Raw genomic sequence first — 224,253 nt, forward strand, 5'->3', positions numbered from 1 at the left:
GCAAGCTGCTGGATCGCCCGCTCAACACCGTGCGCGGCAACGTGACCTGGATGCCGGACAGCAAGCACCTGCTGGTGAACCTGCGCACGGGCCAGGGCGGACCGCCGCCGGACAGCGTGGTGCCGGCCGGCCCCAACACGCAGGAGACCCGCGGCAAGGGCGCGGTGCGCCAGATCCGTACCTACCAGGACATGCTGCACGACGAACACGACGCGCAGGTGCTGGAGCACTACCTGCGCGTGCAGCCGGCGCTGGTCGGCGTGGACGGCGCGGTGCGCGAGATCGGCGCACCGGGCCTGTACGTCGGGCTGTCGCCGTCGCCGGCCGGCCGGCACCTGCTGGCGGAGACGCTCGAGCGGCCGTTCTCCTACGTCGTGCCGTGGCAGTACTTCCCGCGCCGCATCGCGGTGCTCGATCTCGACGGCAAGCCGCTGCACACCGTCGCCACGCTGCCGCTGTTCGAAGGCCTGCCCAGCGGCAACGACGCCGTGCCCACCGGCGTGCGCGACATCGACTGGCGCAGCGATGCGCCGGCCACGCTGGTGTGGACCGAGGCCCGCGACGGCGGTGATCCCGCGAAGCCGGCCGAGGTGCGCGACGAAGTGTTGATGCAGCCGGCGCCGTTCGATGCGCCGCCGGTGTCGCTGGCGAAGGTCGGCAGCCGCGTCGCCAGCATCGCCTGGGGCCGCGGCGACGTCGCGCTGCTCAGCGAGTTCTGGTGGAAGACGCGCAAGGTGAAGACCTGGCGGCTGGCGCCCGATGCGCCGGCTACCGCGCCGGCGCTGCTGTTCGAGGGTTCCAGCGAGGACCGCTACGGCGATCCCGGCACGCCGGTCGCCGAGCGCGACGACAACGGCTTCCCGCGCCTGCGCTTCTCGTCCGATGGCAAGAGCCTGTACCTCATCGGCGACGGCGCCTCGCCCGAAGGCGACCGCCCGTTCCTCGATCGCTGGAACCTCGACACCAACACCAAGCAGCGGCTGTTCCGTTCCGCCGCGCCGACCTACAGCGACGTGGTCGCGCTGCTCGACGACGACGCGAAGCAGGTGCTGATCACCCGCGAGTCGCCGACCGAGCCCGTGAACTTCCATCGCCTCGACCTCGGCGGCAAGGCGAAGCCGGTGGCGCTGACGCACTTCCCGCATCCCACGCCGCAGCTGCGCGACGTGAAGAAGGAGCAGATCCGCTACAAGCGCCGCGACGGCGTCGAGCTCACCGCGAACCTCTACCTGCCGCCGGGCTTCAGGCCGGGCCGCGACAAGCCGCTGCCGACGCTGCTGTGGGCCTATCCGGCCGAGTTCAAATCGGCCGAGGCCGCGTCGCAGGTCACCGGGTCGCCGTACCGCTTCAACGCGATCAGCTACTGGGGCCCGCTGCCGTTCCTCGCGCGCGGCTACGCGGTGCTCGACAACCCGTCGATGCCGATCGTCGGCGAAGGCAGCAAGGAACCGAACGACACCTACGTGCCGCAGCTCGTCGCCGATGCCGAGGCCGCGGTCGACGAAGTGGTGCGCCGCGGCGTGGCCGACCGCGACCGCATCGCGATCGGCGGGCATTCGTACGGTGCATTCATGACCGCGAACCTGCTCGCGCACACGCGCCTGTTCAAGGCCGGCATCGCGCGCAGCGGCGCCTACAACCGCACGCTGACGCCGTTCGGCTTCCAGTCGGAGGAGCGCAACTTCTGGGACGCGCGCGACACCTACCAGACGATGTCGCCGTTCAACTACGCCAACGACATCAAGGATGCGCTGCTGATGATCCACGGCGAGGACGACAACAACAGCGGCACGTTCCCGATCCAGAGCGAGCGCATGTTCGCCGCGGTGAAGGGACTGGGCGGCACCGCGCGGCTGGTGATGCTGCCGAAGGAAGCGCATGCGTACCGCGCCCGCGAATCGATCCTGCACATGCTCGCCGAAAGCGACGCATGGCTGGACGAATTCGTGAAGAACGCGAAGCCGGCCACGACCGATGCGCCCGCGAAGGAGGCGACGCCGGCCGCGGCGCACTGAGCGCGGCCCGTGCCGCCCCGGCGGCCACGCAAAAAAACGGCGGGCAATGCCCGCCGTTTTCCTTGGTGTAACGCCGTGGGTCACGACTTGGTGGGGATGTTCACCTTGTCGATGCCATGGATGACGCCGTTGCTCGAGCCGATGTCGGCCGAGGTCACCTGCGCGCCGTCGATGCTGACCTTGCCGTCGGTGAGCTTGATCGGCGCCGACTGGCCGTTGACGGTGCGGGCCGAATCCCACTTGCCGATGTCGGACGCCAGCTTGCGGCCCTTCACGACGTGGTAGTTCAACAGCGAGGAGAGTTCTTCCTTGTTCTCGGGCTTCATCAGGCGATCGAGCTGGCCCGAGGGCAGCTTGGCGAACGCGGCGTCAGTGGGGGCGAAGACGGTGAACGGACCGGTGCCGCGGAGCACGTCGTTCATGCCCGACTGCCGCAGGGCGGTGCCGAAGGTCTTGAACGTGTCGTTCGCGGCGATCGTGTCGACGATGTTCAGGCTGCCGGGAGCGATGGCGGTGACGGAGGCGCCGGAATTGGCGGCAGCGCCGGCGTTGGCGGCGGTGGTGGGCGTGTTGGTATTCATTCGAGAATGGCCTTTCGAGTGGGATCGGCGATGGCGCAGGACGCGATCGCGCAGGATCCGGGGGCGGCCGAAACCGCGACCCGCCAGGAGGGCGGGCATGAAGGCTCAGTTGCGTGGGGTTCGCGGATGCGCCGCGGCTGAGTGGCCGTTACGACCTTGCGTCGTAATGCCCATGCAGGGTGCGCCTCCGATTGTTATTCCGATGTTATCCCGGCGCGCTCGGCGGAATGCGTTCACGTGAGGTGGTGTCGGACGCCTGTGCCACGTCGATGCATCTCGATGCGGAGCATGCAGGCATGTCTTCATGCGCCGCGCTCGCGAGCACCGTGACGGTGTCGTCGTGCCGGGTCGCATGCGGTCCTGAATCGCTCACGTAGCGATGCCGCTTTTCCACTTTCATGTGCGGATGTCCGGTGCGTGGCGCATGCGATGGATGATCACGGTACGTCGTGATGCGGTACGGGGCATGAATGAACGCGCCAACCGGCCGCGCTGGCCCGGGATCGGGCGCATGATCAGCGGGATGCGTATCCACTCGCATGAACCCGACGCGCACGATCTTCGCCGGGGCCTGCGCTCCGCACCCGCAGTCGCCGCCTGAGTTCGTCGGGCCAACAGGTGCCGGGAACAGGATTCATCGATGCAGATCTTGACGAGTCCACTGAAGAGATTCGTGCGTCATTTCCGATTCTGGCTGGCTGGCACGCGATGGAAAATGGATGCGTCGAAGACGTATCCGGAGGCGTCGCGGACGGGATGGCCGCCGCTGTCGGGCGAGCCGCCCATGAAGCGCCGCATGGGGGAAACGCGGCCGTGGCTGGCGAAAGGGCCGCGTGACGACTGGAAGCGATGATGCGATTCCGGGCGCCACCGGAATCGCCATCCAGGTCGTCATCCAAAGCGCCATCGAGAGCGCCATCGAACGCGTCGATCGCGCCGTGAGCGCAGTTCATTTTTCCCGAGAATTCGCGCATGGAATCGATCGTGTGCGCCATCCTCATTGACGCTGCCTTTGCTTGCGGGATCATTCGACGCATTCGTGCACATTGCATCCTGCGCATGCCTTGACGCGCTTTCCGGCAAGGGGTATCTGTCGCGCAAGGATGTCGCAATCGCGCCATCATCGCGGACGGACGGGGCAGGGCATGGGCAAGGAGTCTTTACCCAGGCGTGAGGATCCGCACGTGCAGGACGATCCCGCGCAGGACGACAAGGGCGCGGATGCGGGTCCTTCGCTCGGCCGGCATGGCGGGCTGTATGCCCGCATCATCGCGGCACAGAACGAGATCGTGCTGCTCGCGCACGATCCGAACCAGGTGGTGAACGCCGTCATCCGTCGCGCGCGCGAACTCACCCGCTCCACCGGTGCCGTCGTCGAGATCCTCGACGGCGAGGATTTCGTCTACTGGGTCGCGAGCGGTTCCGCCGAAGGGCAGGTCGGCCTGCGCTTGCGTGCGCAGGGCAGCATGTCGGGGCTGTGCATCGCCCGCAACGAAGTGCTGCGCTGCGACGATTCCGAAGAAGACCCGCGCGTGAATCGCGAAGCCTGCCGGCGCGTCGGCCTGCGTTCGATGCTGGTGACGCCGCTGGTGTACGAGGACAAGCCCTTCGGCGTGCTCAAGGTGCTGTCGCCGTATCCGCGCGCCTATCGCGCCCCCGACGTGCGCACCATGCGCATGATGGCGGCGCTGGTCGGTGCGGCGCTGGGCCACGCGCTGGGCTATTCCGATCTGCTCAGCGAATACCGCGGCCATCTCGCGGCCGAGCACAAGGCCGAGCAGCAGAAGTCCGATCTCGCCGCGCGCATCCGGGTGCTGATCCGCGACCACGCGCTGGACATGGTCTTCCAGCCGATCGTGTCGCTCGTCGATGGGCACGTGTTCGCGTACGAGGCGCTGTCGCGTTTTCCTTCGGGCACGCCGACGCCCGATGTCTGGTTCGCGCAGGCGGCGGACGTCGGCCTCGGCCTGGCGCTGGAGATGGAGGCCGTGCGCCTCGCGCTGGCCCGGCTCGAAGACGTGCCGCAGCCCTGCCGGCTGTCGATCAACGCGTCGCCGGACACCATCGTCTCCGACGAGTTCCGCGCGCTGATGTCCGGTCAGGCCGCCGAGCGGGTGATCGTCGAGATCACCGAACACACCACCGTGGCCGACTACGAACGGCTGTGCGCCAGCCTGCGCGAACTGCAGGCGCGCGGCGTGATGGTCGCCATCGACGACGCGGGCGCCGGTTTCGCCTCGCTGCGGCACATCCTCCACGTGTCGCCGGACATCATCAAGCTCGACATTTCGCTCACCCGCGGCATCGACAGCGACCTGCGCCGGCAGACGCTGGTGTCGGCGATCCAGACCTTTGCCAGCGGCACCAACGCCACCATCGTCGTCGAAGGCGTGGAGACCGAACGCGAGCTCAGGGCGCTGGCCGGGCTCGGCGTCGAATACGGCCAGGGCTATTACCTCGGCCGGCCCGCGTCGCTGGAGCGGATGCTGCCGATGCCCGCGTGAACGCGGATGCGGGTGTGCGATCCGCTCAGATCTCCACCGGCGTGCCCAGCTCCACCAGCCGCGTGGCGGGGATGCGGAAGAACTCGTTGGCCGGCGCAGCGTTGCGATGCAGGAACGCGAACACGCGGTCGCGCCATTGCGGCATGCCGCGACGCGGCGGCGCGAGCACGCTCTCGCGACTGGCGAAGAAGGTGGTGTCCATCGGATCGAACGCCGGCCCGCCGCGGTCGCACGAACGCATCAGCGCCAGCGGCACGTCCGGGGATTCCATGAACCCCACGCGCACGGTCGCGCGCAGGAAATCGTCGTCGATCCGCGAGAACGACAGCCGCCGGGCGATCGGCACGACCGGGATCGGCAGCGTCTCGACCGTCAGCAGCACGTTGCGGTCGTGCAGCACCTTGTTGTGCTTGAGGTTGTGCAGCAGCGCCTTGGGCACGATGCCCGGCGTGCCGGTGAGGAACACCGCTGTGCCGGGCACGCGCACCGGCGGCGAGAGGCGCAGGCCGGGCAGGAAGTCGGCGAGCGGCACGCCGTCCTTGCGCAGCTCGGCGTGCAGCATCGCGCGGCCGCGAGCCCAGGTGCGCATGACCGCGAACATCGCCACGCCCATCGCGATCGGGAACCACGCGCCGTCCTTGAATTTCGCCAGGTTGGCGGCGAGGAAGGCGAGGTCGACCAGCAGGAACAGCGCGGCGGCCGGCCAGAACGCCCACGCGGCCACCTGTCCGCGCATGCGCACCAGCACGATCAGCAGCAGGCTGGTGATCAGCATCGTGCCGGTGACGGACACGCCGTAGGCGGTGGCCAGCGACGTCGAGTCGCCGAAGCCCAGCACGGTGATGATCACCGCGATCATCAGCAGCCAGTTCACCGCGGGCACGTAGATCTGGCCGAGCGTCTCGCGCGAGGTGTGGCGCACGCCCATCCGCGGCAGGTAGCCCAGCAGCATCGCCTGGCGCGCGGCCGAGTAGGCGCCGCTGATCACCGCCTGCGAGGCGATCACCGTCGCCGCGGTGGCGAGGCCGATCATCGGATACAGCGCCCAGGCCGGCACGCCGAGGTAGAAGGGATTCGCGACCGCCGACGGATCGCGCAGCAGCAGCGCGCCCTGGCCGAAGTAGTTGAGCGTCAGCGCCGGCAGCACGATGGCGTTCCAGGCGACGGTGATCGGGCGCCGGCCGAAGTGGCCCATGTCCGCGTACAGCGTCTCGCCGCCGGTCACCGCCAGCACCACCGCGCCGAGGATGATCAGCCCGTGCCAGCCGTGCGCCGCGAAGAAGCGCGCGCCCCAGCGCGGGTCCAGCGCCTGCAGCACCTCGGGATGGCCGATGATGTTGTGCACGCCGATCGCCGCCAGCGCCGCGAACCACACCAGCACCACCGGGCCGAACGCACGGCCCACGACCTCGGTGCCGAAGCGTTGCAGCAGGAACAGCAGCACCAGCACGCTGACGGTGACCGGCAGGACCCAATGCGAGAGGCCCGGTGCGGCCACGCCCAGGCCCTCGACCGCCGACAGCACCGAGATCGCCGGCGTCAACACGCCGTCGCCGAAGAACAGCGCCACGCCGAACACGCCGAGCAGGCCGACGACGTAGGCGCCGCGCGAGCCGGGCGCCAGGCCGCGCGCGACCAGCGCGGTCAACGCCATGATGCCGCCCTCGCCGTCGTTGTCGGCGCGCATGATCACGGTGACGTACTTCACCGTGACCACCACGACCAGCGACCAGAAGATCAGCGACAGGATGCCGCAGACGCCGGCGGCGTCCGCTGCCACGCCGTAGTGCGGCGAGAAGGCTTCCTTCAGGGTGTACAGCGGACTGGTGCCGATGTCGCCGTAGACGATGCCGATCGCGCCCAGCATGAGGGCGCCGAAGCGGCCGCCATGCCCGTCGCGCGGAGCGGCGGGCGCGGTGGCCTGCGGAGAAGGGGCGATGTCCATGGCGGCGCGTGGCGGGAGAGGCGCGCAGTCTCCCGCCGCGGTGCGTAAAGTCGGAAGCGGGCGATCCCGGGTCCGGCGTAAATTCCGCGTAAATTCCGCGCGAGTCCCGCACGAATCCCGGCCCGGTCCGCGCCGCGCACGGGATCGGTCCGCAGGCGGCGGCGTCCTTCGGCACAATGGCGGCCTGCGCATGACCGAACCCGCCCGCCACCTCGAATACCGGCAACGCTTCGACCTGCTGGCCGGCTGGCTGCTGGCGGTCGTGGCGTCCGCCTGCGCGGTCGGGGTCGCCTCGCTCGCGGAGCGCTGGCTGGGCCTGCGCGACCTGTCGCTGGTGTTCATGCTGGCGGTAGTGCTGGTCGCGGCGCGCACGCGCCTGGGCCCGGCGCTGGCGACCGCGGGGCTGTGCTTCCTCGCCTACAACTTCTTCTTCATCGCGCCGCGCTACACGTTCTACATCGACGCGCGCCACGGCATCGCCACCGTGCTGCTGTTCCTCGCCGCGGCGCTGCTGGCCGGCAGCCTGGCCTCGCGGCTGGCGATGCAGGTCGACGCGATGGCGCGCGCGCGCCGTCACGCCGAGGCGCGCGAGGAACTGGTGCGCCGCCTGTCCGCCGCCGAGGACGAAGCGGCGGTGACGGCGATCGCCGTCGACGTGTTCCGCGGCAGTCTGGACGCGGACACCTGGCTGCGGCTGGAGGACGGTGCGGCACCCCGCGCCGATCGCGGCGTCGATGCGCAGGGCTGGTGGTTCCTGCCGCTGGGCGAGGGCGCGGATCGCGTCGGCATGCTCGGCCTCAAATTCCCCGCCTACATCGATCGGCTCGAAGACGCGCCGCGCCGGCTGGCGCGGGCGATGGCCGACGACGTCGCCGGCGCGCTGCGCCGCGTGCGTCTGCAGCGCGCGCTCGACGCCACCCGCCTCGCGCACGAGCGCGAACGCCTGCGCGCGGCGCTGCTGTCGTCGGTGTCGCACGACCTGCGTTCGCCGCTGGCGGCGATCCTCGGCGCCGCGGGTGCGCTGGAGACCTACGGCGCGCAGCTCGATGCCGGCGAGCGCAGCGCGCTGCTCGAAACCGTGCGCGAGGAAGGCGAACGCCTCGACCGCTACATCCAGAACCTGCTCGACATGACCCGCATCGGCCACGGCGCGCTGTCGCCGGAGCGCGAATGGATCGGCGTCGACGAACTGGTCGGCGCGGCCACCGTGCGCCTGCGCCGCTATCGCCCGGGCGCGACGTTCGCGGTCGACCTGGCGCGCGCGCCGGCGCTCATCCGCGTGAATCCCGCCCTGTTCGAGCAGGCGCTTTGCAACCTGCTGGACAACGCGGTGAAGTTCTCGCCGCGCGGCGCATCCGTGCGCGTCGTCGCCGGCACCGGCGATGACGGCGGTGCCTGGCTCGACGTGATCGACGCCGGCCCCGGCATCCCCGACGCCGAGCGCGAGCGCGTGTTCGATCCGTTCCACACCGCCGAACGCGGCGACCGCGGCCGCGACGGCACCGGGTTGGGGCTGGCGATCGCGCGCGGCATCGTCGAGGCGCACGGCGGCTGCCTTGTCGCGTTGCCCGGCGACGGCGGTGCCGGCACGCGCATGCACCTGACCCTGCCACCCGAGACCCCGCCCGAAGAGGAGGCCGACGCATGAGCCCGACGACCCCGCCGAGCACCGCGGTCGCGCCTGCCCGCGTGCTGGTGATCGACGACGAACCTCAGATCCGCCGCTTCCTCGACATCGGCCTGCGCGCGCAGGGCTACGCCGTGCGCTTGGCGGAAACCGCGGACGAAGGGCTGCAGGCGCTGGCGCTGGAGGGCGCCGACCTCGTCGTGCTCGACATGGGCCTGCCCGATCGCGACGGCCTGGACGCGCTGCGCGAACTGCGCACGTGGTCGGAGGTGCCGGTGATCGTGCTGACCGTGCGCGACCACGAACGCGACAAGGTCACCGCGCTGGACGCCGGCGCCCACGACTACGTGACCAAGCCGTTCGGCGTGCAGGAATTCATGGCCCGCGTGCGCGCCTGCCTGCGCGGGCGCGGCGGCGCGGCGGCCGCGGCGGTGTACGACGACGGTCGCCTGCGCGTGGACCCGGCGCAGCGGCTGGTGACGCTGGACGGCGCGCCGGTCGCGCTGACCCGCAAGGAATACGCGCTGCTGCTGGCACTGATGCGCCACCCAGGCAGCCTCGTCACCCAGCCGCAGCTGCTGCGCGAACTGTGGGGCCCGACGCACCAGGAGGACACGCACTACCTGCGCATCCTCGTCGGCAAACTGCGGCAGAAGCTCGGCGACGACGCCACCGCCCCGCGCTGGATCGCCACCGAACCGGGCGTGGGCCTGCGGTTCCTCGGGGGCGGTTGAGCGTGTGTTCCGATGCGGCGCGGCTCAGCGCGCCACGTCGTCCAGCCACGCCGGGCCGGGCAGGTCGCGGACGCCCTGGCGCAGGGTTTCGTTCCACTGCCGGCTGATGGTGCGCAGGTAGGGGTCGTTCTCGTCCAGGCGCTGGCGCAGGTCGGCGCTGAAGCTGTCGCGGCGGTACAGCAGCAGGTCCAGCGGCGGGCCGACCGAGAGGTTCGAGCGCATGGTCGAGTCGAATGACACCAGCACGCACTTGCAGGCTTCGGTCATCGAGGTCTGCGGGGTGATGACGCGGTCGAGGATGGGCTTGCCGAACTTGCTCTCGCCGGTCTGGAAGTACGGCATCTCCGGCGAACTTTCGATGAAGTTGCCCTCGGAATAGACGAGGAACAGCCGGGGCGCCTCGCCGCGCACCTGGCCGCCGACGATGAAGCTGCCGGTGGGGTCGACGCCGCTGTCGCGCAGGTAGGCCTGGTCGCGCTGGCGGATCTCGCGCAGCGCATCGCCGATCAGGCGCGCGACGTCGAACATCGAGGTTGCCGTGGCCAGGCTGTCGGGGCCGCCGCCGCGGCCGCGCTGCTCGATCAGGTTCAGCGCGTTCTGGGTGAGCGAGAGGTTGCCGGCAGAGAGCGTGACGACCACGTACTCGCCCGGCGAGGCGAACACCCGCATCTTGCCGGTGCGGCGCACGTCGTCGAGGCCGGCGTTGGTGCGCGAATCCGACGCCAGCACGAGGCCCTGGTCGAGATTCAGTCCGATGCAGTAGGTCATGGAAACGGTCGGTGGCGCACGCGGCAGCGACGGACATTCTGCGCCCTCCGCCGCCGCCGGGGGAAGCGCGGCGACGCCGGGCGCATCAGGCCGCGATGCGCGGCGGCGCGATGTCGGCCGCGCTCATGAACTGGCGGTGGATCGTGTCGGCCAGTCGCACCAGCCGTGCCATCGCGTTCTGCAGCCACGGTTCCAGCCCCTCGGCGAGGATCTCGTCGATGCGCGCGTAGCGCACGTGCGCCGACAGCGCGCCGGCCTGACGCACCACCTCCAGCGAGGGATCGCCGGCGAGGCCGCGCAGCACCTCGTGCAGCGTGTGCGCGCAGGTCTGCAGCGAGCGCGGGTTGGCCTCGTGCAGCAGCATCAGCTCGGCGACGCCGGCCGGGTCCACGGTCTTGCGGTGCAGGCGGCGGTAGGTCTCGAACGCCGACAGCGACTGCAGCAGCGCGCTCCACTGGAAGTAGTCCGCGGCGTCGCGCGCGCTGCCGTCCTCGCGCGGGCCGGCGTCGCTGCCGACCACGTCGAGCAGGCGGATCGCCCAGTCGGCGCGCTCGATGAACACGCCCAACTGCATGAACTGGTAGCTCTCACCGCGGCCCAGCGTGCCGATGGTGACGCCGCGGAACGAGGCCGAGCGGCTCTTCACGCGTTCGAGCAGGCTGTTGAGGCCATCACGGCCGATGCGCTCGCGGTCGAGGCCGCGCATCTCCAGCCATGAGGCGTTGAGGTCCTCGTACATCTCGGCGGTGATCGCCACGCGCTGCGCCCGTGCGGCCTCGCGCGCGGCGCGCAGGCAGCCGTAGATCGACGACGGATTCTCCGGCGACAGCAGCAGGTGGTCGATCACGCTGTCGGCGTCGATCGTGCCGTAGCGCTGCAGGCAGGCGTCGGCCGCGCCGAGCGCGTCCAGCGCGCGCCGCCACGGCGCCGCCTGCGCCTTGCCGCGGTCGAGGCGCTCGGGAAGCATGGCGATGCGTGCGGTCACGTCCAGCAGGCGCGCGGTGTTCTCCGCGCGTTCCATGTGGCGCGACACCCAGTACAGATCGTCGGCGGTGCGGCAGAGCATCAGGCCTCCAGAACCCAGGTGTCCTTGGTCCCGCCGCCCTGCGACGAGTTCACCACCAGCGAGCCCTCTCGCAGCGCGACGCGGGTCAGCCCGCCGGGCATCGCGACGATGCGCTTGCCCGACAGTACGTAGGGGCGCAAGTCGATGTGGCGCGGCGCGAGGCCGCTCTCGACGAAGGTGGGGCAGGTCGACAGCGACAGCGTCGGCTGTGCGATGTAGTTCGACGGGTGGGCGAGGATGCGCTGGCGGAAGTCCTCGATCTCCGCCTTCGTCGACGCCGGGCCCACGAGCATGCCGTAGCCGCCGGCGCCGTGAACTTCCTTCACCACCAGTTCCGGCAGGTGGTCCAGCACGTAGCGCAGGTCGTCCTCGCGTCGCAGCTGCCATGTCGGCACGTTGAGCAGGATGGGCTCTTCGCAGAGGTAGAAGCGGATCATGTCCGGCACGTACGGATACACCGACTTGTCGTCGGCGACGCCGGTGCCGGGCGCGTTCGCCAGCGTCACCCGGCCGGCGCGGTAGGCCCCGAACACGCCGGGGATGCCCAGCACCGATTCCGGGCGGAACACGGTGGGGTCGAGATAGTCGTCGTTGATGCGACGGTAGATCACGTGCACGCGCTGCGGGCCGCGGGTGGTGCGCGCGTACACGGTGTCGTCGCGCACGAACAGGTCCGCGCCTTCCACCAGCTCCACGCCCATCTGCTGGGCGAGGAAGGCGTGTTCGAAGTACGCCGAGTTCGCCGAGCCGGGCGTCAGCACCGCGACCACCGGATCGTCGATGCCCTCCGGCGCCGCCGCGCGCAGCGTGTCGAGGAGTGCGTCGGGATAGTGCTCGACCGGCGCGATCTGTTGGCGCGCGAACAGCTCGGGGATCAGCCGCGCCATCATCCGCCGGTTTTCCAGCATGTACGACACGCCCGACGGCACCCGCAGGTTGTCTTCCAGCACGTAGTACAGGCCGTCGCCGGCGCGCACCAGGTCGATGCCGGAGATGTGCGAGTAGATGCCGCCCGGCACGCGCAGGCCGCGCATTTCCTTGCGGAATTCGTGGTTGTCGAGGACCAGGTCGACGGGAATGAGACCTTCGCGCAGGATGCGCTGCTCGCCGTAGACGTCGCCGAGGAACAGGTTGAGCGCGTGCACGCGCTGGCGCAGGCCGGCTTCCAGCATCCGCCATTCCGCCGCCGGTACGATCCGCGGGACCATGTCGAACGGGATCAGGCGCTCGTCGCCCGAGGCTTCGCCGTAGACCGAGAAGGTGATGCCGACGCGATGGAACGCGAGTTCCGCCTCGCTGCGCTTGTGTCGCAGCACCGGTTCGGGCGTGCCCTGCAACCAGTCGTCGAAGGCGCGGTAATGCGCGCGGGCGACGCCGTCGGCGTCGTGCATCTCGTCGTAGCGCGACGTGCCCCACGTCGCGGCCATCGACTGGCTCTGCCTCGCATCCCCCGTCATCCGGTGCCCGGCTCCCTGAACGGATCGTTGACGGATTCAATAGCACGGGCCGGGCGGCTTGCCTAGATGCTGCGACGCAACAACGCCGGCGCCGGGCGGCTGCGGCGCCGGGCCGGCCTCAGAGGACCGACACCCGGGCGCGCAGGGGCGCCGCGGGCGCGGGCACCTCGGGCGGCGTCGCCGGCAGGCGCGCGACGTGCTCGATCCGGCCGGCGGCCATGGTCAGCACGCGGTCGGCGCTGGCGATGGTTTCCGGCCGGTGCGCGATCACGATCCGGGTGATGCGCAACGCCCTGACCGCCGCGTTGACCGCGCGTTCGGACTCGACGTCGAGATGGCTGGTCGCTTCGTCCAGGAACAGCAGGTTGGGGCGCTTGTAGAGCGCGCGGGCGAGGATGACCCGCTGCTTCTGCCCGCCCGACAGCGCCGTGCCCATGTCGCCGATCAGCGTCTGGTAGGCCATCGGCATGCGCGCGATGTCGTCGTGCACGGCGGCCATGCGCGCGGCCTCCTCGATCCGCGCGTCGTCGCGCGCCTCGTCGCCGAAGGCGATGTTGTCGGCGATCGAACCGGCGAACAGCTGGTCGTCCTGCATCACCGCGGCCACGATGCGGCGGTAGTCGCGCAGGCGCACGCCGGCGATGTCGCGGCCGTCGACGAGGATGTGGCCGGCTTCGGGCGTCAGCAGGCCCAGCATGAGTTTCATCAGCGTGGTCTTGCCGCAGCCGGACGGGCCGACGAGCGCGACGGTCTCGCCCGGCGCCACGCGGAAGCTGCAGTCGTCGATCACCCAGTCGCCCTGCGCATCGAAGCGGTAGCGCAGGTTCTTCACTTCGATCGCCAGCGGCAGGTCCTCCGGCAGCGGCGCGGCGTCGGCGGGCGCATCGGGCTCGGGTTCGGTCAGCACGATGTCGGCCAGGCGCTCGGCCTGCACGCGCAGGGTGCGGAACGAGATCCAGGTGTCGATCAGCCGGCTCACGCCGCCGGTGAACATGTCCTTGTACGACAGGTAGGCGACGAGCATGCCCGCGCTCATGTCGCCGCGCATCACCAGCGAGGCGGCCAGCGCCACCACCGCCACGCGCTCGATGCCGAAGATCATCTGGTTGCCGAAGCCCACGCGCAGCGAGAAGCGCTGGGTTTCGAGGCCGAGGTTGGTGGTCTCGGCCATCAGCGTGTCGAACGTGGCGCGGCGCATCGACTCGGCGTTGTTGAGCTTCAGCGCCTGCACGCCGCGGATGCTTTCCAGCAGGTGCGAACTCTGTCGCGCGCCGACGGCGAGCTGCTGCTCCGACAGGCGCCGCAGGGTGGGGAACGTGATCCAGCGCAGCGCGAGGTACAGGCCGATCGCGGCGACGCTGATCGCCAGCAGCGTCCAGCTGTAGGACGCCATCACCGCGATCGCGACCGCCACCATCATGCCGTCGAGCAGCGCCTCGATGAACTGCGAGCTGATGGTGTTCTGGATCGCGTGCACCGCGTCCATGCGCGAGACCACATCGCCGAGGTGGCGCTTCTGGAAGTAGTCCATCGGCAGCCGCAGCAGGTGCGCGAGGATGCCGCCGAACCACTGCAGGCTGACCCGCGCCGAGAGATACGCGAGGTTCCAGCTGCGCAGCGCGCCGACCGCGGCGGTGACCAGCATCGACAGCACGATGCCGCCGCTGATCAGCCACAGCAGGTCGCGGTCGCCGGTGACCAGCACGTCGTCGAGGATCCATTGCAGGTAGAACGGCGAGAGCAGGCCGAACAGCTGCAGGATCAGCGACAGGACGAGGATCTGCGCGGCCGAGCGCCCGAGGCCCGACACCTGGCCGGCGAGGTGGCGGATGGAGATGTCCGCGCCCAGGCCGCGGCGGACGAAGGTCGTCGTCGGCCACAGTTCCAGCGCGACGCCGGTGAAGTGCGGCGAGAGGTCATGCAGCTTCATGCGGCGCACGCCGCAGGCGGGATCGTGGATCACGACGTCGCGCTTGCCGGTCTTCGCCAGCACCACGAAGTGGTCCATGTTCCAGTGCAGGATGCAGGGCGTCTGCAACTCCGGCACGTCCTCCAGTTCGATCCGCATCGCCCGGCACTGCAGGCCTCGGTCGTGCGCGGTCTGCACCAGGTCGGCGAGCGTGGTGCCGCGCAGCGAGGACGGGAATTCGCGCTGCAGTGCCAGCCCGTCCATGGCGTAGCCGTGGTAGTCGAGCACCATCGCCAGGCAGGCGTTCCCGCATTGGGCGGATTCGGTCTGGAGAATGCTGCGGACGCGGCGCATGCGGGAATTCCGGTGGAAGGGAGACAGGGGAAACGCCGTGCGCCCGAAGGCGCACGGCGCAGTCGGTCAGCGCGAGCCGGCCGGGTTGATGATCGGATCGAGCAGCACGTTGGTCGAGTCGACCTGATACGCGCCGGTGTCGGTGGAACGCGCGGTGTCGCCGGCGCTGGCGAGGGTCCAGGCGCCGGAGACGTCGTGCAGTTCCTCCACGGCGAGCACGCGGCCGAGGATGCGGTTCGAGGGGGTATCCATGGTGAAGCTCCTTTCGAGTGAGTGGGGCACGCAAAGCGCGCCCCGGGTTGCACGCGGCGCGTGCAATGCGGATCAGGGGCCCACGTAGTCGAGCACCGGTTTGGTATCGAGCCACGGCTTGGTGGCCGAGGTCGGCGGACGGAGGGCGCCTTCCGTTCCGGCGCCGCGTGCGCCGGTCACGAGGGCGAGGTCTTCGACGGCGAGCTGGCGGCCGAGGATGCGGGTGTTCGGCTGATGCATGTGCGTGCACTCCTTGTGCGGTGGGGGTGGGTGGTGTCGCGAGCGGCGGCGCGACCGGGTCGCGCCGCCGTGGTGCATGGATCGTGTGAAACGGTGGATCGCGTGCCGGTTCAGATGCTGATGACGGCGTCGAAGACCGGCTTGGTATCGAGCATCGGTGCGGTGTCCGCGCTGGTGCCGCTGTCGGACGTGGTCCCGCTGTCCGCGGTGGTGCCGCTGTCGGCCGTCGTGCCGCTGTCCGCGGTCGTGCCGCTGTCGGAAGTGGTGCCGCTGTCGGCGGTCACGGTGGTTTCGAGGCAGGACGTGTCGTTGTCCGGCAGCGTGCAGCGGGCGCCGGAGACGCTGTCCAGTTCTTCCACGGCCAGGATGCGGCCGAGGATGCGGGTGTCGTGCTTGCTCATGGAACGTACTCCCGTGAAAGAAACGAAGGGTGGAAAGGTGGAGGTCGATGTCGTCGTCGGCGTGCGCCGCGACGACGTCAGACCATGTCGATCAGCGGACCGACCTTGGTATCGACCGCAGTGCCGCTGTCGGTGCGCACGCTGGTGTCCGACGTGGTGCCGCTGTCGGCCGACGCCCCGCTGTCGGCGGTGGTGCCGCTGTCGGACGTGGTGCCACTGTCCGCGGTGGTGCCGCTGTCGGCCAGCGTGCCGCTTTCCGAGGTGGTGCCGCTGTCGCTCGCCGTGGTGGTGTCGGAACCGACGAGAACCATCGTGGCGCCCTTCGGCGTGACAGCGCCGGAGACGGTGTTCATTTCCTCGACCGCGAGGACGCGGCCGAGGATGCGTGTCGTGTTGTCGCTCATGTGGAAGTCCTTCGAGAGTGGACCGGAGGGATGCGACGGCCGGTCAGGGCGCGTCGCGGGCAAACAGCGGGTTGGGGCTGGTGTCGGTCGCCGTGCCGCTGTCGGCGGTGGTGCCGCTGTCCGCCGTGGTCCCGCTGTCGGCGGTGGTGCCACTGTCCGCCGTGGTGCCGCTGTCGGCGGTGGTGCCGCTGTCCGAGAGGGTGCCGCTGTCGGCGGTGGTGCCGGTATCCGAGACGATGGCGGGCAGCAGGATGCTGTCGTTCTCCGGGAGCGTCCTCGCTCCGGAGACGACGTTCATTTCCTCGATCGCGAGGACGCGGCCGAGGACGCGTGGATCTTGCTCTTTCATGACGTGGTGTCCTTGTCGATGTGTCGGGTCGAATTCGTGGCGGGCGCCTGTCGCCAGGCGTCCGGACAGCGCGGACGGCGCCGTCCGCGATGACGCCGGCTCGTCGACCCGGGCGTCCGGCAATCCGTGTCGGGTCAGGTGGCGTTCGCGGTCTCGGCCGGTGCGGGTTCGGATTCGGCGGGCGCCGGTGCGCGGCGTGCCCGGTCTTCCGCGCAGATGCGGTCGGGATCGGCGGCCTCGCGCAGCGTTTCCAGCGCCATCGGCTGCACCGGTTTGCGGTAGACGAAATCAGGATCGCCGCTCTCGATGAACGCGCACAGCGCATCGAACACCGGCAGCTCTGGGCACCACTGCTCGACGAAGATGAACTGGCCGGCCTCGTTGACTTCGAGGTAGATCCACTCGTCCTCGGGCGTGACGATGAAGTCGAATGCACCGGCGACCAGGCCGAGGCTGCGCAGCTGGCGCACGCATGCGGCGTGCACGGCGTCGGGCAGGACCACGCTGCCGTCGGTCATGTCGCCGTTCTGGTGCAGGCGCCAGTCCATCTCGCCGTACTCGATCCGCGAGGGATCGATCTTCAGCGCGAAGCAGCTGGTGCCGAAGAACTGCGCGCGGACCTCGTACTGTTTCTTCACCTTCGCCTGGAAGATGCCCGGCGCGGCGCGCAGCAGCGGATCCGGCGGCAGGTCCTCGTGGCGGACGCGCGCGGTGTAGGTGGCGAGTACCTTGTCGTCCTCTTCCCAGCACGCGCCGACCAGCGGCTTGTGGATCGCGTCCGGATGCGCGTCGAGGAAGCGGCGGATCGCCTCCGGGCGATTGCTCACCAGCGTCTCCGGGATGCGCAGGCCGTTGCGCAGCGCGAGCTGCAATTGCTTCGGCTTGTGGTCGGCGTTGCGCGCGGCGTCGTGCGGGTTGATCCAGAACGCTTCGCGCAGCAGGCTGCGCAGCGCGGCATCGCCGAAGCGGATCTGCTGCGCGACGTACTCGCGATCGCGCTTGTCGACGTTCGCCGGGACCACCGGCCCGATCATCCGCCGGTTCCACACCACGTCGAAGTCCGACAGCGCATGGCTGCCGTCGAGCGTGTGCAGGTGCAGCGACTCGCCGTCGCGGCCGTAGCGGAATTCGATGTCGGCCAGCGCCGGGAAATCCGAGCCGAAGTAGCGCACCACGGTGTGGCCGCGCTGGCGCAGGGCCTCGGCGGCGATGATCGCGTGCCAGTCGTCGGGCATCGTGTGGATCAGGACGGTCTTGCGCGGGGCGGGCGTGGGTGACGTGGACATGGCGAGGCTCCTCAGGGTCCGTTCGAGGCGGAGGCGGTGGAAGAAGCGGTGGAAGAGGCGGGGGCGTCGGGGCGTTCGGCAGCGCGCCCGCGCAGTCCCGCGAGCGGTTCGAACAGCCAGGCGTAGAGCGGGCGCCTGTCGACGACGACATCGGCGTCGACGCCGAGGCCGGGCAGCAGCGCGCGGGTGCGGCCGCGGTCGTCGCGGACGCGGGTGTCGGTCAGTGCGACGGTGGCGACGAAGACCGTGGGCGCGTGCGGATCGAGCGTGCCGCCCGGCGATGCGGCCTGCGCCGCGATGCGGACGACCCGGCCGCGGTAACGACCGTAGTGCTGGTGCGGGAAGGCGCGATAGCGCAGCCACACGTCATTGCCGGTGGCGATCGAGCCCAGCAGCGGTTCGGGCACCACCAGTTCCACCCGCGGCGTGCCGCCGGCGATGGCCACGCGGCCTTCGAGCCGCGCCTTGCGCGCGTACTCGCCCACGCACAGATAGGCCACCAGCGCCGCGACCAGCGCGATCGCGGCCCAGGTCGCGATCCAGTGCGACACCGGCTGGCGCAGCAGCAGCGGTCCCAGCCAGCGGTTGTGCCGCGAGGCCAGCACTTCCCGGCGATACAGCGGCGACCCGGTCATCGCCGCGCTCCCGCCGATGGACGGTGCGGACGGACGCGACGACGCCCGACCTCCGCGCCGGAGACGTGCGCGTGGCGATGGCTGCTGCGGTCCTGCACTGTCGACATGCGTTCCCTGCCTGTCCTTCCGTGACGGGATTCCGTTCCGTGCGGCGATCCAGGCCCGCGAATCGCGTCCGCGAGCCGTGCGCCGCCCGGGCGGCTGTGCTTTACTTGGGTCGCTATTCGCGGCCGGGACCCATTTCCGGACATGGAGCAACGCCATGGCCCTGCAGACCGCCGGCCAGGAGCCGGAGCCAACGGAGTCGATCACCCGGCTCCTGACCGAAGCGCAGTCGGGCAACGACATCGCCTGGGATCGCGTCTACGCGTTGCTCTACGCGGAGCTGCACCGCATCGCCCACGTCCAGATCCGCCAGCGCGCCCACGGCCGCATCTCGGCCACGTCGCTGGTCAGCGAAAGCTGGCTGCGCCTCAACGGCGCCCGCTTCAGCGTGGAGAACCGCCGCCACTTCACCGCGCTGGTGGCGCGCGCGATGCGCTTCGTGCTGATGGACGAAGTGCGCCGCGACATGGCCGAGAAGCGCGGCGACGGCCAGCGCGCGGTCCCGCTGGACGAAGAAGCCGATGCCGGCCACGACGCGGCGCTGTCCGAGATGATCGCGCTGGACGCGGCGCTGGATCGCCTGGCGCGGCTGGACCCGCGCCTCGCGCAACTGGTGGAGATGCGCTACTTCGGCGGCCTCGACGAAGCCGAGATCGCCGAAGCGCTGGGCGTGACCGATCGCACCCTCCGCCGCGATTGGCGGCGCGCGCGCGCGTTCCTGCTCACGCAGCTCGACGACACGGCGGCGCTGCGCGAATGAGCGGCGCCCGGGGACGGGCGCGCAGGCTCCGGGGTCATCGCGCGATGTCCGCTTTCGGCGCGATCCCGAGAATAGCGACGGTGCCGCAGGTTCCGGCGAGCGGCGCCGGAGACGTTCCGCGGCGGACGCCGGAGACCGGGAGATGACCCAGGACGATGCCATCGCCGCCCGCGCGATGAGCCTGTTCGATCGCTATGCGGACCTGTCCGATGCCGAGCGCACGCCGGCGCTGGCCGCGCTGGAAGTCACCGACCCCGACGTCTGCGCGGTGCTGTCGGCGATGCTGGAGGCCGACGCCAGTCCGCATGCCTTCGTCTCGCCGCTCGGCTGGATCGCGTCGCGCGGCGCCGACGACGCCGCGTCGCGCACCGACGGTGCCGCGATCTGGCGCAGCGGCGTGCGCCTGGGCCCGTGGCGCATCGACGGCGTGCTGGGCATCGGCGGCATGGGCGTGGTCTACGCCGGGCAGCGCGCCGATGGCTGGTACGAACGCGAGGTCGCGATCAAGACCATCCGCCCGGAGCTGGTCTCGCCCGGCGTGATGCAGGCGTTCGATCGCGAGCGCAGCCATCTGGCGCGGCTGGAACATCCCGCGATCGTCGCGCTGCTGGACGCCGGCCTCGCCGAGGACGGGCAGCCCTGGCTGGCGATGCAGCGCGTGCGCGGCGAACCGGTCGACGCCTGGTGCGACGCGCGCGATGCCGACCTGCGCACCCGCGTGGCGCTGATGATCGAAGCCTGCGATGCGGTGCGCCACGCGCATGCGCACGGCGTGCTGCACCAGGACATCAAGCCGTCCAACCTGCTGGTGGCCGACGACGGCCGCGTGCGCCTGCTCGATTTCGGGCTGTCGGCGCTGCTCGCGCCGCCGGAGGGTCGCACCGGTCCGCGCGTCGGGGTCAGCATGGCCTATGCCGCGCCGGAAGTGCTGCGCGGCGCGGCGCCGAGCATCGCGATCGACGTGCATGCGCTCGGCGTGATGCTGTACCGGCTGCTGTGCGACGACTGGCCGCGGCATCCGTCGCCGACCACGGCCTGGCTGCCGGCGGCTCTGCCGGCGATCCTGCCGGCACCGCGCGCGCCGAGCGTGCTGGCGCGCGCGGGCACCGACGCCGTCGCGCGGCGGCGCGGGCTGCGCGACGCGGCGGCGCTGGCGCATGCGTTGCGCGGTGATCTCGACGCCATCGCCCTGCGCTGCGTGCACGACGACCCGGCGCAGCGCTACGTCGACGTCGGTGCGCTGCAGGCCGACCTGCAGGCGTGGCTGAAGCAGCGGCCGGTGGCGGCGCGCGGCAACGGCTGGGGCTACCGTGCCGGTCGCTTCGTGCGCCGCAATGCGCTGGCGACGGGCCTGCTCGCCGCCTGCGGACTGGCGGTCGGCATCGTCGGCCTCGCGCAGGTGCACCAGCAACAGCGTGCGGCCGAGGAAGCGCGCGATGCCGAAGCGCTCGGGCATCTGTTCGAACACACGCTCGGCGTGGCCGTGCTGTCGTCGCTGGGCAACGCGCCGCTGGCGTCGCGCACGCTGCAGGCCGACGTCGAACGCAGCCTGCGCGCCGAAGCCGGCACGACCCGTCCGCACCTGCTGGCGCGCGGCCTGACCACGCTCGCCCGCGCCAGCATGACCGCCGGCGACTACGCGAAGGCGGACCACCTCGCCGGCGAGGCCAAGGCGCTCGCGATCGACGACGACCTGCAGGCGGCGCGCACCGACGCGGTGCTCGCGCAGCTGGCGAACCTGCGCGCGCGCTTCGCCGACGCCGAACGCCTGGTGCACGAGGGGCTCGACGATCTGCCTGCGGCGGACGGGCCGGCGGCGAAGGGGCCCGCGGCGCTGGTGCGGCTGGACCTGCGCATGCAGCTGGCGGTGGCGCGCTGGGGGCGCGGCGACACGAAGCAGGCGTTCGCGATCCTCGACGAGGCGGTGGCGACCGCCTCGCGCATGGGGCCCGAGGGCGCGCCCGCGCTCGCCGAACTGCTCGCGCAGCGCGGCTACGGCCACATGCAACTGTTCCAGCTGGACAAGGCCTCCGACGACCTGCGTCGCGGGCTGACGGTGCTGGGCGATCGCAACCCGGCGGTCGCCAACACCCTGCGCCTGTACCTGGCCGACACGCTCGGGCTGTCCGGGAACCGGGACGGCGCGGCCCGCGTCGCGGCGCAGGCGCTGGAGGACAGTCTGCGCATCTTCGGCCCCGATCACCCGGAAACCGGTCGCGCCTGGCTGGGCTACGGCGCCACGCAGTTCTACGTGGATTCCGCCGTAGCGAAGCAGGCCATCGCCCGGTCGATCGAGATCATCAGCGTGCAGGTCGGACCCGACCACCCCGATCTCGCGAAGGCGCTGGTGTACCGGGGCGCCGCCGCCTTCGAGGCCGGGGACATGGCGCGCGCGCTCGGCGATGCGCGTCGTGCCCTGGCGCTGCTGGAGCGCGCCTACGGTCCCCAGCACGAGGCCACGCTCAAGCGCCGCACCGATCTCGCCTTGACGCTGGTCGCGCGCGCCGAGCAGGAACGGGACGCGTCGCGGCGGGAGGCGTTCTATCGCGAGGCCGCGGCCCTGATGGACGACGCCCTGACCATCGGCGTGCGCCAGGGATTGCCGATGGGCTACGCCCGCGACGAATACGCCAGCGTGCTGCTGCACTTCGACCGTGTCGACGACGCCGACCTGCAGCTTCGCCTCGGGATCTCGGAGAACATGGCGGTGTTCGGCCCCGGGAACGACTACGTGATGGCCGACTTCCTGGGGCTGCTGACGATCTTCACCCGCCAGGGCCACTTCGATGCCTGCGATGCGCTGGGCCACTGGCTGCTGGGCAAGGACGAGGCGGGCAAGGAATCGCCCTACACCCGTTTCAGGATCCTGGCCGCCCTGTTCGAGAACGAGGTTGCGCGTGGCGATCCTGCGCGGATGCGCGCGGCGTATCGCAAGGTGGAGCGTTACGCGCTGGCACACGATCTGGTGGATTCGCTCAAAGCCCTCGACGTGCCCGAAACGCTGCGTCGCGGCTGAAGCGGCGCATGCCTGCGGCGGGGCTCGGCTATGCTGCCGGCCCGCCTTCCGGACGTCGTGTCCATGTGCCTGATCGCACTGCTGTGGCAGGCGCATCCGCGCTACCGCCTGGTCCTCGCCGCCAACCGCGATGAATTCCACGACCGGCCGACGCTGCCGCTGGCGCCGTGGGCCGACGCGCCGGACGTGCTGGGCGGCCGCGACGCACTGCACGGCGGCGGCTGGCTGGCGTTGCGCGGCCACCGACTGGTCGCGGTGACCAACGTGCGCCGTCCGCCGGAACGCGAAGGCCGCAGCCGCGGCGAACTGGTCGCCGACCTCGTGCGTGCGGATGCGCCCGCGACGCAGGCGCTGGATGCGCTCGCGCCCGATGCACCGGGCTTCCGTCCGTTCAACCTGCTGGTGCACGACGGCGACACGCTGGCCTTCGCGACCAACCTGCCCGGCGTGCCCGCGGACGGCGAGGACGGTCGCGCGTTCGCCACGCGCCTGCTCACGCCCGGCCTGCACGGCATGTCCAACGGCGCGCTGGATGCGCCGTGGCCGAAGACCGAAGCGCTGGCGGCGCGGCTCGACGCCTGGCGCGGGTCGCCGGCCGGGCAGGGCGATGCGCCCGACCTCGCGCCGCTGTTCGACGCGCTGGCCGATCCGGCCATCGCCGCGGACACGGCGCTGCCGGACACCGGCGTCGGCCTCGATCTGGAACGCTTCCTGTCGTCCGCGTTCATCCGCAGCGAACGCTACGGCACCCGCGCCAGCACCGTGGTGCTGGTCGCCGACGACCACACCCGCATCGTCGAGCGGCGATTCGGGCCGGAGGGCGTCTTCCTCGGCGAGACCGACCTGCGCGTGCCGGTCGCCGCCGCGGCGCGGACCTGACGGATCGTGCAGGATCGCGGCGCGCCCGATCGCGGCATCATGTCGATTCCGGCCCCGCCCGTTCGTCGTCTTCGGCAAGCCCACCCCCGAAAGGAGTCCGCCATGCGCCTGTCCATGCTTTCGCTTCCGCTCGCCCTGTCCGCGCTGCTCGCCGGCACCGCCCAGGCCGCCCCCGCGACCTATGTCGTCGACCCCGGCCACACCTATCCCAGTTTCGAGGCCGACCACATGGGCGGCCTGTCGGTCTGGCGCGGCAAGTTCAACAAGAGCGAGGGCCGCATCGTCCTCGACAAGGTCACCGGTACCGGCAGCGTCGACATCCTGATCGACACCGCCAGCATCGACTTCGGCCACGACGTGCTGAACGAGCACATGCAGGGCCCGCAGTACTTCGACACCGCGAAATTCCCGCAGGCGCACTACGTCGGCACGCTCGCAGGCTTCAGCGGCGGCAAGCCGACCCGCGTCGACGGCCAGCTCACCCTGAAGGGCATCACCAAGCCGGTGACGCTGACCATCGGCAGCTTCAAGTGCATGCCGCACCCGATGCTCAAGCGCGAGGTCTGCGGCGCCGACGCCACCGCCACGTTCCTGCGCGACCAGTTCGGCATCGACGCCGGCAAGGACTGGGGCTTCGACATGAAGGTGCTGCTGCGCATCACCGTGGAAGCGGTGGCCGAAGACACCGCCGCCGCGCCGGCTTCGGCGCCGCAGGAACAAGCCAAGCCGGCCGACGCGGGGAAGACGGAAGCGTCGACGCAGACCTGAGGGCCGGATGCACGTCGCCACGCGCAGACGCCTGCGGGTTGCCATCGCCGCGATGCTGTTCGCGGCGATGGCCTGTGCGGCATCGGCCTCCGATGATTGCCGTGTGCAGGTACGCAAGCGGACCCTCATCGGCCCGAAACCGCTGGTCACGCGGCTGCATGCGATGGCCGTGCGCGGCAGTCCGTCCTTCGAGCGGTACGCGTTCAACCACGAAGAATTCCGCTATCTCGGCCAGGTCCGTCTGGCGTCCGGCAAGCGCTGGCATGTCGTCTTCGTCTCGACGGTTTCGGGGATCAGCTGCCGGGGTACCCAGCGACTTTTCGTGTTTCGCCGGGACATGACCTACCTCGGCAGCTACAGCCATGTGGACGGCTACCAACCGAAGGTCGTGCGGGACGCCATCGTCTACGACGATGTCGATCCCGAATATGGCAACCGCATCCGCTTCGGTGAACGCGGGCCGCCGAAGGAAATCCTGATCGATGGCGAACCCCACGGGTTCTACCGCGAGTGAAGCCGATGCCGGCGATCCACGCCATCGAACTCCACGACTCGACCCTTGCCGCGATGCGCCGCGAAGGCGACGCGCTGGTCCTCGAATTGCGTCCCGCGTATGTGCATCGCGACGGCGCGGGATGGTCGCAGGATGCGGACCTCCGTCTGGCCGGGGCCATCGATGCGGCGGTGCCGATCGAGCTGCCGCTCGCGATCTGGGACGGCGCGCTCGACACGTCGGATGGATCGTTCGACGGCCTCCTGCCGGTGCCGCTGGCGATCTCCGGTCCGGTTCGTTTCGCGTGCGAACTGGTCTCGGGCGTACGCATCGACATCGCCGCAGGGGCTCTTCGCATCGAACTGCTCGGCGAAGCACGCTTCATCGAAACGCTGGCATGACGGCCGCTCCCGCGCGGCCCGCAGACATTCTTGCGTGAAACGACGAAGGGCGCCTCGCGGCGCCCTTCGTTTCATTGCATCCGCGATGTCGCGAAGCGCTTACTTCAGCTTCGCGGCCTTGCGCAGTTCGTCGGCCTTGTCGGTCTTCTCCCACGAGAAGGCGGTGGCGGTCTGCGACTTGCCGGCGGCGTCGGTGTAGGTCACTTCCTTCGGCTTGCGGCCGAAGTGGCCGTAGGCAGCGGTGGCCTGGTACACCGGGTGGATCAGGTCGAGCATCTTCACGATGCCGTACGGGCGCAGGTCGAAGTGGGCGCGGATCAGCTTCTCGATCTGCGCGTCCTCGATCTTGCCGGTGCCGAAGGTGGTGACCGAGATGGAGGTCGGTTCGGCCACGCCGATGGCGTAGCTGACCTGCACTTCGCACTTGTCGGCCAGGCCGGCGGCGACGATGTTCTTGGCGACGTAGCGCGCGGCGTAGGCGGCCGAGCGGTCGACCTTCGACGGATCCTTGCCCGAGAACGCGCCGCCGCCGTGGCGGGCCATGCCGCCGTAGCTGTCGACGATGATCTTGCGGCCGGTCAGGCCGCAGTCGCCCACCGGGCCGCCGATCACGAAGATGCCGGTCGGGTTGATGTGCACCTTGTTCTTCGGCAGCGCGTCGAACCACTTCTTCGGCAGCACCGGCTTGAGGATCAGCTCGCGCACGCCTTCGACCAGGTCCTTGTGCTTGATGCCCGGATCATGCTGCGTGGACAGCACCACGGCGTCGAGGCCGAGGATCGCGCCGTCGTTGCCGTAGCGCAGGGTGACCTGCGACTTGGCGTCCGGGCGCAGCCACTTCAGCTTGCCGTTCTTGCGGACCTTGGCCTGCTGCTCGACCAGACGGTGCGAGTAGTAGATCGGGGCCGGCATGAATTCCGGCGCCTCGTTGCAGGCGTAGCCGAACATCAGGCCCTGGTCGCCCGCGCCCTGTTCTTCCGGCTTCTTCGCCTTCTTGTCGGTGCCGTCGACGCCCGCGGCGATGTCAGGCGACTGCTTGCCCAGCATGTTGATGATGGCGCAGGTGTGGCCGTCGAAGCCGACGTCGGAGTTGTTGTAGCCGATGTCGTTGATGACCTTGCGGGCGAGCGATTCGATGTCCACCCACGCGGTGGTGGTGACTTCGCCGGCGACGATGGCCGCGCCGGTCTTCACCATGGTCTCGCACGCGACGCGCGCGCGCTTGTCCTGCGCGAGGATCGCGTCCAGCACGGCGTCGGAGATCTGGTCCGCGATCTTGTCCGGATGGCCTTCGGACACCGATTCGGAGGTGAAGAGATAGCTGGACATCGACGGGGCTTCCTTTTTGGGTTGTCGGATGATTCATCCCTCGATCGGGATGAAAAGATGGGCGCGCATGATACACCCCCCGGCCAACCGCTGCATGACTGCCCCGGCCGGGCGGCGGCACGGGGCGGGCGGGGGCGGTGACGGGGGCGGCCGGACCCGGGCGGCTGTCATGCCGCCGCCGCGCCGGCGCCACGGGACTGTCGCGAAACCGACGCAGGCTGGCGGCCATCCCGGCCGACCGGACCTGCCCATGCAAGCGCTCGAACGCCACCTCCAGGCCCGCCATCCCCGCTGGTTCGCCGGCCGCCGCGCCGGCGTCGCCCGGTCCGTCCTCCGCGGCCTCGGCCGCTGGTCGCGGCTGGACGAGATCGAGGCCTTCCTCGCCCGGGAGGGCCACCGGCGCGACTTCGACTTCCTGCCGGCGGCGCTGGACTTCCTCGGCCTGCGCTACCGGGTGGCGGACCGCGACCTGGCCGCGATCCCCGCGGTCGGCCGGCTGCTGATCGTCGCCAACCATCCGTCCGGCGCGCTGGATGCGCTGGCGCTGCTGCACGCGGTCGGCCGGGTGCGCCGCGACGTGCGGATCGTCGCCAACGACCTGCTGTCGCTGCTGACGCCGATGGCCGGGCTGTTCCTGCCGGTGAAGGTGTTCGGCGGCCAGGCCGGCGCCGACAGCCTGCGCGCGATCGAGGCGGCACTGGAACGCGAGGAGTGCGTGATCGTCTTCCCCGCCGGCGAGGTCTCGCGACTGGGGCTGGCCGGCGTGCGCGACGGCCGCTGGCGCGCCGGCTTCGTCCGCTTCGCCCGCCGTACCGGGGCGCCGGTGCTGCCGGTGCGGATCGTCGCCCGCAACTCGGCGCTGTTCTACGGTGCGTCGGCGCTGTACCGGCCCGCGGGCACGGCGCTGCTGGCGCGCGAGATGTTCGCCCGCCGCGCGCGTCCGATCGCGCTGCATGTCGGGCGGACGATGCGGCTGGACCCGGAAGCGTCGCCGGCCGACAGCCTGCGCGACGTCCGCCGCGCGCTGTACGCGCTCGGCCGCGACCGCCGGCCCGCGCCCGGCCCGGCGCCGCTGGCCGAGCCGGTCGACCCGGCCACGCTGCTGATGGCCATCGCCGGCACCGAGCTGCTGGGCCGCACCGGCGACGGCAAGGAGATCCGGCTGGCGCGCGTGACCGCCGACGCGCCGCTGCTGGCGGAGATCGGCCGCCTGCGCGAGCGCACGTTCCGCGAGGTGGGCGAGGGCACCGGCCGCAGCCGCGACGTCGACGCCTACGATCCCGACTACGAACACATCCTGGTGTGGGACGCGGCGGCGACGAAGATCGCCGGCGCCTACCGCGTCGCCCGCGGCGCGCCGCTGCTGGCCCGCCGCGGCCTCGCCGGGCTCTACACCGCGTCGCTGTTCCACTACGCCGACGAGGCGCTGCCGCGGATCGCGCAGGGACTGGAGCTGGGCCGCAGCTTCGTGGTGCCCGAATACTGGGGCAGCCGCAGCCTCGACTACCTGTGGCAGGGCATCGGCGCCTACCTGCGCCGGCATCCGCAGGTGCGCTGGCTGTTCGGCGCGGTGTCGATCAGCGCCGCGCTGCCGCGCGAGGCGCGCGAACAGCTGGTCGCGTACTACTCGCGCTACTACGGCGATGGCGGCGGCGCCGCGGCGTCGCTGCGGCCGTTCCGCTACGTCGCGACGCCGCCGGACTTCGGCGATCTCGACGCCGACACCGCATACGGCGTGCTGCGCGCGAATCTCGCCGCGCACGGCGCCAGCGTGCCGGTGCTGTACAAGCAGTACACCGAACTGTGCGAACCCGGCGGCGCGCGCTTCCTCGCGTTCGGTGTCGATCCCGATTTCAGCGACAGCATCGATGGTCTGATCGAAGTCGATCTTGCGCGCATATCGCCGAAGAAACGCCAGCGCTACCTGCAGGCGCGCGACGCCGTGACCTGACGCGCGGCCGTACGCGCCGCCGCGATGGTCGCCGCACGACATGCTGCGGCGCGTCACCTTTCCGGTGCTGTGAACGCGAATGGTTTGCGGTACAGTGCGGCCACGGCGTGGATGCCGGGGATTCACGGAACAGGGGCCATCGATGCATCGGCGTCACAGGGAGGTGGCGGTTCCGCCGTCGCGGAGCCGTCTTCGTTCGACCGCAGGCGCGCATGCGCCCTGCATGCGCACGGTGGCGCTCGCCGCCGGCGTCGCGATCACGCTGTCGCTCGCGACCGCGCAGGCCGCGTTCGCCGCGGACACACCGCAGGCTTCCCGCGAAGACGACCCGCAGACCCTCGATCGCATCGTCGTCAGCGCCTCCGCGCTGCCCACCACCGCGGCCGCCGCCAGCCAGCACGTGACCGTGCTCGGCCGCGCCGACCTCGACGCCATGGCCGGCATGAGCGCCGGCGCCATCCTCGCCACGCAGGCGGGCCTCGTCATCGACCGCAGCGCGCGCAGCGGCGGCTTCGGCTCGCTGTACCTGCGCGGCGCCGATCCCAGCCACGTCGTCGTGCTGATCGACGGCGTGCGCCAGAACGATCCGCTGTCCTCGCGCGGCAGCGCGGTCGACCTCAACACCCTCACCGCCGGCGACATCGAGCGCATCGAGATCGTGCGCGGCAACGCGTCGGTGCTGAACGCCGAAGCGATGTCCGGCGTGATCCACATCCTCACCCGCCGCGGCGGCAATGGCGCCTCGGCCGGGCTCGACGCCGGTGGCGACGGCCTCGCCGGCGTGCGCGCGTCGCTGCGTGCGGGCGACTGGCGCGTGGGCGCGACCGCGCGCGAGGACGGCGACCGCGACACCGGCGACAACAGAACCCGCGCCGCCAACGGCGGCTGGGCGCATGGCTTCGGCGATCGCGTCGACCTGCGCGTCGATGCGCGCTATGCCGACAGCCGCAACCGCGGCTTCCCCGACGACAGCGGCGGCGAACGTTACGCCGACCTGCGCACGCTGGAGACGCGCGAGGCCGAGAGCCGGCAGGGGTCGATCGACGTTTCCGTGCACGACGTCGGTGGCGGCACGCTGCGGCTGCAGGCCGACGCGTTGTCGCGCAGCACCGACGAGCGTTCGCCGGGCGTGTCGCCGGGCCTGCGCGATCCCGCCGGCCTGCCGGCGATCGACGCGATCGGTGAATACCGCCGCCAGGACGCACAACTGCTGTGGTTGTCGCGCGACGACGCGGCGCTGCGTTTCACCGTCGGCGCGCAGCACCAGCGCGAGCACGGCACGCTCGACAGCCTGATCCACTTCGGTCCGTTCTTCGCGCTGCCGGCGAACTTCGAGCTGCGCCGGCGCACGACCAGCCTGCTCGCCGAGGCGCACTGGCAGGCGAACGGCTGGACCGTGCAGGGTGGCGTGCGTCGCGAAGACCCGGACCGCGGTGACGCCAGCACGCTGCCGATGCTGTCGGTGCAGCGCGCGCTGGGCGCCGGTCACGGCCAGTGGGGCGCATCGGTCGGCCGCAGCACGAAGCAGCCGAGTTTCTACGCGCTCGGCCATCCGCTGGTCGGCAATCCCGGCCTGAAGCCGGAACGCGCACTGCAGCGCGAGCTGTACTACGCGACCGACGCGGACGCCGCATGGCCGCTGCGCCTGACATTGTTCAGCGCGCGCTATCGCGATCTCGTCGATTTCGATGCCGGCCCGCCGCCGCAACTGGTCAACCGCGCGCGGGTCGCGGCCGACGGCCTCGAATGGTCGCTGTCGCACCGCTTCGCCAACGACTGGCGCCTGCGCCTCGACGGCAGTCGCCAGCGCGTGCGCGCCGACGACGGCGTCACCCTGCGCCATCGCCCGCAACTGCAATGGAACGCCGGGCTCGACGTGCCGCTGCCGCGCGCGTTCGCGCTGTCGCTGCAGGCGAACCACCTCGGGCGGCGCTTCGATTCGGCGATCCCCACCGGCGACCGCTGGCTGCCGGCGGTGACGACGCTCGATGCCGCGCTGCGCCGCACGTTCGGCGCGGTCACGGTGCTGGCGGGCGTCGACAACGTGTTCGACACGGATCGCGAGGAAAGCATCGGCACGCCGTGGCCCGGACGACGGCTGCGGCTGTCGTTGACCTGGTCGTCGCACTGAGGCGACCGGGTCACGGAAAGCGGAGTGCGCGGCGGGACGGCTTCATCGGAAGAAGGGGGACGACGATGGCGCAGGTCGAAGGACGGGACGGACGCGGTGACATGCGCGGTGATGCGCAGGCGCGCTGGCGTCTCGGCGCCGTGCTGTGCGCGCTCGTCCTCGCGCTCTCGCTGCCGTTCGTGCTGTGGGGCGCGCATTTCGATCGCGCCGCGCCGGGCTGGCTCGAGGCGATGACCTCCGACGCCGCGTTCGCGATGGTCGGCATCGCGCTGCTGGTCGCCGACGTGCTGCTGCCGGTGCCGAGCAGCCTCGTCGCGATGGCGCTGTGCTGGCGGCTGGGTCCGCTGTGGGGCGGCGCCTGCGTGGCGGCCGGCCTGTCGCTGGCGTTCGTCGTCGGCTACGGCCTGGGACGGCTGATGCCCGAAGCGCGGCTGCGGCGCTGGATCGGCCCCGCGCTGTGGGACCGCACCCGTGACCGCGCGGATCGCCGCGCGCTGTGGTGGATTTCGCTGATGCGTCCGCTGCCGCTGCTCGCGGAGACGAGCGCGGTGCTCGCCGGCGTCTGGCGGCTGCCGTTTCCTTCCGCAGCGGGTTGCGCGGCCGCGGCATCGATCGCGACCGCCGCGCTCTACGCCGCCAGCGCATCGCTGGGACGCGGTGCGCCGGGCCTGCTCGCCGCCTTGCTGTCGACGCTGGCGTTGCCCGGCGCCCTCTGGTTGCTCCATCGGCGCGTGGTCGGGCGATTGCTCGGCCGCGACGCCGCGTCCGTCGTCGTGAAGTCCACCCACGCCACGTCCATCGAAGTCCAGGAGGAGAGATGAACCGTCGCACCGTCTTCGCATCGCGTGCCCGCGGGCGCGCACTCGCAGGGCCGCTGTCGCTGCTGCTGGGCAGCGTGCTGGCCATCGTCGCCTCCGTTGCGGGCGCGTCGGGCCGGCCCGCCGTCGCGTCCACGCCCGCGGAGCGTCACGTCTATTTCACCGGTGGCGTGCACAACGACAAGGACTGCATCCCGCTCGCCAAATGCATCTACCCGCGCAAGGCCGGCGAGCCCACCGACCCGCAGTTCCCGAAATGGTGGGTCAGCACGTGGACGATGTACCGCGTGTTCGCGAACTACGACAAATACCCGCCGCCGTACGGCAATCCGCCGGCGGGGCTGTCGCCGTCGGACTACCAGGTGTCGTACGGCGCCAGCTACTACGATTCGACCTACGTGCCGAAGGACCGCGACGGCACCGGCGCGATGATGGAGTACTACGACCAGTACTGCCTGCCGATCTTCCCGTCGGACAACCACTACACCTGCGCCTTCGTCTCGCTGGGCAACAAGGCCTACTTCCTGCGCTACGCCGATCGCCCGCAGGGCACGCCGCAGTGCTGCAAGTTCTCGCCGAAGAACCATCCGCCGCGGGTGGACTTCATCAAGCACCTGCCCTACAGCCCCGCGCGCAGCACGCAGGTGGCCGGCCAGGTGCAGGCGTATGCGTTGGAGGTCGGCAAGCCGCCGATCCTGTTCGGCTACGCGTTCTATGCGACGCCGACCTCCGATGATCCCGCGGACCCGAAGTCGCCGAAGTACCGGCATCCGCAGTCGTTCTATTTCTCCGGCTATCCGCTGGATCCGCCGAACGCGCCGATCGTCAGCCAGAACTACACCAGCTTCCGCGCGCAGCGGCCCGATCCGATCGTGACCTGGGACCAGGTCGCGCAGATGTGCCCGGCCGATCCGGAATGGTGCTGCCTGTTCGAGGGCGACTGCCCGAAGAAAGGCGCCGACGCGGCCCCCGCCGCCGTGCGCGGTGCGGAGGCGCCGACGCAGTGGTCCGATCTGCAGGGCCAGGAGACGGGAGGTGCGCCGTGAGTTACCTCGACAGTCCGCGCCTGCATTTCAGCGGCTGGTTCCAGGCCGACGTTTCCACCATCAACAACGACGTCCGCTTCTACCAGAACGCGTCCTTCGTGCCGGAATACCAGCAGCTCAACGCCAACGGCAGCTGGAACCCGGAAGGCACCGGCATCTTCCGTTTCGTCGACTGCGCCGTGACCGGCGGCAGCCTGGACGGTCGCCAGTTGTTCGACCCGAGCCAGGATCCGGTGATCGGCATGCTGCTGGAGAACGCCGATCGCCGTGCGCCCGGCAAGCTGGTCGACCTCGACCCGCAGCAGCAGATGGTGTCCGAGATCTGGGGCATGCAACTGCGACTGCTCGATGCCGCGCGCCGGCAACTGTTCAGCGGCGAATACAAGCCCGGACCGTTCTGCAACCTGTGGAAGCGGCAGCAGACCGGCGTGCCGCGCGACCAGCAGCTGGCGGCGAACTATCAGTCGGTGCTGGACGCGATGGCGTGGGACGACCTGATCGATTCGCCGCTGCTGCGCGCGCTGCGCGAGGCCAGCGACGACGATCGCCTGTCGATCGCGTTCAACGTCTACGGCTACGGCCGCGACGCGACCATCCCGCGCTACACGATGGGCCATCTGGTCGGCACGATCGGGCCGTACCGCCGCGGCGAACCCGCGCACTTCGTCGTCGGGCGGCAGATGATCGCCGATCCGAAGAGCTGGCCGACCATCGCCGCCGGCTGCCTCTACAGCGCGCAGGGCGATTACGACGCCGACGCGGCGCGGCTGACGCTCGACCTCGGCAACAGCTTCCCGATTGAGGACGCGAACAGCGGCCTGCTCGACGTCGGCCGCGTGCTGGTCGGCGTGCTGCGCGCCAATCCGCCGGCGGCGGTCACCGCGGTCGAAGCCGCGGACGTCGTGCTGATCGGCGAAGTGCCGTACCAGGATCCCGACTGGTACACGCGCACCGCCGGCGTGCAGGCGTTCGACCTGGCCGGGCAGCAGGAGGCTTGCGAGCTGCTGCGCGACCATCCGCTGGTGCTGCTCGGGCCGGCGACGTCGGGCACGGGTTACCAGGTGCGGCTGCAGGAATCGATCGACGGCCAGTACGTGCGCGCCGACCAGTTCGTGTTCCGCCTCGATCCGGGCGAGGCGTGCGACCTGCACCTGCACGCGTCGCGCTTCGGCGAAGCGCTGGCCGACGCGCAGGTGCTGCTGTCGCCGACGACCGGCATGATGCAGACGCCGGCGGGCGGCACCACGGCCGTCACGCCACCCTTGCGCCCCGCGGCCGCGATCCCCGACATCGCCGTCCCCGCGGACGCGTTCGCGTTCCCCGGCGAGGTGCGCACCGACGCGGACGGTCGCGCCGTCGCGTCACTGCAACTGTCCGAGGCCGGGCCGGGTACGCCGCGCGGGTACATTTCCGGCCAGCTGTACGGCGTCGGCTACCAGCTGGCGCAGCAACCGCCGGGCTACCTGTCGAATCCGCTGAACTACGTCAGCGTGCTGGCCTACACCCGCAAGGACGTGCCCGAGATCCCCACCTGGTACGACGACATCCAGCCGGTGTTCGCGCAGTTCGGGAACCTCTACCCGATCATGGGCCGCTACATCGTCGACCTGAACAACTACGAATCGGTCTGCGAACGCATCCCGCCGCTGACGCTCGCGTTCTCGCTGCCGCGGCACGACGCCAACCACATGCCGGTGACGCGCGATCTCGGCGTCGGCGATCGCGAGACCATCCTCAAGTGGCTGCGTAATCCGGGGCCGGACGGTCGCCCGGTGCTGGGACGGCCGCAACCGGGCCCGACCGCGGAAGCGGTCGCCACGGCGGCGGCCGGTACGGCCACTGCGGCCTCGCCGCCGCCACCCGATCTCGACCTGCTGCCCGGACAGGGCGGCGGCAAGACCGCCTTCATCCTGCAGTACGCCGCGCGTCGCAACGGCGCGTCCGAGCCGGGAGACCCGTCATGATCCGTCTGTCACGCGCCGTCATCGAAGGCATCCAGCAGGCCGACACCCCGGAAAAGCTGCACGTCTACCTGCAGAACGCGATCGAGCTGGAGCACAGCACCATCCCGCCGTACCTGACCGCGATGTTCTCGCTGCGGCCGGGCACCAACCGCCGCATCGGCGCGCTGATCCGCAGCATCGTGATCCAGGAGATGCTGCACATGAGCATCGCCGCGAACATCCTGATCGCGATCGGCGGCCGGCCGCAGATCAACAATCGCGCATTCATCCCGCACTACCCGGGGCCGCTGCCGATGGACATCGGCGGGCTGGTGGTCGGCATCGAGGCGTTCTCGATGGCGGTGGTGCAGGGCACGTTCATGGCGATCGAGCAGCCGGAGAACGAGATCCCGGTGCGCAAGACGCTGCTGGAGGCGACCGAGACCTACGCCACCATCGGCGAGTTCTACGACGCCATCAAGACGCAGATCGTGGCGCTGGGGCCGTCGATCTTCGTGCAGCCGACCGCGCCGCCGCAGGTGGTGGCGCCGCACTGGTTCCCGCCGGACAAGCTGTACCCGATCACCGATCCGGAGACCGCCTGCCGCGCGATCGACCTGATCAAACTGGAAGGCGAGGGCAATGCGCTGACGCCGTACCAGTCGCCGGACGACCCGGCGCACTTCTACAAGTTCGGCTCGATCGTCGCCGGCCGCGAGCTGGTCACCACGCCGACCGGCTACGCCTATGCCGGCGCGGCGATCCCGTTCGACCCCGACGGCATCTGGCCGCTGAAGCCGAACTGCCGCATCACGGATTTCAAGGTCGGCACGCAGGCGCGCACGCGCATCGAGCAGTTCGCGTGGAACTACTCTTCGCTGCTCAATGCGCTGCACGACGCCTTCAACGGCGAACCCGCGCGGCTGGATGCGGCGATCGGCGCGATGTACGACCTGCGCGTGCTGGCGGTGGCGATGATGCAGACCGTCGCCGATCCGCAGACCGGGCAGACCGTCGGTCCCAGCTACGAATACGTGAAGACGCAGGGAGGCATGCCGTCGTGACCGCGAACGCGCATCCGGCGGTGATGTTCGAACTCATCGCCCACGACCAGGCCGCGCTGCAGGCGTTCTACACCGCGGTGTTCGGCTGGACCTACCGCATCGGCACCGGCGGCTTCGCCTACATCGACTTCCCGACGACGGTGCGGCCGCTGCTCGGCGGCATCGGCAAGGCGCAGGCAGGCGTGCCCGGGTTCGAGCCCGGGCACAACTTCTACCTGCTGGTCGACAGCCTCGAAGCCACGATCGCCGCCGCCGAACACGCGGGCGGCGAGCTGTACATGCCGATCGCCGCCGTCGACGGTTACCGCTTCGCGATGATCGCCGACCCGGAAGGCAATCCGGTCGGCCTGATCGAACCGTTCGCCGCGACCGGTCCGGTATCGCCGGTGATGCCCATCGAACCCGAACCCATCGAATCCGGACCGCCCGAACCCGTGCCGCCCGCACGCGACTGAGCGCCGCGCGCGCATCCCGACAGGAGAGTCGACATGAGTTATCTCAACGCATTGCGCCTGCATTTCGCGGGCCGGTTCCAGGCCAACGTGTCCACGGTCAACAACGACCCCGGGCACTTCGACAACGCGGCCTTCGAGCCCGGCTACCAGCAGTTGCAGGGCGTCAACATGTTCCCCGCGAACGGCTGGTTCAACCCGCAGGGCGATGCCGCGTGGCGGCTGCTGGGCTGCGCGGTCACCGCGGCGTGGATGCCGACGACGACCGCGCCGTCGGCGCCGGTGCCGGCGAGCGATCCGGTGCTGGCGTTCTCGATCGCCGACAGCGACGTCCGCGCGCCGGCCAAACTCGTGGACCTCGATTCCGAGCAGCAGATGGTCTCGGAGATCTGGGGCCTGGAGGTGCGCATCGCCGACGCCGCCGGCAACACGCTGCTGCGCGGGCAGTTCGAGCCGGCGGCCTTCATCGACATCTGGAACCGTGCGACCGGCAGCGGCGGCGGCGACATGGTGATGGGCGCGATGTACCAGTCGGTGCTGACCTCGCTGGAATGGGGCGACGTGTCGGCCTCGCCGTTCCTGACCGCGCTGCAGGCGGCGTCGGCGGCCAGCGGCCTGCTGTCGATCAAGTTCAACGTCGACGGCATCAACATGAACTACGACGCGCCCGACTTCATGTGCGGGCGCATCGCCGGCACGATCGGCCCGGCCGCCGCGGGCGAGCCGCATCATTTCGTCGCGGGCCGCCAGTTCATGGCGACGGTGTCGCCGCAGAATCCGGTGACGCCGCAGAACGGCCTGAACTTCTGCGCGGCGGTCGTCGATGCGGACGCCTCGATCGTCTACCTCGACCTCGGCAACGCCTTGCCGACGACGATCCCGGGCGGCCCGCCGGTCGACCTCGGCGATCTCGTGCTGTCGGTCTGCGATCCGATCGCGACGCCCGGCAACCCCGCCGGCACCACGACGCCGCTCGCGACCGTCGCCGCCGCCGGCAGCGGCGGCTACATCGGCGATCCCGACTGGTACGCGACCACCGCGGGCGTGGTCGCGCTGGCGTTCGACGCCACGCTCCTGCCGCTGGTGAAGGTCTTCCCGCTGGTCATCAACGGCAGCACGGCGGTGATCTCCGAAGCGCCGACCGGGGCGTTCGTGCGCGCCGACACCTTCGTCTGGCGCGCCAGTCCCGGCGACACGCTGCAGATCCCGGTGTTCGCCACGCGCTTCGGCCAGCCGCTGGTCAAAGCCGGCGTCACCTTCACGCCCGATGACTCGCAGCTGCAGCCGAGCAACGCCATCAATCCGAACGACGTGCCGCCGGTCGCGACGCCGCTGTCGGCGATCGGATTCCCGACACCGACCACGGTGCTCACCGCCACCACCGGCGACGACGGCTGGGCGACGCTGACCCTGCCCATGACCGATCCGGGCACGCCGCGCTGGTTCAACGGCGGCGCCGACTACGGCATCGACGGCCAGGTCTACGGCGTGCGGCCGGCGTTCGCCAACGCGGCGGACAACGGGCCGGTGAATCCGTGGAATTACATCTCGATCCTGCTCTGGAGCGGCTTCACGCTGGAGACGCCGGGCGCGCCGACGTGGTTCGGCGACCTGCAGCCGATCTTCCGGCAGTACGCGAATCTCTATCCGGTGATGAACCGCTTCCTCGACCTTGGCGATTACACGTCGGTGGTCGCGAACCAGCGCCTGCTGCTGCTCGCCTTCGGCCTGGACACCGGCAATCCCAACGTGATGCCCGTGACCCGCGACCTGTCGCCCGCCAAGCGCCAGGCGATCCTGCAGTGGCTGCAGGAAAGTCCGCCGCCGCAGGGCACGCCGCCCCCGGTCGCCAAGGCCGCGCGTGCGGCGAAATCGCCGACCGCGCCGCCGGCCGCGGTGATGCCCAAGGGCGGCAAGACCGCCGCGCTCGCACGCCGCGTCGTCATGCAGACCCGCACAGGAGACACGCCATGATCCTCGTCAAACGCGCCCTGCTCGACGGCCTGAAGACGCCGACGCCGGACACGGTCGCGAGCGCGCTGCAAAGCGCGATCGAACTGGAGCATTCGACCATCCCGGTCTATCTGTACGGGCTGTATTCGCTGGACCCCGCGCGCAACGCGGCGATCGTGGACATCGTGCAGTCGGTGGTCGTCGAGGAAATGCTGCACATGACCCTCGCGGCCAACGTGCTGAACGCCATCGGCGGCACGCCCAGCATCGATCGCCCCGATTTCATCCCGACCTATCCCGGCCCGCTGCCCGGCAGCGTGGAGGGCGGGCTGACCGTGCACCTGGCGCCGTTCTCGTCCGAACAACTGCTGACCTTCCTGCAGATCGAACAGCCGGCCAACGTGATCGACATTCCGATCCTCAATCCGCTGATCGGTCCGATCGGCCCGCCCGACGTCGACGACGGCATCACCATCGGCGCGTTCTACCAGGCGATCCTGACGGCGCTGGCGCAGTTGCCGGCCTCGGTCTTCCACGATCCGGCGCGCAACCAGGTCGGTCCCGACCTGATGCCCGAAGCGGTGGTGGTGACCGACCTGGCGTCCGCGCAGCAGGCGCTGACCACCATCATCGAGCAGGGCGAAGGCAACAGCACCTCGCCGCTGGAAGTGGTGGGCGACGGCTACGCGCACTACTACCGGTTCCTGCAGATCTTCGCCGGCAACACGCTGCTGCCCGCGCCCGGGCAGACGCCGCCCTGGCAGTTCGGCGCGCCGCCGGTGTCGCTGGACATCGAAGGCATCTTCCCGCTGCCGAGCGACCCGAAGGCCGCGAATTATCCGCCCGGCACGGCGCAGGCCTTCGCCAACGACACCTTCAACTACACCTACACCGGCCTGCTGAAGGCCCTGCATGCGCTGTTCAACGGCGCCAACACGCAGGACCAGATGAACGTCGCGATCGGACTGATGATGTCGCTGAAGGGACAGGCCCGCGCGATGATGGCCGGCATCCCGAATCCGGCCGGGCCGTACACCGGGCCGAGCTTCGAGTACCAGCCGACCAATCCCGCCGCCTGACGGCCCGCGTCCGCGTGCGTCGCGTCGCGGCGCGCACGGACCCTCGCCCCGAGAATGCACATGACCACGACCCTGACCGTCGGTTTCCTGCTCTATCCCGGCTGCACGCTGTTGGACTTCGCCGGGGCGACCCAGATCTTCGCCTACACCCCGGGCTTCCGCACGGTGTGGATCGCGGCGACGACCGACCCGATCGCGACCACCGAAGGCGTGTCGGTGGTGCCGAATTTCTCGTTCGCCGACGCGCCGCAGCCGGACATCGTGTTCGTGCCCGGTGGTGGCGGCGACGGCGTCACCGCGGCGATGGCCGACCCCGCGCTGCAGGCGTGGCTGAAGCGGGCCGGCGCGCAGGCGAAGTGGACCGGGTCGGTGTGCACCGGCGCGTTCGTGGTGGCCGCGTCCGGGCTGTTCGACGGCTGCGCGGTGACCACATACTGGAGCGCCCGTGATGCACTGGCGCTGTTCCCGACGCTGGACGTCGTGCCCGGCTACCCGCGCGCGCAGATCGACGCCGAACGCCGGCGCTTCAGCGGCGGCGGCATCTCGTCGTCGCTCGACCTCGCGCTGGAGCTGGTGAAGGAAATCGCCGGCGAACGCGCGGCACAGAGCACCCAGCTCGACAACCAGTACGCGCCCGACCCGCCGGTGCACAGCGGCGACCCGACGCAGGCGTCGCCGGAGCTAGTGATCTCGATCACCCAGCAGCAGGCGTCGATGAACGCGCAGCTGGTGGCGGCGGTGCAGGCGCTGACGAGCGGCTGAGGCCCGCCGCAAGGTGGTCCCGCGCGGGTGTTTGCTAGCATCCGCGCATGGATTCCGTGACCCATATGTTCTACGGCGGCGTCATCGCCGCCGCGATCGCGCCGCGCGCGCACCGGCGCGCGGCGCTGCTGGCCGGCATGGCACTCAACACGCTGCCGGACCTCGACGTCATCCCGCTGAAGCTGTTCGCCGATCCGGTGGCGGAGATGACCTGCCACCGCGGCGTCACCCATTCGATGCTGCTGCTGCCGTTCGTGGCGTGGGCGCTGTGGGCGTGGTTCAAGCGCCGCGGTGGGCGCGTGGCGGAAGCGCCGCGGCGCTGGTTCTGGGTGTTCATGCTCACGCTGCTGGCGCATCCGTTCATCGACGCCTTCACCGTCTACGGCACGCAGTTGCTGTGGCCGCTGCCGCTGGCGCCGACGATGTGGTCCAGCCTGTTCATCATCGACCCGGTGTTCCTGCTCCTCTGGTTCCTGGCCTTCGTGGTGGCGATGGCGGTGCCGCAGCGACGCCTTGCCGACCGCGCGCTGGTCGCCGGGCTGGCGCTGGGCTTCGGCTATCTCGGCTGGTCGCTGGTCGCGAAATGGCAGGTGGAGCGGGCGGCGGAACGCACGCTCGCGGCGATGGCGCTGCAGGACGCGCCGCGCTTCAGCGTGCCGATGCCGTTCAACACGCTGCTGTGGCGCGTGGTGGTGATGACGCCCGACGGGTATCTCGAAGGCGAGCGTTCGGTGGCCGCGGATCGCGGCCCGATGCGCTTCCGCGCGGTGCCGGCCGACGTCGCGCTGGTCGATGCCGCGAAGTCCGTGCCCGCCGGCGCGCGGCTGCTGTGGTTCAACCACCACTTCGCCCGCGTCGACACCGTCGACGGCCGCCTGCGCCTCACCGACCTGCGCATGGGCAGCGAGCCCGACTACACCTTCCGCTTCGACATCGCCGAGCGCAGCGCGCAGGCCGTCAACACCGCGCAGGGCCCGAAGCCCGTCGTCCTCTGGCGCGCGATCGTGCCGGTGCAGCTCAAGTGGCCATGGAACGCCGCCGACCGCCTGCCCGCGATGTGGACGCGGATCTGGCGGGAGCCGGTGCAGGAAGGGGCGTCGATGCCGGCAGCACCGTGATCGATAGAGCGGCCTTCAGGCCGCTGCTCTTGTCGCCGAGATCGTAAAGAGCAGCGGCCTGAAGGCCGCTCTACCGAAGCAGGACGTCTGCATGGCGCCGGTTGCGCCGCGGATGCCGTCCGCCACGAATCGGTGACGCCGCGGCGTCCGGAACCGACGCTGCCCCGGTCAGTACACCACGGCCCGCGCCTGCACGAAGGCGTAGAAGAACACCGCGTTCGGGTCGTTCTGCACCTGCCGCATCTCGCGGCGCATGTGGTCGACGACCTCTGCGGTGACGCGGCCGGCGGTGATCAGTTGGTCCGCCGCCGACAGCAGCAGCTCTTCCCAGAACGCGATCATGGTCTTGCGCCGCGCCGGTTCGCGGTTGTCGAAGTGGAAGGTCTTGATCTGCGTGGTGACGTCGCGATAGCCGCCCGCCAGCAGCAGGTTGCCCAGCTTCGCGCCGACGAACGGGTCGCCGCCCTGCTCGTGCTGGAAGTCGTTGAAGGCCATCCAGTATTTCCACACGTTGGGCGAGTACGGATCGAGCAGGAACGACGAGTTCATCACCTCGGTGATGTACACCACCGACCCCGGTGCCAGCGTGCGCCGCACTTCGGCCAGCACCCGCGCGGGCGAGGGGACGTGTTCCAGCACCCAGCACAGGAACGCGGCATCGAAGCTGCGCGCCTCGAACGGCAGGTCGGTCGCGTCCGCCCGCTGCAGGGTGTAGCGGCCGTCGAACCACGGCATCGCGCCGAGGTTGTCCCGGGCCGCTCCGAGCTGCGCCTCGTTGAGGTCGACGCAGGTCACGTGCAGGTCCGGGAAGCGGCGCAGCAGGATCTCGGTCTGCGCGCCGACGCCGCTGCCCACTTCCAGCAACCGCGATGCGCCGGTGTAGTCGATGTCGTGGAAGATCGTGCTCTCGGCGATCCGGGCCTGCTTCACCAGGCGCGCCTGTTCGGTGGCGGAGAAGCCGTGGAGGTAAGCGGGAGTGTCTTGCGTGTTCATGTCGAAGGCCCTCGTGTGGGGTGCGGCCTGGGGCGAAAGCGCTGCGCAGCCGTCGTCACGCGTCGATGCGGGGCACACCGCCCTGCCGCGCGAGCCGCAGCAGCGTCGCCTCGCCCTGCCGGTCGAGCAGCACGCGACGCGGGATCACGTGCGCGTGCTGCTTGCTGAAATAAAGGAACAGGAACCCGTTGCGCCGGCGGATCCGCAGGATCGCCGCCCAGCGCTGCTTCAACTCGCTGTTGGCGCTTCGTACTTCCAGGCCGTCGGCGTCGAAACGATAGCGGTGCGGACCCTGCTGGCGGGCGTTCCGCTCGTGGAGGCGTGCCCGACGGGCGATCTGCAGCGGTGACATCGCCGCCGACACCGCGATCGGTATCCAGAGCCAGGACAGCGAATCGATGCCCTCGTACCGGAGCCACAGGAGCAGGGGCAGTCCGAAGAGCAGCGGCGAGAGCATCCAGAACACCGCCGTCGGCGACGCCAGCGTCAGCAACCAGAGCGCCTGCAGCCATTCGCCGTAGCGCAGCGAATAGGCGATGTCCACGACATCCGGCGTCGCGGCACGATCGGCATCATCGCTCATGCCGCCTCCAGCACCGGCGCCACGCCCGCGATCAGCGCATCGAAGTAGTCGCGGGTCAGGCGCAATTGCGCGTCGGCGGTCTCGGCGCGGTTGACGACGGCGCGGAAACTGTCGTTCTCCGGGCGATCCTTCGCGTACCAGCCCAGGTGTTTGCGCGCGATGCGCACGCCCTGCGGTTCGCCGTAGAACGCGTGCAGGTGGTCGAGGTGATCGAGCAGGATGTCGCGGATGTCCGCCAGCGTCGGCGGCGGCAGCGTCTCGCCGGTGGCGAGGAAGTGCGCGACCTCGCGGAAGATCCACGGCCGGCCCTGCGCGGCGCGGCCGATCATCACCGCGTCGCAGCCGGTCGCGTCGAGCACCTGCTTCGCCTTCCGCGGCGAATCGATGTCGCCGTTGGCGATCACCGGGATCGACAGCGTCGCCTTGATCGCGGCGATGGTGTCGTATTCGGCGACGCCGGTGTACTGCTGGTCGCGGGTGCGGCCGTGGATGGTCAGCGCGGCGATGCCGCTGTCCTCGGCGATGCGCGCGATCGCCGGGGCGTTGCGTGCGTCGGCGGCCCAGCCGGTGCGGATCTTCAGCGTCACCGGTACGTCCACCGCCTGCACCACCGCGGCGAGGATGCGGCCGACCAGCGCCTCGTCGCGCATCAGCGCCGAGCCGGCCCACGCGTTGCACACCTTCTTCGCCGGGCAGCCCATGTTGATGTCGATCAGCTGCGCGCCGTGGTCGACGTTGTAACGCGCGGCCTCGGCCATCACCTCGGGCACGGTGCCGGCGATCTGCACGCTGATCGGCGCGGGTTCGCCGTCGTGGTCCATGCGGTGCAGCGACTTGCGCGTGCCCCAGAAGCGCGGGTCGGAGGTGGTCATCTCCGACACCGCCAGCCCCGCGCCCAGCCGCTTGCACAGCTGCCGGAACGGCTTGTCGGTGACCCCGGCCATCGGGGCCAGGATCACGCGGGGCTCGATGAAGTGGGGGCCGATGCGCATGGCGGCATTGTACGGGGCGATCGCGGGGCCCCTGACGAAAGACCCGGCGTTCGCCGGGTCTTTGTATTGCGGTATTGCGGGTGGAGGCGGACTCAGGTCGTCTCGTCCTCGACCGACGCGTCCGGCGCGTTGGTCTTCACCGACGCGATGCCGTTGTCGCGGCCGGCTTCGTCGACATACATCTGGCTGCTGCCGATCACCTGGTTGTTGCCGGCCTTCAGGTTGAAGAAGAACTTGCCGTTGGCGGCGGTCTTGCGCTCGTAGCGGCCGTCGTCCGGCGCGTTCTTCTTCACCGATTCGATGCCGTTGTTGCAGCCGCCGCGGTCCTTGTAGCCCTCGCTGCTGAGGATCACCTGGCCGTTGCCGGCCTTCAGGTTGAACTGGAACTCGCCGTTGCTGCGCTTGCTGATGACGAACTTGCCGGCCATGGGACCTCCTGGATGAGGGTGGAATCCCGAGCGTAGCAGGCGACCTCGGCCGTCGGGGGGCTCAAACCGGGAATCTTGCGGCGACCTCGTCGGCGGTCGGCATCGCCGCCGCGGCGCCGGGGCGTTCGGTCGACAGCGCGGCGTAGCGGTGGGCGGCGCGCAGGTGGGTGGCGAACGGGGCGTCCGGGCGCAGGGCCAGCGCGGCGGCCAGCGCGCCGTTGAAGGCGTCGCCGGCGCCGGTGGTGTCGACCACCGCCGCCGATTCGGCCGGCAGCCGGTACCAGGCGGTGTCGTCGCCGCGCAGCGTGCCGTCGGCGTGCGAGACGAAGCAGCCGGCGGCGCCGAGCGTCACCACCACCGTGCCGCCGGGCAGCAGGTCGCGGCACAGCGCGTGCAGGCGCGGCGAATCGAGGCTGGCGAGGTCGCCGCCGTCGATGCGTTCGCCGAGGTGGCGGGCGAACAGCCCGGCGCATTCGGTCTCGTTCGGGGTCAGCAGGTCGGCCAGCGCCAGCACCTCGCGCGGCACGGCGATGTTCGCCGGCGCCGGGTTGAGCATCGCGATCCGGCCCTGCGCGCGCGCCAGCCGCAGCGCGGCGCCGACGGCGTCCAGCGGCGATTCCAGCTGCACCAGCACCACCGCCGCCGCGGCGACGGCCTCGGTCTGGGCGTCGATGAACTCCGCCGACAGTGCGGCGTTGGCGCCGGGGCCGACGACGATGCTGTTGCGGCCCTGGGCGTCGACGAAGATGCCGGCGGTGCCGGTGGGCGCCGTGCTGCGCTGGTCGCGCAGGTCGATGCCGTCGGCGGTCGCCAGCGCGCGTGCCAGCTGGCCGCCGAGGTCGTCGCCCAGCGCGCAGACGAAGGTGGTGGCGGCGCCGCTGCGGGCGGCGGCGGTGGCCTGGTTGAAACCCTTGCCGCCGGGACCGCTGGCGTACTCGCCGGACAGGGTGGCGCCGGGGGCGGGCAACGCGTCGCTGCGCCAGACGTGGTCGACGTTGAAGGAGCCGACGACGACGACCGGCGCGGCGGGGGTGGAAACGGGCATGGGGACATCCTGTGGAGCGGAAAGACGCCGTCGCCTCCGGATCGCTCCGGAGGCGGCGGGCGGGACATGGCGTGGAACGGGGAAGCCGCCGCGCGGCGGCCTTCCCCGGGGCGGGCGGTCAGCGCAGGCCGATCAGCACGCCGGCGATGGTCGCCGTCATCAGCGTGGCGATCGAGCCGCCGAGCACGGCGCGCAGGCCGAAGCGGGCGAGGTCGCCGCGGCGCTCGGGCGCGAGGCCGCCGATGCCGCCGATCTGGATCGCGATCGAGGCGAAGTTGGCGAAGCCGCACAGCGCGTAGGTCAGGATCAGGCGCGAATGCTCGCTGATCTGGCCCGGGCCGTCGCCGACCGGCGTCTGCGACAGCTGCAGGTAGGCGATGAACTCGTTCAGCACCACCTTCTGGCCGATCAGGCCGCCGGCGATCACCGAATCGTTCCAGTCGATGCCGATGACCCAGGCGATCGGCGCCAGCACGTAGCCGAGGATCAGGCCGAGGTTGAGCCGCACCTTCTGCGCCGCGACGTCGACCGCGCCGTCGTTGAGCATCATGTTGAGGCTCTGGTAACCCGGGAGGTGCAGGTCGCCGAACCAGCCGATGATCGAATTGAGCATCGCGATCAGCGCCACGAACGCCAGCAGCATCGCGGCGATGTTGATCGCCAGCTTCATGCCGTCGGACGCGCCGCCGGCCGCGGCGTCGATGATGTTCTTGCTCTCGCGCTCGACGTGGATGCTGACCTTGCCGCCGGTGAGCGGCGTGCCGGTCTCGGGGATCAGGATCTTGGCGATCAGCAGCGTGGCCGGCGCGGCCATGATCGACGCGGCCAGGAAGTGCTTGGCGTAGATCTGCTGCTGCACCACGTCGGTGCCGGCCAGCATGCCGATGTACACCGCCATCACGCCGCCGGCGATGTGCGCCATGCCGCCGATCATCATCGTCAGCAGTTCGGATTCGGTCATGCGGTTGATGTACGGGCGCACGGTCAGCGGCGCCTCGGTCTGGCCGATGAACACGCTGGCGCAGACGCTGGTGGTCTCGGCGCCGGACACCTTCATCACCTTGGTGATCGCCATCGCCATCACCTTCACCACCCACTGCATCACCCCGAGGTGGTACAGCACGGCCATGAACGAGGCGAAGAAGATCACCGTCGGCAGCGCGTGGAAGATGAAGACGAAGCCGTACTTGTCCTGGTCGGCGAAGCCGCCGAGGATCATCTTCGAGCCTTCGTTGGTGAAGCCGATCAGCTTGACGAAGACGGCGCCGAGGCCCTCGAAGATCTTGCTGCCCCAGCCGGTCAGCAGGACGAAGCCCGCGAACGCGATCTGCAGCGCCACGCCGGTGCCGACGAGTTTCCAGTCGACCGACTTCTTGTTGCTCGAGAACAGCCAGGCGATGCCGAGCAGCACCGCGAGTCCGAACAGGCCGAAGCCGATCCGCATCAACGCATCCATCCCCACTCCCCAAACCTGACGGCAGAATCGGGGCAGGGTAGGGCAGCCGGCCGGACCGGGCAACTGGGCGGGGTACCGGCGGGGCGCGGGGTCGGGCGTCCGCCGGCGCGTTCAGGTGTCCCGGGCGACCACCCGGTTGCAGCCCTCGCGCTTGGCGACCTGCAGCCGGCGGTCGGCGCTGCGCAGCAGCGTGGACACGTCGCTGCCGTCGGCCGGATAGCTGGACAGCCCGCCGCTGAAGGTGATCTTCAGCGGGTCGCCGCCGCGCTCGGGCACGAACGGACGCTCGACCATCAGCTGGCGCAGGCGGTCCAGCCGCTCCCAGGCGTTGCCGATCGGGCAGTTCAGCAGCAGCACGAATTCCTGGCCGCCGATCCGGATCAGCCGCTCCTTCGGCTGCAGCATCTCGCGCATCGATCCGGCGATGTGGCGGATGGCGCGGTCGCCGGCGAGGTGGCCGTAGGCGACGTTGACGCGCTTGAAGTCGTCGAGGTCGAGCAGGGCGAGCGTGAGCGACGTGCCTTCCGCACGCACCGTCTCCAGCACCCGCGGCATGCGCTGCACCAGCCAGGCGCGGTTGGGCAGGCCGGTCAGGCCGTCGCTGCCGGAGGATTCGATCAACCGCTGCATGCGGAACACCACGGTCGCGGTGAGCACCGTCATCAGCAGCAGCAGGACCTGGCGCTCGACCTGGCTGCCCAGCGACACCGTGCCGTAATCCACCGACACCAGTTGCTCCGGCGAATCGGCCGCCATGTACAGCAGCGCCACCAGCGCGCTGTTCTGCACGATCGACAGCGCGCCGGCGTAGAGCGTCAGCCGGCCGTCGTTGCGCAGCGCGGTCATGCTGATCGAGATCAGGTAGAAGGTCCAGATGATCATGCTGTTGAACGGCGCGACCGGATCGCCGATCTGCAGCAGCGCCAGCACCAGCGTCGTGGTGGTGACGTCGTAGGTGGTGGTCGCGTACGGCAGCCAGGTGTGGCGGCGGCGGTTGCGCGCGAGCGCCAGCCAGATCTGCGCGCAGAGGTTGATGAACACCGACGCGCCGAGGCCGATCACGAACTCGGTCACGCTGCCGGCGCCCTGGTTGCCGATCATCGCCATCGGCACCAGCAGCAGCGCCAGTGCGGACAGCGTGGCGCGCACCCGCGCGACCATCAGCTCGCCGCCGGCGCCGAGATCCAGCATGACTTCGTCCGGCCGCGCGAACAGCGTCCGCAGCAGATCGCGTTTCCAGTCGCCGGTGATGCTCATGCCCTTGGGTGCCTGCCGTTGCGTGCCTGCCCTCGATCGGCGCACAGCATAGCGTCGCCGGCCGCAGGCGTCCCGCGGCGTGCCGGGGACGGTAGGATGGCCGCCCGTCCGATCGACTCAGGGAAGATTCGATGCCGTTCCGGAAAAGTGACCGACGTCCGCTCGGTGCCTGGCTTGCGCTGCTGGCCGGCCTCGCCGCCTGCGGCAGCGCCGCCGCCGCCGACACCGCGCCGCGCTTCGACCAGCTCTACATGTTGCAGCCGCACAACAGCTACGACCACGGCGCGCAGCTCACGCTGTGGCTGTCCGCCGGCTACCGCACGGTGGAACTGGACGTGCAGGACCAGGACAACTGGTGGACGCATGCCCGCGGTCCGTACGTCGCCCACGACGGCGGCCCGGTCGACAGCAACTGCCGCGGCACCGCCGATCGCCTGGCCGACTGCCTCGACGACATCGTCGACTGGCAGGACGCGCATCCGGGCGAGCTGCCGATCGTGGTCTTCGTCGACATGAAGACCCGCCTCGACAATCTGCTGAGCGCCTGGGACGTGTCGAAGATCGATGCGCTCGACGCGTTCGTCAGCGGCCATCTCGGCGCGCGCCAGTACCGCTACGGCGACCTGCGCAACGCGATCGCCGCCGCACCGGGCGCGACCGCGCGCGAGAAGCTGATGGCGGCCGGCTGGCCGACCGCCGATGCGCTGCGCGGGCGGATCATCGTCGTCTTCACCGGCGGCCGCATCGGCGCGGTGAACCAGGGCATGGACGCGATGATCTCGCTGCGCGGCGCGTCGACGCGCGCCTTCCTCTGCCCCGACGTGGACGCACCGGATCCGGACGAGATTTCCGGCCTCGTCGACGGCATGTCGGCCGCGGCGTCCGGCCAGATGCTGTGCGCGAACGTGCAGGCGGGCGACCATGACCAGATCGTCGCCAACCGCTCGGCGCAGTACCGCCAGTTGATGCACCTGTGGGGTGCGGCCGGCGACTTCACCAGCACCGACTACTCGCCGGTCTACATCGCGGTGGCCCACGGCGCGACCGCGGTGGGCATGGACGTGACCGAGTCGCTGTCGGCGACCCGGGTGTTCGTGCCGTCGTGGGCGGGGAATATCCCGCTGGTCGGCACCCGTCGCGGCGTGCCCGGCTACTTCACGCTGCGGCCGTCCAGCGCGGGCGGCGCCCGCTGCATCGGCATGCGCAACAACGGCTACGGCAACGGCGTGCAGATCGACCAGGAAACCTGCACCGGCGGCGCCGACCAGCAGTTCGTCTACACCGCGGAAGGCCAACTGCGGCCGCGCGGCAACAACACCTATTGCATGGACATCGCCGGCGGCACTGCCGGCAACGCCAAGGCGATGACGCTGTGGGACTGCGACGGCGGCGATTCGGAAAAGTGGTTCCTGATGCCCGACGGCCGCCTGCGCAGCCGCACGAACACCGCCTACTGCGCGGCGGTGCCGGGCGGCGTCACCACCACCGGCACCCAGCTGAAGACCGAGGCCTGCAGCGCGGCGACATCGCAGCAGTTCGAGCGCGTGCCGGTCGCCGACTGGGCCCAGACCACGTTCTGAGCGCGGGCCGCGTGCCGCGTCAGCGCACGGCCATGCCCGCGGGCGTGGCCGGCGCCGGAGCGGGCGCCTGCGTCGTCGTCGTCACCGACACGCCGTTCACCGCGACCCACGCCGCCAGCGCCAGGAACAGCGCCGCCGCGGCCATCCGCGCGGCCTTCAGCGGCAGCTTCGTCGCGAACTTGCTGCCCAGCGCCACCACCGGCACGTTTGCCAGCAGCATGCCGATCGTGGTGCCGAACACCACCGGCCACAGCGTCGGGGATTTCGCCGCCAGCACGATCGTCGCGATCTGGGTCTTGTCGCCGATCTCGGCCAGGAAGAACGCGATCACCGTGGCGACGAACGCGCCGCGCGCCGGCAGCTTTTCACCGTCCTCGTCGATCTTGTCAGGCACCAGCGTCCACAGGCCGATCGCCGCGAAGCTGACGACCACGATCCAGCGCAGCGTGTCGGGCGTCAGGTGTGAGGCGATGAGCGCACCGACCCAGCCGGCCAGCGCGTGGTTGAACACGGTGGCGACGAAGATGCCGGCGATGATCGGCCACGGGCGGCGGAAGCGTGCGGCCAGCAGCAGCGCCAGCAACTGGGTCTTGTCGCCGATCTCGGCGATGGCGACGGTCAGCGTGGACACGCCGAGGGTGGACAGCGAGGACAGGTCCATGCGGGACTCCGGGGCCGGGCTTCGCGCGGAGGCGAAGGCAAACGCCGCGCAGCCCGGCCCGGGTTGGCGCGACGCCTGCCTTCGGTCTTGCCCGCGGTCGCCGTGCGACCGTTCCGCGCCATGGCCTGCGGGCCAAGTGTGTTGACGCGGGGACCGGCCGAGGCCGGTGGGCTACTCCCCGGAGGAGGGGACGCGCATTGTAGCGGGTCGGTGCCCGTGGCGCGCGCGGTTACACTGAACGGCCCGCCGCATCGGTCACGGAACACGCCATGGAATATCGTCGTCTCGGCTCCACCGGCCTGCAGGTTTCAGCGCTGTCGTTCGGTGCGTGGATGACCTTCGGCGGCCAGATCGGCCGCGGCACCGCGCGCGAACTCATCGCCGTCGCCTGGGACCACGGCATCAACCTGTTCGACAACGCCGAGGGTTACGCCGACGGCGAGGCGGAGCGGGTGATGGGCGACGTCATCGCCGACCTGCGCCTGCCGCGCGACGGGTTCGCCGTCACCAGCAAGGTCATGTTCGGTTCGGCCAGGGACCCGCGGCCGATGCAGAAGGGCCTCTCGCGCAAGCACGTGCGCGACGCCTGCGATGCCGCGCTGAAGCGGCTGCGCGTGGACTACCTCGACCTGTATTTCTGCCATCGCCCCGATCCCGACACGCCGGTCGAGGAAACCGTGTGGGCGATGGACGCGCTGATCCGCCAGGGCAAGGTGCTGTACTGGGGCACGTCGGAATGGACCGCGGCGTCGATCCGCGAGGCGGTGAAGATCGCCCGCCAGCACGACCTGCACGCGCCGTCGATGGAGCAGCCGCAGTACAACCTGCTGCATCGCGAACGGGTGGAACTCGAATACGCGCCGCTGTACGCCGAACTCGGCCTCGGCACCACGGTGTGGTCGCCGCTGGCCTCCGGCCTGCTCACCGGCAAGTACGCCGCCGGCGCGCCGGCCGACGCGCGTCTCGGGCTGGAAGGCCAGGGCTGGCTGCAGCGGCTGGTGATGGGTCCGGAAGACGCCGATCGCCCGGGGCGCGCGCGTCGCTTCGTCGCGATCGCCGAGGAACTGGGCGTGCCGCCGGCGCCGCTGGCGATCGCCTGGTGCCTGCGCAACCCGCACGTGTCGACCGTGCTGCTGGGTGCGAGCCGCGTCGAGCAGTTGCAGCAGAACCTGCAGGCGCTGGCGCTGCTGGAGCGTGTGGACGATGCGGCCTGGCGCCGGATCGAGGCCGCGACCGCCGCCTGAGCTCCGGCGCACGCCATCGTCGGACACGGAAACGCCCCGCCGAAGCGGGGCGTTTCCATTTGCGAGTTCCTGTCTGCGCGCTCCCGCGCGCGACGCTCAGTCCACGCGCGCCGGCGGAGGCGGCGGCAGCGGTGCGTCGGGCAACGGCGGGGGCGTGGCGCCGTCCTTCGGGGGCATCGGCGGCATCGGGGGCATGGGCGGCATGCCGGGCATGGCCGGCATCGGCGGCATGGGAGGCATCGGCGCCATCGAGGCGATCGGCATCGCCTTCGGCACCTTGATCTTCGCCGACGCGGCCTTGCGGTCGCGCAGGTAATCCACCGGCACGCTGCTGTCGGCCGGCTTGCCGCGCAGCGCGTCCATCACTTCGCGCGGCGAAGCGACCGGCTTGCCGTCGACGCGCTGGATCACGTCGCCGGGTTGCAGGTTTTCCAGCGCCGGGCCGGTGCTCAGCACCAGCACGCCGTGGTCGGTGCCGAAGTAGCGGCCGAGCTTCGCGTCCACCGACGCCAGGTTCAGGCCGTTCCAGCGGAAGGCTTCGGCGAGGCGGCGCTCGCCGCGCGGCGCATGCGGCGCGAAGCCGCCGCCCATCGCGGCGTGCTGCGCGCAGTCCTGGCCGCCGTCCTTGCATTCGATCCGGATCACCCGATGCTCGGCGCGCCCGTCTGCCGCGGGGCCGTCGCCGGTGAAGGTGAAGACCTGCACGTCGCGATCACCCGGCGGCGCCATGCCGTCGGGCATCGCCATGTCCAGCGCGTCGGCCTGCACTTCGGTGCGATCGCCGATGCGCCGCACGACGACGTTGCCGCCCGGCCGCATCATCCCGCCGTCGCCGGTGAACACCATGATCCGGGTGTCCAGCTTCGGCGTGACCGACACGTCGGCCTCGCGGCCGTCGCGGGCGTAGGTCAGCTTCACGGCGGTCTTTTCGTCGGTGCCCTGCAGCAGCGCGCGCGCCGAGGCCACGCGCGCTTCCGGCGACGGCCCGGCGATCGGCTTGCCGCCGATGCGCAGCAGGCGATCGCCCGTCTTCAGGCCGGCGGCCGCGGCGGCACCGTCGGGCGTCACGCCGGCGATGCGCACGCCCGCGTCGGCGTCCGGCGCCAGCAGCACGCCGATCACCGGCCGCGCCGGCATGCCGCCGAAATCGCGGGCGAAATGCGGGGCGAAACCAGGACCGAAGCCGGGGCCGGCGCGGTGCCCGGTGAGTTCGGCCAGACGCTTCGCGGCGCGTTCGAGATCGGCGCGCGCGGCCTCGATCTCCTTCTGCTGCGCTGCGGTCGGCGGCTTCGGTGCGGCGGGGGCGGCGGGGGCCGCGGGTGGCGTCGGCGCGGCGGGCGCGGACTGCGAATGCACGGCGCCGGCCAGCGGCAGCGCGGCCGCGATGGCGAGGACGAGCAGGGACTTGCGCGACAGGGTCATGTTCGAGAAAGGCATGGGAACCTCGGGACGGTGGAGCGGAGAGAGAAGGACGCGGCGGATGTTCAGTCGATGGTGACCAGCGCGCCGTCGAGGCGGCCACCGCTGGCGGCGAGTGCGCGCAGCTGGCTTTCGAGACCGGCGGCCTGTTCGAGCGTGTCGACCCGCGCCTGCCACAGCTGCAACTGCTGGTCGGCGGGCAGGTCGGGCTGCGCCAGGCGCGCATCGATCGCGGCGAGGTCGGCGTCGTAACCGCCGGCCAGCGCCGCGGCCGGGCCGCTGTCGACGCGCGTGTCGCGGGCCAGCGCCAGCAGGGTTTCGAGTTGCGCCGAAGCGGCGTACAGCGCGTCCAGCGTTTCGCGCTGGCCGTTTTGCGGCGTCGCCGGATGCGCCGCGGCGTCGGCGATGACCGGCGCGGTCTCGCGCAGGGCGTGCGACGCCGGCCGTGCGCGTCGCGTCGCGTGGCGGGGTGTTGGCTGCGCGGCGCGGGCGATGCGGGGCGTCGTCGACGCATGCGTCGGCATCCATGCGTGCGTCGCATCGGTCGATGGCGCGACGGCGGGCGGCGTGGTTTTCACGGCATCGGGCGTCGCGGCAGGAGCATGCGCGGCGGTCGCGACGGCCGGCGCCGGAGCGGTCGCGACCGCGCGATCCTCGCTGCGCCGCAATGCGAACGGCAGCAGCGCCAGCGCGCACAGGCCGGCGGCGAGCGCCAGCCCGATGCGCCGCCGCCGCGTGCGTGCGGCACGGCGCGCGGCCGCCTGCGCGAGCACGGGCCAGCGCGAAGCGTCGGGTGCTTCGGCCGGCAATGCGGCGAAGGCCTCGCCCCACGTCTGCGGGGCGGCGGGCAGGCAGGAAAACGGAGTGCGGGATGCGTCAGCCATGGGCGGCCTCGCGGACGACGGCGGTTGCGGTGCGGGATGCGGCGTCGGCGGCCGCATCGGGTTCGAGCAGCGTGCGCAGGCGGCGACCGCCGCGCGACAACTGCGATTTCGAGAAGCTCGGCGTGCGCTGCATCAGCGCCGCGATCTCCTCGTGGGTGTAGCCCTCGGCGTGGTACAGCCACAGCACGGTGCGGGTGAGCGCCGGCAGGGCGTCCAGCGCGCGCTGCAGCCGTGCGGCATCCGCGGCGGCGGCCGGTGGCGGGGTGGTGTCGTCGATCGGGTCGAGGTCGTCCAGCGCGTCGCCGCCGGTCTCGGGACGCCGGCGACGCAGCGCCATCAACGCCTCGTTCACCGCGATCCGCCGCAGCCAGGCCCAGAACGGCGCGTCGTCGGTGCCGGCGCCGCGCCCGCGGAAATCGCCGATCCGGTCGAACGCCTTCAGCATGGTGTCCTGCAGCACGTCGGCGGCCAGCTCGCGTTCGCCGCACACGCGTAGCGCCAACGTGAACACCGGGCGCTCGAACCAGCGGTAGACCTGCTCGAACGCCGCGGCCTCGCCCCGGCGCAGGCGCGCCAGCAGGGCGTCGGGCACATCGATCGCGAAAGCGGAGGCGTTCGGGGTCATCTGAAAGGACAGGATGCGCCACGGGGCGAAACCGTCGCAGCCGGGCGACACCGTTCGTCGGCCCGCGCCGTCCCATGGCCGTCCCCGTCCGGCCCTATACTGGCCGCCACTCGGCAGGGAGGGTTCCAGATGGGTTCGTTCATCGGTTTCGTCGTCGTCGCGATCGTCGCGATCTTCTTCTTCAAGGCCATCCGCATGGTGCCCCAGGGCTACGAGTGGACGGTCGAGGCCTTCGGCAAGTACACCCACACCATGTCGCCGGGCCTGCACCTGCTGGTCCCGATCTACCAGGGCGTCGGCCGCAAGATCAACATGATGGAACAGGTGATGGACGTGCCCAGCCAGGACGTCATCACCAAGGACAACGCCGTGGTCAAGGTCGACGGCGTGGTCTACTTCCAGGTGCTCGACGCCGCCAAGGCCGCGTACGAGGTCGCCCAGCTCGAAGTGGCGATCCTCAACCTGGTGATGACCAACATCCGGACCGCAATCGGTTCGATGGATCTCGACGAGTCGCTGTCCAAGCGCGACGAGATCAACGCCAAGGTGCTGACCGCGGTCGACCACGCCACCCATCCGTGGGGACTGAAGGTCAACCGCATCGAGCTGAAGGACATCCAGCCGCCGCGCGACCTCATCGCCTCGATGCAGCAGCAGAAGATGGCCGAGCAGAACAAGCGCGCCGCGGTGCTCGAAGCCGAAGGCGTGCGCCAGTCGGCGATCCTGCGCGCCGAGGGCGAGAAGCAGGCCGCGGTGCTGCAGGCTGAAGGCAAGCGCGAAGCCGCGTTCCGCGAGGCCGAGGCCCGCGAGCGCCTGGCCGAGGCCGAGGCGAAGGCGACGCAGATGGTGTCCGACGCCATCGCCGGCGGCAACGTCAACGCCATCAACTACTTCGTGGCGCAGAAGTACATCGAGGCGTTCAAGGCGCTGGCCGAGGCGCCGAACCAGAAGTTCGTGATGCTGCCGATGGAATCCAGCGGCATCCTCGGCTCGCTGGCCGGCATCACCGAGCTGGCGAAGGAAGCGCTGAACCACCAGCAGCAGGGCGGCGCGAAGCCGCCGTCGATCCCGCGCAGCGGAGGCTGAACCATGGACTTCGGGATGCGTCCTGAGGTGTTCCTGTGGGCGATCGCGGCGCTGGGCCTGGTCGCGCTGGAGATGCTCGCGCCGGGCGCCTTCATGCTGTGGCTGGGCTTCGCCGCCGGCGCGCTCGCGCTCATCGTCTGGCTGGTGCCCGGGCTGCCGTTCCTCGTGCAGGCGATCCTGTTCGTGGTGCTCGCGGCGATCTCGGTGCAGATCTCGCGCAAGTGGTTCCGCGGCCGCGAATCGTCCGCCGACCGCTCCACGCTCAACCGTCGTGCCGAACAGCTGGTCGGCCGCGTGGTGCCGCTGGAAAGCGCGATCGCGCAGGGCGCGGGGCGGGTGCAGATCGCCGACGCGTTCTGGCAGGTCAGCGGCCCCGACCTGCCCGCCGGTGCCAACGTGCGCATCGTCGACGTGCACGGCATGATCCTGAAAGTGGAAGCGGCCGACTGAGCGGCCGCGTCGAACGTCGATCGAGGAGATCCCCATGACCATGTCGATCCGATCCGCCCGCGTGCTGCCGCGCCTGCCCGTCGCCGGCCTGTGCGTCGCGCTGCTCGCGCTCGCCGCCTGCGGCCACGATGCCACGCCCGCCGCGGAGTCCGCGGCCACGCCGACGCCTGCGGCGACGCCCGACGCCGCCGCGAACGCGCCCGCCGCGAACGCACCGGCCGCGCAGCCCGACGCACCGGCCAGCGGCGCGTCGGCGCTGGTCGGCCTGACCGTGCCGCCGTATCCCGACGGCCTGGCCGAGATCGCCGGCAGCTGCGTGCCCAGCGGCGCCGGCTACGACCGCCTCTGCGACTTCGGCATCGCGATGGTCGGCGACGCCGCCAAGGGCACGTCCGGCGCGATGGCGCGCTTCGTCACCGCCTCGCGCAAGGCCGATCCGGGCGCCGACGGCAAGCCGCGCTGGCAGGTGCTGGACGCCGTCGACGTGCCGCAGCTGCCGCCCGGCTACGACCTGCAGCTCGGCGCGTGCAAGCTCGACGGCAAGGACGCGCCGGGCCTGATCGCCGTCGTCCGCTACGGCGCCGGCGAGACCAGCGCCGACCTGAAATGGATCCGCCGCTTCGATACCGACGCCGGCAAGCTGGTCGACGTCGAGGCTGCGCAGGTGAGCTGCGCGAATCCCGCCGCGGGCGTCTGACCGCACGCTTGCCCGCCCCGAAAGTGGACCATCCGCGGGCGGGGTCTGGGATAATGCCGGTCTTTCGGCAGCCAGGCCCCGCGATGACGCTCAAGACGATCCTCAATGACGCCCACCGCGCCCTCGGCGCGAAGATGGTCGATTTCGGCGGCTGGGACATGCCGCTCAGCTACGGCTCGCAGCTCGACGAACACCACCAGGTGCGTCGCGACGCCGGCATGTTCGATGTCTCGCACATGACCGTGGTCGACCTGCGCGGCGCCCGTACCCGCGAGTTCCTGCGCCACCTCGTCACCAACAACGTCGACAAGCTGCAGAAGCCGGGCAAGGCGCTCTACACCTGCATGCTCAACGAACGCGGCGGCGTGGTCGACGACCTGATCGTCTACTTCCTGGCCGAGGATTTCTTCCGCCTGGTGGTGAACGCCGCCACCCGCGACAAGGACCTCGCGTGGATCGCCGCGCAGGCCGCGCCGTTCGGCGTGGAGATGACCGAGCGCGCCGAACTGGCGATGATCGCCGTGCAGGGCCCCAACGCCCGCGAGAAGACGCTGGGCCTGCTCTCGCCCGACACCGCGCTGGCGGCGGCGAAGATCACCCGCTTCGCCGCGACCGAGGCGACGCTGCGCGACGGCACGCCGCTGTTCCTCGCCCGCACCGGCTACACCGGCGAGGACGGCTTCGAGATCGTCGTGCCGCAGGAGCGCGCGGTCGCGCTGTGGGACGCGCTGCTCGCCGCGGGCGTGAAGCCGGCCGGCCTCGGCGCGCGCGACACGCTACGCCTGGAGGCCGGCATGAACCTCTACGGCCAGGACATGGACGAGGACACCACGCCGTTCGAGGCCGCGCTGGCGTGGACCGTCGCGCTGGACGCCGGCCGCGACTTCGTCGGCCGCGCCGTGCTGGAAGCGCAGCAGGCCGCCGGCGTGCCGCGCCGCATGATCGGCATGGTGATGGACGAGAAGGGCGTGCTGCGCCACGGCCAGACCGTGCGCACCGCCGCCGGCGACGGCGAGATCCTCTCCGGCACCTTCTCGCCCACGCTCGGCAAGGCGATCGCCTTCGCCCGGGTGCCCGCCGGCGAGCTCGGCGACGTCCGCGTCGACATCCGCGGCCGCGACGTCCCCGTGCGCGTCGTCAAGTTTCCGTTCGTGCGCGACGGCAAGGCGCAGGAAGGCATTTGACCGCCGCCGCCGCGCTTCTAAACTAGACGCATTCTTCCACTTTCCACCGCCACCCCTGCGGAGCCCCCGATGAGCGACATCCCCGGCGATCTGAAGTTCATGAAATCCCACGAATGGGCCCGCGTCGAAGGAGACGGCAAGGTCACCGTGGGCATCTCCGACCACGCGCAGGGCCTGCTCGGCGACCTGGTCTACGTCGAGCTGCCGAACATCGGCGACCGCGTCGAAGCCGGCAACGCCTGCGCCGTCGTCGAGTCGGTGAAGGCCGCCTCCGACGTCTACGCCCCGGTCAGCGGCACCGTCGTCGCGGTCAACGCGCCGCTGGCCGACAAGCCGGAGACCATCAACGAAGATGCCTACGGCGAAGGCTGGCTGTTCGTCCTGGAGATCGATGACACCGACCAGCTCAACGAGCTGCTGGCCCCCGACGACTACGCCGAGCTGCTCGAAGACGACGAGCACTGAGCCTGATCCCGGCGCGGCACACCGCCGCGCAGGCGACATCGCGAAGCCGTCCGTACCCGCGGACGGCTTTTTTCTTGCCCGCCCGATGCGCGTCGCCGGCGCGCGAACCGATGCCGATGCGTCGTGCACGAAGCCGGTCGACGCACCGTCGGCATGCCGTCGAGGTGCCATCGGAGCCGCCATCGACATGGCGTTCGCCGTGCCGATCACCGCGCCGACGACGCGCGCATCGCGCTGCGGAGCGGGGCGTTCGCCGCGTTTTCGTCCGCGCATTGTTCGCGCAGTTCCGCGCATTCCGGCTTGTGCGACGCGAAATCCGGTCCGTTTCGACGATCGTCGAACGACGCGCTTTCGTCTGTCTTCATCCGCGCCGGCGGGCGTGTCGCCGCGCGCTTCGGCGCATGCGTCCGCGACGGCCTGCGCGATGCCGCGTGGAACAAAACGTCTGAAAAAAAGATGTTTCGTTTCGCGTCGCCGGAGGCATGCCGCGCGCATGCCTCCGGCGACGCACAGCGCGTGCGGACCTCCGGACACCGCGCGCGCTGCGTGTGCGCGGCAAGTCGCGCGATTTTTTTCGCGTCGGGGTGTTGACAGTGGAAAAAACCGTGATTAGGTTTCGCCCCAAGTGTTGCCTGCGCAGAAGTGAGTGAGTCCCTCCAAGACGAAAACGCGAAGCACAATCAGGATTTCCTTCCGGACTTCGGTTCCGGTGGAAACAGGCTTCGTCTCCTTCGCAAAACGCCACGTCGCCGCCGGGTCTCGCCACCCGCGCCTTTTCGCCCGAGGTCAGGATGGCACCGGGACGAGTCATGTCCGCCACGGCATCGCCGCGACGGATGCGGGGCGGTTCGACGTTGTCGTGTCTTTTCTCCGGTCGCCGTGGACGCGGCGCCGGGCCGAATCCGTACCGGCTTGCCTAGTGCGCCGGCGGTGGATGGCGGGTCCGACTCCCGCGATCCGTTTGATGTCTGGGCCGTAATACCCAACGCAAGTCCACTGACGAGGAGAGCCATACCATGGCTGCGAAGAAAGCTGCGAAGAAGGCCGTCAAGAAGGCGGCCAAGAAAACCGTGAAGAAGGCGGCGAAGAAGGCCGTCCGCAAGACCGCCGCGAAGAAGGCCGCCAAGAAGGTCGCCAAGAAGCCGGCGAAGAAGGCTGCCAAGAAGGCCGTGAAGAAGGCCGCGAAGAAGACGGCGAAGAAGGCCGCCAAGAAGACCGCGAAGAAGACTGCGAAGAAGGCTGCCAAGAAGACCGCGAAGAAGGCTGCGAAGAAGCCCGCCGCGAAGAAGGCCGCCAAGAAGGCTGCGAAGAAGCCGGCGAAGAAGGCTGCCAAGAAGCGCGCGAAGAAGGCCGCGCCGGCCGCCGCTCCGGCCGCGATCGAGCCGATGGCGTAATCACGTCACCCCGATCTGCGTCACCCGAACTCCCTCTCCGCGCCGCCCAGGCGGAGAGGGAGTTTTTTTATGCCCGGCGAAAGGCGGGCGCGCCGGGACCGGAGCGGACGCGGTGCCCGCCTCGGTGATGTGGAGGCGCAATGCCTGCCGGCGCAGGCTTACTCGGGCTTGGCGTCCGAGACCGAGCTTTCCGCACCGCCGCCGGCCGCCGGCGGATCCGGCAGCTTCGGCAGGCCCTGCGCGTACAGCCCTTCCTCCAGCGGCTCGGGCTCGCTGTCCAGCCACTGCTGCGGCGGCAGGCCGAGCGCGCGATCGAGCACGGTGGGCAACAGCCCCGACGGCGCGCCGCTGTTGGCGTTCCAGAGGATGACCACGCCGAGGTCGCGGTCGGGCAGCATCGCGATCGCGCCGCGATAGCCCTGCACCGCGCCGCCGTGGAAGACCACGCGGTGGCCGGCGTAATCGAAGATGCGCCAGCCCAAGCCGTAGCCGGCGGCGTCGAGCCGCGCGCTGCGCCACTTCGAGCCGCGCGTTTCGGCGGGCGTGTCGATCAGCGGCGCGTGCAGTGTCGCCAGCAGCGTCGCCGGCAGCACGTCGGGACGATGCCCGGTCTGCGCGACCAGCCACTGCGCCATGTCGGTGATGCTGGCGTTGACGCCCGCCGCGGGTGCGACGCGGTAGTAGCTCGGCTTGGGCGTCACCGACGACCAGCCGCGCGCGACGCGCACGTGCGGCTTCGCCCACCGCGGGCTGGCCTGGATGCCGTCGAGGCCGTAGCTGGCGTCGCGCATGCCCAGCGGCGTGAACACGCGCTGCGCGACCCACTGTTCGAAGGGTTCGCCGCTGGCGCCGCGGACGACGTCGCCGATCAGGCTGTAGGCGATGTTCTGGTAGGCGTAGCACTCGCCGGGCGCGCACTGCATCGGCGTGTAGGCCATCTTGCGCACCAGCGAGGCGTATTCGGCGTTGCCTTCGAGATCGCGGTCGAAGGCGTTGTGGCCGAGGCCCACGCGATGGCTCAGCACGTCGGCGACGGTGAGCTCCAGCGCGGCGCGCGGCTCGGAGAACTGCAGGGTGGGGTAGTAGTCGACGACACGGCTGTCCCAGCGCAGGCGGCCCTGGTTGACCAGCAGGCCGGTCGCGGTGGCGGCGAAGGACTTCGACAGCGAGGCCAGCCGGAACACGGTGTGTTCGTCGACGGTCTCGGGGTTGTTCACGTCGGTGACGCCGTAGCCGCGGGCGCTGAGGACGCGGCCGCCCTGCACGATCGCCATCGCCAGGCCGGGCACCTTCTGGCCCGCGACCAGGCCCTGCGCCAGTCGCTCGAAATCGGCGACGTTGAAGCCGGCGGCCGGCGGCAGCACCTGCAGGCCGTTGCCGGGGAACACGCGGACCATCGTGGCGCGCGGCGAGTAGACGCTGGCGTTGCCGAGTACCGCGCCGTCACCGAGGCTGCTGTCCCAGCGCAGCGAGGTCTGCGCCGACACGCCCGCGGACAGCGGCAGCAGCAGCGCGCTCAGCCCGGCGGTGAGGGCGAGCAGCGGAAACCGCCGACGCGGTCCGTGCAGGCGGGCCGATGGCAGTGCGGAACGGCGCCGGTAATCGTCTTTCATCGCTGTTGCCCCCTGCGTATGCTTCGCCTGCGGGTCGGTCGTGTGGGTCGATCGCGTGGGCGATCGTCTGAAGGTCGCGTCGGTGCGGCCGTCCGCTGTCGCGAACGCGCCCGGTCTTCCGCCGGGCTCCCGGCGATCATAGCGTCCCTTCCGCGGTTTGCATGAACAAGGGGAAGTTCGGTGGTTATTTTGTTGATCCTGCTCGCAATTCTGGCGGTCCTGCTGGTGTGGGCGGTCGGTGCGTACAACGGCCTGGTCGGGGCCCGGAACGTCTACCGCAACGCCTTCGCCCAGATCGACGTGCAGCTGCAGCGACGCTTCGACCTCATCCCCAACCTCGTCGAGACCGCCAAGGGCTACCTGACGCACGAGCGCGAGACGCTGGACGCCGTGGTCGCCGCGCGCGGGGCCGCGCAGGCCGGACTGGCCGCCGCCAAGGCCGTGCCCGGCGATCCCGCGGCGATGGCCACGCTCGCCGCGGCGCAGGGGCAGTTGGACGCGGGCCTCGGCCGCCTGCTGGCGGTCGCCGAGGCCTACCCCGACCTCAAGGCCGACCGGACGATGATGCAGCTCACCGAGGAGCTGGCCAGCACCGAGAACCGGGTCGCGTTCGCGCGCCAGGCGTTCAACGACGCGGTGATGGCCTACAACAACCGGCGCGAGATGTTCCCCTCCAGCGTCATCGCCGGCAGCTTCGACTTCGCCGCCGCGACGTCGCTGGCCATCCCGGGCGATCGCGCGGAGATGCGCGAAGCGCCGAAGGTGCAGTTCTGATCCCGCGATCGCTCCCGCATCGCGCCGGGCGTCCCGCGTCCGGCCGATGCCCGTCCGTCGAACTCCTTTCCACATGAACTTCTTCGATCGCCAGGCCGCCGCGCGGCGCGCCTCGTTCCGGCTGGTGCTGCTGTTCGCGCTGGCGGTCGCCGGCATCGTGCTCGCCGTCGATTTCGTCGCGTGGTTGCTCATCGCCGCGAAGGACACCGCCTCGCCCAGGCAGACGCTGGGCCTGCTGGCGCTGGTCTCGCTGCTGGTGCTCGCGATCATCGGCCTCGGCTCGCTGTACCGCATCGCCAGCCTGTCCGGCGGCGGCGAGGCGATCGCGCGGCAACTGGGCGGCGTGCCGGTGCCCGAACAGAGCCGCGATCCGCAGCTGCGGCGGCTGCGCAACGTGGTCGAGGAGATCGCGATCGCCTCCGGCGTGCCGATGCCGAAGCTGTACGTGCTGGAACACGAATCCGCCATCAACGCCTTCGCCGCCGGCTACGCGCCGGCCGACGCCGCGGTCGCGGTGACGCGCGGCGCGCTGGAGCGGCTCAACCGCGACGAACTGCAGGGCGTGATCGCGCACGAGTTCAGCCACATCCTCAACGGCGACATGCGCCTGAACCTCCGCCTGGTCGGCGTGCTGTTTGGCATCCTCATGCTGGCGCTCGCCGGGCGCAGGATCCTCGAACACGGCCGCTTCTCCGGTCGCGGCAAGAGCACCGGCGCGGTGCTCGGCGCGGCGTTCGTGGCGATGGGCGTCGGCTACCTCGGCCTGTTCTTCGCGCGGATGATCAAGGCCGGCGTCAGCCGTTCGCGCGAGCTGCTGGCGGATGCGTCCGCGGTGCAGTTCACGCGGCAGACCGCGGGCCTGGCGGGCGCGCTGAAGAAGATCGCCGGCGTCTCCGGCGGCGCGACGCTGGCGCAGCGCGGCGAGGCCGAGGAAGTCAGCCACATGCTGTTCGGCGATGGCGTCGGCCTGCAGGGCCTGTTCGCCACGCATCCGCCGCTGCTGCAGCGCATCCGCGCGCTGGAGCCGACCTTCGACGCGACGCAGCTGTCCGCGCTGCAGCGGCGCTGGGCCGCCGAGCCGCCCGACGGCATGGCCGAAGACATCCGCCTCGGCCTGGCGCCGCGCGAGGGCGGCCTGCCCGCGCCGGACGCGGCGTTCGCGGTGAGTCCGTCGATGGTGGTGGCGCAGGTGGCGCAGCCGGCCGCGGACGACTACCGCCGCGCCGATGTCATCGTCGCTGCGCTGCCTGCCGCGGTGCGTGCGCTGGCCGCCGATCGCGACAGCGTGGTGCCGCTGGTGATCGGCCTGCTGCTGGACGCCGATCCGGCGGTGCGCGCGCGCCAGCACACCGAGATCGCCGCGCGCCTGGGCCGGCAGGCGGCGATCCACGCGCAGGCGCTGCGTGACGAGCACCTGGAGGCGCTGCACCCGATGCTGCGCCTGCCGCTGGCGGCACTGGCGTTCCCGATGCTGGGCCAGCGCCCGCGCGCCGCGATCGGCCTGGTGCTGGACACAGTGCACGCGGCGGTGAACACCGACGGCCGCGTGTCGGTGTTCGAGTACTGCCTCGGCACGCTGCTGCAGGCGCAGATGCGCGAGGCGCTGGATCCGGTGCGGCACGCGCCGTTCGGCCGTCGCCGGCTGGTCGATGCCCGCGACGCCGTCGCCCTGCTGCTGGCGACGATCGCCCAGGCCGGCCACGATTCGGCCCCGGACGCACGGCGCGCCTGGCTCGCCGGCTTCCAGCGCGTGTTCCCGCAGGATCACGCCGACTACGCGCCGCCGGCGAACGGCGTGCTGGCGCTTGATCCGGTCTGGCCGCAGCTGGATGCGCTCGCGCCCGAGGCCAAGCAGTTGCTGGTCGAAGCACTGACCGCGGCGGTCAGCCACGACGGCCGCGTCACGGTGCCGGAAGCCGAACTCCTGCGCGCCGTCTGCGCCCTGCTGCACTGTCCGCTGCCGCCGATGCTGGAGCGCGGCTGAGCCGCGGGGAACCCGCGCGCGCAGCCACGCATCGAAACCGCATGCTGCGTCCGCTGCCCGCTTTCGTCGCCTTGCTCGCCGGTCTGCCTGCCGTTGCGGCGGCGCCCGTGGACGAGACCCGGCTCGTGCAGGCAGGCGGCACCACGCTGCGCATCGACGTCGCGGGCGTCGCCGATCCGGGGCGCCGCGCGATGCTGATGGACTGGGCCGAAGAGGCGGCGCGCGCGACCGTGCTGCCGTCGCGGCGCTTTCCGCTGGACGCGGCGCAGGCGCGGATCGTCGAGATCGACAGCCGCGATCCCAGCCCGGTGCCGTGGGGCCAGACGCGTCGCGACGACGACGTGGCGGTGCTGCTGTTCGTGCGCCGCGACGCCGGTCGCGACGCGCTGCGTGCGGACTGGACGGCGGTGCACGAATTCGCGCACCTCGCGCATCCCTATCTCGGCGACCGCGGACGCTGGCTCGCCGAGGGCCTGGCGAGCTACCAGCAGAACGTGCTGCGGGCGCGCGCCGGATTGACCAGCGTCGAAGCCGCGTGGACCGCACTCGATGCCGGTTTCAGTCGCGGCGAAGCGGCCGGAACCGGCGTGCCGCTGGCGCAGGCCGGGCGCGGCGCGACGATGCGCATTTATTGGGCCGGTGCGGCGTACTGGCTGGAGATGGACCTGCGTCTGCGCCGCGACCACCGCAGTTCACTGCAGACAGTGCTCGACGACTATGCGCGCTGCTGTCTCGACGGCACCGCGCACGTCGCACCGGAAGCGTTCGTGGCGGCGCTGGATCGCATCGCCGGCACCGCGCTGTTCGCGCCGCGGTATCGCACCTATGCCGCGTCCACGGACTTCCCGCCGCTCGACGACCGTTACGCCGCGCTCGGCATCGTCCGTGACGGCAGCGGATTGCGTTTCCGGGGCGATGCCGCCGCCGCGGCGCTGCGCACCGCGATCATGCGCGCCCCCGCGCTCGACCCCGCGCTCGACCCCGCGCCGGCGCCCGACCCGCGAGGACGGACGTCGCCGCGATGATCGGCAGGCAGGGCCGGCGTGCCCTGCGGCTTGCGCATCACAGCTCGCTCGGCCCGTCCGCCAGCGGCGCGATCCGCTTCAGCAGCCGGTCGATCGCGGTCTCGTACTCGCCTTCGTCGGCGAAGTCGCGGAATTCGCCCGCATCGTAGAAGCGGCCGTAGCAGAACTTGCAGCTCTCGAAGCGGATGTGCGGCTGGTGCGGGTCCACCATGTGGATCAGCGGGTAATGGCCGCAGGCGGGGCAGAGGATGACCTGCGCCGCCGGTGCGGTGGGATCGAAGGTCGCGTCGCTCGCGGGCGGCGGGGGCGGGGCGACCAGGTCGATGCGTTCGGCCTCTTCGCGCAGCTGCTCGTGCGCCATGATCTCGAACCACATGCCGTTGCACGCGCTGCAGCGCTGCACGGTCTCCTCGGTGCCGGGCACGGGATTCATCGGGGCATGGCACTTGGGGCACTGCATGGCGCGTCCGTCGTCGTCGTGAGGAGCCGCCATTCTGCCGGACGCTGCCAGCGGTCGCGAGCCGCGCTCAGTCGCCCAGCGACTTGACGAAGCGCACCGCGCCGTCGGTGAAACCGCAGGCGCGGTAGAAGGCGTGGGCCTCGGTGCGATGGCCGGCACTGGTCACTTCCAGACGCGCGGCGCCGGCGGCGCGGGCGCGGCGTTCGGCGTCGCGCAGCAGGGCGCGGCCCACGCCGTGGCCGCGGGCGTCGTCGCTCACCACCAGCGCGGTGACGCGGCAGGTGGTGGTGCCCAGCGGCAGGTAGTACATGAAGTCCAGCGACAGCAGGCCGCAGGCGACGCCGCGCAGGCGGGCCAGCAACAGCGCCTGGCGATCGTTGTGCAGCACGGCGGCGATGCGTTCGGCGGCGTCAACGGGATCGCAGGGATAGCCGAGGGCGCCGAGCAGCACCGCCACCTCGTCGGCATCGGCCGGGGTGGCGTTGCGCAGGTCGAGGTCGACCTCGACCGGGGAAGCGGACATCCCCGTGCCGCTCATCGGTCAGCGGGTGCCGTAGACGACCACGGTCTTGCCGCGGGCGTGCAGCTTGCCGTCGACCTGGAGCTTCTTCAGCACGCGGCCGGCCATCTCGCGGGAGCAGCCGACCAGCCGCGCCAGCTCCTGCCGGGAGACGCGCAACTGGGTGCCCTGCGGGTGGCTCATGGCCTCGGGTTCGCGGGTCAGGTCGTGCAGGGCGCGGATGATGCGGTCGGTGACGTCCAGGAAGGCCAGGCGGCCGGCCTTGCGGCTGGTGTCCAGCAGGCGGCGCGACAGCTGGGCGCCGATGGCGTAGATCAGCTGCGCGGCGTCGCCGGCCAGCGGGCCTTCCAGCAGCTGGTACAGGCGCTCGTAGCCGATCTCGGCCAGCTCGCACTGGGTGCGGGTGCGCAGCACCACCTCGCGGCGGTCGCTTTCGACGAACAGGCCCATTTCGCCCACGAATTCGCCCGGGCCGAAGTAGCCCAGCACCAGCTCGCGACCGTCCTCTTCCTCGGTGATGATGCTCACGGAGCCCGAGATCACGTAGTACAGGGTGCCCGCCGGGTCGCCCGGACGGAAGACTTCCGTGCGCGGCGGGTAGCGGCGTCGGTGGCAGTGCGATAGAAAACGCTCGATGGTCGCCACCGTGGGCGCGAGCGGATTTGCGTTCCGTCGAAGGGGAGTCAGCGTGGCCACGGGGGGTCGGTTCATGCGAGCCTGAACGTATGAAAGGACAAGAGTAGGCTTTTGTCACGATTCCGGCAAACGGCGCCGTATCCTCCCGACAGGATACGCAGCCTGATGCTGCGCCGCCGCAACGTCTCGCCCCCGTTGCCGCAATGCCGCATAATCGCGCCCCCGTCCAACGCCCCCAGAGGAACCGATGCCGTGGTCAAGCCGCTGCCGCGCCTGAAGCTGCAAGGTTTCAACAACCTGACCAAGTCGCTGTCCTTCAACATCTACGACGTCTGCTACGCCGCCTCCGAGGAAGAGCGTCAGCGCTACATCGCGTACATCGACGAGGAGTACAACGCCGACCGCCTCACCCAGATCCTCACCGACGTGGCGGAGATCATCGGCGCGAACATCCTCAACATCGCACGCCAGGACTACGACCCGCAGGGCGCGTCGGTGACCATCCTCATCTCCGAGGAGCCGGTGATCGACAAGAAGCAGGCCGGCAAGGAGCTCATCTCCGACGCCGTGGTCGCGCACATGGACAAGTCGCACATCACCGTGCACACGTATCCGGAAACCCATCCGGACAACGGCATCGCCACCTTCCGCGCCGACATCGACGTGTCGACCTGCGGCGTGATCTCGCCGCTGAAGGCGCTGAACTACCTGATCGAGAGCCTCGAGTCCGACATCGTGGTGATGGACTACCGCGTGCGCGGCTTCACCCGCGACATCAAGGGCAAGAAGCACTACATCGACCACAAGATCAACTCGATCCAGGACTACCTGGCCAAGAACATCAGGTCGCGCTACGAGATGCTCGACGTGAATGTCTACCAGGAGAACCTGTTCCACACCAAGATGCACCTCAAGGACTTCGACCTCGACCAGTACTTGTTCGAAGAGAAGGCCAAGAACCTCTCGTTCAAGGAACGCATGAAGGTGGAGGCGCGCCTGCGCCGCGAGATCGAGGAGCTCTACCAAGGTCGCAACCTGGTCGAGTGATCCGCTTCGCTGCAGTCAACGAAAAAAGCCGGCGAAAGCCGGCTTTTTTCGTTGCGCGGGAAGATCGGGTTTCGTAGGGCGGGCCCTGGCCCGCCATTGCGGTCGTTCCGATCGCACCGCGCGCTTCGATCGTTGTTTGGCGCGACCGGCAGACTCGCGACGGTGGGCCAGGGCCCGCCCTACAGCCGGTACGCGACCGCCTTCATCAGCTTCGACGCCGTGGCCATCAGCGTCGGGATCGGCGGCGGCAGCCTGCGCGCGCCGGCGGCCTGGGCGTGGTCGGCGTGGCGGACTTCGTCGTCCTTCATGACTTCGAGGATCGCCCGGCTGCGCGCGTCGGCGGCGGGCAGCGTGCGCAAGTGTTCTTCCAGGTGCGCCTCGACCTGGCGCTCGGTCTCGACCACGAAGCCGAGGTTCCAGCCGTCGCCGCGCAGGCCGGCGGCGAGGCCGATCGCGTAGCTGCCGGCGTACCACAGCGGGTTGAACACGCTGGGGCGGCTGTCCAGTTCGCGCAGGCGGTCCGCGCACCACGCGAGGTGGTCGGTTTCCTCCTGCGCGGCCGCATGCAGCTGCGCGCGCGTGGCCGGGTCGCGCGCGACCGCGGCCTGGCCCACGTACAGCGCCTGCGCGCAGACCTCGCCGACATGGTTGATGCGCATCAGCCCGGCGGCGTGGCGGCGTTCGGCCTCGTCCAGCACCACGTCGGCCTCGCGGTCGCCCGGGTTCGGGCGTTCGGCGCGCGGCGCGCCGGCGACGGTCTCCAGCGCGTTCTGCGCATCGGCGAGCAGGCGGTCGAGCGGGGTGAGCTGTCGGGTCGCGGTCATGCCAGACATTCTGCAAGGAATTCCAGGGGATGTCGCACCGGCACGGCGGTGCCGTTCGCCAGGTGCAGGCGGCAGCCGATGTTCGCACTGAGCACCATCGCGGCGCCGCTGCCGGCGAGCTGGTCCAGCAGAGGTTGCCGGAACGTCGCCGCGCGCGCCGGGTCGGCCAGCATCGCGGTGCCGGCCGCGCCGCAGCAGCCGAGGCCGGCGTCGAGATCGACGATCTCCAGCCCCGGCACCCGCGCCAGCAGTGCGCGCAGGGCGCCATCGCTGCGGACGACGTTCCGCTGCGTGCAGGGCAGATGCAGGGCGACGCGCGCGGTGCGCGGTGCGAAGCGCAGCCGGTCGGCGCGTTCGGCGAGCACGTCGATGGCGTCGCGGACGACGGACTGGCCGGACAGCGCATCGGCGAGTGCCTCGTGGCAGCCGCTGGACAGGCCGATCACTAGCGCGTGGCCCGCGAACGCGGCGCGGTTGGCGTCGGCGAGCGTGGCTGCGCGGTCGGCGGCGCCGGCATGCGCGTGCAGCGTGCCGCAGCAGGTCTGGGCCGACGGCGTTTCGAGCGCGAGGCCGGCCGCGGCAGCCAGTCGCGCGACGGCGTCGAACAGCGCCGCGTCGTAGCCGCGCGCCACGCAGCCGGTGAACAGCGCCGCGGTGGCGTCCGGCGCGGGAATGTCCTGCGATGGCGGCAAGCGTACCGCCGGCATCGGTGGTCTCGGCAATGGTCGTGCGGCGCGGGGCAGCAGCGGCCAGACGCGCCGGTACACGTCGAGCAGCCGCGCCAGCGTCCGCGGTCGGGCCGCCAGCGCTTCGATCGCGCGCTGACGCATGCCGGGCGGTCGCCGCGCACGCTGCCCGGCCCGCACGCCGGTGAGCACGGCGCCGTAGTCCACGTCCGCGGGGCAGACCGCCTCGCAACGCCGGCAGCCGAGGCAGGCGTCGAGATGGTCATCGAGGACGGGTGTCGGCGCCAGCGCGCCGGTGTCGAGCGCCCGGGCCAGCGCGATCCGGCCCCGCGGCGATTCGGCTTCCAGCCCCGCCAGCCGGTAGGTCGGGCACGTCGGCAGGCACAGGCCGCACTGCACGCAGCGGTCGGCGAGGGCGGCCAGGGACGGGGCGGAAGGCGCCGGAACGTTCATCCGGACATCTTCCGGGAAGCCGCCGGCCCGCGCGAGGCCGGAACCCCGCAACTTGCGACGCACTGCCTGCCGGGCTACCATCTCGCTTCTTTGCAGCCCCGGTTCCGGGTCCGCGAAGCCGCTCCACAGACAACGCGAGGCGACGTTCCGCCGGCCCTGCCGCTCCGGAACCAGCCCGACCAGCGCACCTCAGGGCGCGCCCCAACCAGAGTCCCTTCATGAAGACTTTCACCGCAAAGAACGAGACCGTCCAGCGCGACTGGTACCTCGTCGACGCCAGCGGCAAGACGCTCGGCCGTCTCGCAGCCGAACTGGCCTACCGCCTCCGCGGCAAGCACAAGCCCGTCTACACCCCGCACGTCGATACCGGCGACTACTTCGTCGTGATCAACGCCGAGAAGATCGCGGTCACCGGCAACAAGCTGCAGGACAAGAAGTACCACCGCTTCACCGGCTACGTCGGCAACCTGAAGACCGAGACCCTCGCCCAGGCGCTGGAGCGCCATCCGGAGCGCGTCCTCGAGATCGCCGTGAAGGGCATGCTGCCGAAGAATCCGCTCGGCCGCGCCATGTACAAGAAACTCAAGGTGTACAAGGGTTCCGAACACCCGCACGCCGCCCAGCAGCCGCAAGTCCTGGAACTCTAACCGATGGCTACTCAGCAGAACTACGGCACCGGCCGTCGCAAGTCCTCCGTCGCCCGCGTCTTCCTGCGCAAGGGCACCGGCAACATCACCGTCAACGACCGTCCGCTGGACGAGTTCTTCGGCCGCGAGACCGCGCGCATGATCGTGCGCCAGCCGCTGGAACTCACCAAGACCGTCGACAAGTTCGACATCGTCGTCACCGCGACCGGCGGCGGCACCACCGGCCAGGCCGGCGCCATCCGCCTGGGCATCGCCCGCGCCCTGGTCGAGTACGACGACACCCTGAAGTCCGAGCTGCGCAAGGCCGGCTTCATGACCCGCGACGCCCGCGAGGTCGAGCGCAAGAAGGTCGGTCTGCACAAGGCCCGTCGCGCCACCCAGTTCTCCAAGCGTTGATCCGGCTGCGTCGCACCGGGGCCCGTTGGGTCCCGGGGGCGACTGGCCCGCGGCCCCGATTTCGCGTTACAATCGCGGTCCGCTTGCACTACAGCCCCGTCGCCAAGCGGTAAGGCACCTGACTCTGACTCAGGCATTCGGTGGTTCGAATCCATCCGGGGCTGCCATCTTCGGGACACCCGCCGCAAGGCGGGTGTCTTTTTTTGCGCAATCGTCGGCGTCGCCGCGCAATGCCGGGTGATCGGATCGGCGACATGCCCGGGCCGGAGGCACGCCCCCGGCGTTTCCGCTCCCGGGAATGCGACGGGATGCCGTCGCATTCCCAGCGCGCAGTCACGCTTTCCCTTCTTTTTTCACGCCCATGACGAACCTGTAATTTCTTACAGGTACACGGCAGCGTGTGGACGCGGATATGTTCGTCGGGTCGGCGGCATGCCGACGGTTCATTCGACAGGGGATGTTGTGCTCGATTTTTTGAAGAAGTGGCTCGGGGGCGGGCAGGGACCCAGATCGCGTGCTTTGCCGCAGGGTGCCCCCACATTCGAACAGCGCCGCGCGGGCGGGCCGATCGGCTACGACCCGGATCTGGTGCCGTCGCTCAAGCGCGATCACGCCGATCTGGTGAAGCTCTACGGTGCCATCGGGGACCTGGCGCAGCAGGGTGATTTCCAGCAGATCCCGCAAATGCTCAATGCCTTCAAGGTGCACCTCGAAGGGCACCTGATCGCCGAGAACGTGCGTTTCTACAACTACGTCGAAAATGCCATGCAGGGCGATGCAGACAGCACCGCGCTGGTGCGCAGCTTCCGGCGCGAGATGAATGCCATCGCGCGCGGCGTGGTGGATTTTGTCAAGAAGTACCAGGTCGGCAACTTCGACCAGGAAACCCGCGAGGCCTTCATGACCGACTACCAGGTGGTCGGCGGCCTGCTGGCGCAACGCATCGAACGCGAGGAGAGCAGCCTCTACCCGCTGTACTCCGCGCGATAGCGATCGGGCGTCCGCGGCATGCGGACTCCGGGTCGTGCACAAGGTCAGGCGAGACAGGGAAGGCTCGCCGGGGGCCGTCGCAGATGTGCGGCGGCGAGATGGGACCGCTGTCGGCGAGGCCGGCGGCGGGAGGTTCGGACGAACCAGGAAGGTCGTCGTCCGGCGCATTTTTTCCCAACGTTGTTCACCGCAGTGCCCGATCAAGGAGAACGTATGAAAAAGGAAGCGGATGCCACACCTCAGGACACCATTCTGACCCCGGCCATGCGCCGGGTGCGCCACGAACTGGAAACCCACCCGGTCTTTGCGGAGATCGACCGCATCGAGGCCTTGCGCGCTTTCATGCAGGTGCACGTGTTCGCGGTCTGGGACTTCATGTCCCTGGCCAAGCGCCTGCAGCGCGACCTCACCTGCGTCGAATTGCCGTGGATGCCGCCGGCGGATCCGGTCGCGGCGCGGCTGATCAACGACATCGTCCTCGCCGAGGAAAGCGACGTCGATGCTCAGGGGAATCCGGCGAGTCATCTCGATCTCTATCTCCAGGCGATGCGTGACGTCGGTGCGCCGACGGCACAGTTCGAAGGTTTCCTCGACGCCCTGCGCGGCGGGGCGACGCTGGAAGATGCCTTCGAGGCGACGGACGTACCCGCCTTCGTTCGCGATTTCGTCGGTCACACCATCGGCACCGCCCTGCGCGGGAGCACCCTGGAGACCATGGCCAGCTTCTTCTACGGCCGCGAGAACGTCATTCCGGTGATGTTCCAGAGCCTGCTGGATCGCTGGGGGCTGAACGAAGGCCATGCGCCCGGTTTCGTGTACTACCTGCAGCGGCACATCGAGCTCGACGGCGACACGCACGGCCCGGCCGCGCATCGGCTGATCGAGGCCGAGCTGGTGCGCCGCGCGGATGGTCTGCAGGAAGCGCGCGATTCCGCGACCCAGGCGCTGCAGGCGCGTCGCGCGCTGTGGGACGGCGCCGCGACCCAGCTGCGGGCGCTGCGCGAAGGCAAGATCGCGAGCCTGCCGAAGCGCAAGGCGCAGGCCGCCGCCTGACGCTCTCCGGATCTTCCCGCTGTGCGCGGACGCGCACAGCGGGAGACCGTTTCGTTTTCACGTCGGACTCAGGCCGCGCGCTGGACGCCGGCTTCCACCGGGCTGTCGCCGACCACACGCAGGTTTTCCGCCACCGGCATGCGGAAGGCGAGGCTCATCACCTCGCCGATGCGCTGCGGCGGGCCGAGCCGCTCGACGATCAGCCCCAGATGACGCAGCAGGCGCTCGACCGGTGCGCTGGTGACGCCGACCAGCGTGTCCACCTGCCGCGCGCCGGAAAAGCGGAACATTTCCGCCAGCATCCCCGCGGCGATCGCCCCGAATCCGAATCCTTCCGCCGCGCCGCGCGGGTCGATCGCGAACCGGCTCACTTCCCAGGTCGCCGGCGACGACGGCGCCCGCCCGTCCGCGAGCAGGAACGGGAAGATGTCGCGCAGCATGTTCGGCCCGGTGGTCGGCAGCAGACGACAGCAGCCGAGCGCAGTCGATGCGCTCTCGTGGGCGATGAGGTAGTGCGGTCCGATCAGATCGAACCAGTCGTGCTCGCGACCGTGTTCGACATGGACATTCCAGTGCAGGCGTTCGTGGAACACGGCGCAGCGCAGGCGATACATGCTGTCCAGCAGGGGTGCGCCCAGACCGGATTCGCCGGCCCGCCCGATGACGAAGTGCGTCATGGTGTCTCCTCGTAGGGTGGAAGGAGACTTCAGTGGGCATAAGACCTGTCGCTTCTTGCAGCTGAAGGACCTTACAGGTTGACGCAGGTCCGTTCGCGCTGCCGATGGCGACACGGAAGCGTCCGGAAAAATCGCGGAGTCACATCATTCCGGCATCATTCCGGCATCGCGATGACATCCATCATTCGCTGTGGATGGAAAACAAAATGTGATTGTTTCCGGAAGTGCGCGAACGCACGCCGCGAAGGCCGCGTCTCAGGCGCGTTGGGAGACGATCAGGCCCAGCGAGATCGCGCGCGCGATCGCCGCCTGGCGGCCGCTGACGCCGAGCTTGTGGGTGGCGTTCTGCAGATGGAAGATCGACGTGCGCTCGCTGATGTTGAGCAACTGGCCGATTTCCCAGCTGGTCTTGCCCTCGGCGGCCCACGACAGGCATTCGCGTTCGCGCCGGGTGAGCGCCGGCAGCGGCGCGGGCGTGCGCGTGCGCAGGAACTGGCGCGCGGCTTCGTGCACGAAATGCGAAAGCAGGTGCAGGTCGGGCAGCATCGCCTCGAAGTCGCGGGCGCTGAGCGTGCGCGAGGAGAACGACATCAGGCCCCACGACACGCCCGGTCCGTGCAGGGGCACGCTCACGCCCTGGCGCAGGCCGAATTCGCGGGCCTCGCCGAACAGGTGCCGCACCCGTTGCAGGTGCGGATCGAGGATGCGGCGATGGTGCAGCTGCGCTTCTTCCCACGAGACCGGCGTGGCGTGGTCGTGGCAATGGCTGATCACCGGATCGATGCCGATGTAGTCCATCGTGAAGTAGTGCGTGACCCACTCTTCCGGATACGTGCCGAGGCGCAGCTGGTCCGGATGCTCGTTCACCAGCGGCAGGTCGACCGCGTAGAACCAGTAGTCGATGCCGAGCGGACGGATGATGCGCTCGATGTGGGCGCTGAGCGCTTCGGTGTTCGGCGCATCGGCGAACCCGCGCATGGTGTCGATGTCGATCGGCGTCCTGCTCATGACCCGTCCTGGTGACGCCAACGCGACGAAGGCGGTGGATGGCCGGACACGACAAGGGGGCGCTGCGCGATGAAACGCGGACGTGTCCCCCGGTCATGCCCGATCTTCACGCTAAAGTAACAGGCTTGTCGGGCTCTGCGAACCCGTCGGATCACGATGCAAACGATGTAACGTCGCATGCATGCAGTGACCGCGATCGCAAATCGCGACTTGATCGATATCATCTATCGCGACGCCTTTGTCGTGATGTCTTCCCTCGCTGTTCCGGATGTCTGCATGGTCGCCCTGTTTTCCGCTCCCTGTGCGCCGGCCGAGGCGCTCGCCGAACGCCTGACCGCCAACGGCTACGCCGTGTTCGCGCCGGAGGCCGTCGCCGCGCTGTGCGACGTGTCGACGGCGTCGCTCGACGCGCTGGTGCCGTCGTGGGATGACCTCCCGCCCGACGACTACCTGCGCGACGGCGGCCGCTATCGTCGTCGTCGCCATGGCTCCTTCGTCGTCGGCCGCGCGGGTGTCGTGCAGGCGCCGCATCGCGCGCACTACCAGTCGCTGGACTACAACGCGCTGCACGGCGGCCTGCAGCGCTGGTTCGCGCCGATCACGCCGGAGATCGTCGCGGCGCCGGCGTTCGTGCAGCTGATCGCAACCCTCGGCGCGCGGCTGCGCGGCGTCCGTGCGGTCGATCCGTGGTACGTCGAGGCGCACCAGTTCCGCATCGACACCACCGACGGCATCGGCCGGCCCACGCCCGAGGGCGCGCACCGCGACGGCGTCGACTTCGTGGCGGTGTTCCTGGTGGCTCGGCAGGCGATCCGCGGCGGCGAGACCCGCGTCTTCGACGCCCATGGCCCCGACGGCCAGCGCTTCACGCTGGATCGCCCCTGGAGCCTGCTGCTGCTGGACGACACCCGCGTGATCCACGAATCCACGCCGATCCAGCCGGCGGGCGAGGACGCCGGCCACCGCGACACGCTGGTGCTGACCTTCCGCGCGGGCGGGTTCCAGAGCGAGGGCGGCGATTGAACGTCTGCTCGGTGAGCGCCTGCCCGGTCAGCGCCTGCCGGGTGAGCGCCCGCCCGGCCGGAGCGCGACGCCCGGCACGGGCAATCAGTTACAATTGAAACCAATTCACAGCATCCGACCGAGGTCCCGATGAAGCTGGGTTCCCTGAAGGAGGGCGGCCGCGACGGCACCCTGATCGTCGTTTCCCGCGACCTCACCCGCGCCGTGCGCGCCGATGGCATCGCGCCGACGCTGCAGCGGGCGCTGGAGGACTGGTCGAACGCCGCGCCGCGCCTCAACGCGCTGTCCGAGGCGCTGAACGCCGGCACCGCCGAAGGCGCGTTCGACCTCGACCTGCAAACGTTGGCGGCGCCGCTGCCGCGGGCTTACGAGTTCGTCGACGGCTCGGCCTACCTGCCGCACGTCGAGCGCGTGCGTCGCGCCCGCGGCGCCGAGGTGCCGGAGAGCTTCTACGTCGACCCGCTGATGTACCAGGCGGTCAGCGCCGGCTTCTACGGCCCGCGCGACCCGGTGCGGGTGCCGAGCGAGGACTACGGCATCGATCTCGAAGCCGAGGTCGTGATCGTCACCGACGACGTGCCGATGGCGGTGACGCCCGCGCAGGCGGCCGAGCACATCCAGCTGATCGGCCTGGTCAACGACGTCTCGCTGCGCAACCTGATCCCGAACGAGCTGGCCAAGGGCTTCGGCTTCCTGCAGTCCAAGCCGCGCTCGGCGCTGTCGCCGGTGTTCGTCACCCCGGACGAGCTGGGCGACGCCTGGCAGGACAACAAGGTCCACCTGCCGCTGGTCACCCACATCAACGGCGCGTGGTTCGGTGCGCCGGAGGCCGGCGTCGACATGCAGTTCGACTTCGCCCAACTGCTCGCCCACGCCGCGAAGACGCGCCCGCTCAGCGCCGGCACGATCGTCGGCTCCGGCACGGTCGCCAACCAGGACACGTCGCTGGGCGCGTCCTGCTTCGCCGAGAAGCGCACGGTCGAGACGCTGGAGACCGGCAAGCCGGTCACGCCGTTCATGTCGTTCGGCGACGTGGTGCGGATCGAGATGCGCGCCCGCGACGGCGCGGACGTCTTCGGCGCGATCGAACAGCGGATCGAACGTCCGGCGTGAGTGCGCTGCCGGCGGACCTCGACGCCCTGCGCGCCCGGGTCGCCGCCGGCGAGACCTTCCGCTACCTGTGCTTCTGGGGCCATCGCGGGCGTGCCGACGGCGCGCCGTCGGCGGCCTGCTTCAGCCAGTGGTTCCCGGCGCCCTTCGTCGTCGACGGCCGGCGCTACGCCACCGCCGAGCACTGGATGATGGCGGAGAAGGCGCGGCTGTTCGGCGACGAGGCGGCGGTGGCGAAGGTGTTCGCGAAGGACGATCCCGCCGCCGCGAAGGCCGCCGGCCGCACGGTGCGCGGCTTCGACGAGGCGATCTGGCAGCGCCATCGTTTCGGGATCGTGGTCGCCGGCAATCTCGCGAAGTTCGGCCAGCATCCGGCGCTGGCGGCGTTCCTCGCCGCCACCGGCGACCGCATCCTGGTCGAGGCCAGCCCGGTCGATGCGGTCTGGGGGATCGGGCTTGCCGCCGACGACCCGGGCGCGCATGATCCGGACCGATGGCGGGGCGCCAATCTGCTGGGGTTCGCGTTGATGGACGTGCGCGCACGGCTCGGAGGGCAGGCATGAACGATCAGCTGAAGCTGCACGGCTACTGGCGCTCCAGCGCCGCCTACCGGGTGCGCATCGCGCTCAACCTCAAGGGCCTGGCGTACGAGCAGGTCCCGGTGCACCTGATCCGCGACGGCGGCGAGCAGCATCGCCCCGAGTACGCCGCGACCAACCCGCAGCGCCTGGTCCCGGTGCTGCAGCACGGCCAGCGCATGATCCGGCAGTCGCTGGCGATCATCGAATACCTCGACGAACTGTGGCCCGACCCGCCGGTGCTGCCGATCGCCCCGCGCGAGCGCGCCCGCGCCCGCGCGCTGGCGCTTCTGGTCGCCTGCGACATCCACCCGCTCAACAACCTGCGCGTGCTGCAGTACCTCGAGCGCGAATACAACGCACCGCTGTCCGAGCGCGACGCGTGGATCCGCCACTGGATCGAGGACGGCTTCCGCGCATTCGAGGCGCTGCTGGTCGAGGACCTGTCGCGCGGCGAGTTCTGCGAGGGCGAATCGCCCGGCATCGCCGACTGCTGCCTGATCCCGCAGGTCTACAACGCCCGCCGCTTCGGCGTGAACCTCGATCCGTATCCGAACATCCGCCGCATCGACGCGGCCTGCCTGGCGCTGCCGGCGTTCGACGCGGCGCGGCCCGAACTGCAGCCCGACGCGGCCTGATCCGCGCCCGCGTGCCGCCGTGCAACGCAAAATGCCCCGGTCTCCCGGGGCGTTTTCGCATCGCCGGACGGGCCGGCGTCAGTGCTGGAACGAGGACGTGCCGTCGCCGCCCTCGAACGCCACCGCGTAGGGGTCGTGCTCGGCGCCGGCGCCTTCGGACAGGCGGAACTTGAGGGCCAGGCCGTCGCGCGAGTCGGCGGCGCGCAGCGCTTCCTCCATGCTGATCTTGCTTTCCTTCGCCAGCCGGAACAGGCACTGGTCGAACGACTCCATGCCTTCCTCCAGCGTCTCTTCCATCGCCTGCTTGATCTCGTGCACCTGGCCGCGGCGCAGCAGGTCGCGGATCATCGGCGTGTTGATCAGCACTTCGACCGCGGGCAGGCGGCGGCCGTCGGTGCCGACCACGAGGCGCTGGCTGACCACCGCCTTGAGGTTCAGCGCCACGTTCATCAGCACGTTCTTGTGCGCGCTTTCCGGGAAGAAGTTGAGGATGCGCTCGATGGTCTGGTCGGCGTTGTTCGAGTGCAGCGTCGCCAGGCACAGGTGGCCGGTCTCGGCGAAGGCGATCGCCGCCTCCATCGTGGTGGCGTCCAGGATCTCGCCGATCAGGATCACGTCCGGCGCTTCGCGCATCGCGTTCTTCAGCGCGTTGTGGAAGGCGTGGGTGTCGAGGCCCACCTCGCGCTGGTTGACGATCGACTTCTTGTGCCGGTGCAGGTATTCGATCGGATCCTCGATGGTGAGGATGTGCCCGGCCGCCGTGGTGTTGCGGTAGTCGATCATCGATGCCAGCGTGGTCGACTTGCCCGAGCCGGTGGAGCCCACGATCAGCACCAGCCCGCGCGGCGCCATGATGACGTTCTTCAGCACCTGCGGGAGCTGCAGCTCCTCGATGCTCGGGATCACGCTGCGGATGGCGCGGATGACCATGCCGACTTCGCCGCGCTGCTTGAACACGTTGACGCGGAAGCGGCCGGCATCGGCCAGCGACAGCGCCATGTTGAGTTCCAGGTCGCGCTCGAAGTCGGGCACCTGGCCCTCGTCCATCAGCGAGTAGGCGATCTTCTTGACCATGCCCGGGGGCAGGCCGGTGTTGCCGAGCGGGTACAGCTTGCCTTCGACCTTGATGTGGACGGGTGCGCCGGTGGTCAGGAACATGTCCGAGGCGTTTTTGTCCGTCATCAGCTTGAGGAAATAGCCGATGTCCATCGATGAACCTCCCCCGTGAGGGTGCAGCCGTGACTGTTGGATGACTTGCCCCCCGGGCCGCCGGATGCCCGCGTTGCAACGGCCGGAAGGGGTGATGACAATGAGACGGCCGCAACGACCGCATTTCGGGCCAAAACCGAGACCGTGTTCCCACTCTGCCCCGACACGAACCCCATGCCCGCAAGCTTCGCACAAATGTCGCGCGTCCCGCAGCACCCGCGAAGGCTCCGCGATTTCCGCATTGCGGCATCGCTTGTGATCGCGCTCACGCTTCCGGTGATCGCCTCCGCGAAGACGCCGCCGCCCACGGTCGACATCGACGCCGCGCAGGCCGCGGTGCTGCGCGCCGAACGCGCGGATGCCGACCAGTACGCCGGTGATGCACTGCAGCGTGCGCGGGCCGCGCTGTCCGCCGCGCAGGTGGCGCTGAGCGCGCGCAAGAACGAGGACGCCGTCGCGCAGGCGCGGCTGGCCGCGGCGGAAGCGGACTACGCCCACGCCCGCAGCCGCGAGACCGCGCAGCAGGAGGAGCTCGCGCAGCGTCGCGCCGAGATCGCCGAACTGCGGCGCCGTCTCGGCATGGAGGCCGCGCCATGACCGCGCGCCGCACCTTCGCCGCAGCGCTGCTGGTGCTGGTGCTGGCGACGCCGGCCGCGGCCTTCGCCGCGCCGCCCGATCCGGATGTCGTCGCGCTCACGCAGCGGCTGCAGGCGATCGACACCGATGCCCAGCGCAATGCCTTCGCCGCCTACGAGCGGCTGCAGGCGCGGACCGCCGTGCAGGCGCTGCAGGACGCGAAGCGCAAGCAGCGCCCGCTGATGCTGCAGATCGCGCGGATGCGGGTCGAGACGGCCGAGATCGCGGCGCGCACCGAGGCCGGGCGCACCGCACTGACGCAACTGGAGACCGAGCGCAGCGAACTGCTGGTCGAGGCCAGCCGCCGCGACGCCGAGCGTGCCCGCGCCGAGGCCGAGCGCCTGCGGGTGGAGGCCCAGATCCGCGCCGAGGAGACCGAACGCCTGCGCGCCGAGGTCGAGGCCGAGTCGCGCAGCCGCCAGGAGGCCGAGGGCCTGCTCGACACGATGACCGCCGACGAGACCGAGAAGCTGCGTCTGGCCAAGGAGCGCGAGGCCGAACTGGCCCGCCAGGAAGCCGCGTTGAGCGCGGGGTCGAAGCCCGCCGGGGCTGCCAAGCCCAAGCCGAAACCGAAGCCGAAACCGGCCTCCCGGCCGAAGCCGAAACCGGCTTCCGGCTGACCTCGAAAGCCCCGGGATTCCGGGAAATTGATCCGTCGAATCAATGGCTTGGCCGCAGAAGGCCAAGCTTCCCGCATGGTGTCCACGGCACCCCGGTGGCGGTGCCGGAAAAAGATGATCCGGGCGCTTGCCGGGCGGCGACGGGAGGCGTAGTGTCGGAACTCCGGAGGCCCGTTCGCTTCCGGAGGAGTCGCGGCCCCGAGATGTTCCCGCACGACGCCAGCCAGGAGTCTGCCGCCGCAAGCCGGGCGGTTGCGGATGCCCCCGACCGGGGTATCCGCCGCGTGGTGCCACGATTTCCGCATGCAGCGCCCCGTGCCTTCGCCGGCCGGGGCGTTTTCGTGTCCGGCCCCCGGCATGCCGCCGCCGGGCCGTCGTTTCTCCCTCTCCCCCATCGTGTTTCCAAGCCTGTTTCCCCACCTTGTCCACACCCGTGGCCGGGCCGTCGTGGCCGGGCCCGTCATTCCCTCGTGAGGAGGATTCCATGTTCGAAGGGCAACCGCAGACCGAAGTCGAAGCGCTGATGAAGGCCAACACCGAGTTCCGCCAGCTGTACCAGCGCCACAAGGAGCTGGACAAGCAGGTGCTGGACGCCGAGCTCGGCGTGCTGCCGGTGGACGACACCCGGCTGGCCCAGATGAAGCGCGAAAAGCTCGCGGCGAAGGATCGCCTGACCCGGATGTACGACGAACTGCACCACTGAGGCAGCCGAGTCCGTCCGATCCGCACCCGGCGGATCCGCGGACGGCGACGGGGCAGGGCCGAGGCGCCCGCCCGTCGTCGTCCGCAGGCCGGAGCAACTCCGGCCCGGCGCCCATCCCGTGCACCGCGACGGCGATGCGATAATCCGGCCTTTCCTCCAGCGAGCCGGTGCCGGCATGTCGAAGTCCCCGTCGAATCCTCCCGCGGTCCGTGATTCCGTCCTCGAACTGATCGCCGACACCCCGATCGTCCGCGCCCACCGCCTCGACGCGGGCGTGTGCAACCTCTTCCTCAAGCTCGAAAGCCAGAATCCCGGCGGCTCCATCAAGGACCGCATCGGCCTGCGCATGATCGAGGCCGCCGAGCAGCGCGGCGACATCAAGCCCGGCGACACGCTGGTCGAAGGCACCGCCGGCAACACCGGCATCGGCCTGGCGCTGGTCGCGCAGCAGAAGGGCTACAAGCTGATCCTGGTCGTCCCGGACAAGATGAGCCGGGAGAAGATCTTCAACCTGAAGGCGATGGGCGCCGAAGTGGTGCTCACCCGGTCGGACGTGGCCAAGGGCCATCCCGACTACTACCAGGACATGGCCAAGCGCATCGCCGACGAGACGCCCGGCGCCTACTTCATCAACCAGTTCGGCAATCCCGACAACCCGGCCGCGCACGAGCACGGCACCGGCCCGGAAATCCTGGCGCAGATGGCCGGCGTCGGCGGCCTGGACGCGATCGTCTTCGGCTGCGGCAGCTCGGGCACGATGAGCGGCCTGTCGCGCTGCTTCGCGACGCATTCGCCGCATACCGAACTCGTGCTCGCCGACCCGGTCGGCTCGATCCTCGCCGAATACATCAACGAAGGCACGCTCAGCGAGAAGTCCGGCAGCTGGATGGTGGAAGGCATTGGCGAGGACTTCCTGCCGTCGATTTCCGACTTCAGCCGCGTGAAGCAGGCCTTCGCGATCACCGACAAGGAAAGCTTCCTCGCCGCGCGCGAACTGCTGCGCTGCGAAGGCGTGCTCGGCGGTTCGTCCACCGGCACGCTGCTGGCCGCCGCGCTGAAATACTGCCGCGCACAGACCACGCCGAAGAACGTGCTGGTGTTCGTGTGCGACACCGGCAACAAGTACCTGTCGAAGCAGTACAACGATTACTGGATGCTGGACAACGGCTTCCTCGCCCGCGACAGCCACGGCGACCTGCGCGACCTGATCCTGCGCCCGTACAACCGCCGCGACACCGTGGTGGTGGGGCCGCGCGACCTGCTGGTCACCGCCTACCAGCGCATGAAGCTCTACGAGATCTCGCAGCTGCCGGTGATGGACGGCGACCGCATCGTGGGCATCCTCGACGAAAGCGACGTGCTGCTGCACGTCTACGGCGACGAGACCCGCTTCCGCGACCCGGTGTCGACGGCGATGGTCAGCAAGCTCGACATCCTCGACGTGCGCTCCCCGGTCGAGGCCCTGCTGCCGGTGTTCGACCGCGGCCATGTCGCCATCGTCATGGACGGCGACCTCTTCCTGGGCCTGATCACCCGGATCGACTTGCTGAACTGGCTGCGCCGTCGCGTTCAGTAACCGGCCCGGGCCGGTCCGGGCCCGATGCTACAATTCGCCCCGTTTTCGCGGGCCGGACGCCTTGCGGCGCGTCCGGCTTGCGGCGGGGCGGCCGGGCTCGCCCAGCCTCCGCCCGGCGCCCGGCAGCGGCCGACTCACCTTTGACCCGGATTGCGAAGTTCATGAGTCTCCACCTCGAATCCAGCCTCGCCACGCCCCTCGGCGACGTGCTGGAGATCATGCAGAAGCGCATCATCGACGGCCGCACCACCTACTTCGGGGTGCAGACGCAGAAGAATCCGCTGGACCTGTGGGTCTACCAGGAACTCATCGTCGCCCGTCCGCCGGACGTCATCGTCGAGATCGGCAACAAGTACGGCGGCAGCGCGCTGGCGCTCGCGCACCTGCTCGATCGCCTCGGCCATGGCCGCATCATCGCCATCGACATCGATCACACGCCCTTGCAGCCTGCCGCGAAGGCGCATCCGCGCATCACGTTCCTCGAAGGCGATGCCTGCGCGCTGGTCGACCAAGTGAAGGCGATGATCCCGCCCGGTGCCGAAGTGCTGGTGATCGAGGACAGTTCGCACACCTACGACAACACGCTCGGCGTGCTGCGCGCGTATTCGGATCTCGTCAGGCCGGGCGGCCATTTCATCGTCGAGGATTCGATCTGCCACCACGGCCTGGACGTCGGCCCGTCGCCTGGCCCCTTCGAGGCGATCGAGACGTTCGTCGACGAGAACCCGGCGTTCGAGATCGACCGCAGCCGCGAGTCGTTCCTGATCACCTGGAATCCGAAGGGTTATCTGCGCAGGCGGTGATCCGCCGCCGCGGGCGCGCGATCGCGACCGCGATGCATCCACTCAACGACTGCGGCCCACGTGCCGCGACCAAGGAAACCACGGCATGAGCGTTGATCACGATCGAGAGCAGCAGTGGGGCCCCGGCACCCGCGCGATCCATGCGGGGCAGTCGCCCGATCCCAGCACCGGCGCCGTCATGCCGCCGATCTACGCGACCTCGACCTACGCCCAGAGCAGCCCGGGCGTGCACCAGGGTTTCGAGTATTCGCGCACCCACAATCCCACGCGCTTCGCCTACGAGCGCTGCGTGGCCGGGCTGGAAGGCGGCACCCGCGGCTTCGCGTTCGCGTCCGGGCTGGCGGCGACCTCGACGATTCTCGAGTCGCTCGATACCGGCAGCCACGTCGTCTGCATGGACGACGTCTACGGCGGCACCTTCCGCCTGTTCGAGCGCGTGCGCCGGCGCAGCGCCGGCCTCGATTTCAGCTTCGTCGACCTGACCGATCCGGCCGCGTTCGAGGCCGCGATCCGCCCGAACACGCGCATGGTCTGGGTGGAAACCCCGACCAACCCGATGCTCAAGATCGTCGACCTGCGCGCGATCAGTGCGATCGCGAAGAAGCACGGCCTGCGCATGGTCGTCGACAACACGTTCGCCTCGCCGATCCTGCAGCGCCCGCTGGAACACGGCGCCGACATCGTCATGCATTCGGCGACGAAGTACCTCAACGGCCACTCCGACATGGTCGGCGGCATGGTGGTGGTCGGCGACGACACCGAACTCGCCGAGCAGCTCGCCTTCCTGCAGAACTCGGTCGGCGCGGTGCAGGGGCCGTTCGACAGCTTCCTCGCGCTGCGCGGCCTGAAGACGCTGCACCTGCGCATGAAGGCGCACTGCGAGAACGCGCAGGCGCTGGCCGAGTGGCTGTCGACGCACGCCGCGGTCGAGCAGGTGATCTATCCCGGTCTCGCCGCGCATCCGCACCACGCGCTGGCCGCGCGGCAGATGGACGGCTTCGGCGGCATCGTTTCGGTGCGCATCAAGGGCGGTTACGCCGGCGCGCAGCGCTTCTGCGAACGCACCGAGCTGTTCACGCTCGCCGAATCCCTCGGCGGCGTGGAAAGCCTCGTGAACCATCCCGCGGTGATGACCCACGCGTCGGTGCCGGTCGAACGCCGCGCTGCGCTCGGCATCCACGACGACCTCGTCCGCCTCAGCGTGGGCGTGGAAACGCTGGACGACCTGCGCCACGACCTCGCGCACGCGCTGGCCTGAGCCACCGATGCACGTCCACGCGCCACCGCCAGCGACCCCCGGCAGTCTGCTGACCGGTTTCTGGCGCGAGCGTCGCCTGATCGGGCAGTTGATCAAGCGCGAAGTGCTGGGGCGCTACCGCGGCTCGTTCATGGGCGTGGCGTGGTCGTTCCTGTCGCCGATCCTGATGCTGGTGGTCTACACCTTCGTGTTCTCGGTCGTGTTCCAGGCCAAGTGGCCCGGGATGATGGACACCGGCGGCAAGACCCGCTTCGCGCTGCTGCTGTTCGTCGGCGTGATCGCGCACGGCCTCGTCGCCGAAGCGATCACCAAGGCGCCGGCGCTGGTGGTGGGCAACGCGAACTACGTGAAGAAGGTGGTGTTTCCGCTGGAAACGCTGGGCTGGAGCCTCGTCGGCGCCGCGGCGTTCCATGCCTGCGTCAGCCTGCTGATCCTGCTCGTGGCGAAGTGGCTGCTGGAAGGCTGGGTGCCGCTCACCGCGTGGTGGCTGCCGGTGGTGCTGCTGCCGCTGGGCTTCATTGCGCTGGGGGCGGCCTGGCTGTTCGCGGCGCTGGGCGTGTTCATCCGCGACATCGCGCAGCTCACCGGCGTGTTCGCGACCGTGCTGATGTTCCTCTCGCCGGTGTTCTATCCGATCGCCGCGTTGCCCGAGCAGTACCGCGGCTGGGTCGAGCTCAATCCGCTGACCATCGCGATCGAGCAGAGCCGCGGGGTGCTGTTCGCCGGCACCGCGCCGGACGCGATGCTGCTGGTGTGGTTCTATCTCGGCAGCCTCGTCTTCATGGCGCTGGGCTACGCCTGGTTCCAGGTCACGCGCCGGGGGTTCGCCGATGTCCTCTGACCGCGCGCAAGCCGCTGCGCATCAAGCTGGCGAACCGGCCATCGTCGTCGCCGGCGTGTCCAAGTGCTATCCGCTGTACGAGCGCCCGGAGAATCGCCTGAAGCAGGCGATCGTGCCGCGCCTGCAGCGTGCGGTCGGGATGACGCCGTCGACGTTCTTCCGCGAAGCCTGGGCGCTGCGCGACGTGTCGTTCGAGATCGCGCGCGGCGAGACGGTCGGCATCATCGGCCGCAACGGCTCGGGCAAGTCGACGCTGCTGCAGACGATCTGCGGCACGCTGACGCCCACCGCCGGCCGCGTGGAAACGAGCGGCCGCGTCGGAGCGCTGCTGGAACTGGGCAGCGGCTTCAACCCGGAATTCACCGGGCGCGAGAACGTGCACATGAACGCGGCGATCCTCGGCATGTCGCCGGAGGAGATCGCCGCGAAGTACGACGCCATCGTCGCCTTCGCCGACATCGGCGAGTTCATCGACCAGCCGGTCAAGACCTACTCCAGCGGCATGTACGTGCGCCTGGCGTTCGCGGTGATCGCGCACGCCGACGCCGACCTGCTGGTGGTCGACGAGGCGCTGTCGGTCGGCGACGTGTTCTTCGCGCAGAAGTGCATGCGCTTCCTGCGCGACTTCCAGAAGCGCGGCACGGTGCTGTTCGTCAGCCACGACGCCGCGGCGATCGTGAACCTCTGCGATCGCGCGATCTGGCTGGATCGCGGCCGCGTGGCGATGGACGGCCCGGCGAAGGCGGTGTGCGAGGCCTACCACGCGAATTTCTACGGCCATGCGCCAACCGCGCCGGTCGCGGCCGAGGCGCCGTCGCCAGCGGCGCTCGCCGCGCACGACGAGCTCGATGGCGGCGATCCGACGCTGGACGCGAGCACCGCCCGCGTCTTCGCCTTCGATCCCGCGCAGGCCGGCTTCGGCGACGGCCGCGCCTGCATCGACACGGTGCGCTTCGAGGACGCGTCCGGAAAGCCGCTCGCGCAGGTGAGCGGCGGCGAAGTGGTGCGGCTGGTGGTCGAGGCCCGCACTGATGCCGCGCTGGCCAGTCCGATCGTGGGCTTCTTCTTCAAGGACCGGCTGGGCCAGCAACTGTTCGGCAAGCACACTTGGCAGGAACATGCCCGGTCGGTGGACACCGTCGCCGGCGGCGCGCTGCGCGCGATGTTCGAATTCCGGATGCCCTATCTGCCGCGCGGGCGCTACACGGTCGATGTCGCCGTTGCCGACGGCTCGCACTTCGAGCATGTCCAGGCGGCCTGGGTCTACGACGCGGTGGCGCTGGAGTCCGTCGCCAGCACGATAGTCTCCGGCCTGATCGGGCTTCCCTTCCGTTCGATTACGCTGGAGGCCCGCGAGCGTCGCGGCTGAGTCCCGCGGCGGCGCCGGTCCCACGACACGAGGCACGCCCTTGCATACCAGTTCCTACCAACACATGCAGCGCCTGGTGTCGACGCACCTCGATCGCGCGCAGGCGCTCCGGGTGATCGACATCGGCTCGTACGACGTCAACGGCTCGTACCGCACGCTGTTCGACGCGCCGGGCTGGCAGTACACCGGCATCGATCTCGAAGCCGGCCCCGGCGTCGACGTGGTGCTGACCTCGCCGTACCGCCTGCCGTTCGCCGACGCCAGCGTCGACCTGGTGATCTCCGGGCAGGCGTTCGAGCACGTCGAGTTCTTCTGGATGACGTGGCTGGAGATGGTCCGCGTGCTGAAGCCGGGCGGCCGGATCTTCCTCATCGCGCCCTCGCGCGGCCCCGAGCATCGCTATCCGCAGGACTGCTGGCGTTTCTATCCCGACGGCTATCGCGCACTGGCGAAATTCGGCCGCTGCGAACTGGTCGAGGTCTCCACCGACTGGGAACCGCATCCCGACCCGGGCAGCGGCCCGTGGGGCGACACCGTCGGCGTGTTCCGCGTCGGTCGTCGCGGTTGGCGCGAGCGCATCGCGCTCGGCCTCGTGCGGCGCGGGTTGGCCATGCAGGTGCGCGGATGAGCGACGCACTCCGCAGCGCGCTCGCGCTCGATGCCGGCATGTCGATGCGGCCGCGGCACGTGCCGCCGAGCGCGTGGACCGGCCACCTGCCGTTCGCATTCTGGTCGGTGGAGGAAGCGCGGCCGCGCGTCTTCGTCGAACTCGGCAGCCACAACGGCACGTCGTACCTCGCGTTCTGCCAGGCGGTCGCGCGCTGCGGGCTGGAGACGAAGTGCTTCGCGGTCGACACGTGGCAGGGCGACGAGCACGCCGGCTTCTACGGCGACGAGGTGCTGCAGGCGCTGGCCGCGCACCACGACCCGCTGTATGGCGGTTTCTCGACGCTGATGCGGATGACCTTCGACGAGGCGCTGGCGTATTTCAGCGACGGCTCGGTCGACCTGCTGCACATCGACGGCCTGCACACCTACGAAGCGGTGAAGCACGATTTCGAGAGCTGGCGGCCGAAGCTGTCGTCGCGCGGCGTGGTGCTGTTCCACGACACGATGGTGCGCGAGCGCGGTTTCGGCGTGTGGAAGCTCTGGGAAGAGCTGCGCGCGCAATATCCGTCATTCGAATTCCGGCACAGCCACGGCCTCGGCGTGCTGCTGGTCGGCGACGAGGCGCCGCAGGCGTTCCGCCAACTCGCCGCACTCGCCGGCACCGACGCCGAAGTGCCGGTGCTGCACCTGTTCGAGGCATTGGGCGCGCGGATCATCGCCGAGGCGCGGGCAGACGCCGCCGAAGGCCATCTCGCGCAGGCGCTGCAGGATGCGCAGAACGCGATGAAGGCCGCGGGCGAGGCCCACGACTATCTCGCAGGGCGCATCCGCACGCTGGAAGGCGAGCGCGACGCGCTGAACGCGGCGCTCGCCGCCGCGCAGGACGAACGCCGCAATGCCGACGCCGCGCAGCACGCACAGCACGCCGCCGAACGCGCCGCGCTGGAAGCGCGGATCGCGACACTGATGAGCGCCGCCGATGCCGCACACGCGCAGGCGACGGCGCTCGAGGCCGACCTGCGTGCGGCGCGCGAGGTGCACGCGACGCTCGACGCCGCACTGCAGCGCAGCGCTGCCGAACAGGAAACGCTGCGGGCGACGCTCGCCGCGTCCGAGCAGGCTGCTGCCGCGCGTGACGCGGTGTTCGCCGCGAGCGTCGACACGCTGCGCACTGCGCTGGCCGGACGCGAGGCCGATCTCGCGGCGCGCGATGCCGCGCTGGCCGAACACCGCGCGACGATCGCCGATCGCGATGCGGCCCTGACGGCGCGTGCCGTGACGATCGCCGACCGCGACACCGCGCTCGCCGACGCCCGTGCGCAGATTGCCGCGTTGCTGGCCTCCACCAGCTGGAAGATCACCTCACCGGCGCGGTGGCTGTCCGGCCTGCTGCGGGGACGACGCGCATGACGTCGCTGCGGACGCTCGTCGGTCGTGCAGTGCAGGGCGTGTACCGCGCGGTGCCCGTGTCCTGGGAACTGCGGCTCGCGGTGAAGGACGCGGTGTTCATCGCGCTGGCGCCGCTGCTGTCGAACACCAACGTCTACAAGCGCTGGCATGCGTTCCGCGGTCGCCGGCTCGCGCTCGCCGCGACGCGTGCCGCCGATCCCGTGCAGACCGTGCCGGTCGGGCACAACGGCGCCGAGACCGTCGCCGCCGCGCCGCCCGCGCATGCGCGCTGGATGCACGACGTGCTCGCGAACGCGCGCGTGCCGCGCAGCGCGCACTACGTGTCCGCGCCCGCGTCGGCGCCGCCCGCGGCGGTGCGCGCGAAGGCGATCGCGTTCTACCTGCCGCAGTTCCATCCGATCGCCGAAAATGATGCGTGGTGGGGCCGCGGCTTCACCGAGTGGACCAACGTCGGCAAGGCCGTGCCGCAGTTCGTCGGCCACGAGCAGCCGAAGCTGCCGGGCGAACTCGGCTACTACGACCTGCGCGTGATCGACGTGATGCGTCGCCAGGCCGAACTGGCGCGCCTGCACGGCGTGCACGGCTTCTGCTTCCACCACTACTGGTTTGCCGGGCGCCGCCTGCTGGAGCGGCCGCTGGACCAGCTGATCGCGCATCCCGACATCGACCTGCCGTTCTGCCTCTGCTGGGCGAACGAGAACTGGACGCGGCGGTGGGACGGCCACGACGCCGACATCCTGCTCGGCCAGAACTACTGCGACGAAAGCGACGAGCGCTTCATCCGCGACCTCGAGCCGTACCTGCGCGATCCGCGCTACATCCGCATCGATGGCCGCCTGCTGGTGATCATGTACCGGCCGTCGCTGCTGCCCGACGCGCGCCGCACGCTGGAGACCTGGCGCCGCCACGCGCGCGAGGCCGGCCTGGGCGAACTGTTCCTGGCGATGGTGCAGTTCGACGTCGACGATCCGCGCACCTACGGCTTCGACGCGGCGCTGGAATTCCCGCCGCACAAGGTCGCGCGCGGCCTGCCGCCGATCAACGCCACGCTGGACATCGTCAATCCCGACTACGCCGGCATCGTCGTCGACTACCGCGAGATGGTCGAGAACGCGCTGCACTGGCCGAAGGAAGACTATCCGCTGTTCCGCGCGGTCGCGCCGAGCTGGGACAACGAGGCGCGGAAACCGGGCAAGGGTTACACCTTCGCCCACGCCTCGCCGCCGGAATACGCGCGCTGGCTCGATGCCGCGGTCGGCTACGCCGAGCAGCATCCGGTGGCCGGCGAGCGCGTGGTGTTCGTCAACGCCTGGAACGAGTGGGCGGAAGGCGCGATGCTCGAACCCGACGCGCGCCATGGCTACGCGCACCTCGCCGCCACGCGCCGCGTGCTGGCGACGGTGCCCGATCGCGGGCGCATCGCGCTGATCTCGCACGACGCGCACCCGCACGGCGCGCAGTACCTCGCGCTCAACCTCGTGCGCGAATGGACGCGCATCGGCTTCCAGGTCGATCTGCTGCTGCAGGGCGAGGGGCGACTCGAATCCGAATTCGAGGCGGTCTGCCGCGTGCACCGGCTGTATGCGATGACGCCGGACGCGATCGCCGCGCTCGCGCGCGACCTGCGCGCGCAGGGCTGCGATGCGCTGGTCGCCAACACCGCGGTGTCCGGACGGGTGACGCCGATCTTCGCCGCCGCCGGCCTGCGCATCGTCGCGCTGGTGCACGAACTGCCGGGCGTGATCGCGCAATACGGGCTGCAGTCCGCGGTCGCCGCGCTGGCGCGCGACAGCGTCGCCGTGGTGGTCGCGGCCGAGGACGTGCGCGACGGCCTGCGCGCGTCGTGGCCCGCGGACGTGGCGCAGGACAAGCTCGTGCTGCGGCCGCAGGGCCTGTTCACCCGCAGCCGTTACCGTGGCGGGGTGAATCGCGACGTCGCCCGTCGCCGGCTGCGCGAGAAGTTCGGCCTGTCGCCCGATGCGCGCATCGTCGTGGCCGTGGGCTACGCCGATCGCCGCAAGGGTGTGGACCTGCTGGCGCAGGCGATGGCGCGCTGTTGTGCGCACCATGCCGACACGCATGCGATCTGGGTCGGGCATCGCGACGTCGACCTGCAGCCGGAGGTCGACGCACTGCTGGCGCAGGCGGGCATCGCCGATCGCTTCCATTTCGCCGGCCTCGATTTCGAGACCGACGACTTCTACGCCGGCGCCGATGTCTACGCGCTGACCTCGCGCGAGGACCCGTTCCCGTCGGTGGTGCTGGAAAGCCTCGCGGTCGGCACGCCGGTGGTCGCGTTCGCCGGTACCGGCGGCGGTGCGCGTCTGGTCGAGACGCATGGCGCGGGCCGCACCGTGCCGGCGCTGGACGTGGCCGCGTACGCCGACGCGCTCGACGCATTGCTCGACGATGCGGCGCTGCGCAGCGCCTGCGGTGAGGCCGGGATCGCGCTGATCGATCGCGACTTCTCGTTCCGCGAGTACGCGCTGGCGTTGGCCGCCATGGCCGGCCGCCCGCTGTCGCGGGTGTCGGTGGTGGTGCCGAACTACAACTACGCGCGCTACCTGCCGTCGCGGCTGGCGAGCATCGCCGAGCAGACCTGGCCGGTCGCCGAACTGCTGGTGCTGGACGACGCCTCCACGGACGACAGCGTCGCCGTGCTGCACGCGCTGCGTCGCGACCTGCATCCCGAGCCGCGGATCGTCGTCAACGCGGCCAACTCCGGCTCGGTGTTCCGGCAGTGGCGCAAGGGCGTGGAGCTGGCGACCGGCGACTACGTGTGGATCGCCGAGGCCGACGACCTCGCGAAGCCGGCGCTGCTCGACACGCTGGTCGCCGCGCTCGACGCGCATCCGGAGGTGGCGATGGCCTACTGCGAGTCGGAAGCGATCGACGCCGACGGCGCGCTGCTGATGCCCGACTACCGCGCCTACACCGGCGAGCTGTCGGCGACGAAGTGGACCGCGGCCTACACCGCGAGCGGTGCCGACGAAGCGGCGCAGGCGCTGGCGGTGAAGAACACGATCCCGAACGTCAGCGCGGTGCTGTTCCGCCGCGAGGCATTGCTGGCGGTGCTGCGCGAGCACGAGGACGAGATCTGCGGCTATCGCGTCGCCGGCGACTGGGTGGCCTACATCTACCTGCTGGCGCGCGGCGGCATCCACTACGTGCCGGCGGCGCTGAACCGGCACCGCCGCCATCGCACCAGCGTGACCTCCGATGCCGACCTCGCGCGCCACTGCGACGAGGTCGCCCGTGCGCAGGCCGTCGCCGCGCGCGTGTTCACGCTCGACGCCGACGTGCGCGAACACGCCGCCGACTACGTGCGCGGCCTGCGCAAGCAGTTCGGATTGTCCGATGTCGCCCAGACGGAGGCGGGCTGAGATGCGCGCGCTGGTGATCGGCGGCAACGGCTTCATCGGCTCGCACCTGGCCGAAGGCCTGCGCGCGGGCGGGCACGGCGTGCGCGTGCTCGATCCCGGCCCGGCGCGCACCGACACCGACTGGACCGGCATCGACTATCGCCAGGGCGCGTACACCGATGCGGCGACGCTGGCCGCGGCGCTGCACGACATCGACACCGTGTTCCACCTCGCCAGCACCACGGTGCCGGCGACGTCGAACCGCGATCCGGTGCACGACGTCTCGACCAACCTGATCGGCGCGCTCGGCCTGATCGACGCGCTGGAAGCCGCGGGCATCCGTCGCATCGTGTTCTTCTCGTCGGGCGGCACGGTCTACGGCAATCCCGAGCGCCTGCCGGTGCCGGAAGACCATCCCCTGCGGCCGATTTCGTCCTACGGCATCGTCAAGGTCGCGATCGAACAGTACCTGCGCATGCACGGCCACCTCGGCCGGCTCGATCCGCTGATCCTGCGTCCGTCGAATCCCTACGGCCCGCGCCAGTCGGCGGCGGGCGGGCAGGGCTTCATCGCCGCCGCGCTCGCGCGTGCGCGGGCGGGCGAGGGCCTGCAGATCTGGGGCGACGGCGAGACCGTACGCGACTACCTCTACATCGACGATCTCGTGCGCCTGGCGATCGACGCCGCCGCCAGCGACGTCTGCGGCACGTTCAATGCCGGCAGCGGCGAAGGCCGCAGCCTCAACGCGGTGCGCGACGCCGTGGTGCGCGTCACCGGCCGCCCGCTGCCCACCGACTACCAGCCCGCGCGCGGCTTCGACGTGCGCGAGGTGGTGCTCGACACCACCGCGGCCCGCACGCGCTTCGGCTGGACGCCGCGCGTCGATCTCGACGACGGCATCGCCCGCACGTGGCGCTGGCATACCGGCGCGGAGCGCCCCGATTCCCCTTTCCCCCAGACCCAAGGATTGCCCCGATGACGTCGACCGCGAGCGACAGCCCCTGGCTGCAGACCCTGATCCGCAGCCTCGATTCGACCCAGACCAGCCCGCTCGGCGAGACGCTGCCCCGCTTCCCGTCCGCGCAGATGCAGGAGAACACCACCGGCCTGTCGGCCGAGGCCGCGCTGCGCCAGGCGTACGCCTTCTATGCCGACGTGGATCGCGCGACGCGCGCCATCGGTCGCGAGATCGATGCGAACACGCGCGTGCTCGACTTCGGCTTCGGCTGGGGCCGCATCTCGCGCACGTTCATGGAGAAGGCGTCGATCCGCAACCTGTACGGCGTCGACGTCGACGCGTCCTTCACGGAGATGACCCGCGACCTGTTCGGCTCCGATCATTTCGAGGTGTGCCCGGCGTTCCCGCCGACGCGCTTCGACGAGGGCAGCTTCGACCTGGTGATCGCGTATTCGGTGTTCTCGCACCTGTCCGAGCGCGCCTGCGCCGAATGGATGCGCGAGTTCGCGCGCCTCGTGCGCCCGGGCGGCGTGGTCGCGTGGACCACGCGCCACGACTCGTTCTTCGGCTTCTGCGAGTGGGCGCGCAAGCAGGGCGCCGCGGCCTCGCCGTACATCCAGGCGCTGGGCGCGCTGTTCCCCGACATCGACGACGCGCGCCGCCGCTACCGCGCCGGCCAGATCGTGCACGCTTCGTCCGAAGGCGTGGGCGGCGGCGGTCCGCGCGACAGCAGCTTCTACGGCGAGACCTGGATCCCCGAGGCCTATGCCCGGTCGGCCTATGCCGAGCACTTCTCGCTGGTCGCGAGCTGCTTCGATCCGGCCCGCTACGACCAGGCCTGCTTCGTCTTCCAGCGCAAGTGAGTTCCGACGACGTGCGACGCTTGCATCGTGAAGAAGGCGGGATCCCGGAGCGTTCCGGGATCGATCGCCGCGGAGCCGGCAAGCGGTCGCACGAAGGCATCGTGATCCGCAATCCGGACATCCCCCGCAAGTCCCGCGTCACTTCCGGCCCGTCGCTGGGCGCCCGTCCGCAGGCGCAGCTCGCGCCGGCCGCGCCCGGGGCCGGCTGGCCGGCCCGCGGGAACGACGGTGACGTGTTCGCATACCGCCGGCCGGGCGAGCAGCATGGGTTGCCCGGTCTTTCCCTGGATACCCGCTGAGGAGTTCCCCCATGACCTTTCCGCTCCGTTCTTCCCTGATCGCCGCCGCGCTCGCGGCTGCCCTCGCCGGTTGCAGCGCGCCCGAACAGCCCGCGGCCGATGCGCAGGCCGACAAGGCCCCGTCGCCTGCCGCCGAACCGGCCGCGCAGGCACCCGCCGAGACGCCCGCGCCCGAACCCGCCGGTCCGCCGTCGCTGCGCGAACTCGACGAAGCCCAGCGCGCCGAGGTGCTGGTCGCCGCGACGAGCTGCAATCTCGAATCCGCCGACGGCCAGGCGTTCTCCGGTGCCGACGTGACCCTGGCGATGCCCAACACGGCCAAGGCCACCGGCTGGCTCCGCGCCGATGCCGCGGACGCGACGCCGACGTCGCCGGTGCTGCGCTTCGAGTCGGAAGACAAGGCCCATGTCTGGGAAGTCCCGGTGCAGCCGACCATCGCCCGCGACGATCTGCCGAAGGCCGGCGGCACCCCGGGCTTCGAGGTCGCGTTCGATGCCGGCGCGCTGGCGTCCGGCCGCTATCACGTGTATCTGGCCTATCGCGCAGGCGACAAGCTCTACGCCTGCGACAACGGCCGCCACGTCTCGGTCCTGTGATCTCCGGCCGCTGATCCGCGCGTCGCGCGGGGGCTGCGGTATTCCCATCCGCCCCCGCACTCCCCCCGCGCGACCTCCGCGTCATCCCACAAACGAAAAGGCCGCCGACTTGCGTCGGCGGCCTTTTGCGTGGAGGCGGGCGGAGCGGCTTACTTCACGATGCTCCAGCCGGTGCCGTACTGGCCGATGTTCGACTGCGTGAAGGCCGTGCCGGTGCTGCGCCACAGGCGCATGCTGCGGTCGCTGGCGCGGCTGACGACCACGTCCTCGATGCCGTCGCCATCGAAATCGCCGGTGGTCAGCAGATCGTAGTCGCTGGCCAGGCCGAAGGCCGACGAGCCCTGGTACACGGCGCCGTCCATCTTCCAGAAGGCCAGATAGACCTTGTTGTTGTCGCGCAGGAGGATGTCGGCCTTGCCGTCGCCGGTGACGTCGGCGACGCCGACCATGTTCCAGTCGGTGCCGTACTGGCCGATCTGCGAGACGGTGAAGCCGCTGCCGGTGCTCAGCCAGACACTGGCGTTGCGGGTGCCAGGGTCGTTCCACAGCAGGTCGGAACGGCCGTCGCCGTTGAAGTCGCCCGCGCCGGCGACGACGTAGGTGACCGGCGTCGCGTAGGTCTGGCCGCTGACGAAGACCGGGCCGTTCATCAGCCAGTAGGCGAACTGGCCGCTGGTCGGGTTGCGCCACAGCAGGTCGTCCTTGCCGTCACCGTCGATGTCGGCCATGCCGATGACGATCCAGCCGGCCGCGTAACCGCCGATGTTGTTCAGGGCGTAGGCGCTGGAGGTGGTGTTCCAGATGTACGAGGACAGCGTGCTGGCGGTCTGGTTGCGCACGACCAGCGAGGCATGCGCTTCGGTGGCGTGCATGAAGCCGCTGACGACCGGCTCGTTGTTGGCGGCGACGCCGAAACCGGCCGAACCGGTGTAGGTCGGGCCGTTCATGATCCAGTAGCCGAGGTACGCCAGCGACGGATTCCACAGCACGATGTCGCTCTTGCCGTCGCCGCTGAAGTCGTTGTGCGGACGCTTGCCGAACGACACCACCGCAGCGCGGAACTGGGCCACCAGCGGCATCGTGAGGTTCAGGCTGGCCGCGTTGTTGGCGTTCGCCGTGCCGGTGGCGCGGCCGGTGTCGGTGTAGGTGACGCTCGGGTTGCCGAAGTAGTTGATCTCGAACTGGCTGCTGTTGGGCAGGCGGTACGCCATGATCGTGTAGAAGCCGGTCGTGGACGTTTCGCGGTAGCCGTACGAGTAGGTGTGGGCACCGGCCTCGGCGCTGTCCTCGATGTTGTGCTGCTGGCCCATGTTGTGGCCCATCTCGTGGGCCAGCGAGGTGTCGGAGCAGCTGTAGGTGCGGCCGTCGGTCTCGTCGACGTCGGTGCCGTCGCTCACCACCGAGTAGCCGAAGTCGGCGTCGCTGCTGTCGATCGTGGTGCCGCCGCCGCCGTTGAGCCAGGAGATGCCGCAACCGGCCTGCTGCGGCTGCTGCAGCGGGCGCACCAGCGACACCAGGTCGCCGCCGTACTGGTCGCGGGCGCTGCGCAGCGGCACCAGGGCCGCCGGCACGGTCTGCGGGCTGCAGCTGGTCGTGGTGCAGGTGATGCCGGTAAGTTCTTCCAGCGCCACGTCGTTGCTGTTGGTGTCGGTGTAGGTGACCTGCAGCGTGTTCACCAGGCGCACGCGCGGCGTGATCGAGCTGTTGGCGTAGGCCTGGTTGGTCAGCGCGACCAGGTTGGCGATGCGGGTCGCGGCCTGCGAGGTGCCGCCGAGGCGGCTGGCGAGGCCGTTGGTGTAGCCCACGACCACGTCGACGATCTGCGACGGGCCGGCCTTGGTGTCGACGCCGCTCAGCTGCGCGGAGACCTTGCTGCCGGCGGTCAGCTGCGCGGCGGCCTTGCGGGTGAGGATCGCGCTGGCGGTGCTCGGCGGGACCAGCATGTCGCTGCTGCCGCGCGTGCGGTTGGCGTCGAGGACGCGGCTGGGGTCGGTCTGGACCAGCCAGGTGCGGCCGCCGGAGGTGGTCAGGCGCAGCGCTTCGGTGCCGCGCTGGGCGATGCGGCCGAAGACCGCCTTCTCGCCGAAGGTGATGACCGCGTCCTGGCCGTCGGCGGTGCGGCCGATCCAGGACCAGTTGCCGTCGAGGCTTTCCTCGACGCGCTGGAAGCCGATGCGCAGGGTCTCGCCTGAGGGCGTGGGCAGTTCGATCGAACGGCCCGGGGCGGCGGCGTGGAGCGCATGCGCCTCGCTCAGTTCCACCGCGCGGTAGGTTTCCGCGCCGCGCTGGATGACTTCGCGACCGGGCGCGTAGGCGAGCAGGGCGCCGTGGTCGGGCATCGAGGCGAAGCCCGCCTGCCGGGTGGCGGCGGCCAGCGCGGTCGGCCGGGGCGTCTGCGGGGTCTGGGTGGACCGCTGCGCGGCGGACGTTGCTTCGGCGTCCTGCCGGTCGGCAGCACACCCGGCGAGCGCCAGGGCTGCGGTCACGCTGAGGAGAAGATGGCGCATAGGGACTCTCGGCTGTGGGCTCCGGCGGACGGAGCAGGGGGGACCTAGGATACGCCGAAGCGGCGTCACGCAGCACCTCGGGACGCGCGTCCGCGCGCCCGGGGCTGAGAGCGACGCCGCATCCGGAATGCCACGGAGTTCACAGTCCGGAAAAGAACGAGTGCGTCCCCCGTGGCGTCCCGATTCTAGGGCCTGTCGACGCGATTTGTGTACGTTGCGCAGTCCATGCCCTGGAGGCACGCCACGGGATTTCGCACCTTGCCCTGCGCACGGGGCCGCGGGGCGTTCAGCGGCCGGGGATCCGGCAGCAGCGCAGGCCGGCCTTGAGCGTGGCCTGGGTGGTGCCTTTGTTCTTGGCCGAACACACGTTCCCGGAGATGAACACCAGCGGCATGTCCCAGGAGGTGCTCTCGCAGTTCACCGCCGTGGCGCCGTAGCCCGTGGGGCAGGTGGCGGTCGCGACCAGATTGGCCGTGGCGCCGACATTGACCGTCGTGGTGTTGGTCGCGCTGTTGACGCACTCGATCGGCGAGGCACGGGGGCGGTCGAAGTAGCCGACGACGTCGATCACGTAATGCGCCTCGGCGTAGCTGAAGAGCGTGAAGTCGAAGGCGGCCGTCGGCGCGCCGGTCGGGGTGACCACCGAATTGTTGACGATGTCGCCGCTGCCGTAGTTCAGGCTGGCGGTGCCCGGCTGCGCGGTGCCGTAGGCGTACGCGGTGGCGTAGCCGGCGGCGGCGGGCGTGACCACGGTGATGTTCAGCGCGAGCGCGGCCGGCGATTCCTGCGCCAGGCCGCAGCTGACGTTGGCGCCGCCCTGGCCGGCGTAGGTGCTGACGCCGGCACCGACGAAGCTGCGGCTGCCGCTGGCCGGGATCGCGCCGGCGGCGGTGTTGCGGGTGTCGACGATGCGGCAGGGCGTGACCGGGGTGTAGACGAGATCCTGGGTGGTGTCGCCCAGCGCCTTCGCGATCGCCGGTGCGCGGGTGTCGATCGGCCCGGGCGGCAACAGCGCCAGCGCCGTGGCGGTGCGGCTCCCCGCGCCTTGGCGCGCGCGGCCGTCCAGCGCGGCCATCGCGCCCTCGAACGTGTCGCGCGCGAGCGCCGCGCGCAGGTCGGCGGCGTCGCCGGTGGCGAACTGCGGCACCAGCCGCATCGCCCAGGCGTGCACATCGAGGCGGTAGACGCGCTGGACGTGGCCGCCCCAGCGGTCGACGAACGCGCGGATGGCGTCCGCGCGGGCCGCGGGGGAGAGGGGCTGCGACGCTGTCGCGGCGGACGGTTGCGGCTGGGTGTCGGCGGGCGCGGCGGCGGCCAGGAAGGGGGCGGCGGCAAGCGCCAGCGGCAGCAGGCGTTGGAAGACGGGCGATGTCATGACGAAGTCCTTCTGCGGATGGGGGATGTCCATGGGAACCGTTGCTCCCGCCTCGCGATCCGGATGCGGCTTGCTGCGCAGCAGCATGCGCCGCCGGGCCGAACCGGCGCGGGAACTTCGTTATAGTGCCACCGGGCAGGCTGCTGCTCTCATCCGGGGAACCTTCGATGTCTCATGCAATCCGCTTCACGGCGGCCGCACTCGCGTTGGCGATCGGCACGCTTGCGACTGATGCCTCCGCTGCTCGCGTGACCGGCGTGACCGGCACGCGCGCCGCGCAACCCGCGACCGCTTCGCTGACGCTCACGCCCAAGGCGCGCGGCGAGATGACCAAGCAATTCGTGCTGCGCTGGGGCGGTTACGTCCAGCGCGTCTACCGCGTGCCGGTCGGCACGTGGGCCAAGCGCATGGTCGCCGACTTCGCGTCGGCCGATCCGGCGAATTTCCGCGCCGCACTCGCGCGCGACACGTTCGAGGGCGCGATGGCCGCGCTGAACGGCGCCGGCCACCGGTTCGACGACGAGGCCGCGATCACCCGCCTCGCGAAGCTGCCGGCGGGCGCCAAGGCGCTGCCGGCGCCGGCCCCGGGGGCGACCGACCTGGTCTACACGCCGATCCAGCCGTGCCGCATCCTCGACACCCGCAACACCGCCGCCGGTGCCATCGTCGCCGACTCCAGCCGCGACTTCGTGTCGATCAACCAGAGCGACTACACCGCGCAGGGCGGCAGCGCCTCCGATTGCGGCACGCTGGGCGTGCACGCCGCGGCGATCGCCATCAACCTCACCGCGGTCGCGCCGGACCGTGGCGGCTACGCCACCGTGTATCCGTACGGCACCACCAAGCCGCTGGCCTCCAGCGTGAACTACGGTGCCGGCGAGTTCGTCAACAACGGCATCATCGTGCAGATCCCCAGCCCGCTGACGACCTCCGACTTCACGGTCTACAGCTACGGCACCGCGCACTACGTCGCGGACATCGTCGGCTACTTCGCCGCCGCGCCCGCCGCCGCGCTGGAGTGCACCGAGACCTACGTCAGCCAGAACGTGGTCGCGAACGACGTCTTCGACATCGCCATCCCGAGCTGCCCGACCGGCTACCGCATCACCGGCGCCGGCTGCCGCACGCCGGGCTTCAACGAGGCCAACTGGGCCATCAACGGGCTGTTCCGCTCGGCCCCGGGCCAGCTGGTCGGCTACTGCTCGGGCCAGAACGCCACCAACGGCACGATCTCGGTGCAGGGCACCGCGCAGTGCTGCCGCGTGCCGGGTCGCTGATCGCACCCGTCCACGCCCCGCGGAACGCCGGCGATGCCGGCGTTCCCGGTCCGGGCCCGGGACGGCCCGGGCGATGCCGGCCCCCGTCGACGGGGCCAGCCTTTAAGATCGGAACGCCCACGTCCGTCACCGCAATTCCGGAGAATCCCATGTCGAAGTCCCTGTCCCGCACGCTCGCGGCGCTGTCCCTCGCGCTCGTGCCCGCCCTGTCCGCGTCCGCGGCCCCCCGCGAGACCGGCGCCGCCGGTCGCGCCCTGCTCGCCGCCGATGCGTCCAGGCCGGTGTCCGCCACGCCGCTGTCGCCCGCCGAGCGCGGCGCGCTGACCAAGCAGTTCGTGCTGAAGTGGGGCTACTACGTCGAGCGCGTGTACGACGTGCCGGTGGGCACCTGGGCCAAGCGCATGGTGCCGAACTTCACCGCCGCCGATGCCGCCAACTTCCGCCGCGCGCTGCTGCGCGACACCTTCGACGGCGCGATCGCCGAACTCGGCGGCAGCGGCCAGCGCCTCAGCGACGCCGCGGTCGTCGACCGCATGGCGCGCGCGTCCAAGCGCAGCGGTGCGCTCACCGCCACCGACCTCAAGAGCCTGGGCGGCCTGTCCGGCGACCTGGTCTACACGCCGATCCAGCCCTGCCGCATCGTCGACACCCGTACCGGTGGCGGCGCCATCGCCGCGAACTCGACCCGCAGCTTCCGCGCGATCAACGCCTCCAGCTACACCGCGCAGGGCGGCAGCGCCACCGACTGCGGCACGCTGGGCCTCAGCGCCAGCGCGGTCGCGCTGAACATCACCGCGGTCACGCCGTCGATCGCCGGCTACGCCACGGTGTTCCCGTTCGGCACCACCCAGCCGCTGTCCTCCAGCGTCAACTACGCCGCGGGCGACATCGTCAACAACGCGATCATCAGCCAGATCCCGAATCCGCTGGCCGCGTCGGACTTCACGGTCTTCAGCTACGCGCAGTCGCACTACGTGATCGACATCGTCGGCTACTTCGCGCCGCCGGCCGCCACCGCGCTCGATTGCACGCAGACCTTCGTCTCCACCACGGTGCTGGCGGGCGCGACCTTCGACCAGCCGATCCCGGCTTGCGCCGCGGGCTACACGCTGGTGGGCGCCGGTTGCCGCACGCCGACCTTCGACAGCGCCGACTGGGGCATCAACGGTCTGTACCAGCCGACCGCGGGCACCGTCGCCGGTTCCTGCTCCGGTCGCAACAAGACCTCCGGCCAGATCACGGTCGAGGGCGTGGGCCGCTGCTGCCGCATCCCGGGGCGCTGATCGCGCAGCCTGCACGGAACGACGAGCCGCCGGCGCGACCGGCGCTCGTCTGCGTTGCGCGATGCCTGTCGTGCGCCGTGCATGATCGCCCCGCGCTGTCCCCTGCATGCCCCATTGGACGTTCTGGTTGATGTGGCACGGATGTCGCTATCCCATCCACGCCCTTCGCTCACTTCACTCTTCCGGAGTCCAAATATGTCCACAGTTTCCCGCGTCGCCACCCCGCTGATGGCGTTCGCCTTCGCTGCGACCTCGATGTGCGCGTCCGCCCAGTCCACTGCCGGCAGCGCGCCCGGCATGGTCCAGCGCCAGCCCGCACCGGCGGTCGCCCAGGGCGCCAATGCGTCGTCGCAGGAACGCGCCGCGCTGACCCGGCAGTTCGTCAGCAAGTGGGGTGCCTACGTCCAGCGTGTCTACGGCGTGCCGGTGGGCACCTGGGCCAAGCGCATGGGCCCGACCCTGGGCCGGGTGGACGGCGACAACTTCCGCAATGCGCTCAAGCGCGACACCTTCGAAGGCGCGATGGCCGAGCTCGGCGGCAACGGTGAGCAGCTCACCGATGCGCAGATGATCGACCGCTTCGCCGCCAAGGCCGGCGCCGCCGGCACCGTCGGCACCAAGACCCTGGGTTCGCTGAGCAACGATCTGGTCTATACCCCGGTCACGCCCTGCCGCATCCTGGACACCCGCAGCACCGCCGCCGGCGCCATCGCCAACAACAGCACGCGCAGCTTCGTCGCCATCAATGCCAGCAGCTTCACCAGCCAGGGCGGCAGTTCCACCAACTGCGGCACGCTGGGCCTGAACGCCACCGCGGTGGCGATCAACCTGACCGCGGTCACGCCCGCTGGCGCCGGCTACGCTACCGCCTATCCGTTCGGCACCGCCCAGCCGGTGGCCGCCAGCGTGAACTACACGGCCGGCGCCATCGTCAACAACGCGCTGATCGTGCAGATCCCCAACCCGTTGTCCTCGTTCGACTTCACCGTCTACACCTTCGCCCAGTCGCACTACGTCGCGGACATCGTCGGCTACTTCGCGCCGCCGCTGGCCACCGCGCTGCAGTGCCAGGACACCGCGAACACCACCGTCGCCAACATCGCCGCGGGCGGTACCGCCAACGCGAACGCACCGGCCTGTCCGACCGGCTACACCCAGACCGCGACGAACTGCGAGACGTCGAGCTGGCTGATGCCGATCGTGTTCAGCCACAGCGGCACATGCTCGGCGCGCAACAACGACACCATCGCGCAGGACCTGCGTGCGTCGCGCACCTGCTGCCGCGTGCCGGGGCGCTGATCCTCCAGCGCGCGTCCTCCATCGCGAGCGGTGCACGAAGAGCCGGGGAAACCCGGCTCTTTTTCCTGGTCGCCGATCCTGCCCCGGACACGTCCCCCGCCGGCACGCTGGCCGTCCCGTGTGATCGATCCCGTTGTAGGCACAATGCCTTCGACGTCCGAAGGCCTCCGGAGACGACCATGAGATACCTGCTGGGTGTTGCTGCCGCGATCGCGGCGGCCGCCACGATCTGTCCTGCCTCCACCGCCGGTGCCGCGTCGCCGCAGCCGGCGGCGGTCGCCGGTGCGCTCACGCCCGCCCAGCGCGGCGCGATGACCCGGGCCTACGTGCTGAAGTGGGGCGGCTATGTGCAGCGGGTGTACCACGTGCCGGTGCGCGACTGGGCGAACCGCATGGTGCCGACCTTCGTCCACGCCGACCCGGACAACTTCCGCAAGGCGCTCGAGCGCACGACGTACGAGGGCGCCTCGGCGACGCTCAGCGGCGCGGGCGCGAAGCTGTCCGACGCGCAAGTCATCGACACGATGGCCCGTGCCAGCCTGGCGCCGCCTTCTGTGCGGCCGGAGATGCTGGCGAAGACCCTGGGTGCCGCGGCGACCGATCTGGTCTACACGCCGATCACGCCGTGCCGAATCCTGGACACGCGCGTCGCCGGCGGCCCGCTGGGCGGCGGATTCACCCGCGACTTCAACGCGGTGGTGGGCTCGGGCGGCAATTTCGGCAGCCAGGGCGGCAGCGCGACCGACTGTGGCGCGGTGGCCGCGGGCCAGGCGGCCGTCGTCATCAACGTCACCGCGGTCACGCCCTCGGGCGCGGGCTTCGCGACGGTCTATCCCTTCGGCGCGACCCGGCCGCTGGCCTCCAGCGTGAATTACACGGCGGGCGCGATCGTCAACAACACCGTGGTCGCGAAGCTGCCGAATCCGCTCACCACGAAGGACTTCACGATCTACACCTTCGCCACGTCGGATTTCGTCGCTGACATCGTGGGCACTTACGCACCGCCGCAGGCGACCGCACTGGACTGCGCCACGGTGTCCGGCGTGCCGACGAACGTGAACGCGGGCGCGTACGTGTCGCTGCCCACCCTGTTCTGCGCGGCCACCTACACGCCCACGGGCCTCGCCATCAGCGCGGGCGAGAACGTCGTGGTCGCGGACAGTTACACCGCCGGCAACGCCGGGCAGATCTTCGTGCGGAGCCTGAGCGCCAACGCCCAGAACGTGACCGCGAAGATGACCTGCTGCCGCGTGCCGGGACGCTGACCGCGCACCGGTGCCCCTGGATCCGACGACGAGCGCCGGGGAAACCCGGCGCTTTTTTCGTTCGCGATCGCCGGTCGTCGCGCCGACCACGGCGCGCAGGCCGTGCCTCAGTGGCGGTGGAATGACCGCGTGGACCGTCGAACTGCGTTCCTGTGTTGCAGTGGGGGTCCGTCTTTCTTCCGTTCCGGAGGTCTTCGTGAAATCTGTGTCCTGTGCCATCGCTGCGGTCGCGACCGCGATCGTGGTGGCCTGTTCCCCGTCCGTCGCCTTCGCGGCCCCGGCCAAGCCCATCCTCGTTTCGGCACCGGCCGGTTCGCTGACGCCCGCCCAGCGCGGCGCGATGACCCGGGCCTACGTGCTGAAGTGGGGTGGCTACGTACAGCGGGTGTACCACGTGCCGGTGCGCGACTGGGCGAACCGCATGGTGCCGACCTTCGTCCACGCCGACCCGGACAACTTCCGCAAGGCGCTCGAGCGCACGACGTACGAAGGCGCATCGGCGATGCTCAGCGGCACCGGGGCGTCGCTCTCCGACGGGCAGGTGATCGACACCATGGCGCGCGCCAGCCTGGCGCCGACCTCGGTGCGGCCGGAGATGCTGGCGAAGGCCCTCGGGACCGCGGCGTCCGATCTGGTCTACACGCCGGTCACGCCCTGCCGCATCCTCGACACCCGCGTCGCCGGCGGCACGCTGGCCGCCGGCTTCACCCGCGACTTCAACGCGGTGGTCGGCTCGGGCGGCAACTTCAGCGCCCAGGGCGGCAGCGCCACCGACTGCGGCGTGGTCGCCGCGGGGCAGGCGGCGGTGGTGATCAACCTGACCGCCGTCACCCCGAACGGGGCCGGCTTCGCGACGGCGTATCCCTTCGGCACGACGCGGCCGCTCGCGTCCAGCGTGAACTACACCGCTGGCGCGATCGTCAACAATTCGATCGTGGTGAAGTTGCCCACGCCGCTCACGACGAAGGACTTCACGGTCTACACCTTCGCCTCGTCGGACTTCGTCGCCGACATCGTCGGCACCTACGCGCCGCCGCAGGCGACCGCGCTGGAATGCGTCACGGTGAGCGGGACCGCGGTGAGCGTCCCGGCCAACACCTACGGCTACGGCTTCGGCGTGGCCTGCCCCGTGGGCTACGGGTCCACCAACGTCGGCTTCCAGGCCGCACAGAAGGTGGTGATGGCCGACGGCTACATGGGCCCGACCTCCGGCAATTTCTTCGTCTGGAACCAGGACAGCAACGCGCAGGTGGTGACCCCGTGGGTCCACTGCTGCCGCGTGCCGGGACGCTGAGTTTTTCTTCTCGCGCCAACGAAAAAGAGCCGGGGTTTCCCCGGCTCTTTTTTTCATCCGGGACGACAGCCGGGGGCGCGGCGATAGGATGCGGCGTGGACGGTGTGTCCACGTCGAAACGAGTGAATACCATGGAAAGGAAGAAGATTCGTGCGTGCCTGTTGCTGGCGGGCCTGATGTCGGTGTGCGCAGCCGGGGCGGCGTCGGCCGGGGACGTTGCACTCTCGCCGGCACAGCGCGGCGCACTGGCCGGGAGTTTCGTGCGGAAGTGGGGCGCGTACGTCGAACGCGTCCATGCGGTGCCGGTCGCCGACTGGGCGATGCGGATGGTGCCGACTTTCGTGCATGCGGACCCGGAGCGTTTCCGGCATGCGCTGGTGGCATCGACGTTCGATGCAGCGCTCGCCGATCTCGATCGCGGCCTGCCGCGGCCTTCCGTTGGCGCGAAGCCGGCGAAGGTCCTGGGCGCCAGTGGTTCCGACCTGGTCTACACGCCGCTGGCGCCGTGCCGGATCGTCGATACCCGCGTGGCGGGAGGCCCGATCGCCGCCGGGCAGAGCCGCGCGTTCAACGCGAGCGCCGCTGCCGGCGGCGGTTATGCCGCGCAGGGCGGCAGTGCCGGGGATTGCGGATCGTTGACGTCCAATCTCGCCGGCGCCGTCGTGCTGAACGTCACGACGGTGGGGCCGTCCATCGCCGGCTACGCCACGGTCTATCCCTACGGAGACCCGCGGCCGGCCACCGCGAGCGTGAACTACGGTGCCGGCGGCATCGTCAACAACACCGTGGTGACGCGTATCCCGAGTCCGCCGCAGAACAAGGATTTCAGCCTCTATTCGCTGGCGACGTCCGACTACGTGATCGACATCGTGGGGTATTACGCGGCGCCGGTGGCGACGGAACTTTCGTGCGTCGGGATGAAGATGCCGCTCGTGGTCGATCCGATGTTCAGCTTCCGAATCTTCCCCGGGGCTTGCCCGACGGGATATTCGTTTGTCGCGGGTAGTTGCCGCACGGAAAACATCGTCGCCGATCGCGTTGACTGGACGATCACGGGCATGTTCATGGAGGACGCGACATCGAGAATGCGGCCCGCTTGCACGGGCATCAATCGCTCCGATACCACCGTGACCGTCACCGCGATCGTGCAGTGCTGCCGCGTCCCGGGCCGCTGAGTCTTTCCTCCGCCGCCAACGAAAAAGAGCCGGGTTTACCCGGCTCTTTTTCGTCTGCGCGACGCTGGCGGGCGATCAGACCGCCGCCTGCAGCTCCGGCAGGATCTGGAACAGGTCGCCGACCAGGCCGATGTCGGCGATCTCGAAGATCGGCGCGTCGCCGTCCTTGTTGATCGCGACGATCGTGCCGGCGTCCTTGATGCCGGTGAGGTGCTGGATCGCGCCGCTGATGCCGACCGCGATGTACAGCTCCGGCGCGATGATCTTGCCGGTCTGGCCGACCTGCAGTTCGTTCGGCACGTAGCCGGCGTCGACCGCGGCGCGCGAGGCACCGACCGCGGCGCCGAGCTTGTCGGCGAGGTCGTACACGATCTTGAAGTTCTCGGCCGAACCCACGCCGCGGCCGCCGGAGACGACCTTCGACGCGCTCTGCAGGTCAGGGCGGTCCGACTTGCCGGCGGCCAGGGCGACGAAGCGGGTGTGCGTCGGCAGCGCGGCGTCGACCGACGAGGCCTCGATGGCGGCGCTGCCGCCGCGGGCGGTTTCCGGCCACGACGCCGTGCGCACGGTGGCGACGACGGTCTGGTCGGCCGGGGCCTCGACGGTGACGATGGCGTTGCCGGCGTAGATCGGGCGCTTGAACACGTGCGCGCCGTCGACGGCCATCACGTCCGACACCTGCGACACGCCCAGCAGCGCGGCGACGCAGGGCATCAGGTCCTTGCCGAAGGTGGTGCTGGGGCCGAAGACGTGGGTGTAGCCGGCGGCGACCTGCGCGATCTGCGGCGCCAGCACCTGCGCGATGGCGTGGGCGTTCGCGGCGTTGGCGACGGTGACGACCTTCGCCACGCCGGCGATCTGCGCGGCCTGCGCGGCGACGGCGGCCGGATCGGCGGCCAGCACGACGATGTCGATGGCGGCTGGGTTCAGCGCCTGCGCGGCGGTGACGCAGCGCGCGGTGGCGCCGTTGAGCTTGCCGTCGAGATGTTCGGCGACGATGAGAACCTTGGACATTGCGTTGTTCCTCGTAGGGCGGGCCTTGGCCCGCCGTTGCGGAAATTCGGTTTGCGATGCACGTGAGTCGAAGCGGCTTCGATCATTGCGACCTGCATCGGCAAGGTCGCAATGGCGGGCCAGGGCCCGCCCTACGCTTGCGTCACAGCAGACCCTTGGCCTTCAGCGCCGCGACCAGTTCGGCCGCGTCCTTCACCATCACGCCCTTGCTGCGCTTGGCGGGCGGTGCGTAGTGGGTGGTCTTGAGGGTGTCGCCCGAGGCGACGCCGAGGTCGGCCAGCTGCAGCGTTTCCAGCGGCTTGCTCTTGGCCTTCATGATGTCCGGCAGCTTGATGAAGCGCGGCTCGTTCAGGCGCAGGTCGCTGGTGACGACGGCCGGCAGGTCGACTTCGAGCGTTTCGAGGCCGGCGTCGACTTCGCGCACCACCGTGGCCTTGCCGTCGGCGATGTCGAGCTTGCCGGCGAACGTCGCCTGCGGGCGGCCCCACAGCGTGGCCAGCATCTGGCCGGTCTGGTTGGCGTCGTCGTCGATCGCCTGCTTGCCGAGGATCACGAGGTCGGGCTGTTCCTTCTCGACCAGCTTCAGCAGCGCGCGCGCGGCGGTCAGCGGCTGGATCGCCTGGTCGGTGACCACGTGGATGGCGCGGTTGGCGCCCATCGCCAGACCGTTGCGCAGGTGCGGCTGGGCGTCGGCCGGGGCGATCGTGGCGACCACGACCTCGGTCGCGATGCCCTTGTCGCGCAGGCGCAGCGCTTCTTCCAGCGCGATGTCGTCGAAGGGATTGGGCGAGAGCTTGACGCCGTCGGTGACGACGCCCGAACCGTCCGGTTTGACCTGGATGCGGACGTTGTAGTCCACCACGCGCTTGTAGCCGACGAGGATCTTCATCGAGCGGGAGTCCTTGAATTCGAGAAGGCTTGGATCGAAGGGGCCTGGAGCGGAAAGGAACGCCCGGGACGGAAAACCCCGGGCGAAGACGGGCAATTTTAGCGGTTCGGGGCGGGCGTCGCGACCTTGCGGGCACCCGGCCCCGGCGGGCTCACGCCGCCCGGCCGAGGATCAGGTCGGCGGCGCGCTCGGCGATCATGATCGTCGGCGCATTGGTGTTGCCGCCGATCAGCGTCGGCATCACCGAGGCGTCGACCACGCGCAGGCCGTCCACGCCGCGGACCCGCAGCTGCGGGTCGACCACGGCGCCGGCGTCGCTGCCCATGCGGCAGGTGCCGATCGGGTGGTAGACGGTCTCGGCCTTGGCGCGGATGAAGTCGATCAGGCCGGCGTCGTCGAGGTCGGTGCTGGCGGGGAAGATCGGCTTGCCGCGGAAGGCATCGAACGCCTTCTGCGCGAGGATCGTGCGCGAGATCTTCGCGCATTCGACCATCATCTTCAGGTCGAAGCCTTCCGCGTCGCCGAGGTAGTTGGCGTGGATCCGCGGCTTGTCGCCGGCGCGGTTGCTGCCGAGCGTGATCCGGCCGCGGCTGCGCGGACGCAGGAAGCAGGCGTGCAGGGTGTAGCCGTCGCCGGGCAGGCGGCGGCGGCCGTGGTCGTCCAGCATCGCCGGCACGAAGTGGAACTGGATGTCGGCGCGGTCGTCCGGCGCCAGCGGCGAGCGCGCGAAGCCGCCGGCCTCGGCGATGTTGCTGCTGCCCGGGCCGCTGTGGCCGCGCAGGTAGTAGGTCAGCGCGGTCATCACGTCGCTCACGCGGTCGTAGGTCACGCGCCGGGTCGAGTGGAACAGCGTGCAGATGTCGAGGTGGTCCTGCAGGTTGCCGCCGACGCCGTCGAGGTCGGCCACCACGTCGATGCCGAGCTTGCGCAGGTCGTCGGCCGGGCCGATGCCCGACAGCATCAGCAACTGCGGCGAGTTGATCGCGCCGCCGCAGAGCAGCACCTCGCGCGCGGCCGGCTGGTGGTGGGCCTTGCCGCCCATCGTGTAGGTCACGCCGCTGGCGCGGTGGCCGTCGAAGGTGATGCGGCTGGCCCGCGCGCCGCTGTGCACGGTCAGGTTGGGACGGCTGCGCGCCGGGTTGAGGTAGGCCACCGCGGACGAGCAGCGGGCGCCGTCGCGCTGGGTCACCTGGTAGTAGCCGACGCCCTGCTGCCCGGGGCCGTTGAAGTCGCGGTTGAGCGGCAGGCCGGCCTGCTGCGAGGCATCGAGGAAGACTTGCGACAGCGGGTTGGTGTAGCGCAGGTCGGAGACGGACAGCGGGCCGTCGGCGCCGTGCAGGGCGTCTGCGCCGCGGGTGTTGCCTTCGGACTTGCGGAAGTAGGGCAGGACGTTGTCCCAGTGCCAGCCGGTGGCGCCCTGCGCGGCCCAGTCGTCGTAGTCGGCGGGCACGCCGCGGATGTAGCACATCGCGTTGATCGAGCTGGAGCCGCCGAGCACCTTGCCGCGCGGCCACCACAGCGTGCGGTGGTTGAGGTGGGGCTCGGCGAGCGTGTCGTAGTCCCAGTTCACGCCCTTCTGGTTCACCAGCTTGGAGATGCCGGCGGGCATGTGGATGAAGGGGTGCCAGTCGCGCGGGCCGGCTTCCAGCAGCAGCACCTTGACGCCCGGGTCCTCGCTGAGTCGATGGGCGAGCACGCAGCCCGCCGAACCGGCGCCGATGATGATGTAGTCGAACACGCGCGGCCCCCTGAAATCGTATGCGCGCGACACTATGCCCGCCGCCTAGAGCAAATGCTCGGCGGAAAGGGCGTCTGCGAGGCCGCGGCGACGGGCCCCGGGGCGGGCTGGCGGCGCCGGTTGCCATCCGCTACCGTGCGCGCTGGATCCCCGACCGCTCCCGGACCGCAGCATGACCGTCGACGACCAGACCGGCCATTCGGGCGTCCACCCCGGCGGGCCCCGCGTGCAGGCGGGCGAACGGCAGGCGGTCGCCTGGTCGTTCCTCTACTTCTTCAGCATCCTCTCCGCGTACTACATGCTGCGCCCGGTGCGCGAGCAACTGTCGGGCGCGGTCGGGTCCACCCAGCTGCCGTGGTTCTACGCGGCGACCTTCCTCGCGACCCTCACCCTCACGCCCGTGTTCGCGTGGCTGATCGGCCGCTACCCGCGCCGGATCGTGGTGCCCGGGGTCTACCTGTTCTTCATCGCCTGCCTGATGGGCTTCGTGCCGCTGTTCACCCATGAGGGCCTGCTCACGCCGCGTGCGCTGGGCATCGTGTTCTTCGTGTGGGTCAGCGTGTTCAACCTGTTCGTGGTCGCGGTGTTCTGGAGCTTCATGGCCGACATCTGGAGCGACCGGCAGGCGCGCCGGCTGTTCCCGGTCATCGGCCTCGGCGGCGCGTTCGGGGCGATCTTCGGCCCGGCGATGGCGTCGTTGCTGGTCGGCGAGATCGGCGTGCCGCCGCTGCTGGTGGTGGCGTCGTGCCTGCTGGGCGTGGCGATGCTCTGCGCGTGGTGGCTGGGACGCTGGTCGTCCGCGCACGGCCACCGCGCGAAGGACCCCGGCCACGACGCCCCGGTCGGCGGCGGGATGTTCGACGGCCTGCGCCAGGTGTTCTCCGATCCCTTCACCCGCGGCATGGCGCTGATGCTGCTGCTGGGCGACGCCATCGGCACGATCAACTACGCGCTGGTCGCGGATTTCTCCGGCCAGACCTTCCACGACGCCGCGGAGCGCACGCGCTTCTTCGCCAACCTCGACCTGCTGACCAACGGCCTGCAGATCATCGTCCAGGCCACGTTGACCCGCTGGCTGCTGGCGCGCCACGGCGCCGCGCCGGTGATCGTGATGAAGGAAGCGGCGACGGTGCTGGTGCTGTTGCTGGTCTGCATTGCCGTGGACCCGAACGCGCCCGTGACCGGCATCGCCGCGGCCGAGGCCGCGGCGCGCTTCGGCGGCGGCGAGGGCCTGGTGCTGTCGTTCGTGCAGGGTCTGATGCAGACCGCGGTCGCGATGCCGTGGGTCGGCCTGGCGATGGTGGTCAGCCGCGGCCTGGCCTACGGCATGGTCGGCCCCGCGCGCGAGAGCCTGTTCGCGATGGCGCCGCGCAGCCAGCGCTACAAGGGCAAGAACGCCGTCGACACCGCGGTGTGGCGCTTCGGCGACCTCAGCGTGGCGCTGGGCATGAACGCGCTGCGCAAGTTGCACGTCGTCGTCGCCGGGTTCGCGGGCATTGCCGCGCTGGCGTCGCTCACCTCGGGCGTCGTCGGCTGGCGCCTCGCCCGACGCATCGAACGCGAATCGGCCGAAGCCGAGGCGCTGCCGGCCGCACCCGCGGCCTGACCTTTCCAAGGAGAACCACAGGATGTCGTTCCTCGCTCCGTCGCTGATCGTGCTGGTCGGCCTGCTGCACGTGTACTTCCTCGTCCTCGAGATGTTCCTGTGGACGAAACCGCTGGGCATGAAGGTGTTCCGCAACACGCCGGAGAAGGCCGAGACCACCCGTGTGCTGGCCGCGAACCAGGGGCTGTACAACGGCTTCCTCGCCGCCGGCCTGTTCTGGGCCGCCGCGTCGGGCAGGCAGGACATCGCGCTGTTCTTCCTCGGCTGCGTGGTGGTCGCGGCGCTGTACGGTGCGTACAGCGTGAGCAAGCGCATCTTCTACGTGCAGGGCGTGCCGGCGATCGCGGCGATCGCGGCGGTGCTGTTGGCGGGTTGAGCCCGGCGTCCCTTCGTGTCGCTGCAGTGCGCCGCTTGCCGTGCGGATCTGACGCCGGAGGCGGTGCTGTCCTCGGCGCGCCATGCATGGCCACACGGTTGGCAGGATTTCGTCTGCCCGCATTGCGGCAGGGTCGGCCTGTTCGAGATCCACGGACGGCAGTTGACGATCGGAGCTCCCGACGGCTTCCCGGGCCCCTGCTTCATCGTCGAATCGGAGCAGGGCGTCCCGGGTCTGGTGTCGGAGCGGAACGAGAACAACGACATCGACGTCAGGATCGGCGACCGGCAATGGACGATCCGGTCGCGCGTGCCGCGAAACGCCTGAGTCCGTCTCTCCGGGTCAGCGCAGCAGCGGCCACGCGAACAGCGTGGCACCCAACGCAAACACGACGCTGAGGGCGTGCACCAGCGGGTGGTGCACGCGCAGGAACACGACCTGCTGGACCAGGCGCACGATCCAGAAGACCGACATGCCGGCGAGCACGGCGCGGCCCAGCGGCGTGCCGCACAATTCGGCCGGGAACCACAGGCACAGCGCGGCGACGCCGAGGAATACCCAGATCAGCTGCACGTTGGCGATCTGCAGGATCGCGCGGTTCGCGAACGTGGTCTCGCGCAGCGTCGCCGGCCAGCGGAACAGGCGCCAGAACGCCATGTGGAATACCGCCAGCGCGAGGCTGTGCGCGGCGCAGAGCATGAGGACGGGATCGGCGGCCACGCGGGCGTCCGGGCTCAGCCGCGCGGCGGCTTCGGCGACAGCCACATCGCGATCGTCGCGCGGAAGACGATGTCGCCGGCCGGGTCGTGCACGTCGACGACCACCGGCAGTTCGTAGCCGGCGTCGGCGGCGACCACCGGGATCGCGGGCGTCGCCACGCCGCGCATCGTGCCGACCGCTTTCTTGCGGTATTCGACGGTCATGCCTTTGGGGATCCAGCGCATGCCGTCGGGCAGGCTGGCCTCGGTCACCATGCCGCCGGCGAGTTCGGCGAGGTTGCACAGCGCGATGGCGTGGACGGTGCCGAGATGGTTGGTCACTGCGCGGCGATGGCGCAGCACGGCTTCGCAGCGGCCGGGTTCGAGCACGGTGATCCGCGGGCGGATGCTGGCGAAGTAGGGCGCCTTGAAGCAGATGGCGCGCGAGAACAGCCACTGCCCGGCGGGCCAGCGGCGCATGCGGTCGTGGAGGGCGAGGGTCTTGTTGGCCATGGCGTGCGGGTCGGCGGCGGGGTCAGGCGAGCAGGGCGAGGAGGCCGGCGGCGCCGAGGCCGATCCAGCCGGGATGGCGGCCGCGGGTGGCGACGAGCACGAGCGCGGCGCTGCCGAGGGCGGCGCATTCGAACGCACGGATCGCGAACGCATCGATCGGTTGCCCGGGCGCGGTGGCGAGGCGCCAGAGGATCGCCGCCAGCGCCCAGCCGAACACGCTGGCGATGTGCCAGCTCGCCCACAGGATGCGGATGTGCCGGCCGCGCAGCGGCGGGGCGTTGTCGGTCGGCAGCCAGCCGGCGCTGCGGACGTGGTGGAAGATCAGGAACTCGCCAATCACCGAATGCGCCACGCCGACGCAGGCGAAGACGATCGCGGCAGCCGACAGCAGGGACGCGGACATGCAGACCTCGCGGAAGGAGGACGGATGCGAAGGGGTGCGGGTGCGCAAACCCCGGAGACGCGAACGGCGGGAAAATCCCGCCGTTCGTGAGGTCATGCGGCTTGCGTGCCGGCGCCGGTCAGGCGGCGGCGCGGTGCGCCTTCGGCGCCGTCTCGTCGACGTAGCCGGCCGAACGCAGTTCCCACGATTCGAAGTCGTCGACCATGATCGTGTCCAGCGTCAGTTCGCGCAGTTCTTCCAGCTGCTTGCGCTCGTCGGCGGTGATCCAGCCCTCGCGCACGCCCTCGTCGAGCTGCGCGGGGAACTCCAGCGCTTCGATGTCGCTGTTCTTCAGCGCCTTGAGGAACTTGCGCTCCACCGGCTCGGCCAGGATCACCTTCGCCAGGTAGCTGTTCACGCGCGCCGCCGGGTTGTTCTCGCACGGTTCGAGGAACAGGTCGGCGCCGAGGCGGTCGCGCGCTTCGCACGGCGTCATCAGCAGGCTGGCGGCGCGGTGGCCCAGGCGGTCGCTCGGCGCTTCGGCGCGGCGGCCCCACGGGAAGATCACCGCCCACAGCAGCCAGCCGACCGGACGGATCGGGAAGTTGCGCAGCGCGCCGGAGAGCGCGAGTTCGATCTTGTGGATCGCGTCGTGGAAGGCCCAGGCCAGCAGCGGATGGTCCGCGACCGGACGGCCCTGGTCTTCGTAGCGCTTCAGCATCGCGCTGGCGATGTACAGCTGACTGAGCACGTCGCCGAGGCGGCCGGACAGCGATTCCTTGAACTTCAGCTTGCCGCCGAGCAGCAGCATCGAGGTGTCGGCCATCACCGCCAGCGCCGCCGAGTAGCGGTTGAGCTTGCGGTAGCAGCGGCGGGTGTATTCGCCGCCCGGCGCGGTGCCGATGCGGGTGCCGGTGAAGCCGAACCACCACGCGCGCACGGCGTTGGAGATGGCGTAGCTGATGTGGCCGAACAGCGCGGTGTCGAACTGGGCGATGCGCTCCTTCGGATTCTCGATCTGGGTCGCCTTCATCTCCTTCATCACCCACGGATGGCAGAGGATGGCGCCCTGGCCGAAGATCATCAGGCTGCGGGTCATGATGTTGGCGCCTTCGACCGTGATCGCGATCGGCACCGACTGCCAGTTGCGGCCGGCGTAGTTGCGCGGGCCGAGGATGATGCCCTTGCCGCCGTGCACGTCCATCACGTCGCGGGCCACTTCACGGCCCATCTCGGTGCAGTGGTACTTGGCGATGGTCGACGGCACCGCGGGATTCTCGCCGCGGGCGACCGCGGCCGCCGTCGCTTCGGACAGCGCGCTGCAGGCGTAGGCGCGGCCGCCGATGCGGGCCAGCGCTTCCTCCACGCCTTCGAAGCGGCCGACCGACAGGCCGAACTGCTTGCGGATGCGGGCGTAGGCGCCGGTGACCAGCGCGCCCATCTTGGCGCCGCCGCTGGCGGTGGACGGCAGGGTGATGGAGCGGCCGATCGACAGGCATTCCATCAGCATGCGCCAGCCCTGACCGGCGTATTCCTCGCCGCCGATCAGCTGGCTCAGCGGCACGAACACGTCCTTGCCCTTGATCGGGCCGTTCTGGAACGGCGAGTTCAGCGGGAAATGACGGCGGCCGATTTCCAGGCCCGCGGTGTCGCGCGGCACCAGCGCCAGCGAGATGCCGATGTCCTTCTTGTCGCCGAGCAGGCCGTCGGGGTCGTACATGCGGAACGCCACGCCGATGAGGGTCGCGACCGGCGCCAGCGTGATGTAGCGCTTGTTGAGCGTGAGGCGGATGCCGACGACCTTCGCGCCGTTCCACTCGCCCTCGCAGACGATGCCGTAGTCGGGGATCGACGTGGCGTCGGAGCCGGCGAATGGGCCGGTCAGCGCGAAGCACGGCACTTCACGGCCGTCGGCCAGGCGCGGCAGGTAGTGGCGCTTCTGCTCGTCGGTGCCGTAGTGCATCAGCAGCTCGGCCGGGCCGAGCGAGTTGGGCACGCCGACGGTGGAGCTGACCACGCTGGAGACCGGCGCCAGCTTCTGGATGACCTTGTGGTTCATCAGCGCCGAGAAGCCCAGGCCGCCGTATTCCTTCGGGATGTTGAGGCCGAAGAACTTGTTCTGCTTGATGTAATCCCACAGCTCCGGCGGCAGGTCGGCGCGGACGTGGGTGATCTCCCAGTCATTCACGCGACGGCACAGCTCGGCGCAGGGGCCGTCGAGGAAGGCGCGCTCTTCGTCATTCAGCTCGGGCTTCGGCAGCGACAGCAGCTTGTCCCAGTCCGGCTTGCCGGAGAACAGTTCGCCCTCGAAGCCGACCGTGCCCGATTCCAGCGCGGTGCGCTCGGTGTCGGACAGCGGGGGCAGGAGCTTCGTGTAGAAGGTCAGCAGCGGCGAGGTGATCAGCGCCTTGCGCACCGGCGGGATCAGCATCGGCAGGGCCACCAGCGCGGTCAGCGCGGAGGCGACCAGGGTGGCGGTGTGGTTCGCGCCCAGCAGCCAGCACCCGACCAGCAGGGTGGCGGCGATCGCCGCCCAGACCGCCATGCGCAGGCGGTGGTAGGCGCAGAACGCGGTGGTGAGCAGCAGGGCGAGGAAGGGCAGGACGAGACTCATGGCAACTCCGGCGGACATCGGCGCGACGGGGAGGGGATCGCGGCGTGGCGTCGCGATCCGGGCGGGAGCGGTGCGCCACGGCGTTGCCGGCGACCCGTTTCCATACGCCAAAGTATGGACACGCGATTTCGCCGCTGTCAATGTGCCGCGAAACCCCGGAAATCCGGTTTGCAATCGTAGTCACACGATACTTTTGCGATCGCTTCCGTATGGTTACACTGTTGTCATGAACGAACCCGTCCCGAAGACCGAACGCAACGGCCGCCTGAGTGCGGAAGACTGGGCGCAGGCCGCCCTCGACCTGATCGCCGAACAGGGCGTCGCGGCGGTGGCGGTCGAACCGCTGGCACGCCGGCTCGGCGTGACCAAGGGCAGCTTCTACTGGCATTTCCCTTCGCGCGACGCGCTGCTGTCCGCCGCGCTGGAACGCTGGGAAGCGGTGGAGCAGGAGACGGTGTTCGGGCAACTGGAAGCGGTGAGCGATCCGCGCCAGCGCCTGCGCGCGCTGTTCCAGCTGGTCGCGCACGAAGTGAAGGCGCACAAGATCTACAGCGAACTGCTGAAGGCGTTCGATCATCCCGCGGTCGGCCCGGTGATCGGCCGCGTGGCGCAGCGTCGCCTCGACTACCTGTCCGCGTCGTTCCGCCAGGCCGGCCTGCAGCGCACCGATGCGCAGCACCGCGCGCGCCTGGCCTATGCGGCGTACGTCGGTTTCCTGCAGCTGAGCCTGAAGCTGCAGCCGCGCCTGGCCCACGACGAGTTCGAGGGCTACGTCGAACACATGATGGCCACGCTCATCCCGCCGGTCGCCCTGTCGCGCTGAGCGCCGCGTCCGTCGTCGCCGCTTTCCGTTTCCTTCCTGCCGAGTCCCTGCATGAATGCTTTCGCTGTCCCGATGCACCCGCCCACCCGCCTCGACGCCCTGCAGCGCTGGGTGGACGACGTGGCCCGGCTGACCCGTCCCGATGCCGTGCACTGGTGCGACGGCAGCGATGCCGAGCACGCCGCGCTGATCGCGAGGATGGAAGGCGACGGCACGCTGATCCGGCTCAATGAAACGACGAATCCGGGCAGCTGGCTGCATCGCTCGCATCCGGACGACGTCGCCCGCGTCGAGCACCTCACCTTCGTGTGCAGCAGCGAGGCCGAGGACGCCGGCCCGAACAACCACTGGATGGCGCCGGCCGAGGCGCACGCGAAGATGGATGCGCTGTTCGACGGCTGCATGCGTGGCCGCACGATGTACGTGATCCCGTACTGCATGGGCCCGATCGATTCGCCGCTGTCGCGCTGCGGCGTGGAGATCACCGACTCGCCGTACGTGGTCGCGAACATGCGCATCATGACCCGCATGGGCGCGCCGGCGCTGGCGCGGATCGAGCGCGAGGGCCTGCATCATGACGGCGTGTTCGTGAAGGGCCTGCACTCGATCGGCGAACTCGACCCCGAGCGTCGTTTCATCATGCATTTCCCGGAGGAACTGACGATCAAGTCGTTCGGCTCCGGCTACGGCGGCAACGCGCTGCTGGGCAAGAAGTGCCACGCGCTGCGCATCGCCTCGCACCAGGCGCGCAACGAAGGCTGGCTGGCCGAGCACATGCTGATCCTCGGCGTCGAGAACCCGCAGGGCGAGACGCACTACATCGCCGCCGCGTTCCCGTCGGCCTGCGGCAAGACCAACCTGGCGATGCTCATCCCGCCGGAAGGCTATCGCGAGGCCGGCTGGAAGATCTGGACCATCGGCGACGACATCTGCTGGATGCGTCCCGGCGACGACGGCCGCCTGTACGCGATCAATCCGGAAGCCGGTTTCTTCGGCGTCGCGCCGGGCACGTCCAGCAAGTCCAATCCGAATGCGCTGGCGACGATCCGCAGCAACACGATCTTCACCAACGTCGGTCTGACCGCGGACGGGCAGCCGTGGTGGGAGGGTCTGGACGGCGGCGTACCCGCTTTTGATTGGCGCGGTCGTGACTACGATTGCAGTCGCGCCGCCGAGCTGGGCCCGGCCGCGCATCCCAACGCGCGCTTCACCGTCAGCGCCAGTCAGTGCCCGTCGTATTCGGCGCACGCCGAGGACGCCGGCGGCGTGCCGATCAGCGCGATCGTGTTCGGCGGCCGTCGCGCGTCGCTGGTACCGCTGGTGTTCGAGGCCCGCGACTGGACGCATGGCGTGCTGGTCGGCGCCGCGATGGGCTCGGAAACCACCGCCGCCGCCACCGGCGCGGTCGGCGTGATGCGCCGCGACCCGATGGCGATGAAGCCGTTCTGCGGCTACAACTTCGCCGACTACTTCGCGCACTGGCTGACCTTCGACCGCGCCGACGCGAAGCTGCCGAAAGTCTTCCACGTCAACTGGTTCCGCAAGGGCGCCGACGGCAAGTTCCTGTGGCCCGGCTTCGGCGACAATCTGCGCGTGCTGGAGTGGATGCTGCGCCGCGCGGGCGGCGAGGTCGGCGCGGTGGAGACGCCGATCGGCGCGCTGCCGCGCATCGAGGATCTCAACCTCGATGGCGTCAGCCTGACCGACGAGGCCCGCGCGTTGCTGTTCGGCTTCGACCGCGACGACTGGCGCGCCGAGTTCGACTCGATCGGCGGCTTCCTCGACGAGTACGGCCCGCGCATGCCGCAGGCCCTGCGCGACGAGCAGGCGCGCATCCGCGCCGCGCTCGAAGGCTGATCGGCCGCATCGCCCGGCCGCCGTCGGCGGCCGGGGGCGAGGGCAGGGGCTGGCCGGTACAATGGCCGCCATGTCGAACAAGCAACAGGCGCTCTGGGAACAGGGCCAGCGGTACTCGCAGAAGGGGTGGTGGCGGCAGGCGGCCGATGCCTACGCCGCCATCGTCGAACACGACCGCAATTTCCTGCCGGCGTGGGTGGAGCTGGCGAACGCGAAGGAACAGCTCGGCGCCTATCGCGACGCCTACCACGCGGTGCTCGCCGCCGAGCGCATCGACGGCGTGCCGCCGGTCGCCGGCATGGTGGTCGCCCGCCTGCTGCGCCGCTTCGAGGACCTGCCGCGGCTGCAGGCCTACGTCGAGCGCACCGGTCTGGCCGGGCGCATCCCGCCCGACAAGCTGGTCGATCTGGCCTCGTTCTTCGCCAGCGCCGGCGACCACGTGCGCACGCTGCCGTGGGTCGAGCACGCGTTGAAGCTGCGCCCGGGCGTGGCCGAGATCCACAACATGCACGGGCTGGCGCTGATGTTCGCCGGCCGGCGCGAGGAATCCGCCGCCGCGTTCGAGCGCGCGTTGGCTATTCGCCCGAGCTACGCCGCGGTGTATTCGATGCTGGCGCGGGTGGACCGCATCACCCCGCATCACCACCACGTCGACCTGCTGCGCCGGCTGCTGGACCAGCCCGGGCTGGCGACGCGCGACGAGTCGCATCTCGCCTACGCGCTGCACAACGAGCTGCACGATCTCGGCGACTTCGAGGGCGCCTGGGCCGCACTGGAGCGCGGCTGCCGCGCCCGGCGCAAGGAGCAGCCCTACGACCACGCCGCGACCATGGCGATGTTCGACACGCTGCGGGCGACGTTCGACGGCGCCTTCAGCCGCGGCGTGCCGTTCGACGACCCGCTGACCCCGATCTTCATCGTCGGACTGCACCGCAGCGGCACCACGCTGCTGGAGCGCATCCTCGCCGGCAGCCCGGAGGTCGCCGACGCCGGCGAGACCTACACCTTCTCCGCGCAGCTGCGCTACGCCGCCGACCATTTCTGCCGGGTCATCGCCGACGGCACCATCGCCGAGCGTGCTTCCGGCTTCGACTACGGCGCCATCGGTCGCGGCTTCCTCGACGCCATGCGCAGCCGCAGCGCCGGCCGGCCGTTCGTCACCGAGAAGCAGAACCCGAACTTCGTGCTGCTGGGCCCGATCGCCAGGGCGCTGCCGCAGGCGCGGCTGCTGCACATGCGCCGCGACCCGGTCGACACCTGCTTCTCGAACCTGCGCACGCTGTTCACCAATGAGGCGTCGTATTCGTACGACCAGATCGAGATGGCCGACTACTGCAAGGCCTACCTCGACTTGATGGCGCACTGGCGCGAGGTGCTGCCGGGGCGGGTGTTCGACGTCGACTACGACGCCCTGGTGCAGGAACCCGAGGCGCAGGCGCGGCGGATCGCCGACCACTGCGGTTTCGCCTTCCGCGACACGATGCTGGACGTCGGCCGCTCGTCCGGCGCCGTCGCCACCGCCAGCTCGCACCAGGTGCGGCAGGGCATCGTCACCAACCGCGGCGGCCTCTGGCGCGACTACGCGCCGCATCTGGCGCCGCTGCTGGACCGGCTCGCCGCGCACGGGCTGGCCTGACGCCGCCCGGCGCGCCGCGAGGCGGGATTTGATCCGGCCCGGTGCCGTGGCGTTGCGCCTGCGCTAAGGTGCCCGCCCATGTGCCCCTGCGGATGCCCGCCATGCCCGTGAACGTCTTTCCCGCCTTCGCCGCGCCGATGGCCGAGGCCTTCCATCCCGACCCCGCGCCGCTCAATGCCCAGCTGATGCCGCTGGTGCTGGCGCTGGAGGCCCAGGGCGCGGCCTATCGGAACCCCGAGCCGGTCATGCACCAGCCGGAAGGGCTGTTCGAAAGCGAATTCGATTTCTTCGCCCGCGAGGAACCCTGCGTGCAGGCCCTGCGCAGCTTCGTCTGGGGCTCGCTCGGGGAATTCCTGCGCGACGTCAATCCGAACCTCGCGGAGGGCACCCAGGGCTTGCGCGTCGCCAGCCAGACCTGGTTCCACGTGACCCGCAACGGCGGCTACTTCGGTTACCACAACCATCCGATGGCCAGCTGGTCCGGCGTCTACTGCGTGTCGGACGGCGATCCGGATCCCGCGTATTCCAACAACGGCTGCCTGGTGTTTCCGCATCCGCAGATGGCGGTCAACACCTTCCTCGATCCTGCCAATGCCGTGCTGCGCTGGCCGTTCACGCACGGCAACTTCGTGCTGACCCTCAAGCCCGGCATGCTGGTCTTCTTCCCGTCGTGGCTGGGTCACTACGTGACCCCGTTCCATGGCCGCGGCCAGCGCGTGACGGTGGCGTTCAACGCCTGGTTCTCGCGAAGCGAATGACCCCGCCGGGCGTCGGGCGCGCCGCCCGACATGCCTTGATCCGCCATTTTCTTCGGATAAAAAGAACGGCCCCCTTGCGGGGGCCGTTCCGTTTCGACGCTTGCGGTGACGCGGATCAGAACTTCTGATTGTACTGCAGGTACCAGTAGCCGCCACCCGGCAGATCGTACGAGCCGTCGAAGTTGCCGGCGAACGAGTTGTGGGTGATCGGCGGATCGCGGCCGAAGATGTTGCGGGCACCGACGGCGACCTTGCCGTTCCACGGGGTCTTGAAGCCGACCTGGACGTCGTGATAGACACGGGCGCCCATGATGTTGACGCCGTTGTCCGGGCAGATTTCGGTCGGGGTGATGCCGTACTCGAAGTAGTTCGAGCCCGAGCACGGGTCCTTCAGCGCAGAGTAGTAGCGCATCGCCCAGGTCGCGTCCCAGTCGCCCTTCTGCCACGAGGTGGTCAGGTTGGAGCGCAGGCGCCACGTCGGCGCACCGTTGTAGTAACCGACGGTGCCGAACAGGTCATTCTCGGTCTGGTAGGTGTTGTCCCACTGCCACGAGAACTTGCCCCAGCTGTTTTCCGGCAGGGCGTAGGCCACCTGCATGTCGTAGCCTTCGACCTTGCCCTGCGACAGGTTGAAGCTCGAGGTGTTCACCGTGACCAGCTCGCCCGTGGTGGTGCGATCGATGAACGAGCAGAACAGGGCGCGCTGAGCGGCGTCGGGGGTGCCGCCCAGGTCGGGACGGTTCGGGTTCTTGAAGCACGAGTTCAGGATCGACTGCGCACCACGGAACGAGATCACGTCATTGAGCTTGATCTGGTACCAGTCGAGCGTGATGTTCAGACCCTGCAGCCAGCTCGGGCTGTAGACGATGCCGAAGCTCCTCGTCTTGCCGAATTCGGGCTGCAGCGACGGGTTGCCACCGCTGAGCGAACGAATCTGGCTGTTCGGCTGCGGGGTACCGCCGGCCGGCACGCCCACCGAGGCGCAAGCCGCCGGATCGTTGATGAAGTGCAGCGGATCCGCCGGGTTCGGATGAGCCGGATCGGTCGCGTTGATGTTCAGCGTGTTGCAGGGGTCGGTCGCGGCCGGGAAGCCTTCCTGACCACCGGCGTACAGGTCGAGCACGTCCGGGGCGCGGAACGACTCGGAGTAGGTGCCGCGCAGCATCAGGTCGTCGAAGATCTGCCACTTGATGCCGATCTTCTTCGAGGTGTCGCCACCCAGATCCGGGTTCACCGCCACACCGTTGAACACGCCGTTGGTGTCGTAGGTCGACTTGCGGGCCGCCACGTTGAGTTCGAGCAGCTTCGCGGCCGGGAGATCGGCCAGCAGCGGCACGTTCAACTCGACGTAGACTTCGTCGGACTTCTCCTGGCCGCTGGTCGGCAGGCGGAAGTTGTTCGACGAACCGCCGCCGGCGACGAGCGAGTCGGGCGAGTCGACGAAGGACGACTTGCGGGTTTCCAGACCGATGGCGAAGCCCAGCGGACCGGCCGGCAGGTCGACGATCGAACCCGACAGGTTGGCGAAGTAGTCCTTCGTGGTCAGCTGCTGCGACTCGTTCAGCGTGTAGCCGATGTAGTCGTTCATCGCGTCGTATTCGGCGCGGCTGATGACGCCGGCGCCCAGGCCGAGGTCCGCACCGCCGAAGAGGTTGTACGGCACGCAGCCGCGGATCACCGCACCGGCGCCGTCAAGGCATTCCAGCGCACCGGTGACCGGGTTGCGACGCGAATTGCCGACCGCGCGCTGCAGGTTGAACAGGTTGACGTAGTTCTGGCCGCGCAGGGTGAAGCGCGCGTCCAGGTACGAGTAGCCGGCGTCCCAGTACATGTCGCGGCCGCCCAGGTCGAACTGGCCGTCCAGCCACAGGGTGACGGCGGTGTTGTCGTTGTTGTAGTAGTTCTTGCGCGGGCCGACGGCGGCGGCGCGGAAGTTGGCGCCGCGGAGGTTCTGGCCGAACGGGTTGAACACGTTGCCGGCGGTCGGCGCGAACGCCCACTGCGGACCGTTGACGCCACGGATGTCCATGGTCAGCGGCACTTCGGCCAGCTGCTGGTTCGAATTACGCGTGACGTACGTCGCCATCGCGTTGGCGTTGATGTTGTCGGTCAGGCGCAGGCTGGCCTGGCCGTAGACGTTGAAGCGTTCGATCGGCTGCAGCAGGTAGTTGACCGGCGCGAAGTTGTAGCGGTCGGAATGACCCGAGCCGTCGGTGCTGTAGCTGATGAAGCGGCGGAAGTCGCTCGCCGAGGTGCCCGGGCGGCCTTCGTTCAGCGTGAACGGGCCACCGGCCACGATCGAGCAGGTCTGGAAGCCGCTGGCGGTCGGGCTGGTCGCGCCGGCGCAGCGGGTGAAGTTGCCGCGCAGGGTGCTGCCCGAACCGAACAGGCCGCCCGAGGCGATGTCGCCGCCGCCGTAGACCGGCACCGACGAGATCTCGCGGTCGCCCATGTACACCGGGTCGTTCTGCGAGTAGCTCAGGCTGAGGACGGCGTTCCAGCGGTCGTTGTTGGCGCCGACGGTGAAGTCGTAGGCCTGCGCGGAACCGTCGCCCTTGGTGTAGCCGCCGACGTAGGCGTTCATCGCCGCGCCGTCGAAGTTCTTCTTCGTGATCACGTTGATCACGCCCGCGATCGCGTCGGAACCGTAGATCGCCGAGGCGCCGTCCTTCAGCACTTCGATGCGTTCGACGACGGAGATCGGAATGGTGTTCAGGTCGACCAGCGCGCTGCCGGTGATGCCGGCGGTGACCCAGCGGCGGCCATTGACCAGCACGAGGGTGCGGGTGGCGCCGAGGCCGCGGAGCGAGACGTTCTGCGTGCCGTCGCTGCCGTTGGTGCTGGTGGTGACGTTGCGCAGCGCGCCGCCGTCACTGGCGGTGATGTTGAACAGCACGTCGCCGACCGAGGTCAGGCCGGTGGCCTCGATCGCGGCGCGGTCGATCGACAGCACCGGGGAGGTGCCTTCGACTTCAGCGGCGCGCGGAATGCGCGAACCGGTGACGACGACCGTGTCGAGCTGATCGGAATCCTTCTTGTCTTCGGCGAAGGCGACGCCCGTCGCCGCGAAAGCGGTGGTGCCCACGAGCGCGAAGGAAATCGCGTCGCGGAGCTTGTTGGTCTTCAAAGTCATCTCTCTCTCCAAGTGAGTCTTGGGGTTTCCCATGGGAACCTGCCGGAAAGCGGCAAGAAAACCGCCAATCCGGGTCAGGCCGGGGCCGATAGTAGCCCCACTCGGAGAAAAATTAAAGTGTCGTTAACACGGCGGGCGGACTGCCCGGCGGACGCCCGGAAGCGGGGTCAGAGGTCCTGCTCGTAGCGGACGTAGGGCACGGCGCCTTCGTCCTCGGCACCGGTGGCCGGCGGTGCGAACGGGTTCTTGCCGCGGGTCACCAGATTGTCGGCGCCGACGGTGAGCTGGCCGCTCCAGGGGGTGCGCCAGCTGAGGCCCAGGCCCAGACTGCCGAAGCGGTCCCGGCCGGGGGTATCGACGACTTCGCCGATGATGTTGACGCCGAAGGCGCCGAAGCCGCCGCCCAGATTGAGCTGGCGCGAGGTCCAGCGATCGCTGAAGCCCGGGATTTCCGACGGGCTCTGCAGCCGGGCCTTGGCCACGGTGCCGGCGATGGAGACGTAGCCTTCGCGGGGCAGCGCCTTCTGGCTGAAGATGGTGATGTCGTTGAGGTCGACGCGGCCGTTGATGCCGTTGCCGGGGGTCATCCACGCCGGGACGACGGTACGGCCGCTGCCGGCGCTGATCCCGAGCTGGGTGCCGTTGCGCTGGAACACCGCGGCCGCGCCGGTGCGGCGGGCGGGCACGGAGGCGAGGACGCAATTGGTGGCGAGGCTGCTGAGCGCGCTGCCCAGGCCGGGCTTGTGGTCGCAGAGCAGGCCGAGCGAATCGCCTTCGCTGAGGCCGAGCGTGGTGTCCAGATGGCGGACGCCGAAGCGGGCCAGCGAGCGGCTCTTGGCGACGTCGGTGGGCTCGAGGACCACGATGCCCTCGATTTCGCCGCTCATCTTGTTCCAGATCGGAAGCTCGACCCGATCCCCGGCCGGCCGCGACTGCGCGTGCGCCGACGTCGCCAGGAAGGCGCCGGAGAGCAGCAGGGGCAGGAGGGAGAGGCGCATGGCGTGGGTCAGACCGCGCTCGGGCGGTCGAGTTCCTTTTACGGGTCCATCGAAGATAAAGCTATCAGATTTATGGTTCTTTAACAATCCTGAAGGGCCCGGCGATCTGTGACGGACCCCGCAGGGCCGTCATTGCAGGCGGTCCGGGGCCGCCCAGGCGGCCGGGCTGGGGGCGAACAGCGCGTCCAGGTCGTCGCCGGTGAACCGGTAGGTCTCGCCGCAGAACTCGCAGCGCACTTCGACCAGTCCGCCGTGGCCGGCCGCGGCCTCGCGGGATTCGTCTTCGCCCAGCGATTCGAGCATCGCCGACACCCGCTCCCGCGAGCACGAGCAGGCGAAGCGCAGCGGGCGGTCGCCCAGCAGGCGCACGCCGTCCTCGTGGAACAGCCGGTGCAGCACGACGTCGGCCGGCGTCTCCAGCAGTTCCGCGGCGGACAGGGTGTCGAACAGGACGCTGGCGCGCTCCCAGCCGTCGAGGTCGCCGGCGTCGCCCGGCAGCTTCTGCAGCATCAGCCCGGCGGTGCGCTGGCCGTCCGCGGCCAGCAGCAGCCGGGTGGGGAGCTGCTCGGATTGCCGGAAGTAGCTCTCGAACGCCGCCGACAGGTGATCCGCCTCCAGGCCGACCAGGCCCTGGTAGCGGGTCGGGTCCTGGCCGTGGGCGCCGGGATTCTCGATGGTGATCGCCAGCAGCGCGTCCGGGCCGAGCGCACGCAGGGCGTCGGCGGGCACCGGCGCGTCGTCCGGGTCGGCGTCCTCGGCCACGGTGGCGATGCCGCGCAGGGTGCCGGCGGCCGTGCATTCGGCGAACAGCGTGCGGAGTGCGCCATCGCCGCGCAGTTGCACCGACAGACGCCCGTCGACCTTGATGTGGCCGGTGAACAGCGCCGCGGCCGCCACCGCTTCGCCCAGCAGCCCGACGGCGGTGGCGGGGGGATCGGCGCGTTCGCGGATCTCGGCCCAGGTGCGGTCGAGGCGGACGTGGGCGCCGCGCACGCCGGCCTCCTCGAGCAGGAAGCGGACGAGGGCGTCGGGGGCGGTGGAGGTGTCGGTCTGGGTCATGGAGGGCGTCACGGGCCGGGCGGCCGCGGGATGACCGATAATGCGCCGCTCAGGGCGCACCGGGTCCGCGATCCGGCGCTGGGTTCCGAAGGGTGGGGAATGACGCAGAAGATGGGGCAAGCGGACGAGGATTCAAACCCCGGCGCGCCGCCGGCGCCGCGCGCGCGCGGCCGGGTGCGCTGGTGGCGCTGGCTGTTCCTGTGGCTGCCGCTGATCTTCGTGACGGTGACGGTGCTGCAGGTGGCGGTGCTGCGGTTCGTGAATCCGCCGCTGACGGCGTTCATGGTCGGCCGCTACGTGGAAGCCTGGGGCGACGGCGACCGCGGCTTCGCCCTGGCCTACGACTGGCGCGACGCCGACGCCATCTCGAAGCAACTGCCGCTGGCGCTGGTGGCGGCGGAGGACCAGCGCTTCCCGTTCCACGACGGCTTCGACTTCGAGGCGATCGAGAAGGCGCGCGTGCACAACGCCAAGGGCCGCAAGGTCCGCGGTGCCAGCACCATCAGCCAGCAGTTGGCGAAGAACCTGTTCCTGTGGCGCGGCAGCGGCCTGACCCGCTGGGCGCGCAAGGGCCTGGAGGTCTGGTACACGGTGCTGATCGAGGCGATGTGGCCGAAGTCGCGGATCATGGAGATGTACGCCAACGTGATCGAATACGGCGACGGCGTCTACGGCGCGCAGGCGGCGTCGCGGCGGTTCTTCGGCAAGGACGCGTCGGCGCTGACCCCGGCCGAGGCCGCACGGCTGGCGGCGGTGCTGCCGAACCCGCGCAAGTACAGCGTCGCCAAGCCGGGCGCCTACGTGCAGCGGCGCAGCGCGGCGATCCAGCGCCAGATGCGCGCGCTGGGCGGGCCCGGCTACCTCGCGTTCGATTGAGCGTCCGCCCGCGGACCGCGGAACGTACACTCCCGCCATGCCCGCCGAACGCCTGACCGTCGTCGTCGCCGCTTTCAACGAGGCGGAGACCCTGCCGCTGCTGCACCCTCGGGTGGCGGTCGTGCTGGACGGCCTGGCCGGCGACGGCATCGAGGGACACCTTCTCTATGTGGACGACGGCAGCCACGACGGCACCTGGGCGGTGCTTGAGGCGCTGGCCGCCGCCGATCCGCGGGTGTCGGCGCTGCGCCTGAGCCGCAACTTCGGCAAGGAGGTCGCGCTGACCGCCGGGCTGGACCAGGTGCGGGAAGGCGCGGCGCTGATCCTCGACGCCGACGGCCAGGACCCGCCGGAGCTGATCCCGCAGTTCGTGGCGAAGTGGCGCGAGGGCTACGACGACGTCCACGGCACCCGCACCGCCCGCGAGGGCGAGGGCTGGTTCAAGCGCGCCACCGCCCACGGCTTCTACCGGGTGATGCAGCGGCTGTCGAAGACGCCGATCCCGTCCGACACCGGCGATTTCCGCCTGCTGTCGCCGCGGGCGCTGGCGGCGCTGCGCCAGTTGCGCGAGCGCCACCGCTTCATGAAGGGCCTGTTCGGCTGGGTGGGCTTCCGGCAGGTGGCGATCCCCTACCGCCGTGCGCCGCGGCTGGCCGGGCGCAGCAAGTTCAACGCCTGGAAGCTGTGGAACTTCGCGCTGGAAGGCGTGACCAGTTTCTCCACCGCGCCGCTGCGGGTGGCGACCTACCTCGGGCTGCTGACCGCGGCGTTGGCGTTCGTCTACGCCGCCTGGATCGTGGTCAAGGCCCTGTTGTGGGGCGACCCGGTGGCCGGCTGGCCGACGATGATGACCGTGATCCTGCTGCTGGGCGGCGTCCAGCTGATGGCGCTGGGCACGATCGGCGAATACCTCGGTCGGCTGTACGTGGAATCCAAGCAGCGGCCGCTGTATCTGGTCGAATGTCTCGTGGGCCATGTCGTGCGCCCGGGCCACTCGCTCCCCGCCGCGGGCGTATCCTTGGGCGACATCGCCCCTGAAGGAGAGCCGCGTCATGCGCACCGTCCGTCAGATACTGGAAGCGAAGTCGGCTGACCACCTCGCGGTCCACACCGTCCCGCCCGACGCCCCCGTCCTCGAGGCCATCCGCCTGATGGCCGAGTGCCATGTCGGCGCCGTGCTGGTCATGGCCGGGCCGCGGCTGGTCGGCATCCTGTCCGAGCGCGACTACGCGCGGAAGGTCGTGCTGCAGGGGCGGTCGTCGTCGTCCACGCCGGTGGCCGACATCATGACCGCGCAGGTCGTGACCACGCGGCCGGACGACACCTCCGACCACTGCATGCAGGTGATGACCGACCGCCGCATCCGCCACCTGCCGGTGGTCGAGGGCGACGACGTGATCGGCGTGGTCTCGATCGGCGACCTGGTGAAGGCGGTGATCGAGGACCAGCGCGCGGAGCTGGACCAGCTGCAGCGCTACATCGCGAGCTGACGCCATGCCCGCGACCGACGGAAGGCACCGATGCCGAAAAGCTGCCTGATCGAGAAGATCGGTTACCACGTGCCGCTGGCGCCGCAGGACGAAGCCCTGCTGGCGCGGCTGGAAGAAGCGCAGGAAACGTTCCGCGCCCGCGAGACGGTGCGGGACATCGGGGCGCCGGTCGAGCGCCTGTACGTGGTGCGCGGCGGCTGGTTCTTTTCCTACACGATGCTGCCCGACGGCGGTCGCCAGATCCTGCACCTGCACTATCCCGGCGACATCGTCGGCATCCCGGACATCGCCTTCTCGCGCACCAGCGCCGCGCTGGCCGCGGCGACCGACGGCGTCCTGTGTCCGTTCCCGAAGTCGGCGCTGGACGAGATCTTCGTGCGCTCGCCGCGACTCTCGGCGCTGCTCTTCAGCATCGGCATGGTCGAGCACGCGGTGCTGGCCGACCGGCTGCGCATCGTCAGCCGGCAGGGCGCGACGGCGCGGGTCGCGCACTTCCTGCTGGAAGTGGTGTCGCGGCTGCGGGTGACGCGCCGCGACCTCGGCACGGCCTACGACCTGCCGCTCAGCCAGTCGATGATCGGCGATGCCGTGGGCCTCACCAACGTCCACGTCAGTCGCGGGCTTGGCCGCCTGGCGGCGTCCGGCGCCATCGCCCGGCACGGCCATCGCATCGACCTGCTGGACGAGGCGGGGCTCAGGCGCAGCGTCGATTTCGAGGATCGCCACTTCCGCATCGACACCAGTTGGTTCCCCAAGGCATGACCCGCGGGCATGACTTCAGGGCATGACACCAAGGCATGATCCGCGGGCCCGGTCGTTAATCCGGATTAATGCGCGTCACGGCCCGGCCGCCTAAGGTGCCGGCCCCGTTGCCCGAGGAGGGCCCATGTCGAACGTGCATGGCATCGCGTACACCAGCATCGCCTTCCCGATGACCGCCGCGGACCTGACTGCGCTGCTCGAAGGCGCTCGCCGCTTCAACGCCACGGTCGGCGTCACCGGCGTGCTGTTCCACCACGCCGGCCGCTTCTTCCAGTATTTCGAGGGCGAGGCGGGCGCCGTCGACCGCGTGCGGACGCGCATCGTCGCCTCGCCGCGGCACCACTCGCTGCAGGTGCTGCTCGACGGCCCGCAGCCCGAGCGGCTGTTCCCGTCGTGGTACATGGGCTTCTGCGAGCCGCCGCAGGATGCCTTCCAGACGATCGCGAACGCCGAATGGGTCGCGGCCATGCCGGTGACCCGCACCAGCCTGCGACGGTCCGAGGCGCTGTCCCTCGTGCTGTCGTACTGGAGCCGCTGGGTGGCCGATCGGCCCGAACAGGCGGGCCGCGACGCGGACACGGCGCGCCGGCCCCGGGCGACCGACTAACGCCCCGACAGCACCTGCGCCATCACCGCGATGTAGTGGCAGACGCTGCCGGCGATCACGAACATGTGCCAGATCGCGTGCGCGTAGGGCAACCGCGGGTGGTGGTAGAAGTAAGTGCCGAGCGTGTAGGCCACCCCGCCGCCCAGCAGCCAGCCGAACGTCCACGCGTCCAGCGCCTGCATCGCGGGCTTGGCGGCGAAGACGATCAGCCAGCCCATCGCGATGTAGAGCAGCGTCGAGAGGCGATGGAAGCGGCCGGTGTAGAACAGCTTGAAGATGACGCCGGAGATCGCGATCGCCCAGATGATGCCGAACAGCCACCAGCCGATCGTGCCGCGCAGGCCGATCAGCGTGAACGGGGTGTAGGTGCCGGCGATCAGCAGGTAGATCGCGCAGTGGTCGAAGATCTGCAGCCGGCCCTTCGCGGTCGGGTGCTGGATCGCGTGGTACAGGGTCGACGCGGTGTAGAGCAGCAACAGCGTGATGCCGAAGACGACGGCGGCGCTCAGTTGCCAGACGTCGCCGTACAGCGCGGCGAGGGTGATCAGGACCGCGCCGCCGGCGAGCGCCGCGGCCGCGCCCAGCCCGTGGGTCAGCGCGCTGGCGATCTCCTCGCGGAGGGTTTCGATGCGGTCGGTCATCGGGGGACCATGCCCGCGCGGGCTAGTGCAAACATTCCAGTGATTCCGATCCGGGGGGAGGGGACCGACGGCTGTGCGATCATGGGCGCGGTTCCGTGTCGCCCTGGCCATGATCGTCTCACACCTGCACCGCTACATCTTCGTCGCCATGCCCAAAACCGGCACGCACTCGGTGCGGCAGGCATTGCGCGAGCACCTGGGGCCGGACGACATCGAGCAGGTCGGCCTCTTCGTCGAGAAGCGCTTCCCGTTCGACGCCATCGCGCAGATCCGCCACGGCCACCTCAGCGTGCGCCAGGTGCGGCCGTATCTCGGCGACGCCGTCTGCGACGCGTACTGCAAGTTCACCTTCGTGCGCAATCCGTTCGACCGCTTCGTGTCCTACTGCGCCTTCATGACCCGCCAGCACGGCGCGTTCGAGCGCGACCCGCAGGGCACGATGCGCCGCATCCTGTTCGAGGTGCGGCCGCTGGACCACGTCCACTTCCAGCCGCAGTACACGCTGCTGACCAACGATGCCGGCGAGATCGAGATGGACATCGTCGGCCGGGTCGAGCGCATGCAGGAGGACTACGACGCGGTCTGCGCGCGCATCGGCATCCCGTCGCGCGCGCTGGACAAGGTCAACAGCTCGCGCCGCGGCGACTACCGCCAGTACTACGACCAGGCGCTGATCGACGGCGTCGCTGAGCTGTACCGCGGCGACCTCGAGCGCTTCGGCTACACCTTCTGATCGCCCTTTCGATTCCTGCCGCGACGAGCCCGCCGCCATGGCCCACGATCCCTACGCCAACCCGCGCAAGACCACCACGATCCGCCGGCTCGGCCCGGTCGACATCGCCGCGCTGAAGGCGGCGGTGCTGGCGCTGCCCGAGGCCACGTGGGACGCCGAGAACGCGACCAAGCCCAACCGCTTCGAGGCGCTGGACAAGACCCGGCACATCGTCTTCCGCTTCGTCGACAGCGTGCGCGACTGGCGCAGCTCGCACGACCGCCCGGCCTGGGCCGAGTGGAAGGCGCTGATCGAACCCGTGCTGCAGCAGGCCGTCGCGCCGTACGGCTACGCCAACGGGCAATTCCCGCGGGTGATGTTCGCGCGCATGGCGCCCGGCGGCGAGATCAAGCCGCACCGCGACGCCAACGCCGCGGCGAAGTGGCCGCACAAGATCCACGTGCCGCTGCTGACCAACGACAAGGTCACGTTCTACGTCGAAGGCACCGGCTACCACATGCCCGAAGGCGAGGCCGCCGAGGTCAACAACATGGGCGTGCATGCGGTGAAGAACGACGGCGACACCGACCGCATCCACCTGATCTTCGAATATTTCGACCCGGACCAGCCGACGCCGGACTGGTTGCCGCGGGTGATCGCGGGGGGCTGACCCCGGAAACGAAACATCCAGCCGAAGCTGGATGTCCCTTCGACTGCGGCGATCACGGATGCGATCACATGCCGGCGGCGGCGCGCGCACCCATCGAATAGCCGGCGCCGACGCTGATGACGAGGCCGACGAGGAGCAGGATCAGCGGGATCTTGTTCTCGGCGAAGTTCTTCGCGCCGTAGTAGAGGGTGTAGAAGCCGCAGATCAGGCAGAGGATGCCGGGAAGGGCACCGTCCTTCTTGAAGGCGTTGACCACGATCCAGATGGCGCCGATCAGCGACAGGATCGATCCGATGTACTGCATGGCATTTCCCCAGTGTGCGAGCCCCCGGTCGGAGCGGGAGTAGGGTAGAGGAACGGGTGGGGCCGGGGGAAGGCGGTCAGAGCCGATTCAACCGCCGCACCCGGTTCAACCGCCGACGGATGCTGCGGTCGTCCGCGAACAGGTACTCCTCGACTTCCACCTGCATGCCGTCGTCGTCGGTGAAGGCGTCGCGCATCGCATACAGGCGGCCGTTGCCCTCGAACGCCAGCCAGCGGTCGCCGTCGGCGACGACCTTGATGGCGGACACCGACGGGATGATCGCCTGCAGCGCCGCGCCGTCGAGCGTGCGCGTGGCCAGCAGAGCGTCGCGATGCGCGCGCAACGCCTCGGTGCGGGCGCGGGTGGCGGCGAGGGCGTTCTCGCGGTCGATCCGGTGGATCGGCGCCAGCTTCGCCAGCGGCACCAGCACGATGCGCTTGTCGCGACGCTTGCGGTGGATGTCGAGGACGACCTTCGCCATGTAGGCGTCCTTGTAGTCCATCTGCGCCACCTCGCTGCGTTTGCCGAGGAGGTAGCGCACCCATTGGCCGAGCATCGCGAACACGGGCGTCAGTCGATGCCGACGGCCTGCGCGTGTTCGCGCGTGGCGAGGAAGGTCACCGCCGGCGCGCGTTCCTGCGCGAGCTGCAGGTTGACGCGCGTCGGCGCGAGGTAGACCAGCTGGCCGGCGGCGTCGAGCGCGAGGTTCATCGCGTGCTTGTCGCGGAATTCCTCCAGCTTCTTCGCGTCGTCGCAGCGGATCCAGCGCGCGGTGGCGACCTGCACCTGCTCGAACGAGGCGTCGACGCCGTATTCGTCCTTCAGTCGGTACGCGACGACGTCGAACTGCAGCATGCCGACCGCGCCGAGGATCAGGTCGTTGCTCATCAGCGGCCGGAAGAACTGGGTCGCGCCTTCTTCCGACAGCTGCGCAAGGCCCTTCTGCAACTGCTTGAGCTTCAGCGGATCGCGCAGGCGCGCGCGGCGGAACAGTTCCGGCGCGAAGTTCGGGATGCCGGTGAACGACAGGTTCTCGCCTTCGGTGAAGCTGTCGCCGATCGAGATCGTGCCGTGGTTGTGGATGCCGATCACGTCGCCGGGATACGCGCTTTCGGCGATCTCGCGGTCGCTGGCCATGAAGGTCAGCGCGTTGGCGAGCTTCACCTCCTTGCCGGTGCGCGGGTGGAAGGTCTTCATGCCGGCGGTGAACTTGCCCGAGCAGACGCGCATGAACGCGACGCGGTCGCGGTGCTGCGGGTCCATGTTCGCCTGGATCTTGAACACGAAGCCGGTGAGCTTCTCTTCGGTCGGCGCGACGTCACGGCCGGTGGTGGCGCGCGCTTTCGGCGACGGCGCGTGTTCGACGAAGAAGTCCAGCAGCAACTGCACGCCGAAGTTGTTCACGGCCGAGCCGAAGAACACCGGCGTCTGCTTGCCGGACAGGTAGGCGTCGAGGTCGAACGGATGCGAGGCGCCTTCGACCAGTTCCAGTTCCTCGCGCAGTTCGGCCAGCATCTGCGCGCCGATCCTCGCCTCCAGCGCGGGATCGTCGATCGACGGGAAGATGGTGGAATCCTGGCGCGTGAAGTTGCGGCCGGCTTCGTACAGATGCACTTCGCCGGTGAGCAGGTGCACCACGCCCTTCAGGCGCTGGCCCATGCCGATCGGCCAGGTGATCGGCGCGCACTGGATGCCCAGCACCGACTCCACTTCGTCCAGCAGGTCGATCGGCGGCTTGCCCTCGCGGTCGAGCTTGTTGATGAAGCTCATGATCGGCGTGTCGCGCAGGCGGCAGACTTCCATCAGCTTGATCGTGCGTTCCTCGACGCCCTTCGCGACGTCGATGACCATCAGCGCCGAGTCGACCGCGGTCAGCACGCGGTAGGTGTCCTCGCCGAAGTCGGCGTGGCCGGGGGTGTCGAGCAGGTTGACGATGCGGTCCTCGTACGGGAACTGCATCACCGACGACGTCACCGAGATGCCTCGCTCCTTTTCCAGCGCCATCCAGTCGGAGGTCGCGTGGCGCGCGGCCTTGCGGCCCTTCACCGAGCCGGCCATCTGGATCGCGCCGCCGAACAGCAGCAGCTTTTCGGTCAGCGTGGTCTTGCCGGCGTCGGGGTGCGAGATGATCGCGAACGTGCGGCGGCGGGCAGTCTCGCGCGCGACTTCGGTGAGGAGTTCGGACATGCGGCAACGGCGCCGCACGGCGCCCGGGGAGCGAAGGGAAGGGCGGGATTATAGCGGTTGGCCGTATCCAGCCCTCGCATGCGCGACTTCCTGGCCCCTTGCGCGCGCTGCCATGCGGCCTCCCCCCCGCGCCCTGTCATGCTCCCTCCCCCGCACGCGGGGGAGGGTTGGGGTGGGGGCCGGGTGGGAGCTTCCGCCATGCCCCCATCCCGGCCTTCCCCCGCAGGCGGGGGAAGGAGGACACCGGTCACCCTGCGGACATGACGTGTCAGCAGCCGGCGGTATCCTGCGCGGCATGAGCGCCTACTGCGACATCGCCCCCGGCCACCCCGTCCACGGGCCCTACCACGACCACGAGTACGGCTTCCCGACCCGGGACGAGGCGGCGTTGTTCGAGCGGCTGATCCTCGAGATCAACCAGGCCGGGCTGAGCTGGGAGACCATCCTCAAGAAGCGCGAAGGCTTCCGCCGCGCCTACGACGGCTTCGATGTCGACACCGTGGCCGCCTACGGCGAGGCCGACCGCGCCCGGCTGCTGGCCGACGCCGGCATCATCCGCAACCGGCTGAAGGTGAACGCGGCGATCCACAACGCGCAGGTGATCCGCGGCTTCCGCGACAGCCACGGCGGCTTCGCCGAGTGGCTGGACGCGCACGTCGTGCTCGATGGCCGGCCGCGCGACAAGGCCGCGTGGGTGAAGCTGTTCGGCAAGACCTTCCGCTTCACCGGCGGCGAGATCGTCGGCGAATTCCTGATGAGCCTCGGCTACCTGCCGGGCGCGCATCGCGACGATTGCCCGGTGGCGGTGCGGATCGCCGCAGTCCGCGCGGGCGGCTGAGGCCGCAGGTCGCTCACGGCGCCTCGGTGAAGCGCAGGATCCCCTGCGGCCCGAGCATGCGGAAGCGGATCGCCTCCAGGCGCAGGCCGCGGTTGGCCTGCACCGCGAAATGCAGGTGCGGCCCGGTGGCGAAGCCGGTGGCGCCGACCAGCCCGATCGGCTCGCCCGCGCCCACGCGCTGGCCGACGCGCACGCGCAGGCCGCCGCGCTGCAGGTGGGCATACAGCGCCATCGTGCCGTCGGCGTGGAGGATGCGGACGAAGTTGGCGCGGCCGAGGTCGTTGGCGCGGTCGCGGCCGCCGCCATCGAAGCCGCTCTCGACTTCCATCACCACCCCGGCGCGCGCGGCGCGCACCGGCGTGCCGGATGGCGCGGCGAAGTCGACGCCGTAGCGGTTCTCGGCGTCGCGATGGCTGAAGCCGCCGCCCCAGCCCTGTTCGACGCGCAGCGCCTCGGTCTCCAGCGGGAAGGCGTATTCGACGTCCTCCGGCTGTGCGTCGGGCGCGCCGCGGACGGCGGTCAGCGCGAAGCGGGCGTCGGTGTCGGGCGGCAGCCGGGCGATGCGGCGCTGCTGTCGCGCCGGCACCACCGCTCGCACCGGCAGCGGCGGGTCGGCGCCGACGACGCGGTCGCGTGCCGGGCGCAGTTCGACCTCGACCGGCCCGCCCAGCGTGTTGTCGACCCAGGCCTCGATCGCGTCGCTGCGCGGCTCGAAGCGCAGCCGCACCGGCGACGCGGCGGGATCGGTCCGCGGCGTCGCGGCGGTCGATGCCGGCGGCGGATCGCGATGCAGCCCGCCGTCGCGCCAGCGGTAGAAATCGTCGGCCTGCGCCATGCCCGTGATGGCCAGGCCCGCGACGGCCAGGCCCGCAACGACCGACCACCACGGCAGTGCGCGGGCGAGCGGGCGCATCGCGGTCAGAAGCAGCGGGGATCGAGTTTCAGCGCGGTCGCGATGTCGTGCAGGTCGAACGCCGCCACCGACAGGTCGTCGTGCACCGCGAACAGCGCGCCGTGCGGGAAGCGCGGACTGGGCGTCGTGCGCAGCGCGATGCCGTCGGTCGCGGCCACGGTGTCGCCGTGCAGGCTGCCGACGCGCTTGAGCGTGCGGCGATCGAACAGGTGGAACACCGTGCGTTCCGCCGACTGGTCGACCGCCACCCAGTAGCCGCGCGCGACCGGGCCGTCCCTGGTGGCGTCGCTGCGGCAGGCCCACAGCGCCACGCCTTCGGCCTCGTAGGCGAAGGGTTCGCCGGGGATGCGGCGGCCGGTCGGGCGGCCGGCGAAGGTGTATTCGCGCAACGTCGAATGCGGCAGCGATTCGTCGGCGATCATCAGCCGGGACTGCGCCGGGTCGCCGGCGATCGATTCGACGATCTTCAGCGCCTCGGTTTCGTCGGTGGCGCCGAAATGCGCCGCCGCGGTCGCCTCCGGCAGGCCGTCGGCGTCGAAGCGCACGCGGTAGCGCTGCACACGGTGGTCCAGCGTCTCCAGCGACGGCACCACGTCGAAATGCTCGCCCAGCATGTAGTTGTCGGTGACGAACAGATCGACCGAGCCGTCGGCCGCGGGCATCAGCCACAGCCCGTACGGCGAGCGCAATTCGCCCTGGCCGAACGTGCCCAGCGGGCGGAAGTCGGGCAGCGACAGCACCTGCACGCGGTGGTTGTCGCGTTCGACCACGAACACCCGGTCGCCGGCGACGGCGATCCCGTTCGGACGCTTGAACCTGCCGTCCTCCGTGCCCTTGCCGCCGACGTCGCGCAGGCGGGTGCCGGTGTCCGCATCGAACACCACCAGCCGGTGCGACGACTTGGCGGTGGCGATCAGCCACTGCGCGCCGTCCGGGGCGCGCCAGGTGGCCATCGAATCGAGTTCCTCGCCGGGCTGCGGCGCGGACACGTAGGCCTCGGCCACGCGCACGCCGCCGAGGTCGGGGGCGGCGGTCGCCTGGCGGGCCGGGGCGGCGGCGCAACCGGCCAGCAGGCAGGCGAGGAGGGCGGTCGGGAACAGCGGGCGCCGGGGCGCGGACATCGGGATTCGCATCGTCGCGAGTATCGCCGATGCGCGGCGCCGGTCACAGCGTCGACCTTGGTCGCATGACATGCCATCGCTTCATGCGGATAAAGCGATTGACATCCGGAAAAAGCTCGGGCAAGCTGCCTGCATCCATCAAGATCCGGCTGAGGGACAGGCCCGAAGACGCCGGGGCAACCTGATGGCAGCGAGCGCGGAGCGCACGCAGCCGTCGAGGTGCCAATTCCTGCGGGGACCTGTCGGTCCACCGGAAGATGGTTGCGCGCAGCGGCTGCGTCATGCCGTGCGCTCAGCAGTTTTCGGTCTCCCCGCGGGCTCGATGGGCCCTTTCCCCGGAGACCGTCGCCATGTCCCTCGCCTTCGCCGAAACGCCCGCCGCCTCGCTCGCGTCGCGGCCCGCCTTTGCCCCGGCCGATGCCGCCGTCGATGCCCGCCGCGGCCGCGTTTCCGCACGCCTGCGCCTGCGCCATGCCGGCGAGCGCGACCTGCGCATCGCCTGGGAACTGGCCGGTCCGGCCGATGCGCCTGTGGTGATCGCCGCCGGCGGCATCTCCGCGCACCGCCACGTGGTGTCCACCGCCGCGTTTCCGGAAGCGGGCTGGTGGGAAGGCCAGAACGGCGTCGGGCTGGACCTGCGCCGCGTGCGCGTGCTCGCCATCGACTGGCTGGGCGCCGACGGCACGCTGGACGCGGTGATCGACAGCGCCGACCAGGCCGATGCGCTTGCCGCGGTGCTCGACGCACTCGGCATCGCGCGCGTCGCCGCCTTCCTCGGCAGCTCCTACGGCGCGATGGTCGGCCTGCAGTTCGCCGCGCGGCATCCGCGCCGCGTCGGCCGCCTGCTCGCGATCAGCGGCGCGCACCGCGCGCATCCCTTCGCCAGCGCGTGGCGTGCGCTGCAGCGCCAGGCGGTGGCGCTGGGCCAGCTGCAGTGCGACGAAGCGCAGGGCCTGGCGCTGGCGCGGCAGCTGGCGATGCTGAGCTACCGCACGCCGGAAGAGTTCGCGGAGCGCTTCGACGACGCGCCGGCGGTGGCCCACGGCCGCGTCCGCGTCGCCGCCGAGGATTACCTCGAACATTGCGCCGCCGCGTGGGTCGCGCGCACCTCGCCGACGGCTTTCCTGCGCCTGTCCGAATCCATCGACCTGCACCGCATCGACCCGGCCGCGGTGGCGGTGCCGACGACGGTCGTCGCGATCGAGGAAGACCGCCTCGTGCCGCAGGAGGATCTCGCCGCACTGGCCGCGGCGCTGCCGCAGGGCACGCTGCGCGTGCTGCGCTCGAAGGTCGGCCACGACGCCTTCCTGGTCGAGACCGCGGCGATCGCCGGACTCGTGCGCGAGACCCTCGACACCGCTGCGTTCGACGCCTGCGGAGGTGCGGCATGAGCGCGCATTTCGACGGCGCCGCCGCCTCCTCCCGCCCGCAGACCGCCACGCGCGCCGTGCGCGCCGGCATCGATCGCGACACCGCCTTCGGCGCGGTCACCCCGCCGCTGGTGCTGTCGTCCAACTTCAGCTTCGCCGGCTTCGGCGAGAAGCGGCAGTACGACTACACCCGCAGCGGCAATCCCACCCGCGACCTGCTGGCCGAGGCGCTGGCGTCGCTGGAAGGCGGCGCGTCCGCGGTGGTCACTTCCACCGGCATGTCCGCGATCACACTGCTGCTGCACGCGCTGCTGTCGCCGGGCGATCGCCTGGTGGTGCCGCACGACGCATACGGCGGCAGCTGGCGCCTGTTCAACGCGCTGGCGAAAAAGGGCGCGTTCGAGCTGATCACCATCGACTTCACCGACCCGCGCGCGCTCGCCGACGCGCTGGCGCAGCAGCCGAAGGTGGTGTGGATCGAAACCCCGTCCAACCCGCTGCTGCGCATCACCGACCTGCGCTTCGTGATCGAGGCCGCGCACGCGGCCGGCGCGCTGGCGGTGGTCGACAACACCTTCCTGTCGCCCGCGCTGCAGACGCCGATCGCGTTCGGCGCCGACTACGTGCTGCATTCGACGACGAAGTACATCAACGGCCACAGCGACGTGGTCGGCGGCGCGGTGATCGCGAAGGACGCCGAGGCCGGCACGCAGCTGACGTGGTGGGCGAACGCGCTGGGCATCACCGGCGCGCCGTTCGACAGCTTCCTCACGCTGCGCGGCCTGCGCACGCTGGATGCGCGCCTGCGCGTGCACCAGGAGAACACGCAGGCGATCGTCGCGCTGCTCGAAGACCATCCCGCGGTGCGCGCGCTGCACTATCCGGGGCTGGCCTCGCATCCGGGCCACGCGGTGGCTGCACGCCAGCAGACCGGCTTCGGCGCGATGCTGAGCCTCGAACTCGAAGGCGGCGAAGCGGCCGTGCGCGCGTTCGTCGACGGGCTGGAACTGTTCACGCTGGCCGAATCGCTGGGCGGCGTGGAAAGCCTGGTCGCGCACCCGGCGACGATGACGCACGCGGCGATGACCGCCGAAGCGCGCGCCGCTGCCGGCATTTCCGACGGGCTGGTGCGGCTGTCGGTGGGCATCGAGCATGCCGACGATCTCGTCGCCGACCTCGCCGCCGCGCTCGATCGCGCCGCGGCCGTCGCCGACGTCGAGCTGCGCAAACTGGGCACGCGATGAACGCCGCCGTCGCGCCCGCCTCGTCGCCGGTCGCGACGGCCCACGCCCCCGCGCCTGCACGCATCGCGTTGCTCGGCACCGGCACCGTCGGCCGCGCCGTGCTTGAAAGACTCGCGACGTGGGAAGCGACGCCCGACACCGCGCCCGCCGTGGCGCTGTCGCTGGTGCACGTGGCGAACTCGCGCACGTGGTTCCGTCCCGAGAGCTGCGTCAGCGCGCGCCTGCGCGCGTCGCGGCGCGCGGTGGCCGGCCCGGCGGTGTCGCTCGACGACCTGCCATCGCGGCTCGGCGACGACGGCGTGCGCATCGTGCTCGACGCCACCGCCAGCGACCTCGTCGCCGACCGCCACGCCGAATGGCTCGCGCGCGGCCTGCACGTCGTCACCGCCTGCAAACTGGGGCAGGGCACGTCGCTGGCGCGCTGGCGGGCGATCCGCGATGCGCAGCGCATCGGCGATGCCCGCTACGGCGACAGCGCCACCGTCGGCGCCGGGCTGCCGGTGCTGCATGCACTCCGCGCGCTGCAGGCCGGCGGCGACCGCATCCACGCCGTCGCCGGCGTGCTGTCGGGCTCGCTGGCGTGGCTGTTCCACCATTACGACGGCCTGCGCCCGTTCTCGGGCTTCGTGCGCCAGGCGCGCGAAGCCGGCTACACCGAGCCCGACCCGCGCGAGGACCTCAGCGGCGAAGACGTGCGCCGCAAGCTGCTGATCCTCGCCCGCGCCGCCGGCGTCGCGCTGGACGCCGGCGCGGTCGCGGTCGATTCGCTGGTGCCGCCGGCGCTGGCCGCGCTCGCCGTCGACGGGGTCGACGCCGCGCTGCCGCAGCTCGACGCACCGCTGCGCGAGCGTTACGCCGAGGCGTACAAGCGCGGCGAGAAGCTGCGCTTCATCGCGCGTCTGGAAGACGGCCGCGCGCGCGTCGGCCTGGAAGCGCTGCCGGCCGAGCATCCGTTGGCCGGTGGCGCCGGCACCGACAACCGCGTCGCGATCTGGTCCGACCGCTACCGCGCGCAGCCGCTGGTGATCCAGGGTCCCGGCGCCGGGGCGGAGGTCACCGCCGCCTCGATGCTGGACGACGCGCTGGCGATCGTGCGCGGGCGTTCGCCTCAGATCGAATAACTCTCCGCGCCGCCGCCGACCGTGCGCGACGGTGCGAAGAAGCTTTCCAGCGGTTCCGGGCGGTGCAGTGCGAAGCCCTGCGCGAAGTCCACGCCCAGCGCGCGCAGGGTCACGCAGGTGGTGGCCGTCTCGACGTGTTCGGCGATGGTGCGCTTGTCGAGCACGTGGGCGATGTCGGTGATCGAGCGCACGATCGCGGTCGACAGCGCGGAGTCCTCCAGCCCGCGCACGAAGCTGCCGTCGATCTTGAAATAGTCGACGTCGAGCGCGCGCAGGTAGTTGAACGAGCAGAAGCCGGTGCCGAAATCGTCGAGCGCGAACCGGCAGCCCAGCGCGCGCAGCTGGTCGATCAGCGACTGCGCTTCGGCCAGGTCGCGCACGGCCGTGCTTTCGGTGATCTCGAAGCACAGCTTGCCCGGCGGCACGCTGCTGCGGCGTACGCGATCGAGCAGGAAGCGCCGGAACGGTTCGTCGACCATCGACGCGGCGGTCAGGTTGATCGCGCAGCGGCGCAGCCCGGCGACCGCGTCCGGCCGGCGCTCGAACCAGCCCAGCGCGAGTTCGATGACGTGGCGGTCCAGGCGCACGCCGAGATGGAAGCGTTCGGCCGCCGGAATGAACACGCCCGGCGTCAGCACCTGGCCGGTGTCGGGATCGCGCATGCGCAGCAGCAGTTCGATCGCGCGGCCGGTCACGGGCTCGTCGCCCAGCGGCGAGATCGCCTGGCAGTACAGCTCGAACCAGCCGTGCTCCAGCGCGTCGCGGATCCGCACCGCCCAGCGCATGGCCTCGTTGCGTGCCTCCAGTTCGCCGGGCGAACTGCCGACCACGCAGATGCGGTTGCCGCCGAGTTCCTTCGCGGCGAAGCAGGCGCTGTCGACCAGCGACAGCAGGTCGAACAGATGCGTGCGACCGGCCGTGAACATCGCCACGCCGAGGCTGGCGGTGACGTTCAGCCCCTGGTCCTGCCAGCCCACGCGAAAGCGTTCGATCGCCGCGCGCGCGGCTTCGGCGCGTTGCTGCACGGCATCGGCGTCGCCGTGCACCAGCAGCGCGAATTCGTCTCCGCCGATGCGGAACACCTGGCCTTCCGGGCCCACCAGCGTGCGCAGCAGCGAGCCGATCGCCTGGATCACGGCATTGCCGGCGGCATGGCCGGAGGTGTCGTTGATCACGCTGAGGTGGTCCAGGTCGAGGTAAGCGACGCCGCCGAGCGCGTCGCGGTGCTGCAGCGCGCGGCCCAGCGCATCGATGAACGCCGAGCGGTTGGGCAGCCCGGTGGCGGCATCGGTGGTGGCGCGCAGCAGCGCGCGGCGGTTGGCCTGGCGCTGCTCGATCACCGCTGCCAGCAGCATCAGCGGGATGAACGCGAACACGCACAGGAAGACCAGCAGCAGCGCGGCGTCGAGCGGCGCGGCCGGCGCGCGGAAACCGATCAGCCCCAGGCCGGTGAGGCTGGTCAGCGTCACCACGGTCACGCCGGTCCCGAGCACGGTCCACGAGGGCGGGAAGCGCAGCGCCGTCCAGACCAGCAGCGCCAGCGGCAGCGTGCTGATGCCCAGTGCGTAGAAGCTGACGCGCAGGCTGAGCAGGTAGAACAACACGCCGAACAGCGCGGCGCAGCACGCCCACAGGACGTACTCGAACCGGCGCGGCTCGCCGGGCGGCAGGCCGCCGGTGATGTCGCGCGGGCGGGGCTGGGTGATCAGCAGCACCGATGGCGTCAGCGACACGATCCCGAGCAGGTCGGCCATGCTCCACTGCGCGAACGTCGGCCAGAAGGTGCCCGGATCGGCCATGCCGGTCGCGAGCATGCCGCTGCCGCCGATCAGCGCCGCCAGCACCGAGGCCACGCCGGCGCCGCACAGCAGCGCCAGCCCGTTGCGCACGCCGATGCGCACCGGGCCCTCCGACAGCGCGCGGAACACGCGCTCGCCGGCCAGCGTGCCGACCACGTTGCTGACTACCGAGAACGGCAGGAACAGCGTCGGCACCGGTTCCCAGAGCAGGTGGGCCAGCACGACGGGCAGCGGGATGAACAGGGCCCAGCGCGGCCCGTAGCGGACGACGGCGGCGTACGCGACCCCGGCCGCCGGCCAGAACAGAGTGACGTCCTCGGGCGTTCGCATGAACACGCCCGCGTACCAGACGCCGAGCAGGTACAGGCCCGACAGCCACAGCACTCGCAGCACGATGGCATCTCCCGGTGGTCGCGAAACGGAACGGACGAGACGGTTCGGCGGCCAGCGGCACGTCGACGGGGGAGTACGGCTCGCCGTTCAGAATGCGCCAAGCCGGGGCGGCTGCCAAGCCGTCCCGGGGCGCGGTGGCGCCGGACGCTCTCATCCGATGGTCGATATCGCGCCGGCCGCCCATCGTCGGGGCGGCCGAGGGCCGGTCCGGCCCCCGCGGCTCAGCACTCGATGACGTTGACCGCCAGCCCGCCGCGGCTGGTTTCCTTGTATTTGTCCTGCATGTCGCGGCCGGTGTCGCGCATGGTGCGGATCACCTTGTCGAGGCTGACCTTGTGCTCGCCGTCGCCGCGCAGCGCCATGCGCGAGGCGTTGATCGCCTTCACCGCGCCCATCGCGTTGCGTTCGATGCACGGGATCTGCACCAGACCGCCGATCGGGTCGCAGGTCAGGCCGAGGTTGTGTTCCATGCCGATCTCGGCGGCGTTCTCGATCTGCGCGGGCGTGCCGCCGAGCGCGGCGGTGAGGCCGGCGGCGGCCATCGAGCAGGCGACGCCGACCTCGCCCTGGCAGCCGACCTCGGCGCCGCTGATCGAGGCGTTTTCCTTGTAGAGGATGCCGATCGCGGCGGCGGTCAGCATGAAATCGAACACGCCCTGTTCGTTCGCGCCGGCGCAGAAGCGGTCGTAGTAGTGCAGCACCGACGGGATGATGCCCGCGGCGCCGTTGGTGGGCGCGGTGACGACGCGGCCGCCGGCGGCGTTCTCTTCGTTCACCGCCAGTGCGTAGAGGTTCACCCAGTCGAGCACGGTCAGCGGGTCGCGCATCGCCGCTTCCGGACGCGACGACAGCTCCGCCTGCAGGCTGGGCGCGCGCCGGGTCACGTGCAGGCCGCCGGGCAGGGTGCCGGTCTCGCGGATGCCGCGGCGCACGCACGACTGCATCGCGTCCCAGATCTCGCGCAGGCCGGCACGGATGGCGTCGTCGTCGCGCCACGCGCGCTCGTTGGCGAACATCAGTGCGGCGATGCTCAGGCCGCTGCGCTGGCACTGCGCCAGCAGCTCGGCGCCGCTGCGGAACGGATGCGGCAGTTCGGTGGTGTCGGCGACGATGCGGTCTTCGGCCGCTTCGTCCTGGTTCACGACGAAGCCGCCGCCGACGGAGTAGTAATCGCGGGTGGCGATCTCGGCGCCCGCGGCGTCGTAGGCGGAGAAGCGCATGCCGTTGGTGTGGAACGGCAGCTTCTGGCGCTTGTTCATGATCAGGTCGCGCTTCTCGTCGAAGTCGATCGCATGCCGGCCCAGCAGCTGCAGCCGCTTCTCGCCGCGGATGCGCGCCAGCGCTTCCGGGATGAGGTCGGGGTCGATCTCGTTCGGCCAGTGGCCTTCCAGGCCCATCAGCACGGCCTTGTCGGTGCCGTGGCCGCGCCCGGTCAGCGCCAGCGAGCCGAACACCTCGGCGCGCACCCGCGCGACGCGCGCGAGGTCGCCGGCTTCGTCCAGCCAGTGCGTGGCGAACCGGCAGGCGGCGCGCATCGGCCCGACCGTGTGCGAGGAGCTCGGACCGATGCCGATCTTGAACAGGTCGAAGGTGCTGACGGCCATGCGGCGGCTCCGGTGACGGTGCGCGGCAGATGCCGGCGCGGCGGGGCGCTATTCTATGCCCCATCACTCCTGCGACAGGGACGGCGGCGTATGGTGGCTCGCAAGTCGGGATTCCTGCTCTACCAGCGCGACGATTGCCATCTGTGCGATCGCGCGATCGGCGTGCTGGCGCAGGCACGCCTGCCCGAGTTCGACAGCGTGTTCGTCGACGACGATGCGGCGCTGGAAGCCACCTACGGCCACCGCCTGCCGGTGCTGCGCCGCGACGACGGCGCCGAGCTCGACTGGCCGTTCGATGCGGCCATGGTCGCGGACTGGGCCAGTGGCACGGGTATCGGCAAATGAACATGAACCGCCAGCGCGGCATGACCGCCGCACGCCTGCGATGCGCGGCCGCGTGCCTGCTGCCGGCGATGCTGGCCGGCGCCGTGGCCGCCGGACCGAAGACGCCGGCCCCGTCGCCCGCGCTGCTGCGCATGCACGACGAGTTCGTGCTGGCGTTCATCGACAGCGAAGGTTTCGGCCGGACCCGGTTGCCGGCGATGGCGCGGGTGCTGCACAAGCCGGTCGCCGACTCGCCCTGGTTCGTGGCCGATCTCGAACTGATCGGCGTGGCGAAGCACGATCCGCCGCGCGCGTTCGGCAGCGGCTTCTCGATGGACGTGTTCCACCGACCCGCCAAGGCGGTGCCGTTGCAGCGCGGCCCCGGTCGCCCGATCACGGACGAAGAGCGCCAGGCGCTGCGTGCGCTCGACGCGGGCGAGCGCCTGGTGGTGGTGCCGGACGGCGCGGGGCTGCGGGTCACCGGCGCGATCCGCGCCGGCGACGAATGCCTCGGCTGCCACAAGCGCAAACGCGCCGGCGACATGCTCGGCGCGTTCGTCTACCGCCTGTGGCCGGTGAAGCCCGACGCGCAGTGACGCGGGCTCAGTGCGCCGCCGGCGCCGTCAGCTTGGGCTGGAAGATCACCTTGGTCGCGATCTGGATCTCGTTCGGGATCACGCCGGTATCGGCCCAGTCGCCGCTGCCGACGCCGAAGTCCAGCCGTTTCACCACCGCGGTGCCGGCGAGCACCGGCTTCGCGCCCGCGGTCCAGGTGAAGGTCAGCGTCACCGGCTTGGCGACGCCGCGCAGCGACAGCACGCCGTCGGCGGCGTACTTGTTGCCGCCGAGGCTGCGGAACTTGGTCGCGGTGTAGCGGGCCTGCGGGAACTTGCCGCTGTTGAAGAACGACCCGCCGCGCAGCTCGCTGTCGTAGTCGGGATTGCCCGCGGTGGCGGTGGCCAGCGGGATGACGACGTCGAGCTTCGCCGTCGCCAGTTTCGTCGGGTCGAACGAGAACACGGTGCCGAAGCCGGGGAAGCGGCCGTTGAAGGCCTCGCCCTGGTACTTGCCGGTGAAGGTCAGGCTGGAACCGGCGGCCTGGGTGTAGTCGGCGGCGAACGCCGGCGCGACGAGCGCGGCGGCGAGGACGAGGGTGGACAGCGTGGTGCGCAACATGGGCATGGCTCCTGGAAACGTCATTCGGCGGGGGTATCGCCACCAGAGGTGGCCGGCGGGGCATCGGTTGCGCCGGCCGTACCGGTCTTCAGCCAGCCTTTGGGCAGCATCCGCGCGAGGGTGGCGTCGCCCTGGAACAGGTGGTGGTAGAACGCCGCGCCGGCGTGCATCACGACCAGCAGCGCCAGCGCCCAGAACATCAGCTCGTGCGCCTCTTCGGCCAGTTCGTGCAGGTCGTGGTTGCGCTCGACGATGTGCGGCAGGTTCACCAGGTGGAACCACTGCAGCGGGAAGCCCGCGGCGGAATTCAGCACCCAGCCGCTGATCGGGATCGCGAACAGCAGCCCGTAGATCGCGAGATGGGTGACGCCGGCGATGCGCAGCTGCCACGTCGGCGTGCCCGCCACGTGCGCGGGCGAACCGGCGTACAGGCGCCACAGCAGGCGCAGCGCGACCAGCCCGAGGATGGTGATGCCGACCGACTTGTGCAGGGCGTAGGTCTGGATCTTGCCCGGTCCGTTGGGCAGGTCGCCCATGGTCAGGCCGAGGTAGGCCATGTAGAGGATCAGGGCGGCGATGGTCCAGTGCAGCAACTGGCTGATGGCGCCCCAGCGGTCGGCGGTGTTCTTCAGGGTCATGGCGTGGAGTCCGTGTCGGAGTCGGAAGGCGTGTCGGCGGAGGTCGCTGCCGGAACAGAGGTGGCGTCGGGCGATTCGGTTGCGTCGTCGTCGCTGCCGTCGGCGCGGGCGCGCACGGCCTCGGCCTCGATTCGCAGCTCGACCGCGTCGCCGATCACCGACGGCCAGGCGTCGATGCCGAAGGCCTTGCGGCTGAGCGATGCGGTGGCCGAGAACCCGACCGTGCGCCGGAACGGCGGCAGCGGGTGGCGCTTGAGCGCATTGAGGGTGACGTCCAGCACGACCTCGCGCGAGACGCCGTGCAGGGTGAGCGTGCCGTGGACGCGGGCGCGGTCCGGCGCCAGCGGCTCGACCGTGGTGGAGGCGAACTCGGCGACGGGAAAGCGTGCGACGTCGAGCAGGTTGCCGGCCAGCGCCGCGCGGTTCCACGCGGCGTCGCCGAGGTCGGCGCGGGCCAGCGGCACGCGGGCGTGCAGGCGCGCGGTGGTCCAGTCGTCCGGGTCGAAATCCAGCGTGCCGGTGCTGCCGGACACCGTGCCCAGCGCATGCGAGAAACCGGCGTGCTCGATCGCGAACAGCACCCGCGTATGCACCGGATCGAGCCGGTAGTGCGCGGGGTCGGCCGCATGGGCGTGGCCGATCAGCAGCAGGCCGGCGACGAGGGACAGGCCCTGGCGGCGGACAGAACGGGCGATGGATGGCATCGACGGACACCTCCGCGTCGGGTTTGCCGGATTCTAGGCCATGCCGCAGGATGTGCCCGTCCGCGACCGCAACGATCCGTCGCGGACATGACGTCGGCACGGGGCGCGCGGGATCGACGCGCAGGGGGAGGCATGCGGACAGGGAGCGTCTGGACGATGGCGACGCTCGATGGGCTCGTGAAGGCGATCGTGCTCGCGGTTGTCGTGCTGGCGGCTGCGCTGCGGCCGGCCTCGGCAGCCGTGGTCGACGCATCCTCCGCCGACGCGGCCCCGCGATTGGTGCATTTCGGCGCCGCGCAGGGACTGTCGCCCACGCTGTCGGACATCGTCGTCGACCGCGAGGGCTATGTCTGGCTCGCCACGGGCGACGGACTGGCCCGCTACGACGGCACCGGCTTCCGCTTCTGGCGGCGCGAGATCGGCCGTGCGCCGACGCTCCCCGGCAACGAGATCACCGTGCTGCACGTCGATGCCCGCGACCGGCTGTGGATCGCGAGCTGGTATGGCCTGGTGTGGATGGACCGCGACCGGGATCGCCTGCATCCGGTGGTCTTCCCGGGGGAGGCTGCGGTGTGTGCGAATGACATTGAAACCATGGCCTCGACTGCGGATGGTACGCTCTGGTTGTTTACGACAATTGGCTATTTATGTCGTATCAGTCCGGATGGCACTGTGGCTCGCCTGCGACCATCAAGGGGGCATTCTTTTTTTGGTGATGGCCTAGTGGTAGCCATGACCCTCCGCCCCTCCGGCACGCTGCTCGTCGGCACCGCGGACGGTCTGTGGCGTCTCGATCCGCGCCGCGTGCCGGTGCAGGCCGAACGTGTCCGCCTGCCCGGGCTGGGCGATGCCGGGGTCTATGCCTTCAGCCCGGCGCCGGACGATGGCCTCTGGGTCGCCGGCGACACCCGGCTGCTGCGGCTGGATCGCAACGACCGTCCACTGCCGCTGCCCTGGCCGGCGCCGCGCGAGACCCGGCGGGCGATGGTGGCGGTCGACGCCGCCGGCGATGCGTGGATCGGCACTTATGACGGCCTGTACCGGCGCGGTCGCGATGCCGGCGAACGCGATGCCGTGGCCGGTGACGCGCGCGATGCCCGGTTCGGCGTGACCGATGGCGCGGTGCGGGTGGTGGCCGATCACGAAGGTGGCGTGTGGATCGCCGGTTATTCGCAGGGGCTGTTCCACGTGCCGCCGGGGCCGCCGCGCTTCCGCCGCGCGGCCTTGCCGGCGGACGATGCCTCGCCCTACCTGCAGAGCGCGACGCTGGATACCGCCGGCGAGGCTTGGGCGCTGAGCGCCGGCGGACTCTATCGCCAGGGGCGCGATGACGGTGCCCTGGTCCGGATCGCCGACGCCGCATCGCTCGGGCTCGCGATGCCCAGGGCGGTCCGCGCCTGCGACGACGGCCGCATCGCCATCGCCGACGACGAGGGTGCGCTGGTGTTCGACCGTGCGACCCGGCGCGTGCGGCGGGTGCTGCGCATCGACGATCCGGCCGACTCGCACCGGCCCGAAACGCTGGCCTGCGATCCCGCCGGGCGGCTGTGGGTGTCGCTGTATGGCGGCGACCTCGTGCTGCTGCCGCCGGACGGCGGCCCCGCGCGGCGTTTCGATGCGAACGCGACCATCGGCGGCGAGGCCGAGGCCTTCATCGACCTGCGCTTCGCGCCCGACGGCGCGCCGTGGTACAGCGATGGCCATGCGCTGCGCCGCTGGGACGGACAGGCGTTCCGGATCGTGCCGGTGGTGCCCGGCGAATACGTCTACGCGCTCGACTTCGCCGCTGCCGACCAGTTGTGGGTCACGCGCTTCGGCAGTCTCGAACGCTATCGCTGGGACGGGCGACGCCTGCATCTGCTCGAACGGCTGTCCGTGGATGCGGGTATCCCGAACGCCGAGATGCGCAGCCTGCGCGTCTCGGCGGACGGCCAGCTGTGGGCGAACAGCGTGCGCGGCCTGCTGCAGTACGACCTTGCGGCGAAACGGGCGCGGGTCTTCGGGCTGGCCGATGGCCTGCCGGAACTCGACCTCGCCGTCGACCAGCTCGCCCGCGGTCCGCGCGGCAGCGGCGTGGTGCTCGCCGGCCGCGAGCTGGTGCGCTTCGATCCCGATCGCCCGCTGCCGGCCACGCACCCGTCGCCGCTGTCGATCGAGACGCTGTCGCTGCGGCGCGGCGAGGACACGGTGGAGTTCGATCCGGCCTCGCCCGAGGGTGTGGTCGTGCGGCCCGGCGACCGCGACCTGCGCGTCGTCGCGCGGGTGATGTCCTACGTCAATCCGGTGCGGCATCGCTACCGCTTCCGGCTGCACGGCTTCGATCCGGACTGGGTGATGCAGGGCGACGAGGGCGAGCGTGGCGAACGCGTCTTCTCGACGCTGGCGCCGGGGCGCTACGTGCTGGACGTGCAGGGCGCGAATGCGGAGGGCGTGTGGTCGCCGGTGCGGAAGATCGTCCTGCGGGTGGAGGCGCCGTGGTGGCGGCGCTGGTGGGCGATCGCGCTGTACGCGCTGGCGGCGGCGTCGCTGTTGCTGTGGCTGGCCTGGCTCGACCGGATGCGCGCGCGGCGCCGGCACGCCTACCAATTGATCCAGCAGAAGCGCGAACTCGCCGAACAGGCCTCGCAGGCCAAGAGCCGCTTCCTCGCCAACCTCGGCCACGAAGTGCGCACGCCGATGACCGGCGTGCTCGGCATGAGCGAACTGCTGCTGTCCACGTCGCTGGACACGAAGCAGCGCGGTCACGTGCAGGCGATCCGCCGTGCCGGCGACCACCTGTTGCGACTGGTGAACGACGCGCTGGATCTCGCGCGGATCGAAGCCGGACGCTTCGAGTTGCAGGAGGCGCCGTTCGCGCTCGTGCCGCTGGTCGAGGAAGTCGTCGGCCTGATGCGCCCGCTGGCCGAGCGCAAGGGCCTGCGCTTCGTCGTGTCGTTCGACGACGACGCGCGCGGCGGCTGGCACGGCGACGCCACGCGGCTGCGCCAGATCCTGCTGAACCTGCTCGGCAACGCGATCAAGTTCACCGAGCGTGGGGAGGTGGCGCTGTCGGTCGAGACGCTCGCGCCGCAGGGCCTGCGTTTTGCGGTCTCCGATACGGGGCCGGGGCTCGATGCCGAACAGCAGCGCCGGCTGTTCCGCCGCTTCGAGCAGGCCGAAGGCGCGCGCACCGCCAGCCGTTACGGCGGCAGCGGGCTGGGGCTGGCGATCTGCCAGGAACTCGCGGTGGCGATGGGCGGCGGCATCGAGCTCGCCAGCGCGCCGGGCGAAGGCGCCTGCTTCACCGTGCGCCTGCCGCTGGCGCGCGCCGCGCTGCCGGCCGATGCGATCGCCGCACCTGCAGTCACCGCGGTGCCGGTGCGCGACGTGCTGCTGGTCGAGGACGACCCGACCGTCGCCGACGTGCTCACCGGTCTGCTGCAGGCGCAGGGGCATCGCGTCGTGCACGCGGCGCACGCGCTGGCGGCGCTGTCCGCTCAGGCGACAAAGCGTTTCGACCTCGCATTGCTCGATCTCGACCTGCCCGGCATGGATGGCCTCGCGCTCGCGCGCCAACTGCGCGCGTCGGGCTTCGATCGGCCGATGGTCGCGATCACCGCCCGCGCCGATCCCGAAGCCGAACCGCAGGCGCTGGCCGCCGGCTTCGACGCGTTCGTGCGCAAGCCGGTGACGGGCGAGCGTCTGGCGGAGATCGTCGCGCACCACGCCGAAACGACGTCGTAGGGCGGGCCCCGGCCCGCCGTCTTTGCCGGGGCAGGCAACATCGGGCGAACAGGATCCGTCATCCCGGTGAGCGCCGGGATCCAGCTCTGAACGCACTACTGTTGTTCGTAGGTTTCGCTCGCTGCCGCGAGCGAGTCACCTTTCTTTGCTTGTGCAAAGAAAGGGTGACCCAAAGAAAGCACACCCCGTCGGTCGCGCCCGGCGCGTTGCGCCGGGTGCACGGATTTCGCGGGGTTTTTCGACAGGACGTCCCTGTCCTGTCGAAAAACGCGCGGCGTCCTGCCGCGCGCCCTGCGGGCCTGATCCGCGAAGCCCGTCGCGACCAGGGGATGGCAGGTCAACGTCAAATTCAAAAAAGCCAAGCAGGCTTGGCTTTGAACGCCGGAAGTGATCTTTTGAAACTGGCGCGATGTGCTATGCAGAACTTTTGTCGATGATGATCAATCAAGGGGCCAAAATCGGAATGTCCGCCAAGAGCGCTTCAGCGATCTCAAAAACTGCGCCCGCGTCGGCAATGCATTGAGCGTGAAGTGGGATAGCAGAGCTTTCTCTGGGCCTGCTTACGTAGGTTGGAGTGAAATCCCGTGCACCCGTGGAATCGACAGACCAATAAGGAATGATGTATGGAGGAATTCGATGTGCGACAGGATCTCGTTGTGCGCTTATCCTCTTAAACCAGTCGCCGTAGGTCTTGGTTTTTGCCAATATTTTAGGTGGTAGATGGGTCTGAAATTTTGGTGAAAAGATGCCAATACCTTTTCTGATCTTGTTGTCGCTGAGGTTCATGGTCTTGTCCAGATCGCGTTGATAGGCGATCAGCCAAGCAATGTTGTCGCACGCGCCGACGCAGTTGAGAAGGAATGCATGCAAGTGTGCATTTCCCGATGATCGAATTTCTAGGCTGGCTTCGTTCTCGAGGTCGGGCGGCAGTTCGTCGAAGAAGAAGATCAAACAGCTTCGGATGATGCCGAGTCGCCTCGAGACTCCGTGAATCGCGTGCTCGCGAGCTTCTTCTCGCATGCGGGACGAGGCGATCATCAGGCTCGCGCTGAGGTCTGCGAGCTTCTTGATGATGATCCTGCTTTCTATCCAGATTTCGTCGATCTGATCTTCTGTATACATTTTCCGGGCTTGGAAAAGGAGAGTGTCTATGCCCTCGCACTCCCCGCATGCACCGCTTCCACCAGCGCCGCGACGTGGTCGGGGTTCATGTCGGGCGAGAGGCCGTGGCCGAGGTTGAAGACGTGGCCGTCGCGGGAGCCGCCGTTGCCGGCGGCGTAGCTGTCGAGGGCGTGGCGGACCTGGGCGCGGATGGCGTCGGGGCTGCCGTACAGCGTCGCGGGGTCGAGGTTGCCTTGGAGCGCGACCTGGCCGCCGATGCGGCGCGCGGCGTCGCCCAGTTCGATCAGCCAGTCGACGCCGACGGCGTCGGTGCCGGAGGCGGCGAGCTCTTCGAGATAGGGCGCGTTGCCCTTGCCGAACAGGATCAGCGGCGCGCGCTCGGCGCCGTCGCCGCGTTCGAGTTCCTTCGCGATGCGCACGAGGTAGGGCAGCGAGAATTCGCGGTACATCGCCGGGCTGAGCACGCCGCCCCAGGTGTCGAACACCTGCAGCGCCTGCGCGCCGGCGGCACGCTGCGCGGCGAGGTAGGCGATCACCGCGTCGGTGTTCACCGACAGGATGCGGTGCAGCAGGTCGGGTGCGTTCAAGGCCATGGCCTTGATCTTCGAGAAGTTGTCGCTGCCGCCGCCTTCGACCATGTAGCAGGCCAGCGTCCACGGGCTGCCGGAGAAGCCGATCAGCGGCACGCGGCCGTCGAGTTCGCGGCGGATCACGCGCACCGCGTCCATCACGTAGCGCAGCTCGGTCTCCATGTCGGGCACGGCGAGCTTGGCGACGTCCTCGGCGGTGCGCAGCGGGCGCTCGAACTTCGGGCCTTCGCCTTCGACGAAATACAGGCCCATGCCCATCGCGTCGGGCACGGTGAGGATGTCGGAAAAGAGGATCGCCGCGTCCAGCGGGAAGCGTTCCAGCGGCTGCAGCGTGACTTCGCAGGCCAGCTCGGGGTTCTTCGCCATCGCCAGGAAGCTGCCGGCCCGCTTGCGGGTGGCGCGGTACTCCGGCAGATAGCGTCCGGCCTGGCGCATCAGCCACACCGGCGTGCAGTCCACGGGTTCGCGGCGGAGCGCGCGCAGGAAGCGGTCGTTGCGGAGCGGGGAGGCCTGGGTCACGGGAAATCCTGGGAAGACGGAATGGGGGAAAACGCGGGCGGCGCGGCGCGCGCTCAGGGCGGCGCGTCGACGCCTTGCACGAACATCAGCTGGAAGCCCTTCTTCAGGGTCTGGTCGCGGGCGTGTTCGAACGCGGCGAGGGCGCTGGCCTGGTCGGCATGCTGTTCGCGGCGGACCGTGCTGCGGACACCGATCTGGCCGGTCTCGCGGACCAGCGTCCAGCCGCCGAACAGGTCGGCCTCCAGCTGCAACTGCACGAATTTCGGGGCTTCGTGGCCGTCGGGTCGTCGTTGCAGGAGGATGCGCATGGGGACGGATTGTAAGCGGGCGGCGGTCCGTGGCGGGCCGGGCGATGAGAGGCGATGACGGGCGGCGCGCTCAGTCGCCGAGCAGCACGTCCGCCAGCGCGCCTTCGGGCACGTCGTCGACGATCCGCGCCACGCCGGCGCCTTCCCACAGGATGAAGCGCAGGCCGGCGGCGTGGGCCTTCTTGTCCAGCCGCATCCGCGCGATCAGCCGGTCCGGCGCGAGGCCGTCCGGCAGCGCCGTCGGCAGGCCGAAGGCGTCCAGCAGGCCCTGCAGGCGCACGGCGTCGGCCGCCGGGGCCATGCCGAGATGGGCCGACAGCCGCGCGGCCAGCACCATGCCCACCGACACCGCTTCGCCGTGGTTCAGCACCTCGGAGCCGACGGTGCCGTAGCCCTGCTCGGTCTCGATGGCGTGGGCGAAGGTGTGGCCGAAGTTCAGCAGCGCGCGGTCGCCATGTTCGTACAGGTCGCGCTCGACGATGTCGGCCTTGTGCCGGCAACTGCGGGCGATGGCTTCCGTCAGCGCCGTGCGGTCGCGGGCCAGCAGCGCGGCCGCGTTCGCCTCCAGCCAGTCGAGGAAGGGCACGTCGGCGATCGCGCCGTACTTCACCACCTCCGACAACCCGGCGCGCAGTTCGCGGTCGGGCAGGGTGTCGAGCGCGGCGATGTCGGCGAACACCGCGCGCGGCGGATGGAAGGCGCCGACGAGGTTCTTGCCGTGCGGCAGGTCGACGGCGGTCTTGCCGCCGACCGAGGAATCGACCATCGCCAGCAGCGTGGTCGGCAGCTGGATGCAGTCGATGCCGCGCATCCAGCAGGCCGCGGCGAAGCCGGCGAGGTCGCCGACCACGCCGCCGCCCAGCGCCAGCACGCAGGCGTCGCGGGTGGCGCCGAGGCGGGCGAGGGCGTCGAGCGCCTCGGCGAAGTGCGCCAGGGTCTTGGCCTGTTCGCCGGGCGGCATCACGAAGCGGGCGAGGATCAGCTCCGGGCGCACGTTGTGCAGCGCCACTTCGACCCGCCGCGCGTACAGCGGCGACACGTGGTCGTCGCTGACGATCAGCGCGTGGCGGCCGCGCAGCCGCGAGGTCAGGGCGATGCCGTCGTCGAGCAGGCCTTCGCCGATGGCGATGGCGTAGGGATGGGGGCCGCCGATGTGGACGACCTGCAGGTCGGAAGCGCTCATGCCGGCTCCGTCGGAAGGGGGGAAGGCGGTGCCGCGTCGCGGGGCCACAGGCCGTGCAGGGCCTGCGCCAGCCGCGCGGCGGTGTCGTCGGCCGGGTCGGTGCCGCCGGTCGGGAACACCAGGTCGGCGACTTCGGCGTACAGCGGCGTGCGCTCCGCGGCCAGCCGGCGCAGCACGGCCTCGCGGTCGTCGCCGGCGATCAGCGGCCGCTTGCGGTCATTGGCCAGTCGCGCCAGTTGCTGCTCGACCTCGATCCGCAGGTGCACCACGTAGCCGCGTTCGCGCATCCGTGCCCGGCTGCCGGCGTCGAGCACCGCGCCGCCGCCGGTGGCGAGCACGCAGGCCGGGCCGTCCAGGAGGTTGGCCAGCGTCTCGCGCTCCAGCCGGCGGAAGCCGGCCTCGCCGTCGCGGGCGAACAGGGTCGGGATGTCGGCCCCGGCGCGGGCTTCGATCTCGCGGTCGAGGTCGACGAACGGCACGCCGCAGCGCTGCGCCAGCCGGCGGCCCAGCGCGCTCTTGCCGGCGCCCATCGGTCCGACCAGGACGAGGTGGGGGGCGGGGGACATCCCGGCATCTTAACAGTGCGGGCGTATGCTGCCGGTCCGGCGCTTCGCCGGTTCCGCACGAGGAACGCGTCATGTCCGTCGCCAAGATCATCGAAATCAATGCGTCTTCCCCGAACAGCATGGAAGACGCGGTGCGTTCCGGACTGAAGAAGTGCGCCGAGTCGGTGAAGAACATCAAGGGCGCCTGGGTCAACGAAACCAAGGTCGTCACCGACAACGACGGCAACGTGACCGAGTGGCGGGTCAACATGCGGGTCAGTTTCGTCGTCGAATGACCCCGCCGGCGCCGGTCATGCCGTGACGCTCAGTCCGCGACCCGGCGCCGCGCATCCAGCCGCAGCGTGCGGTCGGCGATCCCCGGCAGGCAGCGCAGCGCCTGCCGGCTGACGCGCTCGAAGTGCTGCACGAAGCGGTCGACCCCGGCGCGCGACAGCCGCATGCCGCCGCCCGGTCGCGCCTGCTCCTGCTGCCAGCGCCAGTCCGCCACCACGTCGAAGCCCGGCGGCTGCAGCCACAGCAGCCGATCGATCCGCGCCCACAGCGCTGGATAGTCGCGGCCGAGCGCCGCGTTGCACCAGCGGCGCCACGTGCCGTCGGCATCCTCGTCGCATTCGAATGCATTCACCGGCGTCGCCAGCGCCACGGCGTCCTCGGCCGGCACCTTCAGGCACCAGCCCTCGAAGACCAGCAGGTCGAGCGCCCCGACCGTCGGCCAGCGCGACGGTGGCAGGCGCCGGTCATGGCCCTTGTCGAACCGCGGCAGCCGCGTCGCGCGGTCGGCGCGCACCGCGTCCAGCGTCCCGCTCAGCAGCGCGACATCATGCGTGCCCGGCGGCCCGCGGGTCGCGAGCAACGGATGCACCGTGCGCGCCAGCCGCCGCCGCTCCCCGGGATTCAGGTAGCCGTCGTCGATCGACAGCGTCGCCGCACGCAGCCCGCGCGCCTTCGCCAGCGCGACCACCTGCGCCGCGAGCGTCGACTTGCCGCTGCCCTGCAGCCCGGCGATGCCGAAGACCCGGGCCTCGTGGCGCAGGGTGTCGTCGAGCAGGTCGGCGACGAGCGCCGGCGCGAAGCCGGGCCGGTCGACGCCGGTCGCGCCGGATTTGATCGTGGTCGGATGCGACGCCTGCGGCATCGGGCGACAATAGCGCAACGCCGCAAGGGACCCCCGCCATGTCGCTCCTGCACGAAGCGCTCGCCACGTTCGATGATCTGTACGCCCAGGCCAAGGCCGGCCTGCCCGAACCCACCGCGATGACCGTCGCCACCGCCACGCCCGACGGCCGCCCGTCGGCGCGCATGGCGCTGCTGAAGTCGCACGGCCCCGACGGGTTCGTGTTCTACACCCACCTCGACGGCCGCAAGGGCCGCGAACTGCAGGCCAACCCGCACTGCGCGCTGCTGTTCTTCTGGAAGGCGCTGGGCGACGACGGCGTGCAGGTGCGCATCGAGGGCGACGTCGAGATCGTCCCGGACGCCGAAGCCGACACCTACTTCGCGCAGCGTCCCCGCGACAGCCAGCTCGGCGCCTGGGCCTCGCACCAGTCCGAGACGCTGGAAAGCCGCGAGACCTTCGAGCAGCGCTTCGCCGACGCGAAGGCGCGCTTCGAGGGCGTCGATGTCCCACGCCCGCCGCGCTGGGGCGGCTTCCGCGTGAAGCCGCAGGCCATCGAGTTCTGGTACGGCGCCCAGTTCCGCCTGCACGAGCGGCACCTGTACGAATGCGGCGTGGATGGCGCGTGGACGAAGCGGATGCTGTATCCCTGACCTTCGGGTTACCGTCGGAGCGAAAGAAGGAACAGTCGACGTCGTTCTTCGGAGTTCGGCGTTGGCGGAAGCGGGAAGCGGGAAGCGGTCCCAGTCGACCGGGTGGCAACTGGCGGGCGGCGTGGCCGAGGCGCGGAACAGGGCGTGCACCTCCAGTTCGTACAGCGCGTTGCCCATGCCGCCCTTGAGTCCGGGTCCGATTTCGGTGGTCAGCCACTCGACATAGGCCTTCCTGAGGCCCCTCTGGAACGGGATGCGTGCGGTCACGTCGAACGACGATGGCACCGCGCGATCCAGCGCGTATCGCACGGCAGGCGAAGGATCGGCCCAGTAACCGTGCGGCCAGTCGTAGTAGGCGGCTTCAACCGGCATGCCGGAGCAGGGCAGGAACGCCGAGGTTTCGAACCCCGAGACGTAGAAGCCCGCGAGGGCGCGGAGGCGCCGGTGTTCGGCGGGTTCCGCGCAGTCGGCGATGACCCGGATCACCGCTTCCGCGCGTCCGTTCCGGATCACGAAAGGTGCCGTCCCGATGCGATGGCCCTCCATCCCGGCGATGCGCGTGGGGCAGCGCACCTCGATCTGCTCGCCCGGGTATGGCATCGGCCGGTGTTCTTCGTGGTGCCCGCGTGCGTCCGTGTGGCCGCGGCCGACCGCGACGCCTGCGACCGGCGTTCCGGTCCGTGCATCCCGCACATCGACGCTGAGAAGAAGTTTGCGCTCCCAACCCTCTGCCTCCGCATGGTCCACGTCGGCGGTGCGCGCGGCGCTCTCGGCCTCGCTTTCGGAATTTGCCGACGTCGCCGCCCCGGAGGGTGCATTGCTGTCGTCGCGCGTCGTCGCGTCGTCGGCGACGCGCGGTGCGGCAGCGTTCGTCCCTGCGGCATCGCGATCTCCGTGCGAAGACTCGCACCCTGCGGCGCAAACGATCATCAGGCAGGCGATGAGCGGCACAGGGCGCATCGGGCGACGGGTAGACTGGGCGACCGCTTCACTCTGCCACAGCCGCATGGGCCCGCAACGCATCGTCTGCCTGACCGAGGAACCGACCGAGGTGCTGTACGCGCTCGGCGAGCAGCACCGCATCGTCGGCATCAGCGGCTTCACCGTGCGGCCGGCGCGGGCGCGGAAGGAAAAGCCGAAGGTCAGCGCGTTCACGTCGGCGAAGATCGACGAGATCCTCCGGCTGCAGCCGGATTTCGTGGTCGGCTTTTCCGACATCCAGGCCGACATCGCGTCGGCGCTCATCAAGCACGGCGTCGAGGTGTGGATCAGCAACCACCGCGGCGTCGACGGCATCCTCGACTACGTGCGCCGGCTCGGCGCGCTGGTCGGCGTCGCCGAGCGCGCGAATGCATACGCCGACGAACTGCGCCGCGGGCTCGACGCCATCGCCGCGCAGGCGGCGACGCTGCCGCGACGGCCGAAGGTGTACTTCGAGGAATGGGACGAGCCGCAGATCACCGGCATCCGCTGGGTGTCGGAGCTGGTCGCAATCGCCGGCGGCGACGACGTCTTCCCCGAGCGCGCGGCCTCGTCGCTCGCGAAGGGCCGCATCCTCGAAGACCCCGACGAAGTGATCCGGCGCGCGCCGGACCTGATCCTCGGCTCGTGGTGCGGCAAGAAATTCCGGCCGGAGAAGGTCGCCGCGCGGCCCGGCTGGCAGGCGATCCCGGCGGTGCGCGACGGTGAACTGCACGAGATCAAGTCGCCGATCATCCTGCAGCCCGGCCCCGCCGCGCTCACCGACGGCGTGCGCGAGATCGCGCGGATCGTGCAGGCGTGGGCCGCCCGCGACGGGCGCTGAATTCCCGCTGTCATCCCGAGCGCAGCGAGGGAGCTGCCGTTGCGGCTCCGCTTTGCAGGAGCGACGTGAGTCGCGACCGCATGCGTCATCGGGTCGCGACGTGCATGGGCCCGCGCAGGCGACATCCGCGCGGCGTTCGCATTGCGCCGCCGCTCAATTCACCACGTAGGCCCGCGCACCCGTCCGCGCGACGACCAGTGCCGCCAGCACCGCCATCACGCCCGCGATCGCGAACACCACGCCGTAGGCGGCGAGCGTGGAATGCCCCAGCAGCATCGAGAACAGCGAACCGCCGATCGCGAGCGTGGTCGCGACCATCGTCGCTTCGCTCAACTGCAGCGCGGAGGAATGCTCGCCCTGGCGGTCGGCCGGCGACATCGCCAGGGTCAGCACGGCCAGGCTCGCCGAGATCAGGCCCATGCCCAGCCCGGCCACGACCCAGCCGAGCACCGCCATCGCGACCGGCACGCCGGGCAGCAGCGCCGAGGCCGACAGCGCCAGCCCCGCGCACACGCAGGCGGTGCCGACGCGCAGGAAGCGGTGCCGGCTCCAGCCGTTACGACGATGGCCCTGGTACCACGACGCCGCGGACCAGCCGAGCGCGCCGGCCGTGAGCGCGAGTCCCGCCTGCGTGGGCGAGAGCCCGCGTTCGCGCGAGAGCAGCAGCGGCAGGAAGGCTTCGGCGCCGAAGAACGCCGCGCAGACCAGTCCGCGCAGTGCGATCACGCTGGGCAGGCCGCGTACGGCGCGCAGCGTGCCGCGCGGCAGCAGGCGATGTGTCGACACCAGCGTCAGCGCCGTCGCGGGCAGCAGCACCGCCAGCGCGGTCATGCCGCGCATCTGTCCGCCGAGGTACAGCAGGCAGATGCCGATCGCTGCGCCGCAGGCCCACGGCACGCGATGGCCGCCATCGGCGAACCGGCCCGTGCGCGGCCGCGTCCCGCGCAGTGCAGGCACCAGCGCCAGCGCGGCCGGCAGGGCGAGCGCCGGCACGCCGAGGAACACCCAGCGCCAGCCCAGGTGTTCGACGATCGCGCCGCTCACCGCCGGGCCGACCAGCGACGGCACCACCCACGCCGCCGAGAACGCCGCGAACAGCCGCGGCCGGGTCGCCGCCGGGTAGCGCTCGCCGGCCAGCACGTACAGCGCGACGTAGATGCCGCCGGCGCCCAGCCCCTGCACGAGGCGGCCGGCCAGCAGCATCGGCATCGTGGTCGCGCAGCCGGCCATCAGCAGGCCGCAGACGAAGCAGCCCAGTCCCGTCCACAGCGGCGGTGCCGGGCCGCGCGCATCGCCCCACGGGCCGGCGAGGGTCATGCCGATGGTGCTGGTGGCGATGGTCAGCCCGAACGCCAGCGCGTACAGGCGCAGCCCGTCCAGCGCCTTGGCCACGGTCGGCATCGCGGTCGCCACCGCCAGCGCCTCGAACCCGATCAGCCCGACCAGCGCGACCATCCCGATCGTGGTGGCGAGGAATGCGGGGGCGAGGATCGACGGGTTGGCGTCGTGGTCGGCGGCATCCGGGGACATGCGGGGTCTCGTCGGGCGGGGCCCGGCCTGTGGTGGAAGCGGCGGCGGGGTGGCAGCATGCGGCCTCGGCCCGGGGCGAGGTCAAGCATGCGCGAGCCGGGTGTCGGCGAGGTGGCGAAGCGCAGTGGCCTGGCGGTGTCGGCGCCGCATTTCCGTGGGCGTCGGTGCCTGATCGTGCGCGCAGTGCGGTGAGGCTTCCGTGCCGGCGCACCGGGCGGAATGAAGTCGTCGCTGGCGTGCGCGGGATCGCGAGGGTCGGGCTGGCGTGGAGGCCCGCGAGGAGCGAGCGGGGGCTCGGTGTGAAACGACGGGATTCCGCATGGTGGCATCCCGTCGCGGGCCGACCGGATCGCGTCGGTTCCCGGTGTGTCAGGGCTTGATGGTCATGTACTCGTACCAGGACAGCGAACCATCGATGCACAGTCGCCGGAACGAGGTGCCGCTGGTCCACTCCCACGCGCCGCAGATGCCGCCGCCACCCTCGGGGGCAGGCAGGTTGGCGTGGGCCAGGTTCGTGCCCATGCCGCCCGCGAGCAGCAGGACACCGAGCGCGAGTTTCATCTTTCGCATATACCGACTCCTTGATATTGCGGGGCCAGGCCCCGGTCCATGTGCGTTCCGCGGGAGCTCCCGCGCGTCGGGCGGCGAAGCCGATGCCGGCTTCCTGCCCGCCCCGGCACTATAGCGCCGTGCGGATGGCCCTCACTCCGCCGCGATCTCGCGCGTCAGCGTCAGCGTCGCCATCTGCTTGCCGTCGCGCGCGACCTTGACGTCGAAGGTCAGCGTGTCCGGCGGCGTGACCTTGAACGTGCCGACATGATCGACGAGTTCCCCTGTGCGCACCTCGCGCAACGGCAGCGGCGCCGGCGTGCCGGACAACGTGCGCGCAGTGACCGACACGTCCGCCGGGACGGCGACGTCCTGGCCGTCCGGGCCCTGGCGCACCGAGACGATCAGCAGCACGGTGTCGTCGGCGCGGGGGATGCCGTACTGCTTCGCCATCGCCTCGCCGAGGTGCGCGGTCGACACCGCGTTGGCGCGGACGGTGAGGTCGCCGACATGGACGACGGCGTCCTGCACCGCGTCGAGCTTGCGGGCCGGGCGGGGCTTGTCGCCGTCGCCGCAGCCGGCGAGGGACAGGCAGAGCAGGGCGAGCGACAGGGCGAAGGGGATCGGGCGCATGGCGGGCCTCAGTCGTTGGCGGCGGACAGCTGGCGTCCGCGTTCGGTGGCGTTGCGGATGGCGTCGGCGACCAGCGCGCGGAAGCCGCCGGCCTCGAAGGTCTCGACCGCGGCCTGGGTGGTGCCGCCCGGCGAAGTGACGCGGCGGCGCAGTTCGCCGGCGGGTTCGCCCGACTCGGTCAGCATCCGCGCGGCGCCCAGCACGGTCTCCAGCACCAGCGTGCGCGCGGCCTCGGCGGGCAAGCCCTCGGCCTCTGCCGCGGCCTGCATGGCCTCGGCCAGCAGGAACACGTAGGCCGGGCCGCTGCCGGACGTGGCGGTCACCGCGTCCATCTTCGCCTCGTCGTCGATCCAGACCGTCTTGCCGGCACTGGCCAGCAGGTTGGCGGCCCGTTCGCGGCCGTTCGCGTCCACTTCGGCGCTGGCGAACAGGCCGGTGACGCCGGCGCCGAGCAGGGCGGGCGTGTTCGGCATGGTCCGGACCACGGCGATGCCGCCGCCCAGCCAGCGCTGCAACTGCGCGGCGGTGATGCCGGCGGCAATCGACACCACCAGCGGCCGGGTGCGCTGCGCCAGCGGCGCCAGCGCCTCGCAGACGGCGCGCATCACCTGCGGCTTGACCGCCAGCACCCACAGCCCGGCCGGGCCGGCGGCCTCGGCGTTGTCGGCAGTGGTGGCGACGCCGAAGTCACGGGCCAGCCCGTCGCGCAGGACGTCGACCGGCTCGGACACGCGGATCGCATCGGCCGCGGTGCCGCGGGCGATCAGCCCGCCGATCAGGCTGCGAGCCATGTTGCCGCCGCCGATGAAGGCGATCGGGGAAGCGGAGGTCATGCGGGCTCCGGGGCAGGGGCAGTGGGGGATTTGGGCGGGCGGGCGCCGAACAGGGCGCTGCCGACGCGGACCATGGTCGCGCCCTCGGCGATGGCGAGGGCGTAGTCCTCGCTCATGCCCATCGACAGCGTGTCGACGCCTGGATGGCGGGCGGCGAGGACGTCGAACAGGGTGCGCATGCGCCGGAATGCGGCGCGGCGGCGGTCCATGTCGGGATCGGGGGCGGGGATCGCCATCAGCCCGCGCAGCGCGAGCTGCGGCCGCGCGGCGATGGCGTCGGCGAGGGCGTCCACGTCCTCCGGCCGGCAGCCGTGCTTGCTGGCCTCGTCGTCGATGTTCACCTGGATGAGCACGTTCAGCGGCTTCTGCCCGGGCGCGCGATGCTTCGCCAGCGCGTCGACCAGCTTCTCGCGATCGACCGTCTGCACCCAGTCGAACGCGGCCGCGGCGTCCTTCGCCTTGTTCGACTGCAGGTGGCCGATGAGGTGCCATTCGATGCCCAGCCCGGCCAGCGCATGCTGCTTCTCCAGCGCCTCCTGCACGTAGTTCTCGCCGAACGCCAGCGGGCCGGCGGACGGGCGTGCGCGGAGGGCCGCGGCCACGTGCGCGACGGCGTCGGCGGACTGGGTCTTGCTCACGGCCAGCAGTCGCGCGGGCGCGCGGCCCGCGGAGGCGGCGGCCATGCCGGCGAGGAGGGCGTCGAGCGCGGGATGCGGCAGGGGATCGGACATGGCGGGCGGCGGTGGCTGCGACGACGGTCGCGGAACGTTGCGGACGCCGTGCAGTGTACGGCGAAGCCGCGGCGGCGGCCCCGGTCGCAAACCGGAAGGGCGGGGCTATACTCCGGCGCACACCCGGGTCCACGACCCGCACGACATCGCAACGCGGGGAGCACGCATGGATATCGCCGAACTGTTGGCGTTCTCGGTCAAGAACAAGGCTTCGGACCTGCACCTGTCCGCCGGCCTGCCGCCGATGATCCGGGTCGACGGCGACGTGCGCCGGATCAACATCCCGGCGCTCGACCACAAGCAGGTCCATGCGCTGGTCTACGACATCATGTCGGACAAGCAGCGCCGCGACTACGAGGAATTCCTCGAGTGCGACTTCTCGTTCGAGATCCCCGGCCTGGCCCGCTTCCGCGTCAACGCCTTCAATCAGAACCGCGGCGCCGGCGCCGTGTTCCGGACGATTCCCTCGGAAGTGCTGACCCTCGAGGACCTGTCCTGCCCGCCGATCTTCCGCGAGCTGATGGACCAGCCGCAGGGCCTGATCCTCGTCACCGGCCCCACCGGCTCGGGCAAGTCGACCACGCTGGCGGCGATGATCGACCACATCAACAAGAGCGAATACGCGCACATCCTCACCGTCGAGGACCCGATCGAATTCGTGCACACCTCGCAGAAGTGCCTGATCAACCAGCGCGAGGTCCACCGCGACACCCACGGCTTCAACGAGGCGCTGCGCTCGGCACTGCGCGAAGACCCCGACTACATCCTCGTCGGCGAGTTGCGCGACCTCGAGACCATCCGCCTGGCGCTGACCGCCGCGGAAACCGGCCACCTCGTGTTCGGCACCCTGCACACCAGCTCGGCCGCGAAGACCATCGACCGCATCATCGACGTGTTCCCCGCCGGCGAGAAGCCGATGGTGCGCTCGATGCTGTCCGAATCGCTGCGCGCGGTGATCTCGCAGGCGCTGCTGAAGAAGGTCGGCGGCGGCCGCACCGCGGCGTGGGAGATCATGGTCGGCACCCCCGCCATCCGCAACCTGATCCGCGAGGACAAGGTCGCGCAGATGTATTCGTCGATCCAGACCGGCCAGAACTTCGGCATGATGACCCTCGACCAGCACCTGCAGGATCTGGTCAAGCGCAGCCTCATCACCCGCCAGCAGGCCAAGAGCTACGCCAAGGACAAGCGCCTGTTCGAATAAGTCTTCTGTCATTCCGAGCGCAGCGAGGAACCTGCTTCACGGTCGTCCGGCGCGCTCCATTCCAACGGCAGGTCAAGGCAACAGCAGGTCCCTCGCTGCGCTCGGGATGACAGACGTCCGGAGCGCCGCCATCCAGATCCGGAGCACCCCATGAGCACCATCGACTTCACCTCCTTCCTCAAGCTGATGGCGCACCAGAAGGCGTCGGACCTGTTCATCACCGCGGGCATGCCGCCGGCGATGAAGGTCCACGGCAAGATCCAGCCGATCACCCAGAACGCGCTGACGCCGCAGCAGAGCCGCGACCTGGTGCTGAACGTGATGACCCCGGCGCAGCGCGAGGAGTTCGAGAAGACGCACGAGTGCAACTTCGCGATCGGCGTCTCCGGCGTGGGCCGCTTCCGCGTGAGCTGCTTCTACCAGCGCAACCAGGTGGGTATGGTGCTGCGCCGCATCGAGTCGAAGATCCCGACGGTCGAGGAACTCGCGCTGCCGCCGATCATCAAGACGCTGGCGATGACCAAGCGCGGCATCATCATCTTCGTCGGCGCCACCGGCACCGGCAAGTCGACGTCGCTGGCGGCGATGATCGGCTACCGCAACCAGAACTCGACCGGCCACATCATCACGATCGAGGACCCGATCGAATTCGTGCACAAGCACGAGGGCTGCATCATCACCCAGCGCGAGATCGGCATCGACACCGACAGCTGGGAAAACGCGCTGAAGAACACCCTGCGCCAGGCGCCGGACGTGATCATGATCGGCGAGGTGCGCACCCGCGAAGGCATGGACTACGCCATCGCCTTCGCCGAAACCGGCCATCTGGTGCTGTGCACGCTGCATGCGAACAACGCCAACCAGGCGATGGACCGCATCATCAACTTCTTCCCCGAGGACCGCCGCAGCCAGCTGCTGATGGACCTCTCGCTGAACATGAAGGGCGTGGTCGCGCAGCAGCTGATCCCGACCCCCGACGGCAAGGGCCGCAAGGTCGCGATGGAGATCCTGCTGGGCACACCGCTGGTGCAGGACTACATCCGCGACGGCGAGATCCACAAGCTGAAGGAGGTCATGAAGGAATCGACCAACCTCGGCATGAAGACCTTCGACCAGGCGCTGTTCGAGCTGTACCAGGCCGGCGAGATCACCTACGAGGACGCCCTGCGGTACGCCGACTCGCAGAACGAGGTGCGCCTGAAGATCAAGCTCGCCCAGGGCGGCGACGCCCGCACCCTGGCCGCCGGCCTGGACGGCGTGGAGGTCGCGGAAGTGCGTTGATCCCGGCCGCCGGGCGGGGCATTCCCGTCCGGCGCCGTTCGTCGGGGTGGCTGGTGCGCCGGCGAGTGCCTATGTTACATAGCGTGTCACGCCGCACTGCCTGACCGGCAGCGGCGTCCAAAACTCGAAACGATCGTATCCATTCAGGTGTTGTCATGGCTGATACGAGACTGCAGGCAGTGGCCACTGCCGATACATGCCGGGCGGCATTCCGTTCCGGCCCGGAAACCGCTCCACGCCCCTTCAGCCGCGTGAGCGCCTCCCTGTTCCGTCGCCTCCCGGCGCCGCGGACCGCCTCTCCGAGGCTCCCCTTCGACCCGATCCCGACCGCCCGTGCCGTTGCCATGGCGCGGCGTGTTTCCGCGTGCATTGCATCGCCTGTCGACGGCGCCGCGGGCCTCCGGAACGGGTTTCACGCTTCACGCATGTCGTCGTCTTCCCGCACGTCCCCCTGTCCTCCGGCGTCTTCCTTATCGCGGTCCTGATCTGGTCCCATGCCCGTTGCAGCCCCGTGATGTCCCCGGGCTGCTTCCGCGGCCCGGCCGCGACCTCGCCCCCTTCGCCACCTGCAGACACGACGACCACCATGCCTTCCCAGACCGCCACCGCCCGATTTGCCGCCGCACTTCCCGCCCGTTTCCCACTCCTGGGCACGGCCCTGCTCCTGGCCATGGTGGCCTGCCGCGCGGCGCCCACGCCCGCGCCCGCCGGCGAAGCGCCGGCCACGCCCGCCGCGGCACCAGCGCCCACCGCCGCCCCCGCGGCCAGCGCCCCGGCGCCGGCGTCGGCGCCGTCCGCCAAGCCGCTGCCGGCCGCGGTCGCCGAGGGCAAGCCCTACGCCGGCGTCCGCGAGGCGCTGCTCGCCGACGGCTGGCTGCCGCTGCGCGACCCCGAGTGCCGGTCGAACATCGGCGGCGATGCCCCCGTCTGCGACGAGCTGCCCGAAGTCGAGAGCTGCAGCAGCGACGGCTACTGCAACATGGAGTTCGCCGATGGCACCCGCCGCCTCGAGGTGACCACCTACGGCCCGTACGACCGCTGGAACACGCCCGGCCAGGAAAGCGCGCTGCAGGTGAAGTCCACGGAATTGCTGCCGCTGCCCGCTGCGGCCGCCTCGGCGCAATGCCCGTCCGCCGACTTCGACGCCTTCCTCAAGGCATTCGCGTCCGACGCGCAGGTGCGCTCCGCCTTCACGGCGCCGCTGGTGAAGGTGGCGGAGCTGCATTCCGACGACGTAGGCGACCACGAGCGCATGGTCTACGTCGCGCGCGACAAGTACACCGGCTTCAACGTCGGCTTCTCCGGCGGCGCTTTCCACTTCATCGATTCGACCGGCCAGGCCGACCAGAAGCCGCTCGCGCTCCACGTGACCCGGGAGTCGGACGATTCCCGCTTCCTGAGCTACGACTACAACGTGTCCGAAGGCAATTCGTACCGGTTCCAGAACGTCGGCGGCTGCTGGTCGCTGACCCAGGATCCCGAAATGCCGAGTCCCTGACGCTCCCCGTTCTTTCCTTTCGATGCCGGCGGCCATTGCCGCACCCCCGAGGAGGCTTTCCCGATGTCCCGTTACACCTTGCTGGAACCCCGCGAAGACCTTGGCCGGAATGTTTCCGTCACGTCCTACGAAGGACTGGCGATCCATCATCCGAACACCAACCGGGAAGCCGTGCGCACGGGCAACGCCGCCGCCGTCGATTCGCACGGCCAGTTCGTCAACGGCGAGCTGGAGTCGACGCGCCGCGAGGGCAGCCACACGCTGGTCAAGAAGGACATCATCTTCCAGGACCCGTCGGGCAACGCCAACGTGTCCGTGCCGGCGCCGATCGAAGGCTATGCGCACTACCTGAACCCGAACACCTTCGGTGGCGTGCGCATCTACGACAAGCCCTTCGGCACGCCGGGTGCGCAGTTGATCGGCCAGGTGCTGCACATGGACGACCGTACGTTCACCAAGCGCGAGGGCGAGCTGATCCACTACGGCGAGCCGCTCGGCATCCAGTCCGGCACCGGCCCCAAGGGGCGCCACCACTACGGCACCCACGCCCACGTCGAGGTCGAACCCGCGCAGTTCCAGCGCTACATCAACGACGTGCTGCAGGGCCGGATCCAGAACAACGGCGTCGTCGCGCCCGCGCAGCCCGGCGGGTCCACGCCGTCGCCCGACAGCGGCACGCTCAAGGACACCCTGCTGACCGTGCGCGAGCAGGGCGAGGGCGTGAAGCGGCTGCAGGAGGCGCTGAACAAGGCCGGCATCCGCGACGACGCGGGCCAGCCGCTGCCGACCACCGGCTACTTCGGCGACAAGACCGAGGCCGCGGTGCGCAAGTACCAGGAGCAGCATGGCCTGAAGGTCGACGGCCAGGCCGGCGAGAATACCCTGAAGGGGCTCGGCATCTATCCAGGCCAGCAGCAGCAGACGACGCCGCAGCCGAACCCGCAGCAGCCGCCCGTGCAGCAGCCGCCGCCGACGCAGCAGCCGCCGAGCCAGCCGCAGCAACCGCCGAGCCAGCCGCAGCAACCGCCGAGCCAGCCGCAGCAACCGTCGCAGACGTCGGCACAGACCAATCCCTACGGCTTCGGGCCGGACAACGAACTGGGCCGCCTGATCGGTCGCGGCGAAGGCAGCTACAACTCCTACAACCGCGGCAACGCCGGCGACAGCAGCAAGCCGCAGAACCTGACCGACCTGACCGTCGGCGAGGTCATGCGTCGCCAGGAGCTGTCTAAGAGCGATCCGAACTACCTGTTCGCGGTCGGCAAGTACCAGTTCGTCGATACCACGCTGAAGGAAACGGTCGAGAAGCTCGGCATCGACAAGAACGCCAAGTTCACGCCGCAGCTGCAGGAAAAGATGTTCGCCGACTACCTCATCGACGAGAAGCGTCCGGCGGTGCACAACTACATCACCGGCAAGACCGGCGGCCCGCAGGGCCTGCACAGCGCGCAGGTCGCGCTGTCGATGGAGTTCGCCAGCGTGGGCGATCCCGACAAGGGCGGCCGCAGCCACTACGACAAGGTCGGCAACAATTCGGCGTCGATCACGCCGAAGGAAGTGCAGACCGCGCTCGACCACATGCGCGAGCAGTACCAGAAGAACCTGCAGTCGGGCATGACCGCCGACCAGGCCTACAAGGCGCTCAGCGGCGATCCGAACAAGTACACCCAGAACGCCGGCGCGACCGGCCAGACCCAGGCGCCGGGCGGCGGACTGGACGACAAGCTGCTGATCAAGGGCGAGGACGGCCCGGGCGTGAAGCGCCTGCAGGAAGCGCTGAACGCGGCGGGCATCCAGGTGAACGGGAAGCCGCTGCCGACGACCGGCCATTTCGGCGACATGACCGAGCAGGCGGTCAGGCAGTACCAGGAACAGAAGGGGCTGCATCCGGTGGACGGCAAGGCCGGCCACGACACCCTGACCGCGCTGGGCATCCATCCGGGCCAGCAGCAGGCGCCGAAGGCGGAGGCGCCGCATCCGCAGCAGGCCACGCCGCCGCAGCAGACCGCGCCCCAGCAGACGCCCAACCCGCAGCAGCCGCAGCAGACGGCGCCGCAGCAGACGCCGAATCCGCAGACGCCGAATCCGCAGACGCCGAATCCGCAGACGCCGCCGTCCGCTTCGTCCGAAAAGCCGCCGGTCGACGCCAGCCAGCCGCAGCGCAGCGTCGACACCGACAAGCCGTCGATCGCCGATCCGAAGCATCCGGACCACCGGCTGTACGAGCAGGCGATGGCGAACCTGCAGCAGCTCGGCCCGAGCGGCGGCTTCAAGTCGCAGGACGAGCTGACGAAGGCGGCCGCGGCCGTCGCGGCCGATGCGAAGGCGAGCGGGCTCGATTCGATCGACCACGTCGCCAAGACCAGCACGCCGAACGGGCAGACGCTGCTGGTCGCGGTCGAGGGCAATCCGACGAATCCGGCGGCGAAGAACGCGTACGTGGATTACGCGCAGGCGACGACGCAGACGGTCGATCAGAGTTCGCGCATGGCCGAAGCGGCGCGGACGCGCGAGGCGCAGCAGCAGGCGCAGACGCAGGAAAACCGGGTGGCGGTGAGCGGCCGCTGAGCCGTCTCGCCGGCAGGCGCCGGTTCGTGCGATGTTCGCGCGACACCGGCGCCGGACCGGCGCCTCCTCCCACGATCCTCCTCGACGGACGCCCCATGAATTCCAGGAAGACCTTCCGCTCTCCCCGCGCCTCGACCGCCACGCTGCTCGCGCTGTCGCTGTGCTGCGCGCTTGCCGCGTGCGAGCGTGCGGCCACGCCCGCAGCCGACGCCACGCCGGCGCCGGCGCCCGCACCTGCGGCCGCGACGCCTTCCGCGGCGCCGCCCGCCGAGGCGACACCGGCGCCTGTCGCGGATGCCCCGGCGTCCCCGGCGACGGCCGCTTCGGCCGCGCGCGGCGTGCTGCAGGCGTTCGCCGGCGATGCGCCGGCCTGGGACGCCTTCGCGGGCGTCGCCGGCGTGACCTGGTCGGACGCCGAACCGGTCGCCGCGCCCGGTGCGCTCGGCCTCGAGGACGCGCGTTCGCGCAGCGGCAAGATCGCGTGGGTCGACACCGATCCGCCGCCGGGCGGGCTGCCGCCGGAAACCGAGGCCGGCGTGACCCTGATCGGTCGCGATGCGGTCGAGATGGCGGCGTTCCGCAAGGCCGCGCCGTCGAACGACTACGAGGCGTCGATCCGCGCCCAGCTCGGCGCCGACGTGCAGGTCACGCGCATCGCCGACCGCTGCGCGCGCATGCCCGGCACCTCGCGCCCCGACCGCCGCGACACCGCCTTCTTCGAGGTCCGCCTCGGCACCGGCGCGCCGCTGTACATGGAAGGCAAGGCCGACAAGGACGGCGGCAACACCGGCCCCGGCAGTACCACCTACGAGTTCACCCGCACGCGCCCGGACGCGCGCATCCACGAGATGGGCTGCGTCGCGTCCTGACGCCGCCCGGCGCCGCTTTTCCAGACGAGCAGAAGCCGTCACGACAGGGGAGTTGAAACCACGATGGCCACGAATCCGCAGACCTCCGTGCGCACCGCCACGGACTACCACGCCGGCACGATCGCGAACCTCGACGATGCCTGGACCCGGCGCCTGATCGCCTCGGTCGTCGACACCGAAAGTTCGGGCGGCAACCTGCGCGCCGACAACGGCGTCGGCTACTACGGTCGCTACCAGGGCGGCGCCGGCTGGCTCACCGATGCGGGGCTGGTCAATCGCGAGAAGTACGACGCCGCATTGAAAGCCTCGGGCTTCGACAACGACTGGCAGTGGGGCAAGTCCGGCGGCGCGCAGCGCTTCCTGGCCGATCCTTCGAACTGGAACAACGGCCTGAGCCTGGACAAGTACCTCGCCTCGGCCGACCTGCAGGACCAGGCCTTCCGCACCAATTCCAACGCCACCTACCAGCAGGCGGTGCGCGACGGCGTGCTGTCCGCCGATACCCCGCCGAACGTGGTTGCCGGCTTCCTCAAGGCGCGCCACCTCGGCGGCTACGACAACGCCATCGACGCCGCGCAGGGCCGCGGCACCGTGGCCGACGCCAATGGCACCACCACCGGCAAGTACTACAACGACATCGCGCGCAACAACGACGGCTTCGACCGCTATTTCGTGCCGAACTTCCAGCGCACGCAGACGGACCTCGTGGTCAATCCGATGGCCGACGGCCTGCTCAAGCACGGCGAGCGCGGCGACGCCGTGACCCGCCTGCAGCAGGCGCTGAACGATGCCGGCATCCGCGACGCCCGCGGCCAGCCGCTGCCGACCACCGGCTACTACGGCGACATGACCGAAGCGGCCGTGCGCCAGTACCAGACGCAGAAAGGCCTGCATCCGGTGGATGGCAAGGCCGGCCACGACACGCTGACCGCGCTGGGCATCTACGACGAACTGCGCCGCGGCACGCCCGCGCCGCAGCCCCAACAGCCGCAGCAGTCCCAGCCGCAGCAGCCGCAGCAGCCGCAGCAACCCGCGCAGCCGCATCCGGCGCAGACCACGCCCGGCGGCAACACCTGGCCGGCGCCGGGCAACTTCACCGTCAACCGCGCGGACAAGCCCGGCGAGGGCGAGGGCGAATTCGGCACGCCGCGCGCCGGCGGCCGCGACCACAAGGGTATCGACATCCAGGGCAAGGTCGGCGATCCGATCGAATCCTTCGGGCCCGGTCGCGTCATCTTCAGTGGCCAGATGCAGGGCTACGGCAATACCGTCGTGATCCAGCACGACAACGGCCTGCAGTCGCTCTACGGACACCTGAATTCGCGCAGCGCCGAAGTGGGCCAGCGGGTCACCGAGAACACCGTGATCGGCACCATGGGCCGCAGCGGCAACACGCCGTCGCAGGGCGACACCCACCTGCATTTCGAAGTGCGTGAAAACAGCAACGGCGTGGTGCTGGGCGGGCAGGCGGTGGATCCGCGCAAGTACCTCGAATTCCCGCCGCGCACGCTGATGGTGCACGGCGACCAGGGGCCGGACGTCAAGCACCTGCAGGAAGCGCTGAACTCGGCCGGTGTCCGCGTGAACGGCCAGCAGCTGCCGACGACGGGCTACTTCGGCGACCAGACCGAAGCCGCGGTGCGGCAGTACCAGACGCAAAAGGGCCTGCAACCGGTCGACGGCAAGGCCGGCCACGACACGCTGACCGCGCTGGGCATTTATCCGGGCCAGCAGCAGACGAACCCGCAGCAGCCGGCGCAGCAGGCTCCGCAGCAGACGCCGAACCCGCAACAGCAGGCGCCCGACCAGCAGCCACCCGCGCAGCAGCAGGCTCCGCAGCAGCAAGCCCCTCAGCAGCAGGCGCCCGAGCAAGCGCCGACGCCGCAGCAAGCGCCGCAACAGCAGACCCCGCAGCAGACCCCGAACCCGCAGACGCCGCCGTCCTCGTCGTCCGAGAAGCCGCCGACCGACGCCGGCCAGCCGCAGCGCAGCGTCGAAACCGAACGTCCGTCGATCGCCGATCCGCGGCATCCCGATCACCGGCTATACGAGCAGGCGATGGCGAACCTGCAGCAGCTCGGCCCGAGCGGCGGGTTCAAGTCGCAGGACGAACTGACGAAGGCGGCGGCGGCCGTGGCGGCCGACGCGCGCGCAAGCGGGCTGAACTCGATCGACCACGTCGCCAGGACCAACACGCCGAACGGGCAGTCGCTGCTGGTGGCGGTGGAAGGCAACCCGACGAATCCGGCGTCGAAGAACTCGTACATCGACTACACGCAGGCGACGACGCAGACGGTCGACCAGAGCTCGCGCATGGCCGAGGCCGCGCGGACGCAGCAGCAGGCGACGCCCACGCCGACCCAGCAGCAGGCGCCCGAGAACGATCAACAGCCCAAGGCGGTCGCCCAGCGCTGAGCGCGCCGGGCATCGCCGTTCGTCGGACGGGCGCGGAACTTCCGCGCAGGCCGGCGGTCCCATGGGCGGGTCCGACGGAACGGGCCTTGGGATGGAACACGACCGCGCCGCCTTCGGGCGGCGCGGTCGTTTCCGGCGGGAGCGCCGGGTTACAGTAACGGTCCTGCGCGTCCGGCCTGCCCGGCGCGGGCCAGCACGGAGAACGACCAAGGTGAATGCAGCTGTCCTGGCGCCGACCGGCGACCCGACCCCGCCCCCCGCCAGCGACGGCGACCGCGTCGTCGCGGCGTTGATCGACAAGGGCCGGCTGAAGGAGGCCGACCTGGTCCGCGCCCAGCGCGTCCAGGAGGAAACCGGCGGCGAGCTGCTCGCCCTGATCGCCCGTCTCGGCCTGGTGTCCGAGCGCGACCACGCCGAGACCTGCGCCGACGTGCTCGGCCTGCCGCTGCTGGCGGTGAAGGAACTGCCGGACCTGCCGCCGGAAGGTCTCGACCTCAGCCTCAAGTTCATGAAGCAGTTCGCGGCCGTGCCCGTGGCCGAAGCGCCGGGGCAGGTCGACGTGCTGATGGCCGACCCGCAGGACCCCTACGTCCGCGACGCGATCCGCCTGGCCACCCAGCGCGAGGTCCGCCCGCTGGTGGGGCTGCGCTCGGAGATCGGCGACCTGATCGAACGCTGGCACGGCCAGGGCCGCAGCGCGATGGGCGCGATCGTCGAAACCGCCGAGGGCGAGTCCGGCGACATGGACGACGTCGAGCACCTGCGCGACCTCGCGTCCGAGGCGCCGGTCATCCGCCTGGTCAACCTGATCATCCAGCGCGCGGTCGAACTGCGCGCCTCCGACATCCACATCGAGCCGTTCGAGAACCGGCTGAAGGTGCGCTACCGCATCGACGGCGTGCTGGAGGAGGGCGAAAGCCCGCCGGCCAACCTCACCGCCGCGGTGATCTCGCGCGTGAAGATCATGGCCAAGCTCAACATCGCCGAGCGCCGGCTGCCGCAGGACGGCCGCATCATGTTGCGGGTGCAGGGCAAGGAGCTGGACCTGCGCGTGAGCACGGTGCCGACCGCGCATGGCGAATCGGTGGTGATGCGATTGCTCGACCGCGAGACGGTCGTGTTCGATTTCAAGAAGCTCGGTTTCACCGACGAATTCCTGCCGCAGTTCCAGAAGGTGCTGGAGCAGCCGCACGGCATCCTGCTGGTGACCGGCCCGACCGGTTCGGGCAAGACCACCACGCTGTACACCGCGCTGAGCAAGATCAACACCCCCGACGTGAAGATCATCACCGTCGAGGACCCGATCGAATACCAGATCGAGGGCATCAACCAGATCCAGGCCAAGCCGCAGATCGGCCTGGATTTCGCGCATGCCCTGCGCAGCATCGTCCGCCAGGACCCGGACATCATCATGATCGGCGAAATGCGCGACCTGGAGACGTGCAAGATCGCGATCCAGTCCGCGCTCACCGGCCACCTGGTGCTGTCGACGCTGCACACCAACAACGCCGCCGGCGGCATCACCCGCCTGCTCGACATGGGCGTCGAGGACTACCTGCTGACCTCCACGATCAACGGCATCCTCGCCCAGCGCCTCGTGCGCCGGCTGGAACCCCTCCACGCCGAGCGCTACGAGGCCTCGCCGGAGGAGATCGAGAAGTTTGACCTGCGCCGCTACCAGCCGGAAGGCCCGATCCATCTGTTCCGCCCGCGCGGCTCCGCGATCGCGCCTACCGGCTACCTCGGCCGGACCACGATCATGGAATTCCTGGTGATGAACGACGAGATCCGCCGCGCGGTGATGCGCCACGCCGGCATGGGCGAACTGGAGCAACTGGCCCGCCAGGCCAACATGCGCACGATGTACGAGGACGGCATCGCCAAGGCCCTGGCCGGCGTCACCACGATCGAAGAAGTGCTGCGCGTCACGGAAGACGCCTGATGCACGGAGGCGCGGGGCTCCGTTAACATCCGGTCCAATGCGGCCCGACCCCCGGCGGTCGGGACCGTCGCCGGCGCAGGCCGGCCCGTGCGGGGGGTGCCCGTGGACTTTCGCTGAGGTGGGGGCATGAAGAAGGGAATCCTGGCCGTGATCGCGGTCGTCGTGGTGCTGGGCCTGCTGGGGCTCGGCTGGTGGCTGATCCGCGACCGCAGCGAGGACGCCGGCCCGACGGAAGCGGTCGCGCATTCGCCGACCCTCACCCCGGAACAGCGCGCCGAAGCCGTGCGCAAGGCCATCGAGACCCATCGCCACTGGTGGCGCGAAGCCAGCTACGTCGACATCCGCCAGGCCGCGATGGACGGCGACCGGGTCGCGCAGCGCCGGCTCTCGGAGGTCTACGAGGATTGCCGCACCTACGCCGGGCCGCTCAGCAGCAACCTGCGGACCCTGTCCCAGCTCAGCGGCGCCGACCCGGCCTCCAAGCCGACCATCGCCGCGGTCTTCGACGAATTCCGGCGCCTGTGCGTGCAGGCCGATGCCGACATGCGCAAGACCCCGGACATCGCCAACTACTGGCTCCACCGCAGCGCCAAGGCCGGCGATCTCACCTCGCAGATGCGCTACGTCGCGCGGACGACCAACCAGATCGGCTTCGGCAAGATGCGCTACTTCGTCGAGGAGCTGCGCAACAGCGGCGATCCGGACGCGATGTTCGAGATGACGACGCTGGCGCCGCGCTTGAACGACCGCTGGCCTGACAAGGCCCAGGCCGCCGCCTTCGAAGGCGCCGTCGGCCAGCGCGCCTGGAGCCTGGCCGCCTGCCGTGCCGGCTACGACTGCGGTCGCGGCTCGCGCATGATGAACATGCTGTGCGTCAGCATGTTCGCCTGCAACCAGCCGGATTTCCCGACCTACCAGAGCGTCAACCGCGAGGCCACGATCGATCCGGCGAAGGTCGAGGCGGCGGTCAAGGTCATCAACGGCGTGGTGATGAACCCGTCGGTGCCGCTGCCGACGGAGGGCTGACCGGGGCGCTGACCGGCGAGGCGGGGAACCTTCGCCGCTGCGGAGGCTCCCAATCGCGGACGGCGGCCGATATGCTGCCGGACCCCGCCCGTGCCGGCGGGCCCACCCCCCGGTCGATCGCCTGCCATGCCCCTGTACCGCTACAAAGCCCTGAACAGCCGCGGTGAAGTCCTGGACGGCCAGATGGAAGCCGCCAGCGACGCCGACGTGGTGCTGCGGCTGCAGGAGCAGGGCCATCTGCCGATGGAGACGCGCCCGGCCGGCGGCAGCGACGGCCTCGCGCTGCGCAGCCTGTTCAAGCCCAGGCCGTTCGCCGGCGCGCGGCTGGTGCAGTTCACCCAGCAGTTGGCGACCCTGCTCGGCGCCGGCCAGCCGCTCGACCGCGCGCTGACCATCCTGCTGGAACTGCCGGAGGACGACGTCGCCCGGCGCACGATTTCCGACATCCGCGACGCCGTTCGCGGCGGGACCTCGCTGTCGGTGGCGCTGGAGCGCCAGCACGGCGCGTTCTCGCGGCTGTACGTCAACATGATCCGCGCCGGCGAGGCCGGCGGCAGCCTGCACGACACCCTGCAGCGGCTGGCCGACTATCTCGAACGCAGCCGCGCGCTGCGCGGTCGCGTCATCAACGCCCTGATCTACCCGGCCATCCTGGTGACGATGGTCGGTTTCTCGCTGCTGTTCCTGCTCGGCTACGTGGTGCCGCAGTTCTCGCAGATGTACGAGAACCTCGACACCGAGCTGCCGCTGTTCTCGCGGATGGTGCTGGCGCTGGGCAACGTGGTCCACGACTGGTGGTGGCTGCTGGTGGCGCTGCCCGCGGTCGCCGTCTGGGTGTTCGCGCGCAAGTTCCGCGAGCCGGCATTCCGCGCGCGGTTCGACGAATGGCTGCTCAAGCGCAAGCTCGCCGGCTCGATCGTCGCCCGCATGGAGACCGCGCGGCTGGCGCGCACCGTGGGCACCCTGTTGCGCAACGGCGTGCCGCTGCTCACCGCGCTGGGCATCGGCGGTCGCATCCTGGGGAACCAGGCGCTCATCGCCGATGTCGAAGCAGCAGCCGCAGACGTCAAGAACGGCATCGGCCTGTCGGCGGCGCTGGGCAAGGGCAAGCGGTTCCCGCGCCTGGCGCTGCAGATGATCCAGGTCGGCGAGGAGTCCGGCGCGCTCGACAGCATGCTGCTGAAGACCGCCGACACCTTCGAGGCCGAGACCGGGCAGGCGCTGGACCGCATGCTCGCGCTGCTCGTGCCGATCATCACGATCGTGCTCGCGCTGGTGATCGGTTTCGTGATCATGGCCGTGCTGCTGCCGATGTACCAGCTCACCGGTTCGCTGTGACCGTCGTGCTCATGGCACGAGAACGGCCCGCCCTATAATTCCGGACGCCCCCGCGTCCTCCCTCCAAGAATGGACTGACCCGCATGCGCCACGCCCGCCGCTCCACCCGCCGCTATTCCCCGCGCCACTCGCAGGCCGGCATGACGCTGATCGAGATCATCATCGTGATCGTGCTGATCGGCGCGGTGCTGGCGGTCGTCGGCAGCCAGATCTTCGGCAACAGCGACAAGGCCAAGTACAAACTGGCGAAGACCCAGCTCGGCCAGGTCGCCGCGCAGATCGAGCAGTACAACGCCGACGTCGGCGATTACCCGCGCACGCTGGAAGACCTCGTCACCGATCCGCAGGCCAACGGCTGGATCGGGCCGTACGTGAAGAAGGACCAGCTCAAGGATCCGTTCAATCATCCGCTGCAGTACGCCGTGCCCGGCCAGGACGGCCCGTTCGACCTGATCAGCTACGGCAAGGACGGCAAGCCGGGCGGCAGCAGCGTCGACGCCGACCTCCGTTACGAGCAGTAAGCGCGGAGCCTCGGCTCCGGGCGTCGACGCATGCGCACCCGTCGCTTCCGACGCCAACGCCGACCGGCCGTTTCCGCCGCGGACCGCCGTGCCGCCGGCTTCACGCTGATCGAGATGCTGGTGGTGGTCACGCTGATCGCCGCGCTCACGCTGCTGACCGTGGGCGCGATGAACGGCGGCATCGACGGCATGCGCATGCGTTCGGCGGCGAAGCAACTGGCGTCCGAACTGCGTTTCGCCCGCGCACAGGCGATCGCCACCGGCACCGTGCAGCGCTTCGAAGTGGTGCCGGACAAGCGCACCTGGACCGGTGCGAAAAACCATGACGGCACGCTGCCGTCGTCGATCGACGTGGAGTTCACCGGCGTGCGCCAGGTGCAGACGAAGCGGGGCGAAGGCGTGATCCTGTTCTTCGAGGACGGCGCGTCGACCGGCGGCCGCATCCAGCTGCGCCACGAGCGCGCGGTGTGGAACGTCGACGTGGCCTGGCTGACCGGCGAAGTGGCGCTGCATCGTGGCGAGGCGAGGCGATGATGCGTCGCCCATCCCATCGCCGCGCCGCCGCGCGCGGCTACACGCTGATCGAGGTCGTGGTCGCGTTCGGCCTGCTCGCGCTGGCGCTCAGCCTGCTGCTGGGCGCGATGACCAACGCGACGAAGCAGGTGAAGTTGTCCGACGAATACGGCCGCGCCGCGCTGCATGCGCAGTCGCTGCTCGACCAGGCCGGCGTCGGCGAGGCGCTGGTGCCGGGCAGCAAGGACGGCGAACTGGAAGATGGCCGCTACCGCTGGGAGCTGACGGTCTCGCCGTACCGCGATCCGTCCGTGCAGAAGAAGCAGGAGCAGATCCTCGGCGCGCCGCAGCTGATGCAGCTCGACCTCGTGCTGCACTGGGGCGACGGCGGGCCGCGGCAGACGCTGGCGATCCGCTCGCTGCGGCTGGTCACGCCCACCGATCTCAACGCGATGGGACGGGTGCCGTGAGCCGCCGTCGCCATCGCCGTCGCATCGCCGGCTTCACCCTGATCGAGCTGCTGGTCGCCACCGTGCTGCTGGCGGCGGCGATGACCCTCGGTTTCGCCACCCTGCGCGCGGCGTCGCATGCCGCGACCCGCGGCGAGGCGCGCGCGCAGCGCAACGAGCGCATGCGCGCGGTCGAAGGCTTCCTGCGCAAGCGCATCGCGTCCGCGCTGCCGGTCGCGTTCGACCTCGACAGCAGGACCGGCAATCCGTCGCGTTTCATCGGCGACAACGAGCGCCTGCGTTTCGTCGCCGACCTGCCGGCCTACCTCGGCCGCGGCGGCCCGCACCTGCACGACATCACGGTGGTGCGCGACGGCGACGGCGTGCGCCTGCAGGCGCAGTTCGCGGTGGTGCTGGGGAACAAGATCATCGAGGAAGCGAATCCGCGGCCGCCGGAATCGCTGGTCGGCGGCCTGCGCGAGGTGAAGATCCGCTATCGCGCGCTCGACCCGCAGATGCGCATCGCCGACTGGCAGGACGCGTGGACGCAGGCCGACCGCATGCCGCTGCAGGTGCGCATCGACATCGTCGACGCCAGCGGTGAAGCCTGGCCGCCGATCGTGGTGTCGCTGCCGCAGGCGGCGGGCTACGGCGGCGTGGCGCAGCAGGTGCCGTGATGGTCGCCGCGCCGCGCCACCGCCCAAATCGTCCCCGTCGTCGCAGTCCGCAGCGCCGCACGGCGTCCGGTGCCGCGCTGCTGCTGGTGATCTGGCTGATCGCGCTGCTGACCGCGGTCGTCGGCGCGTTCGCCATGGCCGCGCGGGTGGAATACCTGCAGGGGCGGACGCTGAGCGACGGCGTGGTCGCCGACGAGGCCGCCCGCGCCGGGCTGGAATACGCGATGACCCGCGTGGTCGACCTGGACCAGTCCCGGCAGTGGCTGCCGGACGGCCGCGACTACGACTGGCACTACGGCGACGCCGACGTGAAGATCACGATCACCGACGAATCCGGGAAGATCGACCTCAACGCGGCCGATCTCGACCTGCTGGCCGGGCTGATGCAGGCGGAGGGTGTCGAGCGCACGGCGGCGCGCAAGCTGGCGGCCGCGATCATGGACTGGCGCGATCCGGACACGCTGACCCAGGCCGAAGGCGGCGGCGAGGACGGCGACTACGCCAGCGCCGACCTGCCGTACGGCGCCAAGGACGCGCCGTTCGAGACCGTGGCCGAGGTCCAGCTGGTGCTGGGCATGACCCCGGAGCTGTTCGCCAAGCTGGCGCCGCACCTGACGGTCTACAGCGGCCAGGGCCGGCCGAACGAGCAATACGCCGACGCCAAGGTGCTGCAGGCGATGGGCATCGACGCCGATCGCACCCTGTCGGAACGGCGCCGGCCGCGCCAGCCGGGGGAGGCGCCGCCGCTCGTCGGTGCGGGCACGGGCACGTATAGTATCGACAGCCGTGCGCGGTTGCGTGGCGGTCGCGTCTCGGTGCTCCGCGCCGTGGTGCGCGCCGGCAACAGTGGGCTGCCGGGGTCGGCCTACACGCCGCTGCGCTGGGACGTCGGCGCCATCGTGCGATGAGTCCGGCACTCCGTCGCTCCGGCCAGGGCCCGTCGCGGGCCCGCACCCTTTCCGCTCCGGGAGCCCGAACCTTTCGGGATCCACGGGGTCATGTGTGCGTGGCGTGCCATGGGGGCGCGCCGCGGCGATCGAACGAGGACAGGTTCTGAGCACATCCGCCGACAACGCGACGCCCGCCCGGGCGCTTCCCAAGGGTCCGCAGGCCGCGCTCGGCCGTGCGTGGCCGGGATTGCGGGGCTTCTGGGCCTGGTGGATCCATGCCCTGGGCAGCTGGCTGCCGCCGCGGATGCGCGCGGTCTTCGGCCTGGCCCAGCAGCGCCTGCTGGTCGAGACCCGCGACGACATGCTCCTGCTCGGGCTGACCATGCCGGCGCAGCCCGGCGAGGCGGCGGTCCGCACCCTCGCCGAACTGCCGCAGGAGGTCGTCGCCACCGCCGTCGGCGATCCGCTGGCCCGCATCCTCTCGCCGCGCATCGCCGGCCTGCCGCGCTGGCTGGTGCTGCCGGCGTCCACCGGCCTGCGCCGCCGCCTGAGCCTGCCGGCCGCCGCCGCCGACCGCCTGCGCGACGTCCTCGGCTTCGAGATCGACCGCCAGACCCCGTTCTCCGCCGACGACGTGCACCACGATGCCCGCCTGATCGGCCGCCGCGGCGACCAGCTGGACGCCGAACTGGTGGTGGTGCCGCGCGCCGCGCTGGACCAGGCGCTGGCCGCGCTCGGCGAGCCGCTGGTCGCCACGCTCGCCGGCGTCGACATCGCCGGTCCGGACGGTCTGCCGCTGGGCGTGAACCTGCTGCCGGGCGCGCGTCGCCGCCGCCGCCGCGACCCCCGCGCCGCGTGGAACGCCGGATTGGCCGTCATCGCCCTGGTCGCCGCCGGCGCCGGGCTCTGGCAGATCCGCAGCAACCGCGAGGCCGCCGCCGACACGCTCGAAACCGATGCGAAGCAGCGCAGCCAGCAGGCGCGCAAGGTGTCGGCGGAGAAGAAGCAGCTGGTCGACCTGGTCGAGGGCCTGCGCTTCCTGCAGCAGACCCGCAACGGCCGCCCCACCACCGTCGAGGTGCTGGACGAACTCACCCGCCGCCTGCCCGACGACACCTACGTCGAGAAGGTGTCGATCGAAGGCGATCACCTGCTGATCATCGGCCTCAGCTCGCAGGCGCCGCAGCTGGTGGAGAAGCTCCAGTCCTCCAAGCTCTGGCACGCGATGAACCTCACCGGCGCGCTGATGCCCGACCCGACCAAGGGCAAGGACCGCTTCACGCTGGTCGCCGAACTCACCGTCACCGGGGCGCCGAAGAAGGGCGACAAGCCCGCGCGCGGCGGTCCCGTGGCCGAGACGGAGGGCGCGCCATGACCACGACGACGACCGTCCCGCCGCGCGAGCGCTGGGCCGCACTCGGCCTGCTGGTCGCGGTGCTGCTGGTGGCCTACCTGCTACTGGTCCACACCTGGTGGACCGTGCCGATGCTGGACCTGCAGGACCGCATCGACGACCTGAAGGAGCGCGACGCCCGCGCCCGCGCCACGCTCGCGCAGGCGCCGGAAATCCGCAAACGCCTCGGCGAGGTCCGCGAACAGGCCGCGCGCCTGCCCGGCTTCATGGGCGAGGGCAGCACCGAGCTGGCCACGGCGTCGCTGATCCAGCGGCTCGAGACCGCGGTGCAGGAGGCCAGCCCGAAGAACCGCAGCTGCGCCATCCAGAACCGCTCGCCGCTGACCGAGCCGCGCAAGGAACGCTTCCAGCGCGCGGTGGTGCAGGTCCGCCTGCAGTGCGGCACGCCGGAACTGGCGGCGGTGCTGCATTCGCTGGAAAGCGGCTCGCCGCGGCTGTTCGTGGACAACCTCAACGTCACCGCGCAGCGCTTCTTCTTCACGCCCGACCAGGCGCCCACCGGCGGCGGCGTGGACGTGAGTTTCGACCTGTACGGCTATGTCGCGCCCGCCGCGGGAGGCAACAGCGATGCGGCTCGATAGTCTCAGTCCCCGGACCTGGCTGCTCGCCGGCGTCGCCGGCTGGGCGGTGTGCCTGTGGGTGTTCGCGCTGGTCGGCCTCGGCAGCCGGCTCGGCCCGCTGCCGGACGACGTCCCGCCGCAGCGCCTGCCGGCGACGAAGATCCCCGCCGCCGAACGCCCCGGCCCGCAGGCGCAGTACCAGACGATCGCATTGCGCCCGATCTTCTCCGAGAACCGCCAGCCGCAGCCGTTCACCATCGGCGGCGCGACCGACGAGGCCAAGGCCAACACCTTCGATTTCCTGCTGACCAGCGTGCTGATCGCCGGCGACACGAAGATCGCGATCCTGCGTCCGCCGACCGACGGCGCGGCGCCGGTGCGGGTGAAGATGGGCGAAGTGGTGGAAACCGCGCCGCAGTGGACCCTCGCCGCCATCGAACCGCGCCAGGCCACGTTCCGCGGCCCGGACGGCGACCGCGTGCTGGAACTGCGCGTGTTCAACGGCGTGGGCGGCGACGCCCCGCCGCCGGCCGGCGGTCCGCCGCAGCCGCCACCGATCTCGGCCGCCGGCCCGGGCGGCATGGTCGGCCCGGGGGGCGTCGTCACCGTGCAGCCGCCGCAGCCGCCGCCCGGCGCGCCGGGCGAGGTGCCGCCGCCGCAGCCGATCCAGGCGGTGCCGCCGCCGACGCCGGTCGCCAACACGCCGCCGGCCCCGGTCTCCACCGAGGCCCAGCTGGAAGCCATCCGCAGGCGGATCGAGGCGCGCCGCGCCCAGCTCCGCCAACAGGCCGCGCAAGCCGCGCAGAATCCCGGCGGAGCGCCGGGCCAAACTCCCTGAGATCCACACGATGACCCTGCGATTTGTTCGGCGCTCCTCCTGCCAAGTCTTCATCGCGGCCATGCTGGCCGCGATGCTCGCGGCCTGCGCTGCCGGCCCGCAGCCGCGGATCGTCCGCGCCGAGGACCGCACCATGAACGTCACGCCCGACGGCAAGCCCGCCGACGCGGCCGCCGCGCCCGGGGACGACGCGGATCGCCCCGACGACGGCCGCCCGCAGCCGCGCATCCGCCGCGGCAGCGGCCGGGTGATCGACAGCGCCGCCGCCGCCGCGCCGCTGCCCGACATCGGCGCCACCAGCGGCGAGGCGCGCTTCAATTTCGAGGGCGAATCGCTGCACGCGGTGGTCAAGGCCATCCTCGGCGACCTGCTCGGCCAGAACTACACCATCGCCCCGGGCGTGCAGGGCACCGTCACCTACGCCACGCCCAAGCCGGTCAGCGCCGCGCAGGCGCTGTCGGTGCTGGAGATGATCCTCGGCTGGAACAACGCGCGGATGATCTACAGCGACGGCCGCTACAGCATCGTGCCGTCCGACCAGGCGCTGGCCACCGGCGTGGTCACCCCGCGCACCGGCTCGCCCGACGCCGCGCGCGGCTTCGAGTCGCGCGTGGTCCAGCTCCGCTACATCTCGGCCACCGAGATGGAGAAGCTGCTCAAGCCGTTCGCGCGCCCCAACGCCATCGTCACCGTCGATCCCGGCCGCAACGTCATCACCATCGCCGGCACCCGCGCGGAGCTGGAGAACTACCTGCGCACGGTCCAGATCTTCGACGTCGACTGGATGTCCAGCATGTCGGTGGGCGTGTACCCGCTGCAGTCGAGCAAGGCGCAGAAGGTCGTCACCGACCTGGAGAAGGTGTTCGGCGAGCAGAGCAAGTCGCCGGTCGCCGGCATGTTCCGCTTCATGCCGCTGGAAGGCGCGAACGCGGTGCTGGCGATCACCTCGCAGCCCGACTACCTGGACGACATCCAGGAGTGGATCGAGCGCATCGACGGCGCCGGCGAAGGCGTGCGCCTGTATTCCTACGAACTGAAGTACGTCACCGCCAAGGAACTGGCTGCGCGCCTGAGCGAGGTCTTCGGCGGCAGCGGCGGCCGCAGCGGCGGCGGCAACGATGACGGCGGCGGCTACTCGCTGATCCCCGGCGGCCAGACCGCGGTCATCAGCGGCGGCGACGGCGGCAGCAAGGACGGCGGCGGCTACGACGGCAGCGGCATCAACCCGGGCGGCAGCAACGGCAGCGTTGGCGGCAGCAGCGGCGGTGGCCTCGGCGGCGGCGGCCTGTCGCTGAGCCCGTCGCAGGGCGGCAGCGGCAGCGTCACCCTCGAAGTCGGCGGCGACAAGGTCGCGGTGTCGGCGATCCAGGAAAACAACACGCTGCTGGTCCGCGCCACCGCGTCGGCCTGGCGTTCGATCCTCGACGTGATCGAGAAGCTCGACGTGATGCCGCTGCAGGTGCACATCGAATCGCAGGTGGTCGAGGTCACGCTCAGCGGCCAGTTGTCCTACGGCGTGAGCTGGTTCCTCGAGAACGCGACCACCGAGAACGGCCTGCCCGACGTCACCAGCCCCGGCGGCGCGACGCCGCCGAAGTGGAGCACGCTGGGCGCCAGCCTCGGCGGCGGCAAGGCCGGCCCGGGCCTGGCGTGGACGCTGATCCAGAACGACGCCGCGGCGATCATCACCGCGCTCGACCAGGTCTCCGACGTGCGCCTGCTGCAGACCGGCTCGGTGCTCACCCGCAACAATTCCGAAGCCACGCTCAACGTCGGCAGTCGCATCCCGGTGACCTCGGTGTCGGTGAACCCGGTGCTGGGCAACAGCAGCTCGGTCAGCCAGGTGCAGTACCTCGACACCGGCGTGATCCTGAAGGTGCGTCCGCGCGTCACCAAGGACGGCACCGTGTTCCTGGACATCGTGCAGGAGGTCAGCTCGCCGGGCTCGCAGGCCGACGCCAACGGCAACGTGCGCATCAACACCCGCCGCCTGAAGACCGAGGCCGTCACCAGCAGCGGCGACACCGTGCTGCTCGCCGGCCTGATCCAGGACAGCACCACCCGCGGTTCCTCGGGCCTGCCCGGGCTGAGCCGCATCCCGGTGATCGGCGGCCTGTTCGGCCACCAGAGCAGCGACCAGGGCCGCACCGAAGTGGTGGTGCTGCTGACCGCGACGATCATCCGCGACCAGAACGAACTGCGCACGATGACCGACGAGTACTCGCGCCGCTTCCGCGCGATGGATCCGCTGCCGCCGCCGAAGGGGCTGAAGCCGCTTCCGGCGCAGCCGCATCGCTGACGCCGGGCGTCCGCCACGGGGATGAGCGGACTGCCGGTCGTGCTGGTGCCGGTGGGCGTCGATGACGACGCCCTCGACGCCTGTCTGGCGGCGCTGGACGCCGGCACGCCCGCGGGCACGCGGGTCTGGCTGGCCGACGATGCCCAGGCCGGGCCGCGCGGCCGGGCGGTGATCGACCACTGGCTCGCGCGCACGTCGCTGCGGGCCGACTGCACCCGGCGGCCGCGGCCCATCGGCCAGGCTGCCCACCTCGACGAGATGCTCAAGGCCTGCGGCGATGCCGACGTGCTGCTGCTGGCCGGCGACGCCGTGCCGCTGCCGGGCTGGGCCGAACGCCTGGTCGAATGTGCCGCCCGCGATGCGGCCATCGCCACCGCCACGCCGTGGTGCAACGCCGGCGAGACCGCCGCGTGGCCGCGCGTGGGCGAGGTCGGTCCGGTGCCGGACGAACCCGCACGCCTTGCGCGCGCCGCGGCGTCGCTGCCGGCGCACCATCCGGAGCTGCCGTCCGCGGTCGACCATGCGCTGTTCCTGCGCGGCCGCGCGCGGGCGAAGGCCGGCGGCCTCGACATCCAGAGCTATGCCTCGGCCTACGCCGCGCTGGTCGATCTGTCGCTGCGCATGGCCGGCCTCGGTTGGCGCAACGTGCTGTGCGAGACCGCGTTCGTCGCCCGCCGCGGCGAAGGCGCGCCGCTGGACGACGACGTCGCCACGCTCGCCGCGCGCTGGCCCGGCTGGCCCGCGCGGCTGGCGCAGTTCCTGATGCAGGACCCGCTGCACGGCCTGCGCGAGGCGTTGGGCCGCGCCCATGCCGACGCGGCGCTGCGCAGCCAGCCCGACCTGTTCGGCGGCGCCGATACGGACGGTGCGCCGTGACCGCGGCCGACGCCATCGCCGTCGTCGTCGTCACCTACCAGAGCGCCGAGACCATCGACGCCTGCCTGTCGCGGCTGCGCGCCGCCGACGGCGTGACCTGCATCCGCGTGGTCGACAACGCCTCCACCGACGGCACGCTCGACATCGTCCAGCGCCACGCGCTGGCCGATCCGCGGCTGCGCTTCATCGGCAATCCCGACAACCCCGGCTTCGGCGTCGCCTGCAACCAGGGCGCCGCGGACGCCGGTGCCGACGCCGGCTGGCTGGCCTTCGTCAATCCGGATGCGCTGCTCGAACCCGACACGCTGGCGCGGCTGCGCGCGCATGCGCAGGCCTGCGCGCGGCCCGTGCTGCTGGGCGCCGACCTCGTCGACGAGGCCGGCGTGCGCGACGAGGCCGCGCGCCGGCGCGATCCCGACTTTGCCGCGATGCTGGCGCACCGCGACGCGCGGCGGCTCGGCGTGCCGGTCGATGACGGTGTCGCGCTGCAACCCGTGCAGGCGGTGTCCGGTGCGCTGATGCTGATGCCGCGCACGCTGTTCCGCAGGATCGGTGGCTTCGATCCGGGCTACCGGCTGCACGCCGAGGACCTCGACCTGTGTCGCCGCGCGCGCGAGTCGGGCGCGCATGTCGCGGTCGCCAACGACGTGCGCGTGGTCCACGTGCGCGGCGTCTCCAGCCGCAGCCGGCCGCTGTTCGTCGAATGGCACAAGCATCGCGGGCTGGCGCGCTATTTCCGCCGGTTCGAGGCGCCGCGGCGCAGCCTGCCGGTGCGGCTGGCGGTGTTCGCGATGATCTGGGCGCGCTTCCCGTTCGCCGCGCTCGCGGCATGGCGGCGGGCGCATTGATGCGTCGTCGCGCACGCGTGTGGCGGGCGGGCGCGCTGCTCGCGTTCGCATGGTGCGCGCAGGCGCACGCCGCCGCGCCTTCGGCGTTCGACGCCTTCAGTCGCGCCGATCGCGCCGAGATCGACCGCCTCGTCCGTGACGTCTGCCGCCGCGACCTCGTCGTGCTCGGCGAGGACGCGAACCACGGCGCCGCGCGCACGGTGCAGGTGAAGATCGCGATCACGCAGCGCCTCGTCGCGCGCTGCAGTTTCCGCGCGGTGCTGTTCGAGAGCCAGGTGTACGACGTGCTCGACTACGCGCACGCCGCCGCGGACGACCGCGCCGACGGCGCGATGCTCGCCGACGCCGTCGGCCCGGTGTGGTCGCGCATGCCGGAGACGCGGCCACTGCTCGACTGGCTGCATGGCGAGGTCGTTGCGGGTCGCCTCCGCGTCGGTGGCATCGATCCGCAAGTCGGCGGGCGCACCGGCCGCTACGCGAAGATGCAACTCGGCACCGCGCTCGCGTCGGCGCTGCCCGAGCCCCGGCGCACGGACTGCGCGCGCGAATTCGATCGCCACGATCGCTGGCAGTACGACGACGCGACGCCGTTCGACGCGGCGGCGCAGACGCGACTGCGCGCCTGCAGCGACGCCGTGCGCGCCGCGCTGTCGGGGCAGGGCGCCGATCCGGCGTCGGATCTCGCGGGCATGGCGGCTGCGTACGGCCGCTATCTCGAAATGGCGCTCGACGGCGACGGCGACCGGCGCGACCTCGGCATGGCCGAACTCGTGGCCTGGCATCGCGCGCGCTGGCCGCGCGGCACGCGCGCGATCGTGTGGTGCGCGACGGTGCACGCGGCGAAGCGGCTCGACAACATCGCCCCGGCGATGGTGCCGATGGGCAAGCACCTCGCCAGCGCATACGGTGACCGCGTCGCCGCCATCGGCTTCAGCGCGGCGGGCGGCACGTTCGGCGATCTGTCCGGTGCGGTGCACGCGCTCGCGCCCGCAGGCCCTGAAGCGCTGGAAACGGTCGCGCTGGCGGACGCACGCGGCGACCTGCGTTATCTCGATCGCCGCTGGCTGCGCCGCCACGGCGTGATGTCCGCGCGCCCGATCAACGACCGCATCGTCCACGCCGCAGGATGGGGCGAGGTGCTCGACGGCGTGATGGTGCTGCGTCAGGAGCGCGCGCCGGCGTCACCGGAATGACCGTTGTTCGGTAGAGCGGCCTTCAGGCCGCTGCTTTCGAATTTTTCCAGAAAAGCAGCGGCCTGAAGGCCGCTCTACCGGTGCTTGCGTGGCCTGATCCGGCGTTCTTTCGATGCGCGCATCAGCGATGCCGGTTGATCTCGTCGCGCAGCGTGCGCGCGGCGTGCGCTGCGGCCTGGGCGTAATCGTCGCCGGCGGAGGCGTAGAGGATCGCGCGCGAGGAGCTGACGATCAGGCCGGTGCCGTCGCGGGTGCGGGCGTTCGACACCACGGCCTGCACGTCGCCGCCCTGCGCACCGATGCCCGGCACCAGGAACGGCACGTCGCCGACGATCGCGCGCACCTCGCGCAACTGGTCCGGCCACGTCGCGCCGACGACCAGCGCGCAGTTGTCGTTGTCGTTCCAGTCGCGGGCGATCTTCTCGGCCACGTGCTGGTACAGCGGACGGCCGCCGATGACCATGTCCTGCAGGTCGCCGGCGCCGGGATTGGACGTGCGGCACAGCACGACCACGCCCTTCTCGGTGCGATCGAGGAACGGCTGCACCGAGTCGCGGCCGAGGTACGGATTCACCGTCACCGCGTCGGCGCCGTAGCGGTCGAACGCCTCCGCGGCGTAGTGCTGCGCGGTACTGCCGATGTCGCCGCGCTTGCTGTCGAGGATCACCGGGATGTCCGGGTAGCGGAAGCCGATGTGCAGGATCAGCATCCGCAGCGCTTCTTCCGCGTGCGCCGCCGCGAAGTGCGCGATCTGCGGCTTGAACGCGCAGACGTAGGGCGCGGTGGCGTCGACGATGTCGCGGCAGAAATGGAAGATCGCGTCGGGGTCGTGGGCGAACTTCGCCGGGAACTTCGCCGGCTCCGGGTCGAGACCGACGCACACCAGCGTGTCGGCGCCATGCCAGCGGTCCCGCAGGCGGTCCATGAAGCTGCGCATCGGTTCGGTCGTCATCGGGTCCCCGGAAGGCTCATCTTTTCAAAGTCGGATGTCGGGCGGTAGCGCGCGGCGGCAGGTCGGCGGCGGCGATGGCGCGAACTGTGTGGGCGGTCGCGTTCCGGATGGGATCAACGCCTCGCACCGGCCTGCGGCTCTTCCGGCGTCGCTGATGAAGAAGCCGCTTCGGGAAGCTCGGACTCCCATCGGATGCCATCGGCATCGAAGCGGAGGGACCAGCGCGAACCACGGCATTGCGCGAGGGCAGGCGAGACTTCGACGATGCCGGTGGCGAAAAGCCTGTCCGGCCGTCCGCGTTCGTCCAGATCATCGTCGAATGCGGTGACGCGCATGCCGGCCCGGAGCGTGATCGTCCTGCCGCCGACATCCTGCACGTCATCCGAATGCGACAGGCACAGCAGGCCGGACTCCAACATGCCGTTGAAGTCCGCCCGGATCCATTCGTCCTGCGCGCAGGGCATCGACGCCTTACTTCAGCGCCTTGAACCGCAGACGATGCGGCTGGGCGCCTTCCTCGCCGAGGCGGCGCTTCTTGTCGGCCTCGTACTCGCGGTAGTTGCCCTGGAAGAACTCGACGTGCGAGTCGCCCTCGAACGCGAGGATGTGGGTCGCGATGCGGTCGAGGAACCAGCGGTCGTGGCTGATGACGAAGGTGTTGCCCGGGAACTCCAGCAGCGCGTCTTCCAGCGCGCGCAGGGTTTCGATGTCGAGGTCGTTCGACGGTTCGTCGAGCAGCAGCACGTTGCCGCCCTGCAGCAGCGTCTTCGCCAGGTGCAGGCGGCCGCGTTCGCCGCCCGACAGCGAGCCGACCATCTTCTGCTGGTCCTGGCCCTTGAAGTTGAAGCGGCCGATGTACGCGCGCGACTGGATCTCGACGCCGTTGATGTTGAGGATGTCGAGGCCGCCGGAGACTTCCTGGAAGACGTTGTGGTTGCCTTCCAGCTTCTCGCGGCTCTGGTCGACGTAGGCCAGCTTCACGGTCGGGCCGACGTTGATCGTGCCCTTGTCCGGCTTTTCGAGGCCGATCAGCATCTTGAACAGCGTCGACTTGCCGGCGCCGTTGGGGCCGATGATGCCGACGATGGCGCCCGGCGGCACCAGCATGTCGAGGTTGTCGATCAGCAGGCGGTCGCCGAACGATTTGGTCACGCCCTTGAACTCGACCACCGAGTTGCCCAGGCGCTCGCCCGGCGGGATGAAGATTTCGTTGGTCTCGTTGCGGCGCTGGTAGTCGACCGACTGCAGTTCTTCCAGCCGGCCCAGGCGCGCCTTGCCCTTGCTGCGGCCGCCCTTGGCGTTCTGGCGCGACCATTCGAGTTCGCGCGCGATCGCCTTCTGGCGCGCCTTCTCCTGGTTCTCTTCCTGCTTCAGGCGCTCGTCCTTCTGCACCAGCCAGTCGGTGTAGTTGCCCTTCCACGGGATGCCGCGGCCGCGGTCGAGTTCGAGGATCCACTCGGCGGCGTTGTCGAGGAAGTAGCGGTCGTGGGTGACGGCGACCACGGTGCCCGGGAAGCGGGCGAGGAACTGTTCCAGCCACTCCACCGACTCGGCGTCGAGGTGGTTGGTCGGTTCGTCGAGCAGCAGCATGTCCGGCTTCTGCAGCAGCAGGCGGCACAGCGCGACGCGGCGCTTCTCGCCGCCGGAGAGCTTGCCGATGATCGCGTCCCACGGCGGCAGGCGCAGGGCGTCGGCGGCCACTTCCAGCTGCTGTTCCAGCATGTGCGCGTCGCCGGAGGCGAGGATGGCCTCGAGCCGCTCCTGTTCCTTCGCCAGCGCGTCGAAGTCGGCGCCGTCCTCGGCGTAGGCGGCGTAGACCGCTTCCAGCGCGGCCTGGGCCTGCAGCACTTCGCCCACGCCTTCCTCGACCGCTTCGCGGACGGTCTTGTTCGGGTCGAGTTCCGGCTCCTGCGCCAGGTAGCCGACCTTGATGCCCGGCTGCGGGCGGGCCTCGCCCTGGAAGTCGGTGTCCACGCCGGCCATGATCTTCAGCACGGTGGACTTGCCGGCGCCGTTCAGGCCCAGCAGGCCGATCTTCGCGCCCGGGAAGAACGACAGCGAGATGTCCTTGATGATCTGGCGCTTCGGCGGCACGGTCTTGCTGACGCCGTTCATGGTGTAGATGTATTGCATGGGGGCTCCGGGCGTTCGCGCGCCGGCCGGGTGGCAGGCGGCGGCGCCCTGCGCGGGGGCAGGGCGGGGATGGGCGGTTCGGGATCGCGGAATTATCGCCGGAATCGCCCGGTGCCCGCCAGTTTCGGCACCGGCCGGGCCGGGCTTCGGTGGCCCGGGGGGCGGGCGGGGGCTACAATTCCGCTCCCCACGCCGCCCCTGGAGCGCCGATGTTCCCGCGCGATGCCCGCATCGAAGGTTTCGATCCCGAACTGGCCGCGGCGATCGCGGCCGAGAACCGCCGTCAGGAAGACCACGTCGAACTGATCGCCTCCGAGAACTACGCCAGCCCGCGGGTGATGGAGGCCCAGGGCAGCCAGCTCACCAACAAGTACGCCGAGGGCTACATCGGCAAGCGCTACTACGGCGGCTGCGAATTCGTCGACATCGCCGAGAAGCTGGCGATCGAGCGCGTGAAGGCGCTGTTCGGCGCCGACTACGCCAACGTGCAGCCGCATTCGGGCTCGCAGGCCAACCAGGCGGTCTATTTCGCGCTGCTGCAGCCGGGCGACACCGTGCTGGGCATGTCGCTCGCCCACGGCGGCCACCTCACCCACGGCGCCAAGGCCAACATCTCCGGCAAGCTGTTCAACATCGTCTCCTACGGCGTGAACGACCAGGGCCTGGTCGACTACGACGAAGTCGAGCGCATCGCGCTGGAAAGCCGCCCGAAGATGATCATCGCCGGCTTCTCCGCGTATTCGCAGGTGATGGACTGGGCGCGCTTCCGCGCCATCGCCGACAAGGTCGGCGCCTACCTCTTCGTCGACATGGCGCACGTCGCCGGCCTGATCGCCGCGGGCGTCTACCCGAATCCGGTGCCGCACGCGCACGTCGTCACCTCGACCACGCACAAGACCCTGCGTGGCCCGCGCGGCGGTTTCATCCTCGCCCGCAACGACGGCAGCGAGCAGTTCGCGGAACTGGAAAAGAAGCTGCAGAGCATCGTCTTCCCGGGTCTGCAGGGTGGCCCGCTGATGCACGTCATCGCCGCCAAGGCCGTCGCCTTCAAGGAAGCGCTGGAGCCGGAATTCAAGGCCTACCAGCAGCAGGTCGTGAAGAACGCGCAGGCGATGGCGAACACCATCATCGCGCGCGGCTACAAGATCGTCTCCGGCGGCACCCAGAACCACCTGATGCTGGTCGACATGATCGGCAAGGGCATCACCGGCAAGGACGCGGAGGCCGCGCTCGGCCGCGCCCACATCACGGTGAACAAGAACGCGGTGCCGAACGATCCGCAGAAGCCGGTCTACACCTCCGGGCTGCGCATCGGCACCCCGGCGGTGACCACCCGCGGCTATCTCGAACAGGACTGCATCGATCTGGCGAACTGGATCTGCGACGTACTCGATGCGCCGAACGACGAGGCGGTGATCGCCCGCGTGAAAGCGAACGTCGAGGCGCAGTGCCGGAAGTACCCGGTCTACGGTTGATCCACGGCATGTCGTAGGGTGGGCCCCTGGCCCACCATTGCGACACCGCCGGTCGTGGATGCGATGATCGCAGCGATTCCGCTCATCGCATCCACGGTCGGACACATTGCCATGGTGGGCCAGGGCCCACCCTACGGTCATCGAATCAGCGCATGCACTGCCCCTACTGCCAGCACGAGAACACCCGCGTCATCGATTCGCGCGTCAGCGAAGACGGCGCGACGATCCGTCGCCGGCGCGAGTGCGAGGCGTGCGGGGAGCGGTTCTCGACGCTGGAAACGATCGAACTGAAGCTGCCGGCGATCATCAAGAGCGATGGCCGGCGCGAGCATTTCGACGCGCGCAAGCTGCGCCACGGCTTCGACCGCGCGCTGCACAAGCGACCCGTGTCGGAAGAGCAGATCGAGGCGGCGGTGCGCGCGGTGGTGCACCAGTTGCGCATGACCACCGAACGCGAGCTGCCGTCGCGCCGCGTCGGCGAGTTCGTGATGGCCGAGCTGCGCAAGCTCGACCACGTCGCCTTCGTCCGCTTCGCGTCGGTGTACCGCGCGTTCGAGGACGTGGCCGACTTCCGCGAGGAACTCGATCGCCTCGAACGCGATCTGCCCGGCGAAGGCCAGTTGCCGCTGCTCGCCGGCGGCGACGTGGTGCCCTTCGACCGCAATGCGGATCGCCGCGGCGGCGACAAGGACAAAAAGAAGAAGTGAGCGCGATCCTGCGCTGCGCGACGGCTGCGGCGCTCGTTGCGCTGGTGGCCGTGTCGCCTGCGTTCGCGGCCGAACGCCTTGCCGGTCATTACTACCTCAATGGCGTGACCGAAGCCGGTTCTGAACTGCTGCTGCGCGACGATGGCCGCTTCGAGTGGTTCCTCGCCTACGGCGCGATGGACCGCACCGCCTCCGGGCGCTGGACCGCGGCCGACGGCCGCGTGGTGCTCACGACCGAGCGGCCCGCGCAGGATGTCCCGCTGTTCCGCCGCGACGGCGCGATGCCGTGGGACGAAGACACCGAGGATCGCCTGCGCGACATGGAGGCCGATGCGGCGGAAGCCGCGGCCTACGCGCGCTGCCCGTTCCTCGACGTCGCGGACGCCGTGTCTGCGCCGCCGCTCGCCGGCGACGCGAACGCCTCGCCGTCGTCCGCGGCGCTGGCGAAGGCCGCCGACGAGGCGCAGGCCGCGCTCGCCGGCGCACGCACGGCGGCGGAATCGGCCGCCGAGGCCGCACTGGCCGCGCGCAGCCGTGCCGATGCAATGCCCGCCGATGCCGCGCGGCATGCGGCCGCGGACGCGGCGATGGCGCAGGCCGTCGACGCGATGGTGGCCTACCGTGCCGCCGCAGCGGCCGCCTGCGATGCATTCGATGCCGCGGGGCTCGCCTGCCCCGACATGCCGCCGCCGCGCGTGCCCGCCGTTTGCGCCATGCCGGCGCCACGCGCGCCCGGGCTGCCGACCGGCGTGAAGCCGGGGCAGGGGCTGGGCGTCGTGGTCGGCGATCCGAAGGCCGACCTGCGGTTCTCCGGGGTTCGCGTCGATTTCGAATTCAGCGATGGCCACCACGAAGCGCGCGTGACCAACCGCGGCGGCTGGGCGCTACTGCGGCCGCGGCCCGGCGCCGCGCTGCGCCGCATCGTGCTGGGCGACGCGGAGGCCGGGGACGACAACGACGGCGAGGGCCGCCTGCCGGTGGCGGAGCAGGCCTTCGACGTCGATCCCGCGCAGGGCGACGTCCTCATGATCGCGCTCGACAGCGCGCGGCTGGTGCCGCCGATGTTCGACACGATGACGCTGCGCATCGACGGCGATGCGCTGGTGCCGACCTGGCCCGATGGCGACGAACGGGGACGCTATGTCCGTGAATGAAGTACCGCCTGCGTTCACCGCCGTCGACCACGCGATGATGGCGCAGGCGCTGCGGCTGGCCGAGCGCGGCGCGTACACCACCAAGCCCAATCCGATGGTCGGCTGCGTGATCGCGCAGGGCGACGCCGTCGTCGGCGAAGGCTGGCACCGGCGCGCCGGCGGCCCGCATGCCGAGGTCTTCGCGCTGGAGGCCGCCGGCGAACACGCGCGCGGCGCCACCGCCTACGTCACGCTGGAACCCTGCGCGCACACCGGTCGCACCGGGCCATGCGCGGACGCGCTGATCGCCGCCGGCGTCGCGCGCGTGGTCGCGGCGATGCGCGACCCGTTCCCGCAGGTCGACGGCGCCGGTTTCGAGAAACTGCGCGCGGCCGGCATCGCGGTCGAACACGGGTTGATGGCCGACGCCGCGCGTCGGCTCAATCGCGGCTTCCTCTCGCGCGTCGAACGCGGCCGCCCGTGGGTGCGCGTGAAGCTGGCGACCAGCCTCGACGGGCGCACCGCGCTGGCCAACGGCGATTCCAAGTGGATCAGCGGTGAGGCCTCGCGTCGCGACGTGATGCACTGGCGCGCCCGCGCCGGCGCGCTGCTGACCGGCGCCGGCACGGTGATGGCCGACGATCCGCAGCTGACCGTGCGCTTCGACGGCGACGACGCGCCCGAATTCGTGCCGCCGCTGCGCGTCGTACTCGATCCTGGGCTTGCCACGGTGATGCGCCATCGCGTCCGCGAAGGCGATGCGCCGACGCTCTATTTCCACGCGCCCGATGCCAAGCCGCCCCGGGGCATCGATCTCGTGCGCGCGGCGGTGCCGGTGCACGCGGGCATGCTCGATCTGCCGGCGGTGCTGGCGGCGCTGGCCGCGCGCGGGGTCAACGAAGTGCAGGTCGAGGCCGGTGCGCGGCTGGCCGGCGCGCTGCTGCAGGCGCAACTGGTCGACGAAGTGCTGCTGTACGTCGCGCCGGTGCTGCTCGGCGGCGACGCGCGGCCGCTGTTCGACGGCCTCGACATCGCCGACATGACCCAGCGGCTCGCGCTGAAGGTCGTGGACACGCGCCGCTTCGGCGACGACCTGCGGCTGCTGCTGCGGCCCGAGGGCACGCCATGACCGACGCCGGTTTCGCCGACCATTTCTCCGCCGCAGCGCAGCGCTATGCCAGCGCGCGGCCGGTGTATCCGCCGGCGCTGTTCGACTGGATCGCCGCGCTCGCGCTTGCGCGCGACCGCGTGTGGGAAGCCGGCTGCGGCAGCGGGCAGGCGACGCAGGGGCTGGCGGCAGTGTTCGATGCCGTCCATGCCACCGATCCCAGTGACGCCCAGCTCGCGCTGGCGCCGAAGCTGGACAACGTCCGTTTCGCGGTGGAGCCCGGCGAACGCTGCAGCCTGCCCGATGCCAGCGTCGACGCGGTCTGCGTGGCGCAGGCGCTGCACTGGTTCGATCGCCGCGCGTTCCTCGCCGAGGCCGCGCGCGTGCTGCGGCCGGGCGGCGTGGTGGTGGCCTGGGGCTACCAGGACCTCGAAGTGCCGCCGGCGCTGCAGGAGGCGGTCGGCGCGTTTTCGGCGCGCATCCGCGATGCCTGGCCGGCCGAGCGTTTCCTCGTCGATCGCGCCTACGTCGACTTCAAGCCGCTGTTCGCCGCGCCGCCGTTCGACCTCATCGACACGCCGCCGCTGCCGGTGCGCGAGATCGTGGCGGACTGGCCGTTGTCGCGGATGCTCGACTACTTCTCCAGCTACTCCGCGGTGAAGCGCTACCGCGAGGCGCACGGTGTCGATCCCGTGGCCGTCCACGGCTGGGCGATCGCCGCGGCCTGGGGCGACGCACCGACGCAGCGGATGTGCTGGCCGCTGTTCGCGCTGGCGGCGCGCCGGCAGGGCTGAACGTCTCGGCCGGTGTTCCCGTCGCGGGACGCCCCGTCCCGTCGGTCTGCGGTCGTCGGCTGGTAGAATCGCGGCCTCTTCAGGGCGGGGTGGAAGTCCCCACCGGCGGTAGGCGCGGCACGTCCGCGCGAGCCCGCGAGCGCTTCCGGCATCGCCGGAGGGTCAGCAGACCCGGTCGAATGCCGGGGCCGACGGTCACAGTCCGGATGGAAGAAGCATCGACGCAGCCGCCTCCGCGGAGCCTGCGCCGTGCCGCCTTGGCATCACGCGACGCGAGGCGAAGTCATGTTCACAGGGTTGATCCAGTCGGTCGGCACGCTGTTGCAGCGCGAGCCCCGCGGCGGCGATGTCCGCCTCCGCATCGGCACCGGCACGCTGCCGTTCGACGACGTCGCGCTGGGCGAGAGCATCGCGGTCAACGGCGTGTGCCTGACCGTGATCGAATTCGACGCGTCGTCGTTCGCCGTCGATGCGTCCACCGAGACGCTGGCGCTGACCACGCTCGGCGGTCTCGCGATCGGCGCGCCGGTGAACCTCGAACGCGCGATGCTGCCGACCGATCGCCTCGGCGGGCACCTCGTCAGCGGCCATGTCGATGGCGTCGGCCGCGTGCGCGAGGTGTGGCCGGACGCGCGTTCGCAGCGCTGGCGCTTCGAGGTGCCGGCGGCACTGCGCAAGTACATCGCGACCAAGGGCTCGATCTGCGTCGACGGCGTGAGCCTGACCGTGAACGGCATCGACGACGACGGCTTCGAGGTCGCGCTGATCCCGCACACCGTCGCGCACACCGCGTTCTCGGCGACGCAGGTCGGCGACGCGGTGAACCTCGAGGTCGACCTGGTCGCGCGCTATGTCGAGCGCCTGCTGGCCGAGCGGGGCGGGGCATGAGCACGCCGGACGCCCCTGCGCCCCGCGCGCGCGGCATCCCGAAACTGCCGGCCCGCTACGCCGCGTTCGTGATGCCGCTGCTGCTCTCGATCTTCATGACCGCGATCGTCTCGCTGGTCAGCACGCTGCGCAGCGTCGGCCTGGTGGAGGGCGTCGTGACGCTGTGGTTGGGTGCCTGGGGCATGTCATGGCTGATCGGTTTCCCCACGCTGCTGCTGGTGCTGCCGGTGGTGCGGCGGCTCACGGCCTGGCTCGTGGCTGCGCCATGAACCCGCGGCCCGCCCTGTCGCCCGCCGCGGCTCCTTTCCTTTCCCGAGATCGCGACCCATGACCTTCAACACGATTCCCGAGCTGCTGGACGAACTGCGCGCCGGGCGCATGGTGGTCATCGTCGACGACGAAGACCGCGAGAACGAAGGCGACCTGATCATGGCCGCCGAACTCGTGCGGCCGCAGGACATCAACTTCATGGTCACGCACGCGCGCGGCCTCGTGTGCCTGTCGCTGACGCGCGAGCGCTGCCACCAGCTCGGCCTGCCGCCGATGGTGCGCGACAACACCTCGCCGCATCACACCAATTTCACCGTGAGCATCGAGGCCGCCGAGGGCGTGACCACCGGCATCAGCGCCTACGATCGCGCGCACACCGTGCGCACCGCGGTGCGCCCCGACGCGAAGCCGCACGACCTGTCGCAGCCGGGCCACATCTTCCCGCTGATGGCGCAGCCCGGCGGCGTGCTCACCCGCGCCGGCCACACCGAGGCCGCGAGCGATCTCGCGCTGCTGGCCGGCTTCGAGCCCGCCGGCGTGCTGGTCGAGATCCTCAACGCCGACGGCACCATGGCGCGGCGCCCCGAACTGGAGGTCTTCGCCCGCGAGCACGGGCTGAAGATGGGCTCGATCGAGGCGCTGATCCGCCACCGCCTCGCCACCGAGCACACGGTCGAGCGTGTCGACGTGCGCGACATCGAGACCGAGCACGGCCCGTTCCGCCTGCATACCTACCGCGACCGCATCGGCCATGGCCTGCATTTCGCGCTGCTGCGCGGCGAGGTCGATGCCGACGCGCCGACGCTGGTCCGCGTGCACATGCAGAACCCGCTGGCCGATGCGCTGCACTGGCGCCGCGCCGACTTCGGCCCGGCCGTGGGCGACGTGCTGGCGCGGATCACCGCCGAGGGCCGCGGCGCGCTGGTGCTGCTGGGCGAACCGCAGGGCGCGGACGCGCTGCTGGCGCGCATCCGCGAACAGCCGGAGCCGCCCGCCCGCGGCGGCGCGATGGCCGAATGGCGCCGCAACGGCGCCGGCAGCCAGATCCTCGCCGACCTCGGCCTCGGCCGGCTGCGGGTGCTGGGCACCCCGCGCAAGCAGGTCGGCCTGGCCGGCTTCGGGCTGGAAGTGGTGGAGTACGTCGCGCTCTGAGCGGGCGGTGGTGTCTGGTCCGGTCGTGCCGGCCTGCCCCCATCCCGACCTTCCCCCGCAGGCGGGGGAAGGGGTCAACCAATGGCGGTTGAAGGTCTCTCCGGTCGCGTCGTGCTGCCGGTTCCGGCTCCGCCTGACAGCGCCGCCGCTTTTCTTCCTCCCCCGCTTGCGGGGGAGGATCGAGGTGGGGGCGGCTGCACCAGCGCCCCCCCATCCCGACCTTCCCCCGCGGGCGGGGGAAGGGGGTAACCAATGGCGGTTGAAGGTCTATCCGGTCGTGTCGTGCTGCCGGTTCCGGCTCCGCCGGGCAGCGCCGCCGCTTTTTCCTCCTCCCCCGCCTGCGGGGGAGGATCGAGGTGGGGGCGGCTACAATAGCCGGCCTCCTTTGCCCCCAAGCCCTTTCCCATGCCCCATTTCGAAGGTGATCTGCGCGCCCCCGCCGGCGCCCGGTTCGCGATTCTCGCCAGCCGCTGGAACCCGCGCATCACCGAGCAGCTCGTGGCCGGCGCGCGCGAGGCGTTCGTCGCCCACGGCGTGGCCGAGGACGCGGTCGACGTGATCCGCGTGCCCGGCGCGTGGGAACTGCCGGTGACGGCCGCCCACCTCGCCGGCGCCGGCGGCCATGCCGCGCTGGTCGCGCTGGGCTGCGTGATCCGCGGCGACACCCGCCACTACGAGCAGGTCGCCGACGGCTGTTCCGAGGCGCTGATGCGCGTGTCGCTGGATTCCGGCGTGCCGGTCGCCAACGGCGTGCTCGCGGTCGACCGCTACGAGGACGCCGTGGCCCGCGCCGGCGGCAGCCACGGCAACAAGGGCGAAGAGGCGGCGCTGGTCGCCATCGAGATGGCGAACCTGCTGGAGAAGCTGGCATGAACAAGCATCATCGCCGTCAGGACGGTGTCGATCCCGTGCTGCGCACCCGCGCCCGTCGCCGCGCGCTGCAGGCCGTCTACGCCTGGCAGCTGTCGGGCGCCACCGCGCGCGACATCGTCACCCAGTTCGCCCACGAGCAGGCGCGCGAGATCGCCGACCTCGCGTACTTCGAGGACCTCGTCCACGGCGTCGAGACGCATCTCGCGACCCTCGACGCCGCGCTCGCGCCGCACCTCGACCGCACGATCGACGAGGTCGATCCGATCGAACGCGCCGCGCTGCGCATCGCCGCCTACGAATTCGCCCGCCGCCAGGACGTGCCGTACCGCGTCGTCATCAACGAGGCGCTGGAGTCGGTGAAGCGCTTCGGCTCCGAACACGGCCACACCTACGTCAACGGCGTGCTGGATCGTCTCGCCGCCGACCTGCGCGCGGTGGAGATGCAGGCGGCGAAGGGCAAGTGATCGGTCGCAGCGAAGTCCTTCGCCCTGTAGCCCGGCCATGACCGCTTACATCGTCGCCCACGTCGACATCGAGGACCGGGACGCCTACCGCGAGTACATGCGGCACACGCCGCGCGTGATCGAGCGCTTCGGCGGCCGCTTCATCGTCCGCGGCGGCGCGGTCGAAACGCTGGAAGGCCCCGAGGAAACCCTGCGGCTGGTCGTCATCGAATTCCCGTCGGCGGACGCGGCGCGCGGGTTCTACCGCTCCGCCGAATACGCCGGAATCAAGACGCTCCGCGATGGCGCCGGAGCCGCGAAATTCGTGCTGGTCGAGGGTTACCCGACCGAGCAATGGCTCGCCGCCGCGGCGGAAAGCCGGGACGCCGTCCTGCCGGCGCGGTGAGCGCGGCGGCGCCCGCGCTCACTCCTCGCTGACCCCCGGAATACGCCCGTCCGCGCCGCGGATGCCGTCGGCGACGCTGTCCCACCACGCCTGCTGCTCGGGGTCTTCGAGGAACTGCGCGTAGGAGAGGTCGGCGACGCTCTCCAATGTGTAGTCGGGGCGCGCCTCGGCCAGCATCGCGGCCATCGCGCGCAGCAGCGGCAGTTCGGGCACGTCGTGTTCGACGAACAGGAACTGCCCGGCCTGGTTGATCTCGATGAAATGCAGGCCGCCGTCGACATCGCCGACCAGATCGACGCAGCCGAACGCCAGTCCCAGCGCATCCATCAACCGGCGCAGGCCGTGGGCCCAGTCGTCGGGCAGCGCGAACGGCCGGCTGCGCGTGCGTTCGCCGATCGACGCCGCGCGCCAGTCGACCACGCCGTCGCCGTCGTCGGGCATGTCCAGTCGCACCGCGAACGCGCGATGGCCGATGAGCGTGACGCGCACGTCGAAGGCCTTGTCCACGCACGCCTGGTAGATGCCCGGGCACAGCCGCAGGCTGGCGTCGTCGCGCAGCGTGTCGGCATCGACGATGCGCGCATACGTGCTGTAGATGCGGCCATCGCCGTCGCGCCAGCTGTGCGTCGCGAACGGTTTGTAGACGATGCGGCCGTGCGCGTCGCGGAAGCGGCGGATCGCGTCCGGATCCGATGACAGCAGCGTCGGCGGGAACCGCAGCCCGCAGCGCTGCGCGGCCTGCAGCTGGCGCAGCTTGTTCTCGGCGTCGCGGGCGCGTTCCGGCGCATTCGCCCAGAACACGCCGTCCGCGGCCGACGCCGTGGCATGGACGTTCTCGGCGAAGCGTTTCCATTCGTCCTGCACGAACGCGCGATCGGCTTCGGCCACGTGCGCGAACTCGTGCGGGAAGCGCGGCCGGCGGAACCACACGCTCGACGTGCGCGCGGGATCGAGGCCGCCGGCGAAACGCAGGCCGCCGGCATCGTCGGCATGCAGCGACACCGGCGCCATCGCGTCGTCGGCGAAGGTCTTCGCCCATGTCGGTCGCAGGCCGCTGCGTCGCAGCACCCAGCACACCGCGGCGGCGTGCACGTCGTGCGCGAAGCCGGAGAGGATCAGCGGTTGCCGCGCGTCGGCGGCGAAGCGGGAGGCGGAAGTCGGCATGCGGCGTCGTCGCGGCGTCGGGCGTGGAGACGAAAACGCCGCGCCCCTCGCGGTGGCGCGGCGTGGCGGAAACGACACGGCCCGCGGGCCGCGCCGCACCGCGTCCGGATCAGACGTTGGAACCCGGATCGGCCGGGTCGTCGCCGTTCGGACCGGTGGCGTGGGTGGTGATCGGAATGCGGCCACCGGCGATCTTCTCGATTTCCTGCGGCGACAGTTCGCGCGCGACCGTGCGGGCCAGCGGGCGGACGGTGCGATCCTGGGACTGATCCTCGAACTTCGACATGATGGGTGTACTCCTTCGGTCTTCCTGAGGGATGCGGCGCGCATGGGCGTCGCGTTGCGGCGCACGTCGTCATGGGGCTCGGCGCCGGTCCCGGCGCGCGATGGCGACACCGGGACGATTCGAGTCTAGACATCGTCGCCGGCGTGGTTGTTAACTTCCCGTGAGCCCGCGTCCGCGCCATCGATGGCGTCGTGATCGCGTTCCGCTTCGCGCGCCAGGTACGCGGCCTGCGACAGCGCTTCCACGCGGCCGTCGCGCAGCAGCAGCACGCGATCCGCGCTGCGGATGGTCTCGCGGCGATGCGCGATGATCAGCCGGGTGACGCGCAGCGACGCGATCTCGGCGTTGATGCGCCGCTCGCGCGCGGCGTCGAGATGGCTGGTGGCTTCGTCCAGCAGCAGGAAATCCGGTGCGCGGAACAGCGCGCGCGCGAGCAGCACGCGCTGCCGCTGCCCGCCCGACAGCGCCGCGCCCATGTCGCCGACCAGCGTCTCGTAGCCCATCGGCATCGCGACGATGTCGTCGTGGATGCCGGCACGCCGCGCCGCGGCCTCGATCTCCTCGGGCGTGGCGTCGGCGTCGAAGAACGCGATGTTGTCGGCGATCGAACCGGCGAACAGCGCGTCGTCCTGCATCACCGCGCCGACCCGCGCGCGGAACGCGGCCAGCCCGTACTGCGCCAGGTCGATGCCGCCGATGCGGATCGTGCCCGCTTCCGCCGGCAGCAGCCCGAGCAGCAGTTTCGCGAGCGTGGTCTTGCCTGCGCCCGAGGGCCCGACGATCGCCACGGATTCGCCGGCCTCGATGCGGAAGCTGCAGTCGCGCACGATCCACGGTTCGTCCTCGCCGTAGCGGAAGCCGAGGTCGTCCACTTCGATCGATGCTTCGGGCGCCGGGCCGTCGTATGTGCCGTCGTCGTCGCGTTCGGGTGCCTGCAGCGCGATGTCGGCGATGCGTCGCGCGTGCACGCCGAGCAGGCGCAGGTCGACGAGTTTGTCGATCAGCGCGCCGGCGCGTGCCGCGAACATGTCGGCATAGGCCACGCACAGCACCAGCGTGCCCGCGGTGAGCCGTCCGTCCAGTGCCATGCGCGCGCCCAGCCACACCAGCAGCACGCGCAGCGCGCCGAACAGCAGCCGCGACAGCGCCGCGAAGCCGGCGGTGGTGCGGCGCACGGCCGCGTCCTGGCGCGCGGCGTCGTGCGCGGCGTTCGACAGGCGCGCGCGTCGTTCCGCGTGCCGGCCGGCGAGGCGGATCGCCTGCACGCCGTGGATCGCTTCGATCAGCAGCGACTGCTGCCGCGCCGACGCGGCGAGGTGGTCTTCCTTCAGCGCGCGCAGCCGGCGCAGGCCGCGCACGCGCAGCGCCGCGTAGAGCGAGAAACCCAGCAGCGTCCACAGCGCCAGCGCCGGCGAATACATCAGCAGCAGCGCGAGCACGAGCAGCGCGGTGAGGCCGTCCAGCAGTGCTTCGACGAAGCTGGTGCTCAGCGTCTGCTGCACGGTCTGCACCGACAGGAAGCGCGACAGCACTTCGCCGGTGCTGCGTCGCGCGAAGTAGGTCAGCGGCAGGCGCAGCAGGTGGCCGGCGAGGTGCGTCGACCATTGCGCCTCGAACGCCGCGGCGATGTCGGCGACCACCCATCCGCGCACCGCGGCGATCGCCGACTGGAACACGACCGCGGCGAGGAAGGCCAGCGCCACCAGCGACAGCAGGTCGCGATCGGCGGAGACGAGCACGCGGTCGAGCACCCACTGCATCGACATCGGCAGCAGCAGCGTGAAGACCTCCAGCGCCAGCGCCAACGAGAACACCTGCAGCGCCGCACGGCGCAGGCCGTCGACGCGACCGACCAGCGCGCGGGCGCGCAGCGGCTCGCGCGCCTGCAGCGGGCGGAAGGCCTCGGTCGGCGCGAGTTCGAGCGCGATGCCGGTGAAGTGACGGCCGAGTTCGGCGAGCGACAGCACGACTGCGCCGCGCGCCGGATCGTGCACGGTGACGTCGCGGCGCCCGACGCGCGCGAGCACCACGAAATGGTTCATGTCCCAGTGCAGCACGCAGGGCAGGCGCAGTTCGTCCAGCGCGTCGGGTTCGGTGCGCAGCGGGCGTGCCGCGAGCTGCAGACGGTCGGCGATCGCGATCAGCCGCGCCAGCGTCGCGCCCTTGGCGGACACCGGAAAACGGCGGCGCAGGCCGGCCAGGTCGACGTCGTGGCCGTGGAAGTTGGCGATCATCGCCAGACAGGCGAGGCCGCATTCGGCGATCTCGTCCTGATGGATGACCGGCAGCGTGCCGCGACCGGCGCGGCTCATGCGCCGTCTCCGGCGCGCGGGGCCGGGCGCGCGGGAAAGAACACCGCCTCGTACAGCGGCCGGCGTTCGAGCCGCAGCACCGCGTCCACGCGCATGCCCGGACGCAGCGGCAGCGCGCGTTCGCCGGTGCGCGGCGGATCGGGCGCGACCACGACGCGCCAGGCTGGGACGCCCGCGGCGTCAGCGGGCAGCGGGCGGCGATCGATCGCGACCACGTGGCCGCGATGCACGCCGTCGCGGCGGAACGGAAACGCGCGGTAGCGCAACACCACCGGCGTGCCGATCGCGACCTCGCCGATGGCGTCCTCCGCAACCCGCAGTTCCGCGAACAGCATCGGCGCGGCGGACGTCGAAGGTGCCGCTTCGACCAGCGTGCCCGACGCCTGCGCTTCGCGGGTGACATGGCCGAAGCGCAGGAACAGCGCGACGCAGACCAGCAGCGCGCAGCACAGCACGGTCATCGGCCACGCGATCCGCGGCGACGGCAGCCGCGTGGTGCCCAACCAGGCGTCCGCCCGGGCGCGCGCCACTTCGGGGCGGAACAGGTTGTCCGTCATCCGGCCTCTCCTCGCGCGCCGTCGGAGTCGGCCGCGAGCGGCCATGGTTCCAGAAAGGCCCGGCGCCGCCAACCGCAGCGCCGCTGCCGCGCGGTATGTCACCATGGCCGCCTCGCGCCATCGCGCGCACGTCCACGCCTCGCCGCATGCGCGCACCCTCGCCGGAATTCGACCTCATCGCCCGCATCCGCGCCCGCGCCGCGTCGCGCGACGACGTGGTGCTGGGCATCGGCGACGACGCGGCGATCCTGCGGATGCCGCCGGGGCACGACCTCGTCGTCGCGATGGACACGCTCAACATCGGCGTGCATTTCCCGGGCGACACCGCGCCGGCCGACATCGGCTGGAAGGCGCTGGCGGTGAATCTCTCCGACCTCGCCGCGATGGGCGCGGCGCCGGCGTGGTGCACGCTGTCGCTGTCGCTGCCGGACTCCGATGCGGCGTGGGTCGACGGTTTTCTCGACGGTTTCCTCGACCTCGCGTCGCGCCACGACGTCGCGCTCGTGGGCGGCGACACCACGCGCGGGCCGCTGTGGGTGTGCGTGACGGTGCACGGCTTCGTCGAACCGCGCGGTGCGCTGCGTCGCGGCGATGCGCGCGTCGGCGACGATGTGTGGGTCACGGGCACGCTCGGCGATGCCGCTGCGGCGTTGCGGCAGTGGCAGGCCGGTGACGCGATCGATCCGCTGCTGCGCGCACGCCTCGACAGGCCGACGCCGCGCGTCGCGGTCGGGCGCGCACTGGCCGGTGTCGCGCATGCCTGCATCGACGTGTCCGACGGTCTGCTCGCCGATCTCGCGCACGTGTGTCGCGCCAGCCGTGTCGGCGCGCGCATCGCGGTCGACGCGCTGCCTGTGTCCGACGCGCTCCGCGCCGCGTTCGACGCCGCCGCACGCCGCACGCTGCAGGCCGCGGGCGGCGACGACTACGAGTTGTGCTTCACCGCGCCGAAGACCGCGCGCCTCGCGATCGAGGCGGCGATGCTCGACACCGACGTGTCCGCGACGCGCATCGGCACGATCGTGGCCGGCACGGGCGACATCGAGGCCGTCACCGCCGATGGCAGGGCGTGGACGCCGCCGCGCAGCGGGTACGTCCATTTCGCGGAGTGATCGTCGCTGCAAATTCGCCGTGATGCTCTTGTAGGAGCGACGTGAGTCGCGACCTGATGCCGCACGGGGTCGCGACTCACGTCGCTCCTGCACAAGACACCTTCACGGCATCACTCAGCGAACGCCGCGCCCACGCGTTCGCGCAGCGCCGGCACGACCTCGGCCTCGAACCACGGATTCGCCTTGAACCAGCCGACGTTGCGCGGGCTGGGATGCGGCATCGGCAGCAGCGCAGGCCCGTACTCGCGCCAGGCGCGGACGGTGTCGGTGAGCGTCGCCTTGCGCCGGTCGCCGAGAAAATAGGCCTGCGCGTACTGCCCGAACAGCAGCGTCAGCCGTACCTGCTTGAGTTGCGGCAGCAGGCGTGGATGCCACGTCGCACGGCATTCCGGGCGCGGCGGCGCATCGCCGCTGCCTTGCTTGCCCGGGTAGCAGAACCCCATCGGCACGATCGCGATGCGCGCTTCGTCGTAGAAAACTTCGGGCGTCATGTCGAGCCAGCCACGCAGGCGCTTTCCGCTCGCGTCGTCCCACGGGATGCCGCTTGCATGCACCTTCGTACCCGGCGCCTGGCCCACGATCAGCAGCCGCGCCGTGTCGCTTGCGCGCAGCACCGGGCGCGGGCCCAGCGGCAGGTGCGCTTCGCATTGCGTGCACGCGCGGATCTCGCGCAGCAGCGCATCGAGCCGCCGGCTCACGGCAGCAGCTTGCCCGGGTTGAGGATGCCGTCGGGATCGAACACGGCCTTGAGTTGCCGCATCACCGCCAGCGTCGGCGCGTCGATCGCCTGCGGCATGAACGCGCGTTTCGCGAGACCGATGCCGTGCTCGCCCGACAGCGTGCCGCCGAGCGACAGCGTCAGCGCGAACACCTCCGCCATCGCCGCTTCGGCGCGCGTGCGCTGCGCTGCGTCGGCGGGGTCGTACATCAGGTTGACGTGCAGGTTGCCGTTGCCTGCATGGCCGAAGCAGACGATCGGCAGCGCATGCGTGCGCGCCAGCGCCTGCACGCCGGCGACCAGCGCGGGGATGCGCGACACCGGCACGACGACGTCCTCGTTGATCTTGCCCGGCGCGAGGTCGCGCAGCGCGGGCGACAGCGCCTTGCGCGCGGCCCACAGGCGTTCGCGCGCCGCCTCGTCCGGCGCGAGGTCGACGGCGAGGCAGCCGTCGCCGTCCGCCGCGGCGCGCAGTGCGTCGAGCGCGGCGGGCAGCGTCGCCGCATCGCCGTCGGCTTCGATCATCAGCAATGCGCCGGCGTCGTCGGGCAGGTCGCTCGCGCCGGTCTGCGCGCGCATGCGGTCGCGGGCGAGGCCCAGCGCGGTGCCGTCCATGAACTCCAGCATCGACGGCGTGGTCGGCTGCGCCATCAATCGCGCGACCGCGGCGGCCGCGGCGTCGACGTCGCGATAGGTCGCGCGCAGCGCCGCGCGCGCGGCGGGCGCGGGCGCGAGCTTCAGCGTCGCTTCGACGATCAGCGCGAGCGTGCCTTCGCTGCCGACCAGCAGGCGCTGCAGGTCGTAGCCGGTCGCGCCCTTGGTGGTCGCGCTGCCGCAGTGGATGAGTTCGCCCGCGCCGGTGACCGCGGTCAGCGCCAGCACGTTGTCGCGACTGGCGCCATATTTCACCGCGCGCGGGCCGCCGGCGTTGCAGGCGAGATTGCCGCCGACGGTGGAGAAGTCGGCGCTGGTGGGATCGGGCGGCCAGAACAGCCCGTGCGGCCGCAGCGCGCGCTGCAGGTCGCCGTTGAGCACGCCGGGCTCGACGATCGCGCAGCGGTCGCCCGGGCGGATGTCGACGATGCGGGCCATGCGCTCGAACGACACCACCACGCCGCCCTCGACCGGCACCGATGCGCCGGTGGTGTTGGTGCCGCGGCCGCGCGCGATGACCGGCACGCGATGCGCGCGGCAGGCACGCACCAGCGCGACGACCTGGTCGACATGCGTCGGCAGCGCCACCGCATCGGGCATCGCCTGCCGCCGCGAATTGTCGTAACCGTAGGTCAGGCGCTCGCCGGGATCCGTGCGTAGCCCGTCGCCGAGGACATCGGCGAGCGTGCGCAGGAGGTCGGGAGGGAGCGTCATGGCCGGATTGTAGGGTGGGCCCCGGCCCACCGTCTGCCGAACCCTGCAACGAGCGCCAGCCCCGCGCACGGCAGCCACACCCACTTCAGCTCCGACCACAGCACCATCAATCCGCGAGCACTGAAGAAGCCCGCGCCGATCGGCGACACCGCGATCGGCCGCCATGGGGCGAAGAAGCGTTCGTGCGAGGCCGGCCACAGCAGCGCGACGCCGAGGCCGCCGCTGGTCAGCGCATCGAGCAGCGGATGCGAGAGCGTGCACAGCGCGATGAAGGCGAACGCAGGCCATCGTCCGCTGCGCAGCCACGGCGCGGCGATCGCCGCGAGCAGCCCCAGCGCGAGCGCGAACACGATCGAATGCGTGGCGCCGCGATGGCCGAACTGATCGGCATAGGCGATGCCGAGCTTGAACGCGACGGTATCGAAGTCGGGCGCCATCGACGCGATCGCGCCGGCGGCGACCAGCCGCGGCGGCAGTGCCCGGTGGCCCAGCGCGAGGCCGGCCGCGAGCGGCACGACGGCGTGGGTGAAGATCGTGGGCATGCGAACGCTAGACGTCGTCGGCGCGGAAGGCGTCGCGCAGCCAGACGAACGTGGGCGCGTCGGGATCGCCGCTGGCGTCGATCACGTCGAACCGGCAGGGCAGGCGGGCGAGGTCGCGATGCGCGGCGAGGAAGTGTTCGGCGGCGAACACGAGCTTGCGGCGTTTGCCGACGTCGACCGAGGCCGCGCCGCCGCCGAAGCGGGCGTCGCGGCGGTAGCGCACTTCGATGAAGACGACGGTGTCGTCGTCGCGCATCACCAGATCGAGTTCGCCGCCGCGCGCGTTCGCGTTCGCGGCGATCGGGGTCAGGCCGTGTTCGCGCAGGTGGGCGGCGGCGAGCGCCTCGATGCGGGCGCCCTGCGCGCGGCGCGAGGTGCGCGGCTCAGCCGCCACTCTTCGCCAGCGCCACGATCTGGCCGTCGGCGAACACCGACCACGCCGGCGAGCGCACGACGTTGCCGATGCCGTCCAGGCGCAGCTGGCCGGTGGCGCCGGGCAGCGCGCGGTCGGCGCGCTGGGCGATGGCGTCGAGATAGCCGGTCAGCAGCCAGGCGTCGTAGCCGAAGGCGAACAGCTTCGCGGCCGGGCCGCGGGCGGAGGCCAGCGCCTTGCCGGTGGCGTCGGCCGGCGGCAGGCCGGGCAGGCCCTGCACGGTCCAGGTCTCGGTCGGGAAGGCGATGCCGTCCAGCGCGCGGTCCTGGTCCGGCTTGCCGGTGCCCGACAGCAGCTGCGCCGTGGCCACGCGCGGCTTGGCGCCCAGGCCGGTGGCGACCAGTTGCGGCGCCACGGCCCGCGCCTGCGTGCCCTTCAGCGCGAGGAACACGGCGTCGACGCCGCCTTCCTTCTGCGTCGCGGCCTGCAGCGCGGCGGTGGCGTCGGCCGGCTTGTCGGCGACGGTGAGGGTCTCGACCACCACGCCGCCGCGGCCGGCGAGATGCTCGCGGAAGGCAGTGGCGCTGCGGCGCAGGCCGTCGTCGCTGCCGACCAGCACCAGCACCCGGCGCACGTTGCGCGACAGCAGGTATTCGGCGGCGGCGATGCCGTCGTCCTCCGGTGCCAGCGCGAAGCTGGCGTTGCCGGACGGCGGGGCCTCGGGGCCGCGGTTCAGCGCCAGCACCGGCACCTTCAGCCCGGTTTCCTTGAACAGCGCGGCGACCTGCTCGCGGCCGAGCGGGCCGACGACGTAGTCCGCGCCGTCCTCGCCGGCCTTGCGGTAGGCGGCGACGGCGCCGGCCGGCGTGCTGCCGGTGTCGTAGAAGGCGATGTCGGGGCGGGCGCGGTGTTCGCCGTAATAGCCGGCCAGCAGGCCGTCGCGCACCGGCGTGGAGGCGGCGGCCATGTCGCCGGTCAGCGGCAGCAGCACGGCGAGCTTGCGCGGCGGGCGGTAGCCGTCGCGGTCGGCGGCGGCGCGGCCGTCGGCGCTGAAGCGCCAGCCGGCGCCTTCGCGGTCGAACGGGCGGGGCAGGGGCTGGCCGCGGCGCATCAGTTCGCGGCCGGCGAAGTTGTACAGCGGGTCGCCTTCGCCCATGCGCCCGGCTTCGATGGCGAGGGTGGCGGTGTCGATGCCGGCGAGCAGGCGCTCGATCTCGCGCGCGGCGTCGGTACGGGCCTGGCCGCTCATCGATGCGTGGTTCTGTGCCAGCGCCGAGGCCTGCGCGATCGCGGGGTTCACGCGGTAGGCGGCCGGCTTGCCGGGCTTGGTCGGCGGCGGCACGCAGGCGCTCAGGCCGAGGCCGAGGCCGAGCAGGCCGGCGCACAGCAGTGCCCGCGACCACCCTTTCACCCCGGACATTCCCTTCGCTTTCATCGACATCGGCGCAACCCCACGGCGGAATCGTTAGGATTCTACCCGCCCACGACGAAGCCGAGCGAGCCGAACCCGATGTCTTCCCCTGCCGCCGCCGGCATCCTGCACGTGGTCGCCACGCCGATTGGCAACCTCGCCGACCTCTCGCCGCGGGCGCTGTCGACCCTGCGCGGGGTGGCCGCGATCTGCGCCGAGGACACCCGCCACACCCGGCAACTGCTGGCCCACCACGGCGTCGAGCAGTCGCTGATCGCGCTGCACGAGCACAACGAAGCCGGGGTGGCCGAGCGCCTCGTCGCCCGCCTGCTGGCCGGCGAATCGCTCGCGCTGGTGTCCGACGCCGGCACCCCGCTGGTCAGCGACCCCGGCTTCCGGCTGGTCGCCGCGGCCCGTGCCGCCGGGGTGAAGGTCAGTCCCGTGCCAGGGCCGAGCGCACTCATCGCCGCGCTCAGCGTGGCCGGGCTCCCCAGCGACCGGTTCGCGTTCGAGGGTTTCCTGCCGGCCAAGGCCGGTGCACGCCGCGAGCGTCTGGCCCGCCTCGCCGGCGAGTCCCGCACCCTCATCTTCTACGAAGCCTCGCACCGGATCGAAGAGACGCTGGCCGACGCCGTCGCCGCGTTCGGCGCCGATCGCCCGGCTGCGGTGGCCCGCGAACTCACCAAACTCTTCGAGACCGTGCTCGACGGCACCCTCGCCGACCTCCACGCCCGCGTCGCCGCCGACGCCGACCAGCGCAAGGGCGAATTCGTGCTGCTGGTGCAGGGCGTGGCCGACGAGGAGGCCACGAAGATCGCCGAGGGCCGGCGCATCTACACGCTGCTCGGCGCCCACCTGCCGCCGTCGACTGCGGCGAAGCTGGCGGCCGAGTTGTCGGGCGCACCGCGGAAGGCGTTGTACGGCGGCCAGTCCGGCGTCACGACGGACTGATCGCCGCCCCGTCGGCCTCACTCCGCGCCGCGCGCCTTCAGCACCCGGGCGTAGGCCTTGTCGTCGACCAGGATGTGGTCGGTGAGCCAGCGGCGGAGGTAGTCGAGCAGTTCCTCGCCGACGCGGCCTTCGCCGGCGGCGTGCCGCTGTTCGCAGGCTTCGATCATGCGCACGAAGGCGTGGTGCGCCTCGGTGTGTTCGTCCGCGGTCTCGTAGTGGTAGACCATGAACATCGCCTCTTCGTAGGCGAAGTGCACGCGGGTGTAGTTGCGCAGGCGCTCCAGCATCCGCTGCAGCATGAAGCTGCCGTGTCCCTGCACGACGGCGGCGTCCAGGTCGTTGATGCACCCGATCAGCAGGCGATGCTGGCGATCCACCGACTCCAGTCCCACCGACAGCGACGACGACCATTCGAGAAACGGCATTCCAGGAGCCTCCGGCAGGTTTCGGGCATGACGATCCCGTCGTGCCCCGCGTCGAAGCGGGGCGCGTGCGGATCCGGTGCGGGAAAAGGGCGGTCCGGCGCGCGGACGCGGGACGGGTCAGGCGGTTGTTGCGGTCGCGACGGCGGTGAATTCGTCGTAGGCGCGCACGGCCTCGGCGGCGTACATCAGGGTCGGGCCGCCGCCCATGTAGGTGCAGACCGCGAGCGTTTCCATGAGCTGTTCGCGGGTGACGCTGAGGCGGATCAGCGCCTTGACGTGGAAGCCGATGCAGGCGTCGCAGCGCGAGGACACGCCGATCGCGAGGGCGATCAGTTCCTTGTGGAGGGCGTCGATCGCGCCGGCCTTGAGCGACGCCTGGGCCATGGCGCTGAAGCCCTTCATGGTGTCCGGGACTTCGTGGCGCATCGCCGCCAGTGCCGTGGAGACGTCATCCGTGATCCGGGTGAAGGATTTGCCTGCCATGGACACCTCGTCGGGAGATCGTGGGATGCATTGACTGTCCCTCTTGCCGCGGCCGCATTCCTTGCGCCGGATCAATCCCGTGCGATGTGCGACAATCCGCCCCGGCAGAGCCGGCCAGACAGTCGCGTCGCCGCTTCCTTCGGGAGGCCGGCGCCGAGGAAAGTCCGGGCTCCGCAGGGCACGGTGCCAGGTAACGCCTGGGCGGCGCGAGCCGACGGAAAGTGCAACAGAAAGAAACCGCCAGCGGTTCTTCGGAATGCGGGCAAGGGTGAAATGGTGCGGTAAGAGCGCACCGCGAGTCCGGCAACGGACCGGCACGGCAAACCCCACCGGGAGCAAGGCCAAATAGGGAGACGATGTCGTGGCCCGCGACGTCTCCGGGTAGGCTGCTTGAGCGTATCGGTGACGATGCGCCCAGAGGAATGACTGTCCACGACAGAACCCGGCTTATCGGCCGACTCTGCCTTCCTCCTTCTTCGTCCCCCCGCCCCGCGGACCGGTTCCCCCGGCCCGCGGGACGGGCGGATGTGCCCGTCCGCGGGCCCGGATGGCGCCTCGCGGGCGGATCGGGCCCGAACCGGACCGGGTTCACCTTTCCGGCACCCGCCCGACGGCCCGTGGGCGACCTTTGCGGGCGCCCGGCCGGAGGCCCGGAGTCTCAAAATTTGAGACGAAACAGGGGGTTGTGGATAAACCTTGAACTTGTCTGTGAACATGGCTGCAAGCCATTGACGCACATAGTGAATTCCGTCGCAGAAAGCTGTTGACAACCCTGTGTGGCGCTCCTAATGTGGCGGCCTGTGGGAAAACCGGGTGAATCGTGGTTTTCCGTGTTCACCAAGCCCGCTGCAGACGGGCCAGACCAGGCAGGCCGTTGTGTTCCAAGGTGAGACCGCCATCACGATCGACGACAAGGGCCGGCTGGCGATTCCCACCGCCTACCGGGACGTCATCGCGCAGGCGTGCGACAGCCACCTGGTCATCACCTACAACCCCTTCGAGTCCGGTTCGCTGTACCTCTACCCCCGTCCGGTGTGGGAGAAGGTCCGCGACCAGGTCAACGCATTGCCGCGCACCAAGAGCGTCAGCCGCAGTCTGCAGCTGAAGCTGGTGGGCGCCGCCACCTTCGTCGAGCCCGACGCCAACGGCCGCATCGGCATCCCGGCCAGCCATCGCAGTGCGGTGGGCATCGACAAACGCGCCGTGCTGCTGGGCATGGGCGACAAGTTCGAATTGTGGAGCGAGCAGGCGCACCACGCGCAGATCCGCATGACGCTGAGCGATGCGGATCTGGGCGAGGCGATGCTCGATCTGCAGCTGTGACCGCGGGTGGTGCGGGTCCGGTACCCGCCCACCTTCCGGTGATGTTCGAGCAGGTCATGGACGGGCTGCGGGTTCGGAAGGATGGAACGTATCTCGATGGCACCTTCGGGCGTGGCGGACACGCGCGTGGCGTGCTGGAACGTCTGGGTGACGGAGGCCGGCTGCTGCTGATGGACAAGGATCCCGAAGCGATCCGCGTCGCCGAACTGGCGTTCGGCGCGGATCCGCGCGTCGCCGTCCGCCGCGGCAGCTTCGCCGCGCTCGCCGGCTGGGATCGCGTCGGCGACGGCCTCGACGGCGTGCTGTTCGACCTCGGCGTGTCCTCGCCGCAGCTCGACGTGGCCGAGCGCGGCTTCAGCTTCGGCAAGGACGGTCCGCTGGACATGCGCATGGACCCGGAGTCGGGCGAAAGCGCCGCGGAATGGCTGGCGCGCGCCGACGAGCGCGAGATCGCCGACGTGTTGTGGACCTACGGCGAGGAGAAGCAGAGCCGGCGCATCGCCCGGGCGATCGTCGCCCGCCGCGCCGACGCGCCGCTGCTGCGCACCGCGCAACTGGCCGACCTCATCGCCTCGGTGGTGCCGCGCGGCGCGCAGAAGATCCACCCGGCCACGCGCAGCTTCCAGGCCATCCGCATCTTCGTGAACCGCGAGCTGGAAGACCTGACCCGCGGCCTCGAAGCCGCCGTCGCCGCGCTGAAGCCCGGCGGACGCCTTGCGGTGATCAGCTTCCACTCGCTGGAAGACCGCATCGTCAAGCAGTTCATCGCCGGCCTGGCCAAGCCGCCGCCGGCCAACCGCCGCATGCCGGTGGAGATCGCGTTCACGCCGACCCTGCGCATCGTCGGCGACGCCCTGAAGGCCGACGAGGCCGAGACCGCCGCCAACCCGCGCGCCCGCAGCGCGGTGCTGCGCGTGGCCGAAAAGCTGCCTTCGCCGATGCACGGGGAGGCCGCATGAGCGTGCGCCTCATCGTCTTCGTGCTGGTGCTGGCGAACGTGATGTCGGCGATCGGCGTCGTCCACGCCCGCTACCGCCATCGCCAGCTGTTCTTCGAGCTGACCCGGCTGGAACAGGCGCGCGACGCGCTCAACATCGAATTCAGCCGGCTCCAGCTGGAGCAGGCGACCTGGGCGGAAAGCCACCGCATCGACACGATCGCGCGCGAGCGCCTCGGCATGCGTCCGCCGGAACCCGCGGACACGGCGGTGCTGCGCCCATGACCACGCGCCTGAGCCAGTGGATCGAGTCCCTGCGCGAACGCGCTCGCCGCGCGGGCGACCGTCGCGGCCCGGCGCCGCGCGGCCGCGCGCGTTTCGACCTGCGCGGTCGCCTGATGCTGGTGGCCGGCGCGATGGGCGTCTGCGCGCTGGCGCTGGTGGCCCGTGCGGTCGACCTGCAACTGGTGCGCAACGAGTTCTACCGCAAGCAGGGCGACGAGCGCTTCCTGCGCGAAGTGATCATCCCGACCTCGCGCGGCATGATCACCGACCGCAACGGCGAGCCGCTGGCGGTGTCCACGCCGGTGGAATCGATCTGGGCCACGCCGCAGGAAGTGCTGAAGTCGCCCGAGCGCATCCCGGCGCTGGCAGCGGCGCTGGGCATCGACGCCGAGACCCTGCGCACCCGGCTGATCCAGCGCAAGGCGAAGGAATTCGTCTACCTCAAGCGCCGCATCAACCCGGCCGAGGCGCGGCGCATCCTCGCGCTCGGCATCCCGGGCGTGGCCTCGCAGCGCGAATACCGCCGCTTCTACCCGCAGGGCGAAGCGATGGCGCACGTGCTGGGCTTCACCAACGTCGACGACCACGGCCAGGAAGGGCTGGAGTACGCCTACGAGCGCGTGCTCGCCGGCCGTCCCGGCCTGAAGCGCGTGATCCGCGATCGCCACGGCCGCACGGTGGAGGAGGTTGATCTCGTGCGTCCGGCCGAACCGGGCCAGAACATCACCCTCACCATCGATCGCCGCATCCAGTTCCTCGCCTACCGCGAACTGAAGCAGGCGATGGACGACACCCATTCGGTGAGTGGATCGGCGGTGGTGCTGGACGTCGCCACCGGCGAAGTGCTGGCGATGGCCAACCTGCCGTCGTTCAACCCGAACGCGATCAGCCTCGGCACCCGCGACGCGCACCGCAACCGCGCGGTGACGGACGTGATCGAACCGGGCTCGACGATGAAGCCGCTCACCGTCGCCGCGGCGCTGGAAGCCGGCGTCATCACGCCGCACACGATCTTCGACACCAACCCGGGCTGGATTCCGAACGGCCGCTGGAAGACCACCGACACGCACAACTACGGCGTGCTCGACACCACCGGCGTGATCCGCAAGAGCTCCAACGTGGGCTCGGCGAAGATCGCGATGCGCCTGAGCAAGGACCAGATGTACGGCTTCTACAGCCGCTTCGGTTACGGCGCGACCACCGGCAGCGGGTTCCCGGGCGAAAGCCCCGGCGACCTGCCGAAGCCGGAGGACTGGAGCGGCACCACCAAGCAGGCGATGGCCTACGGCTACGGCGTGAGCGTCACGCCGCTGCAGATCGCGCGCGCCTACGCCGCGATCGGCAACGGCGGCCGCTCGGTCGTGCCGACGTTCGTGAAGGGCGAGGCGGGCGAGAGCCGGCAGGTCCTCGATCCGGCCATCGCCGCCGAAGTGCTGCGCATGATGCAGACCGTGACCGAGCCCGGCGGCACCGCCACCCAGGCGGCGATCCTCGGCTACCACGTCGCCGGCAAGACCGGCACCGCGCGCATCAACGCCAACGGCGTGTACTCCAAGCGCTACAACGCGTTCTTCGCCGGACTGGTGCCGGTCGACCACCCGCGCTTCGCGATGGTCGTGGTGCTGAAGGACCCGGATCCGACGCTGGGCTACACCGGCGGCCTGGTGTCCGCGCCGGTGTTCCACAACGTGATGGAAGGCGCACTGCGGCTGATGGACGTCCCGCCGGACGACATCGATACCTGGCTGGCCGCGCAGACCCGCGTCGACGCGCGCCGCGCGCCGCCGGTGGTGCAGGCCGCCGCCGCGCGTCCGGTCGCGCCGATGCCGGTTTCGTTGCCGATGCCCGCGCCGGCTGCGCCCGCGCCGGCACTGCCCGCTGCGCTCGACGCCGTGCCGGCCGCGGGAGGTGCGCGATGAGCCGCCGCATGCTCCTCGCCGCGCTGCTGCCCGACGTCACCGGCATTCCGGGTGGTCTGGTGATCGCCGGGCTGGTGCAGGACAGCCGTGCCGTGCGCCCGGGCGATGCGTTCGTCGCGATCGCCGGCTTCGGGGCGCACGGGCTGAACTTCGTCGCGCAGGCCGAAGCTTCCGGCGCCGCCGTCGTGCTGTGCGAAGCGCCGGTGCCGACCGAATTCGCCGAAGTCGTCGAGTCGGCGCGCGTCCCGGTGATCGCGGTGCCGCGGCTGCGTGCGCGGCTCGGCACACTCGCCGACCGCTTCCACGAGGCGCCGTCGCGCACGGTGACCACCGTCGGCGTCACCGGCACCAACGGCAAGACCTCCACCGTGCAGCTGATTGCGCAGGCGTGGACGCTGCAGGGCCGCGTCGCCGGCACCATCGGCACGCTCGGCGCCGGGCTGTACGGCCAGGTCGAACCCACGGGCTTCACCACGCCGCTGGTGTTGCGCACGCACGCCTTGCTCGCCGAGCTGCGCGATGCTGGGGCGCAGGCGGTGGCGATGGAAGTCAGTTCGCACGCGCTCGACCAGGGCCGCGTCGACGGCGTGCATTTCGCGGTCGCGGTGTTCACCAACCTCACCCGTGATCATCTCGACTACCACGGCACGATGGATGCCTACGGCGAGGCCAAGGCGAAGCTGTTCGCGTGGCCGGATCTCGGCGCCGCAGTGCTGAACCTCGACGACCCCCATGGCCATGCACTGTTCGACGCCGTGCGGGCGCGCGATGCGGTGCCCGCGATCGGCGTCAGCGCGCGTGGCGAGGCAGATGCGACGCTGCGCGCCGAGGACATCGTGCTCGACCTCGCCGGCATCGCCTTCACGCTGTACGTCGGTGGCGAAGCGCATCCCGTGCGTTCGCCGCTGCTCGGCCGTTTCTACGTCGACAACCTGCTGGCGGTGGCCGGTGTGCTGCATGCGCAGGGCGAAACGCCTGCGACGATCGCCGGCCTGCTGTCGCAGCTCGCGCCGGTGCACGGCCGCATGAATCGCCTCGGCGGCGACGGCGGCCGTCCGCTGGTCGTGGTCGACTACGCGCACACGCCGGACGCGTTGGCGCAGGCGCTCGACGCGCTGCGTGCGCATGCGCAGGGTCGCGTGATCTGCGTGTTCGGCTGCGGCGGCGACCGCGATGCCGGCAAGCGTCCGCAGATGGCGGCGATCGCCGAAGCGTATGCCGACGTCGTCTTCGTCACCGACGACAACCCGCGCACCGAGGACGGCGACGCGATCGTGGCCGACATCCTCGCCGGCTTCGTCGATACCGCGAAGGTGCAGGTCGTGCGCGACCGCGGCGCGGCGATCGCGCAGGCGGTGGCGGAAGCGCAGGCGGGCGACCTCGTGCTGATCGCCGGCAAGGGCCACGAGCCCTACCAGGAAATCCACGGCGTGCAGCATCCGTTCGACGACACCGAGGTCGCGCGCGCGGCCCTGGAGGCGCGGGCATGACGCCGATGACGCTCTCCCGCATCGCGCAGGCCACCGGCGGCCGTCTCGTCGGCGACGACCGCACGATCGACGCGCTGGTCACCGACACCCGTCGCCTCGACGCGTCGGGCGCGCCTCTGTTCGTCGCCCTGCGCGGCGAGCACTTCGACGGCAACGACTACGTCGCGCAGGCGGCCGAACGCGGCGCGGCGGCGGCGCTGGTGTCGCGCGAGGCCGACGTCGCGATCCCGCAGGTCGTCGTCGCCGACACCGAGCGCGCGCTGGCGGCGCTGGCCGCATCGGTGCAGCGCGGTCGCAAGACGAAGGTGCTCGCCGTCACCGGCAGCAACGGCAAGACCAGCGTGAAGACGCTGGTGTCGGCGATCCTCGAAGCCGCCGCGCCCGGCCGCGCGTACCACACGCCCGGCAACCGCAACAACGAGATCGGCCTGCCGCTGGCGGTACTCGACGCGCCCGACGACGCGCTGTTCGCGATCTACGAGATGGGCGCCGGCAAGCCGGGCGACATCGCGTATCTCACCGACATCGTCCGTCCGGATGCGTCGCTGGTGAACAACATCGCGCCGGCGCACCTGGAGCGCATGGGCAGCCTGCTCGGCATCGCCGACACCAAGGCCGCGATCTACGACGCGCTGCCCGAAGGCGGCGCCGCCGCGATCAATGCCGACGACGCGTTTTCGCCGTATTTCGCGGCACGCGCGCACGGTCGGCGCCAGCTGCGTTTCGCGCTCGACGTCGATGCCGACCTCACCGCGCGCGACATCGCGCTGGCGGCGGACGGCTCGCAGTTCGTGCTGGTGACGCCGGAAGGCGAGGCCGCCATCGCGCTGGCGATGCCAGGCCGCCACAACGTGTCGAACGCGCTGGCCGCGGCCGCGCTGGCGATGGGCGTGGGCATTCCGCTCGCCGCGATCGCCGCGGGCCTCAACGCCGCGCGCCCGGTCGGCGGCCGGCTCAACGTGCACGCGCTGCCCGGCGGCGCGACGCTGATCGACGACAGCTACAACGCGAATCCCGGCTCGCTGCAGGCGGCGATCGACACGCTGTCCGCGGTCGGTGGCGAGCGCTGGCTGGTGATCGGCGACATGCGCGAACTCGGCGCGGACGCCGCGGCGCTGCACGTCGACGTGGGTCGTCGCGCGAAGGCCGCGAGCATCGCGCGGCTGTATGCGCTGGGCCCGCTCAGCGCGGGTGCGGCCGACGCCTTCGGGGAAGGCGGCCGGACGTTCGACACCCACGCCGCGCTGGCGACGGCGCTGCGTGCGGATCTTGCCGGCGTGACGAGTTCGCCGCGCGTGCTGGTGAAGGGGTCGCGCGGCAGCGCGATGGACAGAATCGTGAACGACATCCTCGCCGGCGGCGGGGACGGGGGAAACATCCATGCTGCTTGAGCTGACCCGCTGGCTGGAAACCTTGCAGCGCCATTTCGGCCTGTTCGGCTACCTCACCTTCCGCGGCATCCTCGCCGCGCTGACCTCGCTCGGCCTGTCGCTGTGGTGGGGCCCGGCGGTGATCGCGCGGCTGGCGAAGCTCAAGGGCGGCCAGCCGATCCGCAAGGACGGCCCGCAGTCGCATTTCTCCAAGGCCGGCACGCCGACGATGGGCGGCGCGCTGATCCTGCTGACGATCCTCGCCTCGGTGCTGCTGTGGGGCGACCTGCGCAACCGCTACGTGTGGGTGGTGCTGGTGACGATGATCGCCTTCGGCTGGATCGGCTGGTGGGACGACTGGATCAAGATCGTCAAGCGCGATCCCAACGGCATGCGCTCGCGCACCAAGTATGCGCTGCAGTCGCTGTTCGGCCTCGCCGCCGGCCTGTTCCTGTACTACACCGCCGACGTGCAGTCGGCGACGACGCTCTACATCCCGTTCTTCAAGAACGTGGCGCTGCCGCTGGTGGGCGTGGGCGGCGCGATCTTCTTCGTCACCGTCGCGTACTTCTGGGTGGTCGGCTTCTCGAACGCGGTCAACCTCACCGACGGCCTCGACGGCCTCGCGATCATGCCGACGGTGCTGGTCGCCTGCGCGCTGGGCGTGTTCGCGTATGCCTCGGGCAACGCGGTGTTCTCGGAATACCTGAAGATCCCGGCGGTGCCCGGCGCAGGCGAGCTGGTGATCATCTGCGCCGCGATCGCCGGCGCCGGCCTCGGCTTCCTGTGGTTCAACACCTATCCGGCGATGGTGTTCATGGGCGACATCGGCGCGCTGGCGCTGGGCGCGGTGCTCGGCCTGGTCGCGGTGATCGTGCGCCAGGAACTCATCCTCGTCGTGATGGGCGGCATCTTCGTGATCGAGACGCTGTCGGTGATGATCCAGGTCGCCTCGTTCAAGCTCACCGGCAAGCGCGTGTTCAAGATGGCGCCGATCCACCACCACTTCGAGCTGAAGGGCTGGCCGGAGCCGCGCGTGATCGTGCGCTTCTGGATCATTTCGGTGGTGCTGGTCCTCGTCGGCCTCGCCACGCTGAAGGTGCGCTGATGGCGAACGCCTCCCTCCTCCCGCGCTTCGGGTTCGGCCAGCAGGCGACGCGTCTCGACGCGTTGCCCGGCCGTTACGATCCGTGGCTGCTCGGCGCGATCGTCGCGATCGCCTGCCTCGGGATGGTCATGGTGGCGTCCAGTTCGATCGCGATCGGCGAGAGCCTGCACGTCGGCCCGTACTACTTCCTGGTCAAGCACCTGATCTTCCTCGTGCTGGGCGCGGGCGTCGCCGGCTGGCTGATGCGCACCGAGCTCAAGAGCATCGAGCAGCGCGACCACCTGCTGCTGGTGCTGTGCTTCGTGCTGCTGATCGCGGTGTTCCTGCCCGGTGTCGGCCGCACCATCAACGGTGCGCGGCGCTGGCTCAACCTCGGCCTCACCACGTTCCAGGCGGTGGAAGCGGTGAAGTCGATGTACATCGTGTGGCTGGCCAGTTACCTCGTGCGCTTCCGCGACGAGGTGAACGCGACCTGGGGCGCGATGCTCAAGCCGCTGGGCGTGGCGGTGGCGCTGGTGGCGCTGCTGATCCTGCAGCCGGACTTCGGCTCGCTGTCGCTGATCCTCGCGATCACCGCGGGCATGCTGGTGCTCGGCGGCGTGCACCTGCCGCGGATGTTCGGCCCGGTGCTGGTCGGGCTGCCGGTGCTGGCCGCGATCGCGATCGCCGAGCCGTACCGCGTGCTGCGCCTGACCTCGTTCCTCGATCCGTTCCGCGACCCGTTCGGCAGCGGCTACCAGCTCAGCAACGCGCTGATGGCGATCGGCCGCGGCGAATGGTTCGGCGTCGGCCTCGGCGGCTCGGTGCAGAAGCTGGACTTCCTGCCCGAGGCGAACACCGACTTCATCCTCGCGGTCATCGCCGAGGAACTGGGTTTCGCCGGCGTGTGCGCGGTGATCGCGCTGTACACGCTGCTGGTCGGGCGCGCGTTCTGGATCGGCCTCAAGTGCGTGGAGATGCGCCGCCATTTCGCCGGCTACTGCGCGTTCGGCGTCGGCCTGTGGATGGGGCTGCAGAGCTTCGTGTCGATCGGCGTGAACCTCGGGCTGCTGCCGACGAAGGGCCTGACCCTGCCGCTGATTTCCTACGGCGGCTCCAGCGTGCTCGGCACCTGCGCCGCGCTCGGCCTGCTGCTGCGCGTGTCGTACGAACTGGATCGCGCCGAGCGCCAGGTCGCGCGCCTGCGCGGCGAGGCCGCGCAGAGCTACGCCGGCCCGATGCCCGAGACGGCGCAGCCGCCGCTCGCGACGCCGCCGGCCAACGCCGCGAAGCCCGGTGCCGCGACGACGGCGCCCGCGACCGCCAATGCCGCGCGCGGCACCAGCCGCCTGCGCGACCGCGTCGAACCGACTTTCGGGAGGCGCGCATGAACGCGACGTCTCCGCAGACGACTTCGCAGGCGCCGGTGCTGATCCTCGCCGGCGGCACCGGCGGCCACATCTTCCCCGGGCTCGCGGTCGCGGCCGCGCTGCGCGCGCGCGACGTGCCGGTGCTGTGGCTCGGCGCTGACGGCGGCATGGAAACCCGGCTGGTGCCGCAACATGGTGTCGAGATCGAAACCATCGCCATCTCCGGCGTGCGCGGCAAGGGCATCGGCACGCTGCTGCGCGCGCCGTTCCGCGTGCTGTCGGCGATCCGCGCCGCCGGTCGCGTGCTCAAGGCGCACAAGCCGCGCGCCGTCGTCAGCTTCGGCGGCTTCGCCGCGGGCCCGGGTGGCATCGCCGCGGTGCTGGCGCGGGTGCCGCTGCTGGTGCACGAACAGAACCGCGCGCCGGGCCTGACCAACCGCGTGCTGGCCCGCTTCGCCCGTCGCGTGCTCTGCGGTTTCCCCGATGCCTTCCCGGGCAAGGAAACCGTGGTCGGCAATCCGGTGCGAAGCGTGATTGCCGCCGTGCCGCCGCCGCGCGAACGCTTCGCCGGTCGTGATGGCCCGATGCGCGTGCTCGTGCTCGGCGGCAGCCAGGGCGCGCGCGCGCTCAACGAGGCGATGCCGAAGGCGATCGCGCAGTTGCAGGGCGCGGGCGTCGACGTGCGCCACCAGTGCGGCGAGAAGCTGCGCGACGACACCGCGCGCGCCTACGAAGCGGCCGGCGTGCCGGTGTCGATCGAACCGTTCATCGCCGACATGGCGGCGGCCTACGCCTGGGCCGACATCGTGGTCTGTCGCGCCGGCGCGCTGACGCTGGCCGAACTGTGCGCCGTCGGCGTCGGCGGCCTGCTGGTGCCGCTGCCGACCGCGGTCGACGACCACCAGACCAAGAATGCCCAGTACGTCGCCCAGCGCCGTGCCGGGGTCGTGCTGAAGCAGGACGATCAGCTCGTTCCGAAACTGGCCATGGAGCTGCGCAATCTGGTGCTGGATCCGGATCGCCGCCTGTTCATGGCCGATGCCGCACGTTCGCTGGCGAAGGTCGATGCCGCCGAACGCGTGGCCGATGCCGTGCTCGAGGAGGCCCGCGCATGATCCGTCGTCTGCTCGACGCGAAGGATGTTTCCAAGGCGGATTTCGCCAAACTTTTTCCGCGCGTGCATTTCGTGGGCATCGGCGGCGCCGGCATGAGCGGCATTGCCGAAGTGCTGTGCACGCTGGGCTACCAGGTCTCCGGCTCGGACAACGCCGACAACGCGACCACGCGCCGGCTCGCCGCGCTCGGCGCCACCGTCTCGCGCGGCCACGCCGCGGCGAACGTGCTCGGCGCGGACTGCGTGGTGGTGTCCAGCGCGATCAAGCGCGACAACCCCGAATGGATGGAAGCGCGTGCGCAGCGCATCCCGGTGGTGCCGCGCGCCGAGATGCTCGCGGAACTGATGCGCTTCCGCCGCGGCATCGCGATCGCCGGCACCCACGGCAAGACCACCACGACCTCGCTTACCGCGAGTGTGCTGGGCGAGGCCGGGCTCGACCCGACCTTCGTCATCGGCGGCCAACTGCTCGCCGCCGGCGCCAACGCGCGCCTCGGCAGCGGCGACTGGCTGGTGGCCGAGGCCGACGAGAGCGACGGCAGCTTCCTGCGCCTGAATCCGCTGGTCGCGGTCGTCACCAACATCGACGCCGACCATCTCGAGAACTACGGCGGCGACTTCGCGCGCGTGAAGGCCGCGTTCTCCGAATTCCTGCATCGGCTGCCGTTCTACGGTCTCGCCGTGCTGTGCATCGATGACGCCGAGGTCGCGGCGCTGGCCGCGGACATGCCGCGCCACGTCATCACCTACGGATTCGACGCCAAGGCCGATGTGCGCGCGGAGGACGTCGAGCAGGCCGGCCCGGCGATGCGCTTCACGCTGTGCCTGCCCGACGGCTCGCGCACGCCGACGACGCTGGCGCTGCCCGGTCGCCACAACGTGCAGAACGC

213 protein-coding genes, 1 tRNA gene, 1 other RNA gene, 2 pseudogenes and 2 riboswitches (2 of these 219 running past the window's edge) are annotated in these 224,253 nt (G+C 70.6%); of the genes and pseudogenes, 134 read left to right on the forward strand and 83 right to left on the reverse strand.

Features of this window, described 5'->3' with window-relative positions; all coding sequences use genetic code 11:
• Positions 1-2,015, forward strand: the 3' portion of a protein-coding gene (locus tag ACT53Q_RS06635; RefSeq protein WP_476186336.1) for an alpha/beta hydrolase family protein. It extends 478 nt beyond the left edge of the window; 2,015 of the gene's 2,493 nt are visible here — the last part of the coding sequence; its start codon lies beyond the left edge, outside the window; its stop codon occupies positions 2,013-2,015.
• Positions 2,016-2,095: 80 nt separating this feature from the next.
• Here ACT53Q_RS06635 and ACT53Q_RS06640 read toward each other — a convergent pair whose 3' ends face one another.
• Together ACT53Q_RS06640 and ACT53Q_RS06645 are read right to left on the reverse strand one after the other, a co-directional pair.
• Complete coding sequence (locus ACT53Q_RS06640) at positions 2,096-2,596, reverse strand: fasciclin domain-containing protein (protein ID WP_476185879.1); 501 nt, start codon at positions 2,594-2,596, stop codon at positions 2,096-2,098.
• A gap of 205 nt (positions 2,597-2,801) precedes the next feature.
• Positions 2,802-2,996 carry a hypothetical protein gene (locus tag ACT53Q_RS06645; protein ID WP_476185880.1) on the reverse strand — a complete coding sequence of 65 codons (195 nt, stop codon included), beginning with the start codon at positions 2,994-2,996 and terminating at the stop codon, positions 2,802-2,804.
• 240 nt (positions 2,997-3,236) lie between these two features.
• Here ACT53Q_RS06645 and ACT53Q_RS06650 point away from each other — a divergent pair, with 240 nt between their 5' ends.
• Both ACT53Q_RS06650 and ACT53Q_RS06655 read left to right on the forward strand, forming a co-directional pair.
• Complete coding sequence (locus tag ACT53Q_RS06650) at positions 3,237-3,449, forward strand: hypothetical protein (RefSeq protein ID WP_476185881.1); 213 nt, start codon at positions 3,237-3,239, stop codon at positions 3,447-3,449.
• Between the two features lie 331 nt (positions 3,450-3,780).
• Positions 3,781-5,100 carry a sensor domain-containing phosphodiesterase gene (locus ACT53Q_RS06655; RefSeq protein ID WP_476185882.1) on the forward strand — a complete coding sequence of 440 codons (1,320 nt, stop codon included), beginning with the start codon at positions 3,781-3,783 and terminating at the stop codon, positions 5,098-5,100.
• A gap of 25 nt (positions 5,101-5,125) precedes the next feature.
• On the opposite strand, the gene ACT53Q_RS06660 is transcribed toward ACT53Q_RS06655, so the two are convergent.
• Positions 5,126-7,045 (reverse strand): potassium transporter Kup, encoded by a 1,920-nt coding sequence (locus ACT53Q_RS06660; protein ID WP_476185883.1) that lies wholly within the window; start codon positions 7,043-7,045, stop codon positions 5,126-5,128.
• Positions 7,046-7,235: 190 nt separating this feature from the next.
• On the opposite strand from ACT53Q_RS06660, the gene ACT53Q_RS06665 reads away from it, so the two are divergent.
• A complete protein-coding gene (locus ACT53Q_RS06665) occupies positions 7,236-8,693 on the forward strand; it encodes a sensor histidine kinase (RefSeq protein WP_476185884.1) in 1,458 nt (485 codons plus the stop codon).
• Positions 8,690-9,406 carry a response regulator gene (locus tag ACT53Q_RS06670; RefSeq protein WP_476185885.1) on the forward strand — a complete coding sequence of 239 codons (717 nt, stop codon included), beginning with the start codon at positions 8,690-8,692 and terminating at the stop codon, positions 9,404-9,406. Before ACT53Q_RS06665 ends, ACT53Q_RS06670 begins: the two co-directional genes overlap by 4 nt.
• 24 nt (positions 9,407-9,430) lie before the next feature.
• Here the strand turns inward: ACT53Q_RS06670 and ACT53Q_RS06675 are convergent, their stop codons facing one another.
• The 11 genes from ACT53Q_RS06675 to ACT53Q_RS06725 form a co-directional block, all read right to left on the reverse strand.
• Positions 9,431-10,174, reverse strand: coding sequence for a proteasome-type protease (locus ACT53Q_RS06675; RefSeq protein WP_476185886.1), 744 nt, complete (start codon positions 10,172-10,174; stop codon positions 9,431-9,433).
• An 85-nt stretch (positions 10,175-10,259) separates the two neighbouring features.
• On the reverse strand, positions 10,260-11,240 hold the full coding sequence (locus tag ACT53Q_RS06680; protein WP_476185887.1) for an alpha-E domain-containing protein: 981 nt from the start codon (positions 11,238-11,240) through the stop codon (positions 10,260-10,262).
• Entirely contained in the window at positions 11,240-12,667 is a 1,428-nt protein-coding gene (locus tag ACT53Q_RS06685; RefSeq protein WP_476185888.1) for a circularly permuted type 2 ATP-grasp protein, read from the reverse strand. The genes ACT53Q_RS06680 and ACT53Q_RS06685 overlap by 1 nt, the downstream gene beginning before the upstream one ends.
• A 148-nt stretch (positions 12,668-12,815) precedes the next feature.
• A complete protein-coding gene (locus tag ACT53Q_RS06690) occupies positions 12,816-14,960 on the reverse strand; it encodes a peptidase domain-containing ABC transporter (RefSeq protein WP_476185889.1) in 2,145 nt (714 codons plus the stop codon).
• 66 nt (positions 14,961-15,026) lie between these two features.
• Positions 15,027-15,212, reverse strand: a complete 186-nt coding sequence (locus tag ACT53Q_RS06695; RefSeq protein WP_476185890.1) for a hypothetical protein — start codon at positions 15,210-15,212, stop codon at positions 15,027-15,029.
• A gap of 72 nt (positions 15,213-15,284) precedes the next feature.
• Positions 15,285-15,452 (reverse strand): hypothetical protein, encoded by a 168-nt coding sequence (locus tag ACT53Q_RS06700; protein ID WP_476185891.1) that lies wholly within the window; start codon positions 15,450-15,452, stop codon positions 15,285-15,287.
• A 110-nt stretch (positions 15,453-15,562) separates the two neighbouring features.
• Positions 15,563-15,853: a hypothetical protein gene (locus ACT53Q_RS06705; protein ID WP_476185892.1), complete on the reverse strand. Its 291-nt coding sequence runs from the start codon at positions 15,851-15,853 to the stop codon at positions 15,563-15,565.
• 77 nt (positions 15,854-15,930) lie between these two features.
• Positions 15,931-16,257, reverse strand: coding sequence for a hypothetical protein (locus tag ACT53Q_RS06710; RefSeq protein ID WP_476185893.1), 327 nt, complete (start codon positions 16,255-16,257; stop codon positions 15,931-15,933).
• A 43-nt stretch (positions 16,258-16,300) separates the two neighbouring features.
• Entirely contained in the window at positions 16,301-16,606 is a 306-nt protein-coding gene (locus ACT53Q_RS06715) for a hypothetical protein (RefSeq protein ID WP_476185894.1), read from the reverse strand.
• A 134-nt stretch (positions 16,607-16,740) separates the two neighbouring features.
• Positions 16,741-17,892 (reverse strand): MvdC/MvdD family ATP grasp protein, encoded by a 1,152-nt coding sequence (locus tag ACT53Q_RS06720; protein WP_476185895.1) that lies wholly within the window; start codon positions 17,890-17,892, stop codon positions 16,741-16,743.
• Positions 17,893-17,903: 11 nt separating this feature from the next.
• Complete coding sequence (locus ACT53Q_RS06725) at positions 17,904-18,527, reverse strand: hypothetical protein (protein WP_476185896.1); 624 nt, start codon at positions 18,525-18,527, stop codon at positions 17,904-17,906.
• A gap of 262 nt (positions 18,528-18,789) precedes the next feature.
• On the opposite strand from ACT53Q_RS06725, the gene ACT53Q_RS06730 reads away from it, so the two are divergent.
• The 6 genes from ACT53Q_RS06730 (at position 18,790) to ACT53Q_RS06755 (ending at position 24,949) form a co-directional block, all read left to right on the forward strand.
• Complete coding sequence (locus ACT53Q_RS06730; protein ID WP_476185897.1) at positions 18,790-19,392, forward strand: ECF-type sigma factor; 603 nt, start codon at positions 18,790-18,792, stop codon at positions 19,390-19,392.
• Between the two features lie 142 nt (positions 19,393-19,534).
• Positions 19,535-22,408 carry a protein kinase domain-containing protein gene (locus ACT53Q_RS06735; RefSeq protein WP_476185898.1) on the forward strand — a complete coding sequence of 958 codons (2,874 nt, stop codon included), beginning with the start codon at positions 19,535-19,537 and terminating at the stop codon, positions 22,406-22,408.
• Between the two features lie 63 nt (positions 22,409-22,471).
• Positions 22,472-23,287: an NRDE family protein gene (locus ACT53Q_RS06740; RefSeq protein WP_476185899.1), complete on the forward strand. Its 816-nt coding sequence runs from the start codon at positions 22,472-22,474 to the stop codon at positions 23,285-23,287.
• A 102-nt stretch (positions 23,288-23,389) separates the two neighbouring features.
• On the forward strand, positions 23,390-24,055 hold the full coding sequence (locus tag ACT53Q_RS06745; RefSeq protein WP_476185900.1) for a YceI family protein: 666 nt from the start codon (positions 23,390-23,392) through the stop codon (positions 24,053-24,055).
• A 7-nt stretch (positions 24,056-24,062) separates the two neighbouring features.
• Positions 24,063-24,569, forward strand: a complete 507-nt coding sequence (locus ACT53Q_RS06750; protein WP_476185901.1) for a hypothetical protein — start codon at positions 24,063-24,065, stop codon at positions 24,567-24,569.
• 5 nt (positions 24,570-24,574) lie between these two features.
• On the forward strand, positions 24,575-24,949 hold the full coding sequence (locus ACT53Q_RS06755) for a hypothetical protein (RefSeq protein ID WP_476185902.1): 375 nt from the start codon (positions 24,575-24,577) through the stop codon (positions 24,947-24,949).
• A 99-nt stretch (positions 24,950-25,048) separates the two neighbouring features.
• On the opposite strand, the gene metK is transcribed toward ACT53Q_RS06755, so the two are convergent.
• Positions 25,049-26,278, reverse strand: coding sequence for a methionine adenosyltransferase (metK, locus tag ACT53Q_RS06760; protein WP_476185903.1), 1,230 nt, complete (start codon positions 26,276-26,278; stop codon positions 25,049-25,051).
• A gap of 250 nt (positions 26,279-26,528) precedes the next feature.
• Between metK and olsF the strand changes: the two genes are divergently transcribed.
• The 11 genes from olsF (at position 26,529) to ACT53Q_RS06815 (ending at position 40,595) form a co-directional block, all read left to right on the forward strand.
• On the forward strand, positions 26,529-28,229 hold the full coding sequence (gene olsF / locus ACT53Q_RS06765) for a bifunctional ornithine lipid synthase OlsF (RefSeq protein ID WP_476185904.1): 1,701 nt from the start codon (positions 26,529-26,531) through the stop codon (positions 28,227-28,229).
• Between the two features lie 223 nt (positions 28,230-28,452).
• Complete coding sequence (locus ACT53Q_RS06770) at positions 28,453-30,360, forward strand: TonB-dependent receptor plug domain-containing protein (RefSeq protein WP_476185905.1); 1,908 nt, start codon at positions 28,453-28,455, stop codon at positions 30,358-30,360.
• 101 nt (positions 30,361-30,461) lie between these two features.
• Positions 30,462-31,181, forward strand: coding sequence for a VTT domain-containing protein (locus tag ACT53Q_RS06775; RefSeq protein ID WP_476185906.1), 720 nt, complete (start codon positions 30,462-30,464; stop codon positions 31,179-31,181).
• Positions 31,178-32,224, forward strand: a complete 1,047-nt coding sequence (locus ACT53Q_RS06780) for a hypothetical protein (protein ID WP_476185907.1) — start codon at positions 31,178-31,180, stop codon at positions 32,222-32,224. Before ACT53Q_RS06775 ends, ACT53Q_RS06780 begins: the two co-directional genes overlap by 4 nt.
• On the forward strand, positions 32,221-34,188 hold the full coding sequence (locus ACT53Q_RS06785) for a hypothetical protein (protein WP_476185908.1): 1,968 nt from the start codon (positions 32,221-32,223) through the stop codon (positions 34,186-34,188). Before ACT53Q_RS06780 ends, ACT53Q_RS06785 begins: the two co-directional genes overlap by 4 nt.
• Complete coding sequence (locus ACT53Q_RS06790) at positions 34,185-35,231, forward strand: ferritin-like domain-containing protein (protein ID WP_476185909.1); 1,047 nt, start codon at positions 34,185-34,187, stop codon at positions 35,229-35,231. Before ACT53Q_RS06785 ends, ACT53Q_RS06790 begins: the two co-directional genes overlap by 4 nt.
• Positions 35,228-35,686 carry a VOC family protein gene (locus tag ACT53Q_RS06795; RefSeq protein WP_476185910.1) on the forward strand — a complete coding sequence of 153 codons (459 nt, stop codon included), beginning with the start codon at positions 35,228-35,230 and terminating at the stop codon, positions 35,684-35,686. Before ACT53Q_RS06790 ends, ACT53Q_RS06795 begins: the two co-directional genes overlap by 4 nt.
• Before the next feature lie 33 nt (positions 35,687-35,719).
• Entirely contained in the window at positions 35,720-37,657 is a 1,938-nt protein-coding gene (locus ACT53Q_RS06800; RefSeq protein WP_476185911.1) for a hypothetical protein, read from the forward strand.
• Complete coding sequence (locus ACT53Q_RS06805; RefSeq protein ID WP_476185912.1) at positions 37,654-38,715, forward strand: ferritin-like domain-containing protein; 1,062 nt, start codon at positions 37,654-37,656, stop codon at positions 38,713-38,715. Before ACT53Q_RS06800 ends, ACT53Q_RS06805 begins: the two co-directional genes overlap by 4 nt.
• Positions 38,716-38,775: 60 nt before the next feature.
• Entirely contained in the window at positions 38,776-39,477 is a 702-nt protein-coding gene (locus tag ACT53Q_RS06810; RefSeq protein WP_476185913.1) for a DJ-1/PfpI family protein, read from the forward strand.
• Between the two features lie 47 nt (positions 39,478-39,524).
• Positions 39,525-40,595 (forward strand): metal-dependent hydrolase, encoded by a 1,071-nt coding sequence (locus ACT53Q_RS06815; RefSeq protein WP_476185914.1) that lies wholly within the window; start codon positions 39,525-39,527, stop codon positions 40,593-40,595.
• Positions 40,596-40,763: 168 nt separating this feature from the next.
• Here the strand turns inward: ACT53Q_RS06815 and ACT53Q_RS06820 are convergent, their stop codons facing one another.
• From ACT53Q_RS06820 to ACT53Q_RS06850, 7 genes are all read right to left on the reverse strand, one after another.
• Positions 40,764-41,588: a class I SAM-dependent methyltransferase gene (locus tag ACT53Q_RS06820; RefSeq protein WP_476185915.1), complete on the reverse strand. Its 825-nt coding sequence runs from the start codon at positions 41,586-41,588 to the stop codon at positions 40,764-40,766.
• A 55-nt stretch (positions 41,589-41,643) separates the two neighbouring features.
• Positions 41,644-42,171 (reverse strand): YcxB family protein, encoded by a 528-nt coding sequence (locus ACT53Q_RS06825; RefSeq protein ID WP_476185916.1) that lies wholly within the window; start codon positions 42,169-42,171, stop codon positions 41,644-41,646.
• Entirely contained in the window at positions 42,168-43,163 is a 996-nt protein-coding gene (dusB, locus tag ACT53Q_RS06830; protein ID WP_476185917.1) for a tRNA dihydrouridine synthase DusB, read from the reverse strand. The genes ACT53Q_RS06825 and dusB overlap by 4 nt, the downstream gene beginning before the upstream one ends.
• A gap of 92 nt (positions 43,164-43,255) precedes the next feature.
• Positions 43,256-43,591: a YegP family protein gene (locus ACT53Q_RS06835; RefSeq protein WP_476185918.1), complete on the reverse strand. Its 336-nt coding sequence runs from the start codon at positions 43,589-43,591 to the stop codon at positions 43,256-43,258.
• Between the two features lie 61 nt (positions 43,592-43,652).
• A complete protein-coding gene (locus ACT53Q_RS06840) occupies positions 43,653-44,636 on the reverse strand; it encodes a ribokinase (protein ID WP_476185919.1) in 984 nt (327 codons plus the stop codon).
• Between the two features lie 118 nt (positions 44,637-44,754).
• On the reverse strand, positions 44,755-46,092 hold the full coding sequence (locus ACT53Q_RS06845) for a NupC/NupG family nucleoside CNT transporter (RefSeq protein WP_476185920.1): 1,338 nt from the start codon (positions 46,090-46,092) through the stop codon (positions 44,755-44,757).
• 111 nt (positions 46,093-46,203) lie between these two features.
• The gene (locus ACT53Q_RS06850) at positions 46,204-47,349 is read right to left on the reverse strand and encodes a GGDEF domain-containing protein (RefSeq protein WP_476185921.1); all 1,146 of its coding nucleotides are present in this window, start codon (positions 47,347-47,349) and stop codon (positions 46,204-46,206) included.
• Between the two features lie 131 nt (positions 47,350-47,480).
• On the opposite strand from ACT53Q_RS06850, the gene ACT53Q_RS06855 reads away from it, so the two are divergent.
• Positions 47,481-48,929, forward strand: a complete 1,449-nt coding sequence (locus ACT53Q_RS06855; protein ID WP_476185922.1) for a Ca2+-dependent phosphoinositide-specific phospholipase C — start codon at positions 47,481-47,483, stop codon at positions 48,927-48,929.
• A gap of 19 nt (positions 48,930-48,948) precedes the next feature.
• Here ACT53Q_RS06855 and ACT53Q_RS06860 read toward each other — a convergent pair whose 3' ends face one another.
• Positions 48,949-49,590, reverse strand: coding sequence for a TMEM165/GDT1 family protein (locus tag ACT53Q_RS06860; RefSeq protein WP_476185923.1), 642 nt, complete (start codon positions 49,588-49,590; stop codon positions 48,949-48,951).
• Positions 49,591-49,859: 269 nt separating this feature from the next.
• On the opposite strand from ACT53Q_RS06860, the gene ACT53Q_RS06865 reads away from it, so the two are divergent.
• Positions 49,860-50,834 carry an aldo/keto reductase gene (locus ACT53Q_RS06865; protein ID WP_476185924.1) on the forward strand — a complete coding sequence of 325 codons (975 nt, stop codon included), beginning with the start codon at positions 49,860-49,862 and terminating at the stop codon, positions 50,832-50,834.
• Between the two features lie 96 nt (positions 50,835-50,930).
• Here the strand turns inward: ACT53Q_RS06865 and ACT53Q_RS06870 are convergent, their stop codons facing one another.
• From ACT53Q_RS06870 to ACT53Q_RS06880, 3 genes are read right to left on the reverse strand one after another with little or no spacing between them, the layout of a single operon-like run.
• On the reverse strand, positions 50,931-52,271 hold the full coding sequence (locus tag ACT53Q_RS06870; protein ID WP_476185925.1) for a PDZ domain-containing protein: 1,341 nt from the start codon (positions 52,269-52,271) through the stop codon (positions 50,931-50,933).
• Positions 52,272-52,318: 47 nt separating this feature from the next.
• The gene (locus ACT53Q_RS06875; RefSeq protein ID WP_476185926.1) at positions 52,319-53,137 is read right to left on the reverse strand and encodes a hypothetical protein; all 819 of its coding nucleotides are present in this window, start codon (positions 53,135-53,137) and stop codon (positions 52,319-52,321) included.
• Positions 53,130-53,762, reverse strand: coding sequence for an RNA polymerase sigma factor (locus ACT53Q_RS06880; protein WP_476185927.1), 633 nt, complete (start codon positions 53,760-53,762; stop codon positions 53,130-53,132). Before ACT53Q_RS06880 ends, ACT53Q_RS06875 begins: the two co-directional genes overlap by 8 nt.
• A gap of 129 nt (positions 53,763-53,891) precedes the next feature.
• Here ACT53Q_RS06880 and ACT53Q_RS06885 point away from each other — a divergent pair, with 129 nt between their 5' ends.
• The 7 genes from ACT53Q_RS06885 (at position 53,892) to ACT53Q_RS06915 (ending at position 59,038) form a co-directional block, all read left to right on the forward strand.
• On the forward strand, positions 53,892-54,848 hold the full coding sequence (locus ACT53Q_RS06885; RefSeq protein ID WP_476185928.1) for an SPFH domain-containing protein: 957 nt from the start codon (positions 53,892-53,894) through the stop codon (positions 54,846-54,848).
• A gap of 15 nt (positions 54,849-54,863) precedes the next feature.
• Positions 54,864-55,298 (forward strand): NfeD family protein, encoded by a 435-nt coding sequence (locus ACT53Q_RS06890; protein WP_476185929.1) that lies wholly within the window; start codon positions 54,864-54,866, stop codon positions 55,296-55,298.
• Positions 55,299-55,332: 34 nt separating this feature from the next.
• Positions 55,333-55,995, forward strand: a complete 663-nt coding sequence (locus ACT53Q_RS06895; protein WP_476185930.1) for a hypothetical protein — start codon at positions 55,333-55,335, stop codon at positions 55,993-55,995.
• 83 nt (positions 55,996-56,078) lie between these two features.
• A complete protein-coding gene (gene gcvT, locus ACT53Q_RS06900) occupies positions 56,079-57,179 on the forward strand; it encodes a glycine cleavage system aminomethyltransferase GcvT (protein ID WP_476185931.1) in 1,101 nt (366 codons plus the stop codon).
• 69 nt (positions 57,180-57,248) lie between these two features.
• Positions 57,249-57,644 (forward strand): glycine cleavage system protein GcvH, encoded by a 396-nt coding sequence (gene gcvH / locus ACT53Q_RS06905; protein WP_476185932.1) that lies wholly within the window; start codon positions 57,249-57,251, stop codon positions 57,642-57,644.
• 123 nt (positions 57,645-57,767) lie between these two features.
• Positions 57,768-58,235 carry a hypothetical protein gene (locus ACT53Q_RS06910; protein WP_476185933.1) on the forward strand — a complete coding sequence of 156 codons (468 nt, stop codon included), beginning with the start codon at positions 57,768-57,770 and terminating at the stop codon, positions 58,233-58,235.
• A gap of 425 nt (positions 58,236-58,660) precedes the next feature.
• Positions 58,661-59,038, forward strand: coding sequence for a hypothetical protein (locus tag ACT53Q_RS06915; RefSeq protein WP_476185934.1), 378 nt, complete (start codon positions 58,661-58,663; stop codon positions 59,036-59,038).
• 158 nt (positions 59,039-59,196) lie between these two features.
• Here ACT53Q_RS06915 and ACT53Q_RS06920 read toward each other — a convergent pair whose 3' ends face one another.
• A complete protein-coding gene (locus tag ACT53Q_RS06920) occupies positions 59,197-60,651 on the reverse strand; it encodes a serine hydrolase domain-containing protein (RefSeq protein ID WP_476185935.1) in 1,455 nt (484 codons plus the stop codon).
• Between the two features lie 189 nt (positions 60,652-60,840).
• Between ACT53Q_RS06920 and ACT53Q_RS06925 the strand changes: the two genes are divergently transcribed.
• From ACT53Q_RS06925 to ACT53Q_RS06935, 3 genes are all read left to right on the forward strand, one after another.
• Positions 60,841-61,425: a LemA family protein gene (locus ACT53Q_RS06925; RefSeq protein WP_476186337.1), complete on the forward strand. Its 585-nt coding sequence runs from the start codon at positions 60,841-60,843 to the stop codon at positions 61,423-61,425.
• A 73-nt stretch (positions 61,426-61,498) separates the two neighbouring features.
• Positions 61,499-63,409 (forward strand): M48 family metallopeptidase, encoded by a 1,911-nt coding sequence (locus ACT53Q_RS06930; RefSeq protein ID WP_476185936.1) that lies wholly within the window; start codon positions 61,499-61,501, stop codon positions 63,407-63,409.
• 41 nt (positions 63,410-63,450) lie between these two features.
• Positions 63,451-64,434, forward strand: a complete 984-nt coding sequence (locus ACT53Q_RS06935) for a hypothetical protein (protein WP_476185937.1) — start codon at positions 63,451-63,453, stop codon at positions 64,432-64,434.
• Positions 64,435-64,471: 37 nt separating this feature from the next.
• Here ACT53Q_RS06935 and ACT53Q_RS06940 read toward each other — a convergent pair whose 3' ends face one another.
• The 3 genes from ACT53Q_RS06940 to crp form a co-directional block, all read right to left on the reverse strand.
• Positions 64,472-64,894, reverse strand: a complete 423-nt coding sequence (locus ACT53Q_RS06940) for a zf-TFIIB domain-containing protein (RefSeq protein WP_476185938.1) — start codon at positions 64,892-64,894, stop codon at positions 64,472-64,474.
• A 67-nt stretch (positions 64,895-64,961) separates the two neighbouring features.
• The gene (locus ACT53Q_RS06945) at positions 64,962-65,417 is read right to left on the reverse strand and encodes an N-acetyltransferase family protein (protein WP_476185939.1); all 456 of its coding nucleotides are present in this window, start codon (positions 65,415-65,417) and stop codon (positions 64,962-64,964) included.
• 18 nt (positions 65,418-65,435) lie between these two features.
• Positions 65,436-66,125, reverse strand: a complete 690-nt coding sequence (gene crp, locus ACT53Q_RS06950) for a cAMP-activated global transcriptional regulator CRP (protein ID WP_476172551.1) — start codon at positions 66,123-66,125, stop codon at positions 65,436-65,438.
• Positions 66,126-66,302: 177 nt separating this feature from the next.
• Here crp and speD point away from each other — a divergent pair, with 177 nt between their 5' ends.
• Positions 66,303-67,097, forward strand: a complete 795-nt coding sequence (speD, locus tag ACT53Q_RS06955; RefSeq protein ID WP_476185940.1) for an adenosylmethionine decarboxylase — start codon at positions 66,303-66,305, stop codon at positions 67,095-67,097.
• A 179-nt stretch (positions 67,098-67,276) separates the two neighbouring features.
• On the opposite strand, the gene coq7 is transcribed toward speD, so the two are convergent.
• Together coq7 and ACT53Q_RS06965 are read right to left on the reverse strand one after the other, a co-directional pair.
• Positions 67,277-67,921 carry a 2-polyprenyl-3-methyl-6-methoxy-1,4-benzoquinone monooxygenase gene (gene coq7 / locus ACT53Q_RS06960; protein WP_476185941.1) on the reverse strand — a complete coding sequence of 215 codons (645 nt, stop codon included), beginning with the start codon at positions 67,919-67,921 and terminating at the stop codon, positions 67,277-67,279.
• Positions 67,918-69,060: a (Fe-S)-binding protein gene (locus ACT53Q_RS06965; protein ID WP_476185942.1), complete on the reverse strand. Its 1,143-nt coding sequence runs from the start codon at positions 69,058-69,060 to the stop codon at positions 67,918-67,920. Before ACT53Q_RS06965 ends, coq7 begins: the two co-directional genes overlap by 4 nt.
• A 218-nt stretch (positions 69,061-69,278) precedes the next feature.
• On the opposite strand from ACT53Q_RS06965, the gene rplM reads away from it, so the two are divergent.
• From rplM to ACT53Q_RS06990, 5 genes are all read left to right on the forward strand, one after another.
• Positions 69,279-69,707: a 50S ribosomal protein L13 gene (rplM, locus tag ACT53Q_RS06970; protein ID WP_476185943.1), complete on the forward strand. Its 429-nt coding sequence runs from the start codon at positions 69,279-69,281 to the stop codon at positions 69,705-69,707.
• Positions 69,708-69,710: 3 nt separating this feature from the next.
• Positions 69,711-70,103, forward strand: a complete 393-nt coding sequence (gene rpsI / locus ACT53Q_RS06975; RefSeq protein WP_476185944.1) for a 30S ribosomal protein S9 — start codon at positions 69,711-69,713, stop codon at positions 70,101-70,103.
• Positions 70,104-70,195: 92 nt separating this feature from the next.
• Positions 70,196-70,270, forward strand: a tRNA-Gln gene (locus tag ACT53Q_RS06980).
• A gap of 265 nt (positions 70,271-70,535) precedes the next feature.
• Positions 70,536-71,093 carry a hemerythrin domain-containing protein gene (locus ACT53Q_RS06985; RefSeq protein ID WP_476185945.1) on the forward strand — a complete coding sequence of 186 codons (558 nt, stop codon included), beginning with the start codon at positions 70,536-70,538 and terminating at the stop codon, positions 71,091-71,093.
• 18 nt (positions 71,094-71,111) lie between these two features.
• Positions 71,112-72,146: a DUF3050 domain-containing protein gene (locus ACT53Q_RS06990; RefSeq protein ID WP_476185946.1), complete on the forward strand. Its 1,035-nt coding sequence runs from the start codon at positions 71,112-71,114 to the stop codon at positions 72,144-72,146.
• A 68-nt stretch (positions 72,147-72,214) separates the two neighbouring features.
• On the opposite strand, the gene ACT53Q_RS06995 is transcribed toward ACT53Q_RS06990, so the two are convergent.
• Both ACT53Q_RS06995 and ACT53Q_RS07000 read right to left on the reverse strand, forming a co-directional pair.
• Entirely contained in the window at positions 72,215-72,823 is a 609-nt protein-coding gene (locus tag ACT53Q_RS06995) for an acyl-homoserine-lactone synthase (protein ID WP_476185947.1), read from the reverse strand.
• A gap of 255 nt (positions 72,824-73,078) precedes the next feature.
• On the reverse strand, positions 73,079-73,831 hold the full coding sequence (locus ACT53Q_RS07000; RefSeq protein WP_476185948.1) for an autoinducer binding domain-containing protein: 753 nt from the start codon (positions 73,829-73,831) through the stop codon (positions 73,079-73,081).
• A gap of 276 nt (positions 73,832-74,107) precedes the next feature.
• On the opposite strand from ACT53Q_RS07000, the gene ACT53Q_RS07005 reads away from it, so the two are divergent.
• The 4 genes from ACT53Q_RS07005 (at position 74,108) to maiA (ending at position 77,180) form a co-directional block, all read left to right on the forward strand.
• Positions 74,108-74,854, forward strand: coding sequence for a 2OG-Fe dioxygenase family protein (locus tag ACT53Q_RS07005; RefSeq protein ID WP_476185949.1), 747 nt, complete (start codon positions 74,108-74,110; stop codon positions 74,852-74,854).
• A 129-nt stretch (positions 74,855-74,983) separates the two neighbouring features.
• On the forward strand, positions 74,984-75,967 hold the full coding sequence (locus tag ACT53Q_RS07010) for a fumarylacetoacetate hydrolase family protein (protein ID WP_476185950.1): 984 nt from the start codon (positions 74,984-74,986) through the stop codon (positions 75,965-75,967).
• Entirely contained in the window at positions 75,964-76,527 is a 564-nt protein-coding gene (locus tag ACT53Q_RS07015; RefSeq protein WP_476185951.1) for an NADAR family protein, read from the forward strand. The genes ACT53Q_RS07010 and ACT53Q_RS07015 overlap by 4 nt, the downstream gene beginning before the upstream one ends.
• Positions 76,524-77,180 (forward strand): maleylacetoacetate isomerase, encoded by a 657-nt coding sequence (maiA, locus tag ACT53Q_RS07020; RefSeq protein WP_476185952.1) that lies wholly within the window; start codon positions 76,524-76,526, stop codon positions 77,178-77,180. The genes ACT53Q_RS07015 and maiA overlap by 4 nt, the downstream gene beginning before the upstream one ends.
• Before the next feature lie 78 nt (positions 77,181-77,258).
• Here the strand turns inward: maiA and ACT53Q_RS07025 are convergent, their stop codons facing one another.
• Complete coding sequence (locus tag ACT53Q_RS07025; protein WP_476185953.1) at positions 77,259-78,389, reverse strand: PilT/PilU family type 4a pilus ATPase; 1,131 nt, start codon at positions 78,387-78,389, stop codon at positions 77,259-77,261.
• A 255-nt stretch (positions 78,390-78,644) separates the two neighbouring features.
• On the opposite strand from ACT53Q_RS07025, the gene ACT53Q_RS07030 reads away from it, so the two are divergent.
• The 15 genes from ACT53Q_RS07030 (at position 78,645) to ACT53Q_RS07100 (ending at position 94,292) form a co-directional block, all read left to right on the forward strand.
• On the forward strand, positions 78,645-78,986 hold the full coding sequence (locus tag ACT53Q_RS07030; protein WP_476185954.1) for a DUF4398 domain-containing protein: 342 nt from the start codon (positions 78,645-78,647) through the stop codon (positions 78,984-78,986).
• Positions 78,983-79,645, forward strand: coding sequence for a hypothetical protein (locus tag ACT53Q_RS07035; RefSeq protein ID WP_476185955.1), 663 nt, complete (start codon positions 78,983-78,985; stop codon positions 79,643-79,645). The genes ACT53Q_RS07030 and ACT53Q_RS07035 overlap by 4 nt, the downstream gene beginning before the upstream one ends.
• Positions 79,646-80,129: 484 nt before the next feature.
• Positions 80,130-80,348 (forward strand): HP1242/YdcH family protein, encoded by a 219-nt coding sequence (locus tag ACT53Q_RS07040; RefSeq protein ID WP_476185956.1) that lies wholly within the window; start codon positions 80,130-80,132, stop codon positions 80,346-80,348.
• Positions 80,349-80,523: 175 nt separating this feature from the next.
• A complete protein-coding gene (locus tag ACT53Q_RS07045; protein ID WP_476185957.1) occupies positions 80,524-81,924 on the forward strand; it encodes a pyridoxal-phosphate dependent enzyme in 1,401 nt (466 codons plus the stop codon).
• Between the two features lie 161 nt (positions 81,925-82,085).
• The gene (locus tag ACT53Q_RS07050) at positions 82,086-82,727 is read left to right on the forward strand and encodes a CmcI family methyltransferase (protein WP_476185958.1); all 642 of its coding nucleotides are present in this window, start codon (positions 82,086-82,088) and stop codon (positions 82,725-82,727) included.
• Positions 82,728-82,812: 85 nt separating this feature from the next.
• Positions 82,813-83,985 carry a cystathionine gamma-synthase gene (locus ACT53Q_RS07055; protein WP_476185959.1) on the forward strand — a complete coding sequence of 391 codons (1,173 nt, stop codon included), beginning with the start codon at positions 82,813-82,815 and terminating at the stop codon, positions 83,983-83,985.
• Between the two features lie 7 nt (positions 83,986-83,992).
• Positions 83,993-84,826: an ABC transporter permease gene (locus tag ACT53Q_RS07060; RefSeq protein WP_476185960.1), complete on the forward strand. Its 834-nt coding sequence runs from the start codon at positions 83,993-83,995 to the stop codon at positions 84,824-84,826.
• Positions 84,816-86,195 (forward strand): ABC transporter ATP-binding protein, encoded by a 1,380-nt coding sequence (locus ACT53Q_RS07065; protein ID WP_476185961.1) that lies wholly within the window; start codon positions 84,816-84,818, stop codon positions 86,193-86,195. The genes ACT53Q_RS07060 and ACT53Q_RS07065 overlap by 11 nt, the downstream gene beginning before the upstream one ends.
• A 40-nt stretch (positions 86,196-86,235) precedes the next feature.
• Positions 86,236-86,823 (forward strand): methyltransferase domain-containing protein, encoded by a 588-nt coding sequence (locus tag ACT53Q_RS07070; protein ID WP_476185962.1) that lies wholly within the window; start codon positions 86,236-86,238, stop codon positions 86,821-86,823.
• Positions 86,820-88,214: a class I SAM-dependent methyltransferase gene (locus tag ACT53Q_RS07075; protein WP_476185963.1), complete on the forward strand. Its 1,395-nt coding sequence runs from the start codon at positions 86,820-86,822 to the stop codon at positions 88,212-88,214. The genes ACT53Q_RS07070 and ACT53Q_RS07075 overlap by 4 nt, the downstream gene beginning before the upstream one ends.
• Positions 88,211-91,597 (forward strand): glycoside hydrolase family 99-like domain-containing protein, encoded by a 3,387-nt coding sequence (locus tag ACT53Q_RS07080; RefSeq protein WP_476185964.1) that lies wholly within the window; start codon positions 88,211-88,213, stop codon positions 91,595-91,597. The genes ACT53Q_RS07075 and ACT53Q_RS07080 overlap by 4 nt, the downstream gene beginning before the upstream one ends.
• A 1-nt stretch (position 91,598) precedes the next feature.
• Positions 91,599-92,555, forward strand: a complete 957-nt coding sequence (locus tag ACT53Q_RS07085) for an NAD-dependent epimerase/dehydratase family protein (RefSeq protein ID WP_476185965.1) — start codon at positions 91,599-91,601, stop codon at positions 92,553-92,555.
• On the forward strand, positions 92,552-93,397 hold the full coding sequence (locus ACT53Q_RS07090) for a class I SAM-dependent methyltransferase (RefSeq protein ID WP_476185966.1): 846 nt from the start codon (positions 92,552-92,554) through the stop codon (positions 93,395-93,397). The genes ACT53Q_RS07085 and ACT53Q_RS07090 overlap by 4 nt, the downstream gene beginning before the upstream one ends.
• Positions 93,394-93,696, forward strand: coding sequence for a hypothetical protein (locus tag ACT53Q_RS07095; RefSeq protein WP_476185967.1), 303 nt, complete (start codon positions 93,394-93,396; stop codon positions 93,694-93,696). Before ACT53Q_RS07090 ends, ACT53Q_RS07095 begins: the two co-directional genes overlap by 4 nt.
• An 11-nt stretch (positions 93,697-93,707) precedes the next feature.
• Complete coding sequence (locus tag ACT53Q_RS07100) at positions 93,708-94,292, forward strand: hypothetical protein (RefSeq protein WP_476185968.1); 585 nt, start codon at positions 93,708-93,710, stop codon at positions 94,290-94,292.
• A gap of 149 nt (positions 94,293-94,441) precedes the next feature.
• Here the strand turns inward: ACT53Q_RS07100 and ACT53Q_RS07105 are convergent, their stop codons facing one another.
• Both ACT53Q_RS07105 and ACT53Q_RS07110 read right to left on the reverse strand, forming a co-directional pair.
• Complete coding sequence (locus ACT53Q_RS07105) at positions 94,442-96,799, reverse strand: reprolysin-like metallopeptidase (RefSeq protein WP_476185969.1); 2,358 nt, start codon at positions 96,797-96,799, stop codon at positions 94,442-94,444.
• A 286-nt stretch (positions 96,800-97,085) separates the two neighbouring features.
• Positions 97,086-98,174, reverse strand: coding sequence for a hypothetical protein (locus ACT53Q_RS07110; protein WP_476185970.1), 1,089 nt, complete (start codon positions 98,172-98,174; stop codon positions 97,086-97,088).
• A gap of 167 nt (positions 98,175-98,341) precedes the next feature.
• Here ACT53Q_RS07110 and ACT53Q_RS07115 point away from each other — a divergent pair, with 167 nt between their 5' ends.
• From ACT53Q_RS07115 to ACT53Q_RS07140, 6 genes are all read left to right on the forward strand, one after another.
• Positions 98,342-99,451, forward strand: a complete 1,110-nt coding sequence (locus ACT53Q_RS07115) for a hypothetical protein (RefSeq protein WP_476185971.1) — start codon at positions 98,342-98,344, stop codon at positions 99,449-99,451.
• 149 nt (positions 99,452-99,600) lie between these two features.
• Positions 99,601-100,734 carry a hypothetical protein gene (locus tag ACT53Q_RS07120; RefSeq protein ID WP_476185972.1) on the forward strand — a complete coding sequence of 378 codons (1,134 nt, stop codon included), beginning with the start codon at positions 99,601-99,603 and terminating at the stop codon, positions 100,732-100,734.
• A 195-nt stretch (positions 100,735-100,929) separates the two neighbouring features.
• On the forward strand, positions 100,930-102,033 hold the full coding sequence (locus ACT53Q_RS07125) for a hypothetical protein (RefSeq protein ID WP_476185973.1): 1,104 nt from the start codon (positions 100,930-100,932) through the stop codon (positions 102,031-102,033).
• Between the two features lie 179 nt (positions 102,034-102,212).
• Positions 102,213-103,298, forward strand: coding sequence for a hypothetical protein (locus ACT53Q_RS07130; RefSeq protein ID WP_476185974.1), 1,086 nt, complete (start codon positions 102,213-102,215; stop codon positions 103,296-103,298).
• Between the two features lie 196 nt (positions 103,299-103,494).
• On the forward strand, positions 103,495-104,592 hold the full coding sequence (locus tag ACT53Q_RS07135; protein WP_476185975.1) for a hypothetical protein: 1,098 nt from the start codon (positions 103,495-103,497) through the stop codon (positions 104,590-104,592).
• A 131-nt stretch (positions 104,593-104,723) separates the two neighbouring features.
• A complete protein-coding gene (locus ACT53Q_RS07140) occupies positions 104,724-105,767 on the forward strand; it encodes a hypothetical protein (RefSeq protein WP_476185976.1) in 1,044 nt (347 codons plus the stop codon).
• A gap of 75 nt (positions 105,768-105,842) precedes the next feature.
• Here ACT53Q_RS07140 and ACT53Q_RS07145 read toward each other — a convergent pair whose 3' ends face one another.
• From ACT53Q_RS07145 to ACT53Q_RS07155, 3 genes are all read right to left on the reverse strand, one after another.
• Positions 105,843-106,781: an electron transfer flavoprotein subunit alpha/FixB family protein gene (locus ACT53Q_RS07145; RefSeq protein WP_476185977.1), complete on the reverse strand. Its 939-nt coding sequence runs from the start codon at positions 106,779-106,781 to the stop codon at positions 105,843-105,845.
• A gap of 142 nt (positions 106,782-106,923) precedes the next feature.
• A complete protein-coding gene (locus ACT53Q_RS07150; protein WP_476170690.1) occupies positions 106,924-107,670 on the reverse strand; it encodes an electron transfer flavoprotein subunit beta/FixA family protein in 747 nt (248 codons plus the stop codon).
• Between the two features lie 151 nt (positions 107,671-107,821).
• A complete protein-coding gene (locus ACT53Q_RS07155; RefSeq protein ID WP_476185978.1) occupies positions 107,822-109,408 on the reverse strand; it encodes a GMC family oxidoreductase in 1,587 nt (528 codons plus the stop codon).
• A gap of 172 nt (positions 109,409-109,580) precedes the next feature.
• Between ACT53Q_RS07155 and ACT53Q_RS07160 the strand changes: the two genes are divergently transcribed.
• The 3 genes from ACT53Q_RS07160 to ACT53Q_RS07170 are packed head-to-tail and all read left to right on the forward strand — an operon-like array spanning position 109,581 to position 111,717.
• Complete coding sequence (locus tag ACT53Q_RS07160) at positions 109,581-111,014, forward strand: NTP/NDP exchange transporter (protein ID WP_476185979.1); 1,434 nt, start codon at positions 109,581-109,583, stop codon at positions 111,012-111,014.
• Between the two features lie 22 nt (positions 111,015-111,036).
• Positions 111,037-111,390 (forward strand): DUF1304 domain-containing protein, encoded by a 354-nt coding sequence (locus ACT53Q_RS07165; protein WP_476185980.1) that lies wholly within the window; start codon positions 111,037-111,039, stop codon positions 111,388-111,390.
• A gap of 15 nt (positions 111,391-111,405) precedes the next feature.
• On the forward strand, positions 111,406-111,717 hold the full coding sequence (locus ACT53Q_RS07170; protein WP_476185981.1) for a hypothetical protein: 312 nt from the start codon (positions 111,406-111,408) through the stop codon (positions 111,715-111,717).
• A 15-nt stretch (positions 111,718-111,732) separates the two neighbouring features.
• On the opposite strand, the gene ACT53Q_RS07175 is transcribed toward ACT53Q_RS07170, so the two are convergent.
• The 4 genes from ACT53Q_RS07175 to ACT53Q_RS07190 all read right to left on the reverse strand — a co-directional run bounded on the left by ACT53Q_RS07175 (position 111,733) and on the right by ACT53Q_RS07190 (position 115,597).
• Positions 111,733-112,155 (reverse strand): hypothetical protein, encoded by a 423-nt coding sequence (locus tag ACT53Q_RS07175; RefSeq protein ID WP_476185982.1) that lies wholly within the window; start codon positions 112,153-112,155, stop codon positions 111,733-111,735.
• On the reverse strand, positions 112,125-112,601 hold the full coding sequence (locus ACT53Q_RS07180; protein WP_476185983.1) for a hotdog fold domain-containing protein: 477 nt from the start codon (positions 112,599-112,601) through the stop codon (positions 112,125-112,127). Before ACT53Q_RS07180 ends, ACT53Q_RS07175 begins: the two co-directional genes overlap by 31 nt.
• Before the next feature lie 22 nt (positions 112,602-112,623).
• Positions 112,624-113,004 carry a hypothetical protein gene (locus ACT53Q_RS07185; protein WP_476185984.1) on the reverse strand — a complete coding sequence of 127 codons (381 nt, stop codon included), beginning with the start codon at positions 113,002-113,004 and terminating at the stop codon, positions 112,624-112,626.
• A 118-nt stretch (positions 113,005-113,122) separates the two neighbouring features.
• On the reverse strand, positions 113,123-115,597 hold the full coding sequence (locus ACT53Q_RS07190; RefSeq protein ID WP_476185985.1) for an acyl-CoA dehydrogenase: 2,475 nt from the start codon (positions 115,595-115,597) through the stop codon (positions 113,123-113,125).
• Positions 115,598-115,823: 226 nt separating this feature from the next.
• Here ACT53Q_RS07190 and ACT53Q_RS07195 point away from each other — a divergent pair, with 226 nt between their 5' ends.
• From ACT53Q_RS07195 to ACT53Q_RS07210, 4 genes are all read left to right on the forward strand, one after another.
• Positions 115,824-116,420 carry a TetR/AcrR family transcriptional regulator gene (locus tag ACT53Q_RS07195; RefSeq protein WP_476185986.1) on the forward strand — a complete coding sequence of 199 codons (597 nt, stop codon included), beginning with the start codon at positions 115,824-115,826 and terminating at the stop codon, positions 116,418-116,420.
• Positions 116,421-116,471: 51 nt separating this feature from the next.
• The gene (locus ACT53Q_RS07200; protein ID WP_476185987.1) at positions 116,472-118,277 is read left to right on the forward strand and encodes a phosphoenolpyruvate carboxykinase (GTP); all 1,806 of its coding nucleotides are present in this window, start codon (positions 116,472-116,474) and stop codon (positions 118,275-118,277) included.
• Between the two features lie 70 nt (positions 118,278-118,347).
• Entirely contained in the window at positions 118,348-119,913 is a 1,566-nt protein-coding gene (locus ACT53Q_RS07205) for a tetratricopeptide repeat-containing sulfotransferase family protein (protein WP_476185988.1), read from the forward strand.
• 101 nt (positions 119,914-120,014) lie between these two features.
• Positions 120,015-120,671: a putative 2OG-Fe(II) oxygenase gene (locus ACT53Q_RS07210; protein WP_476185989.1), complete on the forward strand. Its 657-nt coding sequence runs from the start codon at positions 120,015-120,017 to the stop codon at positions 120,669-120,671.
• A gap of 115 nt (positions 120,672-120,786) precedes the next feature.
• On the opposite strand, the gene ACT53Q_RS07215 is transcribed toward ACT53Q_RS07210, so the two are convergent.
• The 3 genes from ACT53Q_RS07215 to hslO form a co-directional block, all read right to left on the reverse strand.
• Complete coding sequence (locus ACT53Q_RS07215) at positions 120,787-123,804, reverse strand: TonB-dependent receptor plug domain-containing protein (RefSeq protein ID WP_476185990.1); 3,018 nt, start codon at positions 123,802-123,804, stop codon at positions 120,787-120,789.
• A 167-nt stretch (positions 123,805-123,971) separates the two neighbouring features.
• Positions 123,972-124,802 (reverse strand): XOO1806 family protein, encoded by an 831-nt coding sequence (locus ACT53Q_RS07220; protein ID WP_476185991.1) that lies wholly within the window; start codon positions 124,800-124,802, stop codon positions 123,972-123,974.
• 129 nt (positions 124,803-124,931) lie between these two features.
• A complete protein-coding gene (gene hslO, locus ACT53Q_RS07225; RefSeq protein ID WP_476185992.1) occupies positions 124,932-125,861 on the reverse strand; it encodes an Hsp33 family molecular chaperone HslO in 930 nt (309 codons plus the stop codon).
• A 111-nt stretch (positions 125,862-125,972) separates the two neighbouring features.
• Between hslO and mtgA the strand changes: the two genes are divergently transcribed.
• The 5 genes from mtgA (at position 125,973) to ACT53Q_RS07250 (ending at position 129,596) form a co-directional block, all read left to right on the forward strand.
• Positions 125,973-126,737 (forward strand): monofunctional biosynthetic peptidoglycan transglycosylase, encoded by a 765-nt coding sequence (gene mtgA / locus ACT53Q_RS07230; RefSeq protein WP_476186338.1) that lies wholly within the window; start codon positions 125,973-125,975, stop codon positions 126,735-126,737.
• 37 nt (positions 126,738-126,774) lie between these two features.
• A complete protein-coding gene (locus ACT53Q_RS07235; protein ID WP_476185993.1) occupies positions 126,775-127,830 on the forward strand; it encodes a glycosyltransferase family 2 protein in 1,056 nt (351 codons plus the stop codon).
• Positions 127,790-128,227, forward strand: coding sequence for a CBS domain-containing protein (locus ACT53Q_RS07240; RefSeq protein ID WP_476185994.1), 438 nt, complete (start codon positions 127,790-127,792; stop codon positions 128,225-128,227). The genes ACT53Q_RS07235 and ACT53Q_RS07240 overlap by 41 nt, the downstream gene beginning before the upstream one ends.
• A gap of 30 nt (positions 128,228-128,257) precedes the next feature.
• On the forward strand, positions 128,258-128,989 hold the full coding sequence (locus tag ACT53Q_RS07245) for a Crp/Fnr family transcriptional regulator (RefSeq protein WP_476185995.1): 732 nt from the start codon (positions 128,258-128,260) through the stop codon (positions 128,987-128,989).
• A gap of 124 nt (positions 128,990-129,113) precedes the next feature.
• Positions 129,114-129,596: a BLUF domain-containing protein gene (locus tag ACT53Q_RS07250; protein WP_476185996.1), complete on the forward strand. Its 483-nt coding sequence runs from the start codon at positions 129,114-129,116 to the stop codon at positions 129,594-129,596.
• Here ACT53Q_RS07250 and trhA read toward each other — a convergent pair.
• Positions 129,593-130,237, reverse strand: a complete 645-nt coding sequence (gene trhA / locus ACT53Q_RS07255) for a PAQR family membrane homeostasis protein TrhA (protein ID WP_476185997.1) — start codon at positions 130,235-130,237, stop codon at positions 129,593-129,595. The two genes, ACT53Q_RS07250 and trhA, sit on opposite strands and share 4 nt — an antisense overlap.
• Positions 130,238-130,346: 109 nt before the next feature.
• Between trhA and ACT53Q_RS07260 the strand changes: the two genes are divergently transcribed.
• Both ACT53Q_RS07260 and ACT53Q_RS07265 read left to right on the forward strand, forming a co-directional pair.
• Positions 130,347-130,970, forward strand: a complete 624-nt coding sequence (locus tag ACT53Q_RS07260) for a sulfotransferase family 2 domain-containing protein (protein WP_476185998.1) — start codon at positions 130,347-130,349, stop codon at positions 130,968-130,970.
• Between the two features lie 37 nt (positions 130,971-131,007).
• Entirely contained in the window at positions 131,008-131,619 is a 612-nt protein-coding gene (locus ACT53Q_RS07265) for an aspartyl/asparaginyl beta-hydroxylase domain-containing protein (RefSeq protein ID WP_476185999.1), read from the forward strand.
• A gap of 64 nt (positions 131,620-131,683) precedes the next feature.
• On the opposite strand, the gene ACT53Q_RS07270 is transcribed toward ACT53Q_RS07265, so the two are convergent.
• The 3 genes from ACT53Q_RS07270 to ACT53Q_RS07280 all read right to left on the reverse strand — a co-directional run bounded on the left by ACT53Q_RS07270 (position 131,684) and on the right by ACT53Q_RS07280 (position 134,110).
• Positions 131,684-131,923 carry a hypothetical protein gene (locus tag ACT53Q_RS07270; protein ID WP_476186000.1) on the reverse strand — a complete coding sequence of 80 codons (240 nt, stop codon included), beginning with the start codon at positions 131,921-131,923 and terminating at the stop codon, positions 131,684-131,686.
• 76 nt (positions 131,924-131,999) lie between these two features.
• Positions 132,000-132,488 (reverse strand): hypothetical protein, encoded by a 489-nt coding sequence (locus tag ACT53Q_RS07275; RefSeq protein WP_476186001.1) that lies wholly within the window; start codon positions 132,486-132,488, stop codon positions 132,000-132,002.
• A 5-nt stretch (positions 132,489-132,493) separates the two neighbouring features.
• Positions 132,494-134,110, reverse strand: a complete 1,617-nt coding sequence (locus ACT53Q_RS07280; protein WP_476186002.1) for a peptide chain release factor 3 — start codon at positions 134,108-134,110, stop codon at positions 132,494-132,496.
• A gap of 295 nt (positions 134,111-134,405) precedes the next feature.
• Here ACT53Q_RS07280 and ACT53Q_RS07285 point away from each other — a divergent pair, with 295 nt between their 5' ends.
• Complete coding sequence (locus ACT53Q_RS07285) at positions 134,406-134,948, forward strand: DNA-3-methyladenine glycosylase I (protein ID WP_476186339.1); 543 nt, start codon at positions 134,406-134,408, stop codon at positions 134,946-134,948.
• A 13-nt stretch (positions 134,949-134,961) separates the two neighbouring features.
• On the opposite strand, the gene ACT53Q_RS07290 is transcribed toward ACT53Q_RS07285, so the two are convergent.
• Positions 134,962-135,861, reverse strand: a complete 900-nt coding sequence (locus ACT53Q_RS07290) for a M23 family metallopeptidase (protein ID WP_476186003.1) — start codon at positions 135,859-135,861, stop codon at positions 134,962-134,964.
• Positions 135,862-135,866: 5 nt separating this feature from the next.
• Entirely contained in the window at positions 135,867-136,982 is a 1,116-nt protein-coding gene (locus ACT53Q_RS07295) for an NHL repeat-containing protein (protein WP_476186004.1), read from the reverse strand.
• 132 nt (positions 136,983-137,114) lie between these two features.
• A riboswitch (SAM riboswitch) is annotated at positions 137,115-137,246 on the forward strand.
• Between the two features lie 86 nt (positions 137,247-137,332).
• Between ACT53Q_RS07295 and metX the strand changes: the two genes are divergently transcribed.
• The 3 genes from metX to ACT53Q_RS07310 are packed head-to-tail and all read left to right on the forward strand — an operon-like array spanning position 137,333 to position 140,717.
• Positions 137,333-138,373, forward strand: a complete 1,041-nt coding sequence (metX, locus tag ACT53Q_RS07300; RefSeq protein WP_476186005.1) for a homoserine O-succinyltransferase MetX — start codon at positions 137,333-137,335, stop codon at positions 138,371-138,373.
• Positions 138,370-139,596 (forward strand): O-succinylhomoserine (thiol)-lyase, encoded by a 1,227-nt coding sequence (locus ACT53Q_RS07305; RefSeq protein WP_476186006.1) that lies wholly within the window; start codon positions 138,370-138,372, stop codon positions 139,594-139,596. Before metX ends, ACT53Q_RS07305 begins: the two co-directional genes overlap by 4 nt.
• The gene (locus tag ACT53Q_RS07310; protein ID WP_476186007.1) at positions 139,593-140,717 is read left to right on the forward strand and encodes a Rossmann-fold NAD(P)-binding domain-containing protein; all 1,125 of its coding nucleotides are present in this window, start codon (positions 139,593-139,595) and stop codon (positions 140,715-140,717) included. The genes ACT53Q_RS07305 and ACT53Q_RS07310 overlap by 4 nt, the downstream gene beginning before the upstream one ends.
• Here the strand turns inward: ACT53Q_RS07310 and ACT53Q_RS07315 are convergent.
• Together ACT53Q_RS07315 and ACT53Q_RS07320 are read right to left on the reverse strand one after the other, a co-directional pair.
• Positions 140,705-142,909, reverse strand: coding sequence for a putative bifunctional diguanylate cyclase/phosphodiesterase (locus ACT53Q_RS07315; RefSeq protein WP_476186008.1), 2,205 nt, complete (start codon positions 142,907-142,909; stop codon positions 140,705-140,707). The genes ACT53Q_RS07310 and ACT53Q_RS07315 overlap by 13 nt on opposite strands.
• A 221-nt stretch (positions 142,910-143,130) precedes the next feature.
• Positions 143,131-144,513, reverse strand: a complete 1,383-nt coding sequence (locus ACT53Q_RS07320) for an L-serine ammonia-lyase (protein WP_476186009.1) — start codon at positions 144,511-144,513, stop codon at positions 143,131-143,133.
• Between the two features lie 90 nt (positions 144,514-144,603).
• On the opposite strand from ACT53Q_RS07320, the gene ACT53Q_RS07325 reads away from it, so the two are divergent.
• Entirely contained in the window at positions 144,604-144,858 is a 255-nt protein-coding gene (locus ACT53Q_RS07325) for a glutaredoxin family protein (protein ID WP_476186010.1), read from the forward strand.
• A gap of 2 nt (positions 144,859-144,860) precedes the next feature.
• Positions 144,861-145,433, forward strand: coding sequence for a hypothetical protein (locus tag ACT53Q_RS07330; protein WP_476186011.1), 573 nt, complete (start codon positions 144,861-144,863; stop codon positions 145,431-145,433).
• Positions 145,434-145,440: 7 nt separating this feature from the next.
• Here ACT53Q_RS07330 and ACT53Q_RS07335 read toward each other — a convergent pair whose 3' ends face one another.
• From ACT53Q_RS07335 to ACT53Q_RS07345, 3 genes are read right to left on the reverse strand one after another with little or no spacing between them, the layout of a single operon-like run.
• Positions 145,441-146,013, reverse strand: a complete 573-nt coding sequence (locus ACT53Q_RS07335; RefSeq protein WP_476186012.1) for a YceI family protein — start codon at positions 146,011-146,013, stop codon at positions 145,441-145,443.
• A 20-nt stretch (positions 146,014-146,033) separates the two neighbouring features.
• Positions 146,034-146,651, reverse strand: a complete 618-nt coding sequence (locus ACT53Q_RS07340) for a cytochrome b (protein WP_476186013.1) — start codon at positions 146,649-146,651, stop codon at positions 146,034-146,036.
• Positions 146,648-147,355: a YceI family protein gene (locus ACT53Q_RS07345; protein ID WP_476186014.1), complete on the reverse strand. Its 708-nt coding sequence runs from the start codon at positions 147,353-147,355 to the stop codon at positions 146,648-146,650. Before ACT53Q_RS07345 ends, ACT53Q_RS07340 begins: the two co-directional genes overlap by 4 nt.
• A 156-nt stretch (positions 147,356-147,511) precedes the next feature.
• On the opposite strand from ACT53Q_RS07345, the gene ACT53Q_RS07350 reads away from it, so the two are divergent.
• A complete protein-coding gene (locus tag ACT53Q_RS07350) occupies positions 147,512-151,078 on the forward strand; it encodes a hybrid sensor histidine kinase/response regulator (RefSeq protein WP_476186015.1) in 3,567 nt (1,188 codons plus the stop codon).
• Between the two features lie 444 nt (positions 151,079-151,522).
• Here ACT53Q_RS07350 and ACT53Q_RS07355 read toward each other — a convergent pair whose 3' ends face one another.
• The 5 genes from ACT53Q_RS07355 to ACT53Q_RS07375 form a co-directional block, all read right to left on the reverse strand.
• Positions 151,523-152,200 carry a hypothetical protein gene (locus ACT53Q_RS07355; RefSeq protein ID WP_476186016.1) on the reverse strand — a complete coding sequence of 226 codons (678 nt, stop codon included), beginning with the start codon at positions 152,198-152,200 and terminating at the stop codon, positions 151,523-151,525.
• 26 nt (positions 152,201-152,226) lie between these two features.
• On the reverse strand, positions 152,227-153,309 hold the full coding sequence (gene hemE, locus ACT53Q_RS07360) for a uroporphyrinogen decarboxylase (RefSeq protein WP_476186017.1): 1,083 nt from the start codon (positions 153,307-153,309) through the stop codon (positions 152,227-152,229).
• A gap of 53 nt (positions 153,310-153,362) precedes the next feature.
• Entirely contained in the window at positions 153,363-153,617 is a 255-nt protein-coding gene (locus ACT53Q_RS07365; RefSeq protein WP_476186018.1) for a WGR domain-containing protein, read from the reverse strand.
• A 70-nt stretch (positions 153,618-153,687) separates the two neighbouring features.
• A complete protein-coding gene (gene aroB / locus ACT53Q_RS07370; RefSeq protein WP_476186019.1) occupies positions 153,688-154,800 on the reverse strand; it encodes a 3-dehydroquinate synthase in 1,113 nt (370 codons plus the stop codon).
• Complete coding sequence (locus ACT53Q_RS07375; RefSeq protein WP_476186020.1) at positions 154,797-155,366, reverse strand: shikimate kinase; 570 nt, start codon at positions 155,364-155,366, stop codon at positions 154,797-154,799. Before ACT53Q_RS07375 ends, aroB begins: the two co-directional genes overlap by 4 nt.
• Before the next feature lie 71 nt (positions 155,367-155,437).
• Here ACT53Q_RS07375 and ACT53Q_RS07380 point away from each other — a divergent pair, with 71 nt between their 5' ends.
• Positions 155,438-155,641, forward strand: coding sequence for a dodecin family protein (locus ACT53Q_RS07380; protein WP_476186021.1), 204 nt, complete (start codon positions 155,438-155,440; stop codon positions 155,639-155,641).
• A 29-nt stretch (positions 155,642-155,670) separates the two neighbouring features.
• Here the strand turns inward: ACT53Q_RS07380 and ACT53Q_RS07385 are convergent, their stop codons facing one another.
• Entirely contained in the window at positions 155,671-156,501 is an 831-nt protein-coding gene (locus ACT53Q_RS07385) for a kinase (protein WP_476186022.1), read from the reverse strand.
• A 35-nt stretch (positions 156,502-156,536) separates the two neighbouring features.
• On the opposite strand from ACT53Q_RS07385, the pseudogene pdxH reads away from it, so the two are divergent.
• Positions 156,537-157,133, forward strand: a pseudogene (pdxH, locus tag ACT53Q_RS07390) (pyridoxamine 5'-phosphate oxidase); the annotation flags it as partial.
• 1,006 nt (positions 157,134-158,139) lie between these two features.
• Positions 158,140-158,937, forward strand: coding sequence for a cobalamin-binding protein (locus tag ACT53Q_RS07395; RefSeq protein WP_476186023.1), 798 nt, complete (start codon positions 158,140-158,142; stop codon positions 158,935-158,937).
• A gap of 153 nt (positions 158,938-159,090) precedes the next feature.
• On the opposite strand, the gene ACT53Q_RS07400 is transcribed toward ACT53Q_RS07395, so the two are convergent.
• From ACT53Q_RS07400 to ACT53Q_RS07420, 5 genes are all read right to left on the reverse strand, one after another.
• Positions 159,091-160,467 (reverse strand): MFS transporter, encoded by a 1,377-nt coding sequence (locus tag ACT53Q_RS07400; protein ID WP_476186024.1) that lies wholly within the window; start codon positions 160,465-160,467, stop codon positions 159,091-159,093.
• A 369-nt stretch (positions 160,468-160,836) separates the two neighbouring features.
• Complete coding sequence (locus ACT53Q_RS07405; protein WP_476186025.1) at positions 160,837-161,037, reverse strand: hypothetical protein; 201 nt, start codon at positions 161,035-161,037, stop codon at positions 160,837-160,839.
• Between the two features lie 132 nt (positions 161,038-161,169).
• Positions 161,170-161,649 (reverse strand): DUF4426 domain-containing protein, encoded by a 480-nt coding sequence (locus ACT53Q_RS07410; RefSeq protein ID WP_476186026.1) that lies wholly within the window; start codon positions 161,647-161,649, stop codon positions 161,170-161,172.
• An 8-nt stretch (positions 161,650-161,657) separates the two neighbouring features.
• A complete protein-coding gene (proC, locus tag ACT53Q_RS07415; RefSeq protein WP_476186027.1) occupies positions 161,658-162,482 on the reverse strand; it encodes a pyrroline-5-carboxylate reductase in 825 nt (274 codons plus the stop codon).
• The gene (locus tag ACT53Q_RS07420; protein WP_476186340.1) at positions 162,479-163,201 is read right to left on the reverse strand and encodes a YggS family pyridoxal phosphate-dependent enzyme; all 723 of its coding nucleotides are present in this window, start codon (positions 163,199-163,201) and stop codon (positions 162,479-162,481) included. Before ACT53Q_RS07420 ends, proC begins: the two co-directional genes overlap by 4 nt.
• Before the next feature lie 178 nt (positions 163,202-163,379).
• Between ACT53Q_RS07420 and ACT53Q_RS07425 the strand changes: the two genes are divergently transcribed.
• The 21 genes from ACT53Q_RS07425 (at position 163,380) to ACT53Q_RS07525 (ending at position 188,432) form a co-directional block, all read left to right on the forward strand.
• Positions 163,380-164,417, forward strand: coding sequence for a type IV pilus twitching motility protein PilT (locus ACT53Q_RS07425; protein WP_476186028.1), 1,038 nt, complete (start codon positions 163,380-163,382; stop codon positions 164,415-164,417).
• Between the two features lie 150 nt (positions 164,418-164,567).
• A complete protein-coding gene (locus ACT53Q_RS07430; protein ID WP_476186029.1) occupies positions 164,568-165,698 on the forward strand; it encodes a PilT/PilU family type 4a pilus ATPase in 1,131 nt (376 codons plus the stop codon).
• Positions 165,699-166,368: 670 nt separating this feature from the next.
• Positions 166,369-167,196 (forward strand): hypothetical protein, encoded by an 828-nt coding sequence (locus tag ACT53Q_RS07435; protein ID WP_476186030.1) that lies wholly within the window; start codon positions 166,369-166,371, stop codon positions 167,194-167,196.
• 63 nt (positions 167,197-167,259) lie between these two features.
• Positions 167,260-169,764: a peptidoglycan-binding domain-containing protein gene (locus ACT53Q_RS07440; RefSeq protein ID WP_476186031.1), complete on the forward strand. Its 2,505-nt coding sequence runs from the start codon at positions 167,260-167,262 to the stop codon at positions 169,762-169,764.
• 95 nt (positions 169,765-169,859) lie between these two features.
• Positions 169,860-170,633: a hypothetical protein gene (locus tag ACT53Q_RS07445; RefSeq protein ID WP_476186032.1), complete on the forward strand. Its 774-nt coding sequence runs from the start codon at positions 169,860-169,862 to the stop codon at positions 170,631-170,633.
• A 63-nt stretch (positions 170,634-170,696) separates the two neighbouring features.
• The gene (locus tag ACT53Q_RS07450; protein WP_476186033.1) at positions 170,697-173,048 is read left to right on the forward strand and encodes a peptidoglycan-binding protein; all 2,352 of its coding nucleotides are present in this window, start codon (positions 170,697-170,699) and stop codon (positions 173,046-173,048) included.
• A gap of 226 nt (positions 173,049-173,274) precedes the next feature.
• Positions 173,275-174,990: a type II secretion system ATPase GspE gene (gspE, locus tag ACT53Q_RS07455; RefSeq protein WP_476186341.1), complete on the forward strand. Its 1,716-nt coding sequence runs from the start codon at positions 173,275-173,277 to the stop codon at positions 174,988-174,990.
• Between the two features lie 126 nt (positions 174,991-175,116).
• Positions 175,117-176,016 (forward strand): hypothetical protein, encoded by a 900-nt coding sequence (locus ACT53Q_RS07460; RefSeq protein WP_476186034.1) that lies wholly within the window; start codon positions 175,117-175,119, stop codon positions 176,014-176,016.
• A gap of 126 nt (positions 176,017-176,142) precedes the next feature.
• Positions 176,143-177,354 carry a type II secretion system protein XpsF gene (gene xpsF / locus ACT53Q_RS07465; RefSeq protein WP_476186035.1) on the forward strand — a complete coding sequence of 404 codons (1,212 nt, stop codon included), beginning with the start codon at positions 176,143-176,145 and terminating at the stop codon, positions 177,352-177,354.
• 83 nt (positions 177,355-177,437) lie between these two features.
• Complete coding sequence (gene gspG / locus ACT53Q_RS07470; RefSeq protein WP_476186036.1) at positions 177,438-177,875, forward strand: type II secretion system major pseudopilin GspG; 438 nt, start codon at positions 177,438-177,440, stop codon at positions 177,873-177,875.
• Positions 177,876-177,905: 30 nt separating this feature from the next.
• Positions 177,906-178,409 carry a type II secretion system protein XpsH gene (xpsH, locus tag ACT53Q_RS07475; protein WP_476186037.1) on the forward strand — a complete coding sequence of 168 codons (504 nt, stop codon included), beginning with the start codon at positions 177,906-177,908 and terminating at the stop codon, positions 178,407-178,409.
• On the forward strand, positions 178,409-178,858 hold the full coding sequence (gene xpsI, locus ACT53Q_RS07480) for a type II secretion system protein XpsI (protein WP_476186038.1): 450 nt from the start codon (positions 178,409-178,411) through the stop codon (positions 178,856-178,858). The genes xpsH and xpsI overlap by 1 nt, the downstream gene beginning before the upstream one ends.
• Entirely contained in the window at positions 178,855-179,514 is a 660-nt protein-coding gene (locus tag ACT53Q_RS07485) for a prepilin-type N-terminal cleavage/methylation domain-containing protein (RefSeq protein ID WP_476186039.1), read from the forward strand. The genes xpsI and ACT53Q_RS07485 overlap by 4 nt, the downstream gene beginning before the upstream one ends.
• Positions 179,514-180,422: a type II secretion system minor pseudopilin gene (locus ACT53Q_RS07490; RefSeq protein ID WP_476186040.1), complete on the forward strand. Its 909-nt coding sequence runs from the start codon at positions 179,514-179,516 to the stop codon at positions 180,420-180,422. The genes ACT53Q_RS07485 and ACT53Q_RS07490 overlap by 1 nt, the downstream gene beginning before the upstream one ends.
• 286 nt (positions 180,423-180,708) lie before the next feature.
• Positions 180,709-181,779: a PilN domain-containing protein gene (locus ACT53Q_RS07495; protein WP_476186041.1), complete on the forward strand. Its 1,071-nt coding sequence runs from the start codon at positions 180,709-180,711 to the stop codon at positions 181,777-181,779.
• Positions 181,776-182,399, forward strand: a complete 624-nt coding sequence (gene gspM / locus ACT53Q_RS07500) for a type II secretion system protein GspM (RefSeq protein ID WP_476186042.1) — start codon at positions 181,776-181,778, stop codon at positions 182,397-182,399. Before ACT53Q_RS07495 ends, gspM begins: the two co-directional genes overlap by 4 nt.
• The gene (locus tag ACT53Q_RS07505; protein ID WP_476186043.1) at positions 182,386-183,216 is read left to right on the forward strand and encodes a type II secretion system protein XpsN; all 831 of its coding nucleotides are present in this window, start codon (positions 182,386-182,388) and stop codon (positions 183,214-183,216) included. Before gspM ends, ACT53Q_RS07505 begins: the two co-directional genes overlap by 14 nt.
• A gap of 10 nt (positions 183,217-183,226) precedes the next feature.
• Positions 183,227-185,515 (forward strand): type II secretion system secretin GspD, encoded by a 2,289-nt coding sequence (gspD, locus tag ACT53Q_RS07510; RefSeq protein WP_476186044.1) that lies wholly within the window; start codon positions 183,227-183,229, stop codon positions 185,513-185,515.
• Positions 185,516-185,536: 21 nt separating this feature from the next.
• Positions 185,537-186,391 carry a glycosyltransferase family 2 protein gene (locus tag ACT53Q_RS07515; protein WP_476186045.1) on the forward strand — a complete coding sequence of 285 codons (855 nt, stop codon included), beginning with the start codon at positions 185,537-185,539 and terminating at the stop codon, positions 186,389-186,391.
• Positions 186,388-187,239, forward strand: coding sequence for a glycosyltransferase family 2 protein (locus ACT53Q_RS07520; RefSeq protein ID WP_476186046.1), 852 nt, complete (start codon positions 186,388-186,390; stop codon positions 187,237-187,239). The genes ACT53Q_RS07515 and ACT53Q_RS07520 overlap by 4 nt, the downstream gene beginning before the upstream one ends.
• Positions 187,239-188,432 (forward strand): erythromycin esterase family protein, encoded by a 1,194-nt coding sequence (locus tag ACT53Q_RS07525; protein WP_476186047.1) that lies wholly within the window; start codon positions 187,239-187,241, stop codon positions 188,430-188,432. Before ACT53Q_RS07520 ends, ACT53Q_RS07525 begins: the two co-directional genes overlap by 1 nt.
• A gap of 121 nt (positions 188,433-188,553) precedes the next feature.
• On the opposite strand, the gene pyrF is transcribed toward ACT53Q_RS07525, so the two are convergent.
• The 3 genes from pyrF to ettA form a co-directional block, all read right to left on the reverse strand.
• On the reverse strand, positions 188,554-189,384 hold the full coding sequence (gene pyrF, locus ACT53Q_RS07530; protein WP_476186048.1) for an orotidine-5'-phosphate decarboxylase: 831 nt from the start codon (positions 189,382-189,384) through the stop codon (positions 188,554-188,556).
• 113 nt (positions 189,385-189,497) lie between these two features.
• The gene (locus ACT53Q_RS07535; RefSeq protein ID WP_476186049.1) at positions 189,498-189,848 is read right to left on the reverse strand and encodes a hypothetical protein; all 351 of its coding nucleotides are present in this window, start codon (positions 189,846-189,848) and stop codon (positions 189,498-189,500) included.
• A 7-nt stretch (positions 189,849-189,855) separates the two neighbouring features.
• Positions 189,856-191,517: an energy-dependent translational throttle protein EttA gene (gene ettA / locus ACT53Q_RS07540; RefSeq protein WP_476186050.1), complete on the reverse strand. Its 1,662-nt coding sequence runs from the start codon at positions 191,515-191,517 to the stop codon at positions 189,856-189,858.
• A gap of 209 nt (positions 191,518-191,726) precedes the next feature.
• Here ettA and glyA point away from each other — a divergent pair, with 209 nt between their 5' ends.
• The 11 genes from glyA to ACT53Q_RS07595 all read left to right on the forward strand — a co-directional run bounded on the left by glyA (position 191,727) and on the right by ACT53Q_RS07595 (position 200,766).
• Positions 191,727-192,992 (forward strand): serine hydroxymethyltransferase, encoded by a 1,266-nt coding sequence (glyA, locus tag ACT53Q_RS07545; RefSeq protein WP_476186051.1) that lies wholly within the window; start codon positions 191,727-191,729, stop codon positions 192,990-192,992.
• 152 nt (positions 192,993-193,144) lie between these two features.
• The gene (gene nrdR, locus ACT53Q_RS07550) at positions 193,145-193,699 is read left to right on the forward strand and encodes a transcriptional regulator NrdR (protein ID WP_476170614.1); all 555 of its coding nucleotides are present in this window, start codon (positions 193,145-193,147) and stop codon (positions 193,697-193,699) included.
• Positions 193,696-194,853 (forward strand): hypothetical protein, encoded by a 1,158-nt coding sequence (locus ACT53Q_RS07555; RefSeq protein WP_476186052.1) that lies wholly within the window; start codon positions 193,696-193,698, stop codon positions 194,851-194,853. The genes nrdR and ACT53Q_RS07555 overlap by 4 nt, the downstream gene beginning before the upstream one ends.
• Positions 194,840-195,961 (forward strand): bifunctional diaminohydroxyphosphoribosylaminopyrimidine deaminase/5-amino-6-(5-phosphoribosylamino)uracil reductase RibD, encoded by a 1,122-nt coding sequence (gene ribD, locus ACT53Q_RS07560; protein ID WP_476186053.1) that lies wholly within the window; start codon positions 194,840-194,842, stop codon positions 195,959-195,961. Before ACT53Q_RS07555 ends, ribD begins: the two co-directional genes overlap by 14 nt.
• Positions 195,958-196,734, forward strand: coding sequence for a class I SAM-dependent methyltransferase (locus ACT53Q_RS07565; protein WP_476186054.1), 777 nt, complete (start codon positions 195,958-195,960; stop codon positions 196,732-196,734). Before ribD ends, ACT53Q_RS07565 begins: the two co-directional genes overlap by 4 nt.
• Positions 196,735-196,805: 71 nt before the next feature.
• Positions 196,806-196,956, forward strand: a riboswitch (FMN riboswitch).
• A 63-nt stretch (positions 196,957-197,019) separates the two neighbouring features.
• The gene (locus ACT53Q_RS07570) at positions 197,020-197,622 is read left to right on the forward strand and encodes a riboflavin synthase (RefSeq protein WP_476186055.1); all 603 of its coding nucleotides are present in this window, start codon (positions 197,020-197,022) and stop codon (positions 197,620-197,622) included.
• Positions 197,619-197,891: a DUF2798 domain-containing protein gene (locus tag ACT53Q_RS07575; RefSeq protein ID WP_476186056.1), complete on the forward strand. Its 273-nt coding sequence runs from the start codon at positions 197,619-197,621 to the stop codon at positions 197,889-197,891. The genes ACT53Q_RS07570 and ACT53Q_RS07575 overlap by 4 nt, the downstream gene beginning before the upstream one ends.
• Positions 197,892-197,949: 58 nt before the next feature.
• Positions 197,950-199,044, forward strand: coding sequence for a 3,4-dihydroxy-2-butanone-4-phosphate synthase (ribB, locus tag ACT53Q_RS07580; protein ID WP_476186057.1), 1,095 nt, complete (start codon positions 197,950-197,952; stop codon positions 199,042-199,044).
• Positions 199,045-199,449: 405 nt separating this feature from the next.
• Complete coding sequence (gene ribH, locus ACT53Q_RS07585) at positions 199,450-199,917, forward strand: 6,7-dimethyl-8-ribityllumazine synthase (RefSeq protein WP_476170607.1); 468 nt, start codon at positions 199,450-199,452, stop codon at positions 199,915-199,917.
• Positions 199,914-200,381 (forward strand): transcription antitermination factor NusB, encoded by a 468-nt coding sequence (nusB, locus tag ACT53Q_RS07590; RefSeq protein WP_476186058.1) that lies wholly within the window; start codon positions 199,914-199,916, stop codon positions 200,379-200,381. The genes ribH and nusB overlap by 4 nt, the downstream gene beginning before the upstream one ends.
• A gap of 37 nt (positions 200,382-200,418) precedes the next feature.
• Entirely contained in the window at positions 200,419-200,766 is a 348-nt protein-coding gene (locus ACT53Q_RS07595) for a DUF1330 domain-containing protein (protein WP_476186059.1), read from the forward strand.
• Positions 200,767-200,784: 18 nt separating this feature from the next.
• Here the strand turns inward: ACT53Q_RS07595 and ACT53Q_RS07600 are convergent, their stop codons facing one another.
• The 4 genes from ACT53Q_RS07600 to ACT53Q_RS07615 all read right to left on the reverse strand — a co-directional run bounded on the left by ACT53Q_RS07600 (position 200,785) and on the right by ACT53Q_RS07615 (position 205,085).
• The gene (locus tag ACT53Q_RS07600) at positions 200,785-201,930 is read right to left on the reverse strand and encodes an MvdC/MvdD family ATP grasp protein (RefSeq protein WP_476186060.1); all 1,146 of its coding nucleotides are present in this window, start codon (positions 201,928-201,930) and stop codon (positions 200,785-200,787) included.
• Between the two features lie 109 nt (positions 201,931-202,039).
• The gene (locus ACT53Q_RS07605) at positions 202,040-202,216 is read right to left on the reverse strand and encodes a hypothetical protein (protein WP_476186061.1); all 177 of its coding nucleotides are present in this window, start codon (positions 202,214-202,216) and stop codon (positions 202,040-202,042) included.
• A gap of 125 nt (positions 202,217-202,341) precedes the next feature.
• Positions 202,342-204,528 (reverse strand): peptidase domain-containing ABC transporter, encoded by a 2,187-nt coding sequence (locus ACT53Q_RS07610; RefSeq protein ID WP_476186062.1) that lies wholly within the window; start codon positions 204,526-204,528, stop codon positions 202,342-202,344.
• Positions 204,525-205,085 (reverse strand): beta-barrel domain-containing protein, encoded by a 561-nt coding sequence (locus tag ACT53Q_RS07615; RefSeq protein ID WP_476186063.1) that lies wholly within the window; start codon positions 205,083-205,085, stop codon positions 204,525-204,527. Before ACT53Q_RS07615 ends, ACT53Q_RS07610 begins: the two co-directional genes overlap by 4 nt.
• A gap of 146 nt (positions 205,086-205,231) precedes the next feature.
• Between ACT53Q_RS07615 and thiL the strand changes: the two genes are divergently transcribed.
• Entirely contained in the window at positions 205,232-206,197 is a 966-nt protein-coding gene (gene thiL / locus ACT53Q_RS07620; protein WP_476186064.1) for a thiamine-phosphate kinase, read from the forward strand.
• 110 nt (positions 206,198-206,307) lie between these two features.
• On the opposite strand, the gene ACT53Q_RS07625 is transcribed toward thiL, so the two are convergent.
• Genes ACT53Q_RS07625 through ACT53Q_RS07645 form a run of 5 tightly spaced genes read right to left on the reverse strand, consistent with a single transcriptional unit; the run spans position 206,308 to position 210,618 of the window.
• Positions 206,308-206,895 (reverse strand): uracil-DNA glycosylase family protein, encoded by a 588-nt coding sequence (locus ACT53Q_RS07625; protein WP_476186065.1) that lies wholly within the window; start codon positions 206,893-206,895, stop codon positions 206,308-206,310.
• Positions 206,892-208,283, reverse strand: coding sequence for an FAD-binding oxidoreductase (locus tag ACT53Q_RS07630; RefSeq protein WP_476186066.1), 1,392 nt, complete (start codon positions 208,281-208,283; stop codon positions 206,892-206,894). The genes ACT53Q_RS07625 and ACT53Q_RS07630 overlap by 4 nt, the downstream gene beginning before the upstream one ends.
• Entirely contained in the window at positions 208,280-208,825 is a 546-nt protein-coding gene (locus ACT53Q_RS07635) for a metal-dependent hydrolase (protein ID WP_476186067.1), read from the reverse strand. The genes ACT53Q_RS07630 and ACT53Q_RS07635 overlap by 4 nt, the downstream gene beginning before the upstream one ends.
• A gap of 7 nt (positions 208,826-208,832) precedes the next feature.
• Complete coding sequence (locus ACT53Q_RS07640) at positions 208,833-209,219, reverse strand: YraN family protein (RefSeq protein ID WP_476186068.1); 387 nt, start codon at positions 209,217-209,219, stop codon at positions 208,833-208,835.
• Entirely contained in the window at positions 209,209-210,618 is a 1,410-nt protein-coding gene (locus ACT53Q_RS07645) for a penicillin-binding protein activator (RefSeq protein WP_476186069.1), read from the reverse strand. The genes ACT53Q_RS07640 and ACT53Q_RS07645 overlap by 11 nt, the downstream gene beginning before the upstream one ends.
• Positions 210,619-210,708: 90 nt before the next feature.
• Between ACT53Q_RS07645 and rsmI the strand changes: the two genes are divergently transcribed.
• Complete coding sequence (gene rsmI / locus ACT53Q_RS07650; RefSeq protein ID WP_476186070.1) at positions 210,709-211,560, forward strand: 16S rRNA (cytidine(1402)-2'-O)-methyltransferase; 852 nt, start codon at positions 210,709-210,711, stop codon at positions 211,558-211,560.
• Between the two features lie 17 nt (positions 211,561-211,577).
• Here the strand turns inward: rsmI and ACT53Q_RS07655 are convergent, their stop codons facing one another.
• The gene (locus ACT53Q_RS07655; RefSeq protein WP_476186071.1) at positions 211,578-211,985 is read right to left on the reverse strand and encodes a bacteriohemerythrin; all 408 of its coding nucleotides are present in this window, start codon (positions 211,983-211,985) and stop codon (positions 211,578-211,580) included.
• A gap of 117 nt (positions 211,986-212,102) precedes the next feature.
• Entirely contained in the window at positions 212,103-212,468 is a 366-nt protein-coding gene (locus ACT53Q_RS07660; protein WP_476186072.1) for a carboxymuconolactone decarboxylase family protein, read from the reverse strand.
• Positions 212,469-212,574: 106 nt separating this feature from the next.
• On the opposite strand from ACT53Q_RS07660, the gene rnpB reads away from it, so the two are divergent.
• The 11 genes and pseudogenes from rnpB to murC all read left to right on the forward strand — a co-directional run.
• Positions 212,575-212,934, forward strand: an RNA gene (rnpB, locus tag ACT53Q_RS07665) — RNase P RNA component class A.
• 410 nt (positions 212,935-213,344) lie between these two features.
• Complete coding sequence (gene mraZ, locus ACT53Q_RS07670; RefSeq protein ID WP_476170595.1) at positions 213,345-213,791, forward strand: division/cell wall cluster transcriptional repressor MraZ; 447 nt, start codon at positions 213,345-213,347, stop codon at positions 213,789-213,791.
• Entirely contained in the window at positions 213,788-214,750 is a 963-nt protein-coding gene (gene rsmH / locus ACT53Q_RS07675; RefSeq protein WP_476186073.1) for a 16S rRNA (cytosine(1402)-N(4))-methyltransferase RsmH, read from the forward strand. The genes mraZ and rsmH overlap by 4 nt, the downstream gene beginning before the upstream one ends.
• The gene (gene ftsL / locus ACT53Q_RS07680; protein ID WP_476186074.1) at positions 214,747-215,013 is read left to right on the forward strand and encodes a cell division protein FtsL; all 267 of its coding nucleotides are present in this window, start codon (positions 214,747-214,749) and stop codon (positions 215,011-215,013) included. The genes rsmH and ftsL overlap by 4 nt, the downstream gene beginning before the upstream one ends.
• Positions 215,014-215,126: 113 nt before the next feature.
• The gene (locus ACT53Q_RS07685; protein WP_476186342.1) at positions 215,127-216,932 is read left to right on the forward strand and encodes a peptidoglycan D,D-transpeptidase FtsI family protein; all 1,806 of its coding nucleotides are present in this window, start codon (positions 215,127-215,129) and stop codon (positions 216,930-216,932) included.
• Positions 216,929-218,422 carry a UDP-N-acetylmuramoyl-L-alanyl-D-glutamate--2,6-diaminopimelate ligase gene (locus tag ACT53Q_RS07690; RefSeq protein WP_476186075.1) on the forward strand — a complete coding sequence of 498 codons (1,494 nt, stop codon included), beginning with the start codon at positions 216,929-216,931 and terminating at the stop codon, positions 218,420-218,422. Before ACT53Q_RS07685 ends, ACT53Q_RS07690 begins: the two co-directional genes overlap by 4 nt.
• Complete coding sequence (locus ACT53Q_RS07695; RefSeq protein ID WP_476186076.1) at positions 218,419-219,813, forward strand: UDP-N-acetylmuramoyl-tripeptide--D-alanyl-D-alanine ligase; 1,395 nt, start codon at positions 218,419-218,421, stop codon at positions 219,811-219,813. The genes ACT53Q_RS07690 and ACT53Q_RS07695 overlap by 4 nt, the downstream gene beginning before the upstream one ends.
• Complete coding sequence (gene mraY / locus ACT53Q_RS07700) at positions 219,803-220,900, forward strand: phospho-N-acetylmuramoyl-pentapeptide-transferase (RefSeq protein WP_476186077.1); 1,098 nt, start codon at positions 219,803-219,805, stop codon at positions 220,898-220,900. Before ACT53Q_RS07695 ends, mraY begins: the two co-directional genes overlap by 11 nt.
• Positions 220,900-222,270: a putative lipid II flippase FtsW gene (gene ftsW, locus ACT53Q_RS07705; RefSeq protein WP_476186078.1), complete on the forward strand. Its 1,371-nt coding sequence runs from the start codon at positions 220,900-220,902 to the stop codon at positions 222,268-222,270. Before mraY ends, ftsW begins: the two co-directional genes overlap by 1 nt.
• Positions 222,267-223,355, forward strand: a pseudogene (murG, locus tag ACT53Q_RS07710) (undecaprenyldiphospho-muramoylpentapeptide beta-N-acetylglucosaminyltransferase); the annotation flags it as partial. The gene ftsW and the pseudogene murG, both read left to right, overlap by 4 nt.
• A gap of 5 nt (positions 223,356-223,360) precedes the next feature.
• On the forward strand, positions 223,361-224,253 hold the 5' portion of the coding sequence (gene murC / locus ACT53Q_RS07715) for a UDP-N-acetylmuramate--L-alanine ligase (RefSeq protein WP_476186079.1). 571 nt of this gene lie beyond the right edge of the window; 893 of the gene's 1,464 nt are visible here — the first part of the coding sequence; its start codon is at positions 223,361-223,363; its stop codon lies beyond the right edge, outside the window.

The sequence above is a fragment of the Lysobacter sp. DMC97 genome (assembly GCF_056313745.1).

Coding starts and splice junctions, on each gene's coding strand:
- ACT53Q_RS06640 (WP_476185879.1), bottom strand. CDS start 2,596: ATGAATACCAACACGCCCACCACCGCCGCCAACGCCGGCGCTGCCGCC.
- ACT53Q_RS06645 (WP_476185880.1), bottom strand. CDS start 2,996: ATGAAAGTGGAAAAGCGGCATCGCTACGTGAGCGATTCAGGACCGCAT.
- ACT53Q_RS06650 (WP_476185881.1), top strand. CDS start 3,237: ATGCAGATCTTGACGAGTCCACTGAAGAGATTCGTGCGTCATTTCCGA.
- ACT53Q_RS06660 (WP_476185883.1), bottom strand. CDS start 7,045: ATGGACATCGCCCCTTCTCCGCAGGCCACCGCGCCCGCCGCTCCGCGC.
- ACT53Q_RS06665 (WP_476185884.1), top strand. CDS start 7,236: ATGACCGAACCCGCCCGCCACCTCGAATACCGGCAACGCTTCGACCTG.
- ACT53Q_RS06670 (WP_476185885.1), top strand. CDS start 8,690: ATGAGCCCGACGACCCCGCCGAGCACCGCGGTCGCGCCTGCCCGCGTG.
- ACT53Q_RS06675 (WP_476185886.1), bottom strand. CDS start 10,174: ATGACCTACTGCATCGGACTGAATCTCGACCAGGGCCTCGTGCTGGCG.
- ACT53Q_RS06680 (WP_476185887.1), bottom strand. CDS start 11,240: ATGCTCTGCCGCACCGCCGACGATCTGTACTGGGTGTCGCGCCACATG.
- ACT53Q_RS06685 (WP_476185888.1), bottom strand. CDS start 12,667: ATGGCCGCGACGTGGGGCACGTCGCGCTACGACGAGATGCACGACGCC.
- ACT53Q_RS06690 (WP_476185889.1), bottom strand. CDS start 14,960: ATGCGCCGCGTCCGCAGCATTCTCCAGACCGAATCCGCCCAATGCGGG.
- ACT53Q_RS06695 (WP_476185890.1), bottom strand. CDS start 15,212: ATGGATACCCCCTCGAACCGCATCCTCGGCCGCGTGCTCGCCGTGGAG.
- ACT53Q_RS06700 (WP_476185891.1), bottom strand. CDS start 15,452: ATGCATCAGCCGAACACCCGCATCCTCGGCCGCCAGCTCGCCGTCGAA.
- ACT53Q_RS06705 (WP_476185892.1), bottom strand. CDS start 15,853: ATGAGCAAGCACGACACCCGCATCCTCGGCCGCATCCTGGCCGTGGAA.
- ACT53Q_RS06710 (WP_476185893.1), bottom strand. CDS start 16,257: ATGAGCGACAACACGACACGCATCCTCGGCCGCGTCCTCGCGGTCGAG.
- ACT53Q_RS06715 (WP_476185894.1), bottom strand. CDS start 16,606: ATGAAAGAGCAAGATCCACGCGTCCTCGGCCGCGTCCTCGCGATCGAG.
- ACT53Q_RS06720 (WP_476185895.1), bottom strand. CDS start 17,892: ATGTCCACGTCACCCACGCCCGCCCCGCGCAAGACCGTCCTGATCCAC.
- ACT53Q_RS06725 (WP_476185896.1), bottom strand. CDS start 18,527: ATGACCGGGTCGCCGCTGTATCGCCGGGAAGTGCTGGCCTCGCGGCAC.
- ACT53Q_RS06730 (WP_476185897.1), top strand. CDS start 18,790: ATGGCCCTGCAGACCGCCGGCCAGGAGCCGGAGCCAACGGAGTCGATC.
- ACT53Q_RS06735 (WP_476185898.1), top strand. CDS start 19,535: ATGACCCAGGACGATGCCATCGCCGCCCGCGCGATGAGCCTGTTCGAT.
- ACT53Q_RS06740 (WP_476185899.1), top strand. CDS start 22,472: ATGTGCCTGATCGCACTGCTGTGGCAGGCGCATCCGCGCTACCGCCTG.
- ACT53Q_RS06745 (WP_476185900.1), top strand. CDS start 23,390: ATGCGCCTGTCCATGCTTTCGCTTCCGCTCGCCCTGTCCGCGCTGCTC.
- ACT53Q_RS06750 (WP_476185901.1), top strand. CDS start 24,063: ATGCACGTCGCCACGCGCAGACGCCTGCGGGTTGCCATCGCCGCGATG.
- ACT53Q_RS06755 (WP_476185902.1), top strand. CDS start 24,575: ATGCCGGCGATCCACGCCATCGAACTCCACGACTCGACCCTTGCCGCG.
- metK (WP_476185903.1), bottom strand. CDS start 26,278: ATGTCCAGCTATCTCTTCACCTCCGAATCGGTGTCCGAAGGCCATCCG.
- olsF (WP_476185904.1), top strand. CDS start 26,529: ATGCAAGCGCTCGAACGCCACCTCCAGGCCCGCCATCCCCGCTGGTTC.
- ACT53Q_RS06770 (WP_476185905.1), top strand. CDS start 28,453: ATGCGCACGGTGGCGCTCGCCGCCGGCGTCGCGATCACGCTGTCGCTC.
- ACT53Q_RS06775 (WP_476185906.1), top strand. CDS start 30,462: ATGCGCGGTGATGCGCAGGCGCGCTGGCGTCTCGGCGCCGTGCTGTGC.
- ACT53Q_RS06780 (WP_476185907.1), top strand. CDS start 31,178: ATGAACCGTCGCACCGTCTTCGCATCGCGTGCCCGCGGGCGCGCACTC.
- ACT53Q_RS06790 (WP_476185909.1), top strand. CDS start 34,185: ATGATCCGTCTGTCACGCGCCGTCATCGAAGGCATCCAGCAGGCCGAC.
- ACT53Q_RS06800 (WP_476185911.1), top strand. CDS start 35,720: ATGAGTTATCTCAACGCATTGCGCCTGCATTTCGCGGGCCGGTTCCAG.
- ACT53Q_RS06805 (WP_476185912.1), top strand. CDS start 37,654: ATGATCCTCGTCAAACGCGCCCTGCTCGACGGCCTGAAGACGCCGACG.
- ACT53Q_RS06810 (WP_476185913.1), top strand. CDS start 38,776: ATGACCACGACCCTGACCGTCGGTTTCCTGCTCTATCCCGGCTGCACG.
- ACT53Q_RS06815 (WP_476185914.1), top strand. CDS start 39,525: ATGGATTCCGTGACCCATATGTTCTACGGCGGCGTCATCGCCGCCGCG.
- ACT53Q_RS06820 (WP_476185915.1), bottom strand. CDS start 41,588: ATGAACACGCAAGACACTCCCGCTTACCTCCACGGCTTCTCCGCCACC.
- ACT53Q_RS06825 (WP_476185916.1), bottom strand. CDS start 42,171: ATGAGCGATGATGCCGATCGTGCCGCGACGCCGGATGTCGTGGACATC.
- dusB (WP_476185917.1), bottom strand. CDS start 43,163: ATGCGCATCGGCCCCCACTTCATCGAGCCCCGCGTGATCCTGGCCCCG.
- ACT53Q_RS06835 (WP_476185918.1), bottom strand. CDS start 43,591: ATGGCCGGCAAGTTCGTCATCAGCAAGCGCAGCAACGGCGAGTTCCAG.
- ACT53Q_RS06840 (WP_476185919.1), bottom strand. CDS start 44,636: ATGCCCGTTTCCACCCCCGCCGCGCCGGTCGTCGTCGTCGGCTCCTTC.
- ACT53Q_RS06845 (WP_476185920.1), bottom strand. CDS start 46,092: ATGGATGCGTTGATGCGGATCGGCTTCGGCCTGTTCGGACTCGCGGTG.
- ACT53Q_RS06850 (WP_476185921.1), bottom strand. CDS start 47,349: ATGAGCATCACCGGCGACTGGAAACGCGATCTGCTGCGGACGCTGTTC.
- ACT53Q_RS06855 (WP_476185922.1), top strand. CDS start 47,481: ATGCCGTTCCGGAAAAGTGACCGACGTCCGCTCGGTGCCTGGCTTGCG.
- ACT53Q_RS06860 (WP_476185923.1), bottom strand. CDS start 49,590: ATGGACCTGTCCTCGCTGTCCACCCTCGGCGTGTCCACGCTGACCGTC.
- ACT53Q_RS06865 (WP_476185924.1), top strand. CDS start 49,860: ATGGAATATCGTCGTCTCGGCTCCACCGGCCTGCAGGTTTCAGCGCTG.
- ACT53Q_RS06870 (WP_476185925.1), bottom strand. CDS start 52,271: ATGCCTTTCTCGAACATGACCCTGTCGCGCAAGTCCCTGCTCGTCCTC.
- ACT53Q_RS06875 (WP_476185926.1), bottom strand. CDS start 53,137: ATGGCTGACGCATCCCGCACTCCGTTTTCCTGCCTGCCCGCCGCCCCG.
- ACT53Q_RS06880 (WP_476185927.1), bottom strand. CDS start 53,762: ATGACCCCGAACGCCTCCGCTTTCGCGATCGATGTGCCCGACGCCCTG.
- ACT53Q_RS06885 (WP_476185928.1), top strand. CDS start 53,892: ATGGGTTCGTTCATCGGTTTCGTCGTCGTCGCGATCGTCGCGATCTTC.
- ACT53Q_RS06890 (WP_476185929.1), top strand. CDS start 54,864: ATGCGTCCTGAGGTGTTCCTGTGGGCGATCGCGGCGCTGGGCCTGGTC.
- ACT53Q_RS06895 (WP_476185930.1), top strand. CDS start 55,333: ATGACCATGTCGATCCGATCCGCCCGCGTGCTGCCGCGCCTGCCCGTC.
- gcvT (WP_476185931.1), top strand. CDS start 56,079: ATGACGCTCAAGACGATCCTCAATGACGCCCACCGCGCCCTCGGCGCG.
- gcvH (WP_476185932.1), top strand. CDS start 57,249: ATGAGCGACATCCCCGGCGATCTGAAGTTCATGAAATCCCACGAATGG.
- ACT53Q_RS06915 (WP_476185934.1), top strand. CDS start 58,661: ATGGCTGCGAAGAAAGCTGCGAAGAAGGCCGTCAAGAAGGCGGCCAAG.
- ACT53Q_RS06920 (WP_476185935.1), bottom strand. CDS start 60,651: ATGAAAGACGATTACCGGCGCCGTTCCGCACTGCCATCGGCCCGCCTG.
- ACT53Q_RS06930 (WP_476185936.1), top strand. CDS start 61,499: ATGAACTTCTTCGATCGCCAGGCCGCCGCGCGGCGCGCCTCGTTCCGG.
- ACT53Q_RS06935 (WP_476185937.1), top strand. CDS start 63,451: ATGCTGCGTCCGCTGCCCGCTTTCGTCGCCTTGCTCGCCGGTCTGCCT.
- ACT53Q_RS06940 (WP_476185938.1), bottom strand. CDS start 64,894: ATGCAGTGCCCCAAGTGCCATGCCCCGATGAATCCCGTGCCCGGCACC.
- ACT53Q_RS06945 (WP_476185939.1), bottom strand. CDS start 65,417: ATGTCCGCTTCCCCGGTCGAGGTCGACCTCGACCTGCGCAACGCCACC.
- crp (WP_476172551.1), bottom strand. CDS start 66,125: ATGAACCGACCCCCCGTGGCCACGCTGACTCCCCTTCGACGGAACGCA.
- coq7 (WP_476185941.1), bottom strand. CDS start 67,921: ATGACCGCGACCCGACAGCTCACCCCGCTCGACCGCCTGCTCGCCGAT.
- ACT53Q_RS06965 (WP_476185942.1), bottom strand. CDS start 69,060: ATGAACGTTCCGGCGCCTTCCGCCCCGTCCCTGGCCGCCCTCGCCGAC.
- rplM (WP_476185943.1), top strand. CDS start 69,279: ATGAAGACTTTCACCGCAAAGAACGAGACCGTCCAGCGCGACTGGTAC.
- rpsI (WP_476185944.1), top strand. CDS start 69,711: ATGGCTACTCAGCAGAACTACGGCACCGGCCGTCGCAAGTCCTCCGTC.
- ACT53Q_RS06985 (WP_476185945.1), top strand. CDS start 70,536: ATGCCGACGGTTCATTCGACAGGGGATGTTGTGCTCGATTTTTTGAAG.
- ACT53Q_RS06990 (WP_476185946.1), top strand. CDS start 71,112: ATGCGGACTCCGGGTCGTGCACAAGGTCAGGCGAGACAGGGAAGGCTC.
- ACT53Q_RS06995 (WP_476185947.1), bottom strand. CDS start 72,823: ATGACGCACTTCGTCATCGGGCGGGCCGGCGAATCCGGTCTGGGCGCA.
- ACT53Q_RS07000 (WP_476185948.1), bottom strand. CDS start 73,831: ATGAGCAGGACGCCGATCGACATCGACACCATGCGCGGGTTCGCCGAT.
- ACT53Q_RS07005 (WP_476185949.1), top strand. CDS start 74,108: ATGGTCGCCCTGTTTTCCGCTCCCTGTGCGCCGGCCGAGGCGCTCGCC.
- ACT53Q_RS07010 (WP_476185950.1), top strand. CDS start 74,984: ATGAAGCTGGGTTCCCTGAAGGAGGGCGGCCGCGACGGCACCCTGATC.
- maiA (WP_476185952.1), top strand. CDS start 76,524: ATGAACGATCAGCTGAAGCTGCACGGCTACTGGCGCTCCAGCGCCGCC.
- ACT53Q_RS07025 (WP_476185953.1), bottom strand. CDS start 78,389: ATGGACATCGGCTATTTCCTCAAGCTGATGACGGACAAAAACGCCTCG.
- ACT53Q_RS07035 (WP_476185955.1), top strand. CDS start 78,983: ATGACCGCGCGCCGCACCTTCGCCGCAGCGCTGCTGGTGCTGGTGCTG.
- ACT53Q_RS07040 (WP_476185956.1), top strand. CDS start 80,130: ATGTTCGAAGGGCAACCGCAGACCGAAGTCGAAGCGCTGATGAAGGCC.
- ACT53Q_RS07045 (WP_476185957.1), top strand. CDS start 80,524: ATGTCGAAGTCCCCGTCGAATCCTCCCGCGGTCCGTGATTCCGTCCTC.
- ACT53Q_RS07050 (WP_476185958.1), top strand. CDS start 82,086: ATGAGTCTCCACCTCGAATCCAGCCTCGCCACGCCCCTCGGCGACGTG.
- ACT53Q_RS07055 (WP_476185959.1), top strand. CDS start 82,813: ATGAGCGTTGATCACGATCGAGAGCAGCAGTGGGGCCCCGGCACCCGC.
- ACT53Q_RS07060 (WP_476185960.1), top strand. CDS start 83,993: ATGCACGTCCACGCGCCACCGCCAGCGACCCCCGGCAGTCTGCTGACC.
- ACT53Q_RS07065 (WP_476185961.1), top strand. CDS start 84,816: ATGTCCTCTGACCGCGCGCAAGCCGCTGCGCATCAAGCTGGCGAACCG.
- ACT53Q_RS07075 (WP_476185963.1), top strand. CDS start 86,820: ATGAGCGACGCACTCCGCAGCGCGCTCGCGCTCGATGCCGGCATGTCG.
- ACT53Q_RS07080 (WP_476185964.1), top strand. CDS start 88,211: ATGACGTCGCTGCGGACGCTCGTCGGTCGTGCAGTGCAGGGCGTGTAC.
- ACT53Q_RS07085 (WP_476185965.1), top strand. CDS start 91,599: ATGCGCGCGCTGGTGATCGGCGGCAACGGCTTCATCGGCTCGCACCTG.
- ACT53Q_RS07090 (WP_476185966.1), top strand. CDS start 92,552: ATGACGTCGACCGCGAGCGACAGCCCCTGGCTGCAGACCCTGATCCGC.
- ACT53Q_RS07100 (WP_476185968.1), top strand. CDS start 93,708: ATGACCTTTCCGCTCCGTTCTTCCCTGATCGCCGCCGCGCTCGCGGCT.
- ACT53Q_RS07105 (WP_476185969.1), bottom strand. CDS start 96,799: ATGCGCCATCTTCTCCTCAGCGTGACCGCAGCCCTGGCGCTCGCCGGG.
- ACT53Q_RS07110 (WP_476185970.1), bottom strand. CDS start 98,174: ATGACATCGCCCGTCTTCCAACGCCTGCTGCCGCTGGCGCTTGCCGCC.
- ACT53Q_RS07115 (WP_476185971.1), top strand. CDS start 98,342: ATGTCTCATGCAATCCGCTTCACGGCGGCCGCACTCGCGTTGGCGATC.
- ACT53Q_RS07120 (WP_476185972.1), top strand. CDS start 99,601: ATGTCGAAGTCCCTGTCCCGCACGCTCGCGGCGCTGTCCCTCGCGCTC.
- ACT53Q_RS07125 (WP_476185973.1), top strand. CDS start 100,930: ATGTCCACAGTTTCCCGCGTCGCCACCCCGCTGATGGCGTTCGCCTTC.
- ACT53Q_RS07130 (WP_476185974.1), top strand. CDS start 102,213: ATGAGATACCTGCTGGGTGTTGCTGCCGCGATCGCGGCGGCCGCCACG.
- ACT53Q_RS07140 (WP_476185976.1), top strand. CDS start 104,724: ATGGAAAGGAAGAAGATTCGTGCGTGCCTGTTGCTGGCGGGCCTGATG.
- ACT53Q_RS07145 (WP_476185977.1), bottom strand. CDS start 106,781: ATGTCCAAGGTTCTCATCGTCGCCGAACATCTCGACGGCAAGCTCAAC.
- ACT53Q_RS07150 (WP_476170690.1), bottom strand. CDS start 107,670: ATGAAGATCCTCGTCGGCTACAAGCGCGTGGTGGACTACAACGTCCGC.
- ACT53Q_RS07160 (WP_476185979.1), top strand. CDS start 109,581: ATGACCGTCGACGACCAGACCGGCCATTCGGGCGTCCACCCCGGCGGG.
- ACT53Q_RS07165 (WP_476185980.1), top strand. CDS start 111,037: ATGTCGTTCCTCGCTCCGTCGCTGATCGTGCTGGTCGGCCTGCTGCAC.
- ACT53Q_RS07180 (WP_476185983.1), bottom strand. CDS start 112,601: ATGGCCAACAAGACCCTCGCCCTCCACGACCGCATGCGCCGCTGGCCC.
- ACT53Q_RS07185 (WP_476185984.1), bottom strand. CDS start 113,004: ATGTCCGCGTCCCTGCTGTCGGCTGCCGCGATCGTCTTCGCCTGCGTC.
- ACT53Q_RS07190 (WP_476185985.1), bottom strand. CDS start 115,597: ATGAGTCTCGTCCTGCCCTTCCTCGCCCTGCTGCTCACCACCGCGTTC.
- ACT53Q_RS07195 (WP_476185986.1), top strand. CDS start 115,824: ATGAACGAACCCGTCCCGAAGACCGAACGCAACGGCCGCCTGAGTGCG.
- ACT53Q_RS07200 (WP_476185987.1), top strand. CDS start 116,472: ATGAATGCTTTCGCTGTCCCGATGCACCCGCCCACCCGCCTCGACGCC.
- ACT53Q_RS07205 (WP_476185988.1), top strand. CDS start 118,348: ATGTCGAACAAGCAACAGGCGCTCTGGGAACAGGGCCAGCGGTACTCG.
- ACT53Q_RS07210 (WP_476185989.1), top strand. CDS start 120,015: ATGCCCGTGAACGTCTTTCCCGCCTTCGCCGCGCCGATGGCCGAGGCC.
- ACT53Q_RS07215 (WP_476185990.1), bottom strand. CDS start 123,804: ATGACTTTGAAGACCAACAAGCTCCGCGACGCGATTTCCTTCGCGCTC.
- ACT53Q_RS07220 (WP_476185991.1), bottom strand. CDS start 124,802: ATGCGCCTCTCCCTCCTGCCCCTGCTGCTCTCCGGCGCCTTCCTGGCG.
- hslO (WP_476185992.1), bottom strand. CDS start 125,861: ATGACCCAGACCGACACCTCCACCGCCCCCGACGCCCTCGTCCGCTTC.
- mtgA (WP_476186338.1), top strand. CDS start 125,973: ATGGGGCAAGCGGACGAGGATTCAAACCCCGGCGCGCCGCCGGCGCCG.
- ACT53Q_RS07235 (WP_476185993.1), top strand. CDS start 126,775: ATGCCCGCCGAACGCCTGACCGTCGTCGTCGCCGCTTTCAACGAGGCG.
- ACT53Q_RS07240 (WP_476185994.1), top strand. CDS start 127,790: ATGCGCACCGTCCGTCAGATACTGGAAGCGAAGTCGGCTGACCACCTC.
- ACT53Q_RS07245 (WP_476185995.1), top strand. CDS start 128,258: ATGCCGAAAAGCTGCCTGATCGAGAAGATCGGTTACCACGTGCCGCTG.
- ACT53Q_RS07250 (WP_476185996.1), top strand. CDS start 129,114: ATGTCGAACGTGCATGGCATCGCGTACACCAGCATCGCCTTCCCGATG.
- trhA (WP_476185997.1), bottom strand. CDS start 130,237: ATGACCGACCGCATCGAAACCCTCCGCGAGGAGATCGCCAGCGCGCTG.
- ACT53Q_RS07260 (WP_476185998.1), top strand. CDS start 130,347: ATGATCGTCTCACACCTGCACCGCTACATCTTCGTCGCCATGCCCAAA.
- ACT53Q_RS07265 (WP_476185999.1), top strand. CDS start 131,008: ATGGCCCACGATCCCTACGCCAACCCGCGCAAGACCACCACGATCCGC.
- ACT53Q_RS07270 (WP_476186000.1), bottom strand. CDS start 131,923: ATGCAGTACATCGGATCGATCCTGTCGCTGATCGGCGCCATCTGGATC.
- ACT53Q_RS07280 (WP_476186002.1), bottom strand. CDS start 134,110: ATGTCCGAACTCCTCACCGAAGTCGCGCGCGAGACTGCCCGCCGCCGC.
- ACT53Q_RS07285 (WP_476186339.1), top strand. CDS start 134,406: ATGAGCGCCTACTGCGACATCGCCCCCGGCCACCCCGTCCACGGGCCC.
- ACT53Q_RS07290 (WP_476186003.1), bottom strand. CDS start 135,861: ATGCGCCCGCTCGCCCGCGCACTGCCGTGGTGGTCGGTCGTTGCGGGC.
- ACT53Q_RS07295 (WP_476186004.1), bottom strand. CDS start 136,982: ATGTCCGCGCCCCGGCGCCCGCTGTTCCCGACCGCCCTCCTCGCCTGC.
- metX (WP_476186005.1), top strand. CDS start 137,333: ATGTCCCTCGCCTTCGCCGAAACGCCCGCCGCCTCGCTCGCGTCGCGG.
- ACT53Q_RS07305 (WP_476186006.1), top strand. CDS start 138,370: ATGAGCGCGCATTTCGACGGCGCCGCCGCCTCCTCCCGCCCGCAGACC.
- ACT53Q_RS07310 (WP_476186007.1), top strand. CDS start 139,593: ATGAACGCCGCCGTCGCGCCCGCCTCGTCGCCGGTCGCGACGGCCCAC.
- ACT53Q_RS07320 (WP_476186009.1), bottom strand. CDS start 144,513: ATGGCCGTCAGCACCTTCGACCTGTTCAAGATCGGCATCGGTCCGAGC.
- ACT53Q_RS07325 (WP_476186010.1), top strand. CDS start 144,604: ATGGTGGCTCGCAAGTCGGGATTCCTGCTCTACCAGCGCGACGATTGC.
- ACT53Q_RS07330 (WP_476186011.1), top strand. CDS start 144,861: ATGAACCGCCAGCGCGGCATGACCGCCGCACGCCTGCGATGCGCGGCC.
- ACT53Q_RS07335 (WP_476186012.1), bottom strand. CDS start 146,013: ATGTTGCGCACCACGCTGTCCACCCTCGTCCTCGCCGCCGCGCTCGTC.
- ACT53Q_RS07340 (WP_476186013.1), bottom strand. CDS start 146,651: ATGACCCTGAAGAACACCGCCGACCGCTGGGGCGCCATCAGCCAGTTG.
- ACT53Q_RS07345 (WP_476186014.1), bottom strand. CDS start 147,355: ATGCCATCCATCGCCCGTTCTGTCCGCCGCCAGGGCCTGTCCCTCGTC.
- ACT53Q_RS07350 (WP_476186015.1), top strand. CDS start 147,512: ATGGCGACGCTCGATGGGCTCGTGAAGGCGATCGTGCTCGCGGTTGTC.
- ACT53Q_RS07355 (WP_476186016.1), bottom strand. CDS start 152,200: ATGTATACAGAAGATCAGATCGACGAAATCTGGATAGAAAGCAGGATC.
- ACT53Q_RS07365 (WP_476186018.1), bottom strand. CDS start 153,617: ATGCGCATCCTCCTGCAACGACGACCCGACGGCCACGAAGCCCCGAAA.
- aroB (WP_476186019.1), bottom strand. CDS start 154,800: ATGAGCGCTTCCGACCTGCAGGTCGTCCACATCGGCGGCCCCCATCCC.
- ACT53Q_RS07375 (WP_476186020.1), bottom strand. CDS start 155,366: ATGTCCCCCGCCCCCCACCTCGTCCTGGTCGGACCGATGGGCGCCGGC.
- ACT53Q_RS07380 (WP_476186021.1), top strand. CDS start 155,438: ATGTCCGTCGCCAAGATCATCGAAATCAATGCGTCTTCCCCGAACAGC.
- ACT53Q_RS07385 (WP_476186022.1), bottom strand. CDS start 156,501: ATGCCGCAGGCGTCGCATCCGACCACGATCAAATCCGGCGCGACCGGC.
- ACT53Q_RS07395 (WP_476186023.1), top strand. CDS start 158,140: ATGGGCCCGCAACGCATCGTCTGCCTGACCGAGGAACCGACCGAGGTG.
- ACT53Q_RS07400 (WP_476186024.1), bottom strand. CDS start 160,467: ATGTCCCCGGATGCCGCCGACCACGACGCCAACCCGTCGATCCTCGCC.
- ACT53Q_RS07405 (WP_476186025.1), bottom strand. CDS start 161,037: ATGCGAAAGATGAAACTCGCGCTCGGTGTCCTGCTGCTCGCGGGCGGC.
- ACT53Q_RS07410 (WP_476186026.1), bottom strand. CDS start 161,649: ATGCGCCCGATCCCCTTCGCCCTGTCGCTCGCCCTGCTCTGCCTGTCC.
- proC (WP_476186027.1), bottom strand. CDS start 162,482: ATGACCTCCGCTTCCCCGATCGCCTTCATCGGCGGCGGCAACATGGCT.
- ACT53Q_RS07425 (WP_476186028.1), top strand. CDS start 163,380: ATGGATATCGCCGAACTGTTGGCGTTCTCGGTCAAGAACAAGGCTTCG.
- ACT53Q_RS07430 (WP_476186029.1), top strand. CDS start 164,568: ATGAGCACCATCGACTTCACCTCCTTCCTCAAGCTGATGGCGCACCAG.
- ACT53Q_RS07435 (WP_476186030.1), top strand. CDS start 166,369: ATGGTGGCCTGCCGCGCGGCGCCCACGCCCGCGCCCGCCGGCGAAGCG.
- ACT53Q_RS07440 (WP_476186031.1), top strand. CDS start 167,260: ATGTCCCGTTACACCTTGCTGGAACCCCGCGAAGACCTTGGCCGGAAT.
- ACT53Q_RS07445 (WP_476186032.1), top strand. CDS start 169,860: ATGAATTCCAGGAAGACCTTCCGCTCTCCCCGCGCCTCGACCGCCACG.
- ACT53Q_RS07450 (WP_476186033.1), top strand. CDS start 170,697: ATGGCCACGAATCCGCAGACCTCCGTGCGCACCGCCACGGACTACCAC.
- ACT53Q_RS07460 (WP_476186034.1), top strand. CDS start 175,117: ATGAAGAAGGGAATCCTGGCCGTGATCGCGGTCGTCGTGGTGCTGGGC.
- xpsF (WP_476186035.1), top strand. CDS start 176,143: ATGCCCCTGTACCGCTACAAAGCCCTGAACAGCCGCGGTGAAGTCCTG.
- gspG (WP_476186036.1), top strand. CDS start 177,438: ATGCGCCACGCCCGCCGCTCCACCCGCCGCTATTCCCCGCGCCACTCG.
- xpsH (WP_476186037.1), top strand. CDS start 177,906: ATGCGCACCCGTCGCTTCCGACGCCAACGCCGACCGGCCGTTTCCGCC.
- xpsI (WP_476186038.1), top strand. CDS start 178,409: ATGCGTCGCCCATCCCATCGCCGCGCCGCCGCGCGCGGCTACACGCTG.
- ACT53Q_RS07490 (WP_476186040.1), top strand. CDS start 179,514: ATGGTCGCCGCGCCGCGCCACCGCCCAAATCGTCCCCGTCGTCGCAGT.
- ACT53Q_RS07495 (WP_476186041.1), top strand. CDS start 180,709: ATGCGCGCGGTCTTCGGCCTGGCCCAGCAGCGCCTGCTGGTCGAGACC.
- gspM (WP_476186042.1), top strand. CDS start 181,776: ATGACCACGACGACGACCGTCCCGCCGCGCGAGCGCTGGGCCGCACTC.
- ACT53Q_RS07505 (WP_476186043.1), top strand. CDS start 182,386: ATGCGGCTCGATAGTCTCAGTCCCCGGACCTGGCTGCTCGCCGGCGTC.
- gspD (WP_476186044.1), top strand. CDS start 183,227: ATGACCCTGCGATTTGTTCGGCGCTCCTCCTGCCAAGTCTTCATCGCG.
- ACT53Q_RS07515 (WP_476186045.1), top strand. CDS start 185,537: ATGAGCGGACTGCCGGTCGTGCTGGTGCCGGTGGGCGTCGATGACGAC.
- ACT53Q_RS07525 (WP_476186047.1), top strand. CDS start 187,239: ATGCGTCGTCGCGCACGCGTGTGGCGGGCGGGCGCGCTGCTCGCGTTC.
- pyrF (WP_476186048.1), bottom strand. CDS start 189,384: ATGACGACCGAACCGATGCGCAGCTTCATGGACCGCCTGCGGGACCGC.
- ACT53Q_RS07535 (WP_476186049.1), bottom strand. CDS start 189,848: ATGCCCTGCGCGCAGGACGAATGGATCCGGGCGGACTTCAACGGCATG.
- ettA (WP_476186050.1), bottom strand. CDS start 191,517: ATGCAATACATCTACACCATGAACGGCGTCAGCAAGACCGTGCCGCCG.
- glyA (WP_476186051.1), top strand. CDS start 191,727: ATGTTCCCGCGCGATGCCCGCATCGAAGGTTTCGATCCCGAACTGGCC.
- nrdR (WP_476170614.1), top strand. CDS start 193,145: ATGCACTGCCCCTACTGCCAGCACGAGAACACCCGCGTCATCGATTCG.
- ribD (WP_476186053.1), top strand. CDS start 194,840: ATGTCCGTGAATGAAGTACCGCCTGCGTTCACCGCCGTCGACCACGCG.
- ACT53Q_RS07565 (WP_476186054.1), top strand. CDS start 195,958: ATGACCGACGCCGGTTTCGCCGACCATTTCTCCGCCGCAGCGCAGCGC.
- ACT53Q_RS07570 (WP_476186055.1), top strand. CDS start 197,020: ATGTTCACAGGGTTGATCCAGTCGGTCGGCACGCTGTTGCAGCGCGAG.
- ACT53Q_RS07575 (WP_476186056.1), top strand. CDS start 197,619: ATGAGCACGCCGGACGCCCCTGCGCCCCGCGCGCGCGGCATCCCGAAA.
- ribB (WP_476186057.1), top strand. CDS start 197,950: ATGACCTTCAACACGATTCCCGAGCTGCTGGACGAACTGCGCGCCGGG.
- ribH (WP_476170607.1), top strand. CDS start 199,450: ATGCCCCATTTCGAAGGTGATCTGCGCGCCCCCGCCGGCGCCCGGTTC.
- nusB (WP_476186058.1), top strand. CDS start 199,914: ATGAACAAGCATCATCGCCGTCAGGACGGTGTCGATCCCGTGCTGCGC.
- ACT53Q_RS07595 (WP_476186059.1), top strand. CDS start 200,419: ATGACCGCTTACATCGTCGCCCACGTCGACATCGAGGACCGGGACGCC.
- ACT53Q_RS07600 (WP_476186060.1), bottom strand. CDS start 201,930: ATGCCGACTTCCGCCTCCCGCTTCGCCGCCGACGCGCGGCAACCGCTG.
- ACT53Q_RS07605 (WP_476186061.1), bottom strand. CDS start 202,216: ATGTCGAAGTTCGAGGATCAGTCCCAGGATCGCACCGTCCGCCCGCTG.
- ACT53Q_RS07610 (WP_476186062.1), bottom strand. CDS start 204,528: ATGAGCCGCGCCGGTCGCGGCACGCTGCCGGTCATCCATCAGGACGAG.
- ACT53Q_RS07615 (WP_476186063.1), bottom strand. CDS start 205,085: ATGACGGACAACCTGTTCCGCCCCGAAGTGGCGCGCGCCCGGGCGGAC.
- thiL (WP_476186064.1), top strand. CDS start 205,232: ATGCGCGCACCCTCGCCGGAATTCGACCTCATCGCCCGCATCCGCGCC.
- ACT53Q_RS07630 (WP_476186066.1), bottom strand. CDS start 208,283: ATGACGCTCCCTCCCGACCTCCTGCGCACGCTCGCCGATGTCCTCGGC.
- ACT53Q_RS07635 (WP_476186067.1), bottom strand. CDS start 208,825: ATGCCCACGATCTTCACCCACGCCGTCGTGCCGCTCGCGGCCGGCCTC.
- ACT53Q_RS07645 (WP_476186069.1), bottom strand. CDS start 210,618: ATGTCCGGGGTGAAAGGGTGGTCGCGGGCACTGCTGTGCGCCGGCCTG.
- rsmI (WP_476186070.1), top strand. CDS start 210,709: ATGTCTTCCCCTGCCGCCGCCGGCATCCTGCACGTGGTCGCCACGCCG.
- ACT53Q_RS07655 (WP_476186071.1), bottom strand. CDS start 211,985: ATGCCGTTTCTCGAATGGTCGTCGTCGCTGTCGGTGGGACTGGAGTCG.
- ACT53Q_RS07660 (WP_476186072.1), bottom strand. CDS start 212,468: ATGGCAGGCAAATCCTTCACCCGGATCACGGATGACGTCTCCACGGCA.
- ftsL (WP_476186074.1), top strand. CDS start 214,747: ATGAGCGTGCGCCTCATCGTCTTCGTGCTGGTGCTGGCGAACGTGATG.
- ACT53Q_RS07685 (WP_476186342.1), top strand. CDS start 215,127: ATGCTGGTGGCCGGCGCGATGGGCGTCTGCGCGCTGGCGCTGGTGGCC.
- ACT53Q_RS07690 (WP_476186075.1), top strand. CDS start 216,929: ATGAGCCGCCGCATGCTCCTCGCCGCGCTGCTGCCCGACGTCACCGGC.
- ACT53Q_RS07695 (WP_476186076.1), top strand. CDS start 218,419: ATGACGCCGATGACGCTCTCCCGCATCGCGCAGGCCACCGGCGGCCGT.
- mraY (WP_476186077.1), top strand. CDS start 219,803: ATGCTGCTTGAGCTGACCCGCTGGCTGGAAACCTTGCAGCGCCATTTC.
- ftsW (WP_476186078.1), top strand. CDS start 220,900: ATGGCGAACGCCTCCCTCCTCCCGCGCTTCGGGTTCGGCCAGCAGGCG.